The 183,095-nt window shown below is 34.5% G+C and carries 176 protein-coding genes, 10 pseudogenes and 4 other annotated features (1 of these 190 only partly in view); of the genes and pseudogenes, 54 read left to right on the plus strand and 132 right to left on the minus strand.

The window, feature by feature from the left end; all coding sequences use genetic code 11:
• The 6 genes from dat to asnB form a co-directional block, all read right to left on the minus strand.
• Positions 1-388, minus strand: the beginning of a protein-coding gene (dat, locus tag AC3WTA_RS04120; protein ID WP_000648370.1) for a D-amino-acid transaminase. The gene continues 488 nt to the left of window position 1, outside the view; the window shows 388 of its 876 coding nt (coding positions 1-388); its start codon is at positions 386-388; its stop codon lies beyond the left edge, outside the window.
• 131 nt (positions 389-519) lie between these two features.
• Complete coding sequence (locus tag AC3WTA_RS04125) at positions 520-1,485, minus strand: ABC transporter substrate-binding protein (protein ID WP_000198714.1); 966 nt, start codon at positions 1,483-1,485, stop codon at positions 520-522.
• Between the two features lie 145 nt (positions 1,486-1,630).
• Positions 1,631-2,476 (minus strand): phosphatase PAP2 family protein, encoded by an 846-nt coding sequence (locus tag AC3WTA_RS04130; protein WP_000481800.1) that lies wholly within the window; start codon positions 2,474-2,476, stop codon positions 1,631-1,633.
• Between the two features lie 350 nt (positions 2,477-2,826).
• Positions 2,827-3,156, minus strand: coding sequence for a hypothetical protein (locus tag AC3WTA_RS04135; protein WP_000200467.1), 330 nt, complete (start codon positions 3,154-3,156; stop codon positions 2,827-2,829).
• Positions 3,157-3,204: 48 nt separating this feature from the next.
• Positions 3,205-3,564 carry a GNAT family N-acetyltransferase gene (locus AC3WTA_RS04140; RefSeq protein WP_000627500.1) on the minus strand — a complete coding sequence of 120 codons (360 nt, stop codon included), beginning with the start codon at positions 3,562-3,564 and terminating at the stop codon, positions 3,205-3,207.
• A gap of 93 nt (positions 3,565-3,657) precedes the next feature.
• Positions 3,658-5,559, minus strand: coding sequence for an asparagine synthase (glutamine-hydrolyzing) (asnB, locus tag AC3WTA_RS04145; RefSeq protein ID WP_000333825.1), 1,902 nt, complete (start codon positions 5,557-5,559; stop codon positions 3,658-3,660).
• A 217-nt stretch (positions 5,560-5,776) separates the two neighbouring features.
• On the opposite strand from asnB, the gene AC3WTA_RS04150 reads away from it, so the two are divergent.
• A complete protein-coding gene (locus AC3WTA_RS04150; protein ID WP_001288088.1) occupies positions 5,777-6,241 on the plus strand; it encodes an Hsp20/alpha crystallin family protein in 465 nt (154 codons plus the stop codon).
• Positions 6,242-6,275: 34 nt separating this feature from the next.
• On the opposite strand, the gene AC3WTA_RS04155 is transcribed toward AC3WTA_RS04150, so the two are convergent.
• Positions 6,276-6,863 (minus strand): SCO family protein, encoded by a 588-nt coding sequence (locus AC3WTA_RS04155; protein ID WP_000833346.1) that lies wholly within the window; start codon positions 6,861-6,863, stop codon positions 6,276-6,278.
• Between the two features lie 335 nt (positions 6,864-7,198).
• On the opposite strand from AC3WTA_RS04155, the gene AC3WTA_RS04160 reads away from it, so the two are divergent.
• Positions 7,199-8,173, plus strand: coding sequence for an MBL fold metallo-hydrolase (locus AC3WTA_RS04160; protein ID WP_000167209.1), 975 nt, complete (start codon positions 7,199-7,201; stop codon positions 8,171-8,173).
• 200 nt (positions 8,174-8,373) lie between these two features.
• Here AC3WTA_RS04160 and AC3WTA_RS04165 read toward each other — a convergent pair whose 3' ends face one another.
• From AC3WTA_RS04165 to AC3WTA_RS04180, 4 genes are all read right to left on the minus strand, one after another.
• Positions 8,374-9,216, minus strand: coding sequence for a DegV family protein (locus AC3WTA_RS04165; protein WP_033657798.1), 843 nt, complete (start codon positions 9,214-9,216; stop codon positions 8,374-8,376).
• Positions 9,217-9,368: 152 nt separating this feature from the next.
• Entirely contained in the window at positions 9,369-9,620 is a 252-nt protein-coding gene (locus AC3WTA_RS04170; protein ID WP_000629012.1) for a DUF2535 family protein, read from the minus strand.
• Positions 9,621-9,948: 328 nt separating this feature from the next.
• Positions 9,949-10,692 (minus strand): twin-arginine translocase subunit TatC, encoded by a 744-nt coding sequence (tatC, locus tag AC3WTA_RS04175; protein WP_000390124.1) that lies wholly within the window; start codon positions 10,690-10,692, stop codon positions 9,949-9,951.
• A 42-nt stretch (positions 10,693-10,734) separates the two neighbouring features.
• Positions 10,735-10,920 (minus strand): twin-arginine translocase TatA/TatE family subunit, encoded by a 186-nt coding sequence (locus AC3WTA_RS04180; RefSeq protein WP_000492443.1) that lies wholly within the window; start codon positions 10,918-10,920, stop codon positions 10,735-10,737.
• A 213-nt stretch (positions 10,921-11,133) separates the two neighbouring features.
• Here AC3WTA_RS04180 and trhA point away from each other — a divergent pair, with 213 nt between their 5' ends.
• Positions 11,134-11,790 (plus strand): PAQR family membrane homeostasis protein TrhA, encoded by a 657-nt coding sequence (gene trhA, locus AC3WTA_RS04185; protein ID WP_000136877.1) that lies wholly within the window; start codon positions 11,134-11,136, stop codon positions 11,788-11,790.
• 41 nt (positions 11,791-11,831) lie between these two features.
• Here trhA and AC3WTA_RS04190 read toward each other — a convergent pair whose 3' ends face one another.
• From AC3WTA_RS04190 to AC3WTA_RS04215, 6 genes are all read right to left on the minus strand, one after another.
• Entirely contained in the window at positions 11,832-12,551 is a 720-nt protein-coding gene (locus tag AC3WTA_RS04190) for a lysophospholipid acyltransferase family protein (protein ID WP_000616596.1), read from the minus strand.
• Positions 12,552-12,662: 111 nt separating this feature from the next.
• Entirely contained in the window at positions 12,663-13,298 is a 636-nt protein-coding gene (locus tag AC3WTA_RS04195; protein WP_000170043.1) for an FMN-dependent NADH-azoreductase, read from the minus strand.
• 219 nt (positions 13,299-13,517) lie between these two features.
• Positions 13,518-15,503, minus strand: a complete 1,986-nt coding sequence (gene pbpC, locus AC3WTA_RS04200; RefSeq protein WP_001227227.1) for a penicillin-binding protein 3 — start codon at positions 15,501-15,503, stop codon at positions 13,518-13,520.
• A 160-nt stretch (positions 15,504-15,663) separates the two neighbouring features.
• Positions 15,664-16,146 carry a dihydrofolate reductase gene (locus AC3WTA_RS04205; protein WP_492332824.1) on the minus strand — a complete coding sequence of 161 codons (483 nt, stop codon included), beginning with the start codon at positions 16,144-16,146 and terminating at the stop codon, positions 15,664-15,666.
• Positions 16,147-16,165: 19 nt separating this feature from the next.
• Positions 16,166-17,122 (minus strand): thymidylate synthase, encoded by a 957-nt coding sequence (locus AC3WTA_RS04210; RefSeq protein WP_000679600.1) that lies wholly within the window; start codon positions 17,120-17,122, stop codon positions 16,166-16,168.
• Positions 17,123-17,228: 106 nt separating this feature from the next.
• Positions 17,229-19,811, minus strand: a complete 2,583-nt coding sequence (locus AC3WTA_RS04215; protein WP_000955729.1) for an alpha-L-rhamnosidase — start codon at positions 19,809-19,811, stop codon at positions 17,229-17,231.
• A gap of 184 nt (positions 19,812-19,995) precedes the next feature.
• On the opposite strand from AC3WTA_RS04215, the gene AC3WTA_RS04220 reads away from it, so the two are divergent.
• On the plus strand, positions 19,996-21,459 hold the full coding sequence (locus AC3WTA_RS04220; RefSeq protein ID WP_000034347.1) for a serine hydrolase: 1,464 nt from the start codon (positions 19,996-19,998) through the stop codon (positions 21,457-21,459).
• Between the two features lie 129 nt (positions 21,460-21,588).
• Complete coding sequence (locus tag AC3WTA_RS04225) at positions 21,589-22,872, plus strand: S41 family peptidase (protein WP_000287839.1); 1,284 nt, start codon at positions 21,589-21,591, stop codon at positions 22,870-22,872.
• Positions 22,873-22,913: 41 nt separating this feature from the next.
• Here the strand turns inward: AC3WTA_RS04225 and AC3WTA_RS04230 are convergent, their stop codons facing one another.
• The 6 genes and pseudogenes from AC3WTA_RS04230 to AC3WTA_RS04255 form a co-directional block, all read right to left on the minus strand.
• Positions 22,914-23,840, minus strand: a complete 927-nt coding sequence (locus AC3WTA_RS04230) for an aminoglycoside phosphotransferase family protein (protein WP_000849647.1) — start codon at positions 23,838-23,840, stop codon at positions 22,914-22,916.
• Between the two features lie 29 nt (positions 23,841-23,869).
• Positions 23,870-23,979: pseudogene (locus AC3WTA_RS04235) on the minus strand (aminoglycoside phosphotransferase); the annotation flags it as partial.
• 1 nt (position 23,980) lies between these two features.
• Positions 23,981-24,616: an HAD family hydrolase gene (locus AC3WTA_RS04240; protein ID WP_001174998.1), complete on the minus strand. Its 636-nt coding sequence runs from the start codon at positions 24,614-24,616 to the stop codon at positions 23,981-23,983.
• A gap of 106 nt (positions 24,617-24,722) precedes the next feature.
• Positions 24,723-25,310 carry a YpjP family protein gene (locus AC3WTA_RS04245; RefSeq protein ID WP_001134411.1) on the minus strand — a complete coding sequence of 196 codons (588 nt, stop codon included), beginning with the start codon at positions 25,308-25,310 and terminating at the stop codon, positions 24,723-24,725.
• Positions 25,311-25,592: 282 nt separating this feature from the next.
• Entirely contained in the window at positions 25,593-26,792 is a 1,200-nt protein-coding gene (locus AC3WTA_RS04250; RefSeq protein WP_000595452.1) for an ABC transporter permease, read from the minus strand.
• Positions 26,785-27,495, minus strand: coding sequence for an ABC transporter ATP-binding protein (locus tag AC3WTA_RS04255; RefSeq protein ID WP_000887839.1), 711 nt, complete (start codon positions 27,493-27,495; stop codon positions 26,785-26,787). Before AC3WTA_RS04255 ends, AC3WTA_RS04250 begins: the two co-directional genes overlap by 8 nt.
• 153 nt (positions 27,496-27,648) lie before the next feature.
• On the opposite strand from AC3WTA_RS04255, the gene AC3WTA_RS04260 reads away from it, so the two are divergent.
• Entirely contained in the window at positions 27,649-28,080 is a 432-nt protein-coding gene (locus tag AC3WTA_RS04260) for a GNAT family N-acetyltransferase (protein ID WP_000009770.1), read from the plus strand.
• 29 nt (positions 28,081-28,109) lie between these two features.
• A complete protein-coding gene (locus tag AC3WTA_RS04265; protein ID WP_000181712.1) occupies positions 28,110-28,637 on the plus strand; it encodes an HAD-IIIA family hydrolase in 528 nt (175 codons plus the stop codon).
• Positions 28,638-28,694: 57 nt separating this feature from the next.
• Here AC3WTA_RS04265 and AC3WTA_RS04270 read toward each other — a convergent pair whose 3' ends face one another.
• The 6 genes and pseudogenes from AC3WTA_RS04270 to AC3WTA_RS04295 form a co-directional block, all read right to left on the minus strand.
• Positions 28,695-29,135, minus strand: a complete 441-nt coding sequence (locus AC3WTA_RS04270) for a GNAT family N-acetyltransferase (RefSeq protein ID WP_001223855.1) — start codon at positions 29,133-29,135, stop codon at positions 28,695-28,697.
• Positions 29,132-29,605 (minus strand): SAM-dependent methyltransferase, encoded by a 474-nt coding sequence (locus AC3WTA_RS04275; protein ID WP_000493262.1) that lies wholly within the window; start codon positions 29,603-29,605, stop codon positions 29,132-29,134. Before AC3WTA_RS04275 ends, AC3WTA_RS04270 begins: the two co-directional genes overlap by 4 nt.
• A gap of 87 nt (positions 29,606-29,692) precedes the next feature.
• Positions 29,693-30,391, minus strand: a complete 699-nt coding sequence (locus tag AC3WTA_RS04280; protein WP_000848579.1) for an aspartate/glutamate racemase family protein — start codon at positions 30,389-30,391, stop codon at positions 29,693-29,695.
• Positions 30,392-30,537: 146 nt separating this feature from the next.
• A complete protein-coding gene (eutG, locus tag AC3WTA_RS04285; protein ID WP_001154377.1) occupies positions 30,538-31,740 on the minus strand; it encodes an alcohol dehydrogenase EutG in 1,203 nt (400 codons plus the stop codon).
• A 52-nt stretch (positions 31,741-31,792) separates the two neighbouring features.
• A complete protein-coding gene (locus AC3WTA_RS04290) occupies positions 31,793-33,232 on the minus strand; it encodes a GntP family permease (protein WP_000424300.1) in 1,440 nt (479 codons plus the stop codon).
• Between the two features lie 208 nt (positions 33,233-33,440).
• Positions 33,441-34,102 (minus strand): annotated as a pseudogene (locus AC3WTA_RS04295) (HAD family hydrolase).
• A 190-nt stretch (positions 34,103-34,292) separates the two neighbouring features.
• On the opposite strand from AC3WTA_RS04295, the gene AC3WTA_RS04300 reads away from it, so the two are divergent.
• Together AC3WTA_RS04300 and AC3WTA_RS04305 are read left to right on the plus strand one after the other, a co-directional pair.
• Positions 34,293-35,090, plus strand: a complete 798-nt coding sequence (locus AC3WTA_RS04300; RefSeq protein ID WP_000028920.1) for a lipid II flippase Amj family protein — start codon at positions 34,293-34,295, stop codon at positions 35,088-35,090.
• Between the two features lie 31 nt (positions 35,091-35,121).
• Complete coding sequence (locus AC3WTA_RS04305) at positions 35,122-35,697, plus strand: nucleotidyltransferase family protein (RefSeq protein WP_000155288.1); 576 nt, start codon at positions 35,122-35,124, stop codon at positions 35,695-35,697.
• A gap of 39 nt (positions 35,698-35,736) precedes the next feature.
• Here AC3WTA_RS04305 and AC3WTA_RS04310 read toward each other — a convergent pair.
• The 6 genes and pseudogenes from AC3WTA_RS04310 to AC3WTA_RS04335 form a co-directional block, all read right to left on the minus strand.
• A pseudogene (locus tag AC3WTA_RS04310) lies at positions 35,737-36,612 on the minus strand (alpha/beta fold hydrolase).
• A 75-nt stretch (positions 36,613-36,687) separates the two neighbouring features.
• A complete protein-coding gene (locus tag AC3WTA_RS04315) occupies positions 36,688-38,028 on the minus strand; it encodes a sodium-dependent transporter (RefSeq protein ID WP_000814548.1) in 1,341 nt (446 codons plus the stop codon).
• A 116-nt stretch (positions 38,029-38,144) separates the two neighbouring features.
• Positions 38,145-38,393 (minus strand) — a binding site (T-box leader).
• Between the two features lie 107 nt (positions 38,394-38,500).
• Positions 38,501-39,457 carry a PepSY domain-containing protein gene (locus AC3WTA_RS04320; RefSeq protein ID WP_000731161.1) on the minus strand — a complete coding sequence of 319 codons (957 nt, stop codon included), beginning with the start codon at positions 39,455-39,457 and terminating at the stop codon, positions 38,501-38,503.
• Between the two features lie 18 nt (positions 39,458-39,475).
• Positions 39,476-40,834, minus strand: coding sequence for a HAMP domain-containing sensor histidine kinase (locus tag AC3WTA_RS04325; RefSeq protein WP_000694912.1), 1,359 nt, complete (start codon positions 40,832-40,834; stop codon positions 39,476-39,478).
• A gap of 3 nt (positions 40,835-40,837) precedes the next feature.
• A complete protein-coding gene (locus AC3WTA_RS04330) occupies positions 40,838-41,521 on the minus strand; it encodes a response regulator transcription factor (protein ID WP_492332825.1) in 684 nt (227 codons plus the stop codon).
• A 441-nt stretch (positions 41,522-41,962) separates the two neighbouring features.
• A complete protein-coding gene (locus tag AC3WTA_RS04335; protein ID WP_000512650.1) occupies positions 41,963-42,946 on the minus strand; it encodes a phosphotransferase enzyme family protein in 984 nt (327 codons plus the stop codon).
• A gap of 327 nt (positions 42,947-43,273) precedes the next feature.
• Here AC3WTA_RS04335 and AC3WTA_RS04340 point away from each other — a divergent pair, with 327 nt between their 5' ends.
• From AC3WTA_RS04340 to AC3WTA_RS04355, 4 genes are read left to right on the plus strand one after another with little or no spacing between them, the layout of a single operon-like run.
• Complete coding sequence (locus tag AC3WTA_RS04340) at positions 43,274-43,828, plus strand: helix-turn-helix domain-containing protein (RefSeq protein ID WP_002203106.1); 555 nt, start codon at positions 43,274-43,276, stop codon at positions 43,826-43,828.
• 33 nt (positions 43,829-43,861) lie between these two features.
• Complete coding sequence (locus AC3WTA_RS04345) at positions 43,862-45,220, plus strand: tyrosine-type recombinase/integrase (RefSeq protein ID WP_001205727.1); 1,359 nt, start codon at positions 43,862-43,864, stop codon at positions 45,218-45,220.
• Positions 45,220-47,352, plus strand: a complete 2,133-nt coding sequence (locus AC3WTA_RS04350; protein ID WP_000189239.1) for a site-specific integrase — start codon at positions 45,220-45,222, stop codon at positions 47,350-47,352. Before AC3WTA_RS04345 ends, AC3WTA_RS04350 begins: the two co-directional genes overlap by 1 nt.
• The gene (locus AC3WTA_RS04355) at positions 47,324-47,797 is read left to right on the plus strand and encodes a hypothetical protein (RefSeq protein WP_001076795.1); all 474 of its coding nucleotides are present in this window, start codon (positions 47,324-47,326) and stop codon (positions 47,795-47,797) included. The genes AC3WTA_RS04350 and AC3WTA_RS04355 overlap by 29 nt, the downstream gene beginning before the upstream one ends.
• Positions 47,798-48,012: 215 nt before the next feature.
• On the opposite strand, the gene AC3WTA_RS04360 is transcribed toward AC3WTA_RS04355, so the two are convergent.
• The 4 genes from AC3WTA_RS04360 to AC3WTA_RS04375 form a co-directional block, all read right to left on the minus strand.
• The gene (locus AC3WTA_RS04360) at positions 48,013-49,443 is read right to left on the minus strand and encodes an SLC13 family permease (protein WP_000570750.1); all 1,431 of its coding nucleotides are present in this window, start codon (positions 49,441-49,443) and stop codon (positions 48,013-48,015) included.
• The gene (locus tag AC3WTA_RS04365) at positions 49,440-50,624 is read right to left on the minus strand and encodes a glycerate kinase family protein (RefSeq protein WP_001221981.1); all 1,185 of its coding nucleotides are present in this window, start codon (positions 50,622-50,624) and stop codon (positions 49,440-49,442) included. The genes AC3WTA_RS04360 and AC3WTA_RS04365 overlap by 4 nt, the downstream gene beginning before the upstream one ends.
• 179 nt (positions 50,625-50,803) lie before the next feature.
• Entirely contained in the window at positions 50,804-52,102 is a 1,299-nt protein-coding gene (aspS, locus tag AC3WTA_RS04370) for an aspartate--tRNA(Asn) ligase (RefSeq protein WP_000534850.1), read from the minus strand.
• 105 nt (positions 52,103-52,207) lie between these two features.
• Positions 52,208-52,419: a binding site (T-box leader), on the minus strand.
• A 65-nt stretch (positions 52,420-52,484) separates the two neighbouring features.
• Complete coding sequence (locus tag AC3WTA_RS04375; RefSeq protein ID WP_116480643.1) at positions 52,485-53,840, minus strand: UDP-N-acetylmuramoyl-tripeptide--D-alanyl-D-alanine ligase; 1,356 nt, start codon at positions 53,838-53,840, stop codon at positions 52,485-52,487.
• A 242-nt stretch (positions 53,841-54,082) separates the two neighbouring features.
• On the opposite strand from AC3WTA_RS04375, the gene AC3WTA_RS04380 reads away from it, so the two are divergent.
• A complete protein-coding gene (locus tag AC3WTA_RS04380) occupies positions 54,083-54,565 on the plus strand; it encodes a YozF family protein (RefSeq protein WP_070168758.1) in 483 nt (160 codons plus the stop codon).
• Between the two features lie 103 nt (positions 54,566-54,668).
• Here the strand turns inward: AC3WTA_RS04380 and AC3WTA_RS04385 are convergent, their stop codons facing one another.
• Positions 54,669-56,180, minus strand: coding sequence for a M36 family metallopeptidase (locus AC3WTA_RS04385; RefSeq protein WP_070168757.1), 1,512 nt, complete (start codon positions 56,178-56,180; stop codon positions 54,669-54,671).
• Positions 56,181-56,509: 329 nt separating this feature from the next.
• Here AC3WTA_RS04385 and AC3WTA_RS04390 point away from each other — a divergent pair, with 329 nt between their 5' ends.
• A complete protein-coding gene (locus AC3WTA_RS04390; RefSeq protein ID WP_000045221.1) occupies positions 56,510-57,094 on the plus strand; it encodes a TetR/AcrR family transcriptional regulator in 585 nt (194 codons plus the stop codon).
• A 1-nt stretch (position 57,095) separates the two neighbouring features.
• Complete coding sequence (locus AC3WTA_RS04395) at positions 57,096-58,181, plus strand: DUF418 domain-containing protein (protein WP_001093117.1); 1,086 nt, start codon at positions 57,096-57,098, stop codon at positions 58,179-58,181.
• Between the two features lie 51 nt (positions 58,182-58,232).
• Here the strand turns inward: AC3WTA_RS04395 and ileS are convergent, their stop codons facing one another.
• From ileS to AC3WTA_RS04460, 13 genes and pseudogenes are all read right to left on the minus strand, one after another.
• The gene (gene ileS, locus AC3WTA_RS04400) at positions 58,233-61,334 is read right to left on the minus strand and encodes an isoleucine--tRNA ligase (protein WP_098098590.1); all 3,102 of its coding nucleotides are present in this window, start codon (positions 61,332-61,334) and stop codon (positions 58,233-58,235) included.
• A gap of 54 nt (positions 61,335-61,388) precedes the next feature.
• Positions 61,389-61,628: a binding site (T-box leader), on the minus strand.
• 99 nt (positions 61,629-61,727) lie between these two features.
• Positions 61,728-65,930: a tetratricopeptide repeat protein gene (locus AC3WTA_RS04405; RefSeq protein ID WP_492332826.1), complete on the minus strand. Its 4,203-nt coding sequence runs from the start codon at positions 65,928-65,930 to the stop codon at positions 61,728-61,730.
• Between the two features lie 318 nt (positions 65,931-66,248).
• A pseudogene (locus tag AC3WTA_RS04410) lies at positions 66,249-66,452 on the minus strand (class I SAM-dependent methyltransferase); the annotation flags it as partial.
• Between the two features lie 546 nt (positions 66,453-66,998).
• Entirely contained in the window at positions 66,999-68,687 is a 1,689-nt protein-coding gene (argS, locus tag AC3WTA_RS04415) for an arginine--tRNA ligase (RefSeq protein WP_061672903.1), read from the minus strand.
• A 44-nt stretch (positions 68,688-68,731) separates the two neighbouring features.
• Positions 68,732-68,946: a binding site (T-box leader), on the minus strand.
• A 40-nt stretch (positions 68,947-68,986) separates the two neighbouring features.
• On the minus strand, positions 68,987-69,763 hold the full coding sequence (locus AC3WTA_RS04420) for a class I SAM-dependent methyltransferase (protein ID WP_061672904.1): 777 nt from the start codon (positions 69,761-69,763) through the stop codon (positions 68,987-68,989).
• A gap of 49 nt (positions 69,764-69,812) precedes the next feature.
• Complete coding sequence (locus AC3WTA_RS04425; RefSeq protein WP_000063705.1) at positions 69,813-70,247, minus strand: BrxA/BrxB family bacilliredoxin; 435 nt, start codon at positions 70,245-70,247, stop codon at positions 69,813-69,815.
• An 83-nt stretch (positions 70,248-70,330) separates the two neighbouring features.
• Positions 70,331-70,714 (minus strand): thiol-disulfide oxidoreductase DCC family protein, encoded by a 384-nt coding sequence (locus AC3WTA_RS04430; protein WP_000634876.1) that lies wholly within the window; start codon positions 70,712-70,714, stop codon positions 70,331-70,333.
• A 3-nt stretch (positions 70,715-70,717) separates the two neighbouring features.
• Positions 70,718-71,845 carry a conserved virulence factor C family protein gene (locus AC3WTA_RS04435; protein ID WP_000692556.1) on the minus strand — a complete coding sequence of 376 codons (1,128 nt, stop codon included), beginning with the start codon at positions 71,843-71,845 and terminating at the stop codon, positions 70,718-70,720.
• 165 nt (positions 71,846-72,010) lie between these two features.
• The gene (locus AC3WTA_RS04440) at positions 72,011-72,349 is read right to left on the minus strand and encodes a single-stranded DNA-binding protein (RefSeq protein ID WP_000982016.1); all 339 of its coding nucleotides are present in this window, start codon (positions 72,347-72,349) and stop codon (positions 72,011-72,013) included.
• A 158-nt stretch (positions 72,350-72,507) separates the two neighbouring features.
• Positions 72,508-72,762: a DUF4318 domain-containing protein gene (locus AC3WTA_RS04445; protein ID WP_000975142.1), complete on the minus strand. Its 255-nt coding sequence runs from the start codon at positions 72,760-72,762 to the stop codon at positions 72,508-72,510.
• A 154-nt stretch (positions 72,763-72,916) separates the two neighbouring features.
• Positions 72,917-73,648: a Bax inhibitor-1/YccA family protein gene (locus AC3WTA_RS04450; protein WP_001260655.1), complete on the minus strand. Its 732-nt coding sequence runs from the start codon at positions 73,646-73,648 to the stop codon at positions 72,917-72,919.
• 75 nt (positions 73,649-73,723) lie between these two features.
• Complete coding sequence (locus tag AC3WTA_RS04455; protein ID WP_000783184.1) at positions 73,724-75,619, minus strand: ABC-F family ATP-binding cassette domain-containing protein; 1,896 nt, start codon at positions 75,617-75,619, stop codon at positions 73,724-73,726.
• The gene (locus tag AC3WTA_RS04460) at positions 75,616-76,263 is read right to left on the minus strand and encodes an HD domain-containing protein (protein ID WP_000165957.1); all 648 of its coding nucleotides are present in this window, start codon (positions 76,261-76,263) and stop codon (positions 75,616-75,618) included. Before AC3WTA_RS04460 ends, AC3WTA_RS04455 begins: the two co-directional genes overlap by 4 nt.
• A 109-nt stretch (positions 76,264-76,372) precedes the next feature.
• On the opposite strand from AC3WTA_RS04460, the gene AC3WTA_RS04465 reads away from it, so the two are divergent.
• Positions 76,373-77,104: a hypothetical protein gene (locus AC3WTA_RS04465; protein WP_061672905.1), complete on the plus strand. Its 732-nt coding sequence runs from the start codon at positions 76,373-76,375 to the stop codon at positions 77,102-77,104.
• A 302-nt stretch (positions 77,105-77,406) separates the two neighbouring features.
• Here the strand turns inward: AC3WTA_RS04465 and AC3WTA_RS04470 are convergent.
• From AC3WTA_RS04470 to AC3WTA_RS04485, 4 genes and pseudogenes are all read right to left on the minus strand, one after another.
• Positions 77,407-77,913 (minus strand): annotated as a pseudogene (locus tag AC3WTA_RS04470) (SH3 domain-containing protein); the annotation flags it as partial.
• Positions 77,906-78,679, minus strand: a pseudogene (locus AC3WTA_RS04475) (XkdF-like putative serine protease domain-containing protein); the annotation flags it as partial. The pseudogenes AC3WTA_RS04475 and AC3WTA_RS04470, both read right to left, overlap by 8 nt.
• Before the next feature lie 113 nt (positions 78,680-78,792).
• Positions 78,793-79,311: a phage head morphogenesis protein gene (locus AC3WTA_RS04480; RefSeq protein ID WP_492332827.1), complete on the minus strand. Its 519-nt coding sequence runs from the start codon at positions 79,309-79,311 to the stop codon at positions 78,793-78,795.
• Between the two features lie 113 nt (positions 79,312-79,424).
• Positions 79,425-80,909, minus strand: a pseudogene (locus AC3WTA_RS04485) (phage portal protein).
• Positions 80,910-81,124: 215 nt separating this feature from the next.
• On the opposite strand from AC3WTA_RS04485, the gene AC3WTA_RS04490 reads away from it, so the two are divergent.
• Positions 81,125-81,949 (plus strand): exosporium leader peptide-containing protein, encoded by an 825-nt coding sequence (locus AC3WTA_RS04490; RefSeq protein ID WP_277551238.1) that lies wholly within the window; start codon positions 81,125-81,127, stop codon positions 81,947-81,949.
• 206 nt (positions 81,950-82,155) lie between these two features.
• On the opposite strand, the pseudogene AC3WTA_RS04495 reads toward AC3WTA_RS04490, so the two are convergent.
• The 3 genes and pseudogenes from AC3WTA_RS04495 to AC3WTA_RS04505 all read right to left on the minus strand — a co-directional run bounded on the left by AC3WTA_RS04495 (position 82,156) and on the right by AC3WTA_RS04505 (position 84,452).
• Positions 82,156-83,437 (minus strand): annotated as a pseudogene (locus AC3WTA_RS04495) (PBSX family phage terminase large subunit).
• On the minus strand, positions 83,430-84,251 hold the full coding sequence (gene terS / locus AC3WTA_RS04500; RefSeq protein ID WP_492332828.1) for a phage terminase small subunit: 822 nt from the start codon (positions 84,249-84,251) through the stop codon (positions 83,430-83,432). Before terS ends, AC3WTA_RS04495 begins: the two are co-directional and overlap by 8 nt.
• A 21-nt stretch (positions 84,252-84,272) precedes the next feature.
• The gene (locus AC3WTA_RS04505; protein ID WP_000390758.1) at positions 84,273-84,452 is read right to left on the minus strand and encodes a hypothetical protein; all 180 of its coding nucleotides are present in this window, start codon (positions 84,450-84,452) and stop codon (positions 84,273-84,275) included.
• Between the two features lie 118 nt (positions 84,453-84,570).
• On the opposite strand from AC3WTA_RS04505, the gene AC3WTA_RS04510 reads away from it, so the two are divergent.
• Complete coding sequence (locus AC3WTA_RS04510; RefSeq protein WP_080014171.1) at positions 84,571-84,774, plus strand: hypothetical protein; 204 nt, start codon at positions 84,571-84,573, stop codon at positions 84,772-84,774.
• A gap of 12 nt (positions 84,775-84,786) precedes the next feature.
• Positions 84,787-85,011, plus strand: coding sequence for a hypothetical protein (locus tag AC3WTA_RS04515; protein ID WP_000265596.1), 225 nt, complete (start codon positions 84,787-84,789; stop codon positions 85,009-85,011).
• A 95-nt stretch (positions 85,012-85,106) separates the two neighbouring features.
• Here the strand turns inward: AC3WTA_RS04515 and AC3WTA_RS04520 are convergent, their stop codons facing one another.
• Entirely contained in the window at positions 85,107-85,649 is a 543-nt protein-coding gene (locus AC3WTA_RS04520) for a site-specific integrase (protein WP_000673904.1), read from the minus strand.
• Positions 85,650-85,858: 209 nt separating this feature from the next.
• Here AC3WTA_RS04520 and AC3WTA_RS04525 point away from each other — a divergent pair, with 209 nt between their 5' ends.
• Positions 85,859-85,981, plus strand: a complete 123-nt coding sequence (locus AC3WTA_RS04525; RefSeq protein WP_371399201.1) for a DUF3956 family protein — start codon at positions 85,859-85,861, stop codon at positions 85,979-85,981.
• Between the two features lie 940 nt (positions 85,982-86,921).
• A complete protein-coding gene (locus AC3WTA_RS04530; RefSeq protein ID WP_001294973.1) occupies positions 86,922-87,617 on the plus strand; it encodes a CsxC family protein in 696 nt (231 codons plus the stop codon).
• Positions 87,618-87,819: 202 nt separating this feature from the next.
• Here AC3WTA_RS04530 and AC3WTA_RS04535 read toward each other — a convergent pair whose 3' ends face one another.
• Positions 87,820-88,074 carry a hypothetical protein gene (locus AC3WTA_RS04535; protein WP_033657800.1) on the minus strand — a complete coding sequence of 85 codons (255 nt, stop codon included), beginning with the start codon at positions 88,072-88,074 and terminating at the stop codon, positions 87,820-87,822.
• Between the two features lie 453 nt (positions 88,075-88,527).
• On the opposite strand from AC3WTA_RS04535, the gene AC3WTA_RS04540 reads away from it, so the two are divergent.
• Positions 88,528-89,154, plus strand: coding sequence for a hypothetical protein (locus tag AC3WTA_RS04540; RefSeq protein WP_000069270.1), 627 nt, complete (start codon positions 88,528-88,530; stop codon positions 89,152-89,154).
• A gap of 253 nt (positions 89,155-89,407) precedes the next feature.
• Here the strand turns inward: AC3WTA_RS04540 and AC3WTA_RS04545 are convergent, their stop codons facing one another.
• From AC3WTA_RS04545 to AC3WTA_RS04560, 4 genes are all read right to left on the minus strand, one after another.
• Complete coding sequence (locus AC3WTA_RS04545; RefSeq protein WP_001012158.1) at positions 89,408-89,950, minus strand: site-specific integrase; 543 nt, start codon at positions 89,948-89,950, stop codon at positions 89,408-89,410.
• Positions 89,950-90,432: an ArpU family phage packaging/lysis transcriptional regulator gene (locus AC3WTA_RS04550; protein ID WP_000166160.1), complete on the minus strand. Its 483-nt coding sequence runs from the start codon at positions 90,430-90,432 to the stop codon at positions 89,950-89,952. Before AC3WTA_RS04550 ends, AC3WTA_RS04545 begins: the two co-directional genes overlap by 1 nt.
• A 24-nt stretch (positions 90,433-90,456) precedes the next feature.
• Entirely contained in the window at positions 90,457-90,627 is a 171-nt protein-coding gene (locus AC3WTA_RS04555) for a hypothetical protein (RefSeq protein WP_000866149.1), read from the minus strand.
• Between the two features lie 159 nt (positions 90,628-90,786).
• Positions 90,787-91,443, minus strand: a complete 657-nt coding sequence (locus tag AC3WTA_RS04560) for a DUF6944 family repetitive protein (protein ID WP_000431217.1) — start codon at positions 91,441-91,443, stop codon at positions 90,787-90,789.
• 1,587 nt (positions 91,444-93,030) lie between these two features.
• On the opposite strand from AC3WTA_RS04560, the gene AC3WTA_RS04565 reads away from it, so the two are divergent.
• The 4 genes from AC3WTA_RS04565 (at position 93,031) to AC3WTA_RS04580 (ending at position 98,647) form a co-directional block, all read left to right on the plus strand.
• On the plus strand, positions 93,031-94,347 hold the full coding sequence (locus AC3WTA_RS04565; RefSeq protein ID WP_000032823.1) for a BclA C-terminal domain-containing protein: 1,317 nt from the start codon (positions 93,031-93,033) through the stop codon (positions 94,345-94,347).
• A 507-nt stretch (positions 94,348-94,854) separates the two neighbouring features.
• Positions 94,855-95,457 carry an exosporium leader peptide-containing protein gene (locus AC3WTA_RS04570; protein ID WP_063263974.1) on the plus strand — a complete coding sequence of 201 codons (603 nt, stop codon included), beginning with the start codon at positions 94,855-94,857 and terminating at the stop codon, positions 95,455-95,457.
• Positions 95,458-95,751: 294 nt separating this feature from the next.
• Positions 95,752-96,618, plus strand: a complete 867-nt coding sequence (locus AC3WTA_RS04575; RefSeq protein ID WP_000796374.1) for a hypothetical protein — start codon at positions 95,752-95,754, stop codon at positions 96,616-96,618.
• 553 nt (positions 96,619-97,171) lie between these two features.
• Positions 97,172-98,647 carry an exosporium leader peptide-containing protein gene (locus AC3WTA_RS04580; protein ID WP_492332829.1) on the plus strand — a complete coding sequence of 492 codons (1,476 nt, stop codon included), beginning with the start codon at positions 97,172-97,174 and terminating at the stop codon, positions 98,645-98,647.
• A gap of 172 nt (positions 98,648-98,819) precedes the next feature.
• On the opposite strand, the gene AC3WTA_RS04585 is transcribed toward AC3WTA_RS04580, so the two are convergent.
• The 4 genes from AC3WTA_RS04585 to AC3WTA_RS04600 all read right to left on the minus strand — a co-directional run bounded on the left by AC3WTA_RS04585 (position 98,820) and on the right by AC3WTA_RS04600 (position 100,805).
• Positions 98,820-99,011 (minus strand): DUF3954 domain-containing protein, encoded by a 192-nt coding sequence (locus AC3WTA_RS04585; protein WP_000511362.1) that lies wholly within the window; start codon positions 99,009-99,011, stop codon positions 98,820-98,822.
• Between the two features lie 71 nt (positions 99,012-99,082).
• On the minus strand, positions 99,083-99,445 hold the full coding sequence (locus AC3WTA_RS04590) for a hypothetical protein (RefSeq protein ID WP_001125993.1): 363 nt from the start codon (positions 99,443-99,445) through the stop codon (positions 99,083-99,085).
• 10 nt (positions 99,446-99,455) lie between these two features.
• The gene (locus AC3WTA_RS04595) at positions 99,456-100,463 is read right to left on the minus strand and encodes a DnaD domain-containing protein (protein WP_061673109.1); all 1,008 of its coding nucleotides are present in this window, start codon (positions 100,461-100,463) and stop codon (positions 99,456-99,458) included.
• 117 nt (positions 100,464-100,580) lie between these two features.
• Entirely contained in the window at positions 100,581-100,805 is a 225-nt protein-coding gene (locus AC3WTA_RS04600) for a hypothetical protein (protein ID WP_000161462.1), read from the minus strand.
• Here AC3WTA_RS04600 and AC3WTA_RS04605 point away from each other — a divergent pair.
• The 3 genes and pseudogenes from AC3WTA_RS04605 to AC3WTA_RS04615 all read left to right on the plus strand — a co-directional run.
• A pseudogene (locus tag AC3WTA_RS04605) lies at positions 100,791-101,087 on the plus strand (ImmA/IrrE family metallo-endopeptidase); the annotation flags it as partial. The gene AC3WTA_RS04600 and the pseudogene AC3WTA_RS04605 sit on opposite strands and share 15 nt — an antisense overlap.
• A gap of 20 nt (positions 101,088-101,107) precedes the next feature.
• Positions 101,108-102,244 carry a site-specific integrase gene (locus AC3WTA_RS04610; protein ID WP_000678744.1) on the plus strand — a complete coding sequence of 379 codons (1,137 nt, stop codon included), beginning with the start codon at positions 101,108-101,110 and terminating at the stop codon, positions 102,242-102,244.
• 800 nt (positions 102,245-103,044) lie between these two features.
• Positions 103,045-103,545: a YxiF family protein gene (locus tag AC3WTA_RS04615; protein ID WP_000069070.1), complete on the plus strand. Its 501-nt coding sequence runs from the start codon at positions 103,045-103,047 to the stop codon at positions 103,543-103,545.
• 96 nt (positions 103,546-103,641) lie between these two features.
• On the opposite strand, the gene spoVS is transcribed toward AC3WTA_RS04615, so the two are convergent.
• The gene (spoVS, locus tag AC3WTA_RS04620) at positions 103,642-103,917 is read right to left on the minus strand and encodes a stage V sporulation protein SpoVS (protein WP_000427789.1); all 276 of its coding nucleotides are present in this window, start codon (positions 103,915-103,917) and stop codon (positions 103,642-103,644) included.
• A gap of 480 nt (positions 103,918-104,397) precedes the next feature.
• On the opposite strand from spoVS, the gene AC3WTA_RS04625 reads away from it, so the two are divergent.
• The gene (locus tag AC3WTA_RS04625; protein WP_000536144.1) at positions 104,398-104,946 is read left to right on the plus strand and encodes a hypothetical protein; all 549 of its coding nucleotides are present in this window, start codon (positions 104,398-104,400) and stop codon (positions 104,944-104,946) included.
• A 185-nt stretch (positions 104,947-105,131) separates the two neighbouring features.
• Here AC3WTA_RS04625 and AC3WTA_RS04630 read toward each other — a convergent pair whose 3' ends face one another.
• Positions 105,132-106,733 carry an esterase/lipase family protein gene (locus AC3WTA_RS04630; protein ID WP_492332830.1) on the minus strand — a complete coding sequence of 534 codons (1,602 nt, stop codon included), beginning with the start codon at positions 106,731-106,733 and terminating at the stop codon, positions 105,132-105,134.
• A gap of 548 nt (positions 106,734-107,281) precedes the next feature.
• On the opposite strand from AC3WTA_RS04630, the gene AC3WTA_RS04635 reads away from it, so the two are divergent.
• A complete protein-coding gene (locus AC3WTA_RS04635; protein ID WP_000988431.1) occupies positions 107,282-108,121 on the plus strand; it encodes an arylamine N-acetyltransferase family protein in 840 nt (279 codons plus the stop codon).
• 95 nt (positions 108,122-108,216) lie between these two features.
• On the opposite strand, the gene AC3WTA_RS04640 is transcribed toward AC3WTA_RS04635, so the two are convergent.
• Entirely contained in the window at positions 108,217-108,426 is a 210-nt protein-coding gene (locus AC3WTA_RS04640) for a hypothetical protein (RefSeq protein WP_000830254.1), read from the minus strand.
• A 216-nt stretch (positions 108,427-108,642) separates the two neighbouring features.
• The gene (gene exsG, locus AC3WTA_RS04645) at positions 108,643-108,795 is read right to left on the minus strand and encodes an exosporium protein ExsG (protein WP_000395677.1); all 153 of its coding nucleotides are present in this window, start codon (positions 108,793-108,795) and stop codon (positions 108,643-108,645) included.
• Positions 108,796-108,995: 200 nt separating this feature from the next.
• On the opposite strand from exsG, the gene AC3WTA_RS04650 reads away from it, so the two are divergent.
• Positions 108,996-109,886: an excalibur calcium-binding domain-containing protein gene (locus tag AC3WTA_RS04650; RefSeq protein ID WP_000996461.1), complete on the plus strand. Its 891-nt coding sequence runs from the start codon at positions 108,996-108,998 to the stop codon at positions 109,884-109,886.
• A gap of 128 nt (positions 109,887-110,014) precedes the next feature.
• Here the strand turns inward: AC3WTA_RS04650 and AC3WTA_RS04655 are convergent, their stop codons facing one another.
• The gene (locus AC3WTA_RS04655; RefSeq protein WP_000456962.1) at positions 110,015-110,584 is read right to left on the minus strand and encodes a hypothetical protein; all 570 of its coding nucleotides are present in this window, start codon (positions 110,582-110,584) and stop codon (positions 110,015-110,017) included.
• Positions 110,585-110,857: 273 nt separating this feature from the next.
• Between AC3WTA_RS04655 and ric the strand changes: the two genes are divergently transcribed.
• The 6 genes from ric (at position 110,858) to AC3WTA_RS04685 (ending at position 117,169) form a co-directional block, all read left to right on the plus strand.
• A complete protein-coding gene (gene ric, locus AC3WTA_RS04660; protein WP_000683169.1) occupies positions 110,858-111,565 on the plus strand; it encodes an iron-sulfur cluster repair di-iron protein in 708 nt (235 codons plus the stop codon).
• A 211-nt stretch (positions 111,566-111,776) separates the two neighbouring features.
• Positions 111,777-114,182: an NADPH-nitrite reductase large subunit gene (gene nirB / locus AC3WTA_RS04665; protein WP_000746928.1), complete on the plus strand. Its 2,406-nt coding sequence runs from the start codon at positions 111,777-111,779 to the stop codon at positions 114,180-114,182.
• A 15-nt stretch (positions 114,183-114,197) separates the two neighbouring features.
• Positions 114,198-114,515, plus strand: coding sequence for a nitrite reductase small subunit NirD (nirD, locus tag AC3WTA_RS04670; protein ID WP_000616696.1), 318 nt, complete (start codon positions 114,198-114,200; stop codon positions 114,513-114,515).
• Positions 114,516-114,574: 59 nt separating this feature from the next.
• Positions 114,575-115,999 (plus strand): uroporphyrin-III C-methyltransferase, encoded by a 1,425-nt coding sequence (locus AC3WTA_RS04675; protein ID WP_492332831.1) that lies wholly within the window; start codon positions 114,575-114,577, stop codon positions 115,997-115,999.
• Positions 115,996-116,706, plus strand: a complete 711-nt coding sequence (locus tag AC3WTA_RS04680) for a sirohydrochlorin chelatase (protein WP_000676447.1) — start codon at positions 115,996-115,998, stop codon at positions 116,704-116,706. Before AC3WTA_RS04675 ends, AC3WTA_RS04680 begins: the two co-directional genes overlap by 4 nt.
• The gene (locus AC3WTA_RS04685; protein WP_078183116.1) at positions 116,699-117,169 is read left to right on the plus strand and encodes a precorrin-2 dehydrogenase; all 471 of its coding nucleotides are present in this window, start codon (positions 116,699-116,701) and stop codon (positions 117,167-117,169) included. The genes AC3WTA_RS04680 and AC3WTA_RS04685 overlap by 8 nt, the downstream gene beginning before the upstream one ends.
• Before the next feature lie 223 nt (positions 117,170-117,392).
• Here the strand turns inward: AC3WTA_RS04685 and AC3WTA_RS04690 are convergent, their stop codons facing one another.
• Positions 117,393-118,310 (minus strand): AEC family transporter, encoded by a 918-nt coding sequence (locus AC3WTA_RS04690; RefSeq protein WP_078183115.1) that lies wholly within the window; start codon positions 118,308-118,310, stop codon positions 117,393-117,395.
• A gap of 498 nt (positions 118,311-118,808) precedes the next feature.
• On the minus strand, positions 118,809-119,006 hold the full coding sequence (locus AC3WTA_RS04695; protein ID WP_000737850.1) for a PspC domain-containing protein: 198 nt from the start codon (positions 119,004-119,006) through the stop codon (positions 118,809-118,811).
• A 574-nt stretch (positions 119,007-119,580) separates the two neighbouring features.
• On the opposite strand from AC3WTA_RS04695, the gene AC3WTA_RS04700 reads away from it, so the two are divergent.
• Positions 119,581-120,936 carry an RNA-guided endonuclease TnpB family protein gene (locus AC3WTA_RS04700; RefSeq protein ID WP_492332832.1) on the plus strand — a complete coding sequence of 452 codons (1,356 nt, stop codon included), beginning with the start codon at positions 119,581-119,583 and terminating at the stop codon, positions 120,934-120,936.
• A gap of 286 nt (positions 120,937-121,222) precedes the next feature.
• Here AC3WTA_RS04700 and narK read toward each other — a convergent pair whose 3' ends face one another.
• From narK to moaA, 6 genes are all read right to left on the minus strand, one after another.
• On the minus strand, positions 121,223-122,392 hold the full coding sequence (narK, locus tag AC3WTA_RS04705) for a nitrate transporter NarK (RefSeq protein ID WP_000678171.1): 1,170 nt from the start codon (positions 122,390-122,392) through the stop codon (positions 121,223-121,225).
• An 80-nt stretch (positions 122,393-122,472) separates the two neighbouring features.
• On the minus strand, positions 122,473-122,706 hold the full coding sequence (gene moaD, locus AC3WTA_RS04710) for a molybdopterin converting factor subunit 1 (RefSeq protein ID WP_000573685.1): 234 nt from the start codon (positions 122,704-122,706) through the stop codon (positions 122,473-122,475).
• On the minus strand, positions 122,703-123,173 hold the full coding sequence (locus AC3WTA_RS04715) for a molybdenum cofactor biosynthesis protein MoaE (RefSeq protein WP_000582103.1): 471 nt from the start codon (positions 123,171-123,173) through the stop codon (positions 122,703-122,705). Before AC3WTA_RS04715 ends, moaD begins: the two co-directional genes overlap by 4 nt.
• A gap of 44 nt (positions 123,174-123,217) precedes the next feature.
• On the minus strand, positions 123,218-124,507 hold the full coding sequence (locus tag AC3WTA_RS04720; RefSeq protein ID WP_000890794.1) for a molybdopterin molybdotransferase MoeA: 1,290 nt from the start codon (positions 124,505-124,507) through the stop codon (positions 123,218-123,220).
• 42 nt (positions 124,508-124,549) lie between these two features.
• Positions 124,550-125,563, minus strand: a complete 1,014-nt coding sequence (locus tag AC3WTA_RS04725; protein WP_001158147.1) for a molybdopterin-synthase adenylyltransferase MoeB — start codon at positions 125,561-125,563, stop codon at positions 124,550-124,552.
• A 17-nt stretch (positions 125,564-125,580) separates the two neighbouring features.
• Positions 125,581-126,594 (minus strand): GTP 3',8-cyclase MoaA, encoded by a 1,014-nt coding sequence (gene moaA, locus AC3WTA_RS04730; RefSeq protein WP_000544619.1) that lies wholly within the window; start codon positions 126,592-126,594, stop codon positions 125,581-125,583.
• Between the two features lie 278 nt (positions 126,595-126,872).
• Between moaA and AC3WTA_RS04735 the strand changes: the two genes are divergently transcribed.
• Complete coding sequence (locus AC3WTA_RS04735; protein ID WP_000013864.1) at positions 126,873-127,565, plus strand: Crp/Fnr family transcriptional regulator; 693 nt, start codon at positions 126,873-126,875, stop codon at positions 127,563-127,565.
• 93 nt (positions 127,566-127,658) lie between these two features.
• Here the strand turns inward: AC3WTA_RS04735 and narI are convergent, their stop codons facing one another.
• Genes narI through AC3WTA_RS04755 form a run of 4 tightly spaced genes read right to left on the minus strand, consistent with a single transcriptional unit; the run spans position 127,659 to position 134,064 of the window.
• On the minus strand, positions 127,659-128,348 hold the full coding sequence (gene narI / locus AC3WTA_RS04740; protein WP_000969205.1) for a respiratory nitrate reductase subunit gamma: 690 nt from the start codon (positions 128,346-128,348) through the stop codon (positions 127,659-127,661).
• Positions 128,349-128,365: 17 nt separating this feature from the next.
• Entirely contained in the window at positions 128,366-128,896 is a 531-nt protein-coding gene (gene narJ / locus AC3WTA_RS04745) for a nitrate reductase molybdenum cofactor assembly chaperone (protein ID WP_000814221.1), read from the minus strand.
• 19 nt (positions 128,897-128,915) lie between these two features.
• A complete protein-coding gene (gene narH / locus AC3WTA_RS04750; protein WP_000692675.1) occupies positions 128,916-130,391 on the minus strand; it encodes a nitrate reductase subunit beta in 1,476 nt (491 codons plus the stop codon).
• Positions 130,381-134,064: a nitrate reductase subunit alpha gene (locus tag AC3WTA_RS04755; RefSeq protein ID WP_492332833.1), complete on the minus strand. Its 3,684-nt coding sequence runs from the start codon at positions 134,062-134,064 to the stop codon at positions 130,381-130,383. The genes narH and AC3WTA_RS04755 overlap by 11 nt, the downstream gene beginning before the upstream one ends.
• A gap of 476 nt (positions 134,065-134,540) precedes the next feature.
• Between AC3WTA_RS04755 and AC3WTA_RS04760 the strand changes: the two genes are divergently transcribed.
• The 5 genes from AC3WTA_RS04760 (at position 134,541) to AC3WTA_RS04780 (ending at position 140,300) form a co-directional block, all read left to right on the plus strand.
• Entirely contained in the window at positions 134,541-135,041 is a 501-nt protein-coding gene (locus AC3WTA_RS04760; RefSeq protein WP_000599747.1) for a hypothetical protein, read from the plus strand.
• Between the two features lie 117 nt (positions 135,042-135,158).
• A complete protein-coding gene (locus tag AC3WTA_RS04765; RefSeq protein WP_000877038.1) occupies positions 135,159-135,503 on the plus strand; it encodes a hypothetical protein in 345 nt (114 codons plus the stop codon).
• Between the two features lie 395 nt (positions 135,504-135,898).
• Positions 135,899-136,861, plus strand: a complete 963-nt coding sequence (locus AC3WTA_RS04770; RefSeq protein WP_000553990.1) for an AAA family ATPase — start codon at positions 135,899-135,901, stop codon at positions 136,859-136,861.
• Positions 136,861-138,075 carry a DUF58 domain-containing protein gene (locus AC3WTA_RS04775; protein WP_000821905.1) on the plus strand — a complete coding sequence of 405 codons (1,215 nt, stop codon included), beginning with the start codon at positions 136,861-136,863 and terminating at the stop codon, positions 138,073-138,075. Before AC3WTA_RS04770 ends, AC3WTA_RS04775 begins: the two co-directional genes overlap by 1 nt.
• Positions 138,072-140,300: a transglutaminase TgpA family protein gene (locus tag AC3WTA_RS04780; protein ID WP_002096668.1), complete on the plus strand. Its 2,229-nt coding sequence runs from the start codon at positions 138,072-138,074 to the stop codon at positions 140,298-140,300. Before AC3WTA_RS04775 ends, AC3WTA_RS04780 begins: the two co-directional genes overlap by 4 nt.
• A gap of 83 nt (positions 140,301-140,383) precedes the next feature.
• On the opposite strand, the gene bsaA is transcribed toward AC3WTA_RS04780, so the two are convergent.
• Positions 140,384-140,866, minus strand: a complete 483-nt coding sequence (gene bsaA, locus AC3WTA_RS04785) for a glutathione peroxidase (protein WP_000158179.1) — start codon at positions 140,864-140,866, stop codon at positions 140,384-140,386.
• A gap of 223 nt (positions 140,867-141,089) precedes the next feature.
• Here bsaA and AC3WTA_RS04790 point away from each other — a divergent pair, with 223 nt between their 5' ends.
• The 4 genes from AC3WTA_RS04790 (at position 141,090) to AC3WTA_RS04805 (ending at position 143,440) form a co-directional block, all read left to right on the plus strand.
• Positions 141,090-141,299, plus strand: coding sequence for a DUF3925 domain-containing protein (locus AC3WTA_RS04790; RefSeq protein WP_000844986.1), 210 nt, complete (start codon positions 141,090-141,092; stop codon positions 141,297-141,299).
• Between the two features lie 96 nt (positions 141,300-141,395).
• The gene (locus AC3WTA_RS04795; RefSeq protein ID WP_000754992.1) at positions 141,396-142,367 is read left to right on the plus strand and encodes an MBL fold metallo-hydrolase; all 972 of its coding nucleotides are present in this window, start codon (positions 141,396-141,398) and stop codon (positions 142,365-142,367) included.
• A gap of 85 nt (positions 142,368-142,452) precedes the next feature.
• Positions 142,453-142,887, plus strand: coding sequence for a hypothetical protein (locus AC3WTA_RS04800; RefSeq protein ID WP_001174532.1), 435 nt, complete (start codon positions 142,453-142,455; stop codon positions 142,885-142,887).
• Positions 142,888-143,197: 310 nt separating this feature from the next.
• Positions 143,198-143,440 carry a hypothetical protein gene (locus tag AC3WTA_RS04805; RefSeq protein WP_000766029.1) on the plus strand — a complete coding sequence of 81 codons (243 nt, stop codon included), beginning with the start codon at positions 143,198-143,200 and terminating at the stop codon, positions 143,438-143,440.
• 54 nt (positions 143,441-143,494) lie between these two features.
• Here AC3WTA_RS04805 and AC3WTA_RS04810 read toward each other — a convergent pair whose 3' ends face one another.
• Positions 143,495-144,175 (minus strand): DUF3600 domain-containing protein, encoded by a 681-nt coding sequence (locus AC3WTA_RS04810; RefSeq protein ID WP_000050694.1) that lies wholly within the window; start codon positions 144,173-144,175, stop codon positions 143,495-143,497.
• Entirely contained in the window at positions 144,172-144,750 is a 579-nt protein-coding gene (locus tag AC3WTA_RS04815) for a sigma-70 family RNA polymerase sigma factor (protein WP_000651110.1), read from the minus strand. The genes AC3WTA_RS04810 and AC3WTA_RS04815 overlap by 4 nt, the downstream gene beginning before the upstream one ends.
• A 206-nt stretch (positions 144,751-144,956) precedes the next feature.
• Between AC3WTA_RS04815 and AC3WTA_RS04820 the strand changes: the two genes are divergently transcribed.
• Both AC3WTA_RS04820 and AC3WTA_RS04825 read left to right on the plus strand, forming a co-directional pair.
• Positions 144,957-145,943 (plus strand): quinone oxidoreductase family protein, encoded by a 987-nt coding sequence (locus tag AC3WTA_RS04820; protein ID WP_000644660.1) that lies wholly within the window; start codon positions 144,957-144,959, stop codon positions 145,941-145,943.
• A gap of 29 nt (positions 145,944-145,972) precedes the next feature.
• Positions 145,973-146,611, plus strand: coding sequence for a zinc dependent phospholipase C family protein (locus AC3WTA_RS04825; RefSeq protein WP_000535607.1), 639 nt, complete (start codon positions 145,973-145,975; stop codon positions 146,609-146,611).
• 44 nt (positions 146,612-146,655) lie between these two features.
• On the opposite strand, the gene AC3WTA_RS04830 is transcribed toward AC3WTA_RS04825, so the two are convergent.
• The 11 genes and pseudogenes from AC3WTA_RS04830 to AC3WTA_RS04880 form a co-directional block, all read right to left on the minus strand.
• The gene (locus AC3WTA_RS04830; RefSeq protein ID WP_000581455.1) at positions 146,656-147,039 is read right to left on the minus strand and encodes a VOC family protein; all 384 of its coding nucleotides are present in this window, start codon (positions 147,037-147,039) and stop codon (positions 146,656-146,658) included.
• Positions 147,040-147,260: 221 nt separating this feature from the next.
• Positions 147,261-147,528 (minus strand): annotated as a pseudogene (locus tag AC3WTA_RS04835) (zinc ribbon domain-containing protein); the annotation flags it as partial.
• A gap of 40 nt (positions 147,529-147,568) precedes the next feature.
• Complete coding sequence (locus AC3WTA_RS04840) at positions 147,569-147,874, minus strand: hypothetical protein (RefSeq protein ID WP_000836245.1); 306 nt, start codon at positions 147,872-147,874, stop codon at positions 147,569-147,571.
• A 93-nt stretch (positions 147,875-147,967) separates the two neighbouring features.
• On the minus strand, positions 147,968-148,360 hold the full coding sequence (locus AC3WTA_RS04845) for an immunity 50 family protein (protein WP_000566971.1): 393 nt from the start codon (positions 148,358-148,360) through the stop codon (positions 147,968-147,970).
• Between the two features lie 98 nt (positions 148,361-148,458).
• The gene (locus AC3WTA_RS04850; protein WP_478209787.1) at positions 148,459-148,530 is read right to left on the minus strand and encodes a hypothetical protein; all 72 of its coding nucleotides are present in this window, start codon (positions 148,528-148,530) and stop codon (positions 148,459-148,461) included.
• A gap of 59 nt (positions 148,531-148,589) precedes the next feature.
• The gene (locus tag AC3WTA_RS04855; RefSeq protein WP_000640276.1) at positions 148,590-149,087 is read right to left on the minus strand and encodes a hypothetical protein; all 498 of its coding nucleotides are present in this window, start codon (positions 149,085-149,087) and stop codon (positions 148,590-148,592) included.
• Positions 149,088-149,523: 436 nt separating this feature from the next.
• Positions 149,524-149,865, minus strand: a complete 342-nt coding sequence (locus tag AC3WTA_RS04860; protein WP_000455778.1) for a hypothetical protein — start codon at positions 149,863-149,865, stop codon at positions 149,524-149,526.
• A gap of 658 nt (positions 149,866-150,523) precedes the next feature.
• Complete coding sequence (locus AC3WTA_RS04865) at positions 150,524-151,693, minus strand: DEAD/DEAH box helicase (RefSeq protein WP_000588608.1); 1,170 nt, start codon at positions 151,691-151,693, stop codon at positions 150,524-150,526.
• Positions 151,694-151,712: 19 nt separating this feature from the next.
• A complete protein-coding gene (locus AC3WTA_RS04870; RefSeq protein ID WP_000460226.1) occupies positions 151,713-152,240 on the minus strand; it encodes a hypothetical protein in 528 nt (175 codons plus the stop codon).
• 90 nt (positions 152,241-152,330) lie between these two features.
• Entirely contained in the window at positions 152,331-154,019 is a 1,689-nt protein-coding gene (locus tag AC3WTA_RS04875; protein ID WP_012644371.1) for a formate--tetrahydrofolate ligase, read from the minus strand.
• A gap of 94 nt (positions 154,020-154,113) precedes the next feature.
• Positions 154,114-154,794 (minus strand): class I SAM-dependent methyltransferase, encoded by a 681-nt coding sequence (locus tag AC3WTA_RS04880; protein WP_000160053.1) that lies wholly within the window; start codon positions 154,792-154,794, stop codon positions 154,114-154,116.
• A gap of 204 nt (positions 154,795-154,998) precedes the next feature.
• On the opposite strand from AC3WTA_RS04880, the gene AC3WTA_RS04885 reads away from it, so the two are divergent.
• Positions 154,999-155,337 (plus strand): hypothetical protein, encoded by a 339-nt coding sequence (locus AC3WTA_RS04885; RefSeq protein WP_001253201.1) that lies wholly within the window; start codon positions 154,999-155,001, stop codon positions 155,335-155,337.
• A 30-nt stretch (positions 155,338-155,367) separates the two neighbouring features.
• Here AC3WTA_RS04885 and AC3WTA_RS04890 read toward each other — a convergent pair whose 3' ends face one another.
• The 4 genes from AC3WTA_RS04890 to ytfJ all read right to left on the minus strand — a co-directional run bounded on the left by AC3WTA_RS04890 (position 155,368) and on the right by ytfJ (position 157,384).
• Entirely contained in the window at positions 155,368-155,580 is a 213-nt protein-coding gene (locus AC3WTA_RS04890; protein WP_000798748.1) for a hypothetical protein, read from the minus strand.
• A gap of 69 nt (positions 155,581-155,649) precedes the next feature.
• Positions 155,650-155,970: a hypothetical protein gene (locus AC3WTA_RS04895; RefSeq protein ID WP_000761182.1), complete on the minus strand. Its 321-nt coding sequence runs from the start codon at positions 155,968-155,970 to the stop codon at positions 155,650-155,652.
• A gap of 51 nt (positions 155,971-156,021) precedes the next feature.
• Positions 156,022-156,798, minus strand: coding sequence for an oxalate:formate antiporter (locus tag AC3WTA_RS04900; RefSeq protein ID WP_000014094.1), 777 nt, complete (start codon positions 156,796-156,798; stop codon positions 156,022-156,024).
• 160 nt (positions 156,799-156,958) lie between these two features.
• Positions 156,959-157,384 (minus strand): GerW family sporulation protein, encoded by a 426-nt coding sequence (gene ytfJ / locus AC3WTA_RS04905; RefSeq protein WP_000349987.1) that lies wholly within the window; start codon positions 157,382-157,384, stop codon positions 156,959-156,961.
• 132 nt (positions 157,385-157,516) lie between these two features.
• On the opposite strand from ytfJ, the gene AC3WTA_RS04910 reads away from it, so the two are divergent.
• Complete coding sequence (locus tag AC3WTA_RS04910; RefSeq protein ID WP_000984745.1) at positions 157,517-158,302, plus strand: GNAT family N-acetyltransferase; 786 nt, start codon at positions 157,517-157,519, stop codon at positions 158,300-158,302.
• A 283-nt stretch (positions 158,303-158,585) separates the two neighbouring features.
• Here AC3WTA_RS04910 and AC3WTA_RS04915 read toward each other — a convergent pair whose 3' ends face one another.
• The 27 genes from AC3WTA_RS04915 to AC3WTA_RS05045 all read right to left on the minus strand — a co-directional run.
• Positions 158,586-159,359, minus strand: coding sequence for a DUF3952 domain-containing protein (locus tag AC3WTA_RS04915; protein ID WP_000628353.1), 774 nt, complete (start codon positions 159,357-159,359; stop codon positions 158,586-158,588).
• Positions 159,360-159,535: 176 nt separating this feature from the next.
• Entirely contained in the window at positions 159,536-160,312 is a 777-nt protein-coding gene (locus AC3WTA_RS04920) for a hypothetical protein (RefSeq protein WP_000267082.1), read from the minus strand.
• Between the two features lie 62 nt (positions 160,313-160,374).
• The gene (locus tag AC3WTA_RS04925) at positions 160,375-161,145 is read right to left on the minus strand and encodes a hypothetical protein (RefSeq protein ID WP_492332834.1); all 771 of its coding nucleotides are present in this window, start codon (positions 161,143-161,145) and stop codon (positions 160,375-160,377) included.
• Between the two features lie 62 nt (positions 161,146-161,207).
• Positions 161,208-161,978, minus strand: coding sequence for a hypothetical protein (locus tag AC3WTA_RS04930; RefSeq protein ID WP_000263485.1), 771 nt, complete (start codon positions 161,976-161,978; stop codon positions 161,208-161,210).
• 62 nt (positions 161,979-162,040) lie between these two features.
• Complete coding sequence (locus tag AC3WTA_RS04935) at positions 162,041-162,802, minus strand: hypothetical protein (protein WP_000267110.1); 762 nt, start codon at positions 162,800-162,802, stop codon at positions 162,041-162,043.
• 218 nt (positions 162,803-163,020) lie between these two features.
• Entirely contained in the window at positions 163,021-163,092 is a 72-nt protein-coding gene (locus AC3WTA_RS04940) for a DUF3952 domain-containing protein (RefSeq protein ID WP_117616460.1), read from the minus strand.
• A 123-nt stretch (positions 163,093-163,215) separates the two neighbouring features.
• Positions 163,216-164,034, minus strand: coding sequence for a DUF3952 domain-containing protein (locus AC3WTA_RS04945; RefSeq protein ID WP_000768493.1), 819 nt, complete (start codon positions 164,032-164,034; stop codon positions 163,216-163,218).
• 199 nt (positions 164,035-164,233) lie between these two features.
• Complete coding sequence (locus AC3WTA_RS04950; RefSeq protein WP_000267174.1) at positions 164,234-165,028, minus strand: hypothetical protein; 795 nt, start codon at positions 165,026-165,028, stop codon at positions 164,234-164,236.
• Between the two features lie 100 nt (positions 165,029-165,128).
• Positions 165,129-165,953, minus strand: a complete 825-nt coding sequence (locus tag AC3WTA_RS04955) for a DUF3952 domain-containing protein (RefSeq protein ID WP_000769100.1) — start codon at positions 165,951-165,953, stop codon at positions 165,129-165,131.
• Between the two features lie 199 nt (positions 165,954-166,152).
• Positions 166,153-166,947 (minus strand): hypothetical protein, encoded by a 795-nt coding sequence (locus AC3WTA_RS04960; RefSeq protein WP_000267171.1) that lies wholly within the window; start codon positions 166,945-166,947, stop codon positions 166,153-166,155.
• Between the two features lie 182 nt (positions 166,948-167,129).
• A complete protein-coding gene (locus AC3WTA_RS04965) occupies positions 167,130-167,375 on the minus strand; it encodes a hypothetical protein (protein WP_070168725.1) in 246 nt (81 codons plus the stop codon).
• 289 nt (positions 167,376-167,664) lie between these two features.
• Complete coding sequence (locus tag AC3WTA_RS04970) at positions 167,665-168,111, minus strand: DUF5085 family protein (protein ID WP_000582717.1); 447 nt, start codon at positions 168,109-168,111, stop codon at positions 167,665-167,667.
• The gene (locus AC3WTA_RS04975) at positions 168,108-168,569 is read right to left on the minus strand and encodes a DUF5085 family protein (RefSeq protein WP_070168724.1); all 462 of its coding nucleotides are present in this window, start codon (positions 168,567-168,569) and stop codon (positions 168,108-168,110) included. Before AC3WTA_RS04975 ends, AC3WTA_RS04970 begins: the two co-directional genes overlap by 4 nt.
• Positions 168,570-168,705: 136 nt before the next feature.
• Positions 168,706-169,491: a hypothetical protein gene (locus AC3WTA_RS04980; RefSeq protein ID WP_000267144.1), complete on the minus strand. Its 786-nt coding sequence runs from the start codon at positions 169,489-169,491 to the stop codon at positions 168,706-168,708.
• Positions 169,492-169,673: 182 nt separating this feature from the next.
• Positions 169,674-169,919 (minus strand): hypothetical protein, encoded by a 246-nt coding sequence (locus AC3WTA_RS04985; protein ID WP_001030787.1) that lies wholly within the window; start codon positions 169,917-169,919, stop codon positions 169,674-169,676.
• Positions 169,920-170,139: 220 nt separating this feature from the next.
• A complete protein-coding gene (locus tag AC3WTA_RS04990; protein WP_000266199.1) occupies positions 170,140-170,610 on the minus strand; it encodes a hypothetical protein in 471 nt (156 codons plus the stop codon).
• Positions 170,611-170,746: 136 nt separating this feature from the next.
• Positions 170,747-171,190, minus strand: a complete 444-nt coding sequence (locus AC3WTA_RS04995) for a DUF5085 family protein (protein WP_000582722.1) — start codon at positions 171,188-171,190, stop codon at positions 170,747-170,749.
• Entirely contained in the window at positions 171,187-171,648 is a 462-nt protein-coding gene (locus AC3WTA_RS05000; protein ID WP_000868166.1) for a DUF5085 family protein, read from the minus strand. Before AC3WTA_RS05000 ends, AC3WTA_RS04995 begins: the two co-directional genes overlap by 4 nt.
• Positions 171,649-171,761: 113 nt before the next feature.
• Positions 171,762-172,535, minus strand: a complete 774-nt coding sequence (locus AC3WTA_RS05005) for a hypothetical protein (RefSeq protein ID WP_002096673.1) — start codon at positions 172,533-172,535, stop codon at positions 171,762-171,764.
• Between the two features lie 36 nt (positions 172,536-172,571).
• The gene (locus AC3WTA_RS05010; protein ID WP_000360012.1) at positions 172,572-174,044 is read right to left on the minus strand and encodes a T7SS effector LXG polymorphic toxin; all 1,473 of its coding nucleotides are present in this window, start codon (positions 174,042-174,044) and stop codon (positions 172,572-172,574) included.
• A 40-nt stretch (positions 174,045-174,084) separates the two neighbouring features.
• Positions 174,085-174,375: a TIGR04197 family type VII secretion effector gene (locus tag AC3WTA_RS05015; RefSeq protein ID WP_000503892.1), complete on the minus strand. Its 291-nt coding sequence runs from the start codon at positions 174,373-174,375 to the stop codon at positions 174,085-174,087.
• Positions 174,376-174,378: 3 nt separating this feature from the next.
• Positions 174,379-174,801, minus strand: a complete 423-nt coding sequence (locus AC3WTA_RS05020; RefSeq protein WP_000510565.1) for a YwqH-like family protein — start codon at positions 174,799-174,801, stop codon at positions 174,379-174,381.
• A gap of 12 nt (positions 174,802-174,813) precedes the next feature.
• Complete coding sequence (gene essC, locus AC3WTA_RS05025) at positions 174,814-179,325, minus strand: type VII secretion protein EssC (protein ID WP_000436750.1); 4,512 nt, start codon at positions 179,323-179,325, stop codon at positions 174,814-174,816.
• Positions 179,326-179,368: 43 nt separating this feature from the next.
• On the minus strand, positions 179,369-180,568 hold the full coding sequence (gene essB, locus AC3WTA_RS05030; RefSeq protein ID WP_000137024.1) for a type VII secretion protein EssB: 1,200 nt from the start codon (positions 180,566-180,568) through the stop codon (positions 179,369-179,371).
• A gap of 73 nt (positions 180,569-180,641) precedes the next feature.
• The gene (locus AC3WTA_RS05035; RefSeq protein ID WP_001007573.1) at positions 180,642-180,893 is read right to left on the minus strand and encodes an EsaB/YukD family protein; all 252 of its coding nucleotides are present in this window, start codon (positions 180,891-180,893) and stop codon (positions 180,642-180,644) included.
• A 4-nt stretch (positions 180,894-180,897) separates the two neighbouring features.
• Positions 180,898-181,401, minus strand: coding sequence for a type VII secretion protein EssA (gene essA, locus AC3WTA_RS05040; protein WP_000595666.1), 504 nt, complete (start codon positions 181,399-181,401; stop codon positions 180,898-180,900).
• Positions 181,373-183,095, minus strand: a 1,723-nt coding sequence (locus AC3WTA_RS05045) for an MFS transporter (RefSeq protein ID WP_483296230.1), incomplete at its 5' end; no start/stop codon positions are given. The genes essA and AC3WTA_RS05045, both read right to left, overlap by 29 nt.

Consider the following 183,095-nt stretch of genomic DNA (forward strand, 5'->3'; position numbering starts at 1 on the left):
TTGGTCTTGGAAACGAAACAATATTTGCAAAATATGTTGGTTGCATATTTGACTCATATACATGATTACGTGCTTGAGCACCTCTTGATATTTGCAAATATACATTCCCATCTTCTTGAAATTGATTTTTTTCAATCATTTGATGCAACTCTTCCACTAACTCCTCCTTAGTAAAAGGTGGAATTAGTTTTATTTTTTCCATAGAATTAAAGAATCGTTCCAAATGTAGATCTAATAAATGTGGCTTCCCATCATATAATCTGAATACCTCGTATATACCATCACCAAATTGAAAGCCTCTCTCCTCTAATGGAATCATCGGCTGTTCTTCCTTCGTATTTACAATTCTTCCGTTAAACAAAATCCAATCTTTATGAGTAGCTTTCATTCATTCCCACTCCTTTATTCCATAATTGGTTTAATTGTACAACTTATCCACACTCAAAAGAAGGAATTTTCTGTATTTTCATAAATAAAAAAGTACATCACCCATTTAAAGTGATGTACTAGACCATTCATTTACTTTAAAAAATATTTTTCAATATCATCTAACATAAGGTTTGCAGCTACAATACCACCTGCTGTATTCCAAATCACTTCATCTACTTCGAATACTTTATTATCTTTAGAAGCCTGTAACTGCTTAAAGAGCGGATCTTCTGTCCATTCTTTCGCTAACGTGTTTCCTTCATTATTCTTATCCGCATCTTTATCAGATGTGAAATAGAATAAGTAGTCCCCGTCCATATTTGGAATTTGTTCTTTTGTAATTCCTTTTATCGCAAATTCATCTTTATCTTGTAGTGGTGGTCGTTTAAATCCAATATCATTTAATACAACGCCTGAGAATGAATTTTTTTGATAAATACGAACATCACCTGGGACGAAGCGAATAATTGAAACTTTAGAGTTAATTTTATCACCTAATTGTTCTTTTATTGCTGCAATACGCTTTTTATAATCATTAAGAGCATTTTGCCCTTCTTTTTCTTTATTTACAGCTTTTGTATAAAGCGTAAAGTTTTCTTTCCAATCACCGCGCAATGTTTCAGCATATACTGTTGGTGCGATTTCTTTTAACTGCTCGTATATTTTTTCGTGACGCATTTTATTTCCAATAATTAAATCCGGCTGAAGCTTCATTACTGCCTCTAAATTAATGTCACGTTCAGTTCCTACTACTTTCGTATCTTTTAACTCTTTCGCTAAATGAGGATACCATTCATCCCCAGCTCGTGGTTTTGTCGTTCCAACTGGCGTTACTCCAACACTTAAAAGTGCCTCAGCACCCTCATTTGTTAAAACAACAACTCTTTTTGGCGTACCATTTACTGTCGTTTCGCCCATTGCATGTTTTATACTATATGAATCTTTTGCCTTTACTGATGTATCTTTATCTTTCTTCTCTTCTTCTTTACCGCACCCTGCGATTATGACCATTAATAACATAATGCAAAGTATAAGAATATTTTTAGTGCGTGTCATAAATCCTCCCAGTTGAAAATGATTTTCAATTATATTCACAAGACTAATGTATATCTTATACATTGTCAATAGATATATCAGAAAACTTTTTCAGTATATATAATTTAGATCTCATTTTTATTCAAAATATTTTTGTACTTATTTGCTATTCACTTTTTAACCGTAACATGTGAAGCATAAACGGACATAAGAAAGTAATTGTAATTCCAATCAATGCATAACGTACATAATACATATCAGGTATTACTTTTTTTAGTATGAGCTGCATCATTAACATGAAACTAAGACCTAAAACTGTTTTTACTGCTTGTATTTTAAAATTATTATTTTCATTCATTTTAATAAAATGATTCTCTAACATGATACCAATCGTTGAACCTGTCAAAACTCCAAGTAATTTTAAATTATCTATTTGGTCAGTCATAAAATACATAATGAGTGAAACTGCCAATACAATTCGTTGTAACAATATAAATTTCCTATCACTCAATTCCCCTGTTACTTTCGTATATAAATAAACAACTATGACACTAATTAAAACGGCACCTATTATATCACTGAGCCAATGTACACGTAAATATAGACGAGAAGTAGCAACCAATATTATAAAAATAATTCCAATGATCCAAATGATTCTCTTTTTACATAACATCATAAAAGAGCCCCAAAATGTTGTCGCTAACTGGACGTGTGTACTTGGAAAAGAATAACCAGCGGCTGATTTTTCATATAAAGCTTGAATTCCGTCGTATGTATACGGTCGTGGGATTTTCATGAATTCTTTTACCACTATCCCCATATAACCAGAGAAGCAAAGCATAACAATCATATGAAACGCTTTTCTTTTAGAAACGCACCAATATAAAATCGAAATAATGACTAAATACAACGTTTCATTTGCAATACTGGATATAAGTTTAAAAAGTATTGTAAGCACACTTCCCTCCAGACTGGTCATCCATTCAAGAAATAAAAGATCAATATTAAACATACAAAAACGATACCTCCAAAAAAATTTCTTTCTGCTATTTGTCAGCACTTAAGTTAAACTAGTTGATTTACATGTCAAATTTATACACCTACTTACGTTATAGATTAAGAATATATAGTACCACATACTAATAATAGATACTATGTTAAATCATCTAATCATTTTTATAAATTTTAATGAAATTTTGAGCTTTATATACAAAAACATCTATATCTTGTATCCCATTACTTATCTTTCATTTCAGATCGCACCCATCGCAGTTCGTATTTTGGGTTATATGGAACTACTATTAAATAAAGCAGTATACATATAACTTTCAAAGCCATTACAATTACAAATAAAAAACCGCCTTATGTAAGGCGGTTTCTATCATTTTGCTTTAACCAATTTAAAATAAATATATACGATTGATAGTGAATATAACGTATGCAAAATAAAAGAAATAAAAGGGCTATTCCAGTGCTACTATACAGTAAACCGAACTTTAAAAAAATATTTAAAAGCGGTGGAAAGTTCGTTATGTTTTGTAATGTAATAAGCATACAAAATAAAAGGAAAAACACAGGGGCATATTGCAATTCATACGGCTTTCTCTTCTTATTCATTCTTTTTCGAATGAACATATGGCTTAGCTCTGCTACTATAAAACACCCTCCAATTAATACAAGACCAGAAGTCATCGTCATACATCCACCTGCCTTATATTTATCCCGCACGACTACTCATCGTTATATTTTCTTCACATATATTCCATCTTCCTCATTAAAACCAAAGCTCTCTATGAACGATTTTGCTTGTTCTGTTAATTCCGTTTGTAATACCTTTATCTCTTTCACATTTCTTTCTTTCATCATCGCTTCAAATGTAAAATACGTATTTGTCCCATAACCGTAACTTTGATAATCAAAATGAATAATTAACTGAGATAAAACCGCACTCTCCTCTTGAACACGATAATCTATCACACCAATATATGTATCATCAACTTTCACACAATACTGTACCTGATTCTCACTTAAACTATGTGAGCGAAACATTTCTTTAACAACGTTTTCATTTTCTACATTTACTTTTTCAAACGTAATCATATGTTGTCCATCCTTTTACTATTATTGTATCAATAATTCGTTCCATTTATGAAAAAAACCTTAAGATCCTATGCGATCTTAAGGTTTTTCTAATTAAACTAAGCTATACGCACGTTTCGTTTCTTCGTGGAACTTATTCGTATCGTATTTATGCTCAACATAAATTTGATGCCATACCATAAACGCAAGTACAGTCCAAATTTTACGGCTATAATCGCCTTTATCTGCACAATGTGCTTCCAGTAAGTTTAATACATACTGTTTGTCGATTAAATGCTCTGTTTTACTCTCGTTTATAATATTGATAGCCCAATCATGCATTTCGTCTTTTAACCAGTGACGAATTGGTACTGGGAATCCAAGTTTTTTACGATCTAATACGTGATCTGGAACGATTCCGCGTGCCGCTTCACGTAAAATAGCTTTCGTAGTTCCGTTAGCAATCTTAAATTCAGTTGGAATTTTAGATGCAACATCGAATACTTCTTTATCTAAGAACGGTACACGAAGTTCTAATGAGTTTGCCATTGTCATTTTATCAGCTTTTAATAAAATGTCACCGCGTAACCATGTGAACATGTCAATGTACTGCATTTTGCTTACATCATCATAATCTTTAATTTCGTTATACAATGGTTTCGTGATATCCATATAGTTAACACTTTCATCGTAATACTTCATTAATTCAGCTTTCTCTTCTTCACGGAAGATTTTCGCGTTTCCATAGTAACGCTCTTCAATTGGCGTACATCCGCGCTCTAGGAAGCTCTTTCCTTTAAAGCCTTCTTTAAGAGCACCACTTAATGCTTTTAGAACGCTCTTACCTGGGCTAGGAATGTAAGAGAACATTTTTAGTGAGTTTGGCTCACGATAAATGTTATAACCACCAAATAGCTCGTCTGCACCTTCACCTGAAAGAACAACTGTTACATGCTTACGTGCTTCTTTTGCAACGAAGTACAATGGTACAGCTGCTGGATCTGCTAAAGGATCATCCATATGCCAAATGATTTTTGGGAACTCATCCATAAACTCTTTCGCTGAAATGAATACGTTATGGTTTTTAACGCCTAATTTCTCAGCAGTTTCTTTGGCAACATCAACTTCACTGAAACCACGTTGTTCAAAACCAATAGAGAATGTTAAAAGATTTGGATTCATTTCTCTTGCGATAGAAGCGATAATAGATGAATCGATACCACCAGATAAGAATGAACCTACTGGTACATCACTGCGCATATGCACTTTTACTGAATCATATAACACATCACGAATTGCTTGTATATGCTCCTCTTTCGTTGCGCTTGAAGCATTGAAATAAGGTTTCCAGTAGCGATGGATTTCCATCTCTTTACCGATTTCTTTTACGAAATAATGACCAGGCTCGATTTTATTAACATCAATTGTTAATGTTTCTGGCTCTGGACCATATTGGTACGTAAAGTAATGTTGTAGTGACGTTGGATTAACGCCTTTATCTTCCATCACATGCATAATACTTTTCTTCTCAGATGCGAAGAATGTAGTATCACCTTGTTGTGCGACGTATAAAGGTTTAATACCGAAGTGGTCACGTGCACCGAAAAGTTTCTTCTCTTCACGATCCCAAATCATAAATGCAAACATACCACGAAGATAGTCTACACATTTTTCTTTCATATGTGCATACAATGCAATGATAACTTCTGTATCAGATTGTGTTGCAAACGTTGCACCTTTTTCAAGTAACATTTCACGTAATTCTACATAGTTGTAAATTTCACCATTAAAAATAATTACATATCGATCATTTTCATAAGTTAGCGGCTGATGTCCTGCCTCTAAGTCAATGATGCTTAAACGGCGGAAGCCAAATTGTACATGTTCATCACGAAAATATCCTTCGTCATCTGGACCGCGGTGGAAAATCATCGTGTTCATATTTTCAAATTGATGTTTTTCTGTTTCTGAAAACTCTCTAGGGTTTTCACATAAACATCCTACAAAACCACACATACTTCTTACCCTCTTTCAGTTTTCATTCTGTCTATATACTACTATATCAACCCTATTTATACTAGCATAATCAATTGAATATGGCGACCAAAAACTATAAAAAAATCACTCCATTTCACATTTTTAACAATTTTTTATGAAAACATGAAAACTAGGCAATCACCTTTCTCCGCTTTTGTCATATGATATTGCAAATTGATTTCTAGGAGGGAATACCATGAGTGAAGAAAAAAAAGACTCTTCTCGCCCACCGGTTCGCAATTATTTAAAGCAAATTGATGATTTCTTCGAGCAAACACCTCTTCGCAATGTAATCGCTGATTTAAATCATTTTTTCCAAAAAGGAAATCGTTTATTAACATTCCCTGTAGATTTATATGAAGTTGGTGAAGAACTCGTTGTTACAGCCGAACTACCAGGTATACAAAAAGAACAAATTCAAATTGAAATACAAAGTGAATACTTAAAAGTCTCTGTAAAAGAAGAGATACTTGAAGAGGTCGAGGAAGAAACATCTCATAACTATTATCGCCGAGAACGTTCCATTTCAGAAGCATCAAGATTGATTAAATTACCGTACTCAATTAATAAAAAAGCAGCGAAAGCTTCGTATCAAAACGGCGTGTTAGAAATTCGGGCACCAAAACTTCCACAACAACATGACATTTTATCCATAGACTAATGTAAAAAAAGAAGGGTGCTGTGCACCCTTCTTTTTAATCCACTAATCTCTTCATATCACGTATAATGTCTTCGTACGGCGTATTACTAATACCACTATACTTTTTCATTACTTTTCCGTTTTGATCAATTAAATAAAATGATGTACCATGCATAACTTGACCATTCTCTGGTTTATCTACAAGTGATTGGAAATTATCTTTTGAAAACTTTGTAATATCTTCTAACGAATAACCCGTTAATAAATTCCAGTTACTAGTATCCTCTGTAAACTTTTGAATGAAAGCCTTCAAATTTTCCGGCTTATCAAGGTCTGGATCTACACTAAACGAAACAAACTGAACGTCTAATTTCTCTTCTTTGGCCATCTTTTGCAGTTTTGCCATATTAGCAGTCATTGGCGGACAAACTGTTTGGCAATTTGTGAACATAAAATCAGCAACCCAAACTTTCCCTTTTAAATCTTTTGTACCAAATGACTTTCCATCTTGATTTGTAAATTGGAAAGTTTCTAAATCCCAATTCAATGGTTTACGAAGCTTTGAACCCGATCCACTACATCCAGCAAGTACAAAGAGACAAAATACAACCATAAGACCAATTATTTTTTGATAACGCTTCATTTATAAACCTCTTTTCTCTATCCTAAATTTAAATAGGTTATGTTTATCATAACAAAAGTTAACACTACGAGAAAATTGTTTACTACATTTGTTCACGAAATCGTACGAATTTACGTATGTTACTTCTTTATTTCAAGCCAATTACTAGACAAAATTTATTTTTTTACTATTATTTCTCTAAATAGAAGTTGCAAAACTAATTTTATTGTTACTTTTGTAAACGCATCCCCCTATTTTTTAACAATTCCTTAAACATTCATCCATGTTATACACTGTATTCCTTAACAACATTTCGGTACAATACAATTACAACGATTTTAAATGAGGTGATGTTCATGACAAAACGTTATGAAAACATGGATAATGTGAGTACAAAAAAATCAATTCGTTCCTTTATACGTTGGCGAAAAGAACGAAAACAAAATAAAAAGGATTTTTCTTTTTTAGTAGAACAATCACCTGTTAAACAAAGTAAATTCCTACAAAACAACTTTGAAAAGACGACTATAACTTGGATTGGTCATTCCACATTTCTTATCCAAACGAATGGGCTGAATATATTAACAGATCCAGTATGGGCTACTAAATTAAAATTAGTTCCAAGACTTACTGAACCTGGTCTTTCTATACAAGAACTACCTAAAATTGATATTGTCCTCATTTCACACGGTCATTATGATCATTTAGATTTTTCAACGCTTCGTCAGCTAAATGATGATGCTTTATACCTTGTACCTATTGGACTGAAAAAACTATTTACTCGCAAAAAATTTACTCGTGTAGAAGAGTATAATTGGTGGGAAAATACAATCATTAATGATGTTTCCTTTCACTTCGTACCTGCTCAACACTGGACGAGAAGATCCTTATTTGATATGAATACATCTCACTGGGGTGGATGGATTATTAATAATGAACCAACGAATGAAACCGTTTATTTTTGTGGTGACAGTGGCTATTTCCAAGGTTTCAAAGAAATTGGCAGACGCTTTTCAATTGATATTGCCCTTATGCCAATTGGCGCTTATGAACCAGAGTGGTTTATGAAAGTATCTCATGTTTCACCTGAAGAGGCAGTGCAAGCTTATTTAGATTTAAACGCTACACACTTTATACCGATGCATTACGGAGCTTTTGCCCTCGCCGATGAAACACCCCGCGAGGCAGTAACAAGGCTTCGAAATAATTGGAATTTACGTATGTTACCGTGGGAACAACTGCATGTACTCTTTTTAGGCCAAACTTTTACTTATAATAGCGCAACAAGCGGTAAGCAAGTAAATGAAAAAATTGAAACATTACACGTATAACGTAACTACTTATTTTCTATATCCAACATATACTATAGAAAATCATAAAGTAAAACTTTAATCAGTGGGTGTTTTCTATGAATGAATATTTACAGACTCGCTATATCATTAGCGGGAGTGCCTGTATAACCCTTCTTATTTCTTACTTTCTATTCACATAAAAAAAGCTACTTGAAAATATATTTCAAGTAGCTTTTTTATTACTCTGCTAAATACATAAATCCGATTGCACCTGGACCTGTATGAGTACTAATAATAGGCGTTGTAAAGAAAATTTCTGATTGAGCAAATCCACTCACTTTTTCAACAGCCGCTTTTACATTTTCAGCTAAAGGAATTGCTTTCGCATGCGGAATTGCAACAGCTTTTACAACTTTTCCAGCTGTATCTTCCTCAAATAACTTAGCTAACGTTTTTACAATTTGACCTTGGCTACGCACTTTCGTTACAGGGTTATAAACACCATCTTCAAGGCTAGCAATTGGCTTTATATTAAGTAGCGAACCGATAAACGCTTTTCCTTTACCGATACGCCCACCCTTCACTAAATTTTCTAATGTATCTACTACTACATATAAACGAGTATTCTTTCTCACTTCATCTACACGTTTTAAAATTTCTTCTAGTGAGCGTCCTTCATTTGCCATTTTCGCAGCTTCTATTACTTGATATGCTAAAGCATGTGTAATAAATTGAGAATCAACAACTGTTACTTTTGTGTCGGTCATTGATGCAGCACTATTGGCAGTTGCCACAGTACCACTCATTCCACTTGTCATATGAATGGAAAGTACTTCACTTCCATCTTCACCTAACTTGTCATACATTTCTACAAATGTACCCATTGCCGGTTGTGATGTTTTTGGTAATTCCTCTGATTTGATCATTTCTTCAATAAATTCATCAGGTTGTAAATCAACGCGATCTAAATATGTTTGTCCATTTACAGAGATTGATAATGGTAGCACATGAATGCCATACTTTTCGATTACATCCTGCGTTAAATCTGCAGTTGAATCTGTTACAATTTTAATTTTTTGCATATTATATTCTTCCCTTTCCAATACGCTCTCCTTGTTATTATACTAGCATTCCCTGTGCTTTCAACAATTTCGAACAAATTTCACCAAATTAATTATATTTTTATACCTAAAATGAAAAAGACAGAGTTTACTAACCCTGTCCATACTCTGTATCATGCATTTTTTTCAAGGGTATTTGTTTTATATACATTTAAATAATCATTCCACTTCAAACAATTTTGCAAATATTCACGGAAAGAATACGAAAATCTTGGGTGCTTTTGTTTTTGAATTTTTGCAATAAATAATTGAAGACGAGACTGAATTAGAAACGATAATGGATGCTGTGCCTGTAGGACAGGGATTTCGAATATTTTAATACAATCCCCTGTTGAATGAGTGAAATAAAAACTTTTCGTAATCACAATATCAATCCTCTTTTTCATTGGATTTTTGAACTTCCTCTACTTTACACTGTAACACGTTGTTTAAAGTGGAGACTTCTATGAATACAAAAGTATCCTTAGTCAATCCCTGTAGTCCTTTTGGTTAGAAGATTTATACTCTATTCATCCTCCGTCCTAAATATCCGATAAGACAGGAATCCCGTTATCCGTATATTGCTTAATAATTTTAGTATAAACTTAGCAAAGCGCAAAGTTTGTCTAAATTTTGGAGATTCTATAATTTTTTTCTTCTATATATTGTATACGTTTATGTCTAAAGTATAACAAATAAATAAAAAAAGTGCCTTTATAACGAGGCACTTTTCGACTGTATTTCTTCTTCTCTTTTCTTTTTTCGCTTATTAACAATCTTTGATAAAGCGATACTAATTTCATAAATACAAATAAGCGGTACCGCTACTAAACTATGAGATAAAAAATCAGGCGGTGATATACACGATGCAATGATAATCAATGCTACGTAAGCATACCTTCTTATTTTTATTAGAAATTCCGCCGTTAACAGTCCAATACTCGTTAAAAACATGACAACTACAGGTAATTCAAAAATTACAGCAAATGGAACTGTTAAATTAAGAACAAAATGAAAATACTTTTCTGTCGTAAACATCGTATTAAACATTTCATTACCTATCGTAGTTAAAAAATGAAATAAAAACGGCATTACAACGAAATATCCAAAACATAAACCTGCAATAAATAATATAGACAATACCGGTATATACATTACTGTCATTTTTTGTTCATTTGGATGTAAACCCGGTTTTACAAATAACCAAATTTGTATAGCAGCAAAAGGAATTGTACAAACGATAGCAAATACTGTAGCAATCGAGAAAAAAATCCATAATACATCACTTGGACCGAGAACAGTTAATTTCATTGGTAAATCTTTTACTAGCCAAAAATAAATATCCTTCGTAAAAGTAAATCCGATAATTAAAAATAGGACAAAGGATAGTACTGTATATATTACTCGTTTGCGAAGCTCAACAATATGTTCTACTACGCTCATTTCCCGATCTTCCATCTCGTTCACCACACTTTATTTATCCATTTCGAGGAAAATTCATTACATTTTTTCTTTCTTTTCCTTCTCTTGAAATGCATCATCAGTCAATTCTTTCGTTGATTTTTTAAATTCTTTTAACGTTTCCCCTAAAGCCTTTCCGATTTCCGGCAATTTTTTCGGCCCAAACAAAATGAGTACAGCTACTAAAATTAAAATTAATCCTGGAAAGCCAATATTTGAAAACATTTCTCCATCCCCTTTATTAGTAGATTCTTTGTCCTACTATTGCATAATTTTATTTTGTCAAAAAAGTTTGAAAACGTCAACAAATCCATTGCCTTTTGTCAAAAAAATTCAAAAATATAATCAATTATACAAATTTCATTTTCTATTGCTCTTGTGTATGATATGGTAAGGGAAATGACATATTATTTTATGATAGTAGAAAGGATTTGCATTATGACTGAAAAAATGACACGAATGACACATTTTGTGAAAGAAGAAATTGCAAATGCAATTACACATGGTATCGGTGCCATTTTAAGCATCCCTGCCTTAATTATATTAATTATTCATGCCTCTAAGCATGGTACCGCATCTGCTGTAGTTGCATTTACGGTTTATGGTGTAAGCATGTTTTTACTGTACTTGTTTTCGACCTTGTTACATAGCATTCATCATCCAAAAGTAGAAAAATTATTTACTATACTAGATCACTCAGCCATTTATTTATTAATCGCTGGCACATATACTCCTTTTTTACTGATTACGCTTCGCGGACCATTAGGCTGGACGTTACTCGCTATTATATGGACACTAGCAATCGGAGGTATCATCTTCAAAATTTTCTTTGTACGCCGCTTTATTAAGGCATCAACATTATGTTATATCATAATGGGATGGCTCATAATCGTTGCTATTAAGCCACTTTATGAAAATCTAACTGGACATGGTTTTTCACTACTTTTAGCAGGCGGAATTTTATATTCTGTAGGGGCTATATTCTTCCTTTGGGAAAAGTTACCTTTCAATCATGCCATTTGGCATCTTTTCGTTTTAGGTGGTAGTGCGATGATGTTCTTCTGCGTACTCTTTTATGTCTTACCTACAGCGTAATAAAAAAGGTTTCAGCTTAATGTAAGCTGAAACCTTTTTTATTACTTATGTAATTGTGATGCGATTACATCCTGTGTATGCTTCGTTAATTCTTTAATATCCATATTCGCATACTCTTCAGATGTAATCGGCTTCGAAATGGTTACTGTTGCATGAGCTGGTTTCATACGGTTTCCATTCGCTTCAAACATTTTATATGTCCCATCTAATGTTACAGGTAAGATTGCTACACCAGATTTTACTGCAAGGTGAAAACTCCCAGCCTTAAACTCTCCAATTTCGCCACCCTTACTTCTCGTCCCTTCTGGGAAGATTACGATAGAATGCCCGTTCTTTAACAGCTCAATTCCATCTTTAATTGCTTGAAGAGATTGACGACGATCATTACGAACCATAAATACACAATTCATAAGTTCCATCCAAGTTGGCACAACTGGAAACTTCTTAATCTCTGCCTTTGAAACGAATCCAATTGGTTTATTTAAGTAACCTAGTAAAACAGGAATATCCATATTACTCTGATGATTACTTACAACTAGTACCGGCTTATCTTTTGGAACATTTTCCAGACCATTTACTTCAATTGCCCCACCAGCGACACGTACCATTTTCTTACCAAACCAATTTGTCGTTTTATACACAACATTATCTTTTTCTTGTGGCGACATCGTATTTACTTGTCTTTTCAGACGCCACATTCTCGGTGTAATCGCAATTACGATTAAAATTAAATAAAAGATTTTAAAAAACGTTTGAATCATACAGAACCCCCACCTATTATCATTCCGTCCTTCATTATACTAGACAAACGAAGGAAAAAGAAGAAAAAATGTCCAAACAGCAAGTGCTTGGACATTTTTAAGTATTCTATATTAGAAACGTTTTGCTAATTCACGAGCATTAGCAATTGCTGCTTCTTTAATTTCTGGTGCTTTTTCAGGGTTTGCATTCATACCTTCAACTGCAATGTATTCAGTTTCATTTACACCAATGAATCCTAATACTGTTTTTAAGTGATTGCGGCCGAAGTCTACAGCTGCGTATGCTCCTTCAGAATAAACGCCACCTGTTGCTTGAATGTGAAGTGCTTTTTTGCCTTCTAATAAGCCAACTGGACCATTTTCAGTATACTTGAATGTTTTACCTGCGATTGCTAAGTTATCTAAGTATGCTTTTACTACTGGTGGATAGCTAAAGTTCCACATTGGAGTTACGAATACATAACGATCCGCATGCATAAATGTTTCTAAGTTTGTGTTCATTGCTGCAACTTTTTGTTGTTGAACTTCAGTTAAAGTTTCAAAGCCTTCACCTGCTGCAAATTTACCCCAAGCAGCGAATACATCTGCATCGATTGCTGGTACTGTAGTGTTGAATAAATCAATTGTTACAACTTCGTCTTGTGGATGTTCGTTTTTATAAGCCTCTATGAAAGCTTCCCCTACTGCCACTCCGAAAGAACCTTCTGCTGAATTTGGATTTGCTGTAATAAATAGTACTTTTGTCATTGTATTCTCTCCCTTTTACACATTTTATCTTTAATTTGAGATTTATATTTCGAAAGTAAATAACTTACCTTATGTAAGTATAATACAAAAAGTTGTGTTCAATGTCAATAAAAAATAGCTACTTTTTTTTCGTAAGTTAATAAACACTATCTTTTCAATACGTTTTTGGTGAAACAAAAAACTACCTCCACATTCCATGGAGATAGCCTTCATCATTTTCTATTTTTGAAACACATGTTTCACTTTTTCAGCCGGAATATTACTTCCGCCTCTACCTTTTACATCTTCAATCATCATTGTAATGACCATATCTGGTGAATTTAAATCAAATGCAGCGAACCAGCCTAGCTCTTTTCCTTCGGCCTCTTTTGATACTTTCAATTCCGCTGTACCTGTTTTTCCAGCAAGCGTCTTACCATCAATTTTAGCAATTTTCCCAGTGCCATCTGGATCATTAATTACTTTCGTCATAGCAGTTTTTAATATATCCTGATTGCCTTTTGAAATGACATTCTCTTTCCAAACTTTTGGCTGCTTATCTGTTTTAATAATGTATGGAGAAGGTATGTTTCCATCATTAACAATTGGTGCGTACGTTAATGCTAGATGGAGTGGCGTCATTAATACTTGCCCTTGTCCATAACCTGTGTCTGCCATTTGAATATCATTTTTAATTCCATCATTTGCGATTTTAGAAGCTGGGAATCCATATTCAATTGGTAATTTCTCATCGAATCCGAATTTTTTCGCTTCACTCATAAATTTATCTTTTCCGATTTTCAAAGCTTCTTGTGCGAAATAAATATTATCCGAGTATTTCATCGCTTTATCAAAATCAATCGGATTTGCATCTTTTACACGCGTTACATAATAATTACCCCAAGAAGAATCTTTTGTCCATTTGAGTCCTTCAATTTTCAATTCTTCTTTTGGATCGATTGTTTTCGTTTCAAGACCAATTGCACCTGTAATTGGCTTAAATACAGAACCTGGTACCGATAATTGTGTAAATCGATTCGTCATCGGTTTTTTCGGATCATTATTCCAAGCCTCGCGTTGTGCTTTTGATGTTCCTCGTGCAATTAAATTAGGATTATAAGCTGGACTACTTACAAGAGCAATTGTTTCTCCACTTTTCGGATTAATTGCCGCACTTGAACCAGCTTCTCCCTTCATTTCATTATACGTTTTTTCTTGAACAACACTATCGATAGTTAAAGTTACATTTTCTCCATCAACAGCATCTGTCTTCGCTAAATTTTTAATTTCTTTTCCCTGTGCATCTTCCATGAAGACACGGCCACCTTTTTTCCCGCGTAGCTGTTCTTCCAATACTTGCTCTAATCCAGCCTTACCAACTGGTTCATCGGCTTGATAGCCTTTCTTTTGAAGCGTTTTTAAATCTTCAGCATTTACTTTTCCGATATAACCAGTAAGATGCGCTGCTGCTTCCCCTAACGGATATGTACGAACATTTACAGGTTTTGCTGCAACACCTGGTAAATCGATGTACGTATTTTGCGTTGCTCCCTCAGGCAAAATTCCAATTGGTACGAGATACCCTGGTTTTACCCATTTCGCAGCTAGTTTTTGATCAATCTCTTCTACAGACATATTTAACAACTTCGCTACTGCTTCTTTCGTTTGCGGAGCAGTTTCATCTAATTTTTCTGGAACAATTCCAATCTCAGAAGCTTTCCCATTCGTCGCAAGACCTTTTCCATTACGATCGTATATTTCACCACGTTTTGGTTGTGTTGTTTGCATACGCACTTTACTATCTTTTGTCATACCTGGGAATATAAAATCAGGAGTCCAATCTATTTTCCAAGATTCTTTATCTCCATCTTTTTCTTTCACCATTTTTGCTTCATGACCAAAAGTGATTTTACCACCAACTGTATCCATACTTACTTTAAAAGGAACAGGACCTTCATCTTTTTTATCTTCTTTTACTTCCCCTGTTTCTACTTTTAAGTTTTTCACTTCAATGCCAGAATAAATTTTTTCATATTTCTCAGTGAACTCTTTCTTTGAAATATCTTTTTTTGCCTTTTCGGATAATTGATCATACATTTCTGCAAATTTTTGTTTATTCCATGCTTTTGTATATGTATCAAACGCTTCTTGTGGTTTTTCTTCTTTACCGCATCCAACTAACATGAACGTTAAGCAAAGAAAAAGAATCCCCCATATCTTTCTCAATCGATTCTCCTCCTCTTTCTATATGAATACTTTTGAAAATTTTAGCATTTTTACATGCTAGATTTCATTATAGCACTATTGAATATCATCTATAAACTTATATTAACGAATACAAATAAAAAGATTGATGTGAATTTCACATCAATCCTTATTATTATTGTTACTTCTCATATACATGATAATAGTACGTATACGGATTCTTTTCATCCGTTAAACCTTTTTCAACAAAAACTTCTTTCCAATTTGTCATATCCATTTCTGGGAAGAATGTATCTCCTTCAAATGCATGATGGATTTTTGTTATATATAACTTGTCTACGTAAGGTAAAAAGAGATCATAAATTTGTGCTCCGCCGAAAATAAAGATTTCCTCTTCATTTTTGCATAGTTCAAACACTTCTTCTACAGAATGTGCTACTTCACAACCTTCAACATGATACCCTTCATTACGAGTTACAATAATATTACGTCTTCCAGGCAGTGGTCTACCAATCGCTTCGTAGTTCTTTCTGCCCATAATAAGTGAATGGCCCATCGTTGTTTTCTTTACATACTGTAATTCACTCGGTAAACGCCAAGGTAAATTATTATCTTTGCCAATTACTCTATTCTCGTCCATTGCGACCATAAATGAAACAATCATTTTTTCATCTCCTCTACAATTATACTGCAACCGGTGCTTTAATTGCTGGGTGTGGATCATATCCTTCAATCGTTAAATCTTCCATTTCAAAATCAAACACAGATTTCACATCTGGATTTAATGTAAGTTTCGGGAATGGACGTGGTTCACGTGCCAATTGCTTTTCTACTTGTTCAAAATGATTCGTATAAATGTGTGCATCTCCAATTGTATGAACAAATTCTCCCACTTCAAGACCACATTCATGTGCGATTAAATGTGTTAGTAATGAGTAACTTGCAATGTTAAATGGAATTCCAAGGAATATGTCACCACTTCTTTGATATAACTGACAAGAAAGTTTGCCATCCGCTACATAAAACTGGAATAGCGTATGACAAGGTGGTAATGCCATACTTGGTACATCTTCAGGATTCCAGGCAGAAACAATTAGGCGACGGGAGTCTGGCGTTTTTTTAATCATTTCAATTACATCTTTTAATTGATCAAGCGTCTCACCAGCTGTCGTTTTCCAGGCACGCCACTGCTTTCCGTATACATCTCCTAAATAACCATATTTATTCGAGAAATCATCATCTTCTAAAACGTTCTTTTTAAACAATTCCATTTGCTCATCGTACTGCACTTTAAATTCCTCATCTTGTTGTGAGCGAAGACCGAAATCAGTCATATCAGGACCAGTATACTCATCGCTTTCTACCCAGCTCTTAAATGCCCATTCATTCCAAATATTATTATTATGCTGCAATAAATAACGAATATTTGTATCACCTTTCATAAACCAAAGCAGTTCACTTGCTACAAGGCGAAACGGCACTCTCTTTGTCGTTAATAAAGGAAAACCTTTACTTAGATCAAAACGCATTTGATATCCAAATACAGATACAGTGCCTGTCCCTGTACGATCTTCTTTCTTCGTACCATGCTCCATTACATGGCGGCATAAATTTAAGTATTCATTTTCAGCATGTTTCATATGTAGTAAAACCTTCTTTCAATCGTGTATGAAATTTATCATAACATGAAAAATAGTAAATTTAATCATCCTAATCAATAAAAAATATTTCTATATTAACAGAATTCTACCCCTTTATATTTTTACAAAAGGTAAATTTATAATCGCCTGATCCTAAATCCTTTTCAATGTTATGTTCTGCTTTCCAATTCGTTTCGTCTATCCGCAATGTAGTGCTTGTATTTGGTGGTACAGAAATCTTGAGAAAGGCTTGTTCATTTTCTACACGCCACTCAATCTTAATTTCTCCATAAGCTGTCTCACGTTTTACTCTAATCCATTCTAAATTCGAATCAAAATGTGGTTGTACATAAAAATGTTTATATGCAGGTTTTGTCTCATCCATTTCTAATCCAATAATATATCGGTATATCCATTCAACGATAGAGCCATATGCGTAATGATTATAAGAATTCATACTATCATTCCAAAGTGTTCCATCCTCTTTCACGCCATCCCAATGTTCCCAAATCGTTGTGGCACCTTTTTTCACTTGGTATAACCATGATGGATAATCTTCATAAAATAGAAGCTTACAAGCAAGGTCATGCCTGTTAAACTTGCTTAATATTAAATTCAAATACGGTGTTCCTAAAAAACCTGTTGTTAAATGATTTTTATTTTCTTTTAATAGCTCAATTAAGCGATTAAATACTTTCTCCTTCACATCATCTTTCACTAGTTCAAAAAGAAGTACTAATATGTGGGCTGTTTGGGTATTTGAAATTAACCTTCCATTCGGTGTAACGAAATCATTTTGAAACGCTTGAACAATATTTCCATGTAACTCTGCATAAAACTTAGCATCTGTAGTTTCATCTAAAATCTCAGCAATTCTTCGTAAAAGCGATGTAGAATACGCATAATAAGCTGTCGCAATAAAATGCTTGTCTGTTCCGCCTTCATATACATCTGGTTTCGTATCTAATGCAAGCCAATCTCCTAAATGATAGCCTGTATCCCATAAATACTCGTTCTCACCTTGTGAACGTATGTAATCTATATACTTCTTCATACTGTTATATTGTTCTTTTAAAATCGATACATCTCCGTAATGTAAATAATGAACCCACGGGCATATAATTGCTGCATCGCCCCAACCACCAGAAGTATGTAAATCAAAATCCGCTCTTTTCCCAAAAGCATCTGGAATAACTAAAGGCACAGCTCCATTAACATTTTGATCTAATGATAAATCTTGGAGCCACTTTTTAAAGAACAATTGTACATTCATAATTTGCGTAGCTGTCCCAATGAACATTTGTGCATCTCCGGTCCATCCAAGTCGATCATCTCGCTGCGGACAATCTGTTGGCACATCAAAAAAGTTCCCTCTTTGAGACCATTCCACATTATGATGAAGTTGATTGATTAATGGATTAGACGTTTCAAATTCAGTCGTTTTTTCCATATCCGTATGTAATACAATCCCTTCAAAATCTGCTATTTGAGGCGGCTGGGTTAATCCACTTATCTTCACATACCTAAAGCCTTGATATGTAAAATGAGGTTCAAACGTTTCCTCTTCTTCTCCTTTTGCTATATACACTATTTTTTGTTTTGCCTTTCGGAGATTTCCGGTGTAAAAACTACCGTCTTTATTCAATATTTCAGCATGATGCAATTCTATCTTTTGGCCAATATAAACATGACGGACTGTAAATTGAACCCAACCTACCATATTTTGCCCCATATCAATGAGCCATTCGTGATTCGGTAGTTTTGAAATAGAAATCGGTTTAATAATTTTCATTTTACGAATTGCTTCGTTTTCTTGCGCAACAAGTATTTGTTTGGAATGCTCAATTACTTCAACATCTTCTAGCCCTTGCCCACTTTCTTCTAGCCTAGCGTCGTAAACCTCCCCTTCATAAATTTCTGAATACAAAATTGGGCTTGGTATTACCTTCCATGTTTCGTCTGTTACAATTTTTTCTTTCGTTCCATCTTCATACGTTATATGTACTTGAGCAATTATCACACGTCTTCTACCGTAATAATTACGTACATGATGCATGGTAAGTGGTCCCTTATACCAGCCATTACCTACCAGAACCGAAATAGTATTGTGCTCACCCTTTAATAAATGCGTTATATCATACGTTTGATACAGTACTCTCTTATCATAACTTGTCCATCCAGGGGTAAAATAACAATCTCCAATGCGCTCTCCATTTATAGAAGCCTCGTATAATCCTAAACTTGTGATATATAAACGCGCTTTTTTAACTACTTTTTTAATAGTAAAATTTTTATTAAAGGACATAACTTGCGCTCGTTCTTTTTTCGCAGCAATCCAGTTCCCGCTCCAGTTATCTTGCCCTTGTAATCCAGTCTCCCAAAATGCTACTTCTGACCAAGATGATTCTTCTCCGTAATTATCCCATACCTTTACCCGGTAAAAATAACGCGTTTCCGCTCTGTATGAAAATGAATTGATTGGTATATGTAAACTTTGATCTGTTTCTACTTTTCGCGAATCAAACATTATAATTTCAAAATCTCTATCCTTCGCAACCTGCAATTGATAAGCAAGTTGTTTTACATTTCGGTTACTCGACTCAAGCAGCCAACTCATTTTAACAACTTTTGAATCTATACCTATCGGATTTTTTTTATTATCGCAAAGTACTCTCTTTATTGTTAGCACACTTCTTCACCATCTTTTCTATATCTTAATTTAAATTAATTATAATAAAAATAAAATTCTAAACAAATAATAATTTCATTCATTCTTACAAAATTATTAACTTTCCAAATTTATAAAGGTTTTCATTTTCTATTACCGAAAGTATAGTGCGGTAGAACAAAATTTATATTTGGAGGTTAGAAGTATGTCTAAAATTGAAACTCCTGTTATGACTTCTTTACAAACAACGGTTGAAAAAATGATGAAGGATTTAAATGTTCCTGGAGCTGCTGTAGCTGTTATAAAAGACGGTGAAGTTATTATTTCAGAAGGATTTGGCTATCGAAATTTAGGGACAAAAGACACTGTTACACCGAATACTCGGTTCGCAATCGGTTCCTCAACGAAAGCTTTTGGTACACTTTCATTAAGCTTGTTAGCACAACAAAATAAGTTTAATTGGGATACTCCTGTCCAGTCTTATATACCTAACTTCTCTTTATCTGAACTACTTGCTAGCTCACAAGTTACCGGACGAGATTTAGCTTCTCATCGAACTGGTGTAAGCCGTCATGAGGCTCTTTGGTACAGCTCTTCCTTATCTCGAAAAGATCTCGTTGAAAAAATAAAACATTTACAACTTGATGCACCGTTCCGCACAGCATTTCTTTATAACAACTTAATGTATGCAACAATTAGCTACATTGTTGAAAACATTACGAATCAAACGTGGGAGCAATACGCTACAGAACATATTTTAGAACCTTTAAATATGAGACATACAAATTTCTCTGTTACAGATTCACAAACTACAGATGATTATGCTTTACCTTACATTGAAAATGAAGGTGAAATAAAAGAAGTTCCATTCCGCAATATTGATACGGTTGGCGCTGCTGGTTGTATTAATTCTACAATTGAAGATATGGCCAATTGGGTCCTTCTTCACTTAAAACAAGGGAAATTTGGAGAGCATGAATTAATTTCTCCTGAATTATTACAACAAATGTATACACCGCACAATTCAATTCCAGATCAACCGGTTTTATCACTACCTGAATCTCCATTAAATAGTTACGGCCTTGGTTGGTTTATTAGCGCTTATCGTGGTAATAAGGTGATTCATCATGGTGGTAATATTGATGGATTTTCAGCGCTTGTTTCATTCATACCAACAGAAAACATAGGCCTTGTCATTTTAACGAATGCTGGAGGTACATTACTACCTACTTATCTCGCTAATCAAATTTATGACGAACTACTTGAATTAGAATCCATTGATTGGCATAAACGTGCTGTAGAAGATACTGAAAAAATGAAGGAAATGATGAAAGAAGCAACTGAATCCATTCCTGAACAAATTAAAGGGACTACACCTTCTCACAAGTTAGAAGATTATACCGGTACTTTCGAGCATCCTGCATATGGAACATTACAAGTATACAAACGAGATGAGTCGTTATTTGTAAAATTTATGGAGATGGAGATGGACATTCAATTAGCGCATCATCATTACGACATCTTCTCTGCAAAAGTTGACTTATTCCAAATGAAAATGAGTTTATTATTGGCTTATGAAATGAGTGTTAGTGGTGAATTCCCATCCCTTCAGTTACATGTACCAGCTATGTTAAGCACGCAGCCGCTTGCATTTAAGAAAATTAAATAAATATTTTAATAGAGGGAAGATAACACTTCCCTCTATTTCCCTTTAAATTATCCATCCCAAAAAAAGGATAATACGTAAAGGATACAGAATTCTATTATTCAACTAATTAAATTACCAGGAGGAAAAGCTGTGTACACAGAAATTTCCAAAGAAATTGTTTCGATTACTCATCACGATTATTCAGGTTGTATAGATAAGGAAGGATGGGACGATCCTGCTACTTATTTACAGACAGTTGAAAAACTAGAGAGACAAGGAGAACTAACACCAGTACAATTTACTGAAATTGTACGTGATTACTTACTAGACTTTAAAGATAATCATATGTTTTTCAAAATGCACTCTAAAAATCAACCTCTTAACAGTGTTGGCTTCCAGGTGAAAAGATACGAAGACCGCCTATATATTACATCCAATTCACAAGAAATAAGATTGAAAAAAGGACAGGCTATTCTAGCATTAGATAATATGAAAATTCCAGAGTTATTAATAAAATATAAGAAGTATTTAAATGAGAATACATATGAACGTGAAAAATGGGATTATGTTTTATTAAAATCATCAAATTGTACACTTATAAATGAAAATGGCGTAACCGAAACCATTACTTTACAAAAGTATAAACAAAGCGAATATACGCCTATTTATTCATTTAAACAGCAGAATAAAGATACACTCTTAATTACTTTGACGGATTTCGCAAATACTGATGCTATTAATAAATTATTAGACTTACATAAAGATGAGCTTAATACTTTTCCGAACTTAATAATAGATGTGCGATTGAATCGTGGCGGGAGTGATGATGCATTTTTTAAATTACTTCCTTACTTATTCGAAGACAAAGAGATTTCCCTTTTAGATTCTTCAGATACAATGCAATTAAATCATACAGAACAAAACTTTCATTTACGCATGAAAGACATCGAAATGGAAGATTATGATTCTTTAGACGAACTTTCCAAAATATTCACAGATATATTTATTCAAGATTTAAAAAAGAATTATAAAAAAGGATTCGTTACATTTGATACTTCTGAGTTACCAAAAGAACTTCAATCATTAAAAATACACGGACGAAAATCACCTTGTAGAGTAGTTATATTAACAGATGTTACATGTGGAAGTTCTGGTGATTCTTTTGTAGAAGTAGCAAAAAAATCATTGAAAGTAAAAGTAATAGGTCGTCCTACTGCTGGTTTAAATGTTTATTCTAATTTAGCGGTAATGGAATGGGCTAATACATTCGCACTTTACTACCCTACTTCACGGCTCTCTATTATAGATAAAGGCGAAGGAATGTCCGGAATTGGTATACAGCCGCATATACATATCCCGTGGACTCCGGAACATCTACAAGAAGATGTTGATTTAAAATTAGCATTACAACTGCTTCAAAACGAAGAATGGTAAAAAAATAAAGGGAGATGTGAATCACACCTCCCTTTTCTATTTCATATTAATTTTTCTGGTTGAAACCAAATTGGCTTTAATGACTCAAAGTCTTTATGATCTTCTAAAACTATAGTAAGACGCTCTAACGTATCATCTAACATATGCGGTGCTGCTCGTAAACTCCAGACAACTGAAGAGAAAACCGTCATGCCAACGTAAACCGCATATAATTTCCAAAACTCCTCTGGTATTCTCCCGTTAAAGTATCCTTCTATTTGTCCGATTGAATACGGAATACTAATGTCCCTTGCAAATAGTGCAATTTTTACGAAATCATGAAGTGGGTCGCCCCAATCGTAGCCATTAAAATCAACAACACCTACATATTTCGCATCACGTACAATTATATTTTCTAAATGAAAATCATCGTGTTGAAATCGATTTGGGCGGTTTTGTAAATATATTTCATTTTCATCTATAAACTTAATGATTTTATCATCTTTTTTTATTTTTATTCCACATGTTTTATATGCCTCTACATATTTTCGATGTTTTTTCATTGCTCTTTCATACCATGGAAGGATATCCTTAGGAGCTTCATATGTATGCATTTTTGCTAAATCTTTTCCTGCCTCTATACCAATTTCATATTGTTCTTTTGGTGAATACGTAGGCAATAGCTTCTTCGCATCTTCCCCTTCTAAATATGAAAAAATGCCATAGCATAAACCTTTTTCTGCCAACAAACCCATTTCAATTGGTTTTTGTGCTTGCACACTACGGTTTTGCATTTCATTTAAAATTTGAAACTCTATTTTCTTTCTTTCATACTCTTTCATATCGCCTGTCCGCAATAAATATTTTTCGTTATTCGCACACGTAATTATATATTTCTTATCTGGTGAGAAACCTTTGGAGATTTCTTCAATATTAACTGCATCCTTTACTATTTGTATATTGTTTTGCCATGCTGTAATTGTCTTCATATATACTCCCCTTACATTTCGACATTTGGTGTATACGCTACTTCTATTATAAAACCATTCGGATCGTAAAAAGAAATGGGCTCCTCTAATTTGCTACCCAAAATTCAATATGATGAATACCTGCTCGAAGTGTATTCATATTAAGAATACGCCCCTTGTACTACTTGTACAATTTCCATCGGTGTATTGACCATATAATCTGGTGCATCTTTTTTCACTGTTTCAATGACATCATATCCCCAAGATACCCAAATTACATTTACCCCAGCCTTTTTACATGCTGCTACGTCTCGCTGTTCGTCACCAACATATAACATATCTTTCTCTGTTATCTTTTTGGATTTTAAAAACCGTTTTATCATTTTATCTTTTCCGAACAAATTTTTTGAACAATACACTTCTTGAATATTTTCTATATCATTATTGTGTAAAAATGCTCGAATATGCTCTTCTGAGTTCGATGATATGACTGCAATTCCGTAGCCTTTCTTATGTAGTTCATCTAATACATCCTTCATCCCATGGAACAAAATGAGATCTTTTATAGCAGGTTGATACAATTTATAAAACTCTAATGCTAATATCGGTAGTTTATACAGTGGTACATCGAGTTGTTTACATCTCTCCGGCATCGTTAATTTACGTAAATACTCAATTTCTTCTTCCCTTACGGTTTTATATCCATGCTTTTCAGCAAGCTGGTTATAAATTGGTACAAATATATTTTGTGAATCTACTAATGTGCCATCAAAGTCAAAAACAATATATTTTTGCATTCCCATACTCCCTTACTTCTTTTTTCCTAAACCTATTTTATTCAACAATATAGTTGTCTTACCCTTCTATAAGCATAAAAAAGAACAAGATTTTCTCTTGTTCTTTTTAAGAAAGCCATTTTGGCGGTACATTCGTATTCCAATAAATATTTCCTAACTCATGGTGTCCTGAGTACCCATCATCAAATCGATGATAGTGGAAATTAAAATAGTAACCATCTTGCGGTGGATGATCTCTTCTTACATGAAATCGCAATAAGTCATTTCCTGATTTCGTGTCATACACATGAAAAATCTTTTCATTATTTCCGCCAGCTGGCCTTTGAGAAATCGCTAATGATTGCAGCGAATCTTCTGGTACATCATTGGCAAGCTCAGCAATTGCCTCTTCAATTTTCGGTAATATTACATCTTTAAACTCATCTTCAATTACTGGACCAATTTTAGTGCCAAACTTTTGCATCGACTGCTTCTCTGCTTCTAGCATTGCATAAGTAATAAAAGTATCGGTGGTTAACCTGTCATTCGTTTCTTCATATGTATAGGACGTACTCTCCAAATTTTGTTGCCCAGCTGTACTCGTAGGCTTGTCCGCAGCTTTGGCATTATCAAGCAATATGGAAGGAGGCGTCACTAAACCAAATGTAAATACGGTAATTAATGCGACTAAGGTTTTTCTAAACCAATTTGGCATTTATGTTCCCTCCCTTTCACTCATTATATTTTATATAACGGTTGTTTCTTCTATTATACAAAATGATTGTAATTTTTGCACTTTACAATTTTGTTAACGTTCACATATTTTTCACTTGAATATGAAATTGTAAGATTTCATACAATATAAGTACAACAACAATGAGGAGGCAATCAGATGACTTTAGATGTCATGTATTCCGCCGCAAGCATACTCGTTTTAGTATATTTCCTTTATCAATGTGTAACAGATTAAAAAAAGAGCCATTTTCCGGCTCTTTTTCTATGGTAAAAATACAATCCAACCAATCCATACTATAAAAATAATCCCAGCAATTACAGTAGGTAATAAATAAAAATGAGAAAGTATAACTATTCCATACAAAAGCAGTACTGGAAGTAATAAATAGCGATCTGCCTTCCATCTTAACAGTAGTAATTTTCCTTCATCACAATATAAATGAAGAAACATTTTTTTCGTAAATTCATTCCAATAATCGCGCGCATAACGAGAAATTGCAACTAAAGAAAATACAAGAATAATAGCTACAATCCACCTCGGACTCATGATAATACTTACAGTACTTATACATACAATTTGAATATAAAATATTCGTGCACTACTTGTACGGAAAAATTCTTTTAAAAAGGATTCAACAATACGAGAATCTTTTTTCTTCCCTAAAAACTTTTTAGAACATGGAAACATCCACGGCTTTTTATTCGAACTACTCGGTTTAGCCGCATGACCACCAACTTGCATAATCCCACTCGTCCAGCGCATACTTTCTTCTTTCTCTTTCTCAACTTCTTTAAAAAAGCAATTTTTATAATTTAGTTTTTCTTTTATCAATACGATAATTAATAAAACTGCTAGACCGATACATAGTATAGAATAAAAGGAATTTTTATAAATAAGAAACAGACTCAATCCAAAAAAGGATAGACTTATAGAAAATATCACATTTTTTACAATCCATAGTAGCCATCGTTTCCCCACACGTATATGAATAAATCTCGTTAACAACGACAACATAAATCGAAATGCAGTAAAAAATAGCCAAAATAATATGATTTGTACCTGCGCCACTCCAATACTTTTCATCAACACTGGTAACATAGCAACTACTACCACTACATTCGTTATCGCTATTCGAATTAACGTATATGTCATGCCATACTGGATTAACTTTTGCATGTGAGCGGGATAAGAAATTAAAAATAAACTATCCGCTTGTTCAAAAAATGAGCGAACTCCTCTAGAATATGTAATCACATAAAATGCGAGTAAACCTAATCCGAAATAAACTGTCTCTCCCATCGATAATTCTTCCATCCATAGTGAACGATAATAAATCCCTATAAATATAAGTGCAGGAATAATAATATATAGTGCAACCGTCCAATCAGTTATAGAACGTATGGACTTCCATTTACGCCCAAGTTCATGGCGCAATCTTTTATAAAATTGTTGTTTAATCATGCTGTTCACGCCTTACTATTACATCAAAGCAGTCTAATAATGAACTCCCTGGCATTTCTGCTAACGCTTGGATAGATTCTAGATTTCCATCTGCGACTAATGTACCTTGTGAAATGAGTAAAAATCTCTCACAAATTCTTTCAGCTGTGTCTAATACGTGCGTACAAAGTAAAATACCTGCGCCACGTTCTTTTTCTTTATATAAATAACTTAAAAACTCTTTCGTAGCTACTGGATCTAAACCGATAAAAGGTTCATCAATGATATAAAAATCTGGTTCAGTTAAAAATGCCAAAATGAGCATCGATTTTTGTTTCATACCTTTTGAAAACTTTGATAAATACTCATGTTTATGTTTATCCATTCGAAACATATGTAATAACTCTTCTGCTTTTCTTTCCCAGCTTCCTACTTCGTTCTCGCGAGCATCCATTAATAGTTCGATATGTTCCCAAAGCGTCAAATAATCATAATATGTCGGGTGTTCCGGCACGTATGCATAAGGATTTTTCTTTTCACCAAATGATATTTCACCATTCATATTTACAAGTAAACCGAGCATCGTTTTAATCGTCGTACTCTTCCCAGCACCATTCGCACCAATAAGTGCAACTAATTCACCTTTTTCAATTGAAAAGGCAATATCATGAATTGTCTTTTCCCCTATATCATATCCGGCAGAGCGAATATTCACGTCTAACATACATTCCCCTTCTTTCCATTTCCAATAAAATCAAGGAAAAGAATAACAGATAACTATCTATATATCATTATAAAATATTTATTTTCATAGCAGGAATACATACTTTTTAACAGAATATTTAATGTTTGATTACATTTTATTGGAGTGGATTATATGTCTTTTCAAATTCGCGAAGCTACAATAGACGATATAGATGCACTTTGTTCTTTAGCGAAAGAATTAAAAGGTTCTTCTATTTCCTATGAAGATATGAACAACCGATTGCAATTCGTACAAATGAGTCCTTTTGATTTTTTATATGTTTATGAGGAAGAAGAAACCATATGTGGATTACTTGGGTTTCGTATACGTGAAAATTTAGAAGATATAACTCGTTATGGGGAGATTTCAATTATTAGCGTTAATTCTACAATACGACGGAAAGGCATTGGACAAGTATTAATGGATTATGCAGAACAATTAGCAAAGACACATAATTGTATCGGCACATGGCTAGTCAGTGGAACAAAAAGAGTAGAAGCACATCCTTTTTACAAAAAATTAGGATATGAAGTAAATGGATATCGATTTGTAAAACATTTTTAAACTACTTATAAATGGAAAGGACTAAAACTATGACAAACATCGAAGCTATTTTTATTGATCGTGACGGTACAATTGGCGGTGACACTACAATACATTATCCAGGCTCTTTTACATTATTTCCTTTCACAAAAGCAGCTCTGCAAAAACTAAAAGCTCAAAATATAAAAATTTTCTCTTTCACAAATCAACCAGGTATCGCAGATGGGATAGCGACTGTAGCTGATTTTGTAAAAGAATTAGAAGGCTTCGGTTTTGATGATATATACGTATGTCCTCATAAACACGGTGATGGTTGTGAATGCCGTAAACCAAGTACAGGTATGCTGCTGCAAGCGGCTGAAAAACACGGACTTAATTTAACAAAATGCGCTGTAATTGGTGATCGCTGGACTGATATCGTTGCAGGAGCAACAGTACATGCGACAACGATATTAGTTCGAACAGGCGCTGGATATGATGCTTTACATACGTACCGAGACAAATGGGCACATATTGAACCAAACTACATTGCAGAAAACTTTGAAGATGCTACAAATTGGATTTTAAATCAACAATAATACAAATTAAAAGAGACGTTTTCACAATGAAAGCATCTCTTTTAATCTTATATTTTTTTAAAACGTTAATTCATAATGGAAATAACGATTATCTCTCAAATAACCATTTTCAGCGTATAATCGCTGTGCTGATAAATTATCAATCTCCGTTTGTAATTTTACACCTTTTGCACCATTTTCTAAGGCAAATTCTTTAGCAGCTTCTAGTAATTTTTTACCTGTTCCTGCTCCGCGCTTAGTGGCTTGTACAAATAAATCATTTAATATCCATAATTCTTTCATCGAAATGGAAGAAAATGATGGATATAATTGTGTGAAGCCAATATATTCACCGTCTTCAACTGCTACAAAAATAACGGATTCTTTTCTCTCTATTCGATTTCGCAAAAATCCTTTTGCTCCTTCTATATCGGAATCTTGTCTATAAAACATACGATAGTTATTAAAAACTGATGCTAGTCCATCTAAATCTGCAATTGTTGCCTCATATATTCTCATTTTACTCCATTCCCCTTCCAATACTCTCTCATTATATCTGTTGCCCATTTAGGCTGTACAATTTCTTCTTTCGGCATAAACTCTTTCATTATCGGCTTTATATCCAATATAGGGGTGCCATCAATAGCATCTAATCCCTCAACAATAATTGATTTACCTTCTCTTTTGATCACCTTTACAATTGTGGTTCCTATGCGATTCGGACGATTTTTCCCGCGCTGTGCAAAAATGCCTACTTTAGGATAATCATTATTATTTCTAGGATGTCTAGCAAAATATTGAATTTGTTCATCAGTTACTTTATGAAAATAAAAAACAACTTCAATATGAGAAAAATCTTCAATCCCTTGTATACTTTCCTCTGTATATATTTCAGTTAAAGTAATATAGGATCTTACTTCTCCCCACTCATCATCTTTTATTTCCTTTCTTTCATTATGTACAAATGCGATTGGTTGAACTGAAAACATACGCATTCCCCCTTAAATGTAACCACTTACATTATAAAGTATTTTCAGAATGTTTTCCACAAACACGAACTAGATTACATAATATAATTATGATCTATTTCGTAAAGCGAAATTAACTGCTTCAACTGCATGTATATGAGTTGTGTCAAATATCGGAACTGATACGTCTTCCTGCTTTATTAATAATCCTATTTCTGTACAACCTAATATGATTCCTTGTGCCCCTTCTTGTACTAGCTCTTCTATAACTATTTTATAATACTCTCTAGATTGAGATGTTATCTTTCCTAAACACAATTCTGTATATATTACTTCGTTTATCTTTTCTCTATCCTTTTCTGATGGAACCATTACTTTTATACGATTCTCTTCTATGCGTAATTTATAAAAGTCTTGCTCCATTGTATATTTTGTTCCCAGTAAACCAACCGTTTGAATATCTTTCCTTTTAATTTCTTTCGCAGTTGCATCAGCGATATGTAAGACTGGAATATGAATATTCTCCTTTATTTTCTCAACTACTTTATGCATTGTATTTGTGCAAATAATTATAAAATCTGCTCCTCCCCTCTGTAACGAATATGCCGCATTTCCTAACATTTCTCCTGCTCCATTCCAATCTCCGTTAGACTGGAATCGCTCAATCTCTTCAAAGTCCACACTATGAATCATACATTTTGCTGAATGTAACCCTCCCAATCTCTCTTTTATTTCTTCATTTATGATTCGATAATATTCAGAAGTTGATTCCCAACTCATACCACCAATTAAACCTATTGTTTTCATTAACCCACCCACCTTATACTGTTTTTTAAAACTAATCACAACATTTTATTATGTATATTATACACAATAAAACAAGACTTTACGTTTATAATATAAAGTCTTGTTTTAACTATTTCCAAGGAAATTTTTATAAGAATATTCTGAAATTAACTTTCTGATGTTTTTATAGAATCTTCATATTGATAATGAAAACATTCTCGATACAACTGTTTAATTTCATCATATGATGGCACACGTGGATTATTTGCTGGACTTCCACTTTCAATTGCATCTGATGCCATTTTAGAAATAGCTGTTTCAAATTCAACTTCACCAATTCCGTATTCTTTTAAATTTGGAATACGAAGATCAAAACAAAGTTTTTTTATTTCCCTCAGCGTGTAGTCGGCTACTTCTTCATCACAATAGGAATACAAATCTTTATTTAAACAACGTCCAATATCCGCTAGTCTTTTTACTGCACTAACTTTTGTATATTCTAAAACTGTAGGTAATAGTATTGCATTCGATATACCATGTGGTACATGAAATAATGCTCCTACCGGCCTTGACATTCCATGAACTAACGTAACAGATGCATTGGAAAATGCGATTCCAGCTTGTAAGGAAGCAATCATCATCGCTTCTCTTGCCTCCATATTCTCTCCATCCTCATATGCAATACGTAAATATTTCATAATACCTTCAATAGCGGAAAGAGCTAGTACATCTGTAAGTGATTGTGAAACTTTAGAAATATATGCTTCGACTGCATGACATAATGCATCTATCCCTGTTGCTGCTGTAATATGGGGTGGTACCGAACGCGTTAAAATCGGGTCAATAATCGCTACTTGTGGGGTAAAACTCGGATGTTTCATCATCATTTTTACATCTGTTCGTTTATTCGTAATTACTGCTACACTTGTTACTTCCGATCCAGTACCAGAAGTTGTTGGGATTGCAATTAGTGGTAGCGGATCGTTTTCTATTTCCATATCTTTTTGGACGTAATCTTCCACTTCTCCACCATTTGTATATAACACCGCAACTGCTTTCGCAGCATCAATACAACTTCCACCACCAATACCGATAATAAAATCACACTTTCCTTCTTTACAAAGTGTTAACGCTTCTAACACGTGTATATTTGTAGGCTCAGCATTTACTTTATTATATGTAATAACAGTTATACCTTTCGTATTTAATTGTTGTATACACCTCTCAACATATCCTAAATCCTCCATAATTGTATCCGTAACTATAAACGCTCTTTTCCCCAACTTCTTAGATTGTTCCCCCAGCTTTTCAAGCGAATTTCTTCCATATAATACAGACTTCGGCATACGAAACTCAGCAACATCTTGCAAGTACTCCACCCCTTCTTACCCTAATTTATATTTTAGTTTATAAAATATCGACTTAATAAATTCCTGTTGCAGTATAGAATGCAATTACTAAAAATACAGCAACCGTTTTCAAAATTGTAATAGCAAAAATATCTTTATACGACTGTTTATGTGTTAAACCTGTGACTGTAAGAATAGTAATAATAGCCCCGTTATGTGGTAATGTATCCATTCCTCCCGATGCCATTGACACGATACGATGCATTACTTCTAATGGAATATCAAATTGATTGGCCGCTGCAATAAACTTATCTCCCATCGCACTTAAAACAATTCCCATTCCTCCTGATGCAGAGCCTGTAATTCCAGCTAAAATATTCGTCGTGACCGCTCCATTCACTAGAGGATTTGTGAATGTGGCAGAAATGCCGTCTCTCATAATCGCGAAACCTGGAAGTGCTGCAATTACCCCACCGAATCCAAACTCAGCACCTGTATTCATCGTTGCAAGTAACGCTCCACCAATACTTGTATTTAATCCAGCTTGAAATCCTGTTACTACTCGTTTCCAATATAATAATAACGTTGTTACAATACCTATAATAAGTGCCAATTCTACTGACCAGATTCCAACTACTGCACTTAATTCTACTTTTCCAAATGCTTTCATACCAATTGCAGAAAAATCAAAACCATTCGGATACCACTTCGGTATCATAATAGTAAAAACTTTATTCATTACACCTACTAAAATAAGTGGTATAAAAGCAATCACTTGCTGTACTCTTGTAATTTCAATACTTTTAAGCATCGGCATATCTTTTTGTTCTACTTGCAAAGAAGCTGCCATTTCAGTATCCCCATCGTTAAAACCAAAATACCCTTCTCCTGCTGCCTTCGCCTTCTTACGTCTACTCTCTAAATATAGTAAACCTAACGTAAGTACAAAAATTGCCCCTACAATACCAAGTATCGGCGCAGCATAAATGTCCGTTTTAAAAAATGTTGTAGGTATTACGTTTTGAATTTGTGGTGATCCAGGTAGCGCATCCATTGTAAACGTGACTGCTCCAAGTACAATCGTTCCAGGGATTAAACGCTTTGGAATATTCGCTTGTCGAAACAGCTTAGCTGCGAACGGATATACAGCAAACACTACTACGTACACACTAACGCCACTATACGTTAAGATAGCACCCATTAATACAATCGCTAAAATCGTACGTTTTTCACCAACTAACTCTATAATTGTCTTTGCAATCGAGTCCGCAATTCCTGACATTTCTACTACTTTACCAAATATTGCCCCAAGTAAAAATACAGGAAAATATAGTTTAATAAAACCTACCATTTTCTCCATAAAGATATTCGAAAAGAAAGGTAATACAAAACTAGGCTCTGTCAAAAATACCGCAAATAATGCAAATATCGGTGCAAATAAAATAACAGAAAACCCTCTATATGCTACAAACATTAGTAAACTAAGTGCTAATAATATAATAACTAGCTCCAATTATACCCCTCCTTTAAACAGAAAATTCAAACTTTTATAGATAAACTTCTACTAATCTTTTGATTCTGACATCCCTCCTCTTATTCATACAAATTTTTCATGCTGAAAATGTCTAATTATACATATTCGATTACATATGAAAAATCCCTTTAAACATAAACGATTTCATCGTCATACGTTATAAAGGGATTGTTAGTCTCTACATTTACTACTTTACCAAACTATTTTCTAAACAAAAATGATGTAGTTCTTTTACATCATTTACTATATGAGTCGCACCAACTTCAGTCAATTCTGTTTCACTACCATAGCCATATAAAATACCAATTGAAGCAATCTCATTATGATTCGCACCGATTATATCGTGTTTTCTATCTCCAATCATAACAATTTCTTCTTTATTAAGTTCTTCATTTGTTTGTAAAATATGAGCAATGATTTCTTCTTTTTTTCTTCTCGTACCATCTAAATTACTTCCAATGATACTTTCGAAATAATTCTTTAATTGAAAATGCTCTATAACTTGTTCAGCAAATATAGTAGGTTTTGAAGTCGCTATAAATAAACGATTTCCGGTATCTTTTAATCGTTTTAAAAGATTTGGAATACCCTCGTATACATTATTTTCTAACAATCCACGTTGCTTTACATACTCTCTGAAATAAAAAACAGCTCTTTCACTTCCCCTTCATTCATATTGTACCTCTCTACGAATGATTGTTGGATGGGCGGACCGATAAATGAGTCTAACTCATTTACATGTAATTCTTCAATTCCAAGCTTTTTTAATGCATACAATACTGAATTTACAATTCCTTCTTTCGGATCCGTCAATGTTCCATCTAAATCAAATAGAAATGTTGTATACACATTTAACCCCCCGCTCCTATTTACTTTACATATTATATGGAAGGCTTTTTCATGGCCACCTTTTACTATACTATCATTATTTATCTTTTCGAAATTTTTTCTTCTATGTCACATACTTTCAGTTACAAAATGTAATACATATGATAAAGTAAAAAAGTTACAATTATTTTAATAGAAACTGGTGAATCTAATGTCAATTACGTTAATTGTTATAATGGCTTTCACAATTGTTATTCATGCGGTTGAAACAAGCTCTTATAGTATTCGATTAGCTGGAGTGCGTTTAAAGAGAATTGCTGTTGCTTTGTCTGTCGTAGGCATGGTGTTACTCATTTCAAGAACATCTAACATGCTACAAGCCTTTTTAATCAGTGGGTTTGTCGATGAGGCAAAACGAGACGCATCCATTAATTTAGAACATATTATACGGCTCGTTCTATTATCCGCCTCTGTCGGTACATTGATTGCGATTATACTGTATCCAACTTTAACCAAACTATTTGGATATGTCATTCAAAACTTTGAAACAGACGGTTCTTTCATTCGAATGATGAGAACAAATAACATTCAAAAATTAAAGTACACAAAAAAATATGTACGCTTCCCAAAATTAGAAATGATTCATAGACTACGCATTGGTGGTATTCCAAAACGTATTATGCTTATTAACATGTTTGCTACTGCTATTTATACAGCTGGTGTTCTTTCAGCCCTATACGCTTCCTTTTTACTTCCAGATTACGCAACAAAAGCTACTACAGCTTCTGGCCTTATTAATGGGTTTGCTACTATTTTATTAACAGTGCTGCTTGATCCACGTATCGCTCTTTTAACAGAGCGAGCTCTTCAATCAGAAGAAGGTGCAGAAGCAATGAGTAAAATGTATGGCTGGCTAATGATTTCTAGACTTTTTGGTACGTTATTAGCACAACTATTATTCATACCAGGTGCTTACTGGATCACATGGATTATTAAACTGATGAATTAGTCCTCTATAAAAATAGTAGGTGGGATAACAAATGACTATACAAACAGAGCAAGATATAATTCGCTTAATAGAAAACGACGAATGGATGATGAACGTATTACAAATGGCAAAATCACTAGAGTTACCTGATTGGTGGATTTGCGCCGGATTTGTTCGCTCTAAAATTTGGGATACTTTACATAACTATGAAGCTAGAACAACTATGCCTGATGTTGATGTAATTTATTATAATAGTCTACATAAAGATGAGATATACGAACAATCATTAGAAACGAAATTAAAGAATATTGATGCTACTATCCCTTGGTCGGTAAAGAATCAAGCTCGTATGCATGTGGTGAATAATATGCCACCGTACTCTTCTTCTGTTGATGCTATTTCTAAATTTCCTGAAACAGCAACCGCTTTAGGGGTTACATTAGACGAAAAAAACAAAGTTATATTAACAGCCCCATGCGGTATTGAAGATGTTCTTTCCTTACAAGTGAGACCAACAGCTCCTTTTCTTGAAACAAAAGAACGATTACATATATACAACACTAGAGTTAATAAAAAGAACTGGCAAAACAAATGGCCTAATATTACAATCACTTATCCCAAAATGTAAGAAAAGGAGCTTCGCATTACACGAAGCTCCTTTTCTACTTTATTTCAAAAACTGAATGACTATTTCAGCAAATCGATCTGCTTCTTCATAATGCGGTGTATGACCACTCTCTTCAAATACAATATAATCCCCATTTTGAGCATCTTTATTAAATGTTTCAATTTGTTTTTCACACGTTACTACATCATGTTTTCCTACAATTAATAACATTGGATTTTGTATATCTTGTATCTTAGGTAATAATGAAGTATGAACTGCTCCTTCTACTTTTAATCTATCAAAATGAATTTTGGAGCGATTTGAACATACTTCCCACTCTTCATCACTATACAAACTCTCGTCTGTCATATCTTCCTTATAATTGTAAATCTCCATTCTATTTTCTTCTAATTCATTGCTTAGTCTTATATAAGCTTCTAGCAACTCTTCTGAAGTAGCATTGCTAGATGAATAGGCGATGGACTCTTCTGCTACTTCTTCTTTTCCATACTTTTTTAATAAATGCCCTGTCTTTTGTAACAAAGCTCTACTTGTTAATGCAAAATCGAAAGTTGGCGCTTCAAATATGATTTTCTCTATTGAACTTGGATATATCGACGCATATAACAATGCTACATATCCACCGAAAGAATGTCCAATGACAGACCATTTCTCAATTTGTAATACTTTTTTTAGTTCCTCACAGTCTTCAATCAAATCATTTAATCCAAAAGCTTCGTCCTCAGTAATTTCTTCTGAGCGACAAACACCTCTTTAATCTATCATTATTACATATAAAGAATCTTTTAAACGTTCCGCTTGATGAAATGAAAAATCATAGCAACTTTCTCCTGGTCCACCATGCAAGTATAGGACTGGTTTATTTTTAAGATTTCCATACGTTTCAACGTATAGCTTTTTCCCTCTAATGTTCATGTATTTCCCTGTTCCTATCAAATTCGCCTTTATAATCATCACCTTCTTTTTTACTGAATATTATAACACCTTAGATTAAATAATCCCTATTACATTTAAAAAGACGATGATTATTGCAAGTGGCGCTACAAATCGAAGTAAAAACGCCCAACAAGTAAATACTTTCTTTCCATAATTTCCACCTACAAAAAACTCTGCTTCTAGCACCTTCTTTTCCATTTTGAATGAAACGAAAATACTAATAAATAGTGCTCCAAGTGGCATTAATATATTACTAGATAAGAAGTCCACTGCATCAAAAATATTCTTTCCGAAAATCGTAATATCACTCCATATTCCAAATGATAACGCGGATGGTATACCTACTAAGAAAATGCTGAAACCGATTATCCATGATAATTTCGTTCTCTTTTCTTGTTCACCATTTGCTAATGCTGAAACAACTGTCTCTAGTAGAGAAAATGCCGATGTTAATGTTGCAAATGTAAATAGTGCAAGAAATACTGTTAAGAACAACCCACCGAATGGAATTTGACTAAATACAGATGGTAATACGATAAATAGTAATCCAGGCCCTTCTGTCGGCTCCATTCCTAATGAAAATACGGCCGGAAAGATAGCAAGACCTGCAAATAATGAAACAAATAAATTCAATCCAACAATTGTAACTGCTGATTTTGGTAAACTTTCTTTTTTATTTAAATACGAGCTATAGGTAACCATAATCGAAATCCCGATACTAATCGCAAAAAATGATTGTCCCATCGCGAATAAAATACTTTCTGAAGTAATCTTTGAGAAGTCTGGTTGTAAGAAAAACTTCACACCTTGTATTGCATTATCAAGTGTTAATGAACGAATAATAAGAGCAACAAATAAAACGAACAATGCTGGCAACATATATTTACTTGCTTTTTCAATTCCATTTTGTACACCCTTTGATACAACCCAAATCGTAATGAACATAAAAGCGAAATGTCCCATAATCGCCCAAGCGGGATTTCCAATTGTTTCAGTAAATAATGCTCCATAATTTTGTCCCGGAGTAATAAGTTGTCCCGTTACTCCTCTGAATAAATAAATTAACACCCATCCACCTACAACACTATAAAACGAAAGTAGTATAAAACATGTTCCAACGCCAAGGCGTCCAATCCAGTGCCATCCTGTATTAGGTGCGATACTTTTAAATGCTCCAACTGCTTGTTTCTGCGTACTGCGTCCAATCATAAATTCAGCTATAAGTAGTGGTAGTCCAATTAATACAGTAAATAATATAAAGATTAAAAAGAATGCTCCTCCCCCACTCTTCCCAGCGATATAAGGAAACTTCCATATTGCGCCAAGTCCAATTGCTGATCCTGCTGCAGCCATTATAAAACCTAATTTCGAAGTCCATTGCTCCGTCTGTTTCATCTTATTTTCCTCCTAGTTAAATTACTTTATATAAATAATTAAATTTTATAAACCAATCCGAATAAACCCTCCATTTCTATTTCCATAAAATAAAAAAATGGCTCAACGTCTCTATATAAAGAGACGCTAAGCCATTTACTTAACGCGGTACCACCCTTATTGATTCCATTATGAATCCACCTTAGTAGTAATCGTTTGATTACAAACCTAATATCGAAGGTTAACCGTTAAGATTTACTAAGAATGTGATTCCGTTCCACCTTACTGCTCCTAGGCGAGTTCAGGATGTCATTTGACTATGTCACACCAACCCATAGCTCTCTGTACAAATATACGACCTTACTACTCCTATTCAACACATTTTAATATTTAGAATATATTTTCTTTTGAAATTAATATGAAGTATATCGGTTATATTTATAACTGTCAAGGGCTATATTAAAATTTGATGAGAAACCTCTTTTATTTTTTATTATCCTTCGTCATCATCATCACCGTGATTATCAGTACTTTCTTCTTGATCATCGTCATCTTGTTGTTGAGATGACTCCTTTTGCTGAATAGCATTATTTACCGCAGTAGTAGACATGACTTCACCTGTTATTGTATGTACTCTTACATCAACCGTTTCTGTTTGTTTTTTTATTATAATTTGGTAGGTAGACGTACCATTTATATTGACTACACTTACCTTCTCGATAAAACCGCCTGGTACTTTTTGTAACGCAACTTCTTTCGCCTGCACTTCTGTAACGACTTTTTGTATTTGTGAAGTACCAATAAAAGCACCCGTCGCTTCTTCAATTTCTACCATTACATTCTCATTTGCACTTTTCTCTATCTCTATTACATATACATTTTTTTCGTTCTTTTTCTCTAGTCTTATCCCTTTCACATTCCCTTGTACTTGCTGCACTGCAATCTCTTTTGCTTGCTGCTCTGTAACTTTTGTCGTTTGTTTCTGTAACAATTGAATTTTCCCGGTAGTTTTTTCAATCTCAACTATTGTACTTTGAGTAGCATTTGTTTCTACCGATATTACAAATACCTCTATCCCCTTTCTTTTTTCTAATATAGTTTGTTTAATGATCCCCTGTACTTTCTGAAGTGCCATTTCTTCCGCTTTTTCTTTCGTTATTGTATTACTTTTTAATGATATTTCTTTTGCACGTTTTATGTTACCACTTTGAGCATCTACTATTATTTCATATGAGCCTTTTTCATTTAAAAGGTTTACCTTATATACATCTTGTTCCCCTTTGCTTACTAATTTCATATTTTTTATTTTTCCAGGATACTGTTCAGACACAATATTCTGAATTTGTTTTTCGGATAATACTCCTTGATTAGAAACAATACGTTGTGATACAAAAGCTACACTTACAAGCACAAAACAAAGTAACAATGCAACCTTCCATTTCTTTTTCATTTTCAAGCTCCTATCTCTTTATAAAAAACGAGGCAAATATACGGTAACTTTCGTCCATTTTCCCTCTTCACTTTCCAGTTGTATATTCCCTTCATGAGCATCAATAATTTGTTTCGCAATCGACAATCCTAGACCTGTTCCTCCTGTTTCCCTACTCCTCGCTTTATCAACTCGAAAAAAGCGATCAAACACTTTCTGTATATCCTCCTTAGGAATTCCCATACCGTAATCTTGAATAGAAAAAAAGACTCTTTCCTTTTGTATTCCTACTATCAAATCGATTGAATCTTTACTGTATTTCATTGCGTTATCCAATAATACTACTAATACTTGTTTTATTTTTTGTTCATCAATATTTACAACAATCTTTTCTTCCTCTGTAATAACACGAAAATCCCGATTATATGTTTTTTCTAGTTGTTCCGCAGTCAACTTGCATAAACGAACTACATCTGATTCTTTTGTTTCCAACTTCCACTCTGCACTACTGTTGGCAAGCAGTAACATTTGATTTGTCATGCCTTTCATTCTTACTGCCTCGGAGTATATCGCTTCTACAGATTCTTCTAAAACATCTTGTTTTTTCATTCCCCATCTTTTTAATAATTTTGCATAACTTTCAATAACTGTTAACGGTGTTCTCAATTCATGTGAAGCATCTGAAACGAACTGCTGTTGTTTTTCAAAGTTTTGATGTAATAAATCTATCATTTTATTAAATGTCGTTCCCATTTTGTACAATTCATCTTTTGATTTTTTCTCTAGCGATATCTTTTTGAATATCCCTCTATCTTGTATATGCTCCATTGTTTGTATTAAAGAGTTTACAGGTTTTAAAATGAGTTTACTTAACATTCTTCCCGCAAAAAAAGACGGAATTAAAACGAAAAGTGAAGCAATAACTAATACATTTTTTAACATATTTAAATTCTCTTGCAAACTATCTAAACGTTCCGTCATTTCTAACGAAACGATCTTCCCATCATTCCAAATGATTGGTATTTTTATATAAGCGAATTTCCCTCCATTTTTCTCATAAATTCCCGCTGATTCTTTTCTTTCAAATTTCGTATTTACTACTGGGATTGGTTTTGCAATATCCACTTCTTGTCTAATCATTACCTTTGAATTTTCATTAATAACTCTAATCATACCGTTTGAAGGTAAATATGGTTGCAACAGATTTGCTGCATCTATTTCTTTTACTGATTCTGCATTCATTCCTTCTATAATATGTACTGCCTCACGTTTTAAGCGTTCTAACTCTCCGTTCGTTGTAACTTTATAAAACAAAAAGTATATAGAACTATTAATAAGTAACAAAATAAGTAATAACCATACTGTAGAGAATAAATATATTTTATTTTTAATTTTCATATATTACACCTTTAAGACATAGCCAACACCTCTAACAGTGTGAATAAGTGGCACGTCCACATTACAATCTACTTTTTTACGTAAATATCGAATATATACATCGACAACATTTGTATCACCATAATAATCAAATCCCCAAACATTCGTTACGATCTGTTCTCGATTTAACACTTGATTTTCATGCTTCATTAAAAAGAGTAATAAATCAAACTCACGTGGTGTTAATTCCACTAAATGATTTCCTCTTTTCACTTCTCGTGTTTTCTCATCTAAATATAAATCTGCAATTTGATAACTACTATTTTCCTCTTCTTTTCTTACGTTTGAAATTCTTAAACATGCACGAATTCTCGCTAAAAGTTCTTCTATTTGAAATGGCTTTGTAATATAATCACTTGCCCCTTGATCTAAGCCACTTACTTTATCAACAACTGAGTCACGAGCAGTTAATAAAATAATAGGTATTACAGCATTTTTCAAACGTATCCTTCGAAGTACTTCTAACCCACTTATATTTGGAAGCATTACATCAAGTAAAATTATATCCCATTTACCAACTTGAAACTTTTCCATTGCCTCTGTTCCTGTTTTAGCAATCTCACTTTCATATCCTTCAAACTCTAATTCTAACTGCACGACACGCGCAATTTTTTCTTCATCCTCAACAATTAAAATCCTTTCTCCCATAAAAGCCTCCCGCATTATATAATCTTTTCATACCATTTCAGTATAACAACTAATACTTTCCTCCAAAAGAAATAATACCCAATATTCTTTTCGACTTAATGAAAAAAATCAGGAATTACTCTGTAAAATAAAGAAATAACAATAGTTATCCTCTCTTACAAAAACAAAAGGATGTATATAATGTTGCACATTATATATGTATTGGTACATTGCTCAATAAGAGTGATGTACTTTTTTTATTTTGCAGACCCCTTTATGTGTCTCATTAAAAAAATGTTTTAGACTATAGAAAAAAGTATTAGACTATTAAAAAATAGTTGTAGACTGAAAAGGTGCTTTCCATGCTTGAAAACACCTTTTTTATATGAATTCTGTTAAAGTTAGATTTTTACTTAGTTAACAGTAGCTCCTAGTTAGTTTAACTGCTATCAGTAATACTAACTAGAAATTATAAAGTATACGTTCTCCATTCAGGAAAGGTAGACAATGTTTTGTACATAACAAAGACATCCGTTCTCTAATCCATGTATGAATCTTTTCATTTTCCATATGAAAAGCATAATAACCTAATACAGACATGAGCATGAAGCCTTCAATAACCATCAAAATATCTTCAGGTACTTCAGTCTTTCCGAAATAACCTTCAAAAAATAAATTTCTGGTTGTAGCCGTGGAATTTAATGCCCCCATTGCCACGTCGAACAAGTAATACCCATACCCAAATAGACTGTAATCAATAAAGGCAACGCCTCCTAGTTTTGTAACAAGAACGTTGCTCATGTTCAAATCCCCATGAATAATTCCCCATGCATTTAGTCCTTCTAAATTCACAAGACGTGAGCTGATCAAATTCAAAGATTGCTCGACCATATTAAAATTAGACTGACTGAACAATCCTTTCTCAATGCCGCGATAAATTTGTTGAATCATAGTATCTATTCTTTTTGCTCCATAATTCGGTCTAACTTGTTGAAGTGCTCGGTTATATGTGCGTAAATACTGATGTAATTTGGCTGTCTGAGTTCCAAACGCTTTGACTATTTTGGGATTTGAAAAGTCTTCTTTGTTTAAGGTTCGGCTATCAATCCATTTTGTAAGGGAGGTCATAGTAGTAGTTTTCTGGTAGTCAAATTCCACAATAAACTTGCCAAAACTATTTTTGATAGGGGTCTGTACTTCAAGATCTGTATTGTTAGCAATATCAAGAAGTAGTTGGAGCTCACTTGTTAATCCTTCTTTTGTGTGCTGTAGTCCGGATAAATTCTCTGTGAAGGGTTGATGAACACGTAATAAATAGGTAAAGCCATCAGCTAAGTCTGTCACCTTATAGGTCATATTTTCATTATGTTTGAGAAATGTGATTTCTGGTCGAACAAGTCCATATTCACTAAGAACTTTAACTAACGTTTCATTTGGAATCCCCATTACTTTATCTCCCTCATTTCCATTAGACAAAATGTATATTCACTTTCCAGTCTAATACTTTATTTTAATTAAACCCTTATCATGAACTATAAACGATTCGTCAGTCTAAATCTATATTCTAGTTAATAAGACAAATACAAATACAAATAGCAATATCCAATTAGACCAAGGATGTTCAGTCTAAAACATTTTTTTAACTGAACATTATGACCTCATATACAACAACAATTTCATAAAAAATATTGTTTACAACAACATTAGTGTGGTTACACTAAACAAGAATGTATGTTTCCATTTTAAATAACCATTTATTTTTGAGGTGCTTACATGAACATGTATACAGTAAAAGAATTGGCGTTAACTTTACAGAAGCATGAAGAAACAATTAAGCGATGGCTACGGTCTGGAAAGTTTCCAAACGCATTTTGCAATAGCGATAAAAAAGGATGGAGAATTCCTGAAAGCGACCTTGTACATATCAAACAAAGAACAAGATTTGTAAAAGAAGATTCTCAGCAAAGTCAACAAGTGGTACGGGAAGAAATTGCCGAATTGGAGTTAGTCAAATTAGCATATGAGGCAGTTACACTCACATCTCCAACGCAAGAAATTCTTACTCTTCTGTCCGTTGTTGGGATTAAACGAACATTAGAGATTCTATTGATTATGCAACAATCTACTAACAAAGTGAAAAATCCTGACGGATTTATTAAGAAAGCCATCCGAGAAAATTGGAGTCCAACAACTATCCCTTTTAAATTACCCAAGAGGCAAAGTAAACACATCTACGACCTTACCCAACAGGAATATGAGGCAATGGGGAATCAAATACAGCATGAATATCAATCAAAAGTTCCTATCTTCAATTGGTTAGAGGAATAAGTGGGTCTGAGTATCTAACAGGAGGCTTTGAAAATGAGAGATAGTTATTACCACTTACGTTGTCCAAAAGGTGTTCAAAGCCGATATAAATTACTTGTGTTTGAACCGAATAACAAAGTATTTCTACCACTGACAGACTTTTATGATGATGCCAGTAGGAAAATTTCAGAAAGTACGGCGTTGTCGTATCTCCAATGCCTTCTTCCATTCTTCACTTGGTTAGGCAAATACAGCAACTATCAAGGGCAACATGTACAATGGAGTGATTATCCTGAAGCCATACGGGTCGCCGCGGAAGATTATTTGATGGACGAAATGGTTTGTAAAGTACGGGAAAAAGATTCTTTTCGCTTTGTCAATCGTTCCAAAAAAAGTCCAAATACCGTTCATCGCTTCCTTTCCGCTCTCAAGTCATTTTATAAGTCCTTGATTACACTCAGACAGTATGGCTATCCGAATCCTCTTATCGATTCTCATGCGATATTGGACGATTACAAAACAAATACCGAAGGTGTGAGAAAGAACAAACCTCGAATGCCTGCCGAAGCAGGAACAGAAAGCCCAATTGTGCATAGACGTTTGACAGATTCTTACTTCAAGCTCATTAACGAGGAATGGCAACCTGAAATTATTGATGACCCTCTTCTCTATCATAAAGTTAAACAGGCAGGTAATCAGGTAAATTGGTCATTACGAGAAAAAGTCATCGTCCGTATGTTATTTGAGACAGGGGCGAGAGTTTCAGAGGTAATTGAATTGACCATTGGCGATTATCGTTCCCGCAAGTCCTTTGAAGAAGTCAGCACGTTTAACAAAGGCAGTCATGGACGTAGAACAAAGTTTCTTCGATTCAGTAAAAACACAACGAAACTTCTGTTTCAATATATCAATCAAGAGCGTAGAAAAATTGATCCTTTAGGGCGGAATTTTGATTCTCTACCTAACAATGCACCCATGTTCCTGACGGAACGAGGAACACCATTTTCGTATCAGGCTTGGTATCCACATTGGAATAAGGTCATGAAGATGATGGACATGAGGTTAAATCCACATAAAACAAGACATTGGTATGTCACGACAAGTATGCGTGAGATTTATAATGTTTCCAAGACAAATGCAGAAATTAAACAGCGAAAAGATGAACTCATTAAATATATGAAGTGGAAACAAAAAGACACGATTGAAGTGTACGAACATCACTTTGACGAAGAAAGATATCGAAGTTTTCATGACAATATGCTTGAAAATATAGTAGAGAAAGAAAAAGAGTATATGGAACAGCCAAAACAGAAACGTACTAAAAAACCTTTTCTGACTGTTAGAGATACAGCAAAAGAAACAGAGTTAGAAGTAGATATACAAGCACTATTGGATGATTTGGAGGATGAATGATGACACCAACTACGAGTTCACCAAACTCCCCTTTTTATAAGGAATTAGCAGGTAAAGTGGATGAATACATTCTTCATTTGCGTGATAGCAGAGGTGTATTTTTGTTAGATAAATTGGATGAATTCCCTGTGAAATATTTCCTTAGTAATTGTTTAGATACACCTTGGCAGAATCAATTACTATTGACGATGCTTATTAGCGGAGACAGAAATTTGGATGCACGAACAGTATATAATAATATCAGATATATAAATGTTAGGTTTAAAAATATATTTCATGCTTACGACTTACAATCCTTTACTGATTTTGATACAGAGACGCATATGTATGACTATTTGAAAGGTCTTATTTATCCCAAACATTCAAATAGCCAAAGAGCATTATTTCTACAAAACTACACCGGAGTTACCTATTTCACTAAGAAATGGCTCGTATTAAAGTTAAATCAAGAACAACAGGAGTATTTTCAGCAATTCTTACTCCCTATACCTATGTTTGATATTCGAGATTTTACATTTAATAAGCAAGCAAAGGAACAAGCTCGAAACACCCGCAAGAGTGAAACGGATGCCATCGTGCCTCATCTTTCTCAAATTCGGTCGGAAGCAAACTTCCGCTGGAATCAGATGAAACGATTACGAGAAGCCTTTCTGACAGCTTGCTTACAAGTTGAACAAGGAGATGTCATGTTACCTTTAGAGTTTCATTATGAAGAGCCTGAACGCATTGGAGAGCGATTTTATTTTCGTTTATGGGACAAACCTTCTTTTGTCGTCTATCACAAAGAAACATTTACAAAATCTATTGTAAACTCAGCCCAAAAGTGTACAGGAACGTATTCTAAGGAAAATAATCATTATTTTGTAGAGTTTTTGAAAGCCGAACGATTGGAAGATGACGATGTAACGGAGGGGCTATGGTTTACAGAAATCCTACAAGCAGGCGTGTTGGGGATGTGGTTTCAAAATGCGACAGAGGAAGAAATAAATCAGAAACGAAAACTATTGTTTTCATGGGGATATGGAGAAGAGAATTTAACAGGAAACACCGGACCGTTTTGGTCCAGACAAAAGGGTATTATATCTACAAGTACCTTTGTTTCTCTTCATGGCAGTAAAGCCGAAGGCATTCTATTTGATGTAGAACCACTTTATGTCGCAACAACCTTCGGTTTGTTAGCGGTAGACATTCTCACAACAACAGGAGCAAGGCTCAACGAACTATTACAACTTAACAGTGAAAAAGATTGTCTACAAGCTATTAAGGTAAATGGAGATTTAAAATTCTCTTTTTATGCTATCCCAAAAGGGCGAGATGCGCTTGAACCTTATCCAATCAGCAAGCAAACCTTTCAACTAATAAAGAGAGTCAATTTGATGCTGAAAGAACATTATAATGGCGCAATTCCAAGTGTAAAGTATCGAGGTGACAGAAAGCACCTATTTCCAGAACCAAAACCTTATTTCTTTCAGTATAATGAGAAATCATTTCATACACATTCGATTACTTCTTGCCTACGTCTTCTCTTGCATGGATTGTTTTTTGAGACGCAAGAGGGAGAAACTGTTGTCATTAAAACGCACTTACTACGTCATGCATTCGCAACGGAAGCTGTTCAACGTCAGGAAATTCCGATTGACATTGTAGCAAAAATGCTCCATCAGCATGACTTGAATGTAACAAGATATTATTCGGAACCTACTCCAAGTCAAGTAGCTGAAAAAATTGGAGAATTACATGACGTGATTGCTAACTATATTGATTTAGATGAGGCGATTCTTCGAAGTCCCGAAGAACTTCAGCGGGAATGGGAGGAATACAAAGCCAAAGTAGGTGTATACAACAACGTGATAGGCGGTACTTGTGTAACAGACAAAGTATGTCCTGTGAAAATGGCATGTTTAGGATGTGTGGCAAAAATTCCGCAACCTGAAAAGAAGCATGAACTTCTTGAAACAATTGAATTATCAAAGGATATGGAAAAGCGTTTTGCTTCTATGGGTTTGACGATTGAAGTAAATAAGGCAAAACAGATGCGGAAACTTGCAAGGAATGAATTGAAAGAGATTGAATTGATTGAAAAATATCGGGAGGAACAAACATATGAACCAAACATTTCCTTCAAAAAATAATCGAACATGGCTCAAAGGAGTTCATGAATCTCGAAGCCAACGTTCCCTCCTGTTAGGGAAGGGGGCAATTGACCTTCTGATAAAGCAAAACCTTCCTGTTACACTAAAAACTGTATCGGAGAAGTCCAAAGAGATTGATTCCGAAGGAAAAGGGATTCACCCCAACACAATTATGACAAATCCACAATTGAATGAGTATTATAAACAACACAGCAAAACATACAAGCAAAAATCAAATTCCAATCAGTCTCTACAAAAATGTTCTGTCGCCTTTACTTCTGTTGATTATCGACGTATACGAGCAGACCGAAGCATAGAAAACACCGAACGAAAATATATAAAGATGTCTAAGAAAGAACTTGTACAACGACTCATCTTGGCAGAACAATATATTGCAGAAAATAATGAAGCGTGGGTAGCCAAGCAATTCGAGCAGTTCCAATAGAACATCTTTATGTACCACTACAAAAGCAAATACATTGTAGTAGTAAATGAGGTCATTTGTAGTACAACAAAAGGATAGAACAAGCAGAATTCCTCTGTTTGTTCTATCCTTTTCTTTTTGTCTATATAATGTTGCACATTATATAATTATTCTTGGTGTGCATATACCAAACGCCTTTCTCTTGATTCTAAATAAAAGAATTATATTCCTGATTTTTAGAGAGACAATCCAACCCACTGCCAATATGCATAGTAAAATACAACCATTACAAACATATACATAACACTTAAATAGCTGCTTAACTTTAATAAATCTTGCGGCTGAAAAGTTTCTCTATCACTTTCTTGAAATAAAAGTAATGCTTTAGAACTGACTGGAAAGGTTAAACAATAATTCATGCCAACAATGCCTAAAAATAGTACAGCGACTTCGTTTAACTGTAGACTACTTGCAAAGTATAATAATGGCGGAATAAAAATTACCGCTCTCGTTGTGTGAGATGTAATATATAAATGTGATGTGACTGAAAGAATAACAATTACGAGTAACACGATGAAAATGGATTGCTTATTAATTAGTTCTGTTACTAAAAATAACTTCTGCATAATCCATTGCGCTGCACCACTCTCCATTAAAGATTTCCCTAATGCAATTGCTGCTCCAACAAATAAAATTAAGTTCCATGAGACACCTTTTAAACTTTCTTTCCACTGCATCACGCCCAGTTTTGGCAAAGTTAATAAAAACACTCCGATTATCGTTACAGTTGCAATTTCCAAACCGTGAAACGACTCTGTTAACCAAAAAGCTACCATCGCTATTAAAATACTGATTGTATACTTTTCATTTCGCGATAATTCAAACTTAACTTTTTTCTGTTTCAGTTTTGTTTTTACTTCCTCTTTATCTAAAAATAAAAATAATATTACACGACAACTTATAAAGCTCATTATGAATCCAAATGGAAATCCCCATATTAACCACTCTACAAATGTAATATCCTTATTATTAAATTCCTTTAACATATCTAGGGCAATTAAATGGGAACCTGCACCAATAATTGTAGAACTTGTTGAAACTAAAATAACAGTAGGCATTAAAATTGCTAATGCTTTCGTAATTCTTCTACTCCCAATTTCTTTTGATATAGCTTGAAAAACAGGTAATACAACCGCTGCGCGTCCAGATGTTGATGGAATAAAGAAAGCGAGTATTTGAATAATCATTGTCAAAATCCCGCACAAGCCCAAAATATTCCGAGCACGATTTACAACAAAGCACGTCATTTTCTCAGCTAAACCGGTAACTTGAAGTGCCCTTCCTAAAATAAAGGAACCGATCATAAGCCAAATGACATCTGAAGCTAACGAATCAAATAAAAGATCTTGCTTTGCTGTTCCTGAAATAATTAGAAATAGGACAGATCCAAGTGCGATATAGGCCGAATTTATCGTTGTTGTTGTCCATAATATAATTGCACAGCAAAATCCAAACAAACTCCATTTCGCTTCCATCGTTAATGACGATGGAAGCAAAAGAACTATTTCTACTATTAATATAAGTGCTATGGGCAGAATCCAAGATGGCTTAGTTTTCGGATGATCAGTACTGTTCACATGTAATTCCACTACATTTTTTTCAATCATGATACGTACCCACTTTTATTCAACCGAGAAGCGATTTGATAACCGACTAAAACTGTACGCATCGTACTCTCTGTACAATCACGAAGCCATTTCTCCGCATTAGAAAATGCATTTTCTAATGAAGATGGCATTGGTAATATACTTGTATATGCATCAATTCCATAATCGTAATTAATACGTGCACCTTTACCGACTGTCCCAACTAATGCGATTACTGGTAATCCATATTTTTTTGCGCATTTAGCCACCTCAGCTGGAATTTTACCACGTGGTGTTTGAAAATCTATACTTCCTTCCGCAGTAAATACAAGATCACACGCTAGCAATAGTTTATTTAAATCCATATACTTCATAATAATATCGTATCTCGGATGAAGCGTTGCACCAATTAAAGCTTGCAGTCCAGCACCAAGTCCGCCAGATGCACCACTACCTGGCGTATGATGTACATCTATACCTATATCTTTTTTTATAACAGAAGCATAGCGCTCCAGTGCTTTTTCTAGTTCTATTACTTGGGCTTCGTTAGCACCTTTTTGCGGACCGAATACTCGCGCTACTCCCTGCTCGCCGCATAATTGATTAAACCAATTACAGGCAACATCGATTTGAACATGCCTTAATCTAGGATCTACTTGTGATGTATCTATGTTTGAAACTTGTAATAAAGAGGTTCCACCTTGAATTTGTATTTCCTTTCCATCTTCATTTAAAAACTTTACACCTAACGCTTCAGCCATACCAGCTCCGCCATCAGATGTTCCTGAATCACCACACCCTATTAATATACGATCTACCCCTTTATTTAAAGCTAATTCTATTAACTGCCCAACACCATGAGTAGTCGTTTTTCTAGGATCACGTAAATTTCTCGGTACAAGGCGTAATCCTGCTGCAGCAGCCATTTCAATAACAGCTGTACGCTCACCATTTCTCGTTTCAAAAACACCAAAATAAGATTGTGTCTTTTCTCCTACAGGTCCCGTTACTTCTACTTCATACATTTTTCCACCAGTAATATTTGTAATTGCCTCTGTAAAACCTTCCCCACCATCCACCATTGGTAAAGTTTCTACAGTAGCTAACGGCATGACTTTTAAAATCCCTTCTTTCATTACATCAGCAGCTTCCTTCGCCCCTAAACTTTCTTTAAATCCTGATGGTACAACTAAAATACGCATGTAATATTTCTCCCTTCACCTTGTATATCTCTTTCGTTTCTAAGGCTTATACTAAAGGTGAAAAAAGAGAGAACAATTAAGCTTACATTAAAATTTGGTGAGAAAGTGCTGAGTTTTATGAACTAAAAAATCCGTTGTACTATAAAATAGCACAACGGATACATTTCCTTCCCCTATTATTAAGGGATAAGTCTTGTACAGTCCCTTGGAAAAGCACTCGCCTCTCGTACATTTGTTAATTCTAATAGTTTGTATACAACTCTCTCTAATCCAATTCCAAAACCACCATGCGGGGGACAACCGTATCGGAATGTATTTAAATAAGATTGAAATGTATCTGGATGTAATCCCTTTTCTTTAAAAGAAGCAAGTAGCTTTTCATAATCATGAATTCGTTGTGCCCCTGATGTTATTTCTAACCCTTTATATAGTAAGTCGAACGAATCAGTAATAGACGGATTCTCATTATTCGGCATCGTATACATCGGCCTAGCTTCTTTCGGATAATGTGTAATGAAAACTAACTCACTCTTATATGTTTCCTTCACATATTTCCCTAGTAGTTTTTCACCTTCTGTATCTAAATCCCCACTTGGCGACTCTTTCCGGTATTTATTTTTCAAAATTTCTTGCGCTTCTAACAATGTAATTTTCGGTATTTCTATAATAACAGGTACTTCTATTTGTAATAGTTGTAGTTCTTTTTCACAGTTTTTTGCTACTTGTTGAAACATATATCGTAAAACATCTGTTTCTAATTGCATCACTTCATAAAAATCATGAATAAATCCAAGTTCTACGTCTAACGATATATATTCATTCAAATGACGGGAAGAATTATGATGTTCCGCTCTGTAAACAGGTGCAACTTCAAAAACACGTTCTAACCCTCCAGCTACCATCATCTGTTTATAAAACTGTGGTGATTGTGCTAAATAAGCTTCTTTTTGAAAGTATGGAAGTTTAAAAACATTCGCTCCTCCTTCTGCCCCTTGTGAAACAATTTTCGGAGTAAATATACGTGTGAAATCGTTCTCTATAAGAAATTCACTAAAGCTCTGAACGAGTGTAGATTTCACTTTAAATATCGCCGCGGTTCGCTCATGTCTTAATGATAATACCCGCTCATTCAGTAGTTGATCTAAACCAATTTGTAACTTCTTTTTATTTATTTCAAACGGAAGTGGTTCTGCGCCATTTAATATTTTCACTTCGTGAGCAAGCACTTCAACCCCTAACTCTGTTTTCGAAGTCTCTACAATTTCACCAACGACTTGAACGACACTTTCCACATCTACCTTATATCCAGCTAACTCATTTTCTAATACACATTGCATAACTCCCGATCGATCCCTTATTAATAAAAAACTAACATTACCTAGATGACGAATCTTTTTTACCCAGCCTTGAAGTAATACAACCTTTCCACCTTGCTCCGTACATTCTTTTGTGAGTGAACGCTTCATTATTGACCCCATTATTTTTCCCTCCATTAATTTTATATTTATTTACATTATTGTTGTCATCGTCATCATCCACGGTCACTCACCTCCTTTCAAAGAATACAAAAATCCGCCCCTATAAATAGGGACGGATTTTTCCGCGGTACCACCCAAATTGTCATAATGACCATCTTAGCCCTGATAACGGTAGGTACCGTTTGCTTTTACTAATTATCACGTTCAAAGCAACACTCACAGGTGTCCTTCCATCATGCGGTATCGCAATCTTCTCAGCAACCGATTGCTCTCTGTAGACCTTTGCATCATGTACTTTTCCTGATCCTCACTTTTTATATTTACAGAGTATTCTATCTCTTCGTTTTATAAAACGCAAGCCTTTTTAATATATTTTGATTTTTCATATCCATTTTTGTACAATTTCCTCTAAAGCCATTCCACGTGAGCCTTTTAATAATACAACATCCTTTTTCGTTATAACTTTTAATACTTCCTCTGCTATCTTGGCTTTACTATTAAATGACTGTACTTTTCCTATATCATATTTCTTTCTCGCTTCTTCCGCTACAATTTCAGCTAACTCTCCATAAGTAAATACATATTGAATGCTCTCTTGATTTAACATTTTACCAATTTCTCTATGATATGTTTCAGCATTCTTCCCTAACTCCAACATATCCCCAATTACTATCATTTTTTTCTTATAGGTATTTAATGTCTGTAACGTTTCAATTGCAGCCTTCATTGAAGAGGGACTGGTATTCCACGCATCGTTAATAATTGTAAAACCTGTTTTGGCAGTTAAAAATTGAAAGCGCATATGAGTAATATTTACTTGTCGCAATGCTTTCTGTATTTTTTCTGTAGGGACATTATAAAATTGACCTACGGCGATTCCGACAATCGTATTTAAAATATTATGTTTTCCATGTAAGGGAACATCGTACTGTATTTTTGAATCATTTAATTTAAAATGAACACCATATTCATCTAATTGCACGTTTGTTGGAAACAAATCATTTGTATACTTTTCACCAAATGCCTTACAATTTATACTCGATAAATTCTTATTTTTCAAAAGCAATGGTTCATCACCATTATACAAACATAATCCTTCATCTTTTAATCCATCAATAATTTCTAATTTAGCCTTCGCAATTTCTTCTTTTGATCCAAGCGTCTCTAAGTGAGAATGGCCAATCATTGTAATGATCACTACATCTGGCTGTGCTATTATTGATAAGTTTCGAATTTGTCCTTTTTCACTCATCCCCATTTCAAGAATTAAAAACTCTGTATCTCGTTTCATCTCTAAAATTGTTAATGGTAAACCGATTTGACTATTAAAATTCCCCTTTGTTTTATGCACACGATGAGTTGTACTTAAAATCGTGCTTATTATATCTTTTACCGTTGTCTTACCATTACTACCTGTAATTCCAATTACTTTTACATTTAGCTCTTTTCGATAAAATTGTGCCAATTGTTGCAAAGCAAACAAAGTGTCATCTACAAATATAATTGGCATCCCTTTTGGCGGAGTGCCGTAAGACTTTTTCCATAAGGAAGCGACAGCTCCATTATCGAATGCCTCTTTCACATAATCATGTCCATCTTTCACCCTAATGATTGGAACAAATAAATTTCCTTCTTTAATGCTTTTGGAATCTATGCAGACACCATGTATCTCTATGTGATGAAACGATTCTTGTAACCCTTCACCACCTACTACTTCTTCAAGTTTTTTCAAATTCATTTGAATCAAATTATCACCTTTTCCATTTTATTACATAATTTCCGTTTCATTTACGCATATTGATAAAGTGAAACTTTAATCAGTGGGGATTTTGTTCCTCCCCACTGATTATCAGCCCTCACCAATCGGGCTTTTACGGGCAGTTGATCCCCCACCTAACTTCTTTGCTTTCCCTGAATTTTGAGGTGGAGGGTCTTACTGCCCGTTAATGCGGGATAAAAATTTTATAACGAGGTGTTTATATGAAAAAAGCGATTAGTTTCTTTCTTCTTTTGTTATGCCTAATTGCAGTGAATGAAACATACGCCTATTCACCAAAATCTTTACCAATCTCCCAAAACTCTGATCAATGGAAAGTGAATATTGATGAACCGAAGAACATAGATAAAAATATGCTTCAAGCTAAAGAAGATGAATTTAAAACATATCAATTTTCAGTAAAAAATGTTGGTAACAGTGAAGTATATAACGTACAAGTCGAAGTATTCCGCAACGAGCCAAAAACGAAAACGAAATATGAACTTTTCTCACGAAAGGAAAGTCGCTTAGCAAGTGGAAAAACTGGATTTGAACATACTAATTTTCCAATTGTCACAAAAGCAGATGAAGTTGATGTAATCATTACTTGGCAAGAACACCCTTTCCGCTCCATGAGAAACGGTCAAAAAGTTGAGTCTAGAAAATTTAAAGAGCATTTTGTTTTTAAAGACGAAAAAAACAACTAGAATGCGGATGAATTTACATTAGCATTCATATAGCTTACTTTACTAGTACCAGTGCTTAAGCAAATTAAAAAGTCGTGGCTTATAAACGCCACGACTTTTTATATTAATTCGTACTAATTCCTCTTGCTGCCCAAATACGATCGATATCAGCAGCATGTTGTCCACCATATAAAAGAGCATCCGCTTGCTTAATCGCTTTTGCTCCATCACTGAATTTAGAGTTTGGTGTTAATGACCAGTGTGATTGTAAAATAATTTTCGTTGCTACATCACGTCCAAAAGCTTGTGCCATCTCATATTGACCTTGTGCCCAAATTTCCCCATCATCATGTACCTCATTTGTAATATCTTTCGGATACACTTTATTCGTATCTAATCGGCGTAAGCACGTCGGGTCTGAACTAGAATACGCAGCCGCATCCCATTCTCCAACACATGCTTTTCCGTATCCTGTAGTTGATACTGCATCTTCATACGTAGCACCTAAGAAGTCACCAAATCCTTCTCCCATCGCTCCGCCTTCTACTGAACTACCAAAGCCAGGAACTTGGTTATCTTGAATTGAATGTCCGTATTCATGTGCGATAATACCAGCATCTTCTGCATCATCTACTCCGCCAGTACCAAAAGTTAAAGCTTTCGTTGTCGGAGAATAAAATGAGTTATCCGCCGTCGTTCCATTCACATTCACTTTAATAGAGCGATTATTAATATTTTTAAAACCTAACCCTTGAATGTAACGCTGTATTGTATCGATATGATAATACGACATAACATCTTCAAAGCTATCATTTGCACGTGTATAGTTAAATTGTAAATTTGTAGATTTTGTTTTTGATTTTGAAGAAATCGTTACATACTCTCCAATTAAAAATCCTGTCCCATCTAAACCTTTTAACGTAACAGTCTTCAATTGATTCGTTAACGCTGTTGAATCTGCATCGTTATTATCTTTTAAGCCTACTTTACTACCGCTAGATACGACTGGGTTAGGTAAAAATACTTTTCCTGTCCCTTCAGCTTTTCGGTTTATATCAACCTTTTTAATTAACTTCCCATTTTCTGCATCAATAAATGTTTCCCATGCACCAAATGGATTATTAGAATGGACTACAACTTTATATACTGGACGAGCAATTCCCTCTTCAACAATATATCCAAATTCTTTCTCTGTAGGAGCCCATAAGTTTTGTTCACTTGCTTCTCCAACATACGCCATTGATTTTTGTATTGCATCTTTTTCACTAATTTTTGTCGTTACTTCCTTCACACCTTTGACAGATTGATAATCAGAAACAGCAAGTACGCCCTTTCCCTCTCCGTTAAGAGTAACTGTAATTTGTTTTGAAAATACAGGTGCACCATTAACAACTTGCTGGAACCTAACATATGAAGCTACTGACGTTTCTGTTGTAGAAATATATTGCAAGTCTGAAAGGTCTGTTTTTAATCCATATTGCGCAGCATTTTCTTTTAAATATTCAGTTGCTTTTTTCTGCGGCGAATAAGCTTCTAGCTTTACTTGCTGCTTTTTTTCCAATGCCGAAACCGTAGAAATCGTCCCCATTACTAACGGCACAGTCATTGCCATTGCCACCATTTTTTTATTAAACATAGAACCACTCCCCCTAATAAAGTAGCTCAACCTTATCCCATTACCACTAGGCAATCATTCCCCACAAAATGGGGGGATAAAAATTGAATCTACGAGTAATTCTCTATAAACAATTCTATTACCTTTCCATTTAGGGTCAGTGAAATTTTCTCAATATTTATGTGTAAAGTAAAAACAATACTTTAGAAAGAAATTTCTAAAGTCATTCCTTACCCCTGAAACTTTTCATATTACTGTTTTAAAAAATAGGATTTTTTTACCTAACGATAGGTTGAAAAAATTATAAATGAATGCTACGATTTAAATAACCTTTTTTAGGAGGATCTATTATGAGTAAAAGTGAAGAAACACTCTCTTCAATAATGGAAGCAAGTTATCGCCTTTTTGCTACGTACGGTATCGCTAAAACAACTTATACGATGATTGGTGAGAAGGTTGGTATCGCAAAACCATCTATATATTACTACTTTAAGTCTAAAGATGCCTTGATTGAATGTATTTTTACTGAATTATGTAAAGCTATGCAGTTCTCTTCGTATTTTCATACAGAAGAATTTACGAAAACAAATTTTATTGAAAAATGTATTGCAATTGGCCTTAAAATAATTGATGAACAGCGAAACGACCCTTATTTTAATCTTGTGTTACAAGAATATGTTTTACTATCTTCAAGAAACAATATGTACAAAGATCGATTACTAACTGTGCAAACAGAATATTTACATGGATTTGAGGTACTCCTTACAAAAGCAAATAAACTTCAATTAATTGAAAATAAAAATCTAGTTTCAAAAGCTCATATGTTAGCATTAGTGCTTGATAATATCGGGAATTTTATGATGATTGATGCAAAGATAGATTATAAACAAATTTGGATTGAAGCTGTAAATAGCATTTTTGAAAGAAGGGATTGAAGTGAATACAAAAAAGCGCATTATCGGCTTAGATTTCGCTAGAGCTTTGGCGATGTTTGGTATGCTACTTGTTAATTTCATGGTGATAACAGGTGCAGAAGGAAATGGTCCCCCTTTTTTAATAACCCTCATGTCACTATTTGAAGGTAGAGCTTCTGCTTTGTTTGTTATACTTGCAGGCATCGGTATAACTTTAATGACTAGGTCAGCCGTTGCTAGCAATGAAAAAATAAAAATTTCTAATAGCCGAAAGACCATATGGAAACGATCACTATTCTTATTTATTTTAGGATTACTACTATATGGACTAGAGTGGACTGGGGATATAATACACTACTACGGTGTTTACCTTTTCGTCGCTGCATTACTCATTACAGTACGCAAAAAACTATTACTTTTTCTTTCTATCATTATTTTATTAATCGCACAAGCTCTTCAGCTTACTTTCAATACTTTCGAAGGTTGGGGAGGACCTACTCCATTCATAAACTATGTAGACTTCTGGACAATACAAGGTTTTCTTCGCAATTTATTCTTTAATGGCTATCACCCTATTTTCCCTTGGTTCTCGTTCTTCTTAATCGGTATGATAATTGGCAGGTTAGATCTTCATAATAAGAAAATTAGAGAAAGATTACTCTTACTGGGTATTACAATTACAATATTGTCAGAACTTTTATCAAAAGGGCTTACTCACTTTTTTATTCCATACATCGGCAAAGAGGCTGCCACATTTTTATTTAATACAGGACCCATCTTACCAAATGTATTATATATTTTATCTGCTACAGGATCCGCTATTGCTATATTAATCATTTGCCTCAACATCGCTGAAAAATATAGAAATAATTGGTTTGTCACTTCCATTGTACAAACAGGACAATTAACATTAACTCATTATGTCAGTCATGTATTTATCGGTATTGGGACGTTAATTCTATTAAATAAAATGGAACAACAATCACTACTATTCGTTTTATTATTTGCTAGTGGATTTTTCATTTTCAGCATTTTAATTAGTGTGTTATGGGGAAAGAAATTTTCTAGAGGACCTATCGAATGGATTATGAGGAAATTAGCCGGATAAATTTCCATCATACAAAAAGGAAGTTGGAATGATTCCAACTTCCTTTTTTCTTTAATGAGCCGCGCTTAATTTAATTCGAACTTTCGCTTCACCTAAAGATAGTTCATCGTCTTCATTCGTTAAGTGATCAAATGTAAATTGCTTAACGAGTAAATTTTCTTCCAATAAATCTTTATGGTTCGTTAATGTTCGTTGTAGTTCTTCCTCTGTATCAAGAATAACATCGACTCGTAAATTAACCGGTAAATTCAACTGCTTACGATATTCTTGAACCGCTCGAATGAATTCGCGCGCTACTCCTTCTTGTAACAATTCTTCCGTTACATTCGTATCTAACATAACTGTATATTGTCCGTTAGTCGTATTAGAGAACCCTGATTTCGCAACTTTCTCTACTAGTACATCTTCAGCTGTTACAACTACCTCTTCTCCTGATGCTGCTTCGTAAACTGCTCTTTCTGTAGATACAAAGTGTTGTACTTCTTCTTTTGATAATTGTTTTAACCATCCATTTAATGCATTCACATTTTTACCAAACTTCGGCCCAGCTGCTTTAAAATTCAACTTTAATTGATAGGACATGTATTTCGTTTCATCGAGTTCAACATGAAACGCTTTGACATTTAGCTCATCCATGACGATATCACGATAAGATTCCCAATCCATATCATTTTCATTATGCGCTAGTAATACAAGTTCTGCTAAAGGCTGTTTTACTTTTAAAGAATGCTGATTACGGTTACTTCTTCCTAGTTCAACAACTTGTAAAACAGCATCCATTTCCGCTTCTAGTTTCGGCTGAAGTAGTGATTCATTTACAACTGGATAATCCTCTAAATGAACGCTACTTCCAGTTAAATTTAAATGAATATCTTCAGCGACAAACGGTGTAAATGGTGCGATTAATTTACTAATTGTTACAAGTACTTCATGTAGTGTCTCATATGCAGCTGCTTTTTCAGCATTCATACCAGATTCCCAGAAACGATTACGTGATCGTCTTACATACCAGTTACTTACTTCATCTACAAGCGCCGCGATTTCACGAGCTGCATTCGTAAATTGATAATCATCAAGTGCTGTTCTCACTTTTTTCGTTGTGCTATGCAATCTTGATAATACCCATTCATCCAATTTCGTTCGCTTTACATCATACGTTTCATTCGGGTTATACTCATCTAAATTTGCATATAAGACGTAGAAGCTATACACATTGACTAATGTATCTACAAATTTAGATTTTGCTTCCAGTACTGTTCTTTCCGAGAAACGTTTCGCATTCCACGGAGCACTGTCAACGAGTAGCGCCCATCTTAATGCATCTGCACCAAACTGATTTACTAAATCAACTGGATCTAGTGCATTCCCTTTACTTTTAGACATTTTCTGTCCTTCTTCGTCTAATACATGCCCTAGTGATAACACTCGTTTATATGGAACTTTTCCTGTATATAGTGCTGATACTGCTAATAAACTATAAAACCAGCCGCGTGTTTGATCAATGCCTTCTGCAATAACATCCGCTGGAAACTGTTCTTCAAATAACTTTTTATTTTCAAATGGATAATGATATTGCGCAAATGGCATGGAACCACTATCAAACCAAACATCAATTACTTCTGGTGTACGATTCATTGTACTTCCGCATTTTTCGCAGCAAACTTGCACTTCATCTACATACGGCTTATGCAATTCCAAATCTTCAGGTGTTTCTTTCGTACTATGCTCTCTTAAGTCAGCAATGCTTTTCGGCGCGAATTGATGATCGCAACTTTCACATTCCCATACGTTTAATGGTGTTCCCCAATATCTATTTCGGCTAATATTCCAGTCCACCATATTTTCTAAAAACTTACCAAATCGTCCATGTTTCATATGGTCTGGATACCAAGTAACAGAATCGTTATTTTGTAAAAATGTATCCTTAATTGCAGTTGTTCGGATTAACCAACTCTCTCCTGCGTAATAAAGAAGTGGTGAATCACAACGCCAACAATGTGGGTAGCTATGTTCATACTTTTCTTTATGGTATAGTAAGCCTTCCTTCGCTAAATAACGAACGATATCCACGTCACAATCTTTTACAAATTTCCCTTTCAAAAATGGTACTGCTTCTGTATATTCACCTTTCTCATCTACAACATGCAAGAATGACAATCCTTCACTTTGAACGACTCTATAATCGTCCTCCCCATATGCTGGAGCGATATGAACGAGTCCTGTACCACTATCTGCCGTGACAAAATCGGCTGCGATAACTCGATAGCCATTTGTAACTTCCTTCATTGGAAATGGCGGCATATAAGATGTGTTTACTAATTCTTCACCTTTATGAACAGATAATACTTCATAGTTTTCTTTTAATACATCTTCTACACGTTCTTTCGCAACAATGTATACATGACCTTCTTGTTTCACTTTCACGTATTCCATATTTGGATGTACAGCGAGCGCAACATTTGCTGGAAGTGTCCAAGGTGTCGTTGTCCAACCTAGGAAATATTCATTTTCACTATCTTTCACTTTAAACTTAACTGTTGCACTTAAATCTTTTACTGTTTTATACCCTTGTGCAACTTCATGTGAACTTAGTGAAGTTTGACAACTTGGGCAATATGGTGAAACTCTATGTCCCTTATACAATAATCCTTTTTCATGAATCGTTCCTAAAATATGCCATACACTTTCGATATATGGATTCTCTAACGTAACGTATGGATCATCCATATCTACCCAATAACCGATGCTTTCAGTGAATTCACGCCACTGCTTCTCATATGTGAATACACTTTCTTTACACTTCTGAATAAATGGCTCAATTCCATACTCTTCGATTTCATGTTTACCAGAAATACCGAGTTGCTTCTCAACACCTAATTCTACAGGTAAACCGTGTGTATCCCATCCCGCTTTTCGTAGCACTTTATAACCAGCCATCGTTTTATATCTTGCTACTACATCTTTAATTGTCCGTCCAAGCGCATGACCTACATGCGGTAATCCATTCGCCGTTGGTGGTCCTTCATAAAATACGAAAGACTGTGCGCCTTCTCGATTCTGAATTGATTGCTCGAAAATACTTTGCTCGTTCCACTGCTTACGAATACGTGTTTCTCTCCCTACAGCTGACTCTTTTACATCTACTTTCTTCATCAACAATCACTCCTTTTGAATATTTTAAAGCACACAAAAAACCCGTCCCCATGAAGTAGGGACGGGTTTAACCGCGTTACCACCCTAATTCTATTAGCTCTTCGCTAATAGCACTTAGCAACGTACTATCATACGTGTTCTTTGTAACGGTAGACATCCGTCCGGGCTTACTTATTTTCAGCCTCGGCTCCTCGGAGATGATTTTCAAATAATGTCTGCACACCGGCTTTCAGCTATACACCGGCTCTCTGGGGAACAATTCATTATTTTACTCGTTCTCGTCTTCAGATTTGTATACTTTATTAAAAGCTATTTTATGCCATTGGGCAATAAATTGTCAACTAATTCGAAATATATATTTATTTATATCCTTTTTTCCCTATTCCTATACAATTATTTCTCACATTCTTGTATTCCAGCTAAATCTTCATCTTCTTCAATAAGCTCAGCAAAGAATCCTGATTCATCCTCACGAAGAACAATTTCAAGCTCTTCCTTCGCCTCTTCAATTCTGTTTAACTGTGCTAAATAACAAGCGCGATCGTATCTTGCTAACAAATCACTCGCATCTATTGTTAATACATCATTTGTTATTTTTTCTGCCTTTAGTGTTTGGCCGGTATCATGATATGAAGATGCTAAAGAAAGAAGAATTGCTGCTTCATTTGGATGATGTATAGAAGCATTTTCTAATACATGAATTGCCTCTTCAAACCTTTCTTGACTTTGATACATTTCTCCTAAAGCAAGAAACGCTCTACTTACAAACGGTGTTTGCTCCATTAATTGTAAGGTAATCTTTTCTGCTTTTCTTTCTTCTCCTATTTTAAAGAATACTTGCGCTTGTAAAAGAAGCGTATCATAATCATCTGGTAACTCTCGAACCATTTGCTTCGTTATTTCTGAAGCATCCCGTAACATATCTTCTTCCTCACACGCTATGAAAAGATTTACAAGTTGCTTCGCTACATCGTAATCCCATTTATTTTCTAACGATGTTTGCAATACATCTATCGCCTCTTTATACATCGCCACATTCTCGTAAAATAGTGAAAATCGCTGCGCTGCCATACTATTTTTTTGATTTAACTTTAACGAAATTTCATACAAATCAATGATTGTAGTAATAATCGAAATTTCTTTCGCACGGTTTTTCATACGATAAAAAGCTCTCGTAATTATGGATTTCTTCGGCTGTTCATTTTGTTGACGTTCAATCCATCTTTCCGTCACCGCAGATGCAGCATACATAAATGCCATACTTCTTTCTGCCTTCTTCACCTTTAATGTATGAAGAAAATCTCGTATGTTAGACAATTTCTTATGTTGTTCTATCGCTTTTACATACACATCAAATATTCGTTCATTATTTGCATCTTTTTGTATAACTTTCATTGCAATTTCAATTGCTTTTTCATTTCTTTTTTTCACTAACACTTTGGCATAATGATATAGAACTTCTATATGCTCACTATCTAATTGAAGTGCCTCTTCAATCTGTGCTTGTTCTTTATCTATTTCATCCATCGCTCCATACACATATGCAATCGCATCTAATCGCCATATTTCAGGTGCTTCGTCCGCTAATTGTTCTAGTTCTGTCAGTAACTCCTCCTGAAGACTCATTTCTACTGAAAGCTGCGCCAAATATTCCATATTAATATGCATCGGCTCTTCTTTCATAGCCTGAACCATATGACTTTGTTCTTTAGAACGATTTTCTTCTTTTTCGTATATTTCTGCAAGCTGTAAATGTACACCTTCGAAATTCTCATCAAGCTCTAAACATGTTTCATACGCTTGTTTTGCTTCCGTCAATTGCCCTAATACCATAAGTGTTTCACCCATTCGGTAATAAGGTAATGCCGTTTCCTTTTGTTCTATCGCCTTATTATACCTTTTCATCGCTTGGCCGTACTGCCCAATAGATTCATATAAAATACCTGTATAACAACCGTATTCGCTTATTTCATTTCTTTCTTTGTGTAACGTTCTTAAGAATGCTATACCTCTTTGTACAAATACCGTTCCTTTAATTCGATTCACATATTCATCTAACGCACTTGCCACATTATATTCGCTCTGCTTTATACCACTCTCTAACTTAGACAAAGCTACTTTAAACCCTTCTTCATTTCCACCAAGTTCAACCTCAGCATCCCATAGAACCATTCCCGCATTCATAAGAAAATCTTGGCTCTTTTCAATTTGTTTTTCAATACCGAGAATATATTGTTTCGCTTCCTTGTATTGTTCTTTCGCCATATAAACTTGCGTAAGTCCAAAGTGAGAATAAACATCATCATGATTTTCTTCTAATGCACGATTATACAATGTTTCTGCTTCTTCCAGACTATCATTTTGAAAATGATAGTCACCGAGTTTTACGTATAGAGGTGCCTTATCGTCACAATTCTCAATACCTTTTAATAAAATTTCTTTCGTACTTTCCTCATCCTTCAAATCAGACTCGTATATTTCCGAAAGTTTCGTATAGATGTAAGGCGCATTACTATCCAAATAAATCGCTACTTTAAGCCCTTTTATCGCTAAATGTAATTTCCCTAAATGATGCGCACATCTCGCGCGCTCATACCATACATGTGCCTCATTTTTATTCTCTCTTAATAGGTCATTAAAAATTTCATACGCTTCTTCATATCTTTCTAAATCTATTAATATTAATCCGTGATTCGTTAAAGTGAATCTTTCTGGACTACGTTCTAAAGCAACTTGAGAAAACTGCAACGCCTTTTCAGATTGATCGATATACATGTATGATAAAGCGAGAAAACTCCAAGTAATCGGCTGATCTGCGTCTAATTGTAATGATGAACGAAAACTTGAAATCGCTTCTATATAACTCTCCTGTTCAAAAGCATATCTTCCGTTTATTAAATGATATAAAGCACGATTATTTTTCTTCTCAACACTTGTCAGCATTTGCCCGGCTTTTTCTAATTCTTGAAGGCGAATAAAGCACTGCGCACCATGCAATTTAACAAAATCTGAGTTTGGAAACTTCTCCATTAACTTTTCAATACAACATATAATAAACTCATTATCTACTTCAACATCTAAATGCTTAACCGTATATAACCACGTATTCGGATTATCACTCGTCTCTTTTAAAAATTGTACTAAGTTATGAATCCCCTCTTTATCATGTTCATCTAAATGATCCGTAAGAGAAAAAACAGATTTAAAATAATGATTTTCTTCTTCATTTAAAAATGCTAATCGCTCCTTCTTTTCTTTCGGAACAAACGTAATCGCTAAACAACCTGTGTAACGATATTTTTCTTGTAACTTACTATATTCCACAATAACTGGTTCTATAAAGTTCGGATCTTGAACATAAAAAGCTTGTAACGTATCATCATATCCAGATAGCACTTGTACATGTGAAGCATGCTCAATATCTATACTTAATAAAACAGGAATCCCTTCATCCAGCAGTCTCTTATAATTTTCCTCATTACCTTTAAAATAACAATATTCATAACCTAATTGTTCTAAATAAGAAACAGTATCTGAAAACTTTGAGCCTGTCATATCAAAAATAAACTCTGCTATTTCATCTTGTGTACGTTTTTCTCCCCATAATTGCAACATCATTTCTAAACTTGTCGGAACACAATAATTATCCTTTTGTACAATCGGAACTATCGGTAAGTGCACCTTTTTTCCATCTGGATTTTTTTCTAAATTATGATATAAAGACTCTTTTAAACTTTTTTCTTCTTTTAATAACTGTTGTAAATCTACAAGTTTATTCATTTTGTAAAGCGCTTCTGCACGTAAATGTACAAAGTAAGCTTTATACGCATGATAAGGAAGCTGATTATTTATATTATCTATTACCGCTAACATTTCTTCATACTTCCTTAAATCTAATAAATATTTTACCTTTTCAAAATGAAAATATGGTACTTGCGGGAACTTTACAATCGCATCATCAATTAGCTGTAAAGCACGTTTTTGTTCTCCTTGATTCGCATATAATTGTGATAATAAATAGGTAGATAGCTCTTCACAATCTTTATGCTGCATGCCAGCTATAAATTGTTCTTCTGCTTTCTCCCATTCACCTGTATGCATATAGACGTAGCCCCATTTATCAAATACGGCACGTGAACTGTACTCCTCTGCCTTTTGCATATAGATTAGGGCTTCTTCATTTCGTTTCATTTCCAACAAACATCGTACTAACGTAAAATATGTTTTCGCTAAAAGATCAGCTTCTATTTCTTCTTTATTTACCTCTTCTAATGAGTCTTTTAACAACTGTTCTACTTCAAGTATTTTCCGCTCATCAATTAACTCATCACAATATAAAGAGAGCGTTCTCATATTTGGGAATTTTTTGTAGGCGTAGCGAATGAGGAATGAACTGTATTGGTGCATAAGCCCTTCATCAGTAAGACGTATTAATATGTCAAACTCCTTATGCGAAGGAACACTAGCAAGCCAATTCTTCAAATAAGATAAAGTATTCTTTTCTTTTATATATGAAATTTCATTATTTATTTCCTGTAATCCATCTATAAATCTCTTGTCTTTCAAACAAGCATCTAACTGCTTAAAATCTAGCATGTATTCACCTCGAATATTTATTTATACTGCTACTTGCTTAGATTTTACACATCATATTGTAGGTATTCAACTAAAATCTCTTATAATGGATGGTATTAATTAATATTATTCAAATTTATAACAAAATATAGTAAAAATGATTGTTTTTCTCCATATTTTGTTTAATTAAATGGAATAACGTAACATGAGGATCTTATCTTTTGGAAGCCGAAATCCGTACATGGAATTATATCGGCGATAATTCAAATATATCAGCGATTATACGGTGCATATCGACTTACCGACAAAAAATGACAATCCTCAATAAATCGCTATCTTTCAACATTCTATTTCACCAAATGTAATTTTCATACTCGGAGCATATACTAAAGAAGAGTGCATTTGAAATGCTTTAAAAAATCGGAGTTCAGCTTCATATTGAGTTAGCGCATCATCATATGTTAATCCTCTAGTCATTAAACGTTCTATAACTTGCTGTTTATCACCTGGATGCCCTGCAACCCCCTCTTCTTTTAACGAATTTCCCGAAAGAATTCTCCTTCCAGAGGCGTGTGAAGGGCATAGTCCAACGATAGGTGGGAGATGAATTTCGGTTTGGTAGTATTCGAAAAATTTTGATGAAACAGCTGTATGAAGCTCTTTGATAACTTGATATATGAGGTTGCAGGAAGAAAATAGCGTGCGAAAACCAAGCCATTTGGTTCCTGCGTAAAATATCAACCGTACCAATAGAGCATCCAAGCGTTGGTCATCTAGTAGGGATGGAACGCCTCGAAGTAACGCTCAGGGAGACGAAAGGTTACTTTCATCGTGGAACTGAGAAGCTCCACTTCCAGCTTTGCTAAGTGGCGAGTAGTTCACATATGTTAGTTTACTGTTCCAATCGTATGTTTCCAATTCTAATGCCCCTTATATATGACATTACAATTCTCCATTAAATAAGGACATTCCTACACCTGAAACAATTCTAGAAAAATTTAGATTTAATAAAATAAAACTTCTGCTTTCATATTTTCTATAAAAATAAATAGGCATACATATCTACTATGATACGTATACCTATTTATTTTACATCTCCTTAGGTGCATCCACCCCAAGTAATCGTAACCCCTCTTTTAAGACAACTGTCACAGCATACACTAATGCAAGTCTGCTGTCTTTCTCTTTACTCTCTTCCAATATACGTACATTTCCGTAATATTTATTAAACGATTGTGCTAGATCTAATACGTATTTCGAAATGATTGATGGCTCATTTTTGTTGAAGGCTGCTTCAATTACTTGTGGGAATTTATTAAGTAATTTTACGACACTCCAGCTATGATCATCTTTTAATGCAAACGTACACGTTTCAAATTCTACACTTTCTTTTCTTAAAATAGAGCACGCACGTGCATGTGTGTACTGTACATACGGCCCTGTTTCCCCTTCAAATTTCAGCATGTTTTCTAATGAGAATTCAATATTATGCATACGCTCATTTTTTAAATCGTGGAAAATAACTGCGCCAGCGCCGACTTGCTTTGCTACTTCTTCTTTCTGCTTTAAATTTGGATTTTTCTCTTCAATATTTTGTTTTGCAAGGTCAATTGCTTCCTCAAGTACTTCTTCAAGTAAAATAACTCTTCCTTTACGTGTCGACATTTTCTTGCCGTCTTTTAAAATGAACCCAAACGGTACATGTTCCATGCCGTCAACCCAATTGTAACCAAGCTTTTTTAATACAGTGAAAAATTGATTAAAATGTAAACTTTGTTCTGGGCCAACTACATATAACGCTTTATCAAATGCATATGTGTTTTGACGGTATACAGCTGCCGTTAAGTCACGTGTTGCGTAAATCGTCGCACCATCTGATTTTCTAATTAAGCAAGGCGGCATTCCCTCTTCTTCTAAATTAACGACTAACGCACCTTCTGACTCTTCAAGCAAATCATGTTCCTCTAAAATCCCAATAAAATCTTCCATTAAGTTATTATAAAAAGCTTCTCCTTGAAAATTAGTAAATTCAACACCGAGAAGTTCATAAATACGAGAAAATTCTTTTAAGGATTCGTGACGGAACCAATTCCAAAGCTCAACCGCTTCTTCATCACCTTCTTCTAATTTCTTAAACCAAGCGCGTCCATCTTCTTCTAGTTCTTCGTCGTCTTTTACCTCTTCATGGAATTGAACATATAACTTAAATAGTTCACGGATTGGATCCTCTTTCACTACTGCTTCATTTCCCCATTTTTTATAAGCGGTAATTAACTTTCCAAACTGTGTGCCCCAGTCTCCAATATAATTAATTCCTACAACTTCGTAGCCACATTTTTCAGCGATATGTTTCAATGAATTCCCTATCATTGTAGAACGTAAATGCCCCATTGAAAAAGGTTTCGCGATATTCGGAGAGGAATAGTCGATAACTACAGTCTTTTCACATCCAAAGTGATTTTGACCGTACTTTTCTTTCTCCGCTAAAATCGTTTTTAACACTGCATCACTTACAGTTTCACGATTAAAAAATACATTTACGTAAGGACCAACAGCCTCTACCTTCGTAAAAAATGGATCACTTAATTTCTCCGCAACTTCCTTTGCGATAAGAGCTGGTGATTTTTTATATTGCTTCGCAAGTGAAAAACATGGAAATGCCGCATCTCCGAATTCATCTTGTTTCGGCGTTTCGATTAAATCTAAAATTTGGTTTTGTGTTAATTCATTCGTGAAAATATTAGATAAACTTTCCGCAAACTGCGTTTTATAATCCATACTACAACCTCCTTAATTTTTAAAACACAAAAAACTCGTCTCTAAAAAGAGACGAGTTTTAACCCGTGGTACCACCCTTGTTGTTCATTACGAACCACTTTCCCGTTTATAACGAGGACAGGGGGCCTCGGCTTACTCTACTATTCGTTCAAGAAGCATCTCCGAAGTGCGCTTCATCTTTTTCTTCTGCACTAGGCTCACACCACCCCTAGCTCGCTTTCCTTCAAAAAAAGACTACTCTCTTCGTCATCGACAGTATATTTAATTAATTATTGCTTATTATACATTTTTTCAAACAATTAGCAAGGGTCAATTACACCAAAGTGAAACTTAGCACTTTTTCTTTTGTATACGTGAAAATTGTGTTTTTCAAATCTAGAACTACGGAAATGATCTTTCAAAACGACACGCTTTCTCGCCACACGCTTCGCTTCCGCAATTGTTTCATCAGTAATATCATGATACAAAGCGAAGTGTTTTAATCCTTTTATTCCATCTGATTCTATAACAGTTTCTTCAAACATTGGATCAAGGTATACGACATCATAACTATTATCTTCACATTGTGTTAAAAATGCGTAATGCTCCGTTTGCTTCACATCGATTTGTTGCATTGCCTCATCAATTTCAGAAACAGATGAAGACCATGTTTTCAAACCATTTTCCATAATATAAGCCATATACTCATTGCCTTCAAGTCCCGTTACTTTTCCGCTTTCACCAACAATATAACTAGCTACAATACTATCTGATGCCATGCCAAGCGTACAATCTAACACTGTCATTCCGCTCTCTAATTGCGTGGCTTGTACAAACGGATCATGTTCTCCGCGCATTAACCTTTTCACACGAAACATCGCTGAGTTTGGATGAAAGAAAAACGACTCTTCCGTTCCTCTCGGATAAATAGCTAATCGGTTTTTCCCTACAACAAGTACATCTTGTTCATACTGCTCATGCAGTTTATGTACTGGTACGTCATTACGTTTAACGAAAGAACGATTTAATTCTGCTGCTACCTTGTTTGCATAATCTGTCATTTCTTTGTTCGTTCTTCCTGCTGTTGTTACGATCATTTTTTCACCTCTATATAAAGAAAAGAGGGAGATTTACTCTCCCCCTTCTTTAGCAATTCTTTTCAAAAGCTTGTTCTAAGTTCGTAATAATTTCGTCCATAGTTGCACCTTCAATTTCATGGCGGTGAATGAAGTGAACAACTTCTTTTCCTTTTAATAATGCCATAGATGGTGAAGATGGAGGAATTTCTCCGAAGTATTCACGCATTTTTGCAGTAGCATCTTTATCTTGGCCTGCGAATACAGTTACAAGATGATCAGGTTGTTTTTCAGCACGAACAACTGCTTGACCTGCTGATGGACGTGCTAAACCAGCTGCACAACCACAAACAGAGTTTACAACTACTAAAGTTGTACCTGCCGTGTTTTCCATAAATTCTGTTACAGCTTCTTCTGTAGTTAACTCTTCAAACCCAGAACGCACTAATTCTTGACGCATTGGGATTACCATTTGACGCATGTATTCTTCATAAGCATTTGACATCTTGTAATCTCTCCTTCAACTTTCATTCCAAATTCATCATATCACGCTCTATTACTAGGTGCAAAAGAAAGATTACGATGATTTCATTTTTTTGTAGGGATTTCACAAACCCCTTCACGGCAATGTCCAACTGGGACAAGTTTTCTATTGTTAGCGATATAATCGTATACTTTACTTCCAAATCCAAGTACAATAGATAGTTTTATAAAAGGCACGGCAAACCAGTAAGATGGAACAGCCTTTGCTAATACATGTATGCTATGAATCCCGTCATACCACTTATTATTTTTCAAAATATACAATCTTTGTTCCATCTTGCTTTGTAGTTCTTGAGAGAGTTCATATTTCTCAACTACATCTTCATCTCGAAATGAAACAAATTTCATCTTACCCTTTTTATCTAATTTTTTCGTACGTTCAGCAACCGCCGTACACATCGGGCACCAACTATCATAGAAAACAATCATACATTATTCTCCTTTACGAGACTCCGTCATTTGTTTCCATACAGAACCTTTTGCTTCTTCTCCGCCTTCAATACGCTCTAATGCTAGACGCGCTTGCATCGCTACTTCAAACTCTGGATCATCTTGCGCTGCTTTTAATGCCGGAATCGCACTTTCATCTCCAAGTTCAAATAAGAACATCGCTGCACGCCAGCGTACTAATTTACTTGAATCTTTCAGAGATTTAATCATAACGAACATCGCTGCTGGATCACCTACGTCTGATAAGCAATCGCCCGCTGTACGGCGAACACTTACTGAACGATCTAATAACGCTTTATATAATAACGGCAATACTCCATCACCTTTTACCATACCTAAATACGCTGTTGCTAAACGGCGGATCGAAACTTTTTCATCATCTAACGCCATCTTCAACACTGGCATATCTTCTTCAGTAGGATCCATTTGTTCTAATGCCGCAAAACGGTTTTTCCAGTCAGCATCTTTCATCATCTCTTCTGTTACTTTATATGGCTCACGCTTTTGAATCGTTACTTCAACAGCACCTGCCTGGTTTAATAATTCTTTAACTGTTTCATTTACACGTTCTTCTGAATAAGCAGCAACAATTTCTTCTACTACTTCTTTCCCGATTTCTTCAAAATTACCGTAACGTGTACTTTGTTCCACCCATTTACGTTCTTTTACAACGTTTGGTGCAGACATTTGAACTTTCATAATTGATTCTTTAAAACGATCTGGTAAACCAACACGTTCTTCCGTTGTTCCATCTGTTAACTTTACTTGCATTGGAATTGTAAAGAACATTTGAACAAACACTTTCACTTCTCCAAAATGAGCAAGTTGTTGTCCTTCACTCTCTTCTACTACCTCTTCGCCGAAAACAGCACGAACTTGTTGTAATAAAACTTTCCAATCAAACTTTGCATTTCGCTCCACTGCTAAAAAGTCGGCTACATGATATACACCTTTAATGCCTTCAATTTTCAAAATTTCTTGCACTTGCATTGGTGCTTGTTCTTTATTTTCATTTGTATAATTATTACGCGCTCCTGATGGTAATACTTCATTCAAAATAACTTTCATTGTATTTGGACTTGGCGTCGGTTCAATTGCTTTAATCTTCACGTAAAAAACTCTCCTTTATTGCATGTTCTTAGCTGTATTGTAACATGTTCCACCTCTTTAAACCTACTCGGATGCTTTATCTTGCTGATTTCTTTCCATCATCATACTTTTTCATTCTTTCTCTTTCCACCTAATTCCCCCAAACCCATTGTTTAAAATCCCATCTTATTGCGATGCCCCCTCCCGCCTTTTCTCCAAAAATGTAATGCTCTCAATCAGAACTTCCGTTATATATATTCTCTTTCCTTGATCATCCTCGTAATTCCTCGTATGAATACGTCCGGTAATTCCAACAAGTGACCCCTTCTTACAATATTCAGTTACATTCTCAGCCGATTTTCTCCAAACGACACAATTAATAAAATCTACTTGTTGCTCACCTAGACTATTTCGAAAACCTCTATTCACCGCAACACATATTCGTGCATAAGCGACACCTTGCTTTGTGTAGTATAATTCTGGCTCCTTTGTCAATCTACCGATTAATACAACTCGATTCATCATATGTTATACCACCTCACATATTTTTCTTTATTGTAAAGAAAAATGTATGAAGGGTAAAAAACGTAAAATAATATATTTTAAAGTAAAAAATATTATTTTATATGCTGTAAAAGAAAAAAAGAAACCTTACATATATTAAACATGTAAGGTTTCAAAATTTATACTTCACTACAGGAAATGTAATATCCACCGCGAGCCATCTTTATCTCAACACGATACATTACATTTTCTAAGTAAAAAGTAATCGGTTTAACTTTACTCTCAAAATTCAATTGTTCCTGACATTCAACCGCATACCTTTCGATAGCGGAAATAATAACTTCTGATGATGGATACGTTAAAGCATCTTCTAGTTCTATGAAAAAACTTTTAGAAAATAGTTTTTTCATAATCCCTTTCTTCTCTTTCATCATATTCCATCCCCCTTCAATTTGATTTACCAACAACCATATTATACCATTACCGAAATTAACCTGCATTAACAGGCAGTATAAGCCTCACTGATTAAAATTTCACTCTATCTTTGAAAATAAAAAAATCCTGCATTTTTCATGCAGGATTTTTTTATTAGTCATTTTTCGTAAAGTAAGAAACGAAACGAAGAATTTCTAAGTATAACCAAACTAATGTAAGCATTAGTCCCATCGCAGTGTACCACTCCATATATTTCGGAGCTTGACTACGTACACCATTTTCGATTAAATCGAAATCTAGTAATAAGTTTAATGCAGCAACTACGATAACAACTGCACTAATAATAATACCAATCGTACCGCCTTGGTGAATGTACGGAACAGTTACACCAAACATGTTTAGTAGAAATACGACTAAATACATAACCATAATTCCAAGTGTTGCTGCCATCACGCCTGTACGGAATTTATCCGTTACCTTTACTACACGCGTTGCATATAACACTAACATTGCAAATAGAATTGAGATTGTTAGTAATACAGCATTTAAAACGATAGAATCGCCAAACTTCATTGTATAAACCGCTGAAATACTACCTAATACAACCCCTTCTACTGCCGCATAGATTGGTGCACCAAAAGGTGAAATACGTGGGAAGAACATAGACGCAAATGCGATGATTGCCGCAACGATTAAAGCACCAATTAGTACTGGCATCTTCATCGTCCCCTGCATCATCTGTATGTATGAATAGACAGACGTTGCAAGTAGCAAGATAAGCATAATAAACGTTTTGCCTACTGTTCCGCCAATCGTCATCGCAGAAGCACTTGCTCCCTCTTTACGGAATGCCTCTTTTTTCAACATTGGATTAGATGTTCTCATTTTTTCCCTCCTAAAATAGGTTCTACCAATAGTGTAAAGTTTTTCTCTTTACTTTTCAATATATGCAGCTGGTTTTTATTTTAATCCTTCAACGATGTCTGATAGTTCACTCCATCTTTCCATCGTTTTTTCTAGCTCTTCTTCTGTTTTTTGCTGTGCTTCAGATAATTCTTGTGCCTTTGTGAAGTCAGATCCAACTTTCGTAAGTTCTTCTCCAATTGACTCAATTTTCTCTTCTAGTTCAGCAATTGTATCTTCAATTGTTTCCCATTCACGCTGCTCCTTGTATGAAAGTTTACGTTTACGTTGTTGTTTCGGAGCTTCTTCTACCACTTTTTTCTCTTTTTGAACTTCCGCCTTCTCAATAAGTTCTTTCGTCTTTTCCATTTCTAAAAAGTCCGTATAACTACCTAGGAATTCACGCACTTCGCCTCCACCACTAAAGATGAACAATTCATCTACTACTTTATCTAAGAAGTAACGGTCATGCGATACAGTTAAAACGACACCTGGGAAATCTTCTAAATAATCTTCCAGTACTGTTAATGTTTGTGTATCTAGATCATTCGTAGGTTCATCCAGTAATAGTACGTTTGGTTCTCCCATTAAAATACGTAATAAATATAAACGTCTTCTTTCACCACCAGATAGTTTACCAAGCGGTGTACCATGTGAGTGCGTCGGGAATAAGAAACGTTCTAGCATTTGAGATGCACCAATTACTTTTCCATCTGTCGTATGAATAACTTCTGCAATCTCTTTAATGTATTCAATCATACGCTGATTTAAATTCATCTCTTCATTTTCTTGCGTATAATAAGCAACTTTTACAGTTTGTCCTACTTCAACTTCACCACTATCAGGAGCTAACTTGCCTGCAAGCATATTTAATAGAGAAGATTTTCCGCTTCCATTCGCTCCAATGATTCCGATACGATCTCCTGGTTTCACAATATGATTAAAGTTGTGTAATACCGTTTTATCACCGAATTTTTTCGTTACATCTTTTAACTCAAGTACTTTTTTACCGAGGCGACTGCCGCTAAGCGCAATATCAACTGACTGTTTTGCAGCTGGTCCTTCTTGACTTTTTAACTCATCAAATCGTTGAATACGTGCTTTTTGCTTTGTCGAACGAGCTTTTGCACCGCGGCGGATCCATGCTAGTTCGCGGCGATATAAGTTTTGACGTTTTGATTCTTGCGCAATTTCTTGTTCTTCACGAAGTGCTTTCGCTTCTAAAAATGTACTATAGTTTCCTTCGTAACTATATAGTTTACCATTGTCTAATTCAAAAATACGGTTTGTCACACGATCTAAGAAATAACGATCATGGGTTACAAGTAATACCGCACCATTATATCTTGCTAAATATTCTTCTAACCATTCAACTGTCTCATGGTCAAGATGGTTCGTAGGCTCATCCAAAATTAATAAATCAGGTGTTTCAATAAAACATTGCGCCATTGCAATACGCTTTTTTTGTCCACCAGATAGGTTTCCAACAGTTGCTGTAAAATCAGTAATTCCTAATTTCGTTAATAACGATTTTGCATTCGCATTTGCTTCCCATGCACTCATCGCATCCATACGTTGCTGCACTGCAAATAATTGTTCCTGTACTTTTTCATTACTTGGATCTTTTTCGATATTTAATAACGATTGTTCATAATCACGAAGAAGACGAATTAAAGGTGTATCACCATGGAACACTTGCTCTAATACTGTTAGTTTTTCATCAAACTCTGGTTGCTGTGATAAATAACTAATTGTATACCCACGGGAATGCGTCATATCACCTGTATCAGGAGTTTCTAACCCTGCAATAATTTTTAATAATGTCGATTTACCAGTACCGTTTACACCAATAATTCCGACACGTTGTCCTTCTGTAATACTACATGATAATCCATCAAATAACGGTTTTTCTCCGTATGATTTCGATAAGTTTTCCACAGTTAACATTTTCATATTTGTGCATTCCACTCTTTCATAAATTGTTCAATAAACTGTTCCATATAACGATGACGAACTTCAGCCTCTTGTTTTGCTGCGTTCGTGTTCATTAAGTCTTTTAGTTTCAAAAGTTTTTCATAAAAATGATTTAAAGATGGATCGTTATTTTTTCTATATTCATCTTTCGTCATCACTTCACGTGGAGGAATAGTTGGATCATACATTAATCTCCCTTTCGCTCCACCATACGCAAATGTGCGAGCTATTCCAATTGCTCCAAGAGCGTCTAAGCGATCCGCATCTTGAACAAGCTTCCCTTCAAGTGAATCCACTTTACCGCCATGACCACCTTTATAAGACATATTGGCAATGATATGAAGAACATGTTTACTTTCCTCTGCTTCAACATGTAACTCTTCTAACCAATCAGAAACTTTTTTCATTCCTGCTTCTTCACTTTCATTTAACTTCTCATCTGCCACATCGTGAAGTAATGCTGCCATTTCAATTATAAAACGATTTCCCCCTTCTTGCTCGGATAAAGAAATCGCCAGTTTATGTACGCGTTCAATATGATACCAATCATGCCCACTCGCATCTTTTTCTAAAATATGTTTTACAAAAGTAATTGTTTTTTGAATCTTTTCTTGTTTTGTCATTTTATCTTCACCCAGTTACTTATTGTAACACGCCCGCATTTTTTCATCACATATTTTCTTGTCCGCCCATACACTGGGTGGTAGGCATCATCATGAAGGAGGAATAAATATGTTCTATAATAATCAACCGCCTTATCCACAACAACCATTTTACCCTCAGCAACAGGACCAAAGATACACAGAACAATATGAAGAACAAGAGCTACAAGAGCAACACTATGAACAAAATCCATACGCATCACAACAAAACCAAGAAGCTAATCATCAACAAAATTCATTCGACACACGTCCAAATTATGAATATCCTCAAAACCCATATGCAGCACCGCAAAATCAAGAACAACAATTTCAACAAAATCCATACGTAGCACCACAAAATCAAGAACAACAATTTCAACAAAATCCATATGCAACTCAGCCGCAAATGCACCAACCAAACTATGACGCGCGTGTTTCACCACCGGCACCTCAAACAATCGATCCAACACAACCACAAATTTTACCACCAGGACCAACACTCGATATTACACAACCGCAAATCTTACCACCAGGACCAACATTTGATATCACACAGCCTCAAATCTTACCGCCTGGACCAATTACAGAACCAACGCAACAACAAATTCAACAAGTTGTCGGTACACAGTTTTTACCTTTAAAGAAACCTGTACTAGATTTCGTAAAACCTTGGGTAGATTACGGTTTAAATGAAGCAAAACATACATCACACAAACATGCTTTAACAGAAGTTGCTGCGATTATGTTTTTAGTTGGGAAAGGATTCAACCCGACGATTGCACATTATATTGTAGAATCTTGGGAGAAGAATGAGCAGTTTTAGGGTTGTTTATTTGCTAAAACATAAAAAATATAAAAGTGCCAAATCCCTTATATCACAAGGGGTCTGGCACTTTTTAGTATCCGGAATAAAGTTTATTAGAATAATTATTTTTATGGATTTTCATACTTTTTTATATAATACGTGAACAAAATGTGAGCAAATATGTGAACATAAACGGCACACGAAACGCCTTTACTATTTTGAATTTCATATCAGGGCAAACCATTTACTTTAACTTTTAGATTCACAGTAAACCCTAATTCTTCATCATCCAAAGTATGTCTAAACTTGGGCATACTTTTTCACTTCATATATACGTAGACTTCACATGCAGTTACATAGTATATTTTCCCTTGGCTGTTGTGTACTTTATATTGCGGTGAGCCATTAACACTTATTTTGGCATCGATAATGAAACCAAGTCCTTCATCTACAGTTCCAGCTACATCTTTATCAGACCAAGAAGCAGAATCATAGAAGCGAAGGTTGTCCACTTTAGAAACAACGCGTTTTCCTACTTCAGAACTTGCAGCAGAAGTTTGTTCCCCTTGATATTTAATGTAGGATGGATTGTTATAAATCCATTGATTACCACCAAGATTTAACCAATCACCTTGTTTTCCCCACACTTGATAGGATTCATCTTTACTTAATTGACGGATAATACCGTAATTTGTTGATGGTCCATTTCTAAGGTTTACATTATATCCATCGATATAAGCAAGCCCTGTTGTCCATGTTACGTTTTGAGAAGGTTCTTGTGGTTTTGGTTTAACTGTAACTGTTTCGCCTTCATACGCCTTTTGTACTATCTTCTGATTCCGCAATGGTATAACCGCCCTTAATAGATGAAAGTATGTCCTTCATATCGTCAAGAGCAGCTGCCATACGGTCGATATCGGGATTACTTTCCCAAATCTCCCAATAGAACACATCTTCAAATAAATTAAAAACAGCCCGTAAATCACGCTTTTGTTTTTCATCAATAAAGCGGTCTTTAACTTCGCCTTTTTTAATTTCGTGTTTTTCACCTTTGACGAAATCTAGCATTTTTCGAATGAGACTTTTATCTTCATGAGTAAAATCATCTGCCTTCGCAATTTCTACACGTTCAGCAAATCCCCCCATTGAAAACCCTGTAATATCGCCTTTCTTTACTTGTTCCCATGTTTCTTCATCGTCGACGCGGACTGTCATAAGCCAGGTACCAGCTGTTACCTCTTGATCGCCAACCATCATATCGCTTTTAGCAATCCAGTTTTCGACGACAGTACCTTTACCAGCTATTTCATCATGCTGCTTATCGATATGTTGGTAATTTTCCATAAAAGTATATGCAGCCTTTTCTATCTCTTCTGCAGTCATCATGTCATCGTGACTATCTTCAACAAGCGGTTCATATACTACACCTGTAATAAGCTGCTTCTCTTCCTCTGTTTTAAGGATTGGGATCTGTTTTGATATATTTGGTTGTTTAGCAGCTTCGCTTTTCATGATGGCAAATTGACGACCATTAGCTCCCTTTGTAACTAGGGAAACATAGCTAATATTAGCGTTTTTCAGTTCATATGCCATTGTTTTACCTCCTTCCCTATAAATATTGGGGTTCCACTGTCAAAACGCATAGCAGCCAATTTAAAGCTGTATACGTTTTGACGATGAAACCCCAATCAGATAGGTGTATTTTATTACTCTTCTGAAATCATAGTGCAACGGCAATGCGGATGAGCTGGTGGGCACATCTTTCCATTACTAAATAGATCATCAATATCTACCGTTTCCCCATGTAAACCACCACATTCTTTACAAACACGCTCGTCATTTCCTGTAAGCCATGTTTTCTTGTTTCTATTTGCACCCTTATAAGCAATTAAATTGCCGTAATTCATTGCATATGTTATTTCTGTACGTGCAATCATCATTGCTCTATAGTTACTTGATTCTGACATCACATCTGCAATAGAAACACTTAATGCATCAACACCCATTCCCTCACTAAGATTCTTTAACATTGTCTCTCTTAATCTATCTTTAGTGGTTTCATGGATTCCTTTTGCTAATTCAAATGCATAAGCAGCAACCCATTTTGCAGCAACGTCACCAATTGGATCTAATACCATCCAGGTTAAACTATTTGATGCAATGGTACTTTGTACAAATTCTGTTACATCATCCTGCAGCGTGTCTGTGACTTCATCGACAAACATTTGTCTTTCTTCATCCCAATCGACACTATCAAGAAATTCATCAACTTCTGTTTCTGCAATTGCAAGATCAATCTCTTCATCTGCTTTATTAATACGAATTACGGGAAGCAGGTTTAAGAGCCGTTTTCCCTGCTCTGAAAAAAATCAGCTACCTTCTTTTGCATAGCTTTCTCTATTTCTTCATGCTTTTCTCTAAATGTATTAATAGCAATTAAGTTATCTTGTTTATCATCTGCAGCTTTTGCAATCTGCTCTACTTGAGAAACAGTTTGACTGCCTTCAAAGAATGTATCCCCATCTGCTACTGGTTCATAACCTACTACTTTATGAGATTCATTCCTTGTTAATATACGTTTCTCATAACCATCAGCCGCATATTGCATATCTGCTTCACGATCATCTGTATCAATTTCGTTTAATTTAAAATACCAATCTAAACCACCTAATATTTCAGCGAATACACGGAACAATTGATTATTCAATCGATGTTCTAATATTTCTTGCCCAGGCTCAATAATAGAACGCTTGTACATCTCATTCATTTCCTTAGCAGTTGTTTGTCCTAATGAACCTGTCATAGCCCAACCGATACGATAAGGTGGTACACGATGGGCCACACATATCTCCATTGCGCTATCCTGCTTATATAAACGGAAACTACCTTCTTTTACGTCTGGACGGACTGACTTTTTCTAACCTAGCTTTTGCTCCTGGCGGTACAGGAACAACGGCCAACTTGTGATGCTCTCCTTTTGTTTCTGCAGAGAAGAACTCTTTTAACTCGTTTTCTGTTCCATCATCTATTTCATCGACGCCCTCAAGAAATAACAAAGCATCTGGAATAGTCTTAGCCGTGAAAAAGTTAATATCGTAATCTCTCACTGCTTGAGATCCAACTATTGAGCCAATAGAACTAACGTAATTAGGTATCCCATAATAAGAAGAACGAGAACCGAATTTACGAATAACAATAACTTCACCGGCTTTTTCTGTTCCATTTTCCGCAATATCCTCCGCTCCTAAAGGGCGACCATCAACAAGGCTATAATCATCTGGATAACCGAATTTTTTAAACCATCGTTCTTTGTTACTTACGATTTGAGCAAAACGTACTTTATCTTTATGAGCACGTACTGTATGAGCTGGAATATGGTAAAGTTTTGACGGTTCATCTTTGTTATTCCGAACAACCTCGATAATACCCCAGCCAACTGTTTCATAATCATCCCATACGGCCCTTATAATCTCTGCGCTTGTCATTTTTGGATTACAATTACGCATGAATTCTTTTAATCTTTTATATTGCTCTTGGTTTGCTTCTTTCACTTCTTCAAAAGGAGCAAAGTCGAAACCAACACCCGCAATATCATCGACTTTTGCGCTAATACAAGCAGAATGGAATGGATTGGATTACTTTCCTTTATTTCCAGCAGTACTGACATATCATAAGGAGGTATAATTAATCCCTTATCACCATATATTTGCGCGAATGGGTCAACCGCCATTTGCTTACTGTTGTCTTCCTTATTCTTCGGATCATCTGCAGCTTTATTAATACCAAATACTTTTACATTCTTAATTGTCTTCTTATCGCTCATATCGTTTATGTGTCCTCCTTTCTTCTATTAGGGGCACCGCCACATCGCTATCAAGTTAAGAAACACATTCTTCCCCAAAACGATAAAAATGAACTTCGGTGCTATAAAAAACACACAATAGTAAAAAGTTAGCATATAATATAGTGATGAATAGATTTCATGTAAGGTAACTGCTTATATTCCTATAACAAAATATACCCATAGGAGGTAGTTATATGTTTGATAAAAATCAAATACTTCAAGCTAATGCATTGAATCCAAATTTAATTGGTCCTACACTTCCCCCAATTCCCCCATTTACTTTACCAACAGGAGCAACTGGCCCAACGGGAGGGACAGGCCCAACGGGAGCAACTGGCCCAACAGGAGCAACTGGCCCAACAGGAGCAACTGGCCCAACGGGAGCAACTGGCCCAACGGGAGCAACTGGTCCAACAGGAGCAACTGGCCCAACGGGAGCAACTGGTCCAACAGGAGCAACTGGCCCAACGGGAGCAACTGGCCCAACAGGAGCAACTGGCCCAACGGGAGCAACTGGCCCAACGGGAGCAACTGAAAGTTGTCTTTGTGATTGCTGCGTTTTACCTATGCAGAACGTTTTACAACAACTTATTGGGGAAACAGTAATTCTTGGCACTATTGCAGACGCGCCCAACGTCCCCCCTCTTTTCTTTTTATTTACTATCACTTCCGTAAATGATTTTTTAGTTACAGTTACAGATGGTATCACATCCTTTGTGGTCAATATTTCTGATGTAACAGGGGTAGGATTTTTACCACCAGGGCCATCTATAATATTACTTCCACCTGTAGACTCAGGATGCGAATGTGATTGTCGTGAACGACCAATTAGGGAATTACTAGATACGCTTATTGGTTCTACAGTGAATCTTTTAGCAAGTACTGGTTCTACTGCAGCAAATTTTAACGTGGAACAAACAGGTCTTGGTATTGTTCTAGGTACTTTACCTATAAATCCAACTACAATCGTTAGGTTTGCTATTTCAACCTGCAAAATTACAGCTGTGAACATTCTATAAAATTTAGAGATGTATGATACAAAATAGCACCAAATGCCCATCAACCTAACATTTTGAAGTATCCCCAAAACAAAAAATTGTACATTTTCACCTGAGGATGCCAATTTTCTTGTTTTTGGGGTATTTGCTTTTCTTAGCTTGATAGGTATGTGGCGATACCTCTATTAATAAAAAGCAAATGAAATAGCCGAACAATTTATACCCGACTACATTCTTTTAACCTTTCCACCCATAACGACTTTACGTTTACTCATATCGTCCTCACATGCATAACGAGTCATATCGATACTATGATTATCTTTATCTTGTAATCTATTTTTAGGATTACCGTCTTTATCAACTTCATAATCAATATTCTCGAATTCACCTGCAGTTTTCGGACAACGTTTAGGGTCGATTATGATTTCCACTAAATCATCTAGCCATTTTTCCCCGTATTCAACGGAACCAGGACCTTTAACTGCACCTTTTATTTTCTTAATATCATGATCGTTTTTCATTTCATCAATTGACTTTGGTTCCGATGAATCGGCAATTATCTCGACGTCATCCCAACCGAGTTGTTTAATCTTTTCAGCTAAGGAACGGTTACTGATTTTAACGCCATGTATTTCACCGAATATATAAAGCTTTCTGCGCGTTTTATCATAATGCATACGGCCAAAAGACAGCGCGTCATTCCCATAACCCCAGTCAATCCCTTGACGTATATTATCAAATGTTTTAATTTCTTTATCTGTAATACGTCTGAATGTGAGATTACTAAATGGAACAACGCCACTGCCTGTCGGTTTCCCTTCATATTCATGTTCATATTGCTGTGGTTTAAGTCTTTTTGTTTCTTCTGCTTCTTCCACGAACTGCTTAGAAATATGAGGATTATCATGATATGTACTATGATGTACAAATGTATTCTTTGGCTTGAATTGCGTTTCAAACTTCTTATTAACCCAGGACTGTTTTCTCTTCGGTGGTTTATACGAGTAATACATTTTATATCGCAGTCCATTCGGTAATTCTTTACGCAAAATAGACTTCTCTATTGTAGAAACATCTTCTTCTAATTTAAATTCGGCCAACTCTTCAAACCATGCAATAGCAACTGGATACTTCGCTATTTTAATAGATTTGATTTTTGCAGGGTCATCAGCACCACGGAATATCATTTTGTTTCCACGCGGTTTATAAATGATTTCCATCGGACTTTCTTTAAAACGAAATAAATGCTCTACACCTAAGATTTCTATCGCTTCTTTTATTTGCTCATAGCAGGATTCCCTTATTGTATCCTTTACTTTACGTATACAAAGAACCGTAATAGGAAACTGAATAAGGTCCATCCATAACGATACAAATGGATATATCAGTAGATTTACCCGAACCACGACCGCCCTTACAAACGATTTTTAATATAGATTCACATTTACGGGCTAACCAAACTTGATGAAATGCTGGTGGAAGTATTTCATCTATTTGCTTTTTAGACATTTAAATCACCACTGATATTATCTACAATGACAACTGGCTCAATATTATCATCATTATTAGTAGATTTAATCTTATCGATTTGAACCTGTATAAATTCAAGTTTAGCGCGTCGCTCATCATCTATATTAGCCAACCTATCAAAATCTTTAATAAGAGCAGACAAGGTAGAAAGTGCTTTAGATTGAGCATTTAAGAAACTTGCTTGTTTATCCCAAGCAAATTGAATCTCCCACTCTTCTTCAAAGCCGCTTTCACTAAGCTTTTTCTTTCGTAGTTCCTTTGTCATGTCCTCTTTATTATTAACGAACATAATACGTTGAGCATGAATGATTTGAGTGTGCTGCAGCATTATACTTTCCCATAGAATTGATAATGGATCATTGTTAATGGCTTCCTCTAGCTCTTCTTTTAAAGCGTATAATTCTTGTGGTAAATACTTTCTATACAAACCATGTGTAGCAGCATTACCATTACGTAGCGGAGCAGAACCTCCGGGATTACCGGTAGCATTTTTATTGCCCTTTTTGGCTCCACCACGATTGTTTACAGCATTCTTATTACCTTTGGGTGCTCCTGGTTTCTTTTTGGAGTACTCCGTATCTTTCTTTGGAGTACTCCGTTCATTTTTATGGAGTACTCCATTTAATTTGTCTATCCATCCATCTTTCGATTTCCATCCGCCAACCGTTTTTTCACTTACAGTTTTTTCGGATGTAGACAACAATTCGGCAATTTTACGATTCGTAATATCACCATTATGTTCTTTAAATATTTCATACGCTTTGTTACGGTCTGGACTTCGTTGTCTGGCCATAATTACATAACACCTGCCCCCTTATCCAATTGTTTGCACTTCCTTCTCTAAACACTCAATGCATATATGAGCATTATCCGTATTTGCTTCACGGATATATGTTTTATCAAAATGAGTAATAGTTAATGGCATTTTTAATGTCCACATACAAGGTTCATTACAAACAGAACATGTAGGAACGTTTATATTTTCTTCTTCCATTTACACCACCTCACGGTAATTCCTTTAAATCATTTTATTACATCCTATTATTGCAAATCTATTTATCTATATGTAAAATTATAAATAATCTCTAACATTTTGAATCGAGGTGAAAATCATGAGAAGTTTTAGTTCATTATTGATCTCTACCATCTGTTCAACCATCCTTTTAGTTTGGAATTCCCTTTCTTTTTATACTGAATTCACAACAGGACATACATACTACTGGATTTACGGTATCATAGCCTTGGTTTTTCTTCTATTCTTTATCCTAAACATGCGAGATATCATCAAGAAAAACTACAGAACATCAGGACAATAGGAGTTGATACATATGTGGAAAAAGATTAATAATTATAAGTTTCATCTAAAAGATTTGAAATTTATGACTTGGCTATTCCCAATTGTCGGTTTGTTATACGCTTATGACTTCTTCTCTGGGCTAATCTTTCACCAGGAGTTCTACTGGCTCAAATTAATATGCATGATAATAATGGTCCTGGGATTTATGGATATTAGAAAAAAGCTTAAAAACAACGATTATAGAACGGCAAGATGACAGAGGAGCCCTTTTTAGGGTTCCTTTTTCTCTGTAAAATAAAAAAAGCAGCAGATTCGCTACTTTAAATGTTTCTTATTTGGTGCTACCCCTATTTATAAACTGAAATCTTCCAATGATTTATCAATCTCATCTTGTTGAATGCCTATATAACGTAATGTAATTGATGGAGCAGAATGATTAAAGATCGTTTGTAGCATTACTACATCTTTTGTCTTTTGGTAATAATGATATCCAAAAGTTTTTCTAAGAGTATGCGTTCCAATTTCATCAAGGCCTACTTTTTCAGCAGCAGCGTTCATAATTCGATAAGCTTGAATTCTTGTGATTGGTTTTCCTGTCTTTTTAGAAGCAAATAAGCAATCTGTTTCATTCATTCCAGTTACATACTCATTTATTTTTTCTCTTAACCCTGTATTGATAATGAAACGTTTCTCTTTTCCGGTCTTTTGTTCTTTAATAACAATGTGAGTTCTTTCTTTTACATCATTTACATGTAACTTTAATAAGTCACTAATTCTTAGACCAGTATTGATTCCCATCTCAAATAAAAACAAATCACGATAAGACTGGCGACGTAAAACCTCTTTCACTTCTTCTAATTTTTTCTTATCTCGAATTGGTTGCACAAACTTCATTCCTTACCCCTCTATACGTTATGTTACATTAGATGTATCTTTATTATACAATATGTTACATAAAATATGGTATTTATTTTTAAAAATAGAAAAAAACGCTGATATAACGGCATTTATAATAATAAATATAATGTAACAAAATATATGATGTGTTACATTATATGGTTTTTGAACCTTCTTTACAATATTTGGTTTGTGTTGAGTTTGTTTTGTTTGTAAATGGCCAGCCTTTTTTAATTCTTACAGTAGCTGGTATCGAAATTGCTAGATTAGAGATTTCTCTTCAAGTAGCATTAGCTCTAAGAGTACTTGGAATACCGATTTGCGATTAATTAGCATATCAAAATAAAAAGCACCTGAATGTGTGCTCTGATATCAATTATTTATTTGTATTTCAATTACGGTAAATGAAGTTTTCTCCTTCTTCCAATCACCTAATATTGCTGCATCAATTTATTTGTACATTATTAAGTAACTGGAAGAAGAGCAAAAGCCCTTCTCCGTTTACACAATGTAAATTGTAATTGAATGTGAAATCAAGAAACAACTGTTCATTCAATCTGCAACCATCGCCACCGGTTATGACGATCCATTTTCAGTTATAAGGAATTTTGTGAGCAATGTTTTCCGCCACTTCTCACAATACAAATATAACACGGAAATGCCAAAACAACCGGCACATTTACTGCCAAAAAGCGGTCACGACTCTGCCACTACTTCCACATCTTTCTATTCTGTATTTGAAACTGTAGTTTGAACTATTTTTTCGTTTTCCCACCAGCTTTTAACAAAATAAATAATTTGAATGATTTCTAACTCTTTTTCCTTATCGAGTGTTGTTTTACTCCTATATATCATTTTTTATTTGCTAATGTTGTATATTCTACTTCTACAAGAACAGCAGGATATACAAGACTATTGATAGTTTTTATAGGAATATATAATCCGTCGTCACCATTTTAAGCCGCCAGGTATCTCGCCCTCTTCTTCCTTAGATTTTTCCTACAACTTCAATAAAAAAACTCATGTTTCTCTTTCTGTAAATCTTATTAGAATAATATATTATTAAATTCGTATATTGAGCACAATAAATTTTTATAGAAGCATACACCTTATAAAAATATCTTCTATTAATAAATTTTTATAAATAAATTTCTATAAATAAATTTTAAAAACTAGTATACATGCTTATACATAAATGAAAAAAACGAATATATTGACATTGAAAGATTTTAAAAATCTAAATTTATTTTAAAAAGGAGATTAGATAATATGAGTGAACAATGCCCAATTAACGTACCTTGTGAGGTAAATGGACAAACTCAAACACCATTAAGTGATGCAGCTGCAACACCAATTCTTACTCCAGGAGCACCCATTGTAAAAATCCCAGTTGTTTTAGCAGAAAGAACGATTCAAATTGTTGTAGAATCTGATATTTCATTAGATCCTCCAGCAGTTGAAATCAAACGCATTTTAAAAAATGCATTTTTAACACAATGTAAGTTAGTTCCTGTAGCATTTACTCCAGTACCAGGTACACCTTACCGCCGAGTTACAAGAGCAAAATTATTTGTACAAGGATATATTCGTAAAAACATTGAATATGCAAATGACGAGTGTAATGGTGTGCTATATGACCGCATTGCCAATGTCCCATTTTCTGGTTTTGCTGATTTAACAGCTGGTGATTTTCTATCACAAGCTATAGTAGCTGCTTCCTCAGATACTACTTCTCACTTTATTAATCCTAAAAATGGTGATCTACCACGTTTAGACAAATACTTCTTCGAAAATACAGTTTTTTATAATGAACAACCGTATTGCGAATTAGTCAGCGCTCAATTTTTTGAATTAGACTTTTCACCTTGTCCAACAGACCTAAACGAACCATTTGATACTCTTCGTGAAAAAATTGTACTAGATCTTACTTTAAAAGTTTTACAAGTACAACAAGTACGAGTTTAAAACAAAGAAGCACTCAAATTGAGTGCTTCTTTGTTTTATAAATTTGTAAATAAGAGAACTTCTAAACGTTCAAAATTAACCTACTTAAAAAGAACACCAATGTCCATTTTGGTGTTCTTGAAAAAGAAAACTATAAAATAAAGTAAACTGAAATAAGTGAGTGAAACCTATTCCGATACTATATTATATGCTTGACTAACATTTATAGTGTTAAAAATTTCAAATTATATATCATTATTAATAAAAGATCAAAAGCGAAATTCTCTTTAGCATTAAATTTTGAGTTCTTTACCAAACAGACGACTCCAAAATGACTTTTTTGTCCTGATTTCTTAAGTTGATGGGCGTGCTGTCTTACCTCTGCTTTTTTACCCGTATTAATAAAATGTGCATTGACTACCAATGCTATAATCGCTCCTATAAATCCTGAAATTGGTGCAACTTTAGTTATTATCATGTTCACGTTAATTCTCTCATATTAAATAGTACAATCCCATAACTACCATCGTAATTTCATCATATAAATTCTTTTCCCAGTTACCCATATCTTATATTGTGTGTAACTGACCCTAGCGTGAAATCCCTTGCTATCATTGATTTCATTTCACTTTCTCTTTTGAGTTACACAGTACAAAAATTATGAGTAACTGTATAGGGATACCACCAACATTTTGCAAAATAACCTACGCTGTGTAAAAAAATAAAATAAGCTGCCCATATGGACAGCTTGTTTACATATTTCTCGTTATTGGAAGTTAAATTTTATCAGTTTTTCCTTCTTTGAGTACCTGTATTAATTTTTATAACTTGTTTTTTTAAGTAAGAAAAACCCTTTAGGTTCCCATAAAGGCAATTATGTCCAAACTAACTAATTCCTTTTCTATATAGTATTAAAAAAGGAGGTGAGAAAATGAGTAATAATGAGCATAAATCTTTAAGTAAAAATAAAGTGAAAATAGAATCGGCACATCAAGAGTGTATTGACCGTGCTTATCGTATTCCCATATTTTTAAGTACGACAACTCATTTAAATGACAACCAACAACGGTTTCTAAACCGTCTAATTTTAGAAATTGAGTATGCTTTGCTTTTTCCACGTACATTGCCTTTAAGTGAAAGTTATCCGGAATCCATTTTAACTGATATTCGTCGTCTAGTTTCATCAAGCTATGGAATGTTGGCAGTAAACCTTCGTCGTTTTAAAATTCAAACAGTTGACGTCAATGTAGGACCTCTTCCACCATCAACTCCATTCTGGGTAGGATCAGTTTATTCACAAGTAGAACCTTCAATGGCTTTTCAATTTGGTCTACCCTTATTATTAGTAAGAGAAGAAGATACTGACGTAAATAATGGAATTTGGGCAGGAGGAATTGCCCCACTTAACCTATTTATAGTTTGGCATTCTGAAACTCAAACTGTAGACCAATTCTTTAACACTCCTGAATGGAGATCAGCTTTTGCAAATTGGAGTGCACAAGTAAGAAATGCTTTTTATATTCAGACAGAACCTAAGTTCAAGTACAGTTGTGAATGATAAACTGGCCCTTTAGTTTTCTAAGGAACACATGAATATTCTATACAAAACTAGTTAATATAACGTCCTATTATCGGTAGCAAGGAAAAAGTGGCCCCTTACTCTGACAAGGGGACCTACTCCTGGTGCGGGTTTTCGGGTTCTCGTTTGTTACTGGATTAGTCGAAAACTGTATAAAATTTTGTATGCTCTTAGCGTGGTTTTTTCAACAATGCTGGCAATACCCCTAGATTTAAAAAGAAAAAAGCAATGATTAGATTTTAAACCTAATCATTGCTTTATCCATTGCATCTTGATTTACACCTATATAACGTAACGTAACCTTCTCTGACGAATGATTAAATATTTCCATAAGTAATGCTATGTTTTTCGTTTGCATGTACATATGATACCCATACGTTTTTCTTAACGTATGGGTTCCTATTTCATCTAACCCAAACTCTGCCGCTGCTCCACTTAATATCTTATATGCCATGCTACGACCAATTGGACGATTCTTCCCTTGTCTACTTTGTAATAAATACTCATTGTCTTCTCTTTCTTCAATAAACCATTTAAGTTCTCTTTTCAGTGCTGCAGTAATTTGTATTCGTTTTTGTTTCCCTGTTTTCTTTTCCCTCATAGATATATGACTGCCTTTGACATCCCCTACTTTTAGTTTCAAAATATCTGAGATTCTAAGACCTGTATTAATACCCATAATGAAAAGAATGTAATTACGTAAGCTTTTTTCCTTAAAGTACTCTTTTAGCTGTTGTATTTGCTCCGGATCACGTATCGGTTGAACGAAATTCATTATTCATTACCTCCCTTTTCTTCTGTCTCGTAAACTTCTAATCTAAGTGCAAAAGCCAGTTTATAAAACGCTTTAGACTTCCAACGTCGATAAGTACGCTCTGACATCCCTATTTCGTTATAAAACATATAATCACATACGTCCTCTTCTTCTAAATAACGTTTATAAATAATATCTCTTTGGATACTGCCTGCACGTCCATTTCCTAATCGGTTTAAAAACTGATTAATACGTACTGACATTTTCACAAGCCACTCTTCTCGCTTGCTTTGTTGAATATTTGCTATAGCAACATCTTCTAACGGCTTACCAACTGCATGTGTAGGACCATGCTCACGCATTTCATAAGAAGGAGTAACTTTCATTTCTTTACGCATCATCCCAAATTGCCTATGTATACGTACGCTTTCCAACACACCTTCTAATTCCTCCTGTGTTGCTGATCTATCGATTTTTGGTAAGAAAGATAATTGTTTAGTCATGTAGGACCACTCCTTTTTATTTTTTTACTTTTGTCTTAACGCTCCACGTCTCCGTTCATAACGTGGACCACGAATTCCCATTAAATCTTCAATGTCACGAGTGCTTAATTTTTCTTTTCGTTTTTTCTTGTTTTTCTTTTTAGCTTGTTTTGATTGCTTTTTCCATTCGCGCAATTGATCTTTTAGCACCTTCATTTCCCCATCTCCCTTTTCAAAATAAAAAGGACACCTATCCCTAAAACAGCTTTCATTGCTGCTTTAATGAATTGGTGTCCTCTAGTTTTCTAGCCGGACTATATTCTGTTTGCTTTCACTTTAAAAGAATTACTGTTTTAACTGTTCTATTAAATTACTCTATTCATCGTTCCCTTCCAATTCCTCACTCTCTTCACGTATTTGTCCAATTAATGAAATTACAGAACCAACTGCTTGAACCCAACTTCCTATAATATCTATTAGCTTTCCTTCTTCATTTTCATTAGTTTCGTTGTTTACCTGAGTGTTTGTATCTTTCTCCACATCATTTACATTACCTTCTTTATTAGACTGGTCCTCATTTCTGATACTTTTTAATTCGTCAATACCCCCTATTGCCTGTAATGAATTCCCAATTGATTGTAATAAGTTTCCTATAATATTTAAGTGTTCATCTTTATCGGATGTATCCTCAAATTCATCTGCTAATGCTGTAAGTCCACCCAATGCTTGTGTCCAATTCCCGGCAATCACTAATTTAATTTGTGTTTCCTCTTTAAAATCAATAATTAATCCAGATATTACAGTGACGTTACCAATTGATTGGATTTCATTACCAATTTGTTCAAGAGAAACTTCTCCTTGACCATCAGCCTCTAAGGCATTTCCAACAGCCTGTAATACGTTTCCATAAACATTTAAATCCTTTCTTACATTACTGCTTATAAAATCAAAAGGCGTACTTCCAATAGCGGAAGTAATTGTTCCTATTGCTGCAACCCATGCACCAAATATCTCTTTAAATTGGTTCTCCATTTAAAACATATCCCAGCATTAAGTAATTAATATAATCCTATTCAATTACTCATCTCACTGTTAATAATTTCAAATGTCTCTTTACCATCTCCTTTTTTATAATAATGTCTTATAAAAGTACCTTTTTAGGAATTATACGTATTTGTTAAACGTAATTCTATATTGCTTTTATACATATTACTTAGCATTGGTTGGATTGCATTATTCGGAATATGGTGGTCTGCATTCTTTCATTAAATGCATCTATCCACTGAATAAAACTCAATATTCCATCCATACTATAGATAACCCATCTTTAATGTGCTGTAACCAGTTAGATTTTATTTAAGACTGAGCAGTTAGCTTTTGCTAGCTGCTTTGTTTGTTAGTATTCTTTTAAGAGGAACAAGTTATATGCATAATAACTCAAACAAAATCCATACTATATTTAGGTTAGGTCTTAAAATTTAAAACCCTTATTCCAAACTTAGACCTAATATATCGCTCCTCTCCCTTCCCTGGGGCTCAGTAGCTAGCTTTTGCTAGCTGCTTTTTTATTAAAACGAATAAAATTCGATATTCTAACAATATTAATCGCAATACAACTTGCTTCTTACCCAAGTTGTATCTACTTGAGCAGTTAACTTTTGTTAACTGCTCTTATATTGAATAAATTTCTAAAACATGTTAACAATATAGGTACACCAAGGTTGAATACGAATGACCATTGCGTTCTTCTTATTCACAGAGCAGTTAGCTATGATAACTGCTCTTTTTTGGTTTGTCCGAATAAAACTCTAAATTTTGTCCAATACTATACATGGGCTGATACAGCTTGAATTCACAGTGACCTCTGTAATTTTCTTTTTCCCTTTCTCTGAGGGCTGAGCAGTTAGCTTTTGCTAGCTGCTCTTTTATATTGATTTAATAATAAAATTTAGGTCTTATTTCTTTTTTTACACCATATACTTCTAACCTAGCCCCAGCTCAAAGTGTTACCTCCTATCTTAAAGGGAACTTATGCATGGTGCTCTTTTTTAGTTTCTATATTTCTACAAAATGAAATTTTTGTTTAGTTTTCTTTCCTGCATAATATTTCGATATCCGTTTATACTATAGTTGTATCCTATGCTACTTCTAAAAGCGTACAATGGAGCAGTTAGCTACTTCAGCTAGCTGCTTTGTTGTGCCAAATAATTTTTTATTTCTCAACAACCATTATTGGAATTAAAATCCCAATAATGGTAATATGAAAGTAACTTTCAATCATAATTATTAACATGTCAAGTGTTGTTCCCTTTTAAAAGGTCCTGTGTCAACCAGGGCCTTTTAAACTTGTTCCCTACTAAAATAGCTTTTTCTTCAAATACTTCACGCACATGAAAAAATTACATTTGGTATCACGTACTCTTTTACACTAAGAGATTTGATCCGAAGAGCACTTATATATAGTGCTCTTTTTGGTATGGAATGTGAAATAAAGGCTTGCTCTTAAAACCTTTTATGTAATTATTGTAGGGTTTTTCCTTACACCCGTGTGTCTGGTTACTCATAAGTTGTTAAAGTATAAATATAAATTGTTAGTTAATTTATAAGGGAGTTGTAAAAATGAGTAAATTTAAAAAGAATTGTCACATACCCTTTCCATGTGCCTTTCCTTTACCTCAAATCGGGTCTACTGGATTAACTGGTGCTACTGGACCTTCGGGACCTACTGGAGCTACCGGACCTTCAGGTGGACCTCGGGGACCTACCGGGCCTACTGGAATTCAAGGTAGCCTGGGACCTACTGGGCCTCAAGGTATTTCTGGACCTCAAGGGATTCCTGGGATTTCTGGATCTATTGGTTCAACTGGACCTTCTGGAATTCAAGGGATCCAAGGTATCCAAGGCATTCCTGGCATTCAAGGTCCTATTGGACCCACTGGAATAACAGGGGTCACTGGAATTCAAGGGATTCCTGGCATTCAAGGGATTCCTGGCATTCAAGGGATTCAAGGGATTCCTGGTCCGACCGGCCCTCAAGGGATTCCTGGCATTCCTGGTTCTGTAGGTCCAACTGGACCTTCTGGAGCTGTTGGACCTACCGGCCCTTCCGGGGGACCGCCAGGACCAACGGGCCCGACTGGACCTTCTGGGGGACCACCAGGACCAACCGGAGTGACTGGCCCCACTGGACCTTCTGGGTCACCAGGACCAACTGGACTTCAAGGTATTCAAGGTATCCAAGGGATTCCTGGCCCCACTGGACCTCAAGGAAGTCAAGGGATTCAGGGGATTCAAGGTAATCCGGGGCCTATTGGTCCTATTGGACCCACTGGAATAACTGGGGCGACTGGAATTCAGGGTATCCAAGGTATTCAAGGTAATCCGGGACTTATTGGACCTATCGGCCCGACTGGCCCAACTGGGCTTCAAGGTATCCAAGGCATCCAAGGCATTCCTGGGCCTACTGGATTACCAGGAACCGCTGGAGCTACCGGACCTACTGGGCCTACCGGTCTTACAGTATCTGGGTTATCTCATTATGCTTATGTTTTCAATACAGCAGCTCAAGTTGTTGCCTTAGAAGCACCTATTCTTTTTAATTCACATGGTAGAATGACATCTGGTTTTACTCATACACTGGGAACTTCTCAATTAATGGTTCTTAATGCAGGAGATTATAAAATTTCTTTTTCTGTATCAGGAGTTGAGCCTAATCAATTCACACTTTTTTTAAATGGTGCTCCGGTTACCAGCGCAGTTTATGGATCAGGTGCAGGGACTCAACCAAACAACGGCCAAACAATTCTCGCTTTAGCTGCAGGTGATATTATTACCCTTAATAATCATACTTCCGCTGCTGCAGTTACTTTGCAGACTTTGGCAGGTGGAACACAAACGAATATAAATGCTTCGATTGTAATTGAAAAATTAATTTAATTTAATGATTTATTTCTTGAAACTCTAGCAGTTAATAACCTAGAGTGGATTCTTTTTTTTAACAAGCAGTTAGCTTTTGCTAGCTGCTCTTTTAATTAAAATAACGCTTTTGTTTAAAACTTTTCACATTTAAACCAGACAAGCATATGTTATTTTATGGAAACTTCCCATTCATAGCATTCTACCTTTCTTATTTAAGAGCACGCTTATATGTGTGCTCTTTTGTATTTGCTATGAAATAAGAATTTTATTTAGTTGCCATTAACCTTTTTATCCACTTTGAATATAGTATTATCATCCAAGTGAATACACAGGTCGCCCTGGACCAGCCTCCTTGTATTCCTTGTACACAGAACCCGTTATAACTAGCGGGTTCTGTATATTTTTATCTATACAATAACTATTTTGTTTAATTTATAAAATACAAGCGCTTGTCCATTTCATTTTGTTCTACCCCTACATTTACTATTAGTAATAAGAACTGAACTTTTCAGAGGTGAAAATATAATGGACGAGTTTTTATCTTCTACTTCAATAAACCCTAATTTAGTTGGACCTACTTTACCACCCGTTCCACCATTCACACTACCGACTGGGCCGACTGGGCCGACTGGACCGACTGGACCGACTGGACCGACTGGGCCGACTGGACCGACTGGATCACTATCAGTAGCTTACGGAACTTTTTGGCAAACGGAAATCATTACAGTTCCTTTCGAATCCCCTTTTTCTTTTAATCAGGCTGACCCTATGGTGGGGGGAATTTCTCTGTTAAATCCAACCACAATTAATATCACACAAGCTGGGGATTATCGAATTTCTTTCATTTCCTCGATTAACTTGACTGTAGCCCTTTCATTTCCTTATTCGCCTACCATTTCTATACTATTAAATAACAGTCTGATTCCAAATTTCAAAGCTACTTTCGGTCTTTCAATACTAGATCCAGAGGATGTAGATTGCGCTCAACTCATTGGAGACACTATTTTATCAGTCCCAGCCAACTCAACACTTCAACTTATAAATAATAGCTTTGTAGGCGAAACAGCCATTCGTACATGCGATAATGGAATAAATGCTTTAGAATTAAACATTATCAAATTAAACTAGTACAAGTACGCCCTTAAAACTAGGTGTTATTATGGCATCTAGTTTGCAGTTTCCAATGAAATTTTTGTACAAAGAATACACACAAAATCAAAAATAAATTCATAAAATATTTTATATTCTTTTCTTTTAGAATGAATAGTCTTTACAGAGCACTTCCCGAAGTGCTCTTACATTTACATATCAAATAACGTTTTTAATTAATTACGAGAGCGGATTTTATTATTTTGTACAAGCACTCTATTCTTCTTTTAATAAAATATATAGATATCTCAAAGAAAGGAGAGCGACATAAGTATGGCTGATTATTTTTATAAAGATGGTAAAAAATATTACAAAAAACAATCGTATTCTCACCACCAAAAAGACAACTGTTTTATTGAAACCCATACATTATCTGGTTCTAATACAACTTTAAATTTCAGCGTACCAGCTAACACTACAAGAACTGCTTTTGAAGATTTCACCAATAACCACAATAAAACATTACTTGATCTTCGCATTCCCGGTACTTCCCAACCAATTGAAGTAACTATCCGAACAAGAAGTTCTCGTCTGCCGATTACTGTAACAATAGTTGCAGGTGAAACCAAGGTATTCCAAGTAGAGGATTTCCATAGTCTCACTCTCACAAATAATACTAATATCAATAGCAATATTGGTATATTCATTCAAAAAACATTTTGTATCTGTTGCAATAATCAAAATGATTCTCGTAACAAGTATTATAAAGAACAATCAAATTCTCACTATCAAAAAGATAACTGTTTCATCGAAACTCATACCGTAGCTGGTTCAGAAACTACCCCAACCGAAAATGCACCTTTAACTATTATCGTACCCCCTGACACTTCAAGAAGAGTTTTTGAAGATTTCACTAATAATCACAACAAAACATTACTTCAAATATCTGTTCCCGAAGATGTCTCCCCCATCGAAGTCACTATTCAAACAAGAAAATCTCCTACACCAATTATCGTGACTCTTGCTACAAATGAAACAAGAGTATTTCAAGTAGAAGATTTTCAAAGCCTTACTCTCACAAATAATACCGAATTCCTTAATTTCATTGAAGTATTGATTAAAAAGACATTTTGTATCTGCTGCAATGATAGAAATGATTCGTGCGATGAATATTCCCGTGATTACGAATGTGAATGTTAGATTGACTCCCCAAAAGAATCCTTATAAAGGGTTCTTTTTCTTTTACCTTAGTATCATCTAATCATTCACATTTGTTCAACATTTCATCTCTTAACAAAATTCCGATTTAATTAATATCCTACAAAATAATACTTTCATTAAAAAACCATTCATATTTCATTTTACGAATAATCTTTTTTATATCGTACATACTATCTGCAAGCCGATTTCCCACGGCTGTACTCTTTCCAAACGGAGCTCTCTCCTCCGTACCACTTGAGAACAGGAGGGTAACTTAATTAGTTGCCTGCCGTTTTTACGTATAATCGTAAAACTTCTTGTCCATACTTTTTAGAGAAAACATCTTATGCCATTTGGAGCGACCTCCAGCACATGATATTTGTACGGCCGTTCCTATAAAAGGAGCGGTCTTATTTTATCTTTGCTTGCCTCTTTTCTATTCAAATAACGCTTTTTTTAAATCCCATTGCCTAATTCCTCGTTTGTCCATTTCACTTTACTCTACCTTCACATTTACTATTAGTAATACCAATTTTTCAGAGGTGAAAATATAATGGACGATTTTTTATCTTCTGCTTCAATAAATCCAGATTTACTCGGACCTACTTTACCAGCTATTCCACCATTCACACTGCCTACCGGACCCACTGGACCTACCGGGGGCACTGGACCTACCGGAGGCACTGGACCTACCGGAGGCACTGGACCTACCGGAGGCACTGGACCTACCGGGGACACTGGACCTACCGGGGACACTGGGCCTACCGGGGACACTGGACCTACCGGGCCTACTGGACCTACCGGGCCTACTGGACCACCCGATGGACCTACAGGAGCCACTGGACCTACCGGGCCTACTGGACCACCCGATGGACCTACAGGGGGCACTGGACCTACCGGAGACACTGGACCCACCGGGGGCACTGGGCCTACCGGGGGCACTGGGCCTACCGGGGGCACTGGGCCTACCGGAGACACTGGACCTACCGGGGACACTGGACCCACCGGGGGCACTGGGCCTACCGGGGACACTGGACCTGGATGCATAGAACCTCTACCAATATTCACTCAAATCGTCTATGTAAACAAAGCTGGTAATGACGCTACTGCTGATGGTTCTGAATGCGCACCATTTTTAACAGTAACTGCAGCAATGGCATCAATAACGGATGCTATTGCGCCATTTCCGGATCCTTTAAATATAACTAAACGTTATGCTATCTCTATTGGACCTGGTAACTATATTGAACCATTAATTCATTTAAAAGCTAACGTTCAATTAGTAGGAACTAGTACTTTATTAACTAGATTACAAATTCCTTTCGATATAAATGATCCGTCTTGGTTTGATTTGAACTTTTCACAAGATCCTAGATCTGGGTTTGTCGATCTGACATTACTAAGTGGGCCTCTGGACTTTAACTTTCAAACAGCGCAAAGTGTTTCAGGTAAATTATTCTTTGTTAGCGTTAATATAACCCCTACTCCTATATTCACAGCTTTATCGACTTCTGTGAACCAAGTGAATATCCGTGATTCAATGTTATCCGGTGGTTATACTCAAAATGGAATTAACATGGCGATGTTTGCTTCATTCGTTTCTAGTGGAAATATTACTATTAATTCACAAGCTACTACAGATACCCAAGTCAATTTAGTTGGTGGAGGAATAAATGGTAATGTCATTATTAATGTGCTATCTGGTCATATTCCAATTGACCCCTTAAATTTAACCAGCTTCGCTATTACAGAAAACATTTTCAATCCCAGCCCTAATTCAGGGAATTTAATTGTCAATGGCGTTAATGACGTTATTACAAGAGTCAGAGCAACAGTTGATTCTTTACCTATTCGTTCCCGGATAAATATTTTAGGAACAAATACATCTTTGATTAGAGTTGATGATGCTTTCGATTTAGCTTATACACCTATTAATCCAGCAAACTGGGCTCCTCTTCCTCCTACTACAGTGCAGGAAGCTCTAGATAGAATTGCTGCATTGCTGGCAGTAACTATCGGTACACCTTAAAAAGAACTTAAATCCTATTTTAATAGGAGCTAAATTGCTATGATATGTGAAAGAAAAGTCTCTTCAATTCTGATTGTAGAGACTTTTTTAGTTTCTAAGCAAATCCGATATCCGAAAGTTAATATATATATCATAAACAAAGTGTATATTTCTTAACAAAATTCAAATTTGATTAAAGTAACTGTGTTTTTCGTTCTTCCATACGAATTACTTTTCCACTTTGATATACAAATGATTGTTCACCAAATCCACCTTGGGGTGGTTCTATTAGTTGGACCTGACCATTTTTAACAACATATATTCCGTTTATTTCCAAATCTATTTCAGCTTTCATTTCTACAAGATTTTCTTTAATAATTCCCATTAAGACCACTCCCGTATGTTATGATTATTTTGTCGAAGCAAGTCGGGAGCAATCTCGACTTTTTTATTTTGTTATAGATATTCCACAACATTATCGGGAATAAATGATTGTTCTAATGATAAATAAATTCGTATTGAAATCGGTTCTTTATTATCTCTCGCAGACTTGCAAAGCTCCTCCGCTTCTTCCCAATCGAACTGCTTATCTTCCACTCGCTTAAATCTCCAAATTCCAATTGTATATTCCTCAAATAATTCATACTGATCATTTGGCGCTGTTGTTGGTTTTAATTCATCAGTAGCTCTTACTTGCTTTGGTACTTGAACAACTACATCCGTAAAACGAACTTTAGAATTTAATCGATGAATGTTTGCTTTCTCAGTATCGAATGCTACTACAGGCTCAACATCAAATATTGTTAACTGCTTTGGCATTACAATCCTCCTAAACCTCTTTTTTATATTTAGATAACACTTGTTCTAAACGTTTACGTTCACCCTCTAAATCCATTTCATCGTGCTTTACAGGCTGAGATTGCACTTCTGTATCTTGTGTATGTAACCAATCAGGGACGATTTCTTTTCTAGTATTACTTCTCCCACCACGAGACTGGTATTTCTTACGGAATTGAGTTTGTGCAGCCTCAACATCAGTAATACTCTTATACCCCTTAGCATGCCAATCTCTTAAAATACCTTGTACATAAGACATATTAGGTGCATTCTTTTCTAGAGCTATTTTCATTGCTTTGATAACAAGCTGTGCATTCAAATCTTCAATCCACGCATTAATCCCTTCAGCCACAAATGGTTTAAGAACTCCTAAGTTTTGCTCATAAAATGCTATTGGATTTTCTTCTGCAACTTTTTTATCACTTGAGCAGCTTGCTGCTTCTTCTTTTGTTTTTGTTTCTTCTTTTTCTTTTGTTTCTGTTTTTGTTTCTTCTTTTTCTTTTGTTTCTGTTTTTGTTTCTTCTTTTTCCTTCGTAGGGTCTTCGAAGCCCCTTATAAGCCACTCAAAACGAGCTTGGAAGTATTCCTTAATACGAGGAATTTTAAAATCTTGCTGCTGTTCTAAATCTAAACATGTCTCATAAAAATCAATTAAAAAATCTTCACACTTAATATTTTGGATTTCTTTTAACACACACTTTTCAATATTCATATTTGTAATAGCATTGAATTTAAGCCAATTAATCAACACAATTTCTTTCGTCTTTTTGTTGTAATGAATTTTCTCGTAATCAGCAAACCGCTCTAGCAGCTTCTCAACCGTTTCACGGTTATATCCTGTATCCATTTCTATCACTCGTAGTGGAAGCTCATAGATACCACTCTGAGAAGTTTTGCTATTAGTCATTAAGTATAAATAGAAGTATTTCTCCTCCGGTGTAAGATCTAAAACGAAAGCATCTTGCCAATATGAAACTTGAACAGGTCTATAAACTGCCATATTATTCATCCTCCATTGTTTTACTTGATTTGCTTTGATATACTTAATCCAATTCAATTTTTAGAAAGACTCTCTATAAGAGTCTAAAATCTATCACTCTGCCAAGTGATAGATTTTTTATTTTCTTCGACTAACTACTGATGCATTTATCCCCTGCCCTTGAAGGCTTTTAACAACTACACGATAACTCTTTGATACATCGTGATCCTCTTTTTCATTACGAAGGCTCTTAAATTCTTTTGCGCATCTATTTAATTCCTTCTCCCAATGATTTGCTTCATCCAACGATTCAGCGTTGAACAAATTATGAAGACATGTAACCATGCAGAGGATTTTGGTCATGAGACCTGTCACATCCTATTTCATTCTGGTAATCAATTATTAATGCATCAAATGTTTCTAGATTATCAAGAAGCAAAGGCTAAAAACTTCGCACAACAATTTTGTGTACCTACTTTTATGTTACGAAAGCTTCCTCCCCTACAGTTAAAAGCATATATAATCTCAGAAAAATTCAATGTAACAACACAATTTGCTGAAAAAAGGCTTTTACATTATGAAAATCAATTATTAGCAAGTAAATTACAGAATCAAATATCACAATACTGTAATTTTCAAAAATAACGATGCAGGAGGTATTGAATATGAAAGGAAGTTTTCGTAAACGTGGAAATACTTGGTCTTTTACAATAGATATCGGTATAGATCCGGCCACAGGAAAACGCCAGCAAAAAAGTAAAAGTGGATTTAGAACAAAAAAAGAAGCCCAAAATGCTGCTGCAACGATGATTACGGAGATAGAGAAAGGCATATATTTTGATGACAAACAATTAACTGTTTTAGATGTATGGGAAAAGTTAAAGCCTCTTCGTAAAGCTGAATTAAAAATTACATCTTATGAAAAAGACATGAGCTTAGTTAGGCTCTATATCCTTCCCCCATTTAGTTATAAAAAGATTAAAAGTATTAAACCCGTAATGATTCAAAGCTACTATGCTGAACTTAAGGAAAAAGGCCTGTCAAATGGTACAATCAGCAATATCCATCGCTGCTTCAGATGCATATTCAAACATGCAGTAGAATGGGAAATCATACATGATAATATAATGAATAAGGTTAAAAAACCACGTGAAGAGCAAGGTAAGATGAAAACATGGTCTAGCGAAGAATGTAATCGATTCCTCCAGTATCTAAAAGAAAAAAATACTAAGTACCATATGTTCTTCTTACTCGCAATCTATACAGGTATGAGACGCGGAGAATTACTTGCACTAACGTGGAAAGATATTGACTTTGATAATAAACGTCTCCTGGTTAATAAATCGCTTGTAAAAACAGAAAAAGGACTATTTAAAGCTGCTACAAAAACTAAGTCTTCAAATAGAAGCATTAGTATCTCTTCTTTTGTTATAGAGAAATTACAATCCTACTACTCCTATAAAAAGAAAGAATTTTTCCGCTGGGGTATACACTTGAATGAAGAGGCCTTTATTTTCACCGGCAATACGATGCATTCGCCCTTACATATAGATGCTCCTCATCGCTTTTTGAATGATCACTATAAAAAAGCTGGTGTTCCTCGAATTCGTATACACGACTTACGACATACTCACGCTACACTCATGCTTCAGGCTGGAGAACACCCTAAAATCGTACAAGATCGCTTAGGGAATTCATCTATTCAAATGACTTTAGACAAGTATAGCCACATCACACAGAACATGCAGCAACAAGCGGCGGAAAACTTCGAGAGCATAATAAAATCTAATGAAAATACCTGATAAAAGATGAACAAATTTAATGTGAGCAAAATGTGAGCATCGAGGGAAATCACCACTTAAAAACCTTGATATAATAAGGTTTCTCATACTATCTCGTTGAATCTTGGGAGAAGAATGAGCAGTTTTAGGTTTGTTTATTTTATGTTATTTAAAACTATAAAAGTGTCACAAATGCCTGTTATATACGCATTTGTGACACTTTTTATTTGTTATATATTTTAAAACAGTAGTTTCATATTAATTGAGTGGAAAATATGAGCAAATAATCGCCTTTTAATTTAACTGTATTTGATAAATTTTTATTTTAAAAACCATTCATTATTTCTCTGTTTATTTTTTCCTATTATCTTATAATTTAGATTAGGAAAGGAAAGAAAATATATATGTCTAAAAATGAAACTGTACTCTATTAAATAAAATTGAGATAGTAATTGAAATTTTTAAAAATATATAAAAAGAAGATCCCTTCTATAAAGATTTATTAAAACGATTAAACCGTTTAGCCACATATCTGCAAAGTAAATCTCGTGGAATTAAAGGCGCAGTGAGAGCCTATACTGAAACTGGTCTCGTAAAAAGATTTGACGATCCTCTACTTATTGAATTAGATAAATTAGAGGCTATGCTAAATGAAAATAAATAATAGTAAACCGACATCGAAAAACGACTCAGATATGTAGAGGAACAAACTGATAGAATCTTAAATGAAACTTGCATGTATCCCCTTTTTAGAAAAACAAGTAAAACTTTAGTCAGTGGGGTTTTATTCACCCACCACGCGAGTAAAGGTGTGAAAAATTTTGAGTAATATGAATAAAAGCCGAATTGAAATTCTAAAAATGAAAGCAAAAAGAAATGGTAGTAGAAAAGAACTGATAGACGAACTTTCTAATATTGTTACAGTTTCTATGGACTCATTTATGGATCCAGAATCTAATGATTTATTTTGTAAAGACTTATTTAATACGCTAGCACAAACTTCAAACATAAAAAATTTTGGTAGCACTAATTATGAAGAAAACAGAATACTATCAATAGCATTGTTAAAAGAAATAGCTAAAACTATTAAATTTCCAGTTAATCAAGGGAGACTCTTTTTCTCTAAGGGTGGTAAATTTGAAGCAGTTAAACTGAACATTGCTGAAGTATTTGAGAATTTAGAAGCGTTATCAACCATATCAAGATTTCTAACTGGATATGCAGATTTTGTATTAGTTGGGGACGATTTAGAATTCGGGATTGTTATTGAGCGGACTGAATACCACTACGAATTCAGTATGTGGGGCGTATCCACAATATGAAATACGAAAATACAAAAGACCACTTCAAAAATGAGAGTGGTCTTTTTATTACTTTATCTATCAACCTTTCCAAATTATTCATATCAACACTTTCTTTTAAGACCTTCTCTTCCTAGGACCTACAATTAATTTAATCGCCGTTCTTTCTTGATCATTAATAGTAACCTCTTGAAATGCTGGAACAAAGGCCAAATCAATACCACTTGGAGCAACAAATCCTCTTGCGATTGCAATTGCTTTAATCGCTTGATTTATAGAACCCGCCCCAATCGCTTGAATTTCCACATTGCCACTTGTTCTTAGTACACCAGCTATTGCACCTGCTACTGAATTTGGTTTTGATTTTGAAGATACTTTTAATATATTTTCCATGTAAGTTGCTCCCTCTATTATTTAATCGCTCTTTTGTTACGGTTTAAAATATTTCAACGTATCTTTTATTACTATTCACACCAAAAGCAAACAATGCTACATATGTACATTCATTCGATACTTTTCGTCTTCTTCCTGCCCCACTACGTAAATAAAAGAGAATAACCGTAAACTCTAATGTACAAATTTTTAAAATAGACATTCGCTTTAACGATCACATCATTGCAACTGAGGATAATGGTTTTATTTTTACATGTGAAATTAAAATAAACATTCCCACTATACTTTAACATTTCAAGATATTCCACTGATATTTTTACCAAATCATTAACCTTTTCTTCTTCAAAAATTGTTACAACTACTATTCTATTACTATATTTCATCGTATTAGCACTTTATACTCCAAATCTATCACCTTTTATATAAGACAAGTATAAAATACTATGTGTATACACTTCATTCATAATAGGAGGTAATATATTGGGTTCATACTATCATTCTTCAAATTCAAATAAAAAATGTTCATGCAACTCCTCTTCTAGTTCCTATAAAAAATGTTCATGCGACCATTCACATAAAAAAAGCTGTCCAGCATACGGTACTTTTTGGCAAACTGAGTTTATAACTGTTCCTTTTGGAGATCCTTTTCCATTTAATCACGTTGGCCCTATAGCAGGAGGAGTTTCCTTACTAAATCCTACTACTATACAATTTAGTCAATCTGGTGATTATAGAGTTTCTTTCATTTCAACGATTAACACTACTTCAAATCCTGTATTTCCACATATTCCAGTCATGACTATATTTTTAAATAATAATCCACTTGCTAATAGTCAAGGTGATTTCGCTTTCCAAATGAATACTTCATCAAATAACGAATGTCTTCAACTAGCAGGCGAAACGATTGTTACAGTGACAGCTAATTCCACTCTTCAACTGAAAAATAATAGTGGTTTTAATCGTCAAAGTATTGCAACTTGTGATAATGGTATTAATTCAGTTGAATTAACAGTTATAAAACTAAGTTAATAATCCTCTTCACATTCAGATGCTATTTCAGCATCTTTTTTTATTGAATAATGCTCTTTTGATTCCTATAATCAAACATAAATTCCATTGTACGTTTCTGTTAATCTAATAAACATGAAAAAAGTACCGAACTCTTCTACTACAAAAGTTCGGTACTTTTTATATTAAAAACTTCTCATTCTTTCTTACTTCTCCACATAAACCGACTTAACAATTGTACGATTATACGGTTGTCCTTCTTTATTCGTCCCTTTTATATCCATCGTAACGTTATATACTCCTGGTTGCTTTATGTCCTTCAAAGCACCAGTAAACGTATTGTTATTACCCTTTTGTAATTCATTGTATTCAGAGACTAGTTTCCCTTCTTTATTAACTACTCTTACTGTTATAGAAAGATCCCCTTTCATTTCAGGTGCCACAGGTGATTTTTTCAGTTTATACTCAGATTTATTCACTTTAACTTTTGTAGGCATTTGGAGAACAAATGGTGCACCACTATCGTAATCGCTTACAATTAAAAATGCATCTTTCGACTGCTTCGCCATCATTTTAACTTTCCATTCTCCTACATCCATTTTATCAAATTTAAATGTTCTAATTGTCGCACCACCAAAGAAAGATTCACCTTCACCAGTAGTAATAACACTATCCTTATTTGTATACATTTTTCCTTTTGGAGACATCATTTGTACTTCTACATCAGAAGACGCTGTTAAGATAGAAACTATTCCTTCAGCTTTTTTATCAACCGTAACAGTTTGCTCTATCCACTGATTTTGTGGCAATTCTCCTCCTAATATGTTTTGATTTGAAGTTGTATTTAATTGTTCTATATTTTCATTTGAATTAGTGCTGGATGCTACTAAAGCTGGTACGGCTACATTTGCTGTACGTAAATATGGTTCAATTCGAGAGAAAACAGCAGATCCTTTTCGTATATTATCATGATCAAATCTGGAATCTGTAAATAAATGCGTTCCATATGGCAGCTTAGCACTCCACTCATTTACTAATCCATCATTTGAACCGTATGATGACAAATATAACCCGCCCATAGATAGCGCAGAAAATACTGGTCCCCAGCTAGTACCGGTAACCGTATAGTAACGGTTTAATTTAGCTGCTGGATTATTATCAATCGTTGAACGAAATTTTGCCATTTCCCCCATTTGTAATGAGTACGTACCATCATCTTTTTGACCTAATATAGAAGCAAGCCATTCTGCCCACCAACTATATGATAAATCCGCCAAGTTTGATCCATGATGTGGCGTCGCAAGCGTTATAACATTTCCAACAAATCGATTTGCACCATATTCTACTAATGCAGCCTGTGTATCGATACCGCCTTTACTATGTGCTACAATATTAACTTTTTTACCGAAGTGATTATATATTTCTTCTAATTTTTGTGCTAACAATTTTCCGTTATCCCACTGACTAGCTGACCCTTTCCCAGCAGCATCATATAATTGGATAAATACTGTTTGATAACCTGCTTTTAAAGCATAGTCATACATATCATTTATATCGTGATACACTGTCTTTCCATACCAACTATCAGCATTCCCATTCCTTCCTTGTACAAAAAGAATTGGAGGCTTATTCTCATCGTAATTAGCAGGTTTTTGACCTAAAAACCATTCTCCAGGTGTAAATACTTCTTTATCTGGAAAGCCTGTTTTAAGCTCTTTTACAACTTCTGCTCGCACATTTGTGCTAATCATTGGAACCATGATAAAAAATACAATTAGTAAAGCAACACATCTTCTCATCAATCGCATGTTACTCCCCCCACTTTTTTTGAAAGAAGGTGCTCTTTGTAATTTTTTTATCTTCTCTCTTAATACTAGATAATCTTTTTACTTAAACAAGATCTTGTCCCTATTTTCAAGAGATTACTAGTACCCCTTCTTCCTTAACACACGTTATTCTCTTTGATTCAATCTCTTCCTTTTGAGAGAGCGCTACAAAAAAGTTTCTCAACAATTGTTAACTTTACTGAATCCAAATATCCTCCAATTATTATTGTTTATATAAAGCATACAAATCTTGAAAAAACTTTAGTAAAAAAACACTTTATTACCAGCTAATTATAAAAAAGTTAATGAAGATATGTACTTTTATTTAATTAAATACAAACTAAACAAAATAGAGGCTTATAATATAAGACTTTCCTACCATTAAATATTAAACTGAAATTTCCGAATAGAAAATAATATTCCCAGAAACATATATTATGATAATTTCCGCAGACTTGAATTACACTTTTAGAAGTACTAACCTAGCGATGAGCAGAAGAAAATTCTGTAACAAGAAAGGAGAATGCTTTATGATGACCAAGTTACAAAAGGAGTTTTTTAAACGATTAAAAATTCCTGCAGAAGAAGTAACATTTGATGATTTAGATGAAATCCTCTTAAAAATGGGATTGATTCTCCCCTATGAAAATCTTGATATTATGGCTGGTACTTTTAAAGACATCTCAAAAAAGAACTTAGTAGAAAAGTTACTTATTCAAAAACGAGGCGGTCTTTGTTATGAATTAAACTCCTTATTGTATTACTTTTTAATGGATTGTGGATTTCAAGTATATAAAGTAGCTGGTACTGTTTATGATCTTTACGATAATAAATGGAAACCCGATGATGGTCATGTCATTATCATATTAAATCATAATAATAAAGATTATGTTATAGATGCCGGTTTTGCCTCTCATCTACCTTTACATCCAGTCCCTTTTAACGGAGAAGTCATCTCTTCTCAAACGGGTGAATATCGAATTCGCAAACGAACTACCCGAAAAGGTACACACATTTTAGAAATGAGAAAAGGGGCTAACGGGGAATCTACAAATTTCTTGCAATCTGAACCATCACATGAATGGAAAATAGGCTATGCCTTTACTTTAGATCCAATAGATGAGAAAAAGGTGAATAACATTCAAAAAGTGATTGTAGAACATAAAGAATCTCCTTTTAATAAAGGAGCTATCACTTGTAAATTAACTGATTATGGTCACGTATCATTAACAAATAAAAATTATACAGAAACCTTTAAAGGCACCAAAAATAAACGTCCAATAGAATCAAAAGATTATGCTCGCATTCTTCGTGAATCTTTTGGAATAACGCAAGTGAAATATGTAGGAAAAACACTAGAAAGAGGCTAGTTGACTAGAAGTATTTCATAATAAAGCAGATTCCATATTTAGAATCTGCTTTATTTTATATTTTGTTATAAAGAAATTTATTTTGCTCTTATCCTTTAATTTTCAATCATATACTCATCATCATATTTATCGTATTGGAGCCCTGATCCTATTTTTGATTCCGTAACTTGATCTCTTAAAAACGGTGCAGCTTCCATTTTGCTAGTTGCAATTTCAATTCCATATTTTTTCGTTAAATGGGCTAATTCTATTAAAAACCACTCTCTTCGCAATGTAACTGGAATATCAAATGTTCTTCTTTTCATATATAATAGCACCTCTTTAATTTCATAACTTAATGAACATCATTACACGCACGTGTGAAAACTACCTTTCATCACTAACATCCAATGAAACATTATAGTATATGCATGTCCATTTTAAACGTGCTATTACAAAACAACATTTCAGTTTACATAATCATATTATGTAAGAGTAAAAGAGAAAGGTATATCCCTTCTCTTCTACTCTAGAAATTTAAATTAAGAACATCTTGGTACACCTAAAGCTAAGAATAAACCTGCTATTCCCGCAGTAATCGGTACTTTTAACGTAATAACATCGTCTACTTTCGTTACTAAAAAGAAAGCATTACCTTCTTGTAATATACAAGTTACCAATAATTGAAATTCCATTTAACCCCCCTCCTTTCAATCGATATATTATACTTTATGAATTTCCTTTAAAAATGTAATAGGAAATACATCTATTTTTCCTTATATATAAAATAAATGTTTATAAGTCTATTAAAAATACTAAATTTATATAAATCGTGTAATATCCAATAAGTTCCTATATAATCAATAGTGAAAATCTTACAAATGGAGGTATAAAAATGGCGATTTTGAGTAATATTGGTGCAGCTTTATTTTTTATTGCTTTTATTCTTTTAATACTATGTATCATTTCATTCTTTAAGAAAAATGGAAAAGCAAAACACTATGGTCGTCCTACTGTTATTCTTTTTATGATTTCAATTCTCTTAATAGGAATGGGCACTACAAAATCTGAACACCCAGTCATCGATTTTTTTGCTACTTTAAGTTTAATTTTATTTATTTTTTTCCTTGTTCTAGCAATCTTATCCGTAATTAAAAAGACAGGTGTAGCAAAAAAACAATTTATTATCACTGCTATTTTATTTGTCATTTTTGTTGCATTATCAAGTATTTCAGCTCCTTCTTCTGAAAAGACGACAGCAACAAATAAACAAGTCGCTTCTAATAATGCAGAGAAAAAAGATGATAAAAAGAAAGAAGCGGACGAGAAAACTCAAAAACAAGAAGATGAGAAGCGTCTAGCCGATGAACAAGCTCGTAAGCAAGAGGATGAAAAACGCCAAGCCGAAGAGCAAGCTCGTAAGCAAGAGGATGAAAAACGTCTAGCTGATGAACAAGCTCGTAAACAACAAGAAGAACAAAAACGTCTAGCTGATGAACAGGCTCGTAAACAACAAGAGGAGCAAAAACGCCAGGCTGATGAACAGGCTCGTAAACAACAAGAAGAGCAAAAACGCCAGGCTGATGAGCAAGTTCGTAAACAACAAGAAGAACAGAAAAAAGCACAGCAAGCTCAAACACAACCTGCTGCAAGTAGCAATAGTAATGTAACTTACAAAAATTGTACTGAAGTTAAAAATGCTGGGAAAGCTCCATTATATAGAGACCAACCAGGTTATAGCTCTAAACTCGATCGTGATGGTGATGGAGTTGCATGTGAAAAATAGTAATGAAAAAAGAAGCTTAGTAGAAGCTTCTTTTTTTTACTGTTACGTATAAAATCTAATTACTCTTCCATTCTTGTAAGCAATATATCAATTTAAAATAGCATCTTATTTTTTAAATACTTGTAACATTAACCATTAACTGGATCTATACTCCAATTAATGATTTCAATATGTTTCACCTCCACTTTCCCTTTGACAAGAACATGTGGAATTAGGTGAAACATCCCAAATCTTCTACCCTTTTCGTATTCATCTCTGTAATATTCTTTTGTGCAGGTATTTAATTGCTTTAATTCTCTATATTCATTAAAGTTGATGAGTTCTATTTCACATTCTTTTAATTCTCTATTTGGTCCATCCCAATTATGCTTTGAGTACTTGTATATTGCCATACACTGACCATTCAGTGCACTAATAGGAATTTTATAAAACAGTTTATTTGTATTAATGTTTATTCCTATTTCCAGTAATACTTTATAAATCTCATAAGGATGCAGTGGTAAAAAATGCACAACATCATTCCATAAACATTCTAGTTTTGGTATTTTACGTGTTAATAAGTTCTCCCTTTGAGTATGATCTTTATATTTTTGTATATACTCACCATATAAAATTGGATATACCCTTTTCAATTCATTTAATGGGATTAAATATTCTCCTTTTAGTTCTTCTGGTACCATATGATAAACATATTCCATAAAAACCTCCTATAAAAGATATACTTCCTACCCAAAAGCGTCTTAGATTGATAGAAAATAAATTTGTAAATCATCTATACCTTAATAATGCACTATGGATAATTTCCTGCTCAAAAAATTCTTCGTCATCAGTTCTATTATTTCTTCTATTAAATATCACTCCTATTATTCTCAAATCAGACACATAATAAGTGATTTCAATCACCACATTGTTTTTCATTTATCGCTATTCTTAATTTAGATATTACATTTAAACTTTATGGAGGCATTCATATGAAACATACATTTACTGAAACTTCAATTGTTGGTGAGATTGTTACACAATTTCCGAAAGCTAGTGATCTTTTTAAATCGTATAGAATAGATTTTTGTTGTGGTGGTAATAAGCCACTTATTGATGCAATTCATGAAAGAAATTTATCAGCTTCTGAAGTAATTACAAAGTTAAATACGCTTTATCATAATACGAAACGATTAAATGAATCTGAAATTGATTGGAAAAATGCTTCTTATCGCGAATTGATTGATTATGTAATTAATAAGCATCATCGTTATTTAAATGAAGAGTTACCGCAGTTAAGTCCATATGTGACGAAAGTATTACGCGTTCATGGAGCAAATCAGCCTCATTTAGCTCAAATTCATAAGCTGTTTCATGAACTTAAAATGGAATTAGAACAGCATTTAATTAAAGAAGAAACGGAAGATTTTCCATTAATTTTAGAATTTGAACAAAATCCAACTGATGAAAACTATGCAAAATTACGTAAAGTAGTAGATGAACTAGAAAATGAGCACAATCATGCCGGAAATATTATAAAAGAACTTCGTAAAGTGACAAATGACTTTACTCCTCCAGAAGGAGCTTGCGGCACTTATCGACTTGTTTATCAACGTCTTGAAGCGCTAGAGTCTGATTTATTTGAGCATATTCATTTAGAAAATAATATTTTATTTCCACGTGCAATTACGAGAGCATAAATAAAAGCAGGACATGAGTATTTCTACTCATGTCCTGCTTTTTCATTACGTGAATAACATCCACACTTCTCCCCTTCACATTAACCCGAATTTTAACAATTTGTGAATTATTATATAAGTGTGATAAATATCACATCTCCCGCTTTTTTGATTTTCTATAATAGAAATATAATCCTTTGTTCAATATTTCACATAAAAAGGGGAAACGAAAATGAAAAAACGTTTAGTGATGATCGGAAATGGTATGGCTGGCATACGCTGTATGGAAGAAATATTAAAACATGATAGTGATTCATATGAGATTACAATTTTTGGAGATGAACCGCATCCAAACTACAACCGTATTATGCTCTCTCATGTTTTACAAGGCAAAACAAATATGCAAGATATCATTATGAATGAATATAGTTGGTACGATGAAAACGAAATAACTTTGTATACAAATGAAAGAGTTCAAAGTATTAATCGAGAAGAAAAAATTATTACTACAGAAAAAAATCGTACTCTTACATATGACAAGCTCATTATAGCAACAGGTTCTAGTGCTTTTATTTTACCTGTTGAAGGTTCCACACTTCCTGGTGTAACAGGATTTCGAACTATTGAAGATACACAATTTATGATAGATACCGCTAATGAAAAGAAAAAGGCCGTTGTCATTGGTGGCGGGTTACTCGGTTTAGAAGCCGCAAGAGGTCTAATTGACTTAGGAATGGACGTACATGTTGTTCATTTAATGCCTAGCTTAATGGAGCAACAACTAGATACGAAAGCAGCTTCTCTTCTGCGTGAAGATTTAGAAGCACAAGGCATGAAGTTTTTAATGGAAAAGAAAACTGTAAAAATTCTTGGTACAGACTATGTTGAGGGCATTCAATTTGAAGATGGTGAAGTTGTAGATTGTGATTTAATCATAATGGCTGTCGGAATACGACCAAATACGAAAATAGCAAGAGATGCTGGTCTCATTGTCAATCGAGGCATTGTAGTCAATGACTATATGCTTACAAATGATGAATCCATTTATGCAGTTGGCGAATGTGCAGAACATGATGGTATCGCATATGGACTTGTTGCCCCTCTTTATGAACAAGGCGCAATATTAGCGAAACATATAACGAATTTACAAACTGATGGATATACGGGCAGTATCGTCGGTACGCAATTAAAAGTTGCTGGTTGTGATTTATTCTCTGCTGGCCAAATTTATGAAGATGATCAGACGAAAGCAATTTCAATATTTGATGAATGTAAACGTTCCTATAAAAAAGTATTAATTCGTGATAATAAAGTCGTCGGTATCGTTTTATATGGTGACACAGCTGATGGCACACGCCTCTTTAGCATGTTAAAGAAAGAAGAAGATATACAAGAATATACAGCCGCTTCCCTTCTTCACAAAGCTGGTGAAGAAATTGAACTTGACGTTGCTACAATGAGTGCAGATGACACGATTTGTGGATGTAATGGTGTTACGAAAGGTACAATCGTTCATGCCATTTTAGAGCAAGAGTTAACTACTTTTGAAGAAGTAAAAGGCTGCACGAAAGCCGCAGGATCTTGTGGTAAATGTCGTCCGCTTGTGGAACAAGTTTTATCTCATACACTCGGAGATGCTTTTGATGCTTCTGCGCAGTCTGCTGGTATGTGCGGATGTACAACTTTATCACGTGATGAAGTCGTAGCAGCCATTCACGAGAAAGGCTTAAAATCTCCAAAAGAAGTACGCAATGTTCTTGGTTTTGCACATGAAGACGGCTGTTCAAAATGTCGCCCTGCTTTAAATTACTACTTACGGATGGCGATTCCAGAAGAATATGAAGATGATAAATCATCTCGTTTCGTTAATGAAAGAATGAATGGTAACATTCAGCACGATGGTACATTTTCTGTTATTCCACGTATGTACGGAGGCGTTACAACAGCTGATGATTTAATGAAAATTGCTGAAGTTGCGAAAAAATATGACGTCCCTCTTGTGAAAATTACAGGTGCGAGTCGAATCGGCTTATATGGTGTAAAAAAACAAGATTTACCTAACGTATGGGCTGACTTACATATGACTTCGGGATATGCGTATTCAAAATCTCTTCGTAATGTAAAATCATGTGTTGGTTCTCGCTTCTGCCGTTTCGGTACGAAAGATTCATTAGGACTTGGTATGCTACTTGAACAATCATTAGAAATGGTAGATACACCACATAAAATGAAGATGGGTGTAACGGGCTGTCCTCGTAACTGTGCGGAAGTACTAACGAAAGATTTTGGCGTTGTTTGTGTCGAAAATGGATACCAACTTTATATTGGCGGAAATGGTGGTACAGAAGTACGCGAAGCTGATTTTGTAATGATTGTCCCAACTGAAGATGATGTCCTTCGCATCGCTACAGCTTACATGCAATATTATCGTGAAACTGGTATTTATGGAGAGCGTACTGCCTACTGGACAGAACGTTTAGGCTTCGATCACATAAAAGAAATACTACAAGATGCAAGTATGGTGACTACGCTAAATGAACGCTTCCAAACAGCTCGTAGCACATATACGGAAGCGTGGGGACAAGCACTAGAAACGAAGTCATTAAAAGCGATGTATGAAGTAGAAACTGTGAAATAAGGAGCTGTGATCTATATGATACAAACGAAAGAAAAAATAAAAGTTATGCGTGCGGAAGACCTTCCTATTCAAATCGGTAAAGAAGTGCAAATGAAAGGTACGTCTATCGCCCTATTCCGCCTTTCAAATGGGGATATTCGAGCTGTAGAAAATCGTTGTCCTCATAAAAACGGACCGTTAGCAGAAGGAATTGTATCTGGAGAATTCGTCTTTTGTCCACTGCATGATTGGAAAATCTCATTAATAACAGGTGAAGTTCAAAAACCTGATGACGGCTGTATCCAAACATACGAAGTAGAAGTTATTGATGGTGACATTTATATAAACATGTAATTTACGAAAAGAAGCCTCCCCCTGGCTTCCTTTTACATAAAAATAGAAGAGGTGCGATTATGAACGGATATGTATATTTAGTTGGTGCAGGACCAGGTGATGAAGGGCTTATTACAAAGAAAGCGATAGATTGTTTAAAGCGTGCAGATATCGTTTTATATGACCGTTTATTAAACCCTTTCTTTCTTAGTTATACAAAAGAAACATGTGAACTTATTTATTGCGGCAAAATGCCAAAGAATCATATTATGCGACAAGAAATGATTAACGCCCACCTCCTTCAATTCGCACAAGAAGGAAAAATCGTTGTCCGATTAAAGGGCGGAGATCCATCTATTTTTGGCCGCGTTGGTGAAGAAGCAGCAACTTTAGCAGCAGCGAACGTTCCATATGAAATCGTACCAGGTATTACATCTAGCATCGCCGCTAGTAGCTATGCAGGTATCCCCCTCACCCACCGTAACTACAGTAATAGCGTCACTTTACTAACTGGGCATGCGAAAGGCCCTTTAACCGATCATGGAAAATATAATTCATCCCACAATAGCAACACAATTGCCTACTACATGGGTATAAAAAACTTACCTACAATTTGTGAAAACTTACTACAAGCAGGAAAGAAAAAAGATACGCCAGTAGCCGTCATCGAATGGGGTACAACCGGAAAGCAGCGCGTTGTCACTGGAACACTTTCAACCATTGTTCCTATCGTCAAAAACGAGAATATTTCAAATCCATCCATGACAATTGTTGGTGATGTCGTTTCCTTACGTAATCAAATCGCTTGGAAAGAACGTAAACCATTACATGGTAAAAAAGTTTTATTTGCATCCGCAACAAATAAAACAAGTTCAATGGTGCAAAAGTTACAAGAAGCCGGTGCAGAAATATATCAAATTCCAACTTTCAAAAAGGAAGAATACACATTAACATTTGAACAAATCAATGAAATTTTTAACGTTGATCGCCTTGTTTTTTGTTCAGCTGAAAGTGTAGAAATATTGATGCGATCATGTAGTAAACATCAGAAAGATATTCGTTCCTTACAGGCGAAACTGCAATATATGAACGTTGCCACTCAAGAAAAACTGATGCAATATGGGCTACTAAGTAAACAAGCAGCATTCTCTTCTGATACTACTGTTTATTTAGGCAGAAATATTAATCGGATTGCTTTTATTCAAGAGAAAATTGGTGCCGGGTCATATATGATGACTCATGCGTATACAATTGATCATCGTTTCGATGAAGTCCATTCTCGTATGCTTTCTGAATTCTCATGGGATAGTATTGTATTTGAAGGGCGTGCCTCAATTGATACATTTCTATCAGAAATAAAACGCCTTGGCTTTATCGATATTCTTACTCTTCCCTTCTCATATACCGATATTCCAACTTTACACTATGCGAAGAAAATCGGGTTTTATAACGTAGATCAACAATTACAAGACATGATTATGAAGAAAGACATGGTGGGACAATGAAAGGAATTGTATATGTTGGACACGGTAGTCGCCTGCAAGAAGGTAATGAACAATTCATTCACTTTATTCAATCTGTTATGAAAGAACGTAACGAACAGATTCAAAAAATAGCTTTCCTAGAACTAACGACACCTACCATTCAAGATGTAGTTACAGAAACGATACTAGAGGGCGCAACTGAAATAATGATTGTACCTGTTTTATTATTTGCAGCAGCTCACTATAAACGTGACATTCCTTTTGAAATAGAGCAACTACAAAAGAAATATCCACAAATAACATTTTCAGTTGTACCACCCTTTAGTACGCATCCACATATGGTGGAACTTGTAGTAAAAAGAATACGTGAAACTATGCCAATGCAAGATAGTAGTATTTTACTCGTAGGGAGAGGTAGCAGTGATCCACAGCCGATACATGAGTTACAACAAATCGGAGCAACGGTCGAACGAAAACTCAGTATGCCAGTATCGTGCTCCTTTTTAACGAAAGGAGCGCCCTCTTTTACTGCTGAGCTCAAGGCTATAACATCGACTGCCTCCCATGTTTATGTCATGCCGTACCTTCTCTTTACCGGATTGTTGCTTCAAAAAATTAAGTTGCATACGAAAAAATATGATCACGTTACGACTTGTAACTGTCTTCAGTTTGATACATATATGAAATTAACATTGTTAGAACGAATGGAGGAATGTGTGTATGTATGACATGTACCCTCTTATGTTTAATCTAAATAAAAAAGTGGTCGTGATTATTGGTGGAGGTAAAATTGCATATCGAAAAGCGTCTGGATTAAAAAATACAGGCGCTTTTGTGACCGTTGTCAGCCCAGAAATTTGCGAGGAAATGAAGGAACTACCTTTTATTACTTGGAAGCAAAAAACTTTTAGTAATGATGATATTAAAGATGCTCACCTTATTTATGCAGCTACAAATCAACATGATGTCAATATGATGGTCAAACAAGCTGCCCATGATTTTCAATGGGTTAACGTTGTAAGTGACGGTACAAAATCATCGTTTCACACACCGGGTGTCATTCGATATGATGAATATGTTGTCACTATTTCAACTTCAGGTAAAAATCCATCGTTTACAAAGCGTTTGAAGCAGGAACTAACATCTATATTTCCTAAACTTATAAAAAAGCTTTCTCGTACTCACAAATAATAATCTATTTCTTAACTAAAATAGTAATTACCTTTGGACAAACGTTTTTTAGAAGCGTTTGTTCTTTTTGTTTTGGTTCCTTTTTTGAATTAAGCCGCTTGATTATCAGGCATGGTACAATTGTAAACGACACCTAATATATCAAAGACTGTTTTCTTCTCATATCGATGGGATTTCTGTCCATCATTTACCGCCTCAAATCTATTCGTTTTTGCACGTATATTCAAAACAAAATATATGACAAATAAATAACGACAGTTACTGTAATAATGCTGAAAAGTGTTGAAAATAAAACGATTTGTGCATGTAATTCAGGCTCTATTTGATACTCCATAGCAATGGTTGATGTATTTCTTGAAGTAGGAAAAGAACTTGCAATAAATAATAATTGTGCAACAATACCATCAATGTTTAGTAGGTATATCATGGCAAGTGCTAATAATGGTCCCATCAATAATCTTCCAATTAAAGCCCATGTTATGACTCGATGGAAAAAATTAAGCTTAATGTTGGATAATTGCGCTCCTAGCAATATGAGTGCTATTGCAACAAAACTATTCGCAAGCTGATTAAGAGGTAGAAAGATATAATTAGGTATTTGAATTGTAAAAGATTGAAAGAGAACCCCTAATATGAGTGCATGAAATACAGGTAGTCTTAGAAATGATTGAATAATACTTCCGATTGTTTTTGTTGCTGATAGTAAGTTATATATCCCATATGAATAAGTTAAAAGATTCTGGAAAATGACAATGAAAATCTGAATGGAAACCCCCACTGGATTGTGACTGAAAATCAATTGACTTACTGGTAATCCATAATTACCGGAATTCATTAACGAAATGCTATTTTTTAGAGCTGCACTTTCTCCTTTTTCTAACTTTAATGTTTTTGAAATGAAATGACTTACTATCATCACACTCAGACTGTAAAGTATTAAATAGTATATTATCTGGAGCAACAAACCTGTTTCTATACTAATATCATATATATTCACAAATACAGCCGCTGGCATCAAGCAATAAGTAATAAGTGTAGATAGCTGCTTTAAGTTAAATTGGAACTTTCTTTGTAAGATTGCACCAATTAGCATCAATATTAATATTGGTAATATTACGTCTAATATAATAAAAACAAACATTTAAAACCTCATTCTACATATATTTTAGTTGGATTAAACGCTCTCTTTTCCTTAACATATCAAATATGACTCATAAAGAAAATTAGGGATTATTTATACAAATTCATAATTTTATCTTATCACCCTAAACTGTATTCTTTATTTTAAGTGTATTTTTTCACAATATCCATTAGCCTTACCCAAAAATCTGGGCCTAAAAATATGCAGTTTTTTCTCGTTATAGATACCTCCATATGTTTTTGAATTTCGAAACATTTCAATATTTTAATATTTTTTTATACATATTAATAGATATATTTTAGAAAGGAGCGACTATTTATCGATTCGTTAGCGATCAATAGTCATCGTTTCATTCAAAAGTTATTATTTTCGTTCTCGATATATTCCGACAAAGGCAAAGTCCCTTTCTAGTACGCTAAACGTGTAAGAGGCGAAGTACCTTTAGCTACTCGTTCCTTTAAAGTTCCCCATTGTGGAATTCGATTTAATTTCATACATTTATCGCTTAATTTCTTTATCTGTAGGCAAAACAATTGCAGCAATTATATAAAGTAACACTGTAAATCCACTAGTAAAAAAAGCTGATAATGCAGTTACTATGCGAAGAATACTTACATCAATTTCATACTTGTCGCTTAAGCCACCTAACACACCTGATACTTGTTTATCTTGAGTGGACTTATATAACTTTTTCATCTAAACACCCCGATCCAATTAAATATTTGTATGTTAAAAATTAGTTCGATCTTTGGAAGAAATTTAAACTTTCTTTAACTAACCTACCCTTTAATTGAATAACATCTGATATCTATATTTTAACATAAAATCCCATAAAACTTCTGGTTTTCATTTTAATACCACATTATTTTAGAAAACAAGCATTTGTTAAGATAGCAATATAACATATTGAAGCCTATTACTAAAAGAACCATCCTAGATTACTTTAGGATGGTTCTTTTTCTTTATCCTTTTCGGCAAGAAGACTCCATCTGATGTGTGTTACGGGTGAAACCCAACAAATCAGGTGGAGATGAATTGCTATCAGTAGGTAGACCAAACACTTTTGTTTCTTTTTGTCTTACGATACAATCTGCCCTTAGATAAGGAGGGAATAGATCGTAAGACAACGAAATTGGATAATCATAATCCTTTTGTTACTTGAGCCAATAGGAATTGCGATGCAGACTATGTTCACATTTTGTTCCGTTCCAAATATTGATTTGTCAAAAAAATAATTTTAATGAACTTTCTAAGAAAGGTGGTGAAAACTATGACTAGGAAGAAAGCAGTGAAAGTATTACGTAAACAAAAGAAAAGAGAAACTATGCAACGTTTTACGCAGAAACAAAATATCGGACGAGCTTGCCTGACTGCCAAAGAATTCCGCTTACTGCAACGCATGTCACATAGTTCAAAAGCATTGCGAAATGTTGGGTTGTACACGATGAAACAAAGTTATTTGAACCATAATAAAATGGCTACTGTAAAAGAAGTGGATACTGCCATGCAAGCCGATATGAACTACTGGGGCATTCAATCAAACTCTGTTCAAGCAATTCGTAGAGCCTTATATGCAGAAGTAAAGAGCTTTTTTAAAGCGATGGAAAAATGGAAGAAAAATCCTGAGAAGTTCACAGGTCGTCCTAAGTTTCCGAATTATTCTCGTCCAACTGACAAACGAATCATTGAAATCTATCAAGTTCCAAAAGTGGATGATAACGGATATTGGATGATTCCGATGAGTGTTGCATTCAGAAAAAAATTCGGTTCCATTAAAATACGTATGCCTAAAAACGTAAGAAATAAAAAAATCTCCTACATTGAGATTGTACCGAAGCAAAAAGGTCGGTTCTTTGAGGTGCATTATACATATGAGATGCACGTCTCTCAAATGAAGAAACAATCAGCGACCACTAGTAACGCTTTGAGTTGCGATTTAGGTGTAGATAGATTAGTAAGTTGCGTGACAAATACAGGTGATACATTTTTAATTGCTGGAAAAAAACTAAAATCCATTAACCAGTACTTCAACAAAATGATACGTAATCTCCAACAGAAAAATATAGAAAATGGACTTTCGAAACGTGTTGTAACGAATCAAACGGCTGCACTTTGGCATAAACGCGAACGACAAATAAATGGTTACATTTCACAAACTGTAGGCCTGTTGTTCAAAAAAGTGAAAGTATTTGGCATAGATACGATTGTCGTAGGCTATAACGTTGGTTGGAAACAAAGATCTGATATGGGGAAAAAGAATAATCAAACGTTTGTTCAAATCCCGTTTCATGAACTGATTGCAGCGATTGAGAATAAATGTATAAAAGAAGGGATACGATTTTTAAAACAAGAAGAAAGCTATACTTCTAAAGCTAGTTTTCTTGATAAAGATCCGGTTCCAGTTTGGTCTAAGGATGATAAAACTTATTATCGCTTTAGTGGCAAACGAATCACCCGTGGTCTGTACAAAAGTAAAGCAGGAACATGTATCCATGCTGATATTAATGGTGCGCTGAATACATTGAAAAAATCAAGAGTTGTAGAATTGGATGAAAGTCTTAAAGTGAAAACACCGATTCTATTAGAAGTACAAAAACGTAAGGCTGTTGCTTCGCGCATAGCTTAGTGGGTGCGTCAACCATCTATGTGTACTCGACTTGTCGGGGCTTGTAGTACACGCCGGATTCATCTGAGTGGTGGCTTCTTCCATAAGGAAGAACTGCTCTTTTTCGAAAGGGTGGTGCAAGTGGGAAAACAATCGTTCGTTGTCAGTACCAACCAAAAACATACTTGGGGTGTTACGGTAAGGTGGCATGAATGCTAGAGCGTCAAATGTCTAGCGATAGATGAAAAGACCTAGCTTTCTAACTCAAGCCCCCACTGAAACGCTTCATCTCAGTGGGGGTAGTTGACTAATGATTCTTTAACATCACTAACAGCTTCTCTTGACTATACATCCATACTGTAATGATTAAACAAGCAAGTGCGACTTCTGATAATGCCATAAATCCAATTGCATAATGACCTGTTAGTTGGAATAGTAAAGTTAAAATTAGGGGTGGGAAGAACCCTCCTAGTCCGCCTAAAGCTGAAACGAGTCCATTTACAATACCAGCTTGTTCTGAGAAGTACATTGGAACGAGTTTGAAGATTGTACCATTACCAATACCTGCGCAAAATGCGACTAGTAGGCAACCAAATGTATACACGTTCATACTAGGCATAAATGATAAAATAATACCTGAAAGTGTTAAACCGATAAATACGAAGATTAATATTTTAAACGGGTTAAACTTATCACCAAGCCAACCACCAATCGGACGCATCATTGTTGCTAATACGATGAATCCGGCTGTCCGCATACCTGCATCTACTTTTTCTAATCCGAAATGAGATACTAAAAAGTTTGGTAAGTATACTGTAAATGCGACAAATGATCCGAATGTTAAAAAGTAAAAGATACATAAAAACCAAAGTTTTTCATTTTTATATACACCTTTTATTTGTTCCATTAATGGTGTATTCACCTTTTTCTCCTTACGATCACCTAATAAAAAGTTCATAAGTGCAAATGCTGCAAGTAAAACTAAATAACACTGTACTGTCGTTCTCCAGCCAACTGAAGTTGCAATGACAGGTGCTAAAAACGAAGTAATTGCTGTTCCGGCGTTACCGACACCGTAAATACCATTTACAAAACCGTGACTCTCTTTCGGAAAGTATTTCGGTAAAGAAGTTACCCCTACGGAGAATACGGCCCCACCGATTCCGACGAATAAGCCACCAATAATTAAATCCATCATTGAATTGGCAACACTAATATAAAAGACAGGAAATAATAATAGAATAAAACTAATAAAGAATAATTTTCTTGCTCCGAAACGATTTGTCCAATAACCAATTGGAATGCGAAGAACAGAACCTAAAATAACCGGTACTGCTGTTACCATAGAAATTTGTCCCGCAGTTAATGGAATATCCGCTTTAATATAAGGCATTAATGATGATAAAATAACCCATACCATAAAACCGATAACTAGATTAGAAGTTTGTAAACTTAATTGAAAATTAGGACCTTTCATCCTGTTCCCTCCTATGTATGCATAGTTATATTCATTCCCTCCAGCCTAATCACGTCCTAACATGATTAGGCTGAAAAGAATCAACCACCACTTACTGGCGGAATCATTGCTATGACATCGCCAGTTTGAATGATATCATCCTCATTTGCATACTCTTCATTGATAGCGACCATTATCTCACTTGAAATTGCTACGTTGTATTTCGTAATAAGGACTTCCTTTAGTTCAGCAACCGTAATATTTTCACAATCTATGTGTAATGCTGACTTACTTACTTCTTCTTGTAAATGTGCAAATAATAGTACTTCAATCATATTCTCATCTCCTTTCTAGGCTCACCATTTACATACGCTACCTTCTCTAACTGATCACCTATCCATGACTCACCATCTTCCCAAAACTCTTTCTTCCATATTGGAACAATTTGTTTTATACGCTCCATAATATATTCGTTCGCCTCATAGGCAGCTTTCCGATGTGGTGTAGAAACAGCGACGACAACAGCAAGATCAGAAATTTGTAATGTACCAATGCGATGTGTAATGGCGACATTTGTCCCAGGCCACTTCTCTCCTACTTCGGTGCCAATTCTCTTAAGCTGTTTCTCCGCCATTGTCTTATAAGCTACATACTCTAAATATAGTGTACGACGCCCTTTCGTAAATTCTCTGACAGTACCAATGAAAGTTGCAACTGCGCCACATTCACGACGAATTACTTTGTTTGTAACTTCTTCAATTGAAATAGGTGTATCAATTACTTCATAATACGTATGTATCATCTTGCACCTCTTATCTTTGTATAAGTTAGCAACCTATTTTTCTATTATTTGTATGATCGAAGTGGTTCTTCCCACGGCCACTCACTTCCGGCGCTTGATTCTAATAACAGTACCGAAACAGTTATTCCTGCTTCAAATCCTCTCGTTCCTCCCGGCAGGACTATACATGCATTCGCCTCTGCAAGTGAAGAAATTGCACTAGATTTGTCTAAACCAACTGGTGTAGCTTGCAATGTTCCATCTACAATTTCCACTTTCCCTCGTACAAAACGAGTAAATGGGTTTGCTTTCAGAAAGTCTTTCTGTAATATTGCCTCTGCACGATATACGTGCGAATCTTTTCTATGCAAATATGTTCCAATGGCTGGCCGAACATATAATTCACAACCGACATAACAAGCTGAAGGATTACCAGATAGACCAAATAATAGTTTTCCTTCTAGCTCAGCTACAGTTGTCACACTTCCCGGTCGCATCGCTATTTTGTTGAAAAGCACATTAGCTCGTAATCTCTCATAAATAGCAGGTAAATAGTCATAGTCTCCTACCGAAACGCCACCAGTTGTAATTAAAATATCGACTTCTTTTATCGCTTTTTTCACAGTGTTATAACACGTCTCAAAATCGTCAGCGAATTGTCCATAATACTGTACAACTCCGCCCGCTCGTTCAACTTGAGCAGCTATCATATAGGAGTTACTATTTCGAATCTTCCCTGGCTTTAATTGTTCATGTACTTCAAGCAGTTCACTTCCTGTCGTTACAATTCCGATAACCGGCTGTTTTACAACGTAAACGGTACTATAACCAAACGTAGAAAGAAGCGCCACTACTCCAGGGTTAATAACAGTCCCTTTTTTCACAAGGATGGTATTTTGTTTTACATCTTCACCTTTAAAAGAAATGTTATCACCGGCGGCGAAGGAGCGTTTTAATTTCATATACGTCTTTTCTTTTTCTTCAAATCCTTCCGTTAGCTCTAACATAACAACCGCATTACACCCTTTTGGAATTGCGGCTCCGGTCATAATACGGACAGCTTGAAATGCTTTCACTTCTTCTGTAAAAACAAAACCGGCTCCAATTTCACCAATCACTTCAAACAGAATGGGATTACTGCTACTTGCTTCTTTTGTATCTTCTGCTCGAATCGCAAACCCGTCGTATGGAGAGCGATCAAAATGAGGGACATCATGATCTGCAATAACATCTTCTCCAAGAATTCTTCCGTAGCTTTCTATAAGAGAAACCTCTTCTATTTCACCTTGATGAGCGTATTTCATTACACGTGCCACTGCTTCTGCCACCGGAATTGGTATACGTTTTTCTAACATTCTTTTTCACCTCGTTTTAATAAGGGGCAACGCTCTTTCTGTTCATCCTATATATTTTGCGTATAATCGTTTTGCTATTTTCACATCATTTGTTCCATGAATAAATGCTCTACCGTCTGTAAATAACACGAAACGATATTCATCAATTAGAAATGATAGTAAGTAAGGCGTTTTTTGGACATGTACACTTTTTTGTAATCGTTTTTGAATTTCGTTTAAATTAAGATTTCTCTTTATTCCTGAACGGATTTGAACCGTATTCCGTCCGCATAGCACTTCCGTTTTCATCTGCGCTTCAAATGCTAGACTTGGATACGTTCGTGATTTCCCACAAGATGGACATGTAGTTTTTTTCTGTCTATTTACTTTTAATGAGAGATATTGATTGTTCCAAATATCAAATGATAACATCGTTCCTCTTAGCGACTCATAATCATCCACCAATATTTTCATCGCCTCTGTCACTTGGTGAGCAACAACCATCTGTACAGCTGGCTGAATAATTCCGGCTGTATCGCATGTTGCACCGCCCATAGGATGATCCATTAGACAGCGAAAACATGGTGTTTTCCCAGGAAGAATTGTATACGTTACACCGTAACTTCCAATGCATCCACCGTATATCCAAGGTATATTTTCTTTTTGTGAGATGTCATTTATAAGTAGGCGCGTATCAAAATTGTCAGTCGCATCTAATATGAGATCTACTTCTTTTGTTAACTCTTCTATTTCTTGCATTGTGACATCCGTTACAACTGGTACAATTTCCACTTCAGAATTAATCTTTCTTACATGTTCTGCCGCTGCAATTGCTTTCGGTTTAGACTGCTTTGCATCTTCTTCTGTATATAACTGTTGCCGCTGTAAATTACTCCATTCGACGTAGTCACGATCGGCAATTGTCAATTTCCCAATTCCCATCCTAACGAGCGCTTCCGCATTTGCAGCTCCTAGTGCACCCGCACCGATTAGGAGCACTTGCTTTTCTCTTATTTTGCTTTGTCCCATTTCACCAATTCCAGAAAACAATACTTGCCTTGAATATCGCTCTTGCATAGAGGATCCTCCTTTCACTATCCGCCAATGTAAGACATTTCAACTTTTGGACGTTTATTTGTACTTTCCGTCGTTCTTTCATCTGAATATCGATCTGTTCTATATCGCCATGTATGTTGTAAAATTTTTAATAGTGAGGCATCCGAAATATTTTCTCGAAGAAGCGTTCGCAAATCCGTTCCTTTTTCTCCAAATAAGCACGTATAAAACTTGCCGTCTGCCGAAATACGAGCTCTCGTACAAGAAGAACAAAATGACTCAGATACTGAAGTAATAAGTCCAACTTCGGCATCGCTCCCTACATATCGATACAATTTCGCAACTTCTCCAAAGTAACGAGGTTGAACAGGCTCAATCGGATATACGCGATTAATCTTCTCTATTAATTGTTCCTTCGTAATAACTTGTTCAAAGTTCCATCCGTTCGTACTGCCAACATCCATAAACTCAATGAAACGTAACTGTATTTCTTGTTCTTTAAAATACTGAGCCATAGGAAGAATTTGACTATCATTCATTCCTTTTTTTACGACCATATTTACCTTTACTTCTAATCCAGCTGCCTTCGCTGCTTCAATTCCTTTTAATACAGGTTTTGTGCTTACATTTCGGCCATTTATTTTTTTGAAGACGTGATCCTCTATTGCATCTAAACTAATATTTACACGTTTTAATCCCGCGTCTTTTAACGCCTTAGCTTGTTTTGCTAAATGAATACCGTTTGTTGTGAGCCCAATATCCTTTAAGCCTTCTAACTTTGCAAGCCTTGCGATTAACTTCGGTAAGTCTTTACGCAATAACGGTTCGCCGCCAGTAAGCCTAATTTTATTGACTCCCATACTTATAAACAATCTTGCTAATCTTTCTATTTCATCGAACGTTAATAATAACTCTTCTTGTAAAAAAGCGTAATCAGGTCCGAACACTTCAGCGGGCATACAATATGTGCACCTGAAATTACAACGATCAATAACTGAAATACGTAAATCTTGAAGTGGCCGTTCTAAAGAATCTTTCATTTTCTCGTGCATCTATATCCCTTCTTTTCTGCTCAAATCCTTAGTAAGTTTTCGTTTTTTTATTTGCTTTCATTATAAAAAAGAAGCGACATATTCAATGTGACATTTCTCACATCACTTTCCCCATTCAAAAAATCTTCACAAATCCGTTCGAATTTTGTTCACATCTTCAGTCTCTCCTCCTTACGGTCATTGAAATTTCACTTTATTTTTAAAATAGCTCTTGCATTTTCAGCATATTTACACTCAAAATAGGAAATGTATTGCTTATAAGAAGAAAGGTGATTGCTGTGGCAAACAGTATGACATTATCTCAAGATTTAAAGGAATTACTTGCATCTGTTGAATATAAAATGCAGATTAAAAAGGGGAGTTTTATTTTTCAAGAAGGTATGGAAGCAACAGAACTCTATATCATCCACTCTGGAAAAGTACAAATTAGTAAACTAAGTGCTGACGGGCAAGAATTAACACTCCGTATTTGTTCGGCATACGACATTATTGGAGAATTAACATTATTCACGGACAATGCGAAGTATTTATTAAATTCAAAATGCCTTGAAGATGTTGAAGTAGGAGTAATAAAGCGTGAAACCTTAGAAAAAGCATTACTCCAAAAACCCGCACTTGTATTTGAATTTATGAAATGGATTAGTGAACATTTAAGAAGAATGCAAACGAAGTTCCGAGATTTAGTATTACACGGCAAAAAAGGTGCCTTGTATTCTACTCTCATACGAATGACAAATAGTTATGGTGTGTTAAAGGAAAATGGTATTCTCATCGATTTACCATTAACGAATCAAGAACTTGCTAATTTCTGTGCAACTTCACGTGAAAGTGTAAATCGAATGTTAAATGAATTAAAAAAGCAAGGCACAATTTCTATTCATAAAGGAAAGATTACAATCCACGATTTACAATTTTTAAAATGTGAAATTGCATGTGAAGATTGCTCTACCTCTGTTTGTAGTATTGATTAGCATCTTATTTAGATACTTATACCTATAAGGAAAGCCGAGGTCTCCAATTAGATCTCGGCTTTCCTTATAAACTACTAAACATATAAAACTAAATCATTTTTTCAATTCATTTGGAATACGTCTTCTGTAAATCACATAACTACGGCTTAAGTATTTAATTGGGGCACTAAAAACATGTACCAGTCTAGTAAATGGCCATACTGCGAAAAGCCCCATCCCTGCAAGAATATGAATTTTAAACCATACAGGCACTTCCATCATATATTCGACTTTCGGTTGGAAAATAAAGAGACTTCGGAACCAAGGACCGATCGTTGTACGATAATCAAACCCTTTTGAGTCGATGTTTAAAAAAGTTGAAGAAAGTCCTGCTAGCATTACGATAAGTAATAAAATAAGCGCAATATAATCTCCCTTTGTACTCGTTGCAATGATGCGTTTTACTGTTACACGGCGGTACGTTAATATAATTAAACCGATGATAGAAGCAATACCTGCCGGAAGTCCGAAACTAATTGCTATTATGTGATACATATGCTCCGAAATACCTATTGAACGATATACAGCCTCTGGAATTAAAATCCCCATAACATGACCGCCAATTACGAACATGATCCCAAAGTGGAATAATAGACTTCCAATTCGTAGCATTTTCTTTTCTAATAGTTCACTAGATTTTGATGTCCATCCAAATTGATCATAGTTGTATCTGAAAATATGTCCACCGATAAAGATCGCAAAAATGATATAGGGAAACAATACCCATAGAAATTGATCCATCATTTTGACAACTCTCCTTTCTAATTTGTCTGTACACCCCATGTATCGATAGCGAGTAGAACAGCCGCAAGAATCGGTTCATACATACTACCTGCTTCTTTTAACTGTACGTGTAATGCTTGTATGTTCTCCTTGTATTTACTCATAATTGGTTCACTGTCTTGCTCATTTGCATTTGCAAAAAACTCGAGTAATAACGGTAAATAATCAGGTAGTTCTTTATCTGTTACTTCAAAACCAGATTTTTTATAATGCTGCTTTAACTCTAGTAATTCAATACCTCTTTCTCTTTGTTCGCCGGTGTTCATATAAGTTAAATACATATTTGTCTTTTTACCAAAATCAAATGTATATACGTAACAGTCAATTAATTGATCATCCATTTTATCCAGCGCTTGCTTTATAAATGCTGTAAGTGATGCTTTAACGTCTTCCTGTTCAATCGCTTCAATCTCTTCTTGCAATTCAGTTAAAGCTTCTCTCCACCCGAGTTCCGGATAGGAAAGAAGGAATGAAGAACATGAAAAAGCAGTTTGTAAACTTTGTTTCATATTTTTCCGCCCCCATTATTTAAGAAATTGTCGTGCAAGAGCCTGGGCCACCTGTGAAAGATAAACCACAGCTTCCTTGTTCGTTATATAAATCTGCAACTTGCTCGCGGTGAGATGTCGGGATGACGAAGCGATCTTTATATTTCGCGATAGCAAGAAGACGATACATATCTTCTACATCCTGTTTCGTTAAGCCAAGTTCTTTTAATACCGATTCATTTGGTTCTTTATTAATTTGCAATGCTCTCATATGTGTTCGCATAACAGCCATTTTTTTCAATGTAAGTCGAATATGTGATTCATCTCCTGCAGTGAGTAAATTTGCTAAATATTGAATTGGAATACGCATATTATCAATAGTAGGGAAAATCTCTTCTGCTTGCCAGTTACTACCTTTCCCCTCCACCATGTTCATAATTGGGCTAAGCGGCGGGATATACCAAACCATTGGCATTGTACGATACTCTGGATGAAGAGGTAGAGCGATTTTCCAATCGATAATCATTTTATAGATTGGTGACTGTTGTGCCGCTTTAATCCATTCTTCAGGAATCCCTTGTTTTTTCGCTTCAGCTGCTACTTCTGGATCATTTGGATCGAGGAAAACAGTAAGCTGAGATTCATATAAATCTTTTTCATCTTCAACAGACGCCGCTTCTTTTACTTTGTCAGCGTCATATAGCATTACCCCAATATATCGAATACGTCCTACACATGTTTCCGAACAAATTGTTGGCATACCCGCTTCAATACGCGGGAAGCACATTGTGCATTTTTCAGCTTTATTTGTTTGCCAGTTAAAATACACTTTTTTATACGGACAAGAAGATACGCAAAATCTCCAAGCACGACATGCATTTTGATCTACAAGGACAATCCCATCTTCTTCACGTTTATACATCGCACCCGATGGACACGAAGATACACAAGATGGATTCATACAGTGTTCGCATATGCGCGGTAAATACATCATAAAGACATTTTCAAAATCCGTTTTAATTTCTTCTTCCATTTTCTTTACGTTCGGGTCTTGCAATCCTGTTATATGTCCGCCAGCTAAATCATCTTCCCAGTTTGGACCCCATTCAATTTTGTCGATAAATTCACCTGTAATTGCTGATTTCGGACGAGCAACTGGCTGATGCTTACGCTGTGGACTATTTGTTAACGTTTCATAATCATAGTTCCAAGGTTCAAAGTAATCATCAATTGTTGGTTGATCTGGATTGTGGAAAATATTCATAAGGCGCTTCATTTTTGAACCGGATTTCAGTTGAATTTCACCATTTTTCAATTCCCAGCCGCCTTTATATTTCTCCTGATCTTCCCATTGCTTCGGATAACCAATTCCCGGTTTCGTTTCTACGTTATTGAAGTACATATATTCAGCACCTGGACGATTTGTCCAGGTGTTTTTGCACGTTACACTACAAGTATGGCAGCCGATGCATTTATCTAGGTTCATTACCATTCCGACTTGTGCTTTAATCTTCAAGCCAATCTACCTCCTTCAGTTTGCGAATTACAACGTTTAAGTCACGCTGGTTCCCTGTTGGACCATAATAGTTAAATCCGTAGCTTAATTGGCCATATCCACCAATCATATGTGTCGGTTTCACATGAATACGGGTTGGACTATTATGCGTTCCTCCGCGGGTGCTTGTTAATTTCGTACCAGGCACGTTAATGTGACGATCTTGTGCATGGTGCATAAATGCCATTCCCCTTGGTATACGGTGCGTTACAACAGCACGTGCTACAACAACTCCGTTACGGTTAAAGCACTCAATCCAATCATTATCTGCAACGCCAGCTTCTGCAGCGTCCTCTTTATTCATCCAAACAGTTGGACCACCTCTAAATAGCGTTAACATCGGTAATGAATCGAAATACATACTATGAATTGACCACTTATTATGTGGTGTTAAATAGTTTAAAGTAATTTCTTTCCCTTCTACTTCAGGCCGTGATTTACGGAACGGCTTATGTTGCAGAATTGGTTTAAATGTTGCCATCGTTTCACCAAATTCTTTCATCATGTCATGATCTAAATAGAAAGATTGTCGACCAGTTATCGTTCTCCAAGGAATGAGACGTTCTACATTTGTAGTAAATGGTGAATAACGGCGTCCACCTTTTTCTGAACCTGTAAATGCTGGAGAAGTAATTACTGTTTTCGGCTGCGCTGTAATTTGTTCGAATGTGAAGCATTCTTCTTCACGTTCTTCTGCTAAATCACGTAGTTTTAAATCCGTTTGTTTTTCAAGTGCTTCCCATGCTTTTACAGCCATATGACCGTTTGTTGTAGAAGAAAGTGTTAATACCGCTTCAGCAGCATTAATTGCTTCTTTTATGTCTGGGCAACCTTTCGCAATAGAATCCGTTCGAACGACTCCTAATCGGCTCTTTAATTGCTCATATTCTTTTTCCGCAGACCAAGAAATCCCTTTCGTACCAATTGGCTGTTTTCCGGTATTTGGTCCTAGCGCAGTCATTTTGTCATAAATCGTTTTATAATCCCTTTCGACAACATGAATTTGTGGCATCGTTTTACCTGGGATCGGTTCACACTCACCTTTGCTCCAATCTTTAATCTTGCCAAGTGGTTGCGCTAATTCTTGTGGTGTATCGTGAAGAAGTGGTGTTGCAACAACTTCTTTCATTGGTTCAAGATCTATTTTCTTCGCTAAATCAGACACAGCTTTAGAAAGAGAAGTGAAAATGTCCCAGTCAGAGCGTGCTTCCCACGGTGAACCGATTGCTGGATTAAATGGATGTACAAATGGATGCATATCTGTACTACTTAAATCATGCTTTTCATACCAAGTTGAAGCAGGTAAGACGATATCAGAATAAAGCGCTGTTCCAGCCATACGGAAATCTAAATTAATGAGTAAATCTAACTTCCCTTCTGGTGCTTCTTCATGCCACTTAATTTCTTCTGGTCGTAACGAATCACTATCGTCATTCATTAATCCGTTCGTTGTACCTAATAAATGTTTTAAGAAATATTCGTGTCCTTTACCAGAACTTGAAATTAAGTTTGCACGCCATACGAATAAGTTGCGCGGGAAGTTATTTTTATTATCAGGATCTTCAATCGCAAATTTCAGTTCTTTATCTTTTAATTTTTGTGCAACGTATTTTCCGATTTCTTCTTGCGTTGTTGCACCAGAAGCAACAGCTTCTTTATATAATTCAATCCCATTTTTCTCGAATGTCGGATACGAAGGTAACCAGCCAAGTCGCGCTGCTAATACGTTGTAATCACCGTGATGTTGATAACGAGAGTTGCCTTCCACTGGTGATGCTAAATGTCCAACTGGTGTATCTTCATAGCGCCATTGATCTGTTACGAAATAGAAGAAAGATGTACCGTTTTGTAATTTTGGTGGCCCTTGCCAATCTTTTGCCATCGTGATTGTTTGCCATCCTTCTGCTGGTCTTAATTTTTCTTGACCAACATAATGCGCCCAACCACCGCCGTTTACACCTTGTGCCCCAACGAGAAGAACAAGATTTAAAACGGCGCGATAAATCGTATCAGAGTTAAACCAATGGTTAATACCCGCTCCGACAATAATCATTGAGCGACCATTCGTATCAACAGCATTTTGTGCGAACTCACGAGCGATTTGAATAATAAGCTCACGTTTTACTCCTGTCATTTTCTCTTGCCATGCAGGTGTAAACGGTACGTCATCATTGAAGTCTTTCGGCTCTTGCCCGCCAAGCCCTCGGTTCACACCATAATTTGCTAACGTTAAATCGTATACAGTTGTAACGAACACTTCTCCTTCTTCTGTCATAACTTTTTTCACTGGAATTGTACGTTCTAATATTGTATTTCCATCATCAGAGAAGTACGGAATTTGTACAGTTTGAACACTATCCTCCATTCCAAGTAAAGAAAGACGTGGATCAATCTTTTCACCTGTTTCTTCGTCTTCTAAACGTAAGTTCCATTTCTTTTCGTTATCCCAACGTGACCCCATTGTGCCGTGAGGTGTTGCAAAATCATTCGTATTCTCGTTCCAAAGTACAGGTTTCCATTCTCCTAACTTCGTTTCACGTCCAACATCAGAAGCGTTTAAGAAACGATCAGCAACGTATTGATCTCCTTTTTGTTTCAATGTGACGAAGAAAGGAAAATCAGTATATTGTTTCGCATACTTTGTGAAGTATTCCACTTGATTATCTACGTAAAATTCTTGTAAGATCACGTGCCCCATTGCCATCGCAAGTGCACCGTCTGTACCTTGTTTCACACTAATCCAGTCGTCCGCAAACTTTGTTGACTCAGCGAAGTCAGGACTTACAGAAACGACTTTCGTTCCTTTATATCGAACCTCTGCTAAAAAGTGAGCATCTGGTGTTCTCGTCATCGGTACATTTGAACCCCATGTCATAATGTATCCGGAGTTATACCAGTCACTACTCTCTGGTACATCTGTTTGATCGCCCCAAATTTGCGGAGAAGCTGGTGGTAAATCTGCGTACCAATCATAGAAGCTAAGCATCGGTCCACCCATAAGTTGCATAAAGCGGCTACCCGCTGCATGACTTAACATCGACATAGCTGGAATTGGTGAGAAACCAACATTTCGATCTGGACCGTATTTCATTACTGTGTATAGTAAAGAAGCTGAAACGAGTTGTAACACTTCATTCCAATTCGCACGAATGAATCCCCCTTTACCACGCGCCTGCTTATACGTACGTGCCTTCTCAGGGTTTTCCACAATGCTTTTCCAAGCGTCTAATGGTGACTCGTTATTTTGTAATTCTTCTTGCCACATATTCCAAAGAACACCACGTACATACGGATATTTCACACGAAGTGGACTGTAAATATACCAAGAAAAACTTGCTCCACGTGGGCATCCTCGTGGTTCAAAATCAGGCATATCAGGACCTGTAGTCGGATAGTTAAGCTCCTGCCCTTCCCAAGTTACAATTCCATCCTTCACATATATATTCCAACTACATGAACCAGTACAGTTCACGCCGTGTGTAGAACGAATTACTTTATCATGCTGCCAACGCTTTCTGTACACATTCTCCCATTCGCGATCTTCATATGTTTCTTGTGTATGATTATCGTTATAACGATCTATTGGTGAAAAATATTTTAAACGTCTCATTAGTGCTGAAGGTTTCTTCTTCATACTGTTCACTCCTTTAATACGTCTCTCTTACATACCCTTACTATAAGAGAGGTTGTAAAATACAGATGTGACATTTCGCACAGTTCAAGAGATTGTCAAAAATTACGGAACAAATATAAAAAAGTGAAAATCTAATCATTGTGGAGGGTTCACATCCTTCAATAACTGTTAAATTACTTCCTTACTTCTAGCAAAGTTTAAGATGAAGTACAGATTATAATGAGCGTGCAAAAAATTTCTTATATAATAGAGGAAATAATTTAGGAATAGTTAAATTTGATATGCCTAAATCGTTAGATGAGCTTATAAATGAAAATACAATACTTTCAATCCACCATACTAAGGGTAAATATCCTGAAAATAGTTGAACAAAAAACGCCAGGAAATCCATATGATTTGCCAGCAACTTGGATTGAATGAAGAGAAGAAAACACCAGAATGGCAGGATATTAAGATAATAATAAAAGGAGTAGATTATGATATTAGAACCGCTTTATGCCGAAAACATTATAGTAGCCGTCATATATAAAAATGAGTTTAGATGGTATGTAACAGATAAAGAACTATGGTTTTTAGATTATAATAAATTAGATCAAGCATATAAAAATATAGGTATAAGCATTGAAGATAATGATGAAACGGAAGAAAGAAATGGAATAAAAGTATTAGATCATGAAAATGTAGAAGTATTTTTAGTAAGGATTAATCAATATAAAACAACTAAAGAAGAATTAAATTATTTACTACTTGAAAATATTAAAAGGAAGAATGCAGGAGAAGATCTATTAGATTATAGTCCAGTCTTATTAATTAACTTTGATAATAAAATACTATATTCAATGTTTCCAGAACCGGCATCATACGAAAACTATGTTCCAAAAGATTGGATTGGTACATATGAAGATTTCACTGAACTCATACCTACATCAGAGAGATATTGGATAAATAAGTTTAATAATAATCTACTTTTACTATAAATGTAAGTAAGACAAGAGTAATGATTGTATAAGAATTTATTACCTTAATAGAGCTTATGAAATTAATAGAGAAGTAAATAGAATCACTAAAGCCAGAAATAAAGGAGTAAAATAGTCATGAAATATCCATATAGTTTTGAAGTACTTAACAGTAGTGATTTAGTTATGAGACTTCCTCAAGAAATAAAACTTGTTGAAACTTTTTTAGGAATTGAAGTTTCAGCTTTTGGAGATTGGATTTTAGAAGAAATACATAGTGTTTTAAACGGAGAAAAAAATTATGTAGTAGTGAATGGCAACATTTGCGGTTTAGAAATCCGGAACGATATAACTACTGTGTTAGACAATTTAGCCGAAGATGGTAAAGGCGAATATTGTGAGATTGAAACAATGAAATTGGTAGAATTGATTCATATTTGGTTAAATAAACGAAAAGAATATAAAAAAGATAACGGAGTGTAATAATTTAAATAGATGGTCTCTTCATGTGAAGCCGACTTTATTTTATTCATATACATTTTAATCACAAGGCGTATTAATATATGTTCCAAACTTTACGCGTAGGGTTTCCTACGCTATTTATTTTGCTCATTGAGGTCAATCTTTCCTGTCCTTCCCCTCTTCTACTTTTACCGACGATACTATTCTATATCAAAACGTATTTCACATAAAACGAGAAATCATTATTTACCATATTGCCCTTAGTTACGGAAACAATTATACTAGATGTAATCAGAATAAATAATCTGAATATTCTTAGAATTAAAGATAAAATCTTTAATTCCCGCAATTAGATGGATACATACTATTTTCCACTAAATAGATTAGCAAACGATAATAACATTAGGAGGATTACGATGCACCAGCTTGATTCATTACATCCCATTATAGAAAAAATAATTAACAATATTGAAAAGTTAATGGTCGGAAAACGAAAAGAAACGATCTTAGCTTTGACAGCGCTCTTAGCTGAAGGTCATGTACTATTAGAAGATGTGCCTGGCGTTGGGAAAACAATGTTAGTACGTGCTCTTTCTAAATCCATTGATGCTGATTACAAGCGCATTCAATTTACACCTGATTTACTGCCGTCAGATGTAACAGGAGTTTCTATTTATAATCCGAAAGAGCTCCAATTTGAGTTCAAGCCTGGACCAATCATGGGGAATTTTATACTTGCTGATGAAATTAATCGTACATCTCCAAAAACACAATCTGCCTTACTTGAAAGTATGGAAGAAGGCAATATTACAATAGATGGCATGACAAGACCGTTACCAAAACCGTTCTTTGTAATGGCTACACAAAATCCGGTCGAATATGAGGGAACATATCCTTTGCCAGAAGCACAGCTCGATCGTTTCTTATTGAAACTAAAAATGGGATATCCTACACCAGAAGAAGAGTTTGAAATTTTAAACAGGATGGAAAAAACAAATCCCCTCTCCCATTTACAAGCTATTACAACAATAGAAGAATTACTTTATTTACAACAGAGCGTACGGGAAATAAGCATGGACAAAGCAATCAAGCATTACATTGTAAAGCTTGTTAGCCAGACTCGTTCTTATAGTTCTATACAGCTTGGTGCAAGTCCACGTGGCTCGATTGCTTTAATGAAAGCTTCACAAGCTTATGCATTTATCCATGGTAGAAATTATGTTATTCCAGACGATGTTAAATTTTTAGCCCCCTACGTGTTAGCTCACAGACTCATTCTAAAAATGGAGGCAAAATTTGAAGGAATTACAGGAGAACAAGTTATCGCAAAAATAGTTGCGCGAACTACCGTACCTACTCAAAGGAAGATGAACCTTTGATGAAACGGATACTACGAGCACTCTATCATTTTACTAAGTTATCACTCATTCCGTTATGCCTAGTCTTAACATTTGTATACGCTATGCTTCAAGGAGGATTTGTAAGTTGGTTTTTGTTTTACAGTATGATTCCTATTGGCCTTTATTCACTACTGCTTCCCTTCTATGCTTTACGGAACGCCGAGGTAAAACGAACAACAAATCAAGACGAATATGTAGCAGGAGAACCCTTTTTAAGTACGATTACACTAAAAAGAAGTTTTCCTTTTCCCTTACTGTATTTAATTATAGAAGATGTGCTGCCATCACAATTTACAAATTGTAAACAAACGAAGATGAATAAAGTAATACTCTTTCCAGGATTGAAACGAAATATTTCGTTTCAATATGCAATTGACACAATACCTAGAGGAGAGCACACTTTTTCAAGCGTACGTGTCAAAACTGGTGATTTATTCGGTATGATGGAGAAAGAAGTAACTTTTTCAGTTCCAGATACATTTTTAGTCTACCCTCAGTATGTAGATATAACATATCGACAAATGGAAAATCATTTCGAACAAGGAGCACTTTCAGCAAATATAAATTTAGTAAAAGACTCTACCATTTCTGTCGGTGTGAGAGACTATAAACCTGGTGACCGCTTTTCATGGATTGATTGGAAAGCAACTGCACGAACAAACAACATTATGACGAAAGAGTTTGAACAACAGCGCAGCCATAATATTATGATATTCATGGACAGAACCCCATCCCCTCTATTCGAATCAGTCGTCACATTTACTGCCTCTATTGTCAGGTCTGTCTTGAAGCAAAATTCACCGGCGTCATTCGTATCTGTCGGAAAAGAACGAACTTTTTTCCCTTTAGACAATGGAGATAGTCAGTTACATCAAATCTTTTGTCATTTAGCGAAGGTACAAGCAGATAGTGTATTCCCACTCTCCCGGAGTGTAGAAATGGAATTAAGAAAAATTTATGAGCCCGTCACGATTATACTCGTGACAAGCGATCTTTCTCCCGATATTCAAAAGGCGGCTGACTTTGCTGCTATAAAAAATAGAAGATTAATGGTGTTTGTCGTAAAAGAAAAAGCAAATCAACTCTCACACCGAGAACTCAGTATTCTAGAAACTCTACAAAAACGAAAAATATTTGTAAATGTGGTTTATGGAAACCAGTATACAAACGTGTTTTTTGAGGTGAGCAAATGATAACATTACAGGTAAAAAAACAATTGGATATGACTAGATTTTTCATGCATGCATGCGCATTTCTACTTTTACTAGAATGGCTAAGGCCCCTTATAGGTATTACAAACGTAGGTAGATTAGATATTTTCATAATATTTATAGGGATTTGCTTCACGCTCTCTTTTTTTCAAACAAGGTGGCAGATTCCAATAAAGATCGTCACAATTTTATTCATCATTCATTTCCTATATTATAAAAACACTTTTATAAATCCATCTTGGCTAATGAAATTTTTTACTGATATTTCTCGAAATGCCTCCTTGTTATTTCAGGGGAATTTGCAAGATGTTTCTCCAGTTTTTCCAACACTTTTATTTTTTTTATCCTTTTGGTTTTTGAGTGCTTTCATCTCTTTTTGGATGATTCATAAAAAACGTGGGCTGTTATTTCTTATATTGACTATTATTTATATCACCGTTTTTCATAACTTACATTTATATCATGCAAACTACGCTATTATTCGTACTGTTGTCATCGGCTTTTTTATGCTTAGTCTTCTCCGCATAGAACGAATAAAAGAGATGGAACACTTTCAAAATTATGCTAGAGAAATCTCAAAATTACTTAAATCTCTTACAATATTTATTGTATTTTCAGCAACTATCGCATACTTTGCTCCAAAATTTGGTCCTCAATGGCCAAACCCAATGGATTTTTTAAAATTCAACACATCCGAAGCAAGTAAGAAGCAAGAAGTTTCTAAAATTGGGTATGGTTTAGATGACTCGAGATTAGGTGGTCCTTTTAAGGCTGATCCTACAATTGTTTTCACAGCACAAACGCAAAACAAACAATATTGGAGAGTCGAAACGAAAGATTTTTATACAGGAAAAGGCTGGGAAGTTTCTGAAAATCAAAAAAAGATTTCTTTTAAAAGTAAAAACGACGTCGTGAGCTGGTACGAACAAAATACAAAAACGGAGACAACAAAGGCAACAATCAACATGCAAAAAAGTTATCCTCACCTTACCTATCCAGCAGGGTTAATCTCAGTTGAGGCTTCCTCAGATGTATCATACAGCGTTGACCCATTTTCTGAAAAAATCTATACGATGGACGGAGGTTCTTCTACTACTTTACATTCATATAAAGTAACATATGGGGTCCCGGAGTTTTCCATAGAAAACTTGAAAGCTGTAAAAACGAATGAAGGTCAAGAAACAAATCCTTATTTCATGACAAAGTACACGCAACTTCCCGAATCATTACCGCAGCGAGTAAGAGACTTAGCTATTAATCTAACAAATGATAAAAACAACCGATATGATAAAGTATTAGCTATTGAAAATTACTTCACCGACCATTCTTTCGTATATGAAACAATGAATGTGTTGTTCCCTGCCAAAAATCAAGATTATGTTGATCAATTCCTTTTTGATACAAAAAGCGGCTACTGTAATAATTTTTCGACATCTATGATCGTGTTACTTCGTTCTGCTGGGATTCCTGCTCGATGGGTAAAAGGTTATACAGAAGGAACTCTTGATAACACACTAGTTGGTGCAGAAGGTGAGGATGTATATAAAATCGCGAACGATAACGCACACTCTTGGGTCGAAGTATATTTCCCAGGATACGGATGGATTCCATTCGAACCAACAAAAGGATTTACCAATCCCTATAATTTCACAAATAATACTCCTGCTCCTACTACACAAAATAGCGAAGAAACTAATTCTCAAAATGCGCAAATGCACCAAAGAAACAATGAAGCAAAGCTCAAAAGTTTAATTGAAGATACAGAAGACGCTCCTACTAAAAAGCTTACAAATTCTAAAAATGGACTTTCTTGGTGGTACGTATTCCTCTCTACGATACCAATTAGTATCATCGGATACATTCTCTTCACCACTAGAATGAAATGGATTACATTTTTTATTATTCTTTTCTACAAATACCGAAAAGATGATGCTGTTTATAGCAAAGCTTACGGTGCACTTTTAAAACAATTTGGCAGAATTGGTATACCGCGAGGGGAAAGTCAAACATTCCGAGAATATGCTCTCCACATTGATACACTTTACAACTCGGCTCATATGCAACAACTTACTTTCAGTTATGAGAACGCTATGTATCAAAAGGGACAGGCCGCAGCAGAATGGAAGAAATCCGTACACATATGGGAAATTCTTATGAAAAAAGCAGCCTCTCCGCCTAAATCAAATGACTTCCATTCAGCGATTTAATCTTGATAATGTGAGTTGAAAGAAAACGCCTCAAAGAACTACATTGTTCTTTGAGGCGTTTTTTAATAAAGTGAAACTTCTAGTTATTCTCCAAGTACCTTCTCAATCTCAACCTCTAAATCCACCGGCTTCGTCTGCGGCGCAAAACGCCCTACTACTTTCCCGTCTTTTCCAATTAAAAACTTCGTAAAGTTCCATTTCACTGCTTTCATACCGAGTAAACCTGGTGCTTGTTCTGTCATGTATGTATACAGGGGATGAGCCTTATCACCTTTCACATCAATCTTTGCAAACATCGGGAAATTCACACCATAGTTTAATTCACAAAAACTAGTAATATCTGCTTCTGTACCTGGTTCTTGTCCTCCGAATTGGTTACAAGGGAAACCGAGTATTTCTAGTCCTTGGTCTTTATATTTATCATATACTTCTTGTAATCCTTTATATTGTGGTGTAAAACCACATTTGCTAGCTACATTTACAATAAGAAGTGCTTTTCCTTCGTAATCTTTTAACGATTTATCTTCTCCTGTTATCGTTTTAGCTGAAAAATCATAAATTGTCATTGTCCTGCCCCTCTCTTCACTATCATTCCATGTTTATACTATACTACATTCGTGAATATACAGCTCTTTTTACGTACTTATAAGCTGAAATGATAGCGCTTTGTTTTTGTTCGAAAATTCGACACAGACTACTAGACTTTTATGATGGAAAGTTTTACAATTGAAATGTGAACAAAATGTGACAGTTTATATTCCATTATAAAAGAAAAGGATGGTGTCCATTATGAAAACTGCACAACATGAAACGATTTCAAATCGCGAGTTTTATTTCGTACTATATATGATGTTATTGTATGTTACTGGCTGGGTAATCGATGTAAATGGTTTATTCTTAAGCTCCTACTTTAATTTAGCAGGAGAGATTATGCTTCCATTAGTTGGCGGCATTGTTGGGCTGTTTGTTATGTCTATCAATAAAGAACAAACGAAATAATAACACTTTAAAAGGGCAGAAGACGAGCTTTCGTTTTCTGCCTTTTTTCTATTTTAGCGTATAATAGAAACATGCAGTAAATAAGGAGTGGTAATGATGAAAAAAGTAGAGCAATTATCTTCTCACCTATATCTTATTGATGATTTTGATTTACAACATAATGAACGAACTGGTACGTACGTTTTATTAGGTGACGATATTACTTTAATTGAAACTTGTGCAGCCCCTTCTCTTCCGTATATTTTAGACGGCTTACAACAATTACATATTGATTTAAACGAAGTTAAAAACATTATCGTTACACATGTTCATTTAGATCACGCCGGGGCTGCTGGTTTAATGATGGAAAAGTGTCCAAATGCTACTTTATATGTGCATTCTCGCGGTGCTCGTCATATGATTGATCCAACAAAACTCATTTTAGGCGCAAAAGCTGTATACAAAGAAGATTTCGATAAACTATTTGATCCAATTCTTCCTATAGAAGAAGAACGTGTTCATATTGTACAAAATGGTGATACATTACAGATTGCAAAAGACCGCATCCTGACGTTTTATGATACACCGGGACATGCTAAGCACCATATTAGCATTCACGATTCATTAACAAATGGCATTTTTACTGGCGATACAATAGGAATTTACTATAGAGAACTCGCAGACCTTGGTGTAGAACTATATTTACCATCAACGTCCCCTTCACAATTCCAACCAGATGCGATGATTGCTTCTAAGAATCACATTCAAAGTATGAATGTAGATACTATTTATTTCGGTCATTACGGTGCATCATCCAATGTTACAGAAGTATATAACCAGCTTGAACATTGGTTACCTATTTTCGTTCATACTGGTAAAGAGGTCTTTGAACAGTATAATGATTTCGATGAAGCGACTAAAGCTTTACAAACTATATTAATGGATAAGATCTCTTCTCACCTCACAAAGTTAAACGTTCCATCAGATCATTCCGTTTATAACATTTTACATCTAGATATAGAAATTAGTGCGATGGGCATTATAGATTATTTCACGAAGCAAGAAAAAGCAAACCCCACTATTAAATAACCGTAAAAGAAGAGATATACAACAGTAGTTATTGTATATCTCTTTTTTCTTTGAATATATTTTGAGTAAAGGATGGTGGAATGCAATGCAAAAAGTAATGCTATACCTCTGCTTTACATTATTTATCGTCTTATTATTATTTGTCGGAGTGAAAATTCAATTTTATTTAGATACAGATGCGCAGGTGAATTTTAACGTTTATCCAAGATTATTCTACTTTACACTCTTCCCTCTTATAGTTGGCATTTTATTACGATTTCTTCAATCCATTAATCGCGAAACAAGTAAACAAAACTGGCGCTTTCAACCGGATAAATTTATCGCTATTACTGTGCCTACGCTATTCATTTCCTTTTCTCCAGCTCTACTCTTTTCACCAGTTGGTGCGTACCTACCTTATTTAGCAAATATTATTCTTATAAATACAACTTTTGTTACGATAATTAGTTTAATAGCTGGTTATTCCCTTTTAGATTGTTTTATACAAAAAGATAAGGAGCATAGTAAGGAATATAACTAAGTGATTTCCCACTTTTATTTTATTAAGCAAATCAAGATAATTATGCCCTGACTTGTATGCAAAAGAACTTAATGTTCAATTTTTAAGTGTCGTTGGTTATGGTAGTTTATTTATAAGTGCAATACTCCTTGTAAGAGTTGCTATACATACGGTAAGGAAATTTATGTAATAACAAAACGAGTATGAAATCGCATAGATTTTATACTCGTTTTTTATTGTTCATATTTTTAATCGGTAATAGGAAATTTATGTTAAACTTAAGAAAGTCGTGCACTAAGTCAAAATACATTTCAAACAAGGGAGACTTATTATGAAATTAGGTACTTTCTCGTTTCTAACGTTTCTCGCAAGTATATGTTCTTTCTTTATTTTAAGAGGACCTCATGCAAATTTAACTTTAATTATTGCGATTCTCAGTATACTTTCATTACTCGGAATTATTTTTGCGATCGCATCAAAAAATTGGTTATTCGGAATAGTTGGTACAGCATTAAATGCAGTAATATTAGTATTTGTATATTTCTTATTGCTAGCAAAAGGAATAGGTGGTTAATATGTTTACGTTTCAATAAGAAAACCTCACAGCTTAGGCTATGAGCTTTTTTATTTATCGTACCTTTTCATCTACATACTCCATAAACTGCTCTGCTTTCATAAATCTTTCTTTGTACGCCTCAGGTATATCTTCTACTTTTATTCCACCAGTTGATTTAGTCTTCACTCGTACTATTTCATGTGTCATTAAAGCTTCCATATAGCGATCAAACTCTTCTTGTGTTAATACTTCTTTACTAGATTTATGACCATTTAATTTATCAAAGTATGGTTGAAGGCTCATACTTAAATTTTTCATTTCTTCTCTTTTTCCTAGTGATAATTGATCATAATCAATATTACCGTTCGAATCCCCGTACTCAAGTTTTGCATTTGTTAATTTCTTCAGTTCTGTTGTAAACTCTTCATATTCCTTCGCACCCATTTCATCTTTCGCTTCTGATAATTTTGCATTAAAACGCATATACGCTTCTAATGTCATTGCTCCAGCATGTTTTTTTAAATTCTCAAAAGATCCGTATATACCATCCGCCATAATAGATTGGTAAGCAAAACCAGTCGTTGGGATTAAAAATACTGCTGCAAGCACTCCTGCAATAAGTCGCTTCTTCCTTTTGTTACCCCTGCGATTCATTTTAATCTGAACAATTACTTTTTCTTTTAACTCCGGCGGGGCAACAATCCCCTTCGCTTCTTCTTGTATAGATTCTCTAACTCTACAATCTAAGCTCATTTCACATTCCCTACCTCTCCTAAAAAGATTTCTTCTATTTGTTCTTTTTGGCGTAGTTTCTTTAATGCCGCATGAATTCTAGACTTAACTGTACCGATTGGAATATGTAATATTTGTGCTACTTCTTCTTGAGAGTAATCGTGTAAGTATCTTAAGATAATAACTTGTTTCAATTTATACGGTAACTTATGAATGAGTTCGATTAATTTTTGATTTGATATTTTACTTACAACATCGTTAGAAAAATCAATTTGTACTGGTTTTCTTTGCTCTTCTGCTTTTTTTACAATTCGCAGTCGCATCCATCTCTTTCTTCTATAAGAATGAATTTGTTTAATTGCAAGTCCAATTAGCCAAGGACGAAATGGCTTCTCGACATCATATTTACGAAGCGATTCATATAGTTGTATGTATATTTCCTGAACGATATCATCTACATCCGTTTTATCTTCTATTAAAAAATGTGCTGTTTTATATACTTCTTGAATCGTTTTATCGTACAATTCGCTATATGCTTCTTTATTGCCTGATAAAGTTAATTGGATTAAATCTGAATACAATGTTTCATCCTTCATGTACCTTCCCTCCCTTGTCATACACTATATATTGGCAAGTAATTGATGTTTCGTTCGATTTTTTCAAACATTTTTTATATAAATTAATATAATGATTCAATGAGTTCATAAGCTTCACTTATAACCTTGCATAACTATTATATAATTTTCCAATTTCTAATGAAGACTTAAAATGATTTATATAGTTAAATTTAGGAGGATATATGATGAAAGCTATCGTTGTAACGTCGTTCGGTGGTCCTGAAGTGATGCAATATACAGATGTGGATATACCGGTTATTTCAGAAGATCAAGTTTTAATTCGTGTTGTTGCTACTAGTGTAAATTTCGCCGATATTAAATCACGATATGGAAAAAAAGGAAATAAAGCACTACCTTTTATTCCAGGTATAGATGCCGCTGGTATTGTAGAACGTGTCGGTTCTCATGTGAAAAATATTTATCCTGGACAACGTGTCATTGCTTTTCCTCAAAATGGATCTTACGCTGAATACGTTGTTTCAAATGAAAATCTTACTTTCGTATTACCTGATGAAGTTGACTTTCAAATTGCAGCTGCTTGTCCGATCGTATCTTTTACAAGTTATAATTTACTCGCAAATGTTGCACGACTTCAACAAGGCGAATCAGTACTCATTCATGCGGCTGCTGGTGGAATTGGTACTACAGCGATTCAACTTGCAAAACGATTAGGGGCTGGAACCGTTATCGGTACTGTCGGAAATGAAGCGAAAAGTAAAATCGCTTTAGACGCTGGAGCTGATTATGTTATATGTCATCAAGATGTAGATTTTGTAGAGAAAGTCAATGAGCTGACAAATGGTGAAGGGGTTGATGTAATTTTAGATTCTATTTCTGGAACGGTTTCGGAAAGAAGTTTAAAATGTCTTGCTTATTACGGTCGCCTCGTTCATTTCGGTAATGCAAGCGGTGAAATTGGTAACTTTCAAACGAAAGATTTACACGCAAGTTGCCGCTCTATACTCGGTTTTAGCTTTGGTACTACACGAAAAAAACGTCCTGAACTACTCCAAGAAACTGCAAATGAAGTTTTCCGTTATTTACGTGATGGCCGTCTGAAAATGAAAGCTGCGAAATCTTTTCCACTTCAAGATGCAGGGAAAGCACATGAATGGGTCGAAAGTAGAAAAAGTACAGGGAAAGTAATACTAACTGTTCAGTCCCCTTCCTGAAATGAATACTTGAAACCGAGGTGTCATTCATGGGATCACGAATTATGCATGCTATTATCGCTAACAGGATTGCCGAAAAACTAAATATCCAAGATAAAACTTCTTTCATACTTGGAGGCGTAGCCCCCGATGCTGTGCATTCAAAGATAGAAAAAGTCACCTCACATTTTTACGCTGGCTCAACAAAAGACTATACGAGACGAATTGATTATGAATCATTTATTCATAAATATAAAGATTATATGGAGTCCCCTTTTCTCCTAGGCTATTGCACCCACCTCATTGCCGATGATAATTGGCTAAGCGGCTTTTTTCTACCTTGGCTTAAAAACAGAATCGAAAATGACGAAACTATCGCGCCTATGTACTACAACGACTTTAAATTATTGAACGCAAAATTACTTTATCATTACGATAAAGAACAACGGCTCTTCTCTCTTCTCAATCAAGAGGCTCACATTATAGATATTGAAGAGGTTTCTAAAGAAAACGTTTTAGCTTTTCGAAAGTATCTTTTTGAAGATATGTTGTATCCAAAGCAACATTTACATGAAGACTTACAAGTATTTACGTTTAATCAAATCATTGGTTATATTGAGACAGCTATTAAAAAAGGCGTATTTTATATTAATCAACTCTCTAATGAAAAATCCACTTCAAACATGTAATCCCCCTCAATATATTTGAGGGGGATTTTCACATAGCAATATTATTATTTGTTCTTTTCCATAACCGCAAAATAATTGCCTTCACTATCAGCAAAGTTAAACACTTTACCAGAAGGCATAGTTACCATTTCGCCAACAGTAACATTTTTATTTTTTAAATCTGTATATAGTTGATCAAGATTTTCTGAGAAGAACATTAGGGACGGTGTACCAAGATTTAATTCTGGGCTCATCTTAGAAATAACTTCTTTATTATGTAATATAATGCTCGTTTCTGCACCGCTATTCGGAGCAATTTCAATCCATCTCATTCCTTGCTTGTTATCTTCCTCTGCAACTACATGAAACCCTACCTTTTCCGTCCAAAAATGTACTGCCTCATCTTGATTATTTACATATAACATAATTTGTCCGACTTTATGAATCATTGTTTTTCCCCCTAATGGTTTTAATATTCTATGTAGGTTTCTACAGGTACTATTATTATTCCTTTTTTCATTCAGTTGAATACTTGTAAATCGCTAGTTAGTGAACTGTGAACTACCCACCACTTAGTATCTCTTACGTGCTTACCCGGAAGTGGAGGCTTCTCGGTTCATCGTTACTTTTGATAGCTAACCCCTTGTTCCAAAGGTCATTTTGTTACTATTTATGCCAACGCTAAGAAGCTTATGGCTTCTTTTTTGATATTGATAGCTGCGTTATAATCACGACTGATTGTGAGTCCACATAATGGCATTTCTTTTTTATTTTCACAACGACTACACATCTTTGTAGAAGGAAACCATTTATCTATTTTTACAAGCTGTTTACCTTGTTCTTGTAGCTTATATGCTAAAAAAGGGCGTGAGCATCCGCCAACCGTTATCCGCTACACTCTTACCAAATCTAAGTACTCGTGACATTCCTTTCATATTGTATTTAATAAATCATGGTAATGTTTAAGGTCGATTATGGCTATAACTCTATATAAGCTTTTTCCCCACCTGGAATCTTAAATTTCTTTACATCATATTCTTTAATTATATATTTCTTTATCGCTTCAAAATCTTTACCAAAAGCAAGAATTGGATTTTTTGAGAAATATATTATTTCTTCCTCGTCATAAATTCGGGCTTTGATTACTTCTTTGTCAGAGTGAAACGATAAATTGACTCCTTTGTAAAAATATTCATAGTATCCCTCTTCATCCTGTTCACTCTTATCTTCAAAAGGAACAGATTCAATATGATATATAGTTCCATTTACATTTATTGATTTCATACAACACTACTCCTTTTTAAGAATATCCATCAGAACGTAAAGTGATAATAAAGTTGTTTAAATGTTGTTCAACTAAAACACCCGTTAGTTCACTTAAGGTAATCCTATTAAACCTGGAGTAACTCCTTCTATTCTTGCCCAGTCAAATAAAGTTTCAACTATCATTTGATTCTTACATTTAATTTTTAATAAACTGCCTTCTGAAGTCGTACTTATTTCAAAATGCTCAATGATATTTTCTGTTCCTAAACTTTCTATTGTTAAATTACGAATAGTAAAGAAAGAGATTTCTACATAAATTACATCCCACTTATTCCAGCGTTTAGGTTTATATTCAACGTTTTCTTTTGTCATCAATTGGATAACTAAGGTAGGGCCATCCCTTTTAAGACACACTTCTAATAACTCTGCGTCTTCAAATTTTGGTATTTTTCCAAAAATGCTAATTAACGCCTGGGGATTTAAAATTTTTAATTGATCAATCATTTTTATACTCCCTATTTATTATTCCTCTTCTCAAAATAATAATGTTTCTCCATCCCATCTACTTGTCCCATTCTTGTATTGTACTCAGGTCTTTCATTTTAATGAGTTGGTTGATCTCCAATGCCACGTTTCCCGAAGATATGACCGGCTAAATGATCTAGAATTATAATTTTTTATCCATCGACTTCATATGTGAATTCCTGGGTCATAATAGGCTGTTTTTTATCGTTTAGTATCCATTTTTTGAAGAGTCAATGGGCTTTATGTCGCAACACTCAAAATGAATTTCATAATATTCTTCCTCAGAAAATATTTGTACAATTTGTCCCGTGCCCTTATCAGCAATTGTAAATTCGTTAGTTTCAGAAATGTCCCAAAGCTCCTCAATAAATTTTGTGAAGTTCAATATCCTAACATTTGCCCATATCGGTTCTAAACAATTAGGAACTAATATAAAATATTCTGTTATATGATTTGAAAAATTTAAAGAAGCTAAAGAATTTTCAATCCATAAAATATACTTACTTTTAACATTACCAATTGGAATACAAAACTTTGGTTTAGAGTCAACCTTACGAAACTTTTTCAATGGTATATCGAATAGTTCTATCCATGCAGAATCGGGATTTTCAAATTCAATAAATTTTAAATTTGAAAATAGGCTAATGATTTTTTCAGCACTAATTAATGCCTTCTTCCTACGAATCCTATCATTTTGATATATCATAATCTATACGCCTCTCATTTATTATAATAAGTATGATGATCGTTATTAAGCCTGAAATGTTCAAATATCTTTTCTTCATAAAAATCCTGTCTTTTTTCAAGACAATTATGGATGGTATCTTCCTTTCACGAGCTGTTGTAGACCCACTCTGTATTCCACGTTCAATAATATTTTTTCATAATAATTCAATTCTATCTTAAGGTCAGGGAAGGTTTTCGGCATTCTCGTTCGCCAGGGGTTCGCAAAATCTGTGTAATATTTAAAACTTCGATTCTAAAACACCACGTTTTATGGGGGAGAGATAAATCCCTTTAAATATATTTGCATTACTTCGGATATGTCCACTTTATTCTACTGATAGTTCTCTATGGAAAACAACTATAAAATATGGAGTAATTAAATTTAAGTGAAAAAAGACCACACTTTCTAGTGTTTTTTACGCTTCAATATCTTTCCCTTCTGCTACCACTGTATCTCGCCACAACACAAGTAGTTTTCTAAATTCAGAGGTCTCAATTTTACATTGGTTATTTGGGGCACTCATAAATAAGTTAATAGCACTAGTATAATTAGGTTCAATGTAGACTGCTGCTACGTTCCCTTCTATTTCATATTGTGGAACTTCTTGCTTCACTACAGTATCTAAAATCTGTATATACTCATCTGCTTCATCATCTAAAATATCTTCTAAAAAATGAGAAATTATAGAAATCTCTTTGGGTAAACGTATTCTTAATCCGCCGAGTCCATCACGATAAAATTCGTATATGTATTCCATTTTTCACCTCCTAGTATAAATAGATTACATATTTATTATCTCATTATTCTGTATAATTATTTCTATTTTAAATCTGAGAGAGGTTTTTCTTACATATCTAACTGTATCGACTTCAATCTTATTATTATTTGCTTCTCACGCTTTGGAATTAACAGTTACTGTCGTACGTATTGCATGTGGTATTGTTTTTGAGCTGCTTCAGAATCAGAACTCATTTGCGTAGCAATTTTTTCAGTTTTTTGAACATCACTTTGAAAGATTGCCATTATAATATAACTCCTTACTGTAATATGTTTTTTAATTACAAAAGAAGAGCCTATGTAGTTTTTTATATTAATGATATTTAACAGGGAATATGTAGTATTTTCATATAACCCAAAGTATAGACCCTATATCAATAAGTTAATCCATAAAATGGAGCACATCATTAATTATACCAATACATCCTTACATTGACTTAGAAAAAATTTAAGTTAGTGAATAATCTTTCTATATATTTTTAAGAGGAAATAATTAGTTACCTAAAATGAGCATATTGACTCAAATAAAAAAGGCGTAACTATAAATAGTTACGCCTTCCCTATTATTTATCCCGTAAACGTCCGATTGATGAGGGATAATAATCAGCGGAGGAATCCCCACTGATTAAAGTTTCACATTATCTAGGCTTTTTCTTCCCAGTAAATGCTGGTTTCTTTTTCTTTGGTGCTTTCGGTTTCGTTTCTACAAATGATCCGTTGAACATTTCTTGCTTTGTAAATACGATGCCTAGTTTTTTTGCAAATTGAAGTAATTTACGCTCTTCTTGTTGTGTTACAAGAGAAACGACTGTTCCTTCTTTACCCATACGTCCTGTACGTCCTGAGCGGTGTATATATTGGTCGACTGTGTCTGGTAACTCCAAGTGGATTACATGTGTTAAATCATCGATATCAATACCGCGTGCTGCAATATCAGTAGCAAGTAGAATTTCTAATTTCCCACCGCGGAAAGCACGCATCGTTGCTTCACGCTCTTGCTTACTTGCTTCTGCATGAAGAGCTGCTGCTTTCATTTTACGGAATTGCAATTTCTGAGTAATTTCATCTAAACGGAATGGGTCATTTAAGAAAGCAACTGCTTTTACATCGCCCATATGCATAATTCTTCTTACGTAATCATTTTTTTCGCGTCGCTCACAAATGATATACGTATGCTCAACTAAGCTTTTTGACTCCGCACGTGTTATACGTACTAATTGTGGTTCAACTGCTAAATCACGTGCAGCATCTTCTGCCGCTTTTGTAATTGTCGCCGAGAAGAATACTAATTGACGATCTCGCATTGTAGACTTAATTACATCTTGTACTGCGCCCATCATCTTTTGTTTTACAATTTGATCAAACTCATCAAATACAATCGTTTTCACTTCATGCATCTTTAGCTTTTTCATTCGAATTAATTCTAAAATACGTCCTGGTGAACCGACAATTACTCTCGGATGTTTCTTTAATTTTTCAACTTGGCGCTTAATATCTGCACCACCAATTAAAGATGCCCCTGAAATTTCAGTCCCTGCTGTAAACTTTTGAACCTCTTCGTGAATTTGCATTACAAGCTCACGTGTTGGCGCTAAAACAACAACTTGTGGTTGTTTTACTTCAGGATTAATTTTATGTAAAAGGGGTAATAAGTACGCTAATGTTTTTCCTGTTCCAGTTGGAGATTCAGCTATAACGTCTTGCCCTTCTAAAATAGTTGGAATCGCTTGTTTTTGAATTTCAGTTAATTCTTTAAAACCAGCCTTCTCCCAAGCTTGTTGTAAAAATGGTTGCATATCTTTTATCATTTGTTTTTCTCCTTTATCTCTATTTTTGAAGAAAATGTTGTATTGTTCGCACCGTTTCTATCATGTGTGAAATAACAGCTATTAAATCATCAACATGGTCTTCTGTAATCGCTTTTTGAAATAGAACCTCTACCTTATTATGATATGAAATCGCTTGCTTATTATATTCGTATGAAATTTTTTGCGTAATCATTCTTTCTTTTCCCCATATAGAATGCATGAAAGTTTCAATTTCTTCACACACTACCTCTGGTTTTTCTATCGGGAATGAAAATGCTAACTTCATTTCACAACCTGGTGTAAATTGTGGTACTTCCAATATTTCACCAGACAAGTTCTTTGCATCTACAGATAGTGAAAATGTTGCTTTTACTACCGGTTCGAACGGTTCTGTTAATTGAAATGAAATATGGTATATACGACTTAATGAGGCAAGGTCCATCATATCTTTTCGATCTGTTACAAGAATATCTCCATGTAAATCAAAATCATAAACAGCACCTTCTACGATTACTTTTAAATTATCAAAAGCAGTTGGATCAAACATAATTTCCTCCAAAAAACAGGCGCCTTTCGATGGAAAGGCGCCACTTGATGTATATATAGTTTACAGATAAACGAGATGAATTACAACCTTTTAGAATAAACCTACTGCTTTTCCATCTTCATTTACATCCATTTGTAGTGCTGCTGGCTGTTTTGGAAGGCCTGGCATTGTTAACATTGTTCCTGTTAACGCAACGATAAACCCTGCACCAATAGATGGTTTTAGCTCACGAATTGTAACGATAAAGTCAGATGGACGACCTAATTTTGTTGCATCGTCAGAAAGAGAGTATTGTGTTTTAGCCATACAAATTGGTAGGTTACTCCATCCTTCTCCTTCATATTGAGCTAATTGCTTACGTGCTTTCGGAGCAAACTCAATATCTTTTGCACCATACACTTTTTGAGCAATTGTACGAATTTTTTCTTCTAATGGTAATTCTAATTCATAAAGTGGTGCGTAGTTGTTCTCACCTTTTTCAATTTCTTTTAATACTTTTTCAGCAAGGTCAACTCCGCCTTGGCCACCCTTTTCCCAAACTTCCGTTAAGGATACTGCATAGCCACGCTCATTGCACCACTCTTGTAAGTATGCAACTTCTGCATCTGTATCTGTAATAAATTTATTAATTGCAATTACGAAAGGTACACCGAAGCTTTGAATTGTTTCAACATGCTTCTGTAAGTTTTCCATACCTTTTGCTAATGCGTCTACATTTTCTTCTTTTAATTGATCTTTTGCTACGCCACCATGCATTTTAAGCGCACGAATAGTCGCAACAATAACAACTGCTTCTGGTTTAATACCAGCTGCTCGAGCTTTAATATCTAAAAACTTCTCTGCACCTAAATCAGCACCGAATCCAGCTTCTGTAATAACATAATCACCTAATTTTGCTGCCATTGTTGTAGCGATAACACTGTTACAACCGTGAGCGATATTCGCAAATGGTCCGCCGTGAATGATAGCTGGTGTATTTTCTAACGTTTGTACTAAGTTTGGTTTTAATGCGTCTTTTAATAATAATGTTAACGCACCTTCTACACCTAAATCTTTAACCGTTACAGGTTGATTTGCAAAGTTATAAGCAACTACGATGCGAGATAGACGTGCTTTTAAATCTTGAATATCTGTTGCAAGGCAGAATACGGCCATAATTTCAGATGCCACTGTAATATCGAAACCGTCTTCACGTGGTACACCTTGAACTGGTCCACCAAGACCAATTACTACGTTACGTAGGGCACGATCATTTAAGTCAACACAGCGTTTCCAAACGATTTTACGCGTATCAATCCCAAGTGTGTTTCCTTGTTGGATATGATTATCAATAAACGCCGCTAACGCGTTATTAGCAGTTGTGATCGCATGAATATCTCCAGTAAAGTGAAGGTTAATGTCTTCCATAGGTACAACCTGTGAAAAACCACCTCCTGCTGCTCCACCTTTTAGCCCCATCGTTGGTCCAAGAGATGGTTCGCGAAGTGCAATTACTGTTTTCTTACCAATTTTATTAAAAGCTTGACCTAAACCAACTGTTACTGTTGATTTACCTTCTCCAGCTGGAGTTGGGTTAATCGCTGTTACTAAAACAACTTTACCGTCTTTCTCGTTCTGTAAGCGCTTAAAAATATCAAGAGATAACTTACCTTTATAATGTCCGTATGGCTCTAATTCATCTTCTAAAATATTTAATTCAGCTGCAATTTCTTGAATCTTCTTCATACTCGCTTCTTGTGCGATTTCAATGTCGGATTTAACTGTTGTAGTAGTTGTCATATACCCTAGTCCCCCTTTAATTGGTTCTGATGATATTGTATCAGTTTTTTGTATTTTCTGCACTTATTTACCTCCTAAAAATTCTTTCATTTCTTTATATGTTTTTTAACATAAATACCCATAAGAATGTTAACGATTGTTGTAACTCGATAGGTAGTTGACCTAGCATCTTCTCATTTACTCCGCGCTTATATACACCGATGCCATCTACAACTTCAAAACCTTGTTCTTTCGCTAACTGTTCAAATTCCCAAGGCATCATCGTATTACAAACAACGTCTTTGCCGTATAAACGAGGATAGCTGTTCTCTCGAGGTTTTGCTGTCGGTCCTAAAATTGCAATACATGCATACCCATCGCTTTTTAAAACGCGCTTTATCTCATTTAATGCTCGTAATGGTTCCTCGGTCCATTCTAAAGAATTAATTGCCATAATTGATTCAAATTGCTCATTTTCAAATGGTAAGGAAGAAAGATCCCCTTTTATAAAAGATAAATTCGGTCCTTCTCCGCGCTCCTTCCCTTTTTGAATCATCACTTCTGATAAATCTACTCCAACTGCTTTGTAGCCCGCGCGACTTAATTTATATGTACCGTATCCATCCCCACAACCAACATCGAGCACCTGAGCTTCTTTCTTCACATACTGTTCAAAAAATGGAATAATTGTACTCCTACTCCCGCTATCCCACATCTCCTGACTATTTTGAGTCCAAAATTCTGCACTACTATCCCATTTTTTCTCTGCTGATTCATGCCAATTAAATTTCGTCATACATTCCCCTGCCTTCACGTTTTATCACTCATTTCATTCTACATCATTTTCCAAAATTCCTGTTTATCTTCACTAGGAGATGTACAAGCTAATAATGGAATCTTTATTCTCCAATTTTTGCTTTACTTGGGTTTAACTCATACTCATGTTCTTCTCTTTATGTAAGATACTATAGGTACACCCAATTGAAAGAGAGGGATGTACATGCGAAGAAAGAGAAATCATCATTTTAAAAGTGGTGAAAAAAACGAAGAGTATGCAGCTGAAATATCACCAGCTGGCATACCAATTAGACATAAGCGTAAAGAAATTGCAAATGAAATAGAAGGTACAAATACCGGTGCAATGGTAGGCTATGTCGCTTTATTTCTTTCGCTTTTCTCAATTGCATTTTATCCGGTTACACTCGGCTCTCTTGCGATTTTAGTCGGCTTATTAGCTGTCAATTTCGGCGCAAGAACACTTGGATATACAGCAATTGGTTTTGGTAGTTTTTCTGTTTTATTTACTTTACTCTATCCGCTTGCTTTGTCAGCGTTTTAAAAAAAACACACCAAGTTATACTTGGTGTGTTCATTCGTGGTACAACATAATATGACCGCATCCACAGCAATGTTTCGCTGTAATTTCTTGAAACACTGGATAATTTTCTTCATCCCGATGCTCAATAAACACCTTTTCAAATCGATACATATTTTGTGCATATGCCCAATCTTGTTTCGTACGTGCATACAAAGTTGAGGAAAAAAACTCCTCACCACCGCAAACGATACATGTATTCTTCATTACTACCCCTCCTATGCTTGTCTTACTTCATCTATATGAACATAAGCATAAGAAAAAGACCTTCTATTACTAGAAAGTCTTCTCTGAAACAAAAAGAAATGTACCAAACATTCCTACTCCGCTATATTCTTTCGTAACACCAGCTTCTGTTTTAAATGTTTGCTTTACAGTCATAAAGAATACACCATTTCGTGCATCTGCACTTTCAAATTGTAATTTTTCTTTTTTACCATCTACATTTTGTGTGCATTCAAAACTACTCTCATTACATTTCAATGCATACTTATCTTCTAGATACAATTTAAAATCTGATTCTTTCGGACAAGTTATAAGTAATATCGCCACGAGAATAATACTTACAATACCCACAATTGTATAATATTTCTTCATTTGTACTCCTTTCAAATGACAAGAAAACTTGACTGCATGCGCCAAGTTTTCTTAGTCCACAACCCATTGCCACTCTTGTTCTTTCTTATCAAAAATGAGCCAACCTGTCTCTGTTGCTTCTTCTTTCAATTCGTCAATATTATCTAGTACCTCATCCGTACTTTCATACGAACCAACTACATATACCGGAATTTCAAGACCTCTTCTTGACTCAATTTTCCCTGCTAGATCAATATAAAGACCATCTTCCATTAATGGAAGAAGCCCCATGATCACTTCTTTCGAAATTGCTGGGAAAATTTTTGATTTTTGGAACAAAGAAAAACGTTTCTTACCGAAAGCACCGAGTTTATAAGGAATGACTTTACTTAACATTCCTACAAAGTCAGCAATTCTACGATAATACACTTTGTTGTACCATCCGTCATCATGTGAAAAATAAACAAATCTATTTTTCAATAGCGGAAAGAATGTTCTTGCAAGTGGTTCTTTTTTGTGAGCCAAATATAAAAGCTCTGCAATTTCTTTTGGCTCTAATTCATCTAAATCGCTTGCATCATCAAAATCTACCCAACAAAATTCATCAAATTCATCAATCTCTGCTTGAATTAGCTTATGTATATTTTCTTCCTCAACATATTCAAATAAAGTATGATAATGAAAATCTGTCCATTCAAAGTTATGCTTCAAAAGCAACACTTGATGAAGCGGTGAAGGGATGTTACTTGCAAACTCTTTAAACGTAATTCCTGATGTAATAAAACAATGACCCCGACGATTACCATTAATATATATCATATTCTTTACTTGGTCAGATCCTCCAGACAAAGCACCTAGCCACCTTCGTTTTATATGTTTCAATTCTATAGCATATTTTAACATGAAAAATTTTAGAAACATAGAAAAAAATTCAAAAACTATTTACAATTTCATGTGTTTTATTACATAGTGATTACAAGAAAAAACACCTGCTCGTGAGCAGGCGTTTTTAAAGGATTTCATCTGGGTTTTGAGGATGATGATTTCCCTCTTTCTTTTCATCTTTTTGGAACATCGATTGAATTTTATCAATTGTTTGTGGAGCTAATTCAATCATTTTTTCTGCTAAATGTGTCGCATTTTGTAGATGCAGAATATTTACTCCATCTTTATTCACTACAAGAAATGCTACTGGTGTAATAGAAACACCACCCGCGCTACCGCCACCAAATGCAGGGTTACCGTTCGCTCTTTGTCCATCATTCGTTTGGAAATCAGAACCTCCTGCTCCAAACCCGAACGCTACTTTAGAAACCGTTAACACCACACCACCGTCAGCCGTTTGAACAGGCTCTCCAACAATCGTATTTACATCGACCATTTCTTTTAAATTTTCCATTGCCGCTTTCATTAACCCTTGAATTGGATGATCCACCGTTCATAACCTCCTTTGTCATATCTTTCCTAGTTTTTCCGAAAGTTTGTGAACTAAACATAAAATTTTATATTGATTTCAAAAAACTTAAGTTGTAATATTTAGAAAAATAAAAAAAGAGGTCGATTCGTTATGATGCGAAAATTAACAAAGAAAGATCATGAACAAGTATTCGCTTACCTAAAAGAAGAAGCAGCCATTAACTTGTTTATTATTGGAGATATTGAAGCTTTCGGTTATGACACAGATTTTCAAGAATTATGGGGAGTATTTAAAGAGAATGGAACATTAAAATCAATTTTACTCCGCTTCCACGATTCATTTATACCCTATAGTAAAGAAGACTTTGTTACCATTGATTATGAGACACTTCTTTCCGCATATAAGCCGCTTAAACTCTCTGGCAAGTCAACTATCGTAGAAAAATTTGAAACTTCTCCTGCTATTCAACTAGGTGCCAAAAGTGATATGTATTTTTGTGAATGTCTAAATGGCAACAGCTTACCTGACACGCCTATTCATGAAACGATTAAGCTTGCATCAATAGATGATGTAGATCGAATTATGCAATTAAGAAGTAGCATCGATGAATTCCCGACTGCTCATGAATCAGAAAAAATGTTAAGGCAAGCTATCGAAACCAATACAGGACGTACATATTATATTGAAAAAGACGGTGCAATCATCGCATCCGCCTCTACTTCCGCTGAAAATTCATTATCTGCAATGGTTGTTGGCGTATGTACACACCCAAATTATCGCGGAAATGGCTACGCTTCACTCATATTACAAAAAATGATTCGAGACTTTACGAAAGAAGGCCGAACACTTTGTTTATTTTATAACAATCCAGCTGCTGGACGAATTTATAAACGTCTAGGGTTTAATGACATCGGGATGTGGACGATGTACCGATAATAAGAGGTACTCTATAAGAGGAAATAGTTGTAACTTAGCAATAAAAGCCGATTACACAAAAACTTCACACCGTTATTATGAAGATTGAAAAACTACTTGCGGAGCAATACTCTAACTAAAACATGTTATATATTCAAGCTAAATTTAGATAGATAAACGCCCCAATTGTTGCATCTACTCCAGCAATTGGGGCGTTTATCCTCAAATTCTTTCCACTATATTTATGAAACATTTATTCCACTTATGTCGCTATTATCATTACGTGCAAATGCTCTTCTTAATATTACTGCTTCTTATTATACTGTGCTTTAAAATCAATATATTCCTGTCTCGCGTCTTTGTTATTATCCTGTTTCCTATTAAAATAAGTTATAATTTGGAACATATTTTCTACTAATTTTCCATCCTCATTCTTTTTCTTATAATCTATATCAATACTTAATTGTAATATCTGTTTTGGATTTTTTGCAGAGTCAAAACTAAGTGAAATTGTTGATCCATCATATTCATCATAGTTAATTTTTAACTTATCATTAATAATACTTTGGAATTCGGATTCAGTTAGTCGATATCCCACTGAATTAGGCTGATCAAACTTTTTTATATCATCCCCGGGCTTCATCTTTAGTTTCCCTATCCCTTTTAAACGATCTACAATTAAGTTCACGTATGAACCATCTAGATTTGAATCCGGACTTTGCACCTTTTCATTTTTATACATAATATTTGTACTATAATTAACTTCTTCTTTATAATTTTTATCATCTACTTCCGAGGTAATTTCTTGTGTTGTATTCCCATATAAACTTTTATCTTTTATATTATATACACCTGTCGAAGTTTGGTAGATTGTTTTACTATGCTCTCCATCTTCTTTTTGTTCATATGTACTATATATACCTCTTTGTTCCACAAAAGCATACCCATCATCACTCGCAGACATAACCTTTTTCATGTCACCTTCATCCAATGCCTTAATAAATGGCTCATACTCTACCTTTTCTTCAAAAAAACTACATGCTTGTAGTAGGCTGATTGTTATTATGATAGTAATCATTTTAGAAACCTTTTTTGTGTTCATTTCATCATCACACTACACTCTCTACATTTTCGATCAGATTATCTTCTAATCACTTTAATCACCTTACATAATTAAATTTTCTTTTAAAAGTTAAAATACTCTCCTGTAAATAATTACTTTTCTATCATCAAAACTTACAATACACACTTTCTTTATGCCTTACGTTTCGATTTACCTTTTTTATTTTTCTTTCGATATCTTGGAGTTTCTCTTTTATGTTGCTCCCACGTTTTATTAAATGACGGAAATTTAAATCTGCAATACGCTAATAGCTGAAATTCAGCTGCACCTATGGCTATCGTATACATTAAAAAGGTCCCTACTACATACATACCTAAAGTATCAAATCCATAATCGTTATGAAAATATAGCAAAATAAGAATAGTTACTGCGTATAATGTAGCCCACTTCATCATCTTTCCTTTTGCTTTACTAAAAAAGGAAGCGGATCTTTCATCCATACTAAATGCACCTTCACTTGCCTGTTTAAACGTATCAATTGTTGTCAAAATATGAAAAATTACTGCTCCTAAAAATAATAATCCTGCATACAGTAATGTAATCTGATCAATTGAATTATTAGCCATTTTAGTACCAATCAAAACTACGAGTAATATTATTGCCATTTGAAATGCATTTAATAATACAACAATTGTTTGTAGCTTTTGAAATTTAAATTGAGCTTTTGGAAATAAATATAGAATGAAAAAAATTACTTGCAGAGCATATAACAACACTTCCAGCTTAACAATTCCTATATTAAGGAGAACCATACAGTAATCCCAATCACCTGATACAATAATAGAAAAAACGGCTATTGAACTATAAAGTATTCCTCCAAACATAAATCCTGTAGCACCCTCAGGACTTAAACGATCATTACATGTCATCCTAAACTTATCTAAATCTTCCTCTTCTATATTCCACATCTTGGCTCTTCACCTTCTATACGTTTCAATTATTTTTCGAACACTAAAATTCTATTAATATATTATTTATTTTTCGTTTTGGATTTCTTATTTTGTTTTCGAATTCTTCCACACTTTCTCTCATTCTCTTCCCACTTCATATTAAATGACTTGAATTTAAATCTGCAATACACTAAGAGCTGGAATTCTGCCGCTCCAATGGCTACTGCATACATAACAACATTACACATAACATAACCAAACATTGTGTTTAATGAGTAATTATTATTTATATAAATTAAAACAAGAAGAATTAACACATAAATTACAGCACCTTGTATAACATGTCCCTTTGTTTTACTAAAAAACGAATCTGATTTGTCCCCACTACTAAATGCACCTTCGCTTGCTTGTTTAAATGTATCAACTGTTGTCACAATATGAACAATAATTCCACCTAATACTAATAGAACTACATAAACACGTGTATTGAGATCAATTGAATTCTCAATCATTCCAGAAAGAACAAATAACGTGCATCCGATAGTTCCAAGTTGAAATGCATATAATAATATAACGAGCGTTTGTAATTTTTGAAATTTATAACGAGCTTTAGGGAATAAATATAGAATTAAAAACATTACTTGCAAACCATATAACACTAATTCAATCCTAACAATTACCTTATCAAACAAGGTAGTATAATAATCTATTCCTCCTATAAAAATAATAACCATAAATAATGAAGTATAAAATATCGTTCCGAGCATAAATCCCGTCGCACCTTCAGGACTTAAACGCCCTTGACATGTCATTCGAAACTTATCTAAATCTTCTTCTTTTATATTCCACACCTTGACATTTCACCTTCTATACAGTTTAAATAATTTCCATTCACTTCAATTCTATTTCCCTCTTATTTACTTTTCGATTTGGATTTTGTATTTCGCTTTCGAATTCTCCCACGCATTCTCTCATTCTCTTCCCATGACATATTAAATGACTTGAATTTAAATCTACAGTACACCAATAGTTGAAATTCTGCCGCTCCAATGGCTACTGTATACAGTAAAACAATACCTACCGCATAAAGAACTAAAACATCAATTCCATAACCATTATGAAAATATATCAAAATAAACAGGATTAGCGCATATATTGTAGCCCACTTCATCACATCTCCTTTTCTTTTACTAAAAAATGAGATGGATCTTTCATCCTTACTAAACGCACCTTCACTCGCTTGTTTAAATGTATCAATTGTTGTCACAATATGAACGATAACTGCTCCTATAAATAATAACCCTACACAAATTAAAGTCATTCGATCAATTGAATAATCAGATATTCCAGGAAGAACTAACGCTGTAAATGTTATTGTACCTAATTGAAATGCATATAATAATACAACGAGCGTTTGTAACTTTTGAAATTTATAACGTGCTTTTGGAAATGAATATAGAATTAAAAAGATGAATTGTAAGCTATATAAAACAATTTCAGTTTTAACAATTGTTTTATCAAAATAAGTATGATAATAATCCAATCCCCCCATAAAAATAAAAAACATAAATACTGAAGTATAAACTATCCCTCCAATAAAGAAAACCATAGCACCCTCAGGACTTAAACGATCATTACATGTCATCCTAAACTTATATAAATCTTCTTCTTTTATATCCCACATCCTGGCTCTTCACCTTCTATACAGTTTAAATAATTTTCATTCACTTCAATTCTATTTCCCTCTTATTTACTTTTCGATTTGGATTTTGTATTTCGCTTTCGAATTCTCCCACGCATTCTCTCATTCTCTTCCCATGACATATTAAATGACTTGAATTTAAATCTACAGTACGCCAATAATTGGAATTCTGCCACTCCGATTGCAACCGCATACATTAAAATAGTTCCTACTCCATACATAACAAAAAAATCAATTGAATAATCATTTTGAAAATACATCAGAAGAAGTAGTATTGATATATATATTATAGCCCCCTTTATCATAGCTCCTTTTGTCTTACTAAAAAACGAGGTGGATCTTTCATCACTACTAAATGCACCTTCACTTGCTTGTTTAAATGTATCTAGCGTTGCTGCAATATGGATAATAACTGCTCCTACAACTAGTAGCCCGGTATACATCCTACCAATTGAATTATCAGCCATTTCAGAAACAATCGAAACTACAAATAATATCGTTCCAAGTTGAAACGCATATAGTAATACGATTAGCGTTTGTAACTTTTGAAATGTAAAACATGCTTTCGGAAATAGATATATAATTAAAAATATAATTTGAATACTAAATAACACAATTTCAGTTTTAACAATTGTTCTATCAAAAAAATTGTTGTAGTAATTCAAATCACCTACAAAAATAATAAACATAAATATTGAAATATAAAATATTGTTCCAAGCATAAAACCCGTAGCACCTTCAGGACTTAAACGTCCTTGACATGTTATTCGAAATTTATCTAAATCTTCTTCTTTTATATTCCACACCCTGACATTTCACCTTCTATACAGTTTAAATAATTTTCATCCACTAAAATTCTATTCCATTCTTAATATTTTTAAGTACATAAATTTTTGTACAACTAAATTCAGATAATCTTTTAGGTATATCATTACCACATTAATTACCATAATCATATACTCAGAATGCTTTTTGATAGTTCAAATAGTATCCTTTCTCCTCAAAAGTTCCAAATATTCTTCTTTCAATTAAGTATAACCGTCTTCTTGTCACCTTCATCCAATGCCTTTATTAGACTCTCATACTCTATTTTGATTTACCAAAACTATACGCGCTCAGTAAAACATAACTGTTATCACAATAACTATTTTTTACTACCCCTTTACTCATATCCTCACAACATTTATCGTTCTCAAAATTCAATCAAAATATATTATTTTTAATTTATATACTCTTTTTCATAATTTACATATTCTTTTTTGGCACTTTGATTATTATCTTCTCTGGTATGATAATATGTTGAAATTTCTTGATTGCGTTTTATAAGCTTATCTTCTTTTCTTTCTTCATAATTTACCGATATTGTTATTTGTATTATTCTCATTTGATTTTCTTTTGTATCATTAGGCGTATTAAATTCAATCATCAATATTGCAGAATCAAATTTATCATATTTTAAATTTAACTTGTCATTTATTATGCTTTTAAACTGTAATTCAGTTAAATTATAGCTTATTATGCTCGGTTCACTAAATCTTTTTGTATCTTCACTCGGTTTCAATTTACTAAGTTCATTTAATCCTCTAAACATTATTTTTACATATGAAACATCTATGCCTTGATTCTGGGCTATTGAACGAGATTTTTCATTTTTCAAATTTGTACTATAGACAGTTTCTTTTTTGTAATTTTGATTACTACCAACGTTTTTATCATTTTTTATATCAGTAGCAATCTTTTGAGTTGTTTTCCCATATAAGTCGTCTTCTTTCACATTATATACTCCATGGGTTGTTTGATATATTATCCTGCTATGTTCACCATCTTCTTTTTCTTCATAAGTACTTTCGCTAGTCTCTTCTTTCACATATGCATATCCATCATCACTCGCAGACATAACCGTTTTCATATCCCCTTCATCCAATGCCTTTACTAATCTCTCATACTCTATCTTCGTCTCCCCAAAACCACATCCACTTAATAAACTTGATACTATTGACAGAACTATCATCATCTTAGATTTCTTCTTTAACTTCATACTGACACCCCGTTGATTTCTCTAGGCATTTTTAAGTTCATTATGTTCCCTTTTGGAAAGTAATACACTTCACCTGTACTTATTGGTATTTATTTACTCATACAGATTATATTGAAGATACTTTAATTTTTATTAGCATCGATTTTTATACAATTCTTAATTGCTTATATACTCTGTTCGAATTTTCAGAAACCAAAACTTATTTTATTTCTTTCGCTTTCTTTTCCTCTCTCTCTTTATAACGCTTTAAGAATTCCTGACGCTCCCTTTCATGCTCCTCCCACGAAATATAAAATGACGGAAACTTAAATCTACAATAGGCTAATAATTGGAACTCTGCTGCACCTATGGCTACTGCGTACATTACAAGGGTTCCTGCCATATACCCCACTAAAACCCCTGTTTCATAATTATTATGAAAATAAATTAAAATAAGAAGGGTTAGTACATATATCGTAATACCAATCATTGTATTGTTTTTTATTTTACTAAAAAATGAAGTTGCTCTTTCATCGGTACTAAAGGCTCCACTCTCTGCTTGTTTAAAGGTATCAATTGTTGTCACCAGATGAACAAAAACTGCTCCTAGAAACAATAAACCCACATACAATAATGTAATTTGATCAATAGAATAATTCGAAATTGCTGGAAGTATAAATAATGTGAATCCTATAGTTCCTAGCTGGAATGCAAATAATAATATCACAAGTGCTTGCAACTTTTGATATTTGAAACGAGCTTTTGGAATTAGATATAGAATGAAAAAGATTACTTGCAAACCATATAACACTAATTCAATACTAACAATTATTTTGTCAAAGAGAGTTGGATAGTAACCCCAGCCAATCTTAATTAATGCTACCAAAATAAAAAGCATGAATAATGAACTATAAACTATTCCTCCAAACATAAACACCATAGAATCTTCTGGGCTTAAGCGATTTCTACATGTTATTTTAAATTCATCTAAATCTTTTTCTTTTATGTTCCACATTTGTTAACTCCACCTTTCCCCGAACTATAGTATATTACCAAAATATAGATGCAATTTTCTTAGTCACTGATTTTATACCTTTTTATTTTCATCGCCACTCTTAACCATCTCTTTTGTTGTACTGCGCCTTGTATTTTAAATATTCCTGTCTCGCATCTTGGTTATTATCCTGTTTTCTATTAAAATACGTTATTATTTGGAACATATTTTCTACTAATTTTCCATCCTCATTCTTTTCTTTAAAGTCTATATCTATCCTCATTTGCAAAATTTGTTTTGGATTTTTTGGGGCATCCAGGTGCAATACGATTGTTGCTCCATCAAATTCATCGTATTGTATCTTTAATTTATTATTAATAATATTTTTAAATTCAGATTCAGTTAGTCGATATCCCACTGAATTAGGCTGATCAAACTTTTTTATATCATCTTCAGGCTTCATCTTTAGTTTCCCTATCCCATTTAAACGATCTACAATTAAGTTCACGTATGAAACATCTAGATTTGAATCCGGACTTTTCACCTGTCCATTTTCATACTTAACATGAGTACTATAAATCGTTTCTTTTTTATAATTTTCATTTGTCCTTTTTCCCTTGCCTTTTTCTATATCAGTCGCAACTGTTTGTATCGCCTCTCCATATAAACTTTTATCTTTTGTATTATATACACCTTCCGTAGTTTGACGAATTGTTTTACTGTGCTCTCCATCTTCTTTTTGCTCAAACGTACTATAAATACCTCTTTGGGTCACATAAGCATACCCATCATCACTCGCAGACATTACCGTACTCATGTCCTCTTCTTCTAATGCCTTAACAAATCTCTCATACTCTATCTTCATCTCCCCAAAACCACATCCACTTAATAAACTTGCTACTATTGACAGAACTATTATCATCTTAGCTTTCATCTTTAACTTCATACTGACACCCCGTTGATTTCTCTAGGCATTTTTAGGCTCATTATGTTCCTATTTGGATAGTAGTACACTTCATCTTTACTTAATGGTATCTATTTACTCATATAGATTATATAGAAGATATCTTAATTTTTTAATGGATCAATTTATATACAGTCCTTAATTGCTTATGTACTCTATTTGAATTTTTAGAATTCCAAACTTATTTTATTTCTTTAGCTCTCCTTTTTTCCTTTTCTTCATAAAGCTTTACTCTTTTCTGACGTTCCCTTTCATGTTCCTCCCACGAAATATAAAATGATGGAAATTTAAATCTACAATAGGCTAATAATTGGAACTCTGCTGCGCCTATGGCTACCGAATATAGTATAAGGGTCAATACGGCATACCAACCTATTTGCCCCATCGTATAATCATTATTAATATAAATTAAGATTAGGAGAGTTAATACATATAATATAGAAGCAATCATAAAAAAATCTTTTGTCTTACTAAAAAATGAAACTGAATTTTCCCACTTACTAAATGCGCCTTCGCTAGCTTGCTTAAAGGTATTAATTGTTGTAAAAATATGAATAATAAAGGCTCCTAACAATAATAAGGCTACATAAGTCAATGTAACACGATCATTTGAATAACCGAAAATACTCGAAACAACTACTGTTACAAATCCTATAGTCGCAAGTTGAAGTGCATATAGCAATATAACTATAGCTTGTAACTTTTGAAATTTAAAACGGGCTTTGGGAAATAAATATACAATAAGAAAAATGATTTGTAAGCTATACAAAAATAACTCTATTTTAATAATTGTTTCCTCTAGTAAACTAGGGTATACTGACCAACCAAATTTCACCAAACCATAAATTACACCTAACATTATTAATGAGGTGTATATGATTGAACCTAACATAAAACCTACAGCAGCCTCAGGACTTAAACGATTTCTACATGTTATTTTAAATTCATCTAAATCTTTTTCTTTTATATTCCACATCCAAGTTTCCCACCTTTAACTACCTTTACTTAAATCATGTAGATTAAAAATAAAAACCTTCTCATTTTAACGAAAAGAGAAGGTTTTCTTGCTGTTATACATTCATGCCATATTCAGAACTTTCCCTCTTCAAATAATGTATTATAGTTGTTAATCTTTGAAATTTTATTTTCGCTATTAATTTAGGCATTTTTACTTTTCTTAAAAAATACCAAATATGCAAATAATGACGAGATTAAGAGGAATACACCCGCCCCTATCCCCTCATATATTTTAAAATAAACAGCAGCAATTATCACAAATATTGACATTATTATTATTAGAATCATTGTATATTTCATTATAAATTCTAACGCTTTATATATAGATACTATTGTCCTTTCAAAAAAACTTTTCTCTGTTTCCAAAACATTTCGATCCTTATTCAAATTAACAACCTCCTCTTTTTACAAATTAACATTTGAATAAATTTACCCCTTCAAAATAGCAACAAAGTGAACTATAGTACGTAACTACTGTCAATACAGAATAATCCAACTGAAAATCACATGTCGAAATATTAAGTTAATTACATATAGATTTGAGAACGAAAAACCTCCTCATTCTAACAAGAAGAGAAGGTTTTATTTATGTCATTTCCCCAAACCCTATTCAAAGCTATCTCTTTTATGATATTTCATGATGTTTCCATATTTTAAAAGCCACAAGCTTAAAATATTATTCTTCATTAAATACAGCAATCTTCACTTCAACATACTGTAAAGACTCATCACCGCTAAACACATGATAAATTGGCGAGGCTAAATTCAGATTATTATCCTCCATATACAGAAGCATTTCACCATATACCTGCTCTGTTAATTTTTCATAATCTCCCGTATATCGTTTCATGAGCATCTCATCAACATAATAATAGCTCCTAAATTGAAGTGTTTCTGATGTTGGAATTTTATCTTCATTTACTGGCATGAATAATTCAACGTACATATTTTCATCAGATGGTATATTTTTTAAAGCATAAAACATCGGACCTTTTACTGTTAAATTCGCTGTTGCAATTTCTGACATAAAATGTTCAATTGCTTCTTCCATATCTTCGTAATGAAAATAGTACTCTTTTGAAACAACATTTGTATATGCAATACTTTGTCCTTCAATTATCATTTTATTGTTTCACCTACTTCTATAATAGGAGCATAAATATCTAGCCACATGTCACCGTATACATCTAAACATACGTGATAAAAACCGCTATCTAATTTAATATGATGCTGTTCTGCAAACTCATGTATTAAATTATAAGCCTCCTCAATATCACCATCTTCATCAGTAAATCGAACACTTAATGCCTCTTCAATAATTAATCCATCAACGTATTCATATGCAGAATTCTCTCCCAATTTAACACGCTCATTTACTGGAACAGAATACGTATATTCGCCGTACTCTGGTTCATTTTCCAATGGCTGATATTTAAAAAGAACAGGACCTACAGCATATATTCCATTATGAACAACTTGATTTCTCAGTGCGATAGCAGGTAATAACCAATCTTCTTTTTTTACAATTTGAGTAATACTAATTAAATTTAAAAGTGATAATGCTTTATATTGAATTTTCATAATACCTACTCCTTTTACTATTCTTTCTCTTGGCTATATATTCTTTTGTTTCTTCAAATGTCACTTACGCTCTCTTTCATATTCCTTCCACATTATAGTAAATGGCGAACATTTAAACCTACTATACTCATTTCCTTTACGCCTTACGTTTTGATTTACCTTTTTTATTTTTCTTTTGATATCTTGGAGTCTCTCTTTTATGTTGCTCCCACGATATGTTAAATGAAGGGAATTTAAATCTACAATACGCTAATAGCTGAAATTCAGCTGCACCAATGGCTATCGTATACATTAAAACAGTACCTATTACATACCCAATAAAAGTATCAAACGCATAATCATTATGAAAATAAATCAAAATAAGAAGGATTAATGCGTATATTGAAGCAACTTTCATCATAGTTCCTTTTGTTTTACTAAAAAAGGAAGCAGATCTTTCATTCATACTATATGCACCTTCACTTGCCTGTTTAAACGTATCAATCGTTGTCACAATATGAATAATCACTGCTCCTATAAATAAGAAACCTACATATACTAATGTAATTCCGTCGATTGTATAATCAGACATTCCAGGAAGAATTAAAGCCGTGAATAATATCGTACCTAATTGGAATGCATATAATAATACGACAATCGTTTGTAACTTTTGAAATTTAAATCTAGCTTTTGGAAATGAATATAGAATTAAAAAAATTATTTGCAAGCTATATAGCACAAGTTCCATTCTAACGATTGTTTTCTCGAAGAAAGTAGTATAATAGTCCCAACCAAACGTTACCAAAGTACCAATAAGAAAAAACATCATAACTGAAACGTACACTATTGTTCCTATCATAAAACCTAAAGCACCCTCAGGGCTTAATCGACTTTTACATGTCACCCTAAATTGATCTAAATCTTCTTCTTTTATATTCCACATCCAATTGTCCCACCCTTAACTACATTCACTTAAATCATGTAAATTAAAAATAAGAACCTTCTCATTTTAACGAAAAGAGAAGGTTTTCTTGCTGTTATACATTCATGCCATATTCAAAACTTTCCCTCTTCAAATAACGTATTATAGTTGTTAATCTTTGAAATTTTATTTTCGCTATTAATTTAGGCATTTTTACTTTTCTTAAAAAATACCAAATATGCAAATAATGACGAGATTAAGAGGAATACACCCGCCCCTATACCCTCATATATTTTAAAATAAACAGCAGCAATTATCACAAATATTGACATTATTATGATTAGAATCATTGTATATTTCACTATAAATTCTAACGCTTTATAGATAGATACTATTGTCTTTCCAAAAAAACTTTTCTCTGTTTCCGAAACATTCCGATCCTTATTCAAAATAACATCTTCTCCTTTTTACAAATTGACTTTTGAATAAATTTTCCCTTTCAAAATAAGAACAAAGCGAACTGCAGAACGTAACTACTACCAATACAGATTGATCCAAATGAAAAATCTCATGTCGAATTATTCAATCAATTACATATAGATCTTAGAATAAAAAACCTCCTCATTCTAACCAGAAGAGAAGGTTTTATTAATCTCAGATATTCTTACATTATAATAATGATTCTTTTTGAGCTATTTCATAGTGCTCTGCTATTTTTTTACACATCTTTTTATATTCCAGCATCCACTCTGCTATTTCTTCTATCTCTTCATCAGTGGACTTTTTCTTATATTTAAAACCAATCACTTTCATATCCGAAAACACTTCTTCTTCCATTTCTTCATCTACCGGAATACATTGGATAATAACTTTCGTTGTGTTTGAGACTTGCACAAAAATTTCAAATGTGCCAACAAACATAGCAACCGTTCGGAATAATTCTTTATTACTCATATATAAAACCCTTGCAAGTTCTTCTGCAAGTTCAGGATATATAAACAATACATCAATCATTTCAGCAGCTATTATGCAATCATCTACTGATACTTTCTCCAATATTTGCTGCTTAATTAATTCCCCAGTTTTATGCTCACACTCTTGTTGAAAATATACAGTTTTTTCTTTTGAAAATAGCCACATATGTAGACTCCTTCCTACTAAAAACAACAATTAGAACTCTTAATTCAAGAATACCTTTATATTATTCTTCTATAAAACGAAACTAAAATCTGGTTTTTACTTTTCATATTTCCAGAACTATAAGTACACTAAATTATTATTGTGTATCCACTGCAATTTTTATTTCAACATACTGTAGCTCTTCATCACCGCTAAAAATATGATAAATAGGTGAAATCATATCAAGTTCATTATCTTCCATATACTGAAGCATCTCAGCATATGCATACTCGGTTAATGTTTCATAATCTCCTGTCAATCGTTTCACAAGCATGTCATCTACATAGTAATAGCTTCTAAATTTCATTGTTTCTAATGGTGGAACTTTATCCTCATATATCGGCATAAATAATTCAATATACATATTTTCATCTGAAGGAACATTTTTCAATGCATAAAATAGTGAACCTTTTGCTGTTAAGTTCGCTTTTTCTATTTCTAGCATAAAATCGTCAATCGAATCTTTCATATAGGTATAATGAATATAGTATTCTTTTGAAACAACATTTGTATATGCAATACTTTGACCTTCTATAATCATTTTACGGTTTCACCTACTTCTATAATAGGAGCGTAAATATCTAACCAAGTATCACCGTATACATCTAAGCATACATGATAAAAACTACTATCTAATTTAATATGGTTTTGATTTGCCACCTCGTGTATTAAATTATACACATCTTCAATATCACCATCTTCATCCGTAAAACGCACACTTAAAGCATCTTCAATTATTAAACCATCAATGTATTCATATGCAGAATCTCCCCCCAGTTCCACACGTTCATTTACCGGAACACAATATGTATATTCACCATATGCTGGTTCATTTTCAAGTGGTTTATATTTAAAAAGAACCGGTCCTACTGCATAAATCCCATTACGGATAACTTGATTTCTCAGCGCAATAGCAGGTAGTAACCAATCTTCTTTTTTGACGACTTGAGTAATACTAATTAAATTTAATAGTGATAATGCTTTATATTGAACTTTCACAACATCTACTCCCCTTATCTTTATTTCTTTCTAATTCGAATGGAAACGTGCAATTTCTCATTTCATACGCATAAATTAACAACTTATGCTATAGCAAAAATTCATTTCTTTTATTATCTACTTTTCGATTTGTTTTTTTTATTATATTTTCTAAATTTCTGACGTTGTCTCTCATTCTCTTCCCACGTCATATTAAATGATTTAAATTTAAATCTACAGTACACTAAAAGCTGGAATTCAGCTGCACCTATGGCTACTGCGTACATTAAAATGCTCCCAACCACATACATTAGTAAAGCATCAAACCCATAGTCGTTACGAAAATAAATTAAAATCAGAAGGAGTGGTACGTATATCATTACTCCCTTCAGTACATTCATCTTTGTATTACTAAAAAATGATTTAGATCTCTCATCCATACTAAATGCACCTTCACTTGCTTGTTTAAACGTATCAATTGTTGTCACAATATGAAAAAAAACTGCTCCTAGAAATAATAAACTTGCAAGCGTCAATGTAAAAACATCAATCGACTTATTAGCTATTTCAGAAACGATTAAAGCTGTGAGCCCAATCGTTCCTAATTGAAATGCGTATAATAACACGACAATTGTTTGTAATTTTTGAAATTTAAAACGAGCTTTTGGAAACAAATATAGTATTAAAAAAATGATTTGCACACTGTATAACAACAGCTCAAACTTTACAATTCCCATTTCAAAGAGAACCTTACAATACTCCCAACCACCTGATAAAACGATAGAAAATATAATTATTGAACTAAAGAGTATGCCCCCCATCATAAATCCTGTAGCTCCCTCAGGACTTAATCGTACTCTACATGTCATTCGAAACTCATCCAAATCCTCTTCTTTTATATTCCACATCATTAAATTACTCCTTTTATGTCATCTAACTTAACATCAAAATAAAGACCAAATCTTTTTCGTTATTTGTTTGACTCCTTTTTTTGCATAATCGATTGCATTATCTTCTCCTCCCCACTTATAATTCATCACTGCTGTGGCAAATACCGCAACACCAGCTCCTACAACAGTGCCAACAGGCGGAACGAAAAACGATCCCGCTACTGCACCAGCTGCTGCTGCTCCAGCAGTTGCTCCAATATCTACTGCTGAATCTGTTGCTATATCAACTATATCCTCTCGCTGCCATCCATTTTTTTGAGCCTCTGCAATGTTATTTCCAACTGACACAACCGCTCCAAATATAGCGGCCCCTTTTAAAAACTTACCAGTTTTCCCAAGTTCTTTAAAGGCTTCTTTCCATTTTCCAGGATGTAAATCCTTTAACCCTTTTACATACTCCGTTTTAAACGAACTCCATCCCCTTTCTTTAATTGCAGTAGTTAATCCATTTTGACTCCGATCCTGATGAAATTTGTGAAAATCTTGAAATTCCGGTAACTTATAAATTCCTTTTCTTGCTTTTCTTACTTGTTCATTCGTGATTCTCGAATTTTCTACACCATCCATTTTAAGCCCATTTTTTACGTAACGAAATATACTATCATCACTACTATCCATCTTTAGTAATTTGAATACTTCCACTAAATCTTCTTTTTGACGTGTTGATAGTGTAAACTTCCCTTTTCCTTTTCGAGAATCAGGATCAAAAATTGCTTTAAAATCATAATTCTTTTTAGCATAATACATACGAGCAAAGGCAGCTATTAAAAATTTTGTTCCTTTTTGTTGTATATCAAACGCCGTCATATGATTCGAAATACCATTTATTAAGTTTCCATTCCATCCACCAGCCATAATTTTTTCGACTATCTTACTAGAAAAATCTCCATTGGCTGCTTGTATTTCTTTCATTCCCTTGTCTAATGAACTTAACATTTCATTAAAATGTTGAAGTTCATTTTGCTGACTATTATACGTTTCTAATTTTTCTAGCGTATCACTAATTTCCTTTTGACTTTTTTGGATTCCTTCAGATATTCCTGAAGATGATGGATACTGAGTTGGGACAATGTCTGCTATAGTCGATATAGTTTGTTTTGCTTCTTCATTAGAACGATCAAATTCATTGCTGTATCCATTAATTTTTTTCTTTACATTATCTAAATAGTTCCCATAAATCTTTGTGTCACTATCACTATCAACTGTACTATTAAAACTCTCTATTGCTTTTTGAAATTCATTTTTCAACTCTTCCGCTGCAATTTGAAATCCAGCAATCGTAGTACCATGTACTCTAGAAAAATACCTCTTTATTTCATCTGCTGCTTTCCCTTGAAAAGAATTAAGTTGGTTCAAATCATCTATTTTCCCTAATAAAGTTTCAAAATATTGATTTAGTTCGTCAGCACTTGTTTGAAATCTTTTTTGTAATTCGTTTACTTCTTGTAATTCAATATTTTTATCCACGTTTCTCTCCCCTTATTTCATTTTTACGTAGAATGTTTTTCTAGTGCTGCTGTATACCAACTTTTAGTTCTTGCCCAAGTTTTGCATCTTTCTCTACCATTTTTGCTCCAATTTCTTGTACTCTACTTATATCATTTTCTAACAATTTCTCATATCGCTGAACTTTCTGAGAAAGTTTTTCAATCGCTTCACAATATTTTTTCAGTTTACTTAAATTCGTACGATGTAACTGCATACCATTAAATTTAGTCTTACCTAAATCACTAGCACCACTTTTCAATTCACTTACTTTCGCGTCAAATACCCCTTTATTTAATTTAATTTCCCCCATTTATCATTTCCCCGCCTTCTGTACTTCTACTTGAATACTAGCGTCAACCATTGAAACACTTCTACTTAAAGAAAGAATACTAGACTCACATGTAGCGATTTCTCTTTCAAGCCGCCGTATGGCTTGATCGATGTCTTCTTGCACTCTTCCTAGTTCTCCAATAAACTTCCCTAAATTCGAAATGACTTGTTGTTCATACGTTTCTTTAAAAGTAGTTGCTCTTTGCCCTTTCCAACTACTCTCGTTTATTTCTAAAGACTTAAACTGCTCTTGATTTTGTTTAATTGCTTCAAGATTATTTACAAATTTCCCCTTAGCAGTTATTAGCCTTCGTAGTTTCATTTGTAATTCAGCCAATTGCCCTTGTTGATGACTTATACTACTTAATAAACCAGATTTTTGACTATTTAATTCCTCTATCCCCATGCAAATCCCCCCTTAAATAGTTGGCACTTTAATTCTAGTAGCAAAACGATTTTCAACAAAATACCCTTCAAATGGATTTAATTTTGTACTACTTAAATCTTTATTAGATACATCGAAGACCATTTGGCCTGATGATTTTCTAAGTAAAATAACATGAGATTGCGTTTTTATTGTTTTTGAAACTAAGTCGTATCGACTGTCAATTGAATCAACATCACAGCCAATTACGAAGTGGATGCCCATAAATGCACCATTTGTTATTAATTCCGCCAAACTATATATATCGCTATCTTCTAAATTACTTAAAATATCATTTACATCTGCGATTACGATTACAATCGGCTTAAATTTCTTAATAAATTCTGCCGGGTTCACTGTTTCACTTGATGCTTCCTGCTCCTCTTTAAACGCCGCTTCTCTCGATTTATAAGCATTTGTAACTTGTTTAATCGTTTTCTCAATTCCTGTTTTTTCAGCTACATATAAAGCAGAGCTCTCTCTATAGTTTGAGAAATTGCGTGTTCTTGTATCAATTAAACCTAGGTCAAAGTGACCACTGTCTGCTAACTGTTGAAGGAATTGATGAACTACATTTTCAACTTCATCTTTCTTGATTCCCCCTACAACAATATTAGCCGCTTCCGTTAAATCTAATTCGAGAGGCGTAACGCTTTCTGTTTCTACACCAAATGTTAGTTTGCCTGCTTCAATAATTTTTCTTGTTTCTGGCCATGCAATGAATTCTTTGTATTCCAGAACTTCAGGTACCATAGGAATTGCTTTCGGTCTTTCTCCATCCCAGAAGGAATCCATCTCTTTTCCTTCAGCTTGTATATTTTCAATTCGAGTAAGGACATCTTCTCCATTTGTCGGTAAAGCTGTTTGGAAGATTGTTGGTTCGTCAATTTTTACTAAACCACGGCCTGCTAATTCTTCAATTTTTAACTCTGTTCTTCCTACAATAGCTCTAGATTCTGCCTCATCTATCATATATAGAGCAATTTGTAGTTTAATATTTGTATTTACTTGTACTCTCAATGCATTTTGACGTGTAGCCGTAAGCATTAAATGAATTCCTACTGCTGCCCCTTCACGTACAATTTGTGCAACAATGCGTTCAAAGTCTTCGACAAATCCAGCTTCTCTAACAGCATCATAGTTATCTAACGTAATTAATACTGTTGGTAATACTTCCTTACTAACTCTCTCATACATTTCAAGACTCGCAACTCCATATTTACTTAGCAATTGCTTTCTATCTTTTAATAAGTCTTCTATGCGACGAAGAAACTTCTCGCATTTTTCAACTTGGTCTAATGTAATGATGTCCGCCACATGCGGTAAAGATTTTAATGGCATTAAGCCATTTGTTCCGAAGTCTAATAAATACACATGCAAATGCTCCGGACTATGCTGACGAGCTACATCCATAATGACTGATTGTAAGAATGTTGATTTTCCGTAGCCTGGGCTTGAGAAGACCGCTACGTGTCCGTCTTTACTAATATCTAGTGTTAATGGTGTTTGTGATTGTAATTCAGGCTGATCTAGTAGACCAACTGTTGCTTTTAATGGTTTCTTTTCTTTCGTCCATGCTTCTTTGAACTGAATAGCGTGTAAGTCTTGTAAATATACGCTTTCTGGAAGTGGCGGTAACCACGGTCTAGCTAACGCTTCAATTTCATTTATTTCTGCGTAATCGTGAATGTAGTCAATAACAGCATCCAGTTCAGATGGTACGCTTATTACTTCTTTACTGCTACCAAGTCCACTTAAGTCTTCACTTAATATTTCATATTGTCCTAGATCATTTATTGCATAGATTGTTGCGTCTAAATGTTCTTTATCCTCTTTGTTTTCTACATAGTCTGCTCCGCTCCAAGCTGATTGGAATAGTTCATAAATTTCATTATTCCCAACTTGTAAGTAAGCACGTCCTGGTAATGTAATTTCAGCAGCATCTGGTGTTTTTAAAATTTCATTACTATCTGACGTATTTTGAACTTTTAATGCTAGTTTGAATTTCGAGTTACTCCAAATTTGATCGTCTACAACACCACTCGGTTTTTGCGTAGCTAATATTAAATGGATTCCGAGTGAACGACCGATACGCGCTGTTGAAACTAACTCTTTCATGAATTCTGGTTGTTCTGACTTCAGTTCCGCGAATTCATCACTAATTAAAAATAGATGTGGCATCGGTTCACTTACTAAACCTTCTTTATACAGTTTTTGATACTGGTTAATATGGTTTACATCATTTTCCCCAAATAATCGTTGTCTTTTTTGTAATTCAGCTTTAATTGATGCGAGCGCTCTCATACTTTGTGCTCCATCTAAGTTCGTAATTGTTCCTAATAAATGCGGTAAGTTTTTGAATAAATTCGCCATACCGCCGCCTTTATAATCAATTAGTAGAAAGGCTACTTCGTAAGGATGGAAATTGACTGCTAGAGATAATATATACGATTGTATAATTTCCGATTTACCTGAACCTGTTGTACCTGCTATTAACCCGTGTGGTCCGTGTGCTTTTTCGTGTAAGTTTAAGTTTACGATATCTTCTTTACCACGTAACCCAAGTGGTACAGCTAAAGATTTATGTGCAGCATTTTTCTCCCAGCGACTTGTAATATTTAGTTCTTTTACTTTCTCAACACCGTACATTTCTAAAAATGTTACACTTTCTGGGATACTATTTTTTAAGTTTTGCAAATGATTTAACGGTGCTAATGCTCGTGAAACATCTTCTAAATTGAACCCTTTCGGTACGTGATTGAGTTTAAATTGACGGTTTACAAGCTCTCCCTGTTCTAAGATGATGTTCCCTTGTTTTGCATCTCTTATGTCTATTACCGTTTTTACATGCTCCGGTAAACTTTGCATAACATCTTGTACAAATACAAGTGATACACCTAATTGACTCGGATCATCATTAAAGAATTCCATAACAACATGGTCTAGTATTAGTTTTTCATCTGTAATGAGAACGACATAGTGCGGTGCAAAGTACATTTTTTCATTCGTTGAACTTTTTTCATCTAGTTTTAATTTTCGTTCTTTCAATATTTGATACAAACTATTTAACACTTGATCACGGCTACGATCATGGTATACAAATCCACGTACATTTATATCGCGAACACTTCCATGAGGTAACCAGCGCATCCAATCCCATTTTTCCTTTTCTTCTTCAGGAAAAATAGTAATAAACTGCAAGTCATAATAACTATGGAATAACGCGGTTTGTACAACTAATAATTGTAATTGTTCTAACACTAAAGAGCGTTGTCCAATATAGCCAACCGGTCCATTTATCAAATCTGTTACAACGGGTACATCTTCCAATGATAGATAACGCTGTCTTAGTTCACGTGCTATATCAATTAATTCATCTTTCGTTTGACTAAATTCTTCTTCATTAAATTGAATTTCAAAACTCGTATTAGCTTGTCCTGTCCCAACGCTAAATGTCAAGAAATCATGATGTAGCATTGTTTTTTCATATATACGTGGATTTACTTGCACAGCCATATTACGTATGACTTCAACATTTGGATTATGATATTGTAATGCATGACGCTGCTTTTCACTTTCTGCATGTAAATCTTTCGTTTTTTGTTTTATATACGCTCTATAACTTTTATCACGTTCCACAATGTCGATTTTATATTGCTTTAAATTTTTTATATAAGATGTGACAGATACAATAATCGTTACTAATGTCATCGCAATCGATGCAATAATAAACATCCCATATTTCATAAAGATTGCAAGTAATACTGTTACGACAATCATGACAAGAGAAGGTGCAATAATTCTCGCCAAATGCTCAGTCGGTTTTGACGGCATACTTGAAGGTTTTGCAATTGTCATTTTCTCTTCTGGTTCACGGTAAATAATACGTGGTGAACGATGATAGTCTGGATAACCACTTTGATAATTCGTTTCGGATTCTACTAAAATAGGTAACGTAGATTTAACGTTCTCTTCTGAAGACAATACTTGAATATCTTCACTGCCTATTTCTACTAAAACACCATCAAAATATAATACGTCTCCAGCTTCTAACATAACGCTATCTTTTAGCTTCGTATAATTATGAAATACATCCCCGTCATATACGTTCACTTTAAAAGAATCGTACAACGTTTCACGAGATAGCATTAAATCTACATTCGTTCCGGTAATAGAAATATCATCATAACTATTTTGACTCAATGTAAGAGAATGTTTCGTTCCTATATCAAACACTTTATTTGTACCAATAATAGATATAAAGATTTTCAAGCTCACATCTTTAGTTTTTCCAATCTCAAATTCCTTATTGAACTCTATTAATTGATTTTGTACCATCCAAGCATTTACTTCATTATTCCACTTTAACTCTACTTCTTGTTCTAAACTTGGATTCGTAATATCATTTGTCCACTCTTTTCCAATCGACACTATTGATTGCTCATTTGGATGTAATGTGCACTTATATATTTTGTCTCCATAAGTCAATACTAATAGTTGCTCCATCCGTGTTCACTGCTCCTTTTCAACTGTCTCATCAAGTGCTTGCTTACTCTTTCTTCTCTGTGCTTGACGAGTCTTTATCGTTTGATGATTTGCCATATTTCTTTTCATATTCATCTAATTGTTGCTCATATGTTTTTAATTTTTGATCACGCTCTTCTCCTGATAAATCCGGATTATTTTTCATCGATTCAATTTGTTTAACAAGGCCGTACATAATAAGCTGAGGATCATCAAGTGTCTTAGCTAAATCTAATGATTTATCAAAATTACCTTTTCCGTTATACATCCAATACAGCAAATACTTTTCATCACTTTTCAAACTAATATTTTTCATAATCATTTTCTTTTGATCTTCACCTAGTTTTTCAGCCGTAATGTATGCAAATGCTAACTCATATTTAGATGCAATCGGTAATGATTCAAATTCCTCTTCATTTAATTGCGTAATTACTTTGTCATAATCAGTTGCTATGAAACTCGCATTTGCTTCTATTAACTTATTTTGATAAGGAAATTTTATAAAAGTGAAATATATTAAAGGAGCAGCTAAAATAACTGTCGCCGCTATGAAGGAAAAAGCTAAGTATTTAAATGATTTATAGCTCTTTTTAGATACTAACTGCATATTTTTTTCTGTTTTTGTTTGTTCCTTCTCAAAGCTGTCATCAAGAAACTGCAGTAATGCATCTAAACTTTCCATTTGAGCAACTGTCTGTTCAAATGTTGTTTCTTTTGCATCTTTTAGTAACCCAGCATATAAATCATCAAAATTGTGCTTTTCGGAGAATAAAGCAATAATTAGACACTTGTATTGCGTTAAAAATTGCTCTTCTAACAACGGGGTTGGTGGAACAATATCTCGAATTCCTCTATGTATAATACTTGGCATTAAATTCGCATTAAAAACTATATTGTCTGGATGTAAAAAGAACGTAATTCGTTTATTTAAATATTTACGAAATTGCGCAACATTTCGAAGCAGTCTCAATTTCTCATTTCTTCCAAAACGGCTAAGATCGTCCCACTTATATAAATTTTTGTCCACTTGAAATAGAAACGTAAACATATCATCCGTTTCTTCTATCGTTAATGGTACAAATTCAGATGATGCGCCCGTAATTATATCGAATTGACGGAAATCTTTTATACGTGTTTGAGATTTTGTCATCTCCAATTTCCAATTTTCTTTTTCTATTTGAAATTGATAGTTCATTGCATCAATTTGAATTGTTTTTTCCGTCATGTTTATCCTCTTCTCCTTTTCTTTATAACCAGTAATAACTTATTTTCAAAAAACTAAAAGTAAGAAATATTCTTTATAAAACTTGTAAAATATCTCCGTCTGTTATTTGGTGATCAATTAAACGATCATTATCTGTTAAAACAATTGACTTATTTCTCACTTTCATTACAAAATGTGAACCTTCATGATTATCAATCTTTAACGTATCTAATAAGTTTTTCAATAAATATTTAATAGATTGATGATTCGGAATACGCAAATCATATGTATTTCCATTCCATTTACTAAAATCTACCGTTACATTAATATGCGTTTGTATTGCCATTACTTTACCTCCAACTTTTCCGAAGAACCGTATAAATACCGATGCAAATAAGTAAAACACTGCCGCCTAACAATATGATTATTGTTGTACTTATTGGCTTTTCATTCATTGTTTGATTACTTGCTACTTCATCAGCGCTTTTTCTTACAACGTATTCACTACTAAATAAACTATTTTTCGTATTTTTAACACTATTATTTTCTTTTTGTTTTATAAAAAGAGAATCTCTTAAGGATTCCATCTCTTTTTGTTCTTTCTTTTTCTTTTTTTGAATCTCTTCTTCTATATCTTTATTAAATAACTCAATTGATGCTTTATCTAATTCTGTTTCCTTATGTTCCCTTTTATTTTTTTCTTGGTCTTTATCTTCAAAGCGGTCTACTTTAAACTGAATCTTTCCATCATCACCAAGATAACTGTCCGCCGCGCTCCTAATCGGTAGCGCGACAAACAGTAAAAGGAAACAAATAAATGATAACTTAACCACTATGCTCCATTGTTTGATCATTTACTTCTTTTTCCTCCCATTTCTTGTGCCATACAAATAGATTACTAACTAATCCTATAATGGCAATTACAAACAATACGATAAAAATAACTTTTCCTGTATCTTTACCGCTAATAAAATCATTTAGAAAACCTTCTATATATTGAAGCGGTGAAAATTGACGCAATTTACCTACAGAAGACATTTGGTCTACTTTACTTCCAACTGCTTCAGTTAAAAATAGATACATACTTAAAAATACTAATAAGATAAACATCCCTACCATTTTTATTTGTCGTAGTAAGTATGTTGAAACTAATACGAACGCCATCATAATGATTGTGATAAACGCAATCCATAGTAAACTTTGATCCTGACCGAATTTTAAAAGACGGCCTGAAATGATTCCTATACTGATTCCTTCCACAATCGATATTCCAAATGCTACTACTGTAGTTGGTACATTCATATCAATTAAAGAGAACCTCTCTTCAAAATGATCTGATTGCGTTCGTTTCTTTTCTTGATTCGCAATTGCATATGCTGTAAATAACGCAACAATGAAACAAGTTAATACGATTAAGTATGGTGTAAAAGCATTACCAGCTACAATTACCCCATCATTTTGTTTCTGAACTGGACTAGATAAAAACTCATATAGCATCTCATTTTGACGATCTCCAATACGACTATTCGCCAAAATCTTCGTAAAGTTTTTCGAGAATGCTTTATCATCTTCCATTTTCTTCGTAAAATCATTTAATAAAGAATCTGCTTTCGAAACAATTGTCGTTCCGCTGTCTTGAATTTCTTTTGCTTGTCCATTGATTTGGTCAAATGTTTTATACACATCATCTGATGTTGCTAAACTATGCTTCGAACTTTCTACTAATGATTGAGTTTGCATCGTTAAAGATTTAATACCAGAGTCTAACGATAGTACAGCTGTTTGTTCACCTGCATTATTAGTCGTTAATACTTGTTGCTCTTCCACTAACTTTAAGCTACTCTCACGCCATTTCGCTAAACCTTTTACATACTCTCCTAAATTTTGATTCATACTAGTCGCTTGCTGCATCGTTTCATTTAATTTCTCCGCTAATAGCATTGAATTTTGATCTGCACTAGTAATGAGTTGTTGGTAAGAGTCTATTTTTTGTTTTAAACCTGTCATATCTTGCTTTACTTCACTCGTAATACTAGCTGAAACAAGATTTGAAATTAAATCAATTACACTTTGCTTATTTAACATATAGTACAATGAATGATCAGTAGCAATCGCATCTAAACTTCCCTCTTCAAGCTTAGGCCCCACATCATTCGTTCTTAAATCAATCCCATAATACACTTGATAAAGACTCATTAAACCTTGATAACTTTGAACGGTCTCCACTGCTTCTTTAATTAATACATTAGATGTATTATTTGTTAACTTCTCAGTTTTTTGATGTACAATATAATTATTTGTACGTTCAATAACTGTTGAGCCACCACCTTGGTTTTGGTTTCCACCGTTTCCGTTATCTGTCCCTGTTCCGCCTCCCGGGTTTCCTCCGTTATCTGTCCCCGTTCCGCCTCCTGGGTTTCCTCCGTTATCTGTCCCTGTTCCGCCTCCCGGGTTTCCTCCGTTATCTGTCCCCGTTCCGCCTCCTGGGTTTCCTCCGTTATCTGTCCCCGTTCCGCCTCCTGGGTTTCCTCCGTTATCTGTTCCCGTT

Source organism: Bacillus sp. EB106-07-01-XG149 (assembly GCF_058791555.1).

Excerpts from the sequence above, each read along its gene's own strand:
- AC3WTA_RS04590 (WP_001125993.1), bottom strand. The coding sequence starts at position 99,445 with ATGCCAAAGCAGTTAACAATATTTGATGTTGAGCCTGTAGTAGCATTC.
- AC3WTA_RS04790 (WP_000844986.1), top strand. The coding sequence starts at position 141,090 with ATGAAAACTGCACAACATGAAACGATTTCAAATCGCGAGTTTTATTTC.
- narI (WP_000969205.1), bottom strand. The coding sequence starts at position 128,348 with ATGATGGATCAATTTCTATGGGTATTGTTTCCCTATATCATTTTTGCG.
- asnB (WP_000333825.1), bottom strand. The coding sequence starts at position 5,559 with ATGTGTGGTTTTGTAGGATGTTTATGTGAAAACCCTAGAGAGTTTTCA.
- AC3WTA_RS04375 (WP_116480643.1), bottom strand. The coding sequence starts at position 53,840 with ATGAATTTGAAAAAACTTGAAGAAGTAGTAGGTGGTGAAGGGTTACAA.
- AC3WTA_RS04265 (WP_000181712.1), top strand. The coding sequence starts at position 28,110 with ATGACAAACATCGAAGCTATTTTTATTGATCGTGACGGTACAATTGGC.
- AC3WTA_RS04805 (WP_000766029.1), top strand. The coding sequence starts at position 143,198 with ATGAAATTAGGTACTTTCTCGTTTCTAACGTTTCTCGCAAGTATATGT.
- spoVS (WP_000427789.1), bottom strand. The coding sequence starts at position 103,917 with ATGGAAAATATATTAAAAGTATCTTCAAAATCAAAACCAAATTCAGTA.
- AC3WTA_RS04340 (WP_002203106.1), top strand. The coding sequence starts at position 43,274 with ATGAACATGTATACAGTAAAAGAATTGGCGTTAACTTTACAGAAGCAT.
- AC3WTA_RS04420 (WP_061672904.1), bottom strand. The coding sequence starts at position 69,763 with ATGATCGTAACAACAGCAGGAAGAACGAACAAAGAAATGACAGATTAT.
- AC3WTA_RS04350 (WP_000189239.1), top strand. The coding sequence starts at position 45,220 with ATGACACCAACTACGAGTTCACCAAACTCCCCTTTTTATAAGGAATTA.
- AC3WTA_RS04345 (WP_001205727.1), top strand. The coding sequence starts at position 43,862 with ATGAGAGATAGTTATTACCACTTACGTTGTCCAAAAGGTGTTCAAAGC.
- AC3WTA_RS05035 (WP_001007573.1), bottom strand. The coding sequence starts at position 180,893 with ATGGCAATACAAACGCATATTAATGTAACGGTAGATTTTAGTAAATGG.
- AC3WTA_RS04250 (WP_000595452.1), bottom strand. The coding sequence starts at position 26,792 with ATGATTAAACAACAATTTTATAAAAGATTGCGCCATGAACTTGGGCGT.
- AC3WTA_RS04800 (WP_001174532.1), top strand. The coding sequence starts at position 142,453 with ATGCAAAAAGTAATGCTATACCTCTGCTTTACATTATTTATCGTCTTA.
- AC3WTA_RS04930 (WP_000263485.1), bottom strand. The coding sequence starts at position 161,978 with ATGTGGGATATAAAAGAAGAAGATTTATATAAGTTTAGGATGACATGT.
- narJ (WP_000814221.1), bottom strand. The coding sequence starts at position 128,896 with ATGAAACAAAGTTTACAAACTGCTTTTTCATGTTCTTCATTCCTTCTT.
- AC3WTA_RS04770 (WP_000553990.1), top strand. The coding sequence starts at position 135,899 with ATGCACCAGCTTGATTCATTACATCCCATTATAGAAAAAATAATTAAC.
- AC3WTA_RS04610 (WP_000678744.1), top strand. The coding sequence starts at position 101,108 with ATGAAAGGAAGTTTTCGTAAACGTGGAAATACTTGGTCTTTTACAATA.
- AC3WTA_RS04650 (WP_000996461.1), top strand. The coding sequence starts at position 108,996 with ATGGCGATTTTGAGTAATATTGGTGCAGCTTTATTTTTTATTGCTTTT.
- AC3WTA_RS04815 (WP_000651110.1), bottom strand. The coding sequence starts at position 144,750 with ATGAAGGATGAAACATTGTATTCAGATTTAATCCAATTAACTTTATCA.
- AC3WTA_RS04585 (WP_000511362.1), bottom strand. The coding sequence starts at position 99,011 with ATGGGAATTATTAAAGAAAATCTTGTAGAAATGAAAGCTGAAATAGAT.
- AC3WTA_RS04405 (WP_492332826.1), bottom strand. The coding sequence starts at position 65,930 with ATGCTAGATTTTAAGCAGTTAGATGCTTGTTTGAAAGACAAGAGATTT.
- AC3WTA_RS04440 (WP_000982016.1), bottom strand. The coding sequence starts at position 72,349 with ATGATGAATCGAGTTGTATTAATCGGTAGATTGACAAAGGAGCCAGAA.
- AC3WTA_RS04335 (WP_000512650.1), bottom strand. The coding sequence starts at position 42,946 with ATGGGGATTCCAAATGAAACGTTAGTTAAAGTTCTTAGTGAATATGGA.
- AC3WTA_RS04480 (WP_492332827.1), bottom strand. The coding sequence starts at position 79,311 with ATGTTTGTCGATGAAGTCACAGACACGCTGCAGGATGATGTAACAGAA.
- AC3WTA_RS04305 (WP_000155288.1), top strand. The coding sequence starts at position 35,122 with ATGACTATACAAACAGAGCAAGATATAATTCGCTTAATAGAAAACGAC.
- AC3WTA_RS04315 (WP_000814548.1), bottom strand. The coding sequence starts at position 38,028 with ATGAAACAGACGGAGCAATGGACTTCGAAATTAGGTTTTATAATGGCT.
- AC3WTA_RS04795 (WP_000754992.1), top strand. The coding sequence starts at position 141,396 with ATGAAAAAAGTAGAGCAATTATCTTCTCACCTATATCTTATTGATGAT.
- AC3WTA_RS04565 (WP_000032823.1), top strand. The coding sequence starts at position 93,031 with ATGAGTAAATTTAAAAAGAATTGTCACATACCCTTTCCATGTGCCTTT.
- AC3WTA_RS04825 (WP_000535607.1), top strand. The coding sequence starts at position 145,973 with ATGGGATCACGAATTATGCATGCTATTATCGCTAACAGGATTGCCGAA.
- AC3WTA_RS04875 (WP_012644371.1), bottom strand. The coding sequence starts at position 154,019 with ATGACAACTACTACAACAGTTAAATCCGACATTGAAATCGCACAAGAA.
- AC3WTA_RS04240 (WP_001174998.1), bottom strand. The coding sequence starts at position 24,616 with ATGCAAAAATATATTGTTTTTGACTTTGATGGCACATTAGTAGATTCA.
- AC3WTA_RS04870 (WP_000460226.1), bottom strand. The coding sequence starts at position 152,240 with ATGTTTGATCCAACTGCTTTTGATAATTTAAAAGTAATCGTAGAAGGT.
- AC3WTA_RS04845 (WP_000566971.1), bottom strand. The coding sequence starts at position 148,360 with ATGATTGATCAATTAAAAATTTTAAATCCCCAGGCGTTAATTAGCATT.
- AC3WTA_RS04865 (WP_000588608.1), bottom strand. The coding sequence starts at position 151,693 with ATGATAAAAGATATGCAACCATTTTTACAACAAGCTTGGGAGAAGGCT.
- AC3WTA_RS04600 (WP_000161462.1), bottom strand. The coding sequence starts at position 100,805 with ATGACCAAAATCCTCTGCATGGTTACATGTCTTCATAATTTGTTCAAC.
- AC3WTA_RS04465 (WP_061672905.1), top strand. The coding sequence starts at position 76,373 with ATGTTCTATAATAATCAACCGCCTTATCCACAACAACCATTTTACCCT.
- AC3WTA_RS04980 (WP_000267144.1), bottom strand. The coding sequence starts at position 169,491 with ATGTGGAATATAAAAGAAGAAGATTTAGATCAATTTAGGGTGACATGT.
- AC3WTA_RS04775 (WP_000821905.1), top strand. The coding sequence starts at position 136,861 with ATGAAACGGATACTACGAGCACTCTATCATTTTACTAAGTTATCACTC.
- AC3WTA_RS04765 (WP_000877038.1), top strand. The coding sequence starts at position 135,159 with ATGAAATATCCATATAGTTTTGAAGTACTTAACAGTAGTGATTTAGTT.
- AC3WTA_RS04975 (WP_070168724.1), bottom strand. The coding sequence starts at position 168,569 with ATGAAAATTCAATATAAAGCATTATCACTTTTAAATTTAATTAGTATT.
- AC3WTA_RS04895 (WP_000761182.1), bottom strand. The coding sequence starts at position 155,970 with ATGAAGAAATATTATACAATTGTGGGTATTGTAAGTATTATTCTCGTG.
- AC3WTA_RS04545 (WP_001012158.1), bottom strand. The coding sequence starts at position 89,950 with ATGAATTTCGTTCAACCGATACGTGATCCGGAGCAAATACAACAGCTA.
- AC3WTA_RS04190 (WP_000616596.1), bottom strand. The coding sequence starts at position 12,551 with ATGATTCAAACGTTTTTTAAAATCTTTTATTTAATTTTAATCGTAATT.
- AC3WTA_RS04515 (WP_000265596.1), top strand. The coding sequence starts at position 84,787 with ATGTGGAAAAAGATTAATAATTATAAGTTTCATCTAAAAGATTTGAAA.
- exsG (WP_000395677.1), bottom strand. The coding sequence starts at position 108,795 with ATGGAATTTCAATTATTGGTAACTTGTATATTACAAGAAGGTAATGCT.
- AC3WTA_RS04270 (WP_001223855.1), bottom strand. The coding sequence starts at position 29,135 with ATGAGAATATATGAGGCAACAATTGCAGATTTAGATGGACTAGCATCA.
- AC3WTA_RS04830 (WP_000581455.1), bottom strand. The coding sequence starts at position 147,039 with ATGATTCATAAAGTCGGACAAATTATGTTATATGTAAATAATCAAGAT.
- AC3WTA_RS04680 (WP_000676447.1), top strand. The coding sequence starts at position 115,996 with ATGAAAGGAATTGTATATGTTGGACACGGTAGTCGCCTGCAAGAAGGT.
- AC3WTA_RS04725 (WP_001158147.1), bottom strand. The coding sequence starts at position 125,563 with ATGCAAGAGCGATATTCAAGGCAAGTATTGTTTTCTGGAATTGGTGAA.
- AC3WTA_RS04995 (WP_000582722.1), bottom strand. The coding sequence starts at position 171,190 with ATGATTATAGAAGGTCAAAGTATTGCATATACAAATGTTGTTTCAAAA.
- AC3WTA_RS04210 (WP_000679600.1), bottom strand. The coding sequence starts at position 17,122 with ATGAAACATGCTGAAAATGAATACTTAAATTTATGCCGCCATGTAATG.
- AC3WTA_RS04155 (WP_000833346.1), bottom strand. The coding sequence starts at position 6,863 with ATGAAGCGTTATCAAAAAATAATTGGTCTTATGGTTGTATTTTGTCTC.
- AC3WTA_RS04390 (WP_000045221.1), top strand. The coding sequence starts at position 56,510 with ATGAGTAAAAGTGAAGAAACACTCTCTTCAATAATGGAAGCAAGTTAT.
- bsaA (WP_000158179.1), bottom strand. The coding sequence starts at position 140,866 with ATGACAATTTATGATTTTTCAGCTAAAACGATAACAGGAGAAGATAAA.
- AC3WTA_RS04580 (WP_492332829.1), top strand. The coding sequence starts at position 97,172 with ATGGACGATTTTTTATCTTCTGCTTCAATAAATCCAGATTTACTCGGA.
- AC3WTA_RS04450 (WP_001260655.1), bottom strand. The coding sequence starts at position 73,648 with ATGAGAACATCTAATCCAATGTTGAAAAAAGAGGCATTCCGTAAAGAG.
- AC3WTA_RS04325 (WP_000694912.1), bottom strand. The coding sequence starts at position 40,834 with ATGAAAATTAAAAATAAAATATATTTATTCTCTACAGTATGGTTATTA.
- AC3WTA_RS04945 (WP_000768493.1), bottom strand. The coding sequence starts at position 164,034 with ATGAAGTTAAAGAAGAAATCTAAGATGATGATAGTTCTGTCAATAGTA.
- AC3WTA_RS04715 (WP_000582103.1), bottom strand. The coding sequence starts at position 123,173 with ATGATACATACGTATTATGAAGTAATTGATACACCTATTTCAATTGAA.
- AC3WTA_RS04140 (WP_000627500.1), bottom strand. The coding sequence starts at position 3,564 with ATGATTACGTTTGAAAAAGTAAATGTAGAAAATGAAAACGTTGTTAAA.
- AC3WTA_RS04635 (WP_000988431.1), top strand. The coding sequence starts at position 107,282 with ATGATGACCAAGTTACAAAAGGAGTTTTTTAAACGATTAAAAATTCCT.
- AC3WTA_RS04550 (WP_000166160.1), bottom strand. The coding sequence starts at position 90,432 with ATGACTAAACAATTATCTTTCTTACCAAAAATCGATAGATCAGCAACA.
- AC3WTA_RS04245 (WP_001134411.1), bottom strand. The coding sequence starts at position 25,310 with ATGCCAAATTGGTTTAGAAAAACCTTAGTCGCATTAATTACCGTATTT.
- AC3WTA_RS05020 (WP_000510565.1), bottom strand. The coding sequence starts at position 174,801 with ATGGGGATAGAGGAATTAAATAGTCAAAAATCTGGTTTATTAAGTAGT.
- nirD (WP_000616696.1), top strand. The coding sequence starts at position 114,198 with ATGATACAAACGAAAGAAAAAATAAAAGTTATGCGTGCGGAAGACCTT.
- AC3WTA_RS04445 (WP_000975142.1), bottom strand. The coding sequence starts at position 72,762 with ATGATGAAAGAGAAGAAAGGGATTATGAAAAAACTATTTTCTAAAAGT.
- AC3WTA_RS04520 (WP_000673904.1), bottom strand. The coding sequence starts at position 85,649 with ATGAAGTTTGTGCAACCAATTCGAGATAAGAAAAAATTAGAAGAAGTG.
- moaA (WP_000544619.1), bottom strand. The coding sequence starts at position 126,594 with ATGCACGAGAAAATGAAAGATTCTTTAGAACGGCCACTTCAAGATTTA.
- AC3WTA_RS04540 (WP_000069270.1), top strand. The coding sequence starts at position 88,528 with ATGAGTAATAATGAGCATAAATCTTTAAGTAAAAATAAAGTGAAAATA.
- AC3WTA_RS04595 (WP_061673109.1), bottom strand. The coding sequence starts at position 100,463 with ATGGCAGTTTATAGACCTGTTCAAGTTTCATATTGGCAAGATGCTTTC.
- AC3WTA_RS04130 (WP_000481800.1), bottom strand. The coding sequence starts at position 2,476 with ATGTTTAATATTGATCTTTTATTTCTTGAATGGATGACCAGTCTGGAG.
- AC3WTA_RS04135 (WP_000200467.1), bottom strand. The coding sequence starts at position 3,156 with ATGACTTCTGGTCTTGTATTAATTGGAGGGTGTTTTATAGTAGCAGAG.
- essC (WP_000436750.1), bottom strand. The coding sequence starts at position 179,325 with ATGGAGCAACTATTAGTATTGACTTATGGAGACAAAATATATAAGTGC.
- trhA (WP_000136877.1), top strand. The coding sequence starts at position 11,134 with ATGACTGAAAAAATGACACGAATGACACATTTTGTGAAAGAAGAAATT.
- AC3WTA_RS04255 (WP_000887839.1), bottom strand. The coding sequence starts at position 27,495 with ATGTTAGACGTGAATATTCGCTCTGCCGGATATGATATAGGGGAAAAG.
- AC3WTA_RS04920 (WP_000267082.1), bottom strand. The coding sequence starts at position 160,312 with ATGTGGAATATAGAAGAGGAAGATTTAGATAAGTTTAGGATGACATGT.
- moaD (WP_000573685.1), bottom strand. The coding sequence starts at position 122,706 with ATGATTGAAGTACTATTATTTGCACATTTACAAGAAGAAGTAAGTAAG.
- AC3WTA_RS04195 (WP_000170043.1), bottom strand. The coding sequence starts at position 13,298 with ATGACAAAAGTACTATTTATTACAGCAAATCCAAATTCAGCAGAAGGT.
- AC3WTA_RS04915 (WP_000628353.1), bottom strand. The coding sequence starts at position 159,359 with ATGATTACTATCATAATAACAATCAGCCTACTACAAGCATGTAGTTTT.
- AC3WTA_RS04910 (WP_000984745.1), top strand. The coding sequence starts at position 157,517 with ATGATGCGAAAATTAACAAAGAAAGATCATGAACAAGTATTCGCTTAC.
- AC3WTA_RS04300 (WP_000028920.1), top strand. The coding sequence starts at position 34,293 with ATGTCAATTACGTTAATTGTTATAATGGCTTTCACAATTGTTATTCAT.
- AC3WTA_RS04535 (WP_033657800.1), bottom strand. The coding sequence starts at position 88,074 with ATGATAATAACTAAAGTTGCACCAATTTCAGGATTTATAGGAGCGATT.
- AC3WTA_RS04755 (WP_492332833.1), bottom strand. The coding sequence starts at position 134,064 with ATGAAGAAGAAACCTTCAGCACTAATGAGACGTTTAAAATATTTTTCA.
- AC3WTA_RS04855 (WP_000640276.1), bottom strand. The coding sequence starts at position 149,087 with ATGATATATCAAAATGATAGGATTCGTAGGAAGAAGGCATTAATTAGT.
- argS (WP_061672903.1), bottom strand. The coding sequence starts at position 68,687 with ATGGATTATAAAACGCAGTTTGCGGAAAGTTTATCTAATATTTTCACG.
- AC3WTA_RS04655 (WP_000456962.1), bottom strand. The coding sequence starts at position 110,584 with ATGGAATATGTTTATCATATGGTACCAGAAGAACTAAAAGGAGAATAT.
- terS (WP_492332828.1), bottom strand. The coding sequence starts at position 84,251 with ATGGCCAGACAACGAAGTCCAGACCGTAACAAAGCGTATGAAATATTT.
- AC3WTA_RS04840 (WP_000836245.1), bottom strand. The coding sequence starts at position 147,874 with ATGAAATCAATAAATGTAAATGGAACTATATATCATATTGAATCTGTT.
- AC3WTA_RS05015 (WP_000503892.1), bottom strand. The coding sequence starts at position 174,375 with ATGGGGGAAATTAAATTAAATAAAGGGGTATTTGACGCGAAAGTAAGT.
- AC3WTA_RS04360 (WP_000570750.1), bottom strand. The coding sequence starts at position 49,443 with ATGATTGAAAAAAATGTAGTGGAATTACATGTGAACAGTACTGATCAT.
- AC3WTA_RS04760 (WP_000599747.1), top strand. The coding sequence starts at position 134,541 with ATGATATTAGAACCGCTTTATGCCGAAAACATTATAGTAGCCGTCATA.
- essA (WP_000595666.1), bottom strand. The coding sequence starts at position 181,401 with ATGATCAAACAATGGAGCATAGTGGTTAAGTTATCATTTATTTGTTTC.
- AC3WTA_RS04820 (WP_000644660.1), top strand. The coding sequence starts at position 144,957 with ATGAAAGCTATCGTTGTAACGTCGTTCGGTGGTCCTGAAGTGATGCAA.
- AC3WTA_RS04385 (WP_070168757.1), bottom strand. The coding sequence starts at position 56,180 with ATGTTTAATAAAAAAATGGTGGCAATGGCAATGACTGTGCCGTTAGTA.
- AC3WTA_RS04700 (WP_492332832.1), top strand. The coding sequence starts at position 119,581 with ATGACTAGGAAGAAAGCAGTGAAAGTATTACGTAAACAAAAGAAAAGA.
- aspS (WP_000534850.1), bottom strand. The coding sequence starts at position 52,102 with ATGGGGTCAATAATGAAGCGTTCACTCACAAAAGAATGTACGGAGCAA.
- AC3WTA_RS04860 (WP_000455778.1), bottom strand. The coding sequence starts at position 149,865 with ATGGAATACATATACGAATTTTATCGTGATGGACTCGGCGGATTAAGA.
- AC3WTA_RS04780 (WP_002096668.1), top strand. The coding sequence starts at position 138,072 with ATGATAACATTACAGGTAAAAAAACAATTGGATATGACTAGATTTTTC.
- AC3WTA_RS04430 (WP_000634876.1), bottom strand. The coding sequence starts at position 70,714 with ATGATTGTTTTCTATGATAGTTGGTGCCCGATGTGTACGGCGGTTGCT.
- AC3WTA_RS04455 (WP_000783184.1), bottom strand. The coding sequence starts at position 75,619 with ATGAAAATGTTAACTGTGGAAAACTTATCGAAATCATACGGAGAAAAA.
- AC3WTA_RS04890 (WP_000798748.1), bottom strand. The coding sequence starts at position 155,580 with ATGAAGAATACATGTATCGTTTGCGGTGGTGAGGAGTTTTTTTCCTCA.
- AC3WTA_RS04685 (WP_078183116.1), top strand. The coding sequence starts at position 116,699 with ATGTATGACATGTACCCTCTTATGTTTAATCTAAATAAAAAAGTGGTC.
- AC3WTA_RS04880 (WP_000160053.1), bottom strand. The coding sequence starts at position 154,794 with ATGACGAAATTTAATTGGCATGAATCAGCAGAGAAAAAATGGGATAGT.
- AC3WTA_RS04460 (WP_000165957.1), bottom strand. The coding sequence starts at position 76,263 with ATGACAAAACAAGAAAAGATTCAAAAAACAATTACTTTTGTAAAACAT.
- AC3WTA_RS04425 (WP_000063705.1), bottom strand. The coding sequence starts at position 70,247 with ATGTCAAATGCTTATGAAGAATACATGCGTCAAATGGTAATCCCAATG.
- AC3WTA_RS04505 (WP_000390758.1), bottom strand. The coding sequence starts at position 84,452 with ATGGAAGAAGAAAATATAAACGTTCCTACATGTTCTGTTTGTAATGAA.
- AC3WTA_RS04960 (WP_000267171.1), bottom strand. The coding sequence starts at position 166,947 with ATGTGGAATATAAAAGAAAAAGATTTAGATGAATTTAAAATAACATGT.
- AC3WTA_RS04810 (WP_000050694.1), bottom strand. The coding sequence starts at position 144,175 with ATGAGCTTAGATTGTAGAGTTAGAGAATCTATACAAGAAGAAGCGAAG.
- AC3WTA_RS04380 (WP_070168758.1), top strand. The coding sequence starts at position 54,083 with ATGAAAAAAGCGATTAGTTTCTTTCTTCTTTTGTTATGCCTAATTGCA.
- AC3WTA_RS04695 (WP_000737850.1), bottom strand. The coding sequence starts at position 119,006 with ATGAAAAAGTTATATAAGTCCACTCAAGATAAACAAGTATCAGGTGTG.
- AC3WTA_RS04560 (WP_000431217.1), bottom strand. The coding sequence starts at position 91,443 with ATGGAGAACCAATTTAAAGAGATATTTGGTGCATGGGTTGCAGCAATA.
- AC3WTA_RS04355 (WP_001076795.1), top strand. The coding sequence starts at position 47,324 with ATGAACCAAACATTTCCTTCAAAAAATAATCGAACATGGCTCAAAGGA.
- AC3WTA_RS04150 (WP_001288088.1), top strand. The coding sequence starts at position 5,777 with ATGAGTGAAGAAAAAAAAGACTCTTCTCGCCCACCGGTTCGCAATTAT.
- AC3WTA_RS04885 (WP_001253201.1), top strand. The coding sequence starts at position 154,999 with ATGCGAAGAAAGAGAAATCATCATTTTAAAAGTGGTGAAAAAAACGAA.
- AC3WTA_RS04575 (WP_000796374.1), top strand. The coding sequence starts at position 95,752 with ATGGCTGATTATTTTTATAAAGATGGTAAAAAATATTACAAAAAACAA.
- AC3WTA_RS04530 (WP_001294973.1), top strand. The coding sequence starts at position 86,922 with ATGAGTGAACAATGCCCAATTAACGTACCTTGTGAGGTAAATGGACAA.
- AC3WTA_RS04230 (WP_000849647.1), bottom strand. The coding sequence starts at position 23,840 with ATGAAGACAATTACAGCATGGCAAAACAATATACAAATAGTAAAGGAT.
- nirB (WP_000746928.1), top strand. The coding sequence starts at position 111,777 with ATGAAAAAACGTTTAGTGATGATCGGAAATGGTATGGCTGGCATACGC.
- essB (WP_000137024.1), bottom strand. The coding sequence starts at position 180,568 with ATGACGGAAAAAACAATTCAAATTGATGCAATGAACTATCAATTTCAA.
- AC3WTA_RS04675 (WP_492332831.1), top strand. The coding sequence starts at position 114,575 with ATGAACGGATATGTATATTTAGTTGGTGCAGGACCAGGTGATGAAGGG.
- AC3WTA_RS04330 (WP_492332825.1), bottom strand. The coding sequence starts at position 41,521 with ATGGGAGAAAGGATTTTAATTGTTGAGGATGAAGAAAAAATTGCGCGT.
- AC3WTA_RS04970 (WP_000582717.1), bottom strand. The coding sequence starts at position 168,111 with ATGATAATTGAAGGACAAAGTATTGCATATACAAATGTTGTTTCAAAA.
- AC3WTA_RS04320 (WP_000731161.1), bottom strand. The coding sequence starts at position 39,457 with ATGAAAAAGAAATGGAAGGTTGCATTGTTACTTTGTTTTGTGCTTGTA.
- AC3WTA_RS04720 (WP_000890794.1), bottom strand. The coding sequence starts at position 124,507 with ATGTTAGAAAAACGTATACCAATTCCGGTGGCAGAAGCAGTGGCACGT.
- tatC (WP_000390124.1), bottom strand. The coding sequence starts at position 10,692 with ATGGAAGATCGGGAAATGAGCGTAGTAGAACATATTGTTGAGCTTCGC.
- AC3WTA_RS04630 (WP_492332830.1), bottom strand. The coding sequence starts at position 106,733 with ATGCGATTGATGAGAAGATGTGTTGCTTTACTAATTGTATTTTTTATC.
- ric (WP_000683169.1), top strand. The coding sequence starts at position 110,858 with ATGAAACATACATTTACTGAAACTTCAATTGTTGGTGAGATTGTTACA.
- AC3WTA_RS04220 (WP_000034347.1), top strand. The coding sequence starts at position 19,996 with ATGTCTAAAATTGAAACTCCTGTTATGACTTCTTTACAAACAACGGTT.
- AC3WTA_RS04160 (WP_000167209.1), top strand. The coding sequence starts at position 7,199 with ATGACAAAACGTTATGAAAACATGGATAATGTGAGTACAAAAAAATCA.
- AC3WTA_RS04955 (WP_000769100.1), bottom strand. The coding sequence starts at position 165,953 with ATGAAGTTAAAGATGAAAGCTAAGATGATAATAGTTCTGTCAATAGTA.
- narK (WP_000678171.1), bottom strand. The coding sequence starts at position 122,392 with ATGAAAGGTCCTAATTTTCAATTAAGTTTACAAACTTCTAATCTAGTT.
- AC3WTA_RS04165 (WP_033657798.1), bottom strand. The coding sequence starts at position 9,216 with ATGCAAAAAATTAAAATTGTAACAGATTCAACTGCAGATTTAACGCAG.
- AC3WTA_RS04280 (WP_000848579.1), bottom strand. The coding sequence starts at position 30,391 with ATGAAAACAATAGGTTTAATTGGTGGTATGAGTTGGGAATCAACTTCT.
- AC3WTA_RS04950 (WP_000267174.1), bottom strand. The coding sequence starts at position 165,028 with ATGTGGAACATAAAAGAAAAAGATTTAGATGAATTTAAAATAACATGT.
- AC3WTA_RS04990 (WP_000266199.1), bottom strand. The coding sequence starts at position 170,610 with ATGTGGCTATTTTCAAAAGAAAAAACTGTATATTTTCAACAAGAGTGT.
- AC3WTA_RS04640 (WP_000830254.1), bottom strand. The coding sequence starts at position 108,426 with ATGAAAAGAAGAACATTTGATATTCCAGTTACATTGCGAAGAGAGTGG.
- AC3WTA_RS04490 (WP_277551238.1), top strand. The coding sequence starts at position 81,125 with ATGTTTGATAAAAATCAAATACTTCAAGCTAATGCATTGAATCCAAAT.
- AC3WTA_RS04275 (WP_000493262.1), bottom strand. The coding sequence starts at position 29,605 with ATGTTTTCAGTTCAACCAATCGCATTTGTACATAATGAAAGAAAGGAA.
- AC3WTA_RS04570 (WP_063263974.1), top strand. The coding sequence starts at position 94,855 with ATGGACGAGTTTTTATCTTCTACTTCAATAAACCCTAATTTAGTTGGA.
- AC3WTA_RS04125 (WP_000198714.1), bottom strand. The coding sequence starts at position 1,485 with ATGACACGCACTAAAAATATTCTTATACTTTGCATTATGTTATTAATG.
- ileS (WP_098098590.1), bottom strand. The coding sequence starts at position 61,334 with ATGAAGAAAGTAGATGTAAAAGAGTCAGCTGTAGGGAGAGAAACACGT.
- AC3WTA_RS04180 (WP_000492443.1), bottom strand. The coding sequence starts at position 10,920 with ATGTTTTCAAATATTGGCTTTCCAGGATTAATTTTAATTTTAGTAGCT.
- AC3WTA_RS04690 (WP_078183115.1), bottom strand. The coding sequence starts at position 118,310 with ATGTTTGTTTTTATTATATTAGACGTAATATTACCAATATTAATATTG.
- AC3WTA_RS04555 (WP_000866149.1), bottom strand. The coding sequence starts at position 90,627 with ATGAAGGTGCTAAAAGATCAATTGCGCGAATGGAAAAAGCAATCAAAA.
- AC3WTA_RS04365 (WP_001221981.1), bottom strand. The coding sequence starts at position 50,624 with ATGCGTATTTTAGTTGTACCATCAGGATTTAAAGAAAGTTTAGGGGCG.
- AC3WTA_RS04260 (WP_000009770.1), top strand. The coding sequence starts at position 27,649 with ATGTCTTTTCAAATTCGCGAAGCTACAATAGACGATATAGATGCACTT.
- AC3WTA_RS05005 (WP_002096673.1), bottom strand. The coding sequence starts at position 172,535 with ATGTGGAATATAAAAGAAGAGGATTTGGATGAGTTTCGAATGACATGT.
- AC3WTA_RS04510 (WP_080014171.1), top strand. The coding sequence starts at position 84,571 with ATGAGAAGTTTTAGTTCATTATTGATCTCTACCATCTGTTCAACCATC.
- AC3WTA_RS04205 (WP_492332824.1), bottom strand. The coding sequence starts at position 16,146 with ATGATTGTTTCATTTATGGTCGCAATGGACGAGAATAGAGTAATTGGC.